Raw genomic sequence first — 227,772 nt, 5'->3', positions numbered from 1 at the left:
GGGTCGGCAGCGAGAAGGATGCGGAGGTTAGGATCTTCGCCGGCTGCGGTGACAAGGCCATCCTCCACACTGGTGCGAAACCCTTGCGGCAACACAAGGGACATCCCTTCCACGTCGATAGCTTGTTGGCCCGGACGCAGCTGCCGGCTACCAGCCTCCGCGGTTCCACCACCCTTCGTGTCAGCCGTGGCCACGACCGGGGTATCCACCGAGGGGTCAGTCTCAGAGGAAGGGGTGGCCGCGGCACTGGTGGTGGACTCTGCAGCTGTGGGGTTTACGGCTAAGGCCGTATCTTTGCGCCCCACCGCCCACCACGACACCCCGGCCACGAGCAACACCATGACGGCAATCGCGATGTAAAAAGGGTCGATGCCAAACGGCACAGCGGGAGTTTTCGCGCGGCGCGAGCGGCGTGGCCGAGGTGAGAGGGTTCGCACCGAGGTAAGTTCCTCTTCGGGGTTGGATTCCTCCGCCTCTACGGCAGAGGTACGTCGTGCCACGGGTGGCGTGGCAGGAGCCGCCGGTGGTTCTGGTTCGATAACCGAGGCACCCGTGGCGCTGAGTTGGCGCCGAAGAATCGCCACGGCCTCGGTGGTCACGTCGGTACCGGAAGGATCGGCCACGACGTCGACGGTGACATCCGGCCAGTCTGCCCCACAGATTTTCTCCACTTGGTCAAGGACGGTGTCAAGGGCCCAGCCCTCGGCAATGCCGGTACCGGGCAGGTCATAGCGGTAGACGGTCTCTGGGCCTTCATAGATGGTGGCGGCGTCGAGAACCGTGATCGTGAGCGTGGTGGTCGGGGTGGTGCGCAGGGCATGGGCTGCGGTCATGAGTTTTCTCCTGAATCAGTAGTGGTGTGAACGTGCGGGACATAGACCTGAGCCAATCCCTGGGCAGCACCGCGGACGACCCATTGGCCACGGCCGGGCGGCAAAGCGGTGGGTTTGATGCCAAAGATGGCGCCTTCGTCGCGGTCGGCGTCGAGAAGCAGCAGCGCCGGTTGCAGGTCACGCACCGCCGAGAGGAACTGCCCAAAGAGCGCGCGGCCAATGCCACCGGACTTGCGCGCCACGATTAGGTGGAGGCCAACGTCGCGGGTATGCGGGAGCAGCTCCAACAGGGGTGCGAGCGCGATTTCACTGACAAGGTCAAGGTCATCAATAACGAGGTAGATTTCCGGCCCTTCCCACCAGCTGCGTGCGGCAAGCTGCGCAGGCGTCACATCGGGGCCGGGAAGGCGCTGTTTCAGCGTGCGCACGGTGTCGATGATGGTCTGGGTTGCCGCGCTTGCCGACGCCCCATACGCCGCCACCATCTCCTCCTTCAACGTCCCCAAATGTGCGCGGCGCTCATCGATGACAACCAAGCGTGCTGCCTGCCTGTCCAACCGGCTGATGCCGGCCATGATGACGCTGAGGAACTGGGATTTTCCGGCTCCGTGCGAGCCGATGCATACAAGGTGATGCTGCGTCGCTGGATCCCACGTGAGGACGTCGAGGTCAGGGCCGCCGACTCCCCAGGCAATGCCGCGCGGTTCCGCAGCATCGGCGGCACGAGGAAGATCGGTGAGCACCGCAGGCAACATTTTGAGCGCAGGAACAGGATCCGCTTCAGCATGGACTCCGCAAATGTGCGCGATGTCTTGAGGTGAGGTCGACGCAAACAGCAGGTTCTCCCCTGCCACCGTGATGCCACGACCAGGTGCGGCGGGAAGTTTCTGCTGAGCTTTGCGGTCAATGAGGGAATCCATGGCCTCGCCCAGGCGCAGTTCAAGGCGCGCGGAAATCAGGTCACGAATAGACGGCCGCAGACTGGTCCATCGCGCCGCAGCGATGAGCACATGGACGCGGGCAGAGGCACCGTCGGCCACCAACTGGGTGATGGGCTCGGACAGGTCCTCGAAGTCTGCGCCTGAGGTGCCAATGTGGTGCCACCCATCGACGATGAGAAAAGTGTGGCGTTCTTCCGGTCGGCGAACAAGTCCTGCGACTTCGTCGACGATGCGCCGTACCTTTTCGGGCTCGTCGCGCCCCGCCACCCCAGCCACGTGCGGCAGACGTTCCAACACGCGGAGCTGCCCACCACCCAGATCGATGACATAGAAGCGAATCTCCTGTGGCGAGTGATTCAGAGCCAGACCGGCGACGATGCTGCGTAATGCCATCGATTTTCCTGACTGCGGCCCACCGCACAGCGCCAGGTGTCCACCGCCCGTGGTGAAATCCACGGTCAGTGGGTCCTGACGCTGGTGGTACGGGCGATCGATGAGCCCGACCTCTGCTCGCAGCCCGGCGCGGTCTTCGCTGGCCAGTGCCGCCACCGCGGACAGTTCAACGACCGGAGGAAGTGGCGGCAGCCAGATTCGCCTCGCAGATTGACCTCGCACCACAGCCTCGTCCCGCGCCGCGGCCACCACGGTTGACGCCAGTGTGGTTGAGGAGTCCACGAGCACCGAATACTCCGATTCTTCCTCCTCTGCCTGCCACCCGGTAAAAAGCTCCACGCGCTGGGCTCGGCGGCTGCTGTGCTCAGCGTTGGGGTCTGAGCCTGGCAGGGCTGCAGCCTCGCGAGCAACCCGGCGCGTGACCGGACCGGACACATAGGAGGCTTGGAAACGCGTAGGCGCATCCGCGTCCGTCTTGAGGTAGCCAGCGCCAGGCTGGGCAGGCAAATGATACGCGTCCGTCACACCCAACACTTGGCGGGACTCGCCCGCAGAGAAGGTCTTCAGCCCAATGCGATAGGACAGGTGCGAGTCCAACCCGCGCAGGCGGCCTTCCTCCAATCGTTGGGAGGCCAGGAGCAGATGGACGTGCAGTGAACGTCCAAGGCGTCCTACAGCAACGAAGAGCTCGGCAAAGTCTGGGTGCTGTCCCAGCAGCTCAGAGAACTCATCCACGACGATGACGAGGGCCGGCAGCGGACCGTACTCACGTATAGCCTCTTCGGAGGCGTTGAACTCCCCCACGTTGGCAAAGTTGCCGGCCTTGCGCAGCAGCTCTTGGCGGCGGTTCATTTCCCCGGAGATCGCGTCATACATGCGCTCCACCAGGGTGGATTCCTCCTCCAGGTTGGTAATGACGGCGGAGGTGTGCGGCAGCTCATCACAGCCCAAAAAGGTTGCGCCACCCTTGAAGTCCACGAGGACGAGGTTGAGCTCATCCGGGCTATGCGTGGCAGCAAGGGCGATGACGAGTGTTCTCAAGAGTTCCGACTTTCCACTACCGGTGGCGCCAATGCACAGGCCGTGTGGGCCCATTCCGCCCTGGGCGGACTCCTTAAGATCGAGCAGCACTGGCTGCCCAGATTCGTCCACGCCGATGGGCACGCGCAGCCGGTCTGAGGGCGTGCGGCCATGCCACATTCCAGAATCCACGAGCTCATCCACATCGCGGTAACCCACAAGCGCGGGCAGGTCAGCATCGCGCCCATGCCGTGGGGTGGAGCCAGCCTCACTACCCAGCGGCCGGTGATACGGGGCAAGGGTGCGCGCCCACAGAAGCGCGCTGGCTGCCTCGATTGTTTCGCAGCGCCCTAGGTTCTCATCACCCGCTGCCGTCACCACGGACAAGGTCCCCTCAGCGCGTAGGTAGATCCCTTCCTCCTCAGCGCGGCGGCCGAGCGGAGAATGGGGCGTCACTCCCACAGCGAGGGTGACGGTGGGGTGGTTCGCGGGGACGTCACCAAGCGCAGCATGATAAGCCCCCGGATCCTCCTCGACGACACAGATCCGGAACTGGGCCTGCTCCGGATCGCGGGTGTGTGGCAGCCACTTGAGCCACTCCCACCCCTTACCCGGGTACTCGATCCCCACGGTCTCTGGACCGTGGAGCACAGCCAGATGCAGTAGCATCGCCCGGGCCGCCCCGTGAGCATCCTCCCCAGCTAGGCCCACGATGGGGAAAGCCTGCAATTGGATGACCACGGGCATATCTGCCAGAGTTCCCACTGCCCGCACGGTCTGGCGCAAACTCACCGCGCACACCGGATCGAGATCCTCCGCCGCACCCGAGTCCGGCACGTTGATGGGCGTACACAGCGCCATCGGGCCCGACCCCACGCGCACCTCCAACGCATCTGGGGCATCTGGGCCGCGCTCCCACAAACGCGATGTGCCAATGAGCGCGGCTGCCTGCCGTGGGGTGGGATTGCGGTGTTCCTCGTGCGCGCGCTGCGCTGCTCCCCTGTCCAGTGCCTGCTCGCGCAGCGCCTTGAGGTGGCGCAGGTAGGTTCTCCGCGTCTCATCCGGGTCTTGGCCACCACTTTGTGGATTGAACATCATGGCCATACTGGCCAGCATCATGAGCGGAAACATGAGGCTCATGGGGCTAATCCGGCGTGTATCTCCTGCGCCCAGCACCATGAGCGCCACCATGCCGAGCATTGCCGCCACCATGACCAGCGGCATGAGCAGGCGCACGAGAGGCACCGGCTGGGCACGGGCAGCCTCCGGTACGGCCTCGGCTTCGATACTGCCCTGCGGCAGCGGCGGCGCCGGCTCCCGATAAGCCAACGATCCGGAATCAACGACGCGTGTAGGTACGCGCATGTCTGAAAGTCCTTCCCCCCGAAGTACTCCACCGCCTCCCTGTGCGGTGGACAGCGTGCCACCAGTAAGCCACAATGAACGGCAATGGGCAAGGGGTAGCCCAGAAAATTTTCTCGGGGGAGGTATGTTCCATGACCCGCGCACTCGCGCATTCCATCCACGTCACCGTCCGTATTCACGCAGGCCAGACACGCAAAGAGGCAGATGTATCCCTGCCATTATCCTCGAGCGTTGGGGAGGTGTTGGGAGAGCTTCTGCTGCTTGTCGACGTCTCCCCCGCCCCCATCCTCTGGCGCGCTACCACCGCCGGGGGCAAGGCCGTATCGATGACCGCACCGCTCGACCGCACTCCGCTCGAGGATGGATCGGTACTGGTTCTCAGCCCGGACGAGTCACCACCCGCCCCGATTGTCCGGGATGCGGCGGAAGCGCTCGCTGCCGATGCACCATCAACCGCTCTGGATGGTCTCGCGGACGTGTGGGGCTGCGCGGGCCTCATCGCCATCGGCGGGCTCCTCACGGCTGCACTGTCCCCAGCGCTTGGTTGCGCCGCCGCGGCAATTCTTGCCGTCGTGCTGGCGGTGTGGACGCAGCGCGGTTCGCTGTTGGCCGCAGCGCATATCGCTGCCGGCTTAGCCGGCTGGTTCGGCGTGGGTGGCTCTGACGCGAGTTCGGCGGCGCTTGCCGGTTCAGCTGCAGCACTCGCCATCGTGGCGTTCCTATCCCACCTCCTGCGCACCGGCGGTCTGCGGGCACGGGCGATAGCCGCGACGTGGTGCGTGCTCGCGGTCATCGGGCTGCTGGGTGCTGCCCCGCTCCTCGCCGCAATCCTGGGGCTTCTCGCAGGCGCTCCCCTGCTCACCACGCGACTAGCGGGTCTGCGCGTACCGCAGCTGCCCACCGCCGGACAGGATTTGAGCATCTCAGACGACGTCCCTACCGATAACGCTGACAAAGCCCGGCGCGCCGGGGAGGCTTATGAAGGAATCGCTGTGGGCTGCGCGCTGGCGGGTATTCCTGCTGTGCTCATCGTCGCGCTCAGTGCACATGACGCGGAGATAGTCAGGGCTTCTCAAGCCTTATGCCTGAGTATCGCAGGCGGGGTCATCGTCCATGCAGCACGGCATGCCCGGACCGTGGCTGCCTGGGCGCTGGGCCTTTTAGGTGTGGCCGCTGCCTGCGGCGCGGTTGCGGTGGCGGTGCGGGAGTGGCAGCTAGAGTCCTCCCCGACGGCGACAACGTGGGTACTCAGCGTTGTTGCCGGACTCGTCATTGTGGCGATGCTCTCAGCTCCGATGTGGGCAGGCGCCCTTGCCCACGTGGAGCCGACCACCATCGTGTGGTTCGAGCGGGCCGAAGCCTTCGCATTGGCGGCCTGCTTACCCCTGGCGGCACACGTAGCAGGGCTCTTCGAGTTCATCCGGGGGCTGGGCTCATGACAGCGAGCAGACACATCGGGGCGATGGCGCTCAGTGTCGGGCTCCTCTGTGCAGGCTCGACAGTGGATAGTCCGCAGGCTACTGCACGTGAGCCGGATACCGACTGCGCGGAAGCCACTCGTGCGGCACAGGGACCGCAGCCCTCGGCGCAGTATGCGGAGTACCGCTCCCGCCTGCATTCCTTTGCCACGGGTGCTGGGGTAAAAGTCGCAGTCATCGATACAGGCGTAGCCGCCCACCCGCAGCTGCGGGTAACACCTGGGGCGGACTTCGTGACTCCGGAGGAGCCTGACCCCATGCGTGACTGCGACCTGCACGGCACTGTCGTGGCCGGTGTCATTGCCGGACGCGAACTCGGCGTGGCCCCAGATGCGGAAATCTACTCCATCCGGCAGACCAGCGCACACTATCGGACCCCGCCGCCCGCCGATACAGAAGGCGCAGACGGTCCGAGCGAGGATACTGAGCAATCGGGTTCCGGAACGCTGGCTAGCCTGGCGGCAGCCATTGAGGATGCCGTTGACGCCGGGGCCCACGTCATCAACGTATCCGTCGTCTCCTGCGTGCCATCGGATTCTGCAGCACGGGTCGATCGTTCTGGCTTGGATGCCGCCCTGCAGCGCGCGGAGGATGCTGGGGCGGTGGTGGTGGCGGCGTCGGGAAATGCGACCTCCGGTGGCTGTGAAAAGGGCGACGTCGTGTTTCCCGCCGTGGCAGATACGGTCCTCTCCGTCGGCGCTCTGGCCACGCCGCACGAGCTCGCCGACTATTCCATTGGAGCGCCTTTGAGCGCCGAGGGCGACGTGCCCCTCGCTCTCGAACCTGGTGGTGAGTGGGCCACCGCCAAGGGCGACACGCTGTTCCAGGGCACCTCCTTCGCCGCTCCTCTGGTCAGTGGAACGGTCGCTCTACTCACGCAGCGCTACCCCGATGATTCTCCGGCCCAGCTACGCGAGCGCATCATCGGCTCGGCAGAGCCAGGCAACGGGGTGGTCGATCCGCTTGCAGCGCTGACCTACCGTCCGCTGGAAAGCGAGAACCCATACCGCGACATCAGCGTGGTACCGCACGCCCCACCGGCCTCGGCCAGTTGGCCGCGAGTCCGTAGGTTGCTGGCGCTTCTTACTTGCCTTCTCCTGATGGCAGCAGTGAGTGCTCGTTCTTTAAAGCCTCAGCGCGGCTCAGCGCGGAGCCTTCCGGCAACAAGCGCAGAATTTCCCATGGCACCTGTTCCGGCTCATCAAGCCCCAGGGAACTAAGCTCGGCAGCACCGGCCAGCTCGTGCCGCCTACCGGTGGATGAGACCACGTGATAGCCGTGCCCGCTATCCACGCCTACCCCTGCCTGCAAGCCCGCAAAGCGTTGTGCTGCCGATTCACCCGGCAGGGCCACCGTGGCGGTGACCGGCTTTGCACTACCCGCGCCATGGTGGTGGGTCGCGCACAACCAACCCTGCTCGGGCGAGAGGAACTCGACGCGGGTGGTGGGAAGGTGGAAGGTCGGTGGGACGTCGCTGAGCACAGCAACGTCTTGGGCCTGCGCGGGAAGTCGCTGCGCGCCGACGCCCACGAGCATCTCTGCCTGAGTCGGCGTAATGGCAAAAACTCCTTCTTCCGTGCGGGCCCAAAGCTGCTCGCCCGTATCGAGGATTTCCGGCGGCACGGCCGGAAAACTCAGCGGTTCCAGCTCAGCGAAGGCATTGAGCAGCTCCGTCGGAACGCTCCACACCGCAGTGTCCTCAGTCATCCCCAAAGCGCGGCGCAGAACACGGCCCTGCGTACTCGTGGCCTCCGGCAGGACGACGCGGCCCTGTCCGGTGAGCAACCACTGGGTTCCATCAGATTCCGCCACGGCGGCCTGCTCTTCATCGAAACCCCGCACACCATGATGCGCCATAACTGTCACGGTGCCAACGCGGTTGCTGGACTGCCAATTCTCACCCTCCGTGGACTCTTCCAGGCACGCCGCCCAGCCCGGTTCTTCCCCCGTACCGGCCGCCAGAAGGTTCGGGGCATCTACAATCCCCAATGGTGTGCCCAAGCTGACCTGCTCCAGGAAGGACTCCCCGGCAGCAGCGGGTTCCACTGGTTCATTGGCGATGAGCCTGGCGGACGCAAGGTTGGCCACCGGGTGATAAGTGCCGTTGACCAGCGCCAAGAGTTGGCCTTCGGAAGAGCGCACAACCGGTGCATCACCGGGCTGCGGATCCGGTTGCATCCAGGCAATGAGCCCCGAGCCCAGGCTCAAAAAGGCCACCGCAGCAATCCCTCCCGTCAGTGCGCGGCGACGCCTCTTCAACGGATCATGAATCATCCTTATATCTCCAAAGACAAGCCCGTGTTCTAACCGGCGTAGGAGAAACTTGTGTCCTGAGACCTGAGCTTTGGTAGTAGGCAACGCGCGTGCCATGAAGAATCCTCCCCCTCAAGTGAATGCGCCACCCTCCCTGGCGCAGTGGATACCAGACTAACCCACGTCGGTCTCCTCCGCAGCGCGACGGCCACGAGTCATCTCCGCACGCGCCGCCAGCTGGTCGGGCTCAGGGTAATCCACTCCCACCAGGCTCAAACCCTGGGCATCTGCAAGAGGGATCTGGGAAGACCTGCTGGTTTCCTCCAACATCTGTGCTGCGAAGTCGACGCTGCGCGAGCCCTCCCCTACTCGCAAGCAACAGCCCACGAGCGAACGGACCATGGACCAGCAGAAGGCATCCGCGGTCACGTGTGCTTCGTAAAGCTGCGGTTCCTCCGCCGTGGAAACATCCTTCCACTCATAAGCCAGGAGCTCGCGAATAGTGGTGGCGTGGGGCTTGGCCTTACAAAAAGCCACGAAGTCATTGAGGCCCACTAGTTCGTTAGCTGCCTGCTGCATCAGGTCAAGGTCTACGGGTTTGAACCACGTTGCCGTGTCACGCGCGCGCGTCGGCAGCGCACCGCGTGGGTGAGTAGTGATGCGGTAGACGTAATGGCGGCGCAAGGCGGAGAAACGCGCATCGAAGGCGTCAGGGACTTGCGTGCAGGCGTGCACGCGGACGTCGACAGGCAGCAGCTTGGCCAGGCGCTTCACAAGCTTGGTGGGATCGCCGTCGATGCTGCGCTGGCTCAGCGCCTCCCTGGTGGTGTCGAAGTGCGCGACCTGCCCGCTGGCATGCACGCCAGCATCTGTGCGCCCAGCCACGGTAAGTTCCACCGGGTGACGCAACACCATGGCCAGTTTCTCTTCGACAGTCTGCTGGACCGTACGCAGGCCACCCTTCTGCTTAGCCCACCCATGAAAATCGGTGCCGTCGTAGGCCAAGTCCAGTCGCAGACGCACGCTTTCACTCATGAGGATTAATGATACCGCCCGGTCGTTCGGGGCCACCGGCATGTTTGCGTTCCAACGATTAGTCAGCTTTTTGCTCAAGGGGCCTCACACATGGCTCAGCATGCAGAAAATGGCCACAACTTGTTCGCATCACGCGAGACGATCCTCGCGTGCGCGGTAAGGGACTCGTTGGAGACAAGTCTGGCTTGTGGCGGTGGAGAGTAGGAGACTACCGGGTAATTTCCTCTATTTACGAAGATGTCGTAGTCATTAACGTCATCGATGTTGGCCACCGGCGCAATATTTACCTGTAGGCATACCACTAACCACCGTCGCAAAACTCACGACCGAGCGACAGCGGCAGGAACTTCTATTCGCCAGCTACGGGGAACTAGCGAGAGACTAAATCGCTTTGTTTTCGTCGATAGGGTTGTCCTCGCGGGTGATTTGAATTACTCCTGCTGAGGGATGAAGCACCTTGTCGCTGTAGACACCAGGTACGAGAACAGTTCCTGACGCGAAGACATGCACAAGATTGCAGTGCGTGAATTTGGTCTCGTCTTCACTGTTCGTGCCGGTCTGCTGTGAAACCGTGCAATTGGTGTAGAACGATCGTACGGGGACGTTCTCTGGCGCTTCAGTAGTGATATCGGTTGGGCTGTTCATAGGCTTCAACCTTAGTGAGATGAGTCCATCTTGCGGGAAGATTGATTCGACAGAGCTAGCAGCGGGTTTTTAGCCGAATGAATGTAAACAGCTTCATAATTGTTTGCCTATCCGGCGTGGAAGTACTTTAAAAGTGGTGCTTTGCACTGGCAGAGTTCTTAGAGACTCTGTCTCCTTTTTGGCGGGGTGGCCGAGTGGCCTATGGCGCCGTACTGAAAATACGGTAACGACTAAAATCGTTCGCGGGTTCGAATCCCGTCCCCGGGGGAAATGTGTTCCACTGTGGTACACCCCAGAGCGACAGTTCGACCGCGACACATTGCGTCATCATCCCCTGGGGTTTTCTTGCGACGAAGTCTCCTCTTCGAAATATTTTCCAATACATTGACCCTAATGCGACAGGTTCTCCGTGGTCTGTTTTCCTAGACTGCGAGTTAGAGGGGTGGGTATAGGTTTATAGGGGGTTCGCCGTTTAACGCACCTGGCCTGCTACTACCTATTTTCCGTGCTAGTCAACTCTCGAACTCGCGGTACTCAACTTACGAACTCGCGCGACCCAACTCCCGAGCTCGCGGTACTCAACTTGCGAACTATGGGTAGCATTAAGGCAATAAGTCTATTGCGACATATGAAGAGGTCTGATTTTGTCTCGGCGCCTAGGGACTTTGCTTGGGGTCAGTGGTCGACCAAAGCAGATTGTGGAGATTGTGCGGCTCGGCTCGAACCACGCGCGGATTCGCGAGTCGTACTACATGTCTGGTGACGCTAAGTATGTCGAGACGAAAGTGCCGCGTGATCGGGTAATCGAGGACGGTGGCGAGGCCTACCGCAGGCAGGGAAGGTCCAAGTGTGCGACGTACCTTGATCTGATGGGGGAGCCGTCTGCGATGGTTAAGGTTGTTCGGGCCTACAAGCACAAGTCGGTAGTCAGATTCTTCGAGGGTGAGCAGCGCTTCCCGGAGACTGGCGGTTGGGGCAGAGAAGTAGAGATACAAACCCGCGACCTGCTCTGGGACGCCGGTAAGTCGTGGGGAAAGCGTCCGGCGAAAATTGTCGAACTGGAAGAAAAGGCAGCGGTGCGCGCTAGTGCTGAAGCGACGCCTGGGTCTACCGAACCGAGCGGGGAGCTGTCACAGTCTTCGGCAACTGTTTCCTATATGCGTGTTTCTAGCCAGGGGCAGCGTCTTGACCGCCAAGTCGAGGAAATCTACCGGCAAGTTGGTGCACCGGATAAAGAGTTCACGGACAAGGTATCGGCGGCAGGTCATGCTGACCGTCCGGGGCTTGATGCTTGTCTGGATTATCTCCGGGCGGGTGATGTTCTCGTTGTAGCAAGTATCGACCGGCTTGCCCGGTCGATGGTGGATCTGCGTCGCATTGTTGATGCGGTTGTCGATAAAGGCGCACAGGTGCGATTTGTTAAAGAGTTGCTGGTGTTTGGGGCAGGGAGTGACCCGCGCTCTGATCTGATGCTTGGCATCCTTGGCTCGCTGGCTGAATTCGAGCGGGCCATTATTCGTGAGCGCCAGGCGGAAGGGATCGCTGCGGCGAAAAAGCGCGGTGTCTACAAGGGGCGAAAGCCTGCCCTTAGTCGCGCGCAGATTGACCAAGCGCGGCAACTTAAGGACGAGGGCGTTGCCGTGACTGAAATCGCGCGACGGTTAAGCGTGCACCGCTCGACGATCTATCGGGCGTTGACTGACTAGTCATCGTTGTCGCGTTCGCGATCTTCTTGGAGCGCCTGTTCCATAAAACCGAGCGTGACCTCTTCGAGCGCATATTTGATAGCGAGACGCTCGTAGTTGGCAGACTTGTTCCCAGTGAATCTTTTCGAGTTGTGGCAGTGAGGCCCATAGCGCCATGCGGAGATAGGTGCCCCGGCTTCGCCTTGTGCGTGCCGCGAGCGCGTCGAGACGTTCGACCAACTCGGGTTCAACGCGAACGGAGATCACCGACCCGCGGCGCACGCGCCGCACCCTAACCGCCCCCTCTCTCGACCCCCTGGAGGTATGCCGGGGCGAGATATTTCTAAAAAGCCTGTCGGGAGGCTGGATGAACCCTTGCTCAAGGCGTGGAAGTAGATTAAAATTGCGTTTGCCGTAAACCTTCGGAAACTCACTTAGGAGGCCGTTATGCGTACTACGTCCTTCCGCCCCCTTGTTGCCACCGCCATGGCGGTACTCGCGTTTTCTTCAGCTGGAATGGGGGCAGCCACCGCTTATGCGGTACCCGCACCGAGCGACACCACCCAGGTAGCGCTCGATCAATCCGGAAATGAGCGGTCCGCTGTTCCTACCGAAGACGGACTCAAGCTGAACACCGCTGTAGGCGATTCCGTGGATATCGCCAACAACGTAGCTACGTGGCGGGATCAAGTGGGTAACGTCATCGCTTCTATCGACCTCGACAATGGGGGCAACGAGAACGTCGTGTTCCGTTACGATGAAGCAACGCAGATGATCGTTGCCCAGACGGTGCACCACGGCGGCGTCATGACAGCCGCATGCATTCCGAAGTGGGTCGCATGGGCCTTCAACATCACCTGGGGAGCCCTGGTGTGCGTCCCTGCGTCGGCAGCTGCCAGCGGCATCGCCACACCCATCGCGGGAATTTTCACCGCCTCAGCCTGCGAGGCTGCAGGAGGTGCAATGATCACCGCGGTTTCCTGCTAATCGGAAAGGACGGCACCCAATGGAAAAACTTTCAACATCGAACCACGTGTACAGCGCCCTAGTGGCGCTGGCCATCACTGCGGTAGCAATTCCGTTCAACCCGGGTATCCCGTGGTTCGCCTGGGCAGGAGCGTTTCTGCTTCTGTTTTTCGCGACCGAGCTCGCCTCCATGTTCATCAAGACTGGGGGTCAGAAGGAAAAGGGAAAGAAGACGCAGGCGGTTCTCTACTTTTCCGGTGCAGCCGCACTCATTCTCATCCTCCTGTTGGTGATCTTTTTCGCCTAACGGAACACGGGAAATGAACGCCGGGCAGCTTTCGTTGCCGGTTGCGTCCCTTAGTGTGGTGTAACGCTTGCTGATGGTGGGCCCTGCCAGATAGTGGGGCGGCCACCGCCAGTAACCTTTCGACTCAACTTCCACATCTCACCGAAAGACATACGACGATGACCGCTGCCCCGCATTCTATCGACCCTGCAACGTACTTGGATGATCTGCTCGCCCAGGCCTCCCCGGATCTGATGCGGCAGATGCTGCAAGGGTTTATCAACCAGATCCTCTCCGCCCAGGCCGACACCGTCTGCGGCGCTGAATACGGCGTTGCTTCTGAACAGCGGGTCAACCACCGCAACGGGTACCGCCACCGCGAGCTCGACACCCGTGTCGGCACAATCGATGTGGCAGTGCCGAAGCTGCGCCACGCACGCGTTCTTCCCGGACTGGCTGTTAGAGCGACGCTCACGTGCCGAACGCGCACTATCAACGGTGATCGCCACGTGCTACCTCAAGGGGGTCTCCACCCGCAGGATGAACGATCTGGTGGCAACACTTGGGATTAACAACCTGTCGAAATCCCAGGTCTCACGCATGTCGAAAGAACTCGACGAGATGGTCGCAGACTTCAGAAACCGCCCACTCGACCCCGGCGGGTACGCCTACCTGTCGTGCGACGCGCTCACGATCAAAGTCCGCGAAGGCGGGCGAGTAGTCAAATGCTGCGTGCTGCTCGCTACCGGGGTCAACGCCGATGGGTATCGCGAAATGCTCGGCATGCACGTCGCCACAGCTGAGTCCAACGCGTCGTGGAAAGGCTTCTTTCCACGACTTAAAAGCCCGCGGGCTGACCGGCTTTCTACCTGATCACCAGCGACGCCCATGAAGGCATCCAGCACGCGATATCTGAAGTGCTGCCCGATGCGTCCTGGCAGCGCTGTCGCACCCATTTCGCGAAGAACCTCTACGAGAAAGTCCCGAAAACCCAGTGGCCGATGGTCTCGGCGATGTTCCAGACCATCTTCCAACAACCCGACGCCCAATCCACCTGGGCTCAAGCCCGCGAAGTCGTCGACCTGTTGGAACCGAAATTCCCCCAGGTTGCGTCCTATCTGGAGGAATCACTCGATGACGTGTTGGCGTTTACCGCAGCCCCGAAACCGGTCTGGACGAAGGTGTGGTCGAACAACCCCACGGAGCGGTTAAACCGGGAGATCCGCCGGCGCACCGATGTCGTGGGCATCTTCCCGAATAGGAAATCGATCATCCGGCTCGTCGGCGCGGTGCTTGCAGAACAACACGACGATTGGATCCAGCAAAACGCTACATGTCACTATCCGCACTCGAACAAACTAAAAAACTCATGCACCGCACAGGAGACAACCATGGTGACCAACACCAGCTAACCGCCTAACAAAACCCCGACCTTCATACCGAGCCGAAAGCACCAACGGCTACACCACTACACGGGACTTGACCCTAGCAAGCCCCAAAGTTAACGTCACTGCAATTTTTAAGTGCATAAGAAAAGCCGCCACCTTCCTTTGTAAAGGAAGATGGCGGCTTTGCGCCTAAAGCACGAGAGCCGAAGACTATTGCTCCTCGGACTCTGCAGCCTCAGCCTCTTCTGCCGGAGCCTCGGTGGTCTCCTCTGCCTCTGCCTCAGCAGCCTCGGCCTCTTCAGCCTTAGCTTCCTCAGCTTCAGCGGCCTTCTTGGAAGCAGCTGCGCGGGTAGCGCGGTTAGCCTCGGAGGTCACGGTCTCCTCGAGAACGAGAGAGATCTGGGACATCGGGGCGTTGTCACCAGCGCGGTTCTCCAGCTTGATGGTGCGGGTGTAGCCACCCTCACGGTTCTCAAACTTCGGTGCCAGCTCGTCAAAGAGGTGGGCAACAACATCCTTGTGCGGGATGAGCTTCAGAACAGCGCGGCGGTCAGCAACGGTGCCGGACTTAGCCTTGGTGATGATCTTCTCGATGTACGGACGAAGAACCTTCGCCTTGGCATCGGTGGTCTTGATTGCGCCGTGCTCGATCAGGCTAGCTGCCAAGTTGCTCAGCAGGTGAGCCTGCTGCTTGGCGGAGCCGCCGAGACGGGCACCCTTCTTAGGGGTTGGCATTGTGTACTCCTCGTGTGCGGATTAATTGAGCGCGCAACGAACGCTGTACGCGTCGTTACGATTCAGCGGAATTCTTTACTCGGAATCCTCAGCAGCCGGGTCCTTGAAGTCACCGGTTTCTGCGTCGTAGCCTTCGAGCTGGGTCGGGTCAAAGTCCTCAGGGGTGTCCTTGAGAGCCAGGCCCAGGTTAGCCAGCTTGATCTTTACCTCGTTGATCGACTTCTGACCGAAGTTGCGGATATCCAACAGGTCCGACTCGGTGCACTCAGCGAGCTCACCAACGGTGTGGATTTCCTGACGCTTCAGGCAGTTGTAGGAGCGGACGGAGAAGTTCAGATCCTCGATCGGCATGCTGTACGCAGCGATGTACTCCGTCTCCTGCGGGGACGGGCCAATTTCGATGCCTTCAGCTGCGGTGTTCAGCTCGCGGGCCAAGCCGAAGAGCTCAACCAGGGTGCCACCGGCAGAGGCCAGGGCATCGCGGGCGGAAATCGAGTTCTTGGTCTCGACGTCGATGATCAGCTTGTCAAAGTCAGTACGCTGCTCAACACGAGTAGCTTCGACCTTGTACGAAACCTTCAGTACCGGGGAGTAAATCTGGTCGACCGGGATGCGGCCGATTTCCCCAGAGGTAGCGGCAGCCGGGACGTAGCCACGGCCGCGCTCGACGACGAGTTCCATTTCCAGCTTGGCGGACTCGTTCAGGGATGCGATGTGGAGATCCGAGTTGTGGATCTCCACGCCAGCCGGCGGCTGGATATCGCCTGCGGTCACCTCGCCAGGGCCCTCTTTGCTCAGGTACATGACAACCGGCTCATCAGAGTCGGAGGACAGAACCAGACCCTTAACGTTAAGGATGATCTCAGAGACGTCTTCCTTCACACCGTTAATGGTGGTGAACTCGTGGAGAACACCATCAATCTTGATGGAGGTGACTGCTGCGCCCGGAATGGAAGACAGCAGGGTGCGACGAAGCGAGTTACCAAGGGTGTAACCAAAGCCCGGCTCGAGCGGTTCGATGACGAACTTGGAGCGAGACGAGTCGATGAATTCCTCGGTGAGCTGAGGACGCTGGGAAATAAGCATGGATTTTCTCCTTGTCGGCGCCCGCTATTTGACGCCGGTAGAAGGGGTAAAGAATCAGATATCGAAAGTTTACTTCGAGTAAAGCTCGACGATGAGCTGCTCCTGCAGCGGAATGTCGATCTGAGCGCGCTCGGGCAGCTGGTGCACGAGGATGCGCAGGGTGTCCGGAACGACCTGCAGCCAAGCCGGGACGTTAGCGTCGGCGAGGCGATCCTGGGCGTCTTCGAACCATTCCATCTTCTGGGAACGCTCACGAACATCGATGATGTCGTACTGCGTAACGCGGAAGGACGGAACGTTGATCTTCTTGCCGTTCACGGTGAAGTGACCGTGGGAGACAAGCTGGCGAGCCTGACGGCGGGTGTTGGCCAGACCGGCGCGGTAGATCACGTTGTCGAGACGGGACTCGAGCAGGACAACCAGGTTGTCACCGGTCTTGCCCGGGAGGCGGTTAGCCTCGGCGTAGTAGCGACGGAATTGACGCTCCAGCACACCGTAGGTGTACTTGGCCTTCTGCTTCTCCTGGAGCTGCAGCAGGTACTCAGATTCCTTGATGCGGTTACGGCCAGCCTGTCCCGGGGGGTACGGGCGGCGCTCAAATGCCATGTCGCCGCCGACCAGGTCGACGCGCAGACGGCGGGATACGCGGGTAGCGGGGCCAGTATAACGAGCCATTGTTTTACCTCTTCCTTTCCCTTAAACCTTGCGGCGCTTGGTCGGACGGCAGCCGTTGTGCGGCTGTGGGGTGGCATCCGTAATCGAGTTAACCTCGAGGCCTGCTGCCTGCAGGGAACGGATGGCGGTCTCGCGGCCGGAGCCCGGACCCTTGACGAAAACGTCAACCTTCTTCATACCGTGGTCCATTGCCTTACGGGCAGCGTTCTCTGCAGCCATCTGGGCAGCGAACGGGGTGGACTTACGGGAACCCTTAAAGCCAACGTGGCCGGAGGATGCCCAGGAGATGACAGCACCGGACGGGTCCGTGATGGACACGATGGTGTTGTTGAAGGTGGACTTGATGTAAGCGTGGCCAGCGGCCACGTTCTTCTTTACGACGCGACGACCACCACGGCGCGCGCCGGAACGAGTCTTCGGTGGCATGTTTTACTTCTTCTTTCCTGCGATCGTCTTCTTCGGACCCTTGCGCGTACGAGCGTTGGTCTTGGTGCGCTGACCACGAACGGGCAGGCCACGGCGGTGGCGGATACCCTGGTAGCAGCCGATTTCAATCTTGCGACGGATGTCAGCCTGAACCTGGCGGCGGAGGTCACCCTCGACCTTCCAGGTAGCTTCAATGACGTCACGCAGCGCCGACAGCTGATCATCATCCAGGTTGTCGGTGCGCAGGTCGGGAGAAATGCCGGTCTTTTCCAGCAGTTCCTTGGCACGGGAAGGCCCGATGCCGTAGATGTAGGTGAGAGCAACCTCCATGCGCTTGTTGCGCGGGAGGTCAACACCAGCTAGACGTGCCATATGGCTAGTCCTTTCGGGTTGTTACGATGGTTTTCTCCTCATCCGTCCCCCACCACGCATACGCTTCGCCCCGGACCGAGCCGGGGATTCAGTGGGCATGCTTAGCAGTGCAGGCTCAGGCCATCGCAGCCTGAGGTAGAAAGGGACGCATCAAGTGCGTCCCGTGGATAAGGAGGCTTACTGTCTTTACTTGTAGCGGTAGACGATGCGTCCGCGGGTCAGATCATAAGGAGACAGCTCCACAACCACGCGATCCTCCGGGAGAATGCGGATGTAGTGCTGACGCATCTTGCCAGAAATGTGTGCAAGAACCTTGTGCCCGTTGTCAAGCTCGACGCGGAACATTGCGTTGGGCAGGGGTTCGACGATGCGACCCTCAACCTCGATTGCGCCTTCCTTAGCCATAACCTCTACTTTTCTGGTGAGACGGGAATTGTGCCGCGCTTGGCGACGCCCCTCTTCACCTGCATGTTTAGTGTCTACTGCCTGGTGCCGCCCGAAGTCTCATCCGTGAATAGAAGAGCCACGTGTGGACACCAGCACTCAAGCATACGCTGCGACCACCTCTTTTCCAAATGCGCCTAGCGCAGCTCACTGATTTCAGCCGTGAAGACACGCCGAAGCCCACCACCTCAATGAGGCGGCGGGCTTCAGATTGGTAGTGCGACGGCTTGAGCCATCACGCGGTCTTAGTAGATGAAGACCTTGGAACCCATAGGCACGTCATTCCAGAAACGGACGGCATCCTGGTGTGGCAGGCGAACGCAACCGGCAGACTCGTAGGCCGGGGAGCCCTCGTGGAAGGCGTGGCCATTGTTGGTGAAGTACATCGCGTACGGCATCGGTGCGTTGCCGAACTCGTGGGAGACTTCGTCCTTGATCTTGCGGTTAATGTAGAAGGTGCCGGCCGGGGTCTCCTCCCCCGGCTTGCCGCTTGACATACCAGTAGCAACGTAAGTGACGTGACCGTTGCCGTCCTGGAGCCAGGTACGGTGACCACCGCGATCAACACACACGCGGGCATCTGCCGGACATGGGCCAGTATCGAACCTCTGGGCCTGACGCTCGGCCTCAGCCTTGCGGGCTGCTTCCTCAGCAGCGGCCTTCTCTCGGGCAATCTCGGCGGCGTGAGCACGTTCCTCAGCCTCGCGAGCAGCACGAATCTCGGCGTTCTTCTGAGCGATCAGACCCGGGAACACCAACTCGATGGCGCCGTCAATGACCGGCTGTAGGGCATCTGCGGCCTGCGGATTAGCAGCCTTGAGGGAAGTAAGAATGTCGTTGCGGGACGTCCACGCGTTCTCGCGAGTCTGGCCTACGAAACCGTCAATCTGGGACTGAACGTCGGAGGACAGGGATTCGATGGAAGGGACAGGCTGCGCCTGGGCAGCCGGGGCAGTCGCGAGTGAGACGGTCACGAGCCCCGCTGCGGCAACTCGGCGTAGGGAACGAGCGCCAGCGAAGGAGGAAAATTTAGACATGGCAAGAAGTATAGACTGTCCTGCCATGATTTCCTACCTATGAGTATCGGCGAGTGAGAATACGGGGACCGTTCTCCGTGGCCGCTACAGTGTGCTCCCAGTGTGCGGCGAGGGAGTTATCGAGGGTGACGACAGTCCAGTCGTCGTCAAGCACGGCGTTGTCCTCCGTGCCCAACGTCAGCATCGGCTCGATTGCCAGGACCGAGCCTTCCTGAATGATGGGGCCGCGGCCGGCTTTGCCTTCATTGGCCAGGTAGGGTTCCTCGTGCATCTCACGGCCAATACCGTGGCCGCCGTATCCATCAACGATGTAGAGTTCGACGCCGAACTTGTCCTCGGCGCGGTACGTGGCCTGCTCGAGGGCGGCCGAAACGTCCGTGAGGCGGTTGCCGGGCACCATAGCCTTGAGCCCTTCGTGCAGGACCCATTCGGTGGCGTCAGACAGCGCCTGAGCTTCAGGGCTGAGCTTTCCGACGCCAAACGTCCAAGCACTATCCCCTACCCATCCATCGAGCGTTGCACCGCAATCGATGGAGATGAGGTCACCGTCAGCAAGGACGACGTCACTACTGGGAATCCCGTGAACAATGACGTCATTGACAGACGCACAGATAGACCCAGGGAATCCGCCATAGCCCTTGAATGTAGGCACGGCTCCGGCATCCCGGATGGTGCGCTCCGCAACCTCGTCGAGCTCGAGTGTGCTCACGCCAACCGCGGCGGCGGCGCGCACGGCCTGCAAAGCGCGGCCAACGATCTCGCCGGCCGCCTGCATGGCGTCGAGCTCTCCCGGGGTACGGGCAGGCATGGCCCTTGTGCGACGTCGAAAAGCCATAGGAACAGGGTTTACTTACCCATCGCCTTGAGGGCGCGTTCGTTGATTTCCTCAACGGAGCCCTCTGCCTGGACCGGAATGATGGCCTCGCCGTAGTGCTCGATGAGGGGGAAGGTCTCATCGCGGTACACACCAAGGCGGGTGCGGATGGTCTCTTCGGTATCGTCAGCGCGGCCGCGAGCAAGCATGCGCTCGACGACGACATCTTCAGACACCTCAAAGTTCAGAACGCCATCAAGCTTCAGGCCCTTGTCCGCGAGGAGCTTCTCCAGGATGTCGGCCTGCTCCACAGTGCGGGGGAAGCCATCGAGAAGGAAGCCGTCCTTGGCATCATCCTGGTTGAGGCGATCCTCCACCATGCGTGCGGTCACGTCGGTCGGGACCAGCTTGCCGGCGTCGATGTAGGACTTGGCCTCAACACCAAGCGGGGTGCCCTCGCCGATATTGGCGCGGAAGAGGTCACCGGTGGAGATGTGCGGGACGCCGAGCTTCTCGCTGAGGAGAGCGGCTTGGGTGCCCTTGCCGGCACCGGGAGGGCCAAGGAGTACGTAACGCATTACTTAAGCAGTCCTTCGTAGTTGGATTGTAGGAGCTGGGACTCGATCTGCTTGACCGTGGTCAGCGCGACCGAGACCATAATGAGGATAGCGGTACCACCAAACGCGGAGGTGCCGCTAGCACCTGCCCGACCGACGCCCAGATCCAGAAGAATATTCGGGAGGACGGCGATGAGCGCGAGGTAGATCGAGCCGACGAAGAGAAGGCGGTTCATGACGAAGCCCAAGTATTCGGCGGTCGGTCGGCCCGGGCGGATACCCGGGATAAATCCACCATACTTCTTCATGTTGTCTGCCTGCTCGGCTGGGTCGTACTGAACCGACACGTAGAAGTAGGAGAAGAAGATGGTGAGAACAAAGTACAGGACGATGTACTGCCAGGAGCTCGGCGCCTGAAGGTGGGCAATGACATTGCGCTGCCACCAGTTGTCTGACACGCCCGGGGATCCGGAGTTCACAATCTGGGTGATGAGCACCGGCATGTAGATCAGGGAGGAAGCGAAGATGACCGGGATAACGCCGGCCTGGTTAACCTTCAATGGCAGGTAGGTGGAGGAGCCACCGTACTGGCGGCGACCCACCATACGCTTAGCGTACTGGACCGGGATGCGGCGCTGGCCCTGCTCGATGAAGGTAATGCCGACAACCAAGACGATGAGGCCGGCAAGAACCATGGCGAAGACAAGGCCGCCGTTGTTCTGCATGATGCTGAGGCCATCGGTAGGAAGGCGGGTAGCAATACCGGCGAAGATCATGAGAGACATGCCGTTGCCAATGCCCTTCTCCGTGATGAGCTCACCCATCCACATGACGAGGATGGCACCAGCGGTCATGGTGATAACCAAGACCACGAGGGTGAAGAAGTTACGATCCTCCGCTAGGACGCGCACGCCTTGGCCAAGCAGCTGCTCGCGGTCTGCCAAGGCCACAATGCCGGAGGACTGCAGAAGAGCCAGGGCCAAAGTGAGGTAACGCGTGTACTGCGTCATCTTGGCTTGACCAGACTGGCCCTCCTTCTTCAGCTGCTCAAAGTGCGGGATGACCACGGTCAGCAGCTGCACGATAATCGACGCCGTAATGTACGGCATGATGCCGATAGCAAAGATAGACAGCTGCAGCAGCGCACCACCGGAGAATAGGTTGATCACTGAGTAGAGATTGCCGGATTCTTCCGTCAGCTCGCGAAGACGGCCAGCGATGGTGGCGTAATCGACGCCCGGGGACGGGATCTGCGCGCCAACGCGGTAAAGGATAATCATCACGAGGGTGAAGATGATCTTCTTTCGCAGGTCGGCGTCTTTGAAAGCCTGGAAAATGGCGGACACTACTAAATCCTCCTGGCCTACCGCGCTTAAACTACGGGCCGAAACTACCGCGCACGGAGGTGGAACTCATCTGTTCCTACTGGATGAGAGCCCTTTCAGGCACTCCATAGAAACGGTTGAACACTTTTGACCCCATTACCCTACCAGCCAAACAACATTTCTCCACATCAGCCCCTCCGAAAGTGCTTCAGGGCCCGTACCGGCTCCACGGCGCGAATTCCCAGATACCTCGTGTGCTAACGGAATACCCACACACTAGGGCTTGCACACGCGGATCCTTAGCGCGACTGCGTCGATGGGCCTACCATAGCGGATATTGCCTTCCAGCAATGTCCTTACAAGGGTCCTACACCTCTTCGACCTCTCACGTGACGCCAAGTGCGCCTCGGAGTATGGCCGTACTTTATCTGCCTGCCGACGAAGCGAAAGAAGTATGTAGTTTTATGAGTAAGCGATTTACCCCCATGACTGTGGCGGAGATCATCGACGCCTTCGTGCCCACTCCCAATCCCTTCCGGTGGGAGGCCTTCGATGGTTCCTCCACCGGCCCAACGGACTCGCAATTCACGGTCAGAATCAACAGCTTGCAAGGCTTGGCCTACATCGCAACGCACCCAGGCGACGTAGGCTTCGCGCGCGCCTACGTCACGGATGGAATTACAGTCGAAGGCGAGCACCCAGCGCATCCTTACGGCATCTTTGACGCCCTCCACGCCATGTATGACAAGTTCAGCCGTCCAGATGCCGTCACGCTTGCTCGCGTTGTGCGCTCACTCGCCGCCATGGGCGCCTTCCGCGTCCAGCCTGTCCCGGAGGTAGAGCGCGCTTCCTGGTTGCGCCGCAAGCTGCATGAAGGACTATCCAAGCACTCCAAGGAACGCGACGCCGATGTCATTTCTGATCACTATGACGTAGGAAATGACTTTTATGAGCTCTTCCTGGGCGATTCCATGACCTACACCTGCGCTTACTACCCTTCCCCTGAGGCCACGCTCGACGAAGCACAGGAGAATAAATACCGCCTTATCTTCGACAAGCTAAGGCTCAAGGAGGGGGATCGCCACCTCGACGTCGGGTGCGGCTGGGGCGGCATGGTGCGCTACGCGGCCAAACGCGGGGTGAAGTCCCTCGGCGTAACCCTGTCCAAGGAACAGGCCGAATGGGGCCAAGCCAAAATCAAGGAAGAAGGCCTCGAGGACCTAGCAGAGATCCGTTTTATGGATTATCGCGACGTCACTGAAGAAGGTTTCGATGCAATCTCCGCCATTGGCTTGCTAGAGCACATTGGCGTAAAAAATTACCCTGACTTCTTCAGCTTCCTCCACGGAAAGCTCAAGCCCGGCGGGCTGATGCTCAACCACTGCATCACCTACCCGGACAACCACAAAACGCCGAAAGGCGGATTCATCGACCGCTACATCTTCCCTGACGGTGAGCTTTCTGGTTCCGGCACCATCACCAAGTGCATGCAGGATGCCGGTTTTGAGGTATTCCACACAGAGTCATTGCGCTTTGATTACATGCGGACGCTTCATGACTGGTGCGAGAACCTCAAGGAGACGTGGGAGGAAGCCTGCTCCCTCGTCGGACTTCCCACTGCACGTCTATGGGCGATTTACATGGCAGGTTCTGAGTGGGGATTCGAGCACAACATCATCAATCTGTATCACTTCCTCGGTGTCAAAATCGGCAACGCCGGATCCCGCGCCGGTGTGCCGGAGCGCCGCTGGTGGGACGATTCGCGCTTCTAAAGGAGGACTATGATCTCGCGTGTCATTAACCGTTTGAGAACTCAACGCAGCGTTGACGCTATTGAGATAGCGCCGATGGGCTGGGCGGAGCATCGGGAGGGCGTCGATAAGCTCCTGCGAAGTTTCTACGCGGTACCGAAAGATAAACGTGTGCGCCTGGCCAAGAAGACGTCCAATCTCTTCCGTGGACGCAGCGGGGAGCAGGTCGGCCTCGATGTTTCTGGGTTGGGCGGGGTCATTGAGATAGATCCCATCGCGAAGACTGCTGAAGTGCAGGGCATGTGCACCTATGAAGACCTCGTTGACGCCACGCTGCCGCACGGGCTTATGCCTTTTGTGGTTCCGCAGTTGAAGACAATCACGCTGGGCGGGGCCGTCACGGGCATGGGCGTGGAATCGACAAGTTTCCGCGATGGACTACCCCACGAGTCCGTACTCGAGATGGATATCTTGACCGGCACCGGAGAGATCATCACGTGCTCACGCGAGAAAAACGTGGACCTCTTTCGTCTCTTTCCAAACTCCTATGGCTCGCTAGGGTACGCGGTACGCCTCAGAATCGAACTTCGCGCGGTCAAACCATATGTGGAACTCAGGGAGGTGAGATTCGACGACGTCGAGGAGCTCAGCACTGTACTTGCCCGCGTTTCCGAAACCCAGACCTACGACGGCGTGGAGGTCCACGGGCTGGATGGCGTCGTCTTTTCCCCGGAAGAAGCTTATCTGGTTATGGCCCGTTTTACGGATGACGAAGGGCCTACCTCCGACTACACGCGCGAGAAGATCTTCTACCGCAGCCTCCAGCACTCGCGCGGAATTCGACACGATCGCCTCACGGTCCGTGATTACATTTGGCGCTGGGATACAGACTGGTTCTGGTGCTCCCGCGCCTTCGGTGCACAAAACCCTCGCGTGCGCCGAATCTGGCCGCGCCAACTGCGCCGTAGCTCCTTCTACTGGAAGCTCGTTCGTCTCGACCGCACATACGAGCTGGAATATCACTTCATCAAGAAACCCAAGGGCTTGCCCCGCGGCGAACGCGTTGTCCAAGACATCGAAGTAACCCCGGACAAACTGCCAGAGTTTTTACGCTGGTTCTTCACCGCGTCTGACATCCAGCCGGTATGGCTATGCCCGATTCGTCTCCGCGAGGGCGTCGAGGAGCTTATCGGCCGGGGCGACATCGCCGCGGACTCGCCGGCTCCGTGGCCGTTGTACCCCCTCCGTCCCAGCCAGACGTGGATCAACGTTGGATTCTGGTCCGGCGTGGAAGGCAACCACGTCGATCCCTCCGCCCCCGGCAACGGCGCATTCAACCGCGTTATCGAGTCAAAGATCAACGAACTGGGTGGGCACAAGTCCCTCTATTCAGAAGCCTTCTACTCCCCCGAGAAATTCGCTGAACTCTACGGTGGCGACCTTCCCGAACGCATTAAGGCCGTTACCGACCCGTCCGACCGCTTCCCAAGCCTCTTTGAGAAGACGGTCAACGACGCCTAGATCCGGCGCCGGCGACAACAGGAGAAGCCCCCACAGTCAGGCTCGTTTTCCTGACTGCGGGGGCTTCTCGCGTGTAAGGTCCTACGCGACGGCGTCGACGCGGACAAAGCCGTTGTCCGCCAGAGACGTCATCATACGGTCAACCGCAGCTTGGTCGGTGTCCGGGTTATAAGACTCAAGGAAAACGATGTGGGCGGTCGTGGTGCCCTCGAAACGGATGGTCATGAACTCATGACCCAGCTCCTCAGTGACAAGGAAAAGGTCACGCTCCACAGCCTTCTGAGGAGTAAGGTTCTCACCCGGCTGCACAACAGATGCGTCTTCACCCGCAGTGGCAGCCGCATTCTCCACGTGCGCGGCTGCGTGGGTAGGTGCACCAGTGTTATCAAGCGGCGCCGCCAGGCCGAACAACGACAACACTGCGGCCATAACGCCGGCCACGAACTGGTTAATAATGGTCATGATATTTTCCTTAGACTGGTTTGCAGTAACCCTGTGCAAAAAAATATATCACCCCGCGCGTTTATAAGCTACTTGCGATCAATCTATGAGATCTAAAAGACACCCCATGCCCTGCAAGTTCATTCTCATCCGGACGAAAATTCCGGCCCAACCCACTTAAATTGTTCGCTATCATCCTGCAAAATGCAGGTTTTCTTCTCAGCTTTAAGCTCATGCGACGCCACAACGCAAGAACCCTCCCGCAGGACACCTTAACGGTGACTTGCGGGAGGGTTCCCTGACTCTCACAGAGTCTGGTGAGAATTACTTGGTGGTGGCGGAGCCGCCAGCAGCCTCAATCTTCTCGACAGCAGACTTGGAGAACTTATCAGCGGTGACATTCAGCTTGACGTTGATGTCGCCGTTGCCCAGAACCTTGACCGGCTGGTTAGCGCGGACGAGGCCGGCAGCTGCGATGTCGGCAACGGTGATGTCGCCGCCCTCTGCGAACTTCTCGGCCAGGTCAGCAACGTTAACTACCTGGTACTCAACGTGGTTCGGGTTCTTGAAGCCCTTGAGCTTCGGCAGACGCATGTGCAGCGGCATCTGGCCACCCTCGAAAGCAGCGGAAACCTGCTTACGAGCGCCGGTGCCCTTGGTACCGCGACCAGCGGTCTTACCCTTGGATGCCTCACCGCGGCCGACGCGGGTCTTAGGCTTGTTGGAGCCTGCGGCCGGGCGCAGGTCGTGGAGCTTGATGATATCAGCCATGGTTTACTCCCCTGCCACTTCTTCGACGGTGACCAGGTGACGCACCTTCTGAACCATGCCGCGGATGATCGGGGTGTCCTGCTTCACAACAGTGTGACCGATGCGCTTGAGGCCGAGCGCCTCAATGTTCTTGCGGTGGTTCGGCTTGGTGCCCACAAGGCCCTTTACCTGAGTAATCTTCAGAGCCATTGCTTATGCCTCCTGACCTGCGCGCTTGCGCAGCATCTGGGCCGGTGCGATCTCCTCGAGGGACTTGCCACGGCGTGCGGCAACTTCCTCCGGGCGAACCAGCTGCTTGAGGCCGTCCACGGTAGCGCGGACGACGTTGAGTGCATTGTCGGAGCCCAGGGACTTCGACAGAATGTCCTGCACGCCAGCGCACTCAAGCACCGGACGAGCAGCACCACCGGCGATGACACCAGTACCCGGAGCGGCCGGCTTCATCATGACGATGCCAGCTGCGTCGCGACCCTCAACCGGGTGGGTAATGGTGCCAGCAATCATCGGGACGCGGAAGAAGTTCTTACGAGCTTCCTCAGCACCCTTCTGGATTGCGGCCGGGACTTCCTTGGCCTTGCCGTAGCCGACGCCAACCATGCCCTGGCCGTCGCCGACGACGACGAGAGCGGTGAAGGACATGTTGCGGCCACCCTTAACGGTCTTGGAGACGCGGTTGATGGTCACAACGCGCTCGATGTACTTATCGCGCTCGTTGTCCTGCTGGTTGCGGCGGTCGTTACGACGGCCGTTGTTGCGACCCTTGCGGTCGTTGTTGTTCTCGGCGGAGCGTCCGCCGTCACGCTGTTCACGGTCCGACATTAGGCGTTCCTTCCGTTGATGTTTCCGTGTGCCTTAATCATTAGAACTGCAGACCACCTTCGCGGGCGGCGTCGGCCAGCGCAGCAACGCGGCCGTGGTACTTGTAGCCTGCACGGTCAAAGACGACCTTCTCGATGCCAGCGGCCTTGGCGCGCTCAGCGATGAGCTCGCCTACCTTGGCAGCCTTGGCCTTCTTGTCGCCCTCGAGTGCGCGCACGTCAGCTTCCATGGAGGACGCAGCGGCCAGGGTGTGGCCGGCCAAGTCGTCGATGACCTGGACGTGCATGTGGCGGGAGGAGCGGTGAAGAACCAGACGCGGTGCCTCAGGGGTGCCGCGGAGGGTCTTACGGATGCGGAAGTGGCGGCGTGCGCGTGCTTCACGACGACGCGAGGAAATGTCCTTGCCAACCGGGGTGCGCTTTGCGTTTTCAGTGTTAGCCATTGCTTACTTACCCGTCTTTCCGACCTTGCGGCGGACCTGCTCGCCGTCGTAGCGAATACCCTTGCCCTTGTAAGGATCGTCCTTACGCAGGCGGCGGATGTACGCGGCGACCTGTCCAACCAGTTGCTTGTCAATACCAGATACGGAGAGCTTGGTTGCGCCATCCACAGCGAAGGTAATGCCCTCCGGAGCCTTGATGAGGATCGGGTGGGAGTAGCCCAGAGAGAACTCCAGGTCCTTACCCTTCTGCTGGACACGGTAACCAACACCGAAGATTTCCATCTTCTTGGTGTAGCCCTCGGTCACGCCAACAACGGCGTTGTTGACCAGGGAACGGGCCAGACCGTGCAGAGCGCGGTTCTTGCGGTCGTCATCCGGACGGGAGACCTTGATCTCATCGTCCTCGACGGCAACGGTGATAGGCTCCGGCAGCTCAACGTCGAGGGTGCCCTTGGAACCCTTGACGTTGACAACCTGGCCGTTGATGGTGATGTCGACGCCCTTCGGGACGGCGATAGGTGCTAGACCGATACGAGACATGTGTCAATCCTCCCTTACCAGACGTAGGCGAGAACTTCTCCGCCTACACCCTTCTCCTGAGCCTGACGGTCGGTGAGCAGACCCTGAGACGTGGAGATGATAGCCACGCCCAGGCCCCCCAGAACCTGCGGCAGTTCGGTGGACTTTGCGTACACACGCAGACCCGGCTTAGACACGCGACGCAGACCCGACAGGGAACGCTCACGGTTGTTGTACTTAAGCTCGAGGGACAGCTCGCGGCCCTCGACGGAGTAGTCAGCGATGTAGCCTTCCTGCTTCAAGATCTCGGCGATGTTCGCCTTGATCTTGGAGGTCGGCATCGACACGGAGTCGTGGTGCGCATTACTTGCGTTGCGCACGCGCGACAGCATGTCGGCAATAGGATCAGTCATAGTCATATGAGTGACCTGTAACCTTTCTCGTTGCGGTTCCCATGCTCACCAAAGCGTTCTCCGTGTGATTTCGGGCTACTCACGCTCCCCACGGTCAATACCGTGAGGCGCTCGCCACCCTTTGATACAGACAACGGTCCGCTGTCTACGGCGAGGGGCCTACAACAAAGTAGATGTGTTCAATTCTTCCGGCTTGGCACATTTCCGCTGTTCGCGCACCATTTTCTCGGCGCGAGATGAGGAAAAATGCAAGTCCGTCGGCTTACTCTACCCGGCGACGTGCTGTTTTCCAAAACGCGTTAGCATTGATCGTTATGAATGAAGAACAAGACCCCATCCGCACGGCCCACCAATGGCTCGAGGAAGCCGCTGAACTTATCGGCGTCGCACCCGCGGACGCCACCGCCCTCGTGAAGGAGCTACTTGACCTCACCAAGGACGTGGCGCATACCCAATCCCGCCCGGCTGCTCCCCTCACGGCTTACCTCGTGGGCTTGGCGTCTAAAGACGTCGAGGAGGCTCGCGCTCACATCGCTACGCTAAAGGAGGCCCTCAACCGATGAGCGGGCGCATCAACGCCACCTTTGCCGTGACCAAGGTGCGCCTCGACGAGGACGGCCACGTCACCCAGGTCGATACCCGCGGCGATACCGTCGCCGGCGAGGAGCCGCTGGAGATTCGCGTTGGTGGCCAAACGCTCACCACAACAATGCGCACTCCCGGCCACGATGTCGAACTCACCCATGGTTTTCTCCACTCCGAGGGACACATTGACAAGGCCAGCGATATCCAGGAAGCACGGTACTGCGCCGGCGCCTCCGTGGATGGTCGCAACCCCTACAATCTGCTGGACGTGGAATTCACCAATCCCCACCCGATCGCGCTGACGGACCTGCGCCTGACTACCACGACCTCCGCCTGCGGCGTATGCGGTACGTCCTCTATTGAGGCGCTCATGAAGCAGACCCGCTATGAGATTCCGCGGGTGCCGGTGGATCCGGGGGTCGTCGCCAAGCTGCCCGACGCCCTCAAGCGGGAGCAGAAGCAGTTCCGCAAAACCGGTGGCATCCACGCTGCGGGGGCCTTTACCCTCGACGGCGAACCCGTCGTCGTCCGCGAAGACGTCGGCAGGCACAATGCGGCCGACAAGGTCATCGGCCACCTGCTCATGGAAGACATGCTCCCCGCCAGCGACCTCATCCTCGTGATGAGCTCGCGCGCCAGCTTCGAACTAGTAAACAAGGCCGCCATGGCCGGTTTCGGCATGCTCGTCGCGGTCTCCGCCGCCTCCTCGCTCGCAGTCGAAACCGCCCGCGAGACCGGAATGGCGCTGGTTGGCTTTGCCCGCGGGGACCGCTTCAATCTGTATTCGGGCGAGCTTAGTCGCGATACGCGTCCGGGCCAGAGTTAAGCCAGGCGTACACGCCACCAATAAGGAAGCCGCCGCCAATGAGGTTTCCGACCCACACGATGGACCAGTTGGTCAGCACCGCACCGAGGGTAAAGCCCTCCGGCAGCGGGCTGGAGCAGAAAAAGGTCAGCACCATCAGGCAGAAGTTCGCAATGACGTGCTCAAGACCCAAGCCCACGAAGCAGGCGATGATGGGCACGATGACGAAGAACTTGGACACGATGTCCTTGGCAAAGACCGCTCCCACAATGGCCATGTTGACCACAAAGTTAGCCAGGATGGCCTCGACGAACATACCGCCGGGGCCCTTCTCCAACTTGCCCATCGACAGTGTGGCGATGAGGTGATTCGGGTCAATATCGCCCAGCTTCGCCGACATACCCATAGCCGCTGCAAAGAGCGCTACGCCCACCAAGTTGAACACCGTAGTGACCACGAGCAGCCACAGGCCCTTGCCCCAGCCGACCTTCTTGTTCACTGCACCGTAAACCATGTACATCATGTTGCCGGTGGCTAGTTCCGCGCCAAGGACGACGATGGCAAACAGGCCCAGGCCGAACAAGCAGGCAAAGACCAGTGAGCCCATGCCTTCCATATGCTTCTCGACGCCCATTCCCAGCACCGCCGCGAACGCCGTACCGATGGCCAGGTACACGCCGGCCAATGTAGAACGCACCGCAAAGCGGGAAAAGGATTCATCGAGCAAGGTGATCTTTTTCGTTACCGCCGCTGCCGCAGCATCATTCAAGGACATCAAGTACCTCGCGCGATAGAGATTTCAAAGACCTTTGTATCGTACTCCTCCGCACGCGCCGCAGGTCAATCACTGACCTACAGTGAACAATTGCAATCATTTTTCACTTATGGAAGCCTTGTGGGATGGCATCCTTCCTGTCTGTCCAGCATCTCAGTTACGGCTACTCCGCCCGCGCTGAGATTGTTCGCGATATATCCTTCAACCTCGCCCCAGGGCTCACCGTCCTTCTCGGCGCAAATGGCGCGGGGAAAAGCACGCTCATGCAGCTCATCGCCGGTGAGCTACGCCCGCCGACAGGAACCATCTTCGTGGGCGGTGAAGACGTCCGCCGTTCCGACTCGTGGCGGCAACGTGTCGGCTGGGTTCCGCAACGCAATGCCTTTGATCCGGCGCAACGCGCAGTGGATTTCGTAGCAGACGTTGGCTGGCTGCGCGGACTAGACCGCGCGACAGCACGCCAGCACGCGGTCAATGCCTTGCGGATAATTGGCTTGGAGGACCACAGCACTACTCGCCTGCGCGCGATGTCCGGTGGAATGCAGCGCCGCGCCATGGTCGCGGCGGGCATTGTCCACGAGCCAGATGTACTGCTTCTCGACGAACCCACCGCGGGCCTCGACCCACACCACCGCTCCTCGCTTATCCGCGCACTGCGTGACATGGCCTCGAACGGCACCACTGTTCTCATGTCTACGCACGTCGCGGCTGATATGGACTCCGCCGATCGCGCGCTCATTCTTCATCGTGGGTGCATCGCAGCCGATTCTTCTGTTGCAGATTTCATCGAAAGGTACGGCTCCGTAGAACAAGGATTCTGCGCCGTCACCGAACAAGCTACCGATGGTACACAGGGAGGGGCTGCTTTGTGAGACACGTTCGCTTCATTCCTGTTGTACTCTTCACCGCACTGCTGAGTTTTGCCTCTGCGCGGGGCAGTAACGTCGCCGGTTCCTGGCCGGAGGCCACCGCAATCTGTGCGGTTGTCGCCGCGGCTACGGGCGTACTTCTCGCAAGTATTACTGCATGGGACGCAGGAAGCCAGGACGCTACGTTTCTGCGCTCCACATCCACCTCGCGCGCTCGCACAGCAGTACTCCTCGTCGGCCCGGCGTTGGCGTGGGGACTGGCCAGCATTCTTATCGGCTTCATGATCCTGGCAGGGTTTGTCTATACCGCACCCGTGGGCGGCTCGCCATGGTTCCTCGTCATCATCAGCAGCCTTGTGTGGGTTGTGCTGTGTGCGGTTCTCGGTGCGGGGTTGGGAGTCCTTGTCCGGCGCCGGATGCTCGCCGCGTTACTCGCAGCACTGCTCACGCTAGCTTTGTGCGTGGTATCGGCGTGTGCGGATTCCACACCGGCCTCCCTACGCTTTCTTTTCTTCCCCGGCAATGGGTACGAGCTGATCGCACGGCAGCCACGGGTGGCTTCGGTCGCAATTTCTGCCGTCATGGTAGCGGCCTTAAGCGCCTGTGTCCTTGCCGCACTGACACGCCACCACCCTGCCCCGCGTTACACCGCGCTGACTCTCCTCGCCATCATCACCGTCGCCGCTGTTGGCTCCGCCGCAGTGGGGTCCCAAGGTACGCGGGCACGGGACACCACGGAGGCGTCGGCAAGATGCACCCGGGATGCGAACACACAGCGATACTGCAGTTGGCCAGAAGACCACGCACTCGTCGTGGCTGCCGACGCGCACTGGCAGGAATTCACGCAGGTGCTTGTCGACGCCGGCCTTCCTCCCCTCACCGGCACATACGGTCAACCTGGCTCCGAGCACGCGACGGAGCTATCCCACACAGTGGCCAGCCCAGCGGCCCTGTACACGCGGGTTTATGAGGCTCAAGCTGCGGCGCTGCGCGCTCAGCGCCCCTGCGAAGAAACTTCTGCCTCCCGCAACGCACACCAGGTACTTTCGGACTGGGCCACGTATGCGTTCAGAACGGGGGACGACAGCTTTTCTACCCTCAGCGCACAGGGCACAACTACTCCTGCGCGCGCCTGGATTGAAAACGAGCTTTCGCACCGTTCGCCCGCGGAACAAGCCAGGGCTCTGGCTCCCTTTGTGCACACCATGCAGACGTGCGGCTCCGAGCTACCGCCACTGGAGGTTGAACGATGAGCCCTTACCTGACACTTCGCCGTTGGCCGGAGTTCTTCTTGATCCTCAGCCTGGGGGTGGTAACGCAGTTCCTGGATAACCTGGCCGTTCCACAGCTCTTCGGGGCGCCACTAAACCGTCCCGTATTCGTTTTCAATCTGCTGCCACTGCTCGTCGCAGGCTCCATACTGGCGTTGCTGAGCAGTTCGTGGGACGAGAGATACGAGGCCGCAAGCACCGCCCGTTCGCTGCGCAAGGAGAAAGCTACCTTGTTGGGCTCGGCCACCGCAGCGTGGACCGCTGTGTTCGGATTTGGATTGTTCATTGGGGTAGTACCGATTCATTCTGTATCCACGATCTTTTTTTGCCTCGCTGCGGTTGGCCTCGTACTAGCACTGCGTAGCCGCCTGAGCTCGAAGGCCTCTGCGGGAATCGCGCTCCCGTTGTCGCTGCTGGCACCCCTTTTCCCCTGGTACGTGGGCGAGACCACGCCGCTGGGCAATTCCCTCGGCCAAGGTATGTCTCCCATCGTTGCCATCGTGTGCGCCGCCCTCTTCGTGGCAGGCGCGGCTGCGTGGCTTCACCGACGGCACTAAAACCAAAAAATTCCCCCGGTCTCCTTTCGGAGTGCCGGGGGAATTCCTCAAACGCTATTTACTTGAACGGGAAGCCGAGCTCGCGCAGGAGCTTGCGGCCCTCCTCGTCGTTGGTAGCGGAGGTGACAACGGTGATGTCCATACCGCGCGGGCGGTCGACCTTGTCGATGTCGATCTCGTAGAACATGGTCTGCTCGGTGAGGCCGAAGGTGTAGTTGCCGTGGCCGTCGAACTGCTGGTCGGAGAGACCGCGGAAGTCGCGAATACGCGGCAGCGCGATGGTCAGCAGGCGGTCAAGGAACTCCCACATGCGGTCGCCGCGCAGGGTAACGCGTGCGCCGATGGGCATGCCCTCGCGGAGCTTGAAGTTAGCAATGGACTTCTTAGCGCGACGCAGCTGCGGCTTCTGGCCGGTGATCGCGGTGAGGTCCTCGAGTGCGCCGTTGATCAGCTTGGAGTCGCGGGCAGCGTCGCCCACACCCATATTGACAACGACCTTGGTGACGCCCGGAATCTGCATCACATTGTCGTACTTGAACTCTTCGTTGAGAGCCTTCTTGATTTCCTCGCGGTAGCGGGTCTTCAGACGCGGAGTGTAGTTCTCGCTCATGTTAGATGTCCTTCCCGTTGCTACGTGCGATGCGGACCTTCTTGCCGTTTTCATCGAAACGGTAGCCCACGCGGGTCGGGTTGCCCTCGGAGTCGACGATCGCAACGTTGGACACGTGGATCGGAGCTTCCTGGGTTACGATTCCGCCGGACTCGGCGCCACGCTCGGTAGCGGAGTTAGCAACGTGCTTCTTAACGCGGTTGACGCCCTCAACGAGGACCTTCTCACGCTTCGGGTATGCCTCGATGACCTTGCCCTTCGCGCCCTTGTCCGGGCCCGAAATAACAATCACCATATCGCCCTTATGAATCTTCATAAGACTAGATCACCTCCGGTGCGAGAGAAACGATCTTCATGAAGCGTTTGTCACGAAGCTCGCGAGCAACCGGGCCGAAGATGCGGGTACCGCGCGGCTCACTGTCGCCCTTAAGGATAACTGCGGCGTTTTCATCGAAAGCGATGTAGGAGCCGTCCGGACGACGGGTCTCCTTCTTGGCACGGACGATGACGGCCTTGACGACATCGCCTTCCTTCACGTTGCCACCCGGGGTGGCTTCCTTGACAGTGGCGACAACAATGTCACCAATGCCAGCGAAACGTCGTACGGAGCCGCCGAGAACGCGGATAACGAGGAGCTCTCGTGCACCGGAGTTGTCGGCGACGCGCAGACGCGATTCTTGCTGAATCACTATGGGTCTCCTGACCTGGATTAACGTGCGTCAAGATTTCCGTCCTTGACACACCTGGTCTACTTGCTTGTGTGGCATAGGTTGTGCGACGAACTCGCTGTTCACAGCGGTCGAAGGGTCTCGGTGTGGCGATTCGGAAACGCATCGCCCCGCACCGACCGGCCATATGCAACCCATACATTCAACCACGCCCTACCCTTCTTTCCCAAATCACGCGGCACCGACACAACACCTCTTCACTCGACCCTCACCCCCTCCCACCGCGCACGTATCGACCCCTGTATCGAACCCCATTGACAAGAGGCCAGACCTGCAAGGCGACTCACGCAGGGCGTCGCCAAGCAGTGCACATGCGCTTGGCGACGCCCACCTGCACCGTTCGGTTTTCACCTCTGCACTTTTAGCGCCTCGGGCCGCGCTGGAGATGCTCCCCGATTACCTTTTGAAAATATTCTGGGCGCGAGTTCAGTTGCTCCGGACTGAAGCGCAGGACAACAAAGCCCTTATTGAGAATGTCTTGCTGGCGGCGATGCTCAGCGAGAATCACTTCATCAATATCGCGGCGATATTTCACGTTGCCATCAATCTCGACGACGAGCCACCCATTAATAACAAGGTCTGCGCGATAGGTCCCGATCTCGTACTGGGCTTTCACCGAGCGCAGTTCTGGATAGTCGGCTGCGATAATCAGGGCACGCGCATAAGATTCCCACGGCGACTCCGCGGTATTGATACTCGCCGCCACCGCCTGACGCGCCGCAGCGACGCCTTTGACCCTGCCCATCGCGCCCAACTCTTCATCGATCCAGACTTTCCCAACGTTTCGCCCCCGCACCGCATCAACGGCAACAAGGCCCTCCTCGAATCCGTGGAAGCGCGCTATGTCCAGTGCAGTTCGCTCAAGGGACGTGACACGAATCCCATGAACAACGCTTTCTTTCCCACGCAGATCCGTGCGTCGGTAGCGCACATTCCTCGACTTAGCTCTTTGTGGCACAGAATTCGAGGGAAGCGTTGCCTCCCATTCTTGGGGAGGGACAATGAGGGGAATGCCGTGGATGAGGGCTGCCGTTTTCCCCACTAGCGTCGCCTTCGGCAGGGTTAGCCCTAGCGCATACGCCCGTGCAGCCTGCTGCTGCCAGGACTTGAGTTGCCTCCACTGAACCATCGGCAGTACGTAACACCAGGCGAGTTTCGCCACCTTGTCGGCATGCACTTTCTTCCACAGCGGATCACTGTTGGGCAAGGCGCGAAGATCAATAAGGTTCTGATCGAGGTAGGTAAAGAGTTGTTCATTGTTCATGCACAACTTTTAACCCACTCCCTGCACTTTCGCCACAGATGCACACGTGATGCATATGTGCAGACCTGGAAGCCGAACGGTGCAGGTGGGCTTCATCGCGCGGTGACGCAGCGCTTGACGACGACCTGCATGAGTCGACTTCCAGGTCTGGACACATGGAAATCCTTGCTGGACTGACAAGGCCCCGACGTATGCCGGGGCCGCGTGGCGATAACAGTTTAGGCGTTCGAGGCTGGGACGGCGGAGCTGCCCGCAGCTGAACCGGAGCCAGCCGACTCAGCAGCAGAAGCCGGTCGGGGGTCGACGGTGAGCAGGGCATCTCCGAAGGTGATGTCCTCCCCTGGGCGATACGCCGGCAGTACCGGTCCGGTTTTCTTGGAGTTGGACACCACAATCGGGGTGGTCACCGGATAGCCGGCGGCCTTGATGGCCTCGACATCGAACTCGCAGAGAAGATCACCAGCCTTGACTTCATCGCCCTTGGAGACATGCGCGGTGAAGTGCTCGCCTTTGAGGTTTACCGTGTCAAAGCCAATGTGCATGAGGATGTCCACGTTATTGCCATCAGCGTCCTTGCCGCGAACGGCATAAGCGTGCTTGGAGGGGAAGGTGACGGTGACCTTGCCATCAATCGGGGAGACGAGGCGCCCCTCGGTGGGCTCAATCGCCGCACCCGCGCCGAGCTTCCCAGCAGCAAACATCGGGTCTGAGACTGACTCCAAAGCGATGGCCTTTCCAGCCAGCGGGGAGGCCACACGGTAGGCATTCGGGTCCGCGGTGACGGCAGGAGCCGCGCTTGCCGACGCCCCACCAGCCCCCACCTCATCCGGATCAATCGAGCCGTTCTTGCCCCTGAGGTAATGGCCGTAGGCAAAGGCCACGCCGAAGGAGAGGATCAGGGAGACAAAGGCGCAGATGAAGAACTGCGTGTAATCCTCCGGGCGCATGGAGACGAAACCGATGAAGCCGGCGGCGCCGAGTGCGGTGGCTTTGACGTCGAAAAGCGCAATGAGCGTCGAAGCAATGGCTGAGGCTCCCATGCCAATGTAGAACGGCCAGCGTAGGCGCAAGTTCACGCCGAAGATGGCGGGCTCAGTAATACCGAAGAGCGCGGAGACGCCCGAGGCGCCGGAGAGGCCCTTGAGCTTCTCCGAGCGGGTGAGGAAGTACACCGCGAGGGCCACGCCGCCCTGTGCGATGTTGGCCATGGACGCCACTGCAAAGATAAAGGAGCCGCCCTCGTTCCACAGCATCGTCTCAATCGGCGGGAAGGACTGGTGAAGACCAGTGATGACGATGGGTGAGTAGAACAGACCGAAGATGAAACCGCCGACCGGTCCAGCAAAGGTGTAGAGGTCATTGAGGCCAGCACCGAGCATATCGCCGGCCGTGCGCAGCACCGGGCCCACCGCCATGAAGGTGATAAAACCGGTCACCAGGAGCGTGAGCAGCGGAGTGAGCAAGAAGTCCACCGTGCCCTTGAGGTGCTTGTGCAGGAATTTCTCAATCGTGGCCAGGATCCACGCGATGACCAAAATGGGCAGGATGGAGCCTTGGTAGCCTGCCTGCGCGACGTCGAGGCCGAAGATGTTCCAGTAGGACATCTCCCCTGCCTCGATGGTGGCAGCCACCTGGTAACCGTTGACCAGGTCCGGCATCACCATGGCCATGGCCATACCGGCGCCGAGGAACTCGTTACCGCCAAAGCGCTTGGTAGCGGTGAAGCCGACAAGAATGGGCAGGAAGGCAAAGGGGGCTGAGGCAAGCAGGTTAATAAGCCCGGCAACGTCCGCCATGGCAGGGAACATCTCGATGACTGACTGTTCGCCGAACAGCCCGTTGGCGGTCAACACGTTGTTGAGCGCCATAAGCAGACCGCCACCGACCAGAATCGGGATGAGCGGCACGAAGATGTCTGCAAGGATCTTCACCGCACGGGAGAACCAGTTGCCGGAATCCGCCGCGATATCCTTGAGCTTGACCGTTGAGACAGCGATGTCCTTGGTGGTCAAGTTGTTGAGCTGGTCAAAGACTATGTTGACATCGCCCGGCCCAACGATGACCTGGAACATGCCCCCAGCCTCAAAGATGCCTTTAAGGTCCGGATCGTTTTCCAACGCGGCCGTGTCGACCTTCTTGCTGTCTTTGAGCACCATGCGCAGGCGGGTGGCGCAGTGGGCAAGCGCCACAATGTTGTCTTCGCCACCGATGGCTGCGAGTGTCCGCGCCGCGACCTGTGAGTGATCCATAACGGCGTGCCTCCTACTGTGAAATGGATTAAATAGCGTCAGACTCCATTAGACACGCCATACCAACATAAAGCCAAGTAATCGGGCAAAAATGTAGGAAAACTCACCGTCCTACCGGACTTCCCAGCCTCGCCAGCGACTGTCCTCCGCACCAAAGACCGCAGACGCCGCCGCAATCCTTCCATCACCCGCAAAAACCTCCACCGCACAACCATCCGCAATAAGTTCCAGCGAACCAGCCGGACAGGGCACGACACGTTCGTCATCCCCCAAGGTCAACCCTAGCTCGCCAGAGCCATACTCAACACGGAAGGACTCAGCACCAGAGGAATCAACGAGTACGTACGTCCCCTCACCCCCAGTCAGCGTAGCCACCGAGCCGAACCCCTCACGTGCCGTCTTCTGTGGCACAGAAGCAAGGTCCCACAGCGGCTCCTGACGCAGCCAACCCTCTTCCAGCCAGACGCGCCGCGGCAGCGTCAGCGTGTGAACCCACCCCTCGGCAACCGTCGGAGTCTCATCTTGCGCGGGCAAGCCCATCCAGCCCAACATGATGGCTTCGCCCCCCTTATCCACCAGCTGCGGCGCGTAAAACTGGTGGCCATAGTCCAGCTCGCTGAAGCCACGCTCAACGTGGAACACCGTGCCCTCTAGGCGTCCCACGAGGTAGCCGCACTGGTCGGAGGAGGCGTAATGGGTGGCGTCGTCAAGCACAGGCTCCAAACCCTGAGGGCAGATGACGAGGACGGCTTTGTCTTCACCCGTGGCGCGGTCCTGCAGGGTAACAAGGTTAGGACACTCCCACATGTACCCACCCGGCACGAGGTCAGGGCTCAAGCCCAGCTCGGCCCTGGAAACATCGAAGGTGATAGGCCCCTGGTAGGACCACACCCCCAGATCCGTGGAACGGTAGAGCACCACGTGGCCAGTCTCATCGGAGGCCTGCGCACCGAGCACCATGCGCCAGCCCTGCGCGTCACGAGTAATCTGCGGGTCGCGGTAGTGCCCCGTGAAGCCTTCAGCCGGACCATCGATGAGGGGGTTCGCCTCATCGCGCTGGTAGATACCGCCTTCCGGGCCACCGGCCTCCACCACACGCACCCGATTCTGCGAGGGGATGCGCACGCCCCTGCGCTTGAGGTTACCGGTGTAGAACAGCCACACATCCTCGCCATCAACAACAGCGCCACCCGAATAGCAGCCATGCGCGTCATACTCACGCACCGGGTACAGCGCATCCGGGGCATGACGCCACGGCTGCGGGCTACTCACCGACCCCACTGCGTGCCCCCAACCGGTCTGTTTTGCCGCGTGCGGGAAATAGGGGTCGTGCTGGTAATAGACGTGCAGTGTATCGCCATCGAGGAAAATCCCGTTCGGGTCATTAAGGCGGCCGCTCGGCGGAGAGACGTGGAAATGCGGACGGTAATTCATGTCCTCGATATTATGGCGATTATGGACATTATGGTGTGTGGCGAAGGCCTCGTAGACCTTGTACCGCGCGAGCCTGGACGGCTGGCGGATTTACAACCGGCGTTAGGAGGCGGCCCCTTCAACGTCGCGGTAGCGGCGGGGCGTCTGGGCGCTGACGTGGGCTTCCAGTCGCGGTTGTCCACCGACGCCTTCGGGTGTGCGCTGGTGGATCATCTCACTAACCAAGGAGTTGATACTTCCCTCGTGCAGCGCGGCGACGAGCCCACAACCTTGGCGGTCTGCAGCATCGCGGAGGATGGCTCGGCCACCTACTCCTTCTATACGGAGGGCACAGCGGACCGTGCCGTGGAGCCTGTGCTTGTCGACGTCCCCTGGGCCTGCTTCGGCACCGTCTCCCTCGCCCTCGAGCCGGGCGCGTCCCGCTACGCGGCGCTGCTCAAGGAACTCGCGCAGCGTGGCACAAAGGTAGCGCTGGACCCTAATATTCGCCCCTTCTTCGCCACCGAGAAGCACCGCGAATTTCTCCTGTCGCTGCTCCCGCACGTGACTCTGCTCAAGCTCAGCGAGGAGGAAGTTGAATTCCTCGGGGCCGAGGCCCTCGAGGAAGTGCCAGTTGTGGTTACTACGCGCGGCGGTGAGGGCCTGAGCGTACGCACAAGCTCGGTGTCGGTGCAGGCTCCGCCGGTAGTCGTCGACGTTGCCGATACCATCGGCGCTGGGGACACCGTCATGGCCGCGTTGCTCTCGCAGTTGGTTGACAAGGATCCGGCGGCGTTGACAGAAACAGAATGGCAGCGCGTGCTCCACTTTGCGGCCACTGCCGCTGCCATCACTGTCTCCCGCACCGGCGCGCAGCCGCCCACCCGCACCGAGGTGGAGGCGAAACTGTGACTTATCCGCTGCGCACGGGCGCGCTCCACGGCCTGCTCTTCATCCTGTCTATTGGGTGTTTCGTGCTTCCCGTCATTGCCGGCACAGGGGCGCTGCTTAGCGTTCCGATTGCCGCAGGGCTATCGGCACTACTGGCGGTGCTCATGCTCATCGATTGCTCCTACCACGCCTTCTCCCCCGCCCAGCGCGCCACCCGCGGACTGCGGATGGTGTCTGCGCTCGCAGCAGTGGCGCTCATCGCGGGTTGGGTGCTGTGGCTGATGATTTACAACACCTTTGACAAGCCGATGGGCACCGAATATCGGCTCGGCACCTTCCTGCTGGCGGTGGGTACGGTGCTTACTGCCTTTGGTGCCGCCATTGCGCTCACCCACCACCGAGCGCGCGACGCTGGGCGCTAGAGAACGTCACCAGACTTCTTCGCCAGCACGCGGGACTTGGGCCCCGGCGTTCCAGTGTCTGGGCCGCGATCCTCATGGGGATAGTTAAACTCGATATGCGCCGAATCCGAAAAGACCTCTGTGTAGAGTTCACGGGCTTGCTCCGCCGGGTCGAGAGACGGGGCCTCCTGGCTCGTGGAGGGGGCGGCATCACGTGAAAGCTCAGGGTCCTGGCTAGAGCAACCGACAAGGGACACCACGGCCGCCGTCGAGGGAGCGAGGGATGAGCGAGAGAGCATAGCAGAGAGCGCCTTTCTCATAGCCAACCCTATGAACGGGAGCAGTACGCGCTGCGGCCATGACATCCCACGGGAAGCATTCTCGGCATAAAAATAACCCCCACGCGCTGCGTGGGGGTTACCTGTGGCGGGAAAGCTAGATTTTACTTAGCCTTCTCCACGATCTCGACGAGACGGAAGTGCTTGTCCTTCGACAGCGGGCGGGTCTCGGCGATGAGAACGCGGTCGCCGATGCCGGCGGTGTTCTCCTCATCGTGCGCCTTAACCTTCTTGTTAGAACGCATGATCTTGCCGTAGAGGGCGTGCTGCTTGCGGTCCTCGAGCTCGACAACGATGGTCTTGTCCATCTTGTCGGAGACAACGATGCCGGTGCGGGTCTTGCGAGCGCCCTTTTCCTTCTTAGTGTTCACGTTTGCCTCACTCATGATTAAGCCTCAGCTCCCGGAGCAACGGACAGGCCCAGCTCGCGCTCGCGCAGAACGGTGTAGATGCGGGCAATGTCGCGCTTAACCGTGCCGATGCGGCGGTTGTTGGTCAGCTGGCCGGTGGCCTTCTGGAAACGAAGGTTGAAGAGCTCTTCCTTCGCGTCCTTCAGGCGGGTTTCCAGCTCAGCATTGTCGAGCTCACGGAACTCGTGGGCGGGGGTACCGGTAGCCATTAGAACTGGTCCTCCTTCTTGATGATGCGGACCTTGCACGGAAGCTTCTGACCAGCGCGGCGCAGGGCCTCGATGGCGGTTTCCTCGTTCGGGTAGGTCATCTCGAAGAGGACGCGGCCCGGCTTGACGTTGGCAACCCACTTCTCGACGGGGCCCTTACCGGAACCCATACGAACACCGAGAGGCTTCTGGGTCAGCGGACGGTCCGGGAAAATGTTAATCCAGACCTTACCGCCACGCTTGACGTGGCGGTTGATGGCAATACGTGCGGCCTCAATCTGGCGGTTGGTGATGTACGCCGGCTCGAGAGCCTGGATGGCGTAGTCACCGAAGTTGATGCGGTTACCGCCCTTGGACACACCCGAGCGGCTCGGGCGGTGCTGACGGCGGTACTTAACACGCTTAGGAATCAGCATGGATTAGCCCTCCTGCTTCTGCTGTGCGCGCTGGCGACGCTGGCCACCGCGGCGGGAGCGACCATTGCGGTCACGGCCACGGCCCTGCGCCGGAGCGTTCAGTTCGGACTCACGCACGCCACCGACGACGTCACCCTTGTAGATCCACACCTTGATGCCAATGCGGCCAAAGGTGGTGTGGGCCTCTGCGGTGCCGTAGTCGATTTCGGCGCGAAGGGTGTGCAGCGGAACGCGACCTTCGTGGTAGCGCTCAACGCGGGACATTTCAGCACCACCCAGGCGGCCGGACAGCAAAATCTTGATGCCCTTAACCTGTGGCTGGCGCATAGCGGACTGGATAGCCTTGCGCATTGCACGACGGAATGCAACACGGTTAACCAGCTGCTCCGCGATGGACTGAGCAACCAGGGTTGCGTTAGCGTCGACCTGCTTGACCTCGAGAATGTTGAGGGCAACCATCTTGCCGGTGAGCTTCTCCAGCTCACGGCGGATGCGGTCGGCCTCAGCGCCGCGGCGGCCGATCACGATGCCCGGGCGGGCAGTGTGAATGTCGACGCGGACGCGGTCGCGGGTGCGCTCGATGACGACGTCGGCGATGCCGGCGCGGTCGAGGCCCTTCTCCAGGTACTGGCGGATCTTGATGTCTTCGGCTACGTAGTTGGCGTAGTCCTTATCGGCGTACCAGTGGGTCTTCCAGTCGGAAGTGATGCCCAAACGTAGGCCGTGAGGATGGATCTTCTGGCCCATTACTTGGCCCCTTCCTTCTGGCTCTCGACAACCACGGTGATGTGGCTGGTGCGCTTACGAATCATGAATGCGCGGCCCTGTGCGCGCGGCTGGAAACGACGCATGGTCGGGCCCTCGTTGGCGTATGCCTCGGAGATGACCAGGGTGCGCGGATCCAGGCCGAAGTTGTTCTCTGCGTTGGCAGCTGCGGATGCAACAACCTTGGCTACCGGCTTAGCGGCGCCCTGCGGAGCGTACTTCAGGATTGCAAGTGCCTCGGCTACGGACTTACCGCGGACCAGGTCGATGACGCGGCGTGCCTTCATCGGGGTAACGCGGACGTAGCGAGCCGTTGCGGATGCGGAGGTGATGGTGTCACTCATCGCTTATCGACGTCCCTTCTTGTCGTCCTTGACGTGACCCTTAAAGGTCTTGGTGGGTGCGAACTCGCCGAGCTTGTGACCAACCATGGAATCCTCGACGAACACCGGCACATGCTTACGACCGTCGTGGACGGCGAAGGTGTGACCGATGAAGTCAGGAAGGATGGTGGAACGGCGAGACCAGGTCTTGATGACCTGCTTGGTGCCGGCCTCGTTCTGAGCATCTACCTTGTTGAGGAGGTGCTCATCGACGAACGGGCCCTTCTTCAGGCTGCGTGGCATTGTTTACCTCCTCTTAGCGCTTCTTGTTCGGGCGACGACGGCGCACGATCATGTTGTTCGAGTAACGGTTCGGGTTGCGGGTGCGGCCTTCCTTGTGGCCCCACGGCGACACCGGGTGGCGACCACCCGAGGTCTTACCCTCACCACCACCGTGCGGGTGGTCGACCGGGTTCATGACGACACCACGGACGGTCGGGCGGACGCCCTTCCAGCGCATACGGCCGGCCTTACCCCAGCGGATGTTCATCTGGTCAGCGTTGCCGACCTCACCCACGGTGGCGCGGCAACGGATGTCGACGCGACGGATTTCGGAGGACGGCATACGCAGAACCGCGTACTTGCCTTCCTTACCCAGCAGCTGGATGGAAGCACCAGCGGAGCGGGCCAGCTTAGCGCCAGCGCCCGGCTTGAGTTCCACAGCGTGGATGGTGGTACCGGTCGGGATGTTACGCAGCGGCAGGTTGTTACCAACCTTGATATCTGCGTTCGGGCCGGACTCGACGACGGTGCCCTGCTTCAGGCCCTTCGGGGCGATGATGTAGCGCTTCTCGCCATCTGCATAGTGCAGGAGAGCGATGTTAGCGGTACGGTTCGGGTCGTACTCGATGTGAGCGACCTTTGCAGGGATGCCGTCCTTGTCGGTACGACGGAAGTCGATCAGACGGTAACGGCGCTTGTGGCCACCGCCGATGTGGCGGGTGGTGATGCGGCCGTAGTTGTTACGACCACCGGTCTTGGTCAGCGGGCGCAGCAGGGACTTCTCCGGAGTGGAACGAGTGATCTCCTCGAACTGGGACACGGAGGATGCGCGGCGACCCGGAGTTGTCGGCTTGTACTTACGAATAGCCATAATTCTTCCTTTTCCTTATCGGCTCTTGGAGCCGTTCTGCTAGCTAGCAGAACCGCCGAAGACGTCGATGGAGTCGCTGCCTTCACGGAGCGTCACGTAGGCGCGCTTGGTGGACTTACGCTGACCGAAGCCGGTGCGGGTGCGCTTACGCTTACCTGCACGGTTCACGGTGTTGACGGAAGCAACCTTCACGCCGAAGATCTGCTCGACGGCATCTTTAATCTGGGTCTTGTTGGAGTCCGTGGAGACGTAGAACGTGTACACGTTCTGCTCCATCAGGCCGTAGGACTTCTCGGACACAACCGGTGCGATGATGACGTCGCGCGGGTTAGCGAGCTTAGCCATTACTTCTCCTCCTTAGCTTCCTCGGCAGCGCCGGTGGCGCGCTCGACGAAGGTGTGCAGAGCCTCAACGGAGAACACAACATCGTCCGAGTAGAGGACGTCGTAGGTGTTCAGCTGGCCGGCGTCCAGGATCTGGACGTTCGGCAGGTTGTTGGCGCTGCGGCGAGCATTGATGTCCTCGCGGCCGACGACCAGAAGAACGTTCTTGCGGTCGGTGAGGCGCTCGATGAAGGCCTTGGCCTGCTTGGTGGACGGGGTCTGACCCGGGACGAGCTCCTCGATGACGTGGATGCGCTCGTTGCGTGCACGGTCAGACAGTGCACCGTAGAGAGCAGCCTTGATCATGCGCTTTGGGGTGCGCTGGGAGTAGTCGCGCGGAACCGGGCCATGCACGGTGCCACCGCCGGTGTAGTGCGGTGCACGGATGGAGCCCTGGCGGGCGCGACCGGTGCCCTTCTGGCGGAACGGCTTACGGCCACCGCCGCGGACCTCGCCGCGAGTCTTGGTCTTGTGGGTGCCCTGGCGAGCAGCAGCAAGCTGAGCGTTGACAACCTGGTGCATCAAAGCGATGGATGCTTCGGTGTCAAAGAGCTCGGCCGGCAGCTCAACAGAGCCGTTGGTCTTACCGTCAGCGGTCTGGACGTCTAGCTTGAGGTTGCTCATGCGTGTGCACCGCCCTTCACTGCGGTCTTAACGGTGACGAGGCCACCGCGCGCACCCGGGATAGCACCCTTGATGAGCAGCAGGTTGGACTCGGCATCAATCTTCTGAATCTTCAGGTTCTGGGTGGTCACGCGGTCCTGGCCCATGCGGCCAGCCATGCGCTTACCCTTGAAGACGCGGCCCGGGAACGAAGCGCCACCAATACCACCAACGCGGCGGTGAGCGGCCTGGTTACCGTGGGCAGCGCCCTGGCCTGCGAAGCCGTGGCGCTTCATGGCGCCGGCGTAGCCGTGGCCCTTGGTGGTGCCGGTGACGTCAACGAAGGTTACACCCTCGAAGATGTCCACCTTGACCTCCTGGCCAACCTCATATGCAGAGGTGTCATCCATGCGGATTTCAGCAACGTGGCGACGCGGGGTCACGCCAGCCTTCTTGAAGTGACCAGCGGCCGGCTTGTTGGCCTTGCGCGGGTCCTTCTCGCCGAAGGCAATCTGGATGGCGTTGTAGCCATCGGTTTCTGCGGTACGAATCTGGGTAACCACGCACGGCCCAGCTTCGACGACGGTGACCGGCACAACGCGGTTCTCCTCGTCGAAGACCTGGGTCATGCCGAGCTTGGTGCCCAGAATGCCCTTGATCTCGTTTTCACTCATAATTAGTTCTCCACCAAATACGTTGTGTCGATCGCTTACTGGATATTCACGTCGACGCTTGCCGGAAGGTCGATGCGCATAAGAGCGTCAACGGTCTTCGGGGTCGGGTCGAGAATGTCGATGAGGCGCTTGTGAGTGCGCATCTCGAAGTGCTCGCGAGAGTCCTTGTACTTGTGCGGAGAACGAATAACGGCGTATACGTTCTTCTCGGTTGGGAGCGGCACCGGACCAACTACACGGGCACCCGTACGGGTAACGGTCTCAACGATCTTCTTGGCAGAAGCGTCGATAGCCTCGTGGTCGTAGGCCTTCAGCCGAATGCGGATCTTTTGTCCCGCCACGCTTATCCTCTTCCTCGCTTCCCCACTTTCACATTCCCGGCGTATCCGGGGCGTGAAGCGGTGGGAAATTGCTTCTCGATTTCTCTATAACGTTGTCCGGGCTTGGAGCCTTGGCGCAACGCCAGTTGTCTGACTGTCATGACGACCACGAGGTGCAGCAGAAGGCAAATGCCCACCGTGCAGTGCTCATGACGGGGTACAAGACCCGTAGTCAAAGTCAATAGGAAGAAGACTGGGGCGTTCGATCAGAGATCTGCAACCAAAGTCTTATTCATATACTGCCGCTGTTTATTTGCCATGCTCCTTCTCCGGTCCATCGTCTCGGGGGTGTCTCTGCTCAAACGCGGACCTAGCCCGATCGGATGACCTTCGAGTGCGGCCCTCACGAGCCTCACAACAAAGGTGTCATGTTCGCTTTACCAGCAACAACGCCCTACAAGCTCCTGCCTGCGGCCACGTTGCTGTGTTAAAGCAACCCCTGTATTTAAGCATGTAACCTCCCGTTTTCCAAACCGCTACGGAAACCGTGCCGAAAATCACGTTTTGGCTAAAGTTTTTGCTCTGCACCCCACGACTCAACTATTCGCCTCTAGACTCGGTGTATGGCGAGCGTGCGACGCTCGAATGACTAACCCCCGATTCGAACTGAGAAGGTTTCACCATGGCTGACAACACCACACCGAAGGACGTCGCAGAGAACACCAAGGCAGCTACCCCGGCTGCTCAGGCAGAGCGCAACGAGAATTTGGAAACCGACTTCGGCACTACCAGCATTGATGACGTCGTCGTCTCCAAGATTGCTGGCATTGCCGCCCGCGAAGTCTCTGGCGTCGCTGCACTCGGCGGCGGCGGTGCTCGCATGATGGGCTCAATTCGTGAGTCCTTTGGCGCTTCTGAGGACGTTCGTCAGGGTGTCACGGTCGAGGTTGCCAATGGATCCGCCAACATCGATATCGCCATCATCGCTGAGTACGGTGTGGCCATCCACGAGCTGGCTGAGGCAATCCGCCGCAACATCATGAATGCCGTGGAGCGCATGACTGGCCTGTCCGTCAACCGTGTCGACGTCGTTGTCCACGACGTCAAGCTGCCGAAGGACGAGAACGAGCAGGAGGACACCACCCCGGCAATCTCCCAGGGACAGGCCTAAGTGAGTCAGCAGCCCCCACAACTCACGGCGGAGGATGCCCACGCTATTGAGGAAGCGGTGACGGGCCTGCGGGGCGTCGCCAAGCTCAGCGGCGGACGCTTCGGCGAAGTCGCACTGCTCTTCCCAGGCGAGCGCATCTACGGAATCTCACGCCCCTCGCCGCGGGACGATACGCGCCTCGAAGTACACATCGTTGTTGACGTCAGCGCGGGCGAGCCTTTAGCGGCGCTCGGCGCCGCCATTCGTGACACCGTCCGCAGCACCTGGCCCGGAGCACGCACTGTCGACGTTGTCTTCGCGGATGCCGTTGAGTCCGCCGGATCCCCACAGAACTAAGGAAAACCATGAAGAACTACACCTCCCTCGGCGTCCTCGCCGGCTTGGTTCTCGCCTTTTTCATCTACCTCGGCGTCTGGTACGTCGTACTCGCGGTTCTACTGGCCGCGATTGGCGGCGTTGTCGGCGCACACTTCGACGGCCGCATCGACCTCACCGCCGTGTGGAAAGGCGTGGTCGGCCAGGATAGAGGCCAAGGCTAGTGACGACTCCGTTCGACGAGATCCCCACGGCGCAGGGCCGCACTCAGTTCTCGCTGCGGGCGATGGAAAAGGTTATTCATGTCGCCATCGCCAGTGTCCCGGGAACTGCGGCTGTCGACGCCAAACTGGCCGGCCTTGCTGGACGCGCTTTCCCGCGCGTCATGGCGCAGATGGATCCGGACGCGAAGGTCGTCGCGGTTGATGCCGATATCGCCGTGTATTGGCCCTCCCCGGTGACCGACGTGGCGTCGGCTGTACGCTCCGCCATTTCAGATACCGTCCGTGATTTCACCGGCTTTCGCACGACGCGCGTCAACGTGACGGTGGGCGGTGCAGTCGCTGGTGAACGGACCTCTGCACTGGCCGTATCGACGCGCACTCCGCTTGTCGCGCAGATTCCAGCAATTGTGCCTGCGCAGGAGCTCAAGGAGATTAAAACATCACAAGGTGTGGCGGTCCGCCAGATCGCTGTCCCCGCAGCTCCCGCCGTACGTGGGGTGGCGACTCCCCAGGCAGTACAGGTTCGCACCTCTGGTTTCGGGCCTTCCCCGCAGCGCTATGACGAGTTGCGTGACATCACCACGGCACCAGAGCAGCCTTTACGACACACCCGCGATCCGCAGCCAGCTACTGTGCGGTCGGTGACCATGCCAAGCGAATTCCGCCCACGTTCGGTCGACGTCCCCCGTCCGCTGCAACCACGACCAGTATCCGCACCGCACCCCATGGCCCTGCGCAAGGTCGACGTTCCACGCCCGGTAGAGCCGCACCACGTTACGGCCCCGCGCGCCACAGCGCTCCGCACGCCGCAAGTCGCGCCGAGCGCTACGTCGCGCAACCTCCGCCCGATTGAAATCCGGCCCTCGGCGGATTTCACCCGCCGCGTCGACATACCTCGCCCTACGCCACTGCGCGCAATTACCATCACCCCGTTTGCCGAAGGAGCCCACCATGAGTGATTCGACTCTGCCCGTCGGCTTAGGCCAACGTCCCAAGGCCTCACCGCCCGCACGCACGTGGACCGTTATCCTTGGCATCGTGCTCATCGCCGGTGCCGCCGTAGCAGGTCGCGAGGCCTGGGTTGTCGGCGCCGATGAGGGCGGTCAGTCATGGCTGCAACCGTTCATTGATGTCATGTCAAAGCCAGACATCGAGACGTGGATGCTGATTGGCGGTGGCATCGGCATCCTTGTCGGCCTTATCCTGCTGTGGGCGGCCTGTGCACCGCGTAAGACTACCCACGTCACTATCGCCTCGGAGGAAGCGTCGATGTGGTTGCGTGCTGTTGATATTGCGCGCGTGGCGTCGGCGTCTGCCCGCCGAGTACCGGGTGCCAGCGCCGCGCGCAGCCGCGCGAAGATTTCCTCGAACCGCGCCCAGGTCACTGTCACTGCGACGGGCGATCTCGAGGACTCCCAGCTCAAGGAGCGCGTGACGGATGCAGTTACCGCTGCGCTCGCCGCCGTCTCCCCCACCCCCGAGCTCACCGTTCACATCGAGAACGACCAAGAGGAGATCGCCAATGTCTAAGACACTCGCCGGCGTGGACCGGGTTATTCTCGCCATTCTTGGGCTCTTACTCATCGCGTTGGGTGCGTGGCCGATTCTCATTCACTTCGACGTCGGATTCGCTACGTACCTGGCCGATTGGGTCGACCACGAGACGTGGGCAGGACTTCCGAAGCAGTCGTGGTGGGTCTATGCCCTCGCTGCTGCCACTGTGGTAATGGCATTGGTAGGCCTGTGGCTTATCATCGCGAATCTGCGCCACCGCCGCTTCAACGTGGTGCATTCCGACGCCTCCAATGAAGACGGCGCCATCAAAACCAGCATGAATGCCATCGCTGGTGCTGTCGCCGACACGTTGGCCAACGTCGAAGGCGTTGAGAAGGTCTCACGGCTCGTCGCCTACGACCGCGCACGCCCCACACTCCAGTACGAAATCCTCGCAGACCCGGACACCCCGATTCTGCGCATTAAGGATGCCATCGAAGTCAATGACCAGGACTTCCGTGCAGCGTTTCCTGATGCGGATGTGGACACGACGTACAAGGTACATTTCACCAAGGTGCGCAGCTCCGGCGTCTAGTTAGCTCGCCCTACTGGGCACTCCCCATACCCGCCAACTACACCACGGTTGGCGGGCCCATCGGCGATCCGGAAAACAGTTAGCGCGGGCACCACGGCTCCGATTCCACGAGGGTCACCTCTACCACCTCGCCGAAAGAGTGCTGTGTTCCGCGGGAAAGGTCGACCGTCAAGGGCACCCCGACAGCGCACTCGTCGATGCGATGCCATGAAAAATCTGTGCGGACTAACTCGCGGTTCTTGCGCTCCGTGACGTGGAGGCCATGGTCGAGAATGATCGTCTCCTCCGCGGTACGGATGAACCATACTCTGTCACCAACGCTGCGGCGCGTGAGACCACTAAGGGAACGATTGTCTTCGCGAAGGCGCGTCACCGACTCGACGACGCCATAGCGGTGCTCAAATCCTTCGCTATCGGACAGGACGAGCGGCCGACCAGGACCAACCGGCCGCAGCGCAGACACCTTCCACGCGACCGGCTGCCCCCTCTCCCCTTCCTTGGTCACGGGCCGCACAACCACCTGAGAGGAACCCTGCGTGGCTACCAGCGTAACTCTGTGGGAATCGGTGACGGCGAGCCACAGGCCGTGGGTGACGAGGGAGGCGTCGGAAAGCGGAATGAGCGGAGGATGCACCTGCGCCATCGCCTCCAGCCGGGCAGTGAGCTCGTCGTCGGACACACCCCAGCCATATCCTTCCGCCGCGAGCATGCCGAAGAGAGTACCTAGGGGCAGATCAGGCTGACCCTCCCAGGCGGAGCGAAGAGCCCCTAAAGTGCGGTCGATGCGAGTCGGATCAAACATGATACCCCAGCCTAGTCTTTCGTCGATCGCAAAAGCCGCCCAACCCCACTGGGATTGGGCGGCTCAAGGATGCTACTACATCCCGCTAATCAGCTGATTAGGCGATGATCTTGGTAACACGGCCAGCGCCGACGGTACGGGAGCCCTCGCGGATAGCGAAGCGCAGGCCCTCGTCCATAGCGACCGGCTGGATCAGCTCAACGGTCATCTCAACGTTGTCGCCCGGCATGACCATCTCGGTGCCCTCCGGCAGCTTGATGACGCCGGTAACGTCGGTGGTACGGAAGTAGAACTGCGGACGGTAGTTGTCCATGAACGGGGTGTGGCGGCCGCCCTCTTCCTTCTTCAGGACGTAGACGGAACCCTCGAACTTGGTGTGCGGGGTGTAAGCGCCCGGCTTGATGCAGACCTGGCCACGCTCAACCTCTTCACGCTTGGTACCACGCAGAAGCAGACCACAGTTGTCGCCAGCCTCGGTGTAGTCCATCATCTTGCGGAACATCTCGATACCGGTAACGGTGGTGGACATGGACTTGTCCTTGATACCGATGATTTCGATGTCCTCGTTGACGTTCAGGGAGCCACGCTCAACACGGCCGGTAACAACGGTACCGCGGCCGGTAATGGTGAAGATGTCCTCGATCGGCATCAGGAACGGCTTGTCCAGCTCGCGCTCCGGATCCGGAATGGAGTCATCGCAAGCCTGCATCAGGTCGACGACGGACTGTACCCACTTCTCGTCGCCCTCAAGAGCCTTCAGAGCGGAGATGTGAACGATCGGAGCGTCCTCATCGTAGTCCTGCTCAGCGAGCAGCTCGCGGATCTCCATCTCGACGAGCTCGATGATTTCCTCATCGTCAACCATGTCGCACTTGTTCAGTGCAACGAGGATGTACGGAACGCCAACCTGGCGAGCGAGCAGAACGTGCTCACGAGTCTGCGGCATCGGGCCATCGGTTGCAGCAACAACCAGGATGGCGCCGTCCATCTGAGCAGCACCGGTAATCATGTTCTTGATGTAGTCGGCGTGGCCCGGGGCGTCCACGTGTGCGTAGTGGCGCTTCGGGGTGGAGTACTCAACGTGGGAGATGTTGATGGTAATACCGCGCTCCTTCTCCTCAGGAGCCTTATCGATCATGTCGAAGGCGAAAGCGGTGTTCTCCTCCGGGTAAGCGTCAGCCAGAACCTTGGTGATCGCTGCGGTGGTGGTGGTCTTGCCGTGGTCGACGTGTCCGATGGTGCCGATGTTCACATGCGGCTTCGTACGCTCGAACTTCTCCTTTGCCACTGTTTGTCCTCCTGGACTCTATGGCGGCTACGTATTTCGCAGCCACGTGGTTTGTATTGCCATTGGCACTTCGGGCCGGGCCCATAAGCGCTAATGACGCTTTCTTTACGTGCCAGTTACACGATCCTAGATTTATGCCGCAGTTTTTTCAAACTGCCTCTTTAGGAGGTAACCCCGCGCATAACGTGCGGTCGTTGACCCTCGACAAGAATCAATTAGCAGGATCCTGGGAGGGTAACGGCCGGCTCAACACACACATCCTTTGGTGCGCACTCAGCCGACCGCTACCCCCAGTGCAGAGAGCTGGCGGTCTACTGGCGAAGACTACCAGCCCTGCAATGCGGGCTAAACGGCGGGGCCGCTTAGGCCTTGCTGCCGGTGCGCTCCTCAATGATCTCCTGTGCCACGGAGGACGGAACCTCAGCGTAGGAATCGAAGACCATGGTGAAGTTTGCACGGCCGGCGGTGGAGGAACGCAGGTCACCGATGTAACCGAACATCTCGGAAAGCGGTACCTTTGCCTTCACGACCTTGGCGCCGGAGCGGTCCTCCATGGAGAAGACCTGGCCACGGCGGGAGGAGATGTCACCGTTAACGGTACCCATGTACTCCTCCGGGGTAACGACCTCAACTGCCATGACCGGCTCAAGCAGAACCGGCTTTGCCTTGGCAACGGCCTCCTTGAGGACCTGGGAGCCAGCGAGCTTGAAGGCCATCTCAGAGGAGTCAACGTCGTGGTAAGCGCCATCCTCGAGGGTGGCCTTGATGTTCACCAGCGGGAAGCCAGCGAGGTAGCCGTACTGCATAGCATCCTGGATACCAGCGTCGACGGACGGGATGTACTCCTTCGGCACGCGGCCACCGGTGACGGCGTTCTCGAACTTGTAGGTTGCGGACTCGCCCTCTTCCAGGGTCTCCGGGTCCGGGTTGTACGGCTCGATGGTGCAGATGACCTTTGCGAACTGACCAGAACCACCGGTCTGCTTCTTGTGGGTGTAGTCCAGGGACTCGACCTTCTTGCGGATGGTCTCGCGGTAAGCAACCTGCGGGTTACCGATGTTTGCCTCAACCTTGAACTCGCGCTTCATGCGGTCAACAAGAACGTCGAGGTGAAGCTCGCCCATACCGCCGATAACGGTCTGGCCGGTCTCTTCGTCGAGCTCAACGGTGAAGGTCGGGTCCTCAGCAGCAAGCTTCTGAATAGCGGTACCCAGCTTCTCCTGGTCAGCCTTGGTCTTCGGCTCGATGGAGACCTTGATAACCGGGTCCGGGAAGTCCATGGACTCGAGGATGATCTGGTCATCCTTGTCACACAGGGTGTCACCGGTGGTGGTTTCCTTCAGACCAATGACGGCGTAGATGTTGCCGGCATCTGCCTGCTCAACCGGGTTCTCCTTGTTGGCGTGCATCTGGAAGAGCTTGCCGATGCGCTCCTTCTTACCCTTGGTGGAGTTCATAACCTCGGTACCCGGAACAACCTGGCCGGAGTACACGCGGGTGAAGGTCAGCTGACCGAAGAACGGGTGAGCAGCAATCTTGAAAGCCAGAGCGGAGAACGGGGACTCAATGGACGGCTTACGGGTGATGACCTCGTCCTCGTTGCCAACAGCGTGGCCCTGGATCTCGCCAATGTCGAGCGGGTTCGGCAGGTAGTCCACAACAGCGTCAAGCAGCGGCTGGACGCCCTTGTTGCGGTATGCGGTACCGCACAGCACCGGGTAGATCTCGGAGTTGATGGTCATCTTGCGGATGGCAGCCTTGATCTCTTCCTTCGTCAGCTCCTCGCCGCCGAAGTACTTCTCCATGAGCTCCTCATCAGACTCAGCGACAGCCTCGAGCAGCTTCTCACGGTACTCTTCAGCCTTCTCCTGCAGGTCGGCCGGGATCTCCTCGATGGTCGGCTCAGCACCGGTTTCGACCTTGCCGCGCCAGGTGATGGCTTTCATGTCGATAAGGTCGACGACGCCGTCAAAGTCATCCTCAGCACCGATCGGCAGCTGCATTACCAACGGCTTCGCGCCGAGGCGGTCGATAATGGTCTGGACGGTGAAGTAGAAATCCGCACCCAGCTTGTCCATCTTGTTCACGAAGCAGATACGCGGCACGTCGTACTTAGCAGCCTGACGCCACACCTGCTCGGACTGCGGCTCAACGCCCTCCTTGCCGTCGAAGACGGCAACGGCGCCATCGAGAACACGCAGGGAACGCTCAACCTCAACGGTGAAGTCCACGTGGCCCGGGGTGTCAATGATGTTGATCTGGTTGTTGTCCCAGAAACAGGTCACAGCAGCGGACGTAATGGTGATGCCGCGTTCCTTCTCCTGCTCCATCCAGTCAGTGGTGGAAGCACCATCGTGGGTCTCGCCGACCTTACGGTTGATACCGGTGTAGAAGAGAATGCGCTCGGTCGTGGTGGTCTTACCAGCATCGATGTGAGCCATGATGCCGATGTTGCGGACCTTGTGCAGATCCTTAAGCACTTGTTGTGCCACGGTTTATACCCCAACTTAATGTGTCGTCGACGCCGCATTTCCTCACTCATCAACTTCCACGTCAATGAGGCAAGTCCGACGTCTTCATGGATAGGTCTTGGTCTATTTTGCCACGTCTGGGCTAGCGCGGCAGCGCGAGGCGCCTAATACACCTCACTTGTGGGCTGCCACTGTCCCGTTGTGCATGTTACTGCATCCACTATGTGGCCGTGCATGCAGGGCGTTCGATTCCCAGATACAAAAATGGCCCGAACAACGCTATTAAAGTTTGTGGTCCGCACTGTGTGCGCCGCCATACCCCATTAAAGGGCGCCGGCGCGCACTGTTAGTGCAGGTAAACGATGATGTCGTTGTTCGGGCCATGATGCCATGTGGCGAATTTTCCGCAGGGATTACCAGCGGTAGTGGGCGAAGGCACGGTTAGCCTCAGCCATCTTGTGAGTATCCTCACGGCGCTTGACGGAAGCACCCAGGCCGTTGGAAGCATCCAGGATCTCGTTAGCGAGACGCTCGATCATGGTGTTCTCACGACGCTGACGGGTGAAGGTCACCAGCCAACGCAGAGCCAGGGTGTTAGCGCGAGCCGGCTTAACCTCAACCGGCACCTGGTAGGTAGCGCCACCCACGCGGCGGGAGCGAACCTCGAGGTCCGGGCGGATGTTGCCCAGAGCCTTCTCCAGGGTGCCGACCGGATCGGTACCGGTCTTCTCGCGGCAAGCCTCGAGAGCACCGTAGACGATGCGCTCGGCGGTGGACTTCTTGCCGTCCAGCAGGATCTTGTTCACGAGCATGGTGACCTGCTCGGAGTTGTAAACCGGGTCCTTAACTACAGGACGCTTCGGTGCAGCATTCTTACGCATTGTTGATTACTGTCCCTTCTTTGCGCCGTAGCGGGAACGAGCCTGCTTACGGTCCTTCACGCCCTGGGTATCCAGTGCGCCACGGATAATCTTGTAACGAACACCCGGGAGGTCCTTCACACGACCACCGCGGACGAGCACCATGGAGTGCTCCTGAAGGTTGTGGCCCTCACCCGGAATGTAGGCAGAAACCTCGATACCGGAGGTCAGGCGCACACGGGCAACCTTACGGAGTGCCGAGTTCGGCTTCTTCGGGGTGGTGGTGTACACGCGGGTGCACACGCCGCGGCGCTGCGGGGAGCCCTTGAGGGCGGCCGTAGCAACCTTGGCCTTCTTGTCGTGGCGGCCCTTGCGGACCAGCTGCTGAATAGTTGGCATAGATCTTGTCTTTCTGTATGACTTCGGCTTCTACTGATCAAGGAAGGTGCGTCAAACATGCAAAAATAGGGGCTCTTCTCCGGGGCCCTTCCGCATGTCCAGAACTTCCCTCGACCACGAACGGCCGAGAAACTGATCAGACTTTTCATCTCACCAAAGATGAAACCGTTGGTTAGAGTACCACCAGCCCCCTGATCTGCCCAAATCCCAGAGTCGCTAGCTCCATTCCCAGGTCAGGTCGGCCTCAGCAGCCAGCTCGGCGAAGTAATTTTTCTCCTGGTTTTCCCATGTCTCAAACCACTCTTCATAGTCTGGGTCGCGCTCCAGCGCACGCTGGCGGCGCTGCTCGCGGGGGCCATCGATACGCACGGTCACCACAGAACCACGCTGCTGCGCTGCCGCGATGTTCTCCGCAGTGACGCAGCCAACGCCTTCAACGATAAGGTCGTCTCGCACGTCAAGGCTCGCCCAATCCCTAGGTGCGTTGGCCTCCCAATCCCAGCGCCAATAGCCTGGATTGTTCTCTCGCAGAACTTGCTCGGCCACCATGACGGAGCCGGCCTCGAGGCCGTGCCAGCCTGGATAAAACTCGTCGAGGTGCACCACTCGCCACCCTGTGCGCTCGGCTAAAGCCACTGATGCCCAGGTCTTGCCGGCTCCGGATGGGCCGTCGATCAACACGGTCACTGGTTTCATCGGACGTTTTCGCGAGTCGGAGAGCTTGACGACGTCCTCCAACAGCCGTTCCATCTGACTGTTGTAGTCAGCATCTTGCGTGTCCTGCATGTGTTTGTTTTCACCACTTCTGGGTTTGCGCGTGCAGACAAGGTACCGCGGAGGCCTACAGACCGAAGAACCTCCACGAACCACTCAGCACCGAAACTACCACCGGTAGTGCGGCGAGGATCACACCCAGCACCATGACCAGCCAATCTCGTTGGACGAGACGAGAAGGGCGCGCCCATGTGCGTTGGCCGCCTCCCGGCGGGGTTCGGCCAAATCCACGGGCTTCCATCGCGGTAGCCAGTTTTCCGCCTCGGCGCAGCGCTAAGACGAGCAGACCGAAGGACATGGTGATGAGGTGCTTGACACGGCCTTCATCGGTAAGCCCGCGGGCCCGACGCGCCATGCCGAGGTACTGCCAGTCCGACTTAAATAGCGTCATCATGCGCACTCCGGCCACGGCCCCAATGACGAAGCGGGAGGGAAGTTTGAGAATCTGCGAGAGGGCATCTCCCAGTTCCGTGGGATCGATGTCCCGCGCGAGCACCACCATCGGCAGCGCCACTGCCAGCACTCGCAGCGTCATAGCTATGGCCAACTCTATCGAGTTGTCCGTGACCGTGATCAGCCACCAGCTGGCGTACTCCCGCCCGCCAGGAGCGCCGTAGAGCAGCATCGAGATACCGGATAGCGGAGCTATCAGGAACAGGAACCAGCCGGCCTTAATGAGGCGCGGCCAGGACACCCCGCACAACGGGGCGAAAAGCAAGGTCATGCCCAACGAAACCGCCGCCGATACCCAGTCCACAGAGAGCAGCAGCGGGGTGACCCACACGAACATGAGGAAGATGCGTGTCAGCGGATTAACTCCGGACAGCAGCCCAGCAGACCACGTGTTCTGACCAGTTTGCGTCTCAGTCACGGGTCACCTCCACGCGGTGATCACCAAGAGCAGAAATAAATAGTGGGTCGTGGGTAACGGAGGCAATGGTCGTGCCTTCATCGGCCATGCGGCGTAGCAGCCCCACCAGCTCGCTAAAGGTGTGGGGATCTTGGCCGAACGTGGGTTCGTCGAGAAGCAGCACGTCCGGAGCACTCACCAGTGCCGTCGCCACGGACAACCGGCGCTTCTCCCCTCCTGACAAAGTGAAAGGATTGGTGTTGAGGAGGTGGCCTAAACGGAGGACTTCGACAAGCTCAGCGATACGCTCTTCCGGGATCTCACGGCGCATGACTTTCGGACCCACGCGCAGCTCCTCCGCCACCGTACGGGCAACGAATTGGTGTTCCGGGTTCTGGAACACGAACCCGATGCGATCCGCAAGTTCCCGAGACTTCCACGTCAGTGGCGAGCCTTTCAATCCCCGCCGCACGAAGTCCGCAACACCAACGTCGCCCGATTGGGCAGGCAGAAGCCCTGCCACTGTCATCATCCATGTCGTCTTGCCCGCGCCATTCGGCCCGGTCAGCACCGTCGATGCACCCTGGGGCAGCGCATAAGAGCGCGGCGGCCCGAAGCGTGTCACCAAGTCCGTGCTCCACAGGGCAGGCTCGCTGTGCTTGTCGACGCGCCTCGCCGACGGCAAGTCAGTAACGATACGGTCCGAGACGACGTCATCAAGCTGCCCATCCGCCACGATCCGCCCATCCTTGAGCTCGATGGCCCGATCGAGTACGCCTTTCCACGCGGCATGCTGATGCTCGACCACAACGAGTGTGGCACCCGTGCGCTCCACCATCGTGGCGACGGCTTCGATAACGTCGCGCGCACCTTCCGGATCTAGGTTCGCCGTGGGCTCATCCAGCAACACCACGCCAGCGCCCATTGCGATGACACCGGCGAGCGCCAAGCGCTGCTTCTGTCCACCGGACAGCTGCGCGGTGGGAAAATCGAGGCTGACATAAGGACCCACCATTTCCAGCGCGGAGCGAACACGCTGCCAGATTTTTTCACGTGGGTAGGCAAGATTTTCACAGCCAAATGCCGCGTCATCGCCCACTCGTGCCGCAATTACCTGGGAGTCCGGATCTTGGAGCACCAAGCCCACCGGGATGGTGCGTCCCGGCTGCTCGACGTTGCCGTGGGCATCCTCGAGAAGGATCTCCCCCACGCGGGTTCCCTCGTCATCGCCGCCCAGCACTCCCGCGATGGCAGCGAGCAACGTGGATTTACCGGAACCAGAATCGCCGCAGAGCAGCACCTTCTCTCCCGGTTCGAGGACGAAATCAATGTCCGCTACGGCAGGCGCGGTGCGGCCCGCGTGAGTCCAGCCAAAGCCGCGGGCGGTCACCTTCGTGGCGCCCGGCCCTGCTACATCTTGTGTGTCACGCATGCGTAGTGTTTTACGCAGAATGCTGTTCACGGCCGACCGCAAAGCGATCGAGTGCGCCGGTCTTCGCCAGCGCCTTCACCACGAAGAAGCCCACCGCACCGGCCAAAATAGCGCCGGAGATACTCAGTGTGACGAAGTAGATGAGGTTGAACTGCAGGGTCTTGCCCAGGTTTCCCGAGGTAAACAGCTCCAGCACGAAGGCACCCCAACCAGCCGCCATGCCACCAAGCATCGCAATGCCCAGGCTGAAGCGTCGGTACAGGAAGATAGCTAACACAATCTCCACTCCTATGCCTTGCGCGAGACCGGAGTACACCGTGCTAGGGCCCCATTGGGAGCCCAGTACAGCAGAGACGATCGCAGCAAGCAGCTCGACGTACAACGCTGCACCCGGCTTCCGGATGACGAGGCCACCGATGACACCACCGATGAGCCAGATACCGGTGGCGATACCACCCAGGCCCGGAGTGAGCGCATCCATGGCTTCGAACCAGGCATAACCCACGGTGTTCCATGCTAAGAACACGAAACCGCAGGCCACACCCAACACGGATGCCACCACGATGTCCACGATGCGCCAGTTCAGGCTCCGCTGAGGCGCCGCGGCCGACGATGCACCACTAGTAGATACAGAACTCATTTTTCCTCCCTCTCGCCGGCATTACCCGGATCAGGTTCGACGGTTCGCCGCCCCTCGGCGGCATCTCAGCCTCCTCCCGTGCGCTGGGAAGCACATGCGGACAGGAAGCACCCGTGACGTTGTGTAGTTAAAAGCGGCCAGCACCTCACAGCGCCGACCCAGAAAGCTCAAAAGCACTGACAGCTTAGCAAGCAGCCCCGATAAGGGCACATCCAGCACCTTCAGCACTTCCACGCAATACAATGGAGATAGCGGCACATGTCACATCAGTCAGTAAAGGAGACATTTGCCACGCGAGCTATCAAAGTTGTTCTCACGATCTTAGGGATTCTTCTCCTATGCTTGGTCCTCCTGATCGCTGGTATATGGATTGCCCGTTCCATCAACACCAATCGTTATGCAATCCCCGAAAACCCCGAGGGCGGGGATGAACGAATTCTCAGCGAGAACGGCGTGGAGAAAATCAACGGCGACTACATGAAGGGGTTCCACCTCTCGCCGCTTGGTGACGCCCACCCCGGCACGGTCGTCGTCTTCGGTGGCTCCGACGGCGGCGCCAACGTGGAACAGGCTCGACTCCTCCGCGATAACGGCTACGATGTGCTCGACCTCTACTTCTTTGGACAACCCGACCAAAAGGAATTTATTGATGAAGTCCCACTCGAATTCTTTGATGAGGTCATTGCCTATGCCAACGAGAAGGGCAATGGTGTTCAACCGCTGACCGTCATCGGCACCTCGAAGGGCGCGGAGCTCACTGCAAACTTGGCGGCTCGTTACCCAGAGATCAGCAACATTGTCCTCTACACCCCTGCGGATCACACGTACGGCAACCTCAACTACCAGCGTGATACCGGCACACGGAGCAGCTTTACATGGAAGGGCGAACCCGTCCCCTTTGCTGCTGAGCAGGGAGCCGAGTTTGGCAAATTTGCTGCTGAGCAGGGAGCCGAGTTTGGCAAACTCATGACACGCTTGGCCCTTGGTCTGCCGGTGTCCTATCGCGCTAGCTATGAAGCCATCGCCGCCGCTGCCGACCCAGAAACCGTCATTGACCTCAGCCAGTTCGATGGTCATGGACTCCTCTTCGCCGGGACGGAGGACGCAATGTGGCAAGCCGATGTTGCCGCCAAGGCTCTGAACGAGCAGAACGACAACCTTGAACCTCACATCTACGAGGGCGCCGGCCACCTTTTTCACGAGAATATTGATGAGCTTGTCGGCCCCTCCTGGGAAACCATGATGGGCGGGACCGTGGAGGCCAACCGTGAGGCAAAGCTGGAGTCTGACAAGACTTTGCTCGAACGCCTCGAAGAATGGCACGAGAGCTAAAAGTTGCGTCCGTTAGTCTCTTCCCCACGCCGCTTACTCACATCGGCCCTAAAACTGCGCAGTACCCCGTCGCGTCCTCTGACCTACGCGACGGGGTACATGAAGCCGGCTCTTAGTGCACCGACCACCATGGGAACTCTCGTTGAGTGCTTAAGGAAAGGAGAAAGCTTCTCGGGAGTACCCAAGTCTTTTGGGGAACATCTCTGCGCCACTTCAGCGCATTCAATTACATACTTAGTATTGATTTTTAACTGATCGTTTGCTGAGAATAGTCCCCCGCTACCACGGACGCAAGTAATAAAGGTATTCCCTGCTCATGGACTGAACTACGAGCGGAACATGCCACCCTACGCTGGCAGGTACATTCGATCCGCTTCTCGCACACGTGCACGAAATAATGTTTCCGGTGTTATCCCTACCGTCGTCGCGTTCTCCGCTTGAGACACTAACCCCACAAATCCCAATCCCGGGCATAGAGCACCCCTCAGAGTTGCTAAGCAACGCTGAGTACGGGGCAACGTCTCCCTTCCTCCCCCATATACCCAGTTTCGCCCCTGAGTAAAAGGGCTTATCGACAAATTAGCAATCAATTATGGCAGCTCATGCCATAAATTTCTGTTAATGGTATTAACATTGCTGATGGCATTGAGTGGCTCTACGCACCACGCAAAAATACCCCCGCCCGCCCAAGTTAGGGCGAACGGGGGCATTTCTCTCGTGCGCTAATCACGAACTACGCACAGTAACTGCTCATCACCTTAGAAGGTGTAATCCTCCTCCAGCGGCACGGAGGCGCCGGTGAACTCACCGAAGCCATCGTCGCCGTAGATGGAATCACCGTAGGTCGGAATGGAGTACGCAGCATTGCGTGCAGCCTCGGTCGGCTTAACGCTGATGTTGCGGTAGCGGGAAATACCGGTACCGGCCGGAATCAGCTTACCGATGATGACATTCTCCTTCAGACCGATGAGCTGATCCGAGCGCTTGTTGATGGCGGCGTCGGTAAGCACGCGCGTGGTCTCCTGGAAGGAAGCCGCAGACAGCCAGGACTCCGTAGCCAGCGAGGCCTTGGTGATACCCATGATCTCACTGCGCAGCTGAGCCGGCTGACCACCCTCAGCAACCTGAGCGGCGTTGACCTGCTTGGCCTCCGAAAGGTCAATGAGGTTACCCGGCAGCAGGTCGGTGGTACCAGCGTCGATGACGGTACCGCGACGCAGCATCTGACGGATGATGATCTCAATGTGCTTGTCGTGGATGGCCACACCCTGTGCACGGTAGACAGCCTGGACCTCATCAATGAGGTGCTTCTCCACACCACGGCGGCCGAGAACCTCAAGCACATCGTGCGGATCAGCGGCACCGCGCATGAGGCGGTCACCGGTGGTTACGTGGTCACCATCGCGCAAAGAACGCTCGATCATGGCATCCGGGTTCGACTCCATCGGACGACGGACCTGAGCCAGGCCCTGACGCTTCGAGAGCTTCTCATAAACCACGTTGTCGGAACCGTCATCCGGAGTGATGGTCAGAGTCCAGAAGTTGCCCTCATCGGACAGGGACACGGTGCCGTCGACGGATGCAATCGGGGCGCGGTTCTTCGGGTTACGGGCCTCGAAGAGCTCCTGAACACGCGGCAGACCACCGGTAATATCGCCACCGACACCACCCTGGTGGAAGGTACGCATGGTCAGCTGGGTACCCGGCTCACCAATGGACTGGGCGGCCACAATACCGACAGCCTCGCCGATATCAACGAGCTGGCCAGAAGCCATGGACTTGCCGTAGCACTTCGCGCACACACCGGCCGGGGTCTGGCAGGTCAGCACAGAGCGAACCTTGATCTCCAGAACACCAGCGGCGACGATCTTGCGGCTGAGCTCCTCAGTGAGGTCTGCGCCAGCTTCAGCGAGCACCTCGCCGTTCTCATCCTTGACGTCGCCTGCGACAACGCGGCCGGATGCGGAGGTCTCCCACAGCTCGTGCAGATCGTAATTGCCCGGGGTGGTTTCGACACCGAGCGGGACGCGCACACCCTGACGGGTGCCACAGTCCTCTTCGCGGACGATGACGTCCTGTGCCACGTCGACGAGACGACGGGTGAGGTAACCAGAGTCGGCGGTACGCAGAGCGGTATCGGCCAGACCCTTACGGGAGCCGTGGGAGTTGTTGAAGTACTCCAGAACCGACAGACCTTCACGGAAGGAGGTCTTAATCGGACGGGTGATGTAGTCACCCTTGGAGTTCACAACCATGCCCTTCATACCGGCCAGGGTCCAGATCTGACGCATGTTACCGGCTGCACCGGACTTAACGATCATCGGAATCGGGTTGTCATCCGGGTACATGTTCTCGACGGCCTCACCGACGGTGTCGGTAGCGTCCTTCCAGAGCTCAACCAGGCGGTCGTAGCGCTCGCGCTCGGTCAGAGCACCCTGCTCCCAGTACTTGCGCTCGATGCGCTCTGCTTCCTTCTCATAGGACTCGAGAACCTCGGTCTTGTTCGGGAGGACCAGAACGTCGTGCATGGTGATGGTCACGCCAGAACGTGTAGCCCAGTAGAAGCCAGCGTCCTTCATCTTGTCCAGAACCTGGGCAACGGTGATCATCGGGTACTTCGCAGCAAGGTCATTAATGACGTCACCGAGGAGCATCTTGTTGGCGGAACCGCCCTTACGGACCATGACGCCCTCAAGGTACGGGTAGTTCCACGGTAGCAAGTCATTGAACATGATGCGGCCAAGGGTGGTCTCCGCCATCCAGGCCTGCCCCTTCTGCCAGCCATCGGGGAACTGCTCTGCCTCGATGTCTGCCGGCGGACGCAGGTGAGAAATGCGGACCTTGATCGGGGCCTGCAGGCCCAGTACGCCACGGTCACGAGCCATGATGGCCTCTGCGTAGGAGGAGTACACGCCCTGTGCCGGTCCGTTCTCGTTTGCGGGAGCGTAAGCTCCCGCGCCACCGATCTCGTCCTCGCCCTTGTCCATGGTGAGGTAGTACAGGCCGGTCACCATATCCAGACGCGGCATCGCAAGCGGCTTACCGGATGCAGGAGACAGAATGTTGTTGGACGCCAGCATGAGAACGCGGGCCTCAGCCTGTGCCTCAGCGGACAGTGGCAGGTGGACTGCCATCTGGTCACCGTCGAAGTCGGCGTTGAAGGCCTCGCAGGCCAGCGGGTGCAGCTGAATTGCCTTACCCTCAACGAGCTTCGGCTCGAAGGCCTGAATACCCAGGCGGTGCAGGGTCGGCGCACGGTTCAGCATGACTGGGTGCTCAGAAATGGCCTCTTCAAGAACGTCCCACACCTCAGGGCGCTGACGCTCCACCATGCGCTTGGCGGACTTGATGTTCTGGGCGTAGTCGTTCTCCACCAGACGCTTCATGACGAAGGGCTTGAACAGCTCCAGAGCCATGAGCTTCGGCAGACCACACTCGTGCAGCTTGAGCTGCGGACCAACGATAATAACGGAACGACCAGAGTAGTCGACACGCTTACCCAGCAGGTTCTGGCGGAAGCGGCCCTGCTTACCCTTAAGCAGGTCAGACAGCGACTTCAGCGGGCGGTTGCCCGGGCCGGTGACCGGACGGCCGCGACGGCCGTTGTCGAAGAGCGCGTCGACGGACTCCTGCAGCATGCGCTTCTCGTTGTTCACGATGATCTCGGGGGCGCCGAGGTCGATCATGCGCTTGAGGCGGTTGTTGCGGTTAATCACACGGCGGTACAGATCGTTGAGGTCGGAGGTGGCGAAGCGGCCACCGTCCAGCTGCACCATCGGGCGCAGCTCCGGTGGGATCACCGGGATAGCGTCAAGCACCATGCCGGCCGGGTCGTTGCCCGAGCGCAAGAAGGCCGCGACGACCTTGAGGCGCTTCAGGGCACGCATCTTCTTCTGACCCTTGCCGTTGTTGATGATTTCCTTGAGCTCCTCGGCCTCAGACTCGAGGTCGAAGTTGCGGATGAGGGTCTGGATGGCCTCAGCACCCATACCGCCGGTGAAGTAATCCTCGTAGCGGTCAACGAGCTCTTCGTAGATGGTCTCATCGATGATCATCTGCTTCGGAGCAAGCTTGATGAAGGTGTTCCAGATTTCGTCGAGGCGAGCGACCTCGCGCTCACCGCGCTCGCGGATGTGCTGCATCTCCTTGTCGGCAGCGTTCTGGACCTTGCGGCGGGCGTCGGCCTTAGCGCCGGCGGCTTCCAGCTCAGCCAGATCCTGCTCGAGCTTGGCAGCGCGCTCAGCGATCTCGGACTCGACGTCATCCTCTACGTCCTTCTTCTCCAGAAGCATTTCTGCCTCAAGAGTGGACTGATCATTGTGGCGAGCTTCCTCGTCCACGGAGGTGATGATGTTGGCAGCGAAGTAAATGATGCGCTCAAGATCCTTCGGAGCCAGGTCCAGCAGGTAACCCAGACGGGAAGGAACACCCTTGAAGTACCAGATGTGGGTAACCGGCGCGGCCAGCTCGATGTGGCCCATGCGCTCACGGCGAACCTTGGACTTGGTCACCTCGACGCCGCAGCGCTCACAGATGATGCCCTTGTAGCGGACACGCTTGTACTTACCGCAGGAGCACTCCCAGTCGCGGGTCGGACCGAAGATGCGCTCGCAGAAGAGGCCGTCCTTCTCTGGCTTGAGGGTTCGGTAGTTAATGGTCTCAGGCTTCTTAACCTCGCCCTTAGACCAGCGGCGGATGTCCTCGGCGGTGGCCAGACCGATACGGAGCTCGTCGAAGAGATTTACGTCAAACACGTAATGTCTCCCTTTCATCCCCCTGGCGGGGGAAGTTGATGGCTTTTATGAGTTAGTGATTCGTTATGCCCGCCTAGCGGCGGACCGAGAAGCTAGGCGATATCGGCGTCGGAGCGCTCGTCGCGAGACAGGTTAATGCCCAGGGACGGAGCGCCGTCCATGTCGTCATCGTCGGAACCAGACAGTTCCATCGGAGTACCGTCCGTGGAGAGAACCTCCACGTTGAGGCACAAGGACTGCAGCTCCTTGAGGAGGACCTTGAAGGACTCCGGAATACCCGGATCCGGGATGTTATCGCCCTTGACGATTGCCTCGTAGACCTTGACGCGGCCGACGACGTCATCGGACTTGATGGTCAGGAGCTCCTGCAGGGTGTAGGCAGCGCCATAAGCCTGCATTGCCCACACCTCCATCTCACCGAAGCGCTGGCCACCGAACTGTGCCTTACCACCCAGCGGCTGCTGGGTAATCATGGAGTACGGGCCGGTGGAACGAGCGTGAATCTTCTCGTCGACGAGGTGGTGCAGCTTGAGCATGTACATGTAGCCCACGGAAACCGGGTACATGTACGGCTCGCCGGAGCGGCCATCGAAGAGACGGGCCTTACCGTGCTCATCCACCATGACGTCACCATCGCGGTTCGGCTTGGAGGACGCCAGCAGGCGAGAGATTTCCTCGTTGGTAGCGCCGTCGAAGACCGGGGTTGCGGTGAGGGACTCCGGCGGGACGTCGTACAGCTCTTCCGGCAGCTTCTTCAGCAGATCGGCGTTGGCCGGATCCTCGGTATCAATCTTCCAACCAGCGTGCGCCAGCCAGCCGAGGTGAACCTCAAGAACCTGACCAATGTTCATACGACGCGGCACACCGTGGGTGTTGAGGATGATGTCCACCGGGGTGCCATCTTCCATGAACGGCATATCCTCCGGCGGGAGAATCTTGCCCACAACGCCCTTGTTGCCGTGGCGGCCGGCCAGCTTATCGCCGTCCTGGATCTTGCGCTTCTGAGCCACGTAAACGCGGATCATCTCGTTGACGCCCGGGGCCAGATCGTCGTCATCCTCGCGGGAGAAGCGGGACACGCCGATAACCTTACCGGTCTCACCGTGCGGAACCTTCATAGAGGTATCGCGGACCTCGCGGGCTTTCTCACCGAAGATAGCGCGCAGCAGGCGCTCCTCCGGGGTCAGCTCGGTCTCACCCTTCGGGGTGACCTTACCCACCAGGATGTCGCCGGCGCGGACGTCAGCACCAATGCGGACGATGCCGCGCTCGTCGAGGTCACGCAGGACGTCGTCGGAGACGTTCGGAATCTCGCGGGTGATCTCCTCCGGACCCAGCTTGGTATCGCGAGCATCAATCTCGTGCTCCTCGATGTGGATCGAGGTGAGAATATCCTCCTCCACGATGCGCTGGTTGAGGATGATGGCGTCCTCGTAGTTGTGGCCTTCCCACGGCATGAAGGCAACCAGGAGGTTGCGGCCGAGGGACATCTCACCGTTGTGGGTACCGGGGCCGTCAGCAAGCACCTGGCCCGCCTCCACACGGTCACCCAAGGACACCAGAGGAGTCTGGTTGTAGTTGGTGTTCTGGTTGGTGCGCTCAAACTTGCGCAGCATGTAAGTATCGCGCTGGCCTTCATCATCCATGATGGTGATGAGGTCGGCGGTGACGTTCTCCACCACACCGGCCTTCGGAGTGATGATGAGGTCACCGGCGTCGTAGGCAGCGCGCTGCTCCATACCGGTGCCCACGTAGGGGGCCTCGGAACGCACCAGCGGCACAGCCTGACGCTGCATGTTCGCGCCCATGAGGGCACGGTTAGCATCGTCGTGCTCGAGGAACGGAATCATGGCGGTTGCCACGGACACCATCTGGCGCGGGGAAACGTCAACGTAGTCCACACCCGCGGCGTCGGTCACGCCGATGTCACCGTCCTTGAGGCGGACCTCGATACGGTCGCCGGTCAGGGTGCCGTCGGCATCCTTTTCAACCTCTGCCTGGGCAATGGCAAAGCGATCCTCTTCATCAGCGGTGAGGTACTCAACCTGGTCGGTGACCTTACCGTCCACGACCTTGCGGTACGGGGTCTCGATGAAGCCAAAGGCGTTGACGCGCGCGTAGGACGCCAGCGAGCCGATCAGACCAATGTTCGGACCCTCAGGCGTCTCAATCGGGCACATGCGGCCGTAGTGCGAGGCGTGAACGTCTCGCACCTCAATGCCGGCGCGCTCACGAGACAGACCGCCCGGGCCCAGCGCGGACAGGCGGCGCTTGTGGGTCAAGCCGGACAGGGAGTTGTTCTGGTCCATGAACTGCGAGAGCTGGGAGGTACCGAAGAACTCGCGGATGGCAGCGGAGACCGGACGGACGTTGATCAGGGAGGTCGGGGTGATCGACTCCGCGTCCTGGGTGGTCATGCGCTCGCGGACAACACGCTCCATGCGGGACAGGCCCACGCGGACCTGGTTTTGGATGAGCTCGCCCACGGTGCGCAGGCGGCGGTTGCCAAAGTGGTCGATGTCGTCGGTGTGGATGGAGATGGTCTCACCGTTCGGGGCCTTCATCTCACGCTCGCCTGCATGCAGGCGCACGAGATACTCGAGGGTGACAGCGATGTCTTCCTCAGTCAGGGTCATCAGGCCCTCGTGGTCGCCGCCCAGGCCCAGCTTTCGGTTGACCTTGTAACGGCCGACCTTAGCCAAGTCATAGCGCTTGGCGCGGAAGAAGGAGTTGTCCAGCAGGGCCTGCGCGAGGTCACGGGTGGGCTGCTCGCCCGGGCGCTGCTTACGGTAGATCTCCAGGAGAGCCTCATCGGTGTTAGCCACGCCATCGGACTCGAGGGTGGACATCATGAGCTCGGAGAAGCCGAAGCGCTCCTTGATCTGCTCCTCGCTCCAGCCGAGCGCCTTGAGCAGCACGGTGACCGGCTGGCGGCGCTTGCGGTCAATACGAACGCCGACGGTGTCGCGCTTGTCGACGTCAAACTCGAGCCACGCACCGCGGGAAGGAATGACCTTCACAGAGTGCAGCGGGCGCTCAGTGGACTTGTCGATGGTCTGATCAAAGTAGACGCCCGGGGAACGCACGAGCTGCGAGACAATAACGCGCTCGGTTCCGTTCACGATGAAGGTGCCCTTATCGGTCATCATCGGGAAGTCACCGATGAAGACGGTCTGGGACTTAATCTCCTGGGTATCGTTGTTAATGAATTCTGCGGTGACGTACAGTGGCGCCGAGTAGTTGATGTCCTTCTCTTTACACTCGTCCACGGTGTTCTTCACCGGCTCGAAGCGAGGCTCCGACAGGGACAGGGACATGTTGCCCGAGTAGTCCTGGATCGGAGAAAGCTCCTCGAGGATATCCTCAAGGCCGCTCGTCACGCGTGCATCATCGCCGCGCTCTGCCTGCTCGCGTTCGCGCCATTCGGGGGTACCGATGAGCCACGCGTAAGAATCGAGTTGTAGATCGAGGAGGCCCGGGACGGCGATGGGTTCGCTGATTTTAGCGAAGGAGTATCGCTTCGGGGCTCCAGGGATGTTGGCCACTGACTTGGTCTGGCGGGAGACTGCCAAGATGGGTCCTTCCAGTACCTCTGGCGGATTGCGTCCCCACCCTGGCCGGTGAGGTGCAAAACCGCTGGTAGATTTAGCATTCGGTCTGCTGTGGAATGGCTGGGTTTAGAATGCACAAAATCACCTTGTCAAGTCGGTTTTTCCATCACCGCTCGAAAGGCTAAATGTGCACTAAAGATCCAGATTCCAGCGCAACGAAATAGCCTATAGCATAATGGCAGCCTTGTAAAGGCGAAACGCACTTCTGGCGTGTCGCTACACCGATTCGCGCGTCCGGAAGGTTAGCGGGAGTGGCGCTGTGCGGGACGTCGGAAAGCGCCCAGCGCCCCGAACAACACCAGAAGCGCGCCACTGCCGACGCCGCCCCAGCGCACCCACTGCCCCACCGCACTGCGCGGGAAGCGCTCTGCCTGCTGGAGGAGCTCAGCTCGGGATTGCTCGTCGGTGGCGCCGGTAAAGGCGAACTGCATCTCGCGCTCGTTACCTTCGCGGTCGGCCCAGTAGTCACGCACGTCGACGTCCATGCCCACGACGAGTCCAGTGGCCTGGTCCACGAAGAGGTCCCGTGTTGCGGCGTGGAAGAGGTAACCCTGCTCGGTGGAGCCATCCTCGTTGCTCAAAGTAGTGGTCGTGTTGCCTGCATAAAGAGTAGCCACGTTGGTGGGCTCGATCTCTTGGCGATAGCGGTAGACAGTGCGGCCGTCGATGTCGAGGGACTCCTCAAACACTGCGTCCGCTGCTGTGCGCAGTACCGGGTCAAACACTGGATAGGTGGTCTGCTCGGCATCGGCTGGCAGCTTGAGCCAATAGCCTTCGACTGGGACCTCCGCCGTGGGCGAGCCCATGGTGTGGGAAAGTGCTGCCGAGCCCGTGGCCTCACCACTAAGGCGATCGACGGGATAGGCCCACACGCGGGCAAAGCTCAAATCCTCCACGTTGCCCGTGCCCCCGCGGATGGCAGACTCCCCCACCCGAAGTGTTGCGGTGTCCTTGTCCGCCGGCTCCTGAATGTCCATGTTGAGCTGATAGGTCATCGGCCCCTCATACTGCGAAACGCCCTCCGCGGACAGCGCCTGCGCAGCGGCGTTCTCATCGTGCATCGTCCACGTGGTGTCCTCAATATCCAGCGGCAGCCGTGGACTAAAGCTCAAGAAGCTCGACGCCGCCAGGCCAGCAGCAATCAGCGCAACGCCGAGGCCGAGCAGGAGGACGGAGAAGATGCGGGACTTGGGCAGCATGGTGGCTTATCCTACCGATTCATTTGCTCAACACACACTTCCAGAAACAAGAACTTAAAACTTTTGTAGGATACCTGGATCCAAAGTGATCATGTAAATTCGAATTACCGCAAGTAATGCGCATCACATTATTGGGAGGTTTTACGGCCTTCTCTCTTTCGGGAGAACATCATCGCTGATGATGCGGGACTAGATTGGTGATCTTTCCCCCGGGGCATGCTAATTGCAATAGGGCCTAGAGACGTCTGAGATCGCTTTTTGGAGGAACATTGAATACCAATAAAGTCGATCGCACCAACCTAAGTGATTTTAGACTATTCCTGTGGTCAGACCTTGTGGCTCAGATAGCTGGGGTAGGAGCCGGGCTTGCTATTCCGGTGGTCACTCTACGTTTGAGCGATAGTCTTACCCTTGCCGGTCTGTATGGAACCATCACCGGAATTGCGGCACTGGCAGGCGGCATCATTGGCGGCTCTCTTTCGGATATGTGGCGCCGCAAGCCACTCATCATTGTGACCAACGCGCTGGCTGGGGTACTCAACCTCGCGTTAGCGGGCCTCATCCTCTCCGGAGGCTTCTCCCCCATCCTCTTCGGCATGCTTCTCGGGAGCATGATGCTCTTTTACCGAATTGGTCAAGCTTGCTCCGACCCTTGCCTGCCCCAGCTGGTTGAGGAAGAACAACTCGCCGCCAAACAAGGGCTCATCCAAGCGCGCCTGCAATTTGCGGGACTCATCGGCCCCACCGTGGGCGGCGCACTTCTAGAAGTCAATCTGGCACTGCCCTTTGTGTTTGTAGGCCTGGCAAATTTCCTCACCATTGTCTTCTTCCTCTTTATCAAGGCTAGCCTAGACCCCGCAAAGAAGGCAGGGAACAAGCTCCTACGCACGACGAAGGAAGGCCTAGCCATTGTCGCTCGCTCGCCCCTACTTCGCGGGCTTATTGCCATGCAAACACTGTCGAACTGCGCAATTAACGGCTCACTGTTCATGGCTGTCCTCATACTGGAGGAGGGGAGTAACCCTGGATGGGTAACGGGACTGGCCCGCACGTCCATTGGCCTCATCGGGATTGTGGGTGCTTTGTCGACAGGTTGGCTGCAGAAGAAGTTCTCCTTCGCAGCCCTTCAGGTAGGCACGTGTGTCTGGGTTGCTGCGTCAATCGCCTGTGGCGCCCTGCTCAGCTCCAGCCTGTTGATGATCATCCCGCTAGGACTATCCGTTCTTACAGCCCCAGCCGCCGGCGCGGTAACCTATGCCGCACTCCACAGGCTTATGGCTGAAGAAACATTTGGCCGAGTCACCAATATCCAAATGAGCACCGTCGTCTCACTCTCCAGTGTATGGTCGACCCCTCTGGCTGCGCTGTCTCATCGCTGGTCATTGACCACTGGATTGTGGGCCAATGCGCTCGCCGGATTCCTTGCTATCGGACCTGCCCTCATCTTTGCGCGCAGAGCCGATCGCGCCCTTGCGCAAGCAGACGCGAAGGAGGACGACCCCCTAGACACTCAGGAACACGATTCATTTATTTCTGTGAGTGAGAATTAGCTTCTTTGTTGTCATTCCACGGGACGATGGCGCTGACATCCGTGGTCTGGCGAGCTTTCCAGAGATCGTATTCCTCTTGAAGTCCGAGCCAGAACTCCGCGGAGTTCCCAAAGTAGGCCGACAAACGCAAAGCCATATCGGCACTGATACCGAGCGCGCCGCGGGTAATTTTGGAGACTTGGGAACGGGTAGTGCCAATGTCACTGGCCAGGCGATACTGGGTAATACCACAGGGTTTGAGGAATTCTAGGAGAAGGATTTCCCCAGGATGCGGAACGGGAACCACATCAATATGAGTATGCGCTTCAGTGGTAGTCGATAAAGTCAACGTCAACAGCTCCTTCGTGCGTCCATTTGAATATGATGCGCCACTGCGAATTGACGCGAATTGAGTAGTAGCCCTCTAGGTCGCCTTTTAGCTTCTCCAACCGATTTGCCGGAGGTATCCGAAGGTCCGTGACGCTTACGGATCGCCCGATCATGAGCAACTTGCGTCGTACTACTGAGCGTAACTCCGATGGGATATATCGCGGCGGAACGCCATCTTGATGAAATCGCTCGAGACTTCGCCGACGAAATTGCACATCCCCATAGTGTCATCTATTGATACTAGTGTCAATAGATGACACTAGAGGCATAAAACCGGAGTTTCCACCAAAACGGGAACAACCCCGCTCCGCGCAGTGCGGAACGGGGTTGTGGGTACGCAGCACGTGTGCCGCGCGGAAAAGCTGAAGTAATTCAGGTGAATTACTTGAGCTCGACGGAAGCGCCAGCCTCTTCGAGCTTAGCCTTAGCAGCCTCAGCGTCGTCCTTGGAAGCGCCCTCGAGGATAGCCTTCGGAGCACCCTCAACCATTTCCTTGGCTTCCTTCAGGCCCAGGCCGGAAACGATTTCGCGGACAGCCTTAATAACGCCGATCTTCTTAGCGCCAGCGTCGGTCAGAACGACGTCGAACTCGGTCTTCTCTTCCTCAGCAGCACCGCCGGCAGCCGGGGCACCAGCAGCAACAGCAGCAACCGGAGCAGCAGCCTCAACGTCGAAGACCTCCTCGAATTCCTTAACGAACTCGGAGAGCTCGATGAGGGTCATTTCCTTGAAAGCTTCAATGAGCTCGTCCTTGGTGAGCTTAGCCATGATTGGCATCCTTTCTCAGTGTTCCTGGCCGCCCTAGACAGCCAGATGAATTTATGTGTGTAATTGTGCGCCGCTAATCGGCGTCTTAAGCTTCCGCAGCCTTCTTGTCCTGCAGGGCCGCAGCAGTGCGGACCATCTTGGTAGCAGGAGCGTTGAATACGGCAGCAGCCTTTGCCATAGAACCCTTCATGGCGCCAGCCAGCTTGGCGAGAGTGGTCTCGCGGTTGTCCAGCTTGGAGATGGCCTCAACCTGGTCGGCAGACAGTGCGTTGCCGTCCATGTAGCCACCCTTGATAACGAGTGCCTTGTTGTCATCAGCGAACTTGGTGATGACCTTCGCAGCATCCACTGCCTCGCCCTTGATGAACGCAATAGCGGTCGGGCCAGTCAGGTGCTCGTCAAGACCCTCGATGCCAGCTTCGTTGGCAGCGATCTTGAAAAGGGTGTTCTTGGCGACGGAGTACTCAACGTCAAAGCCGAGGTTGTTACGCAGCTCCTGGAGCTGACCCACGGTCAGGCCGCGGTACTCAGTGAGCACGATGGAGTGAGCACCATCGAGCTTCTCCTTTAGCTTTGCCAGGTCTGCAGTGTTCTTCGGGTTTGCCATTTTCTACTTCGCCTCCTTTCGAAACATTTATTGTGTTTTCCGCCGGGACTCTTCCTGCCCCAGCCGCCGGAGATGGCGACCGAAACAACAAGAGCCCCGTGCAAGAGCACAGGGCGCGCGCGGAAATCCGCGGTAATTCGCAAAGTGTCTCCTGCGTGGGCCGCCCTCGTGGATGAGGAACCTTCGATCCGTAAATCCGGATGACCGACGGTCTTCGGTGAACTTTGACTCGACCTCCATGGGCCGTTCAAACTTCGCTAGGTACTTTACAACCCGAGCTGGGCAAACTCCAAATCGCTCCCCTGAGGGCTTTGTACTCGGGTTTCTTTATGGGGTTGTTGGCGTGCCGAGCACTCCACGCGGAACGATGACGGGGGCGTCGCTTCGCGGGTCATCCCAGATTTCCACGTCGATGCCATACGCGGCCGCCAGCACTTCTTTCGTCAACGCCTGGCGGGGAGTTCCCTGCGCGATGACCTCACCGTTGTTCATGACCACCATGGTGTCAGAGTACTGACCGGCCAACATAAGATCGTGCAACACGACGACGACCGTTTTCCCTGCATTGGCTTGTTTGCGCACAAGCTCTAAAACGCTAATGGCGTGGGCTGGGTCGAGGAAGGTGGTGGGTTCGTCAAGAAGCAGCACTGGCGTGTCCTGCGCCAAAGCAAGCGCTAGCCACACGCGCTGGCGTTGGCCGCCCGACAGTGCCGCGATGTCACGGTCGATGAAGTCCGTAATGCCCGTCTCCACGCAAGCCTGCGCGATGATGTCGCGGTCTTTCGCGGACAGTCCCCGCCCGCGGCTCAGGTGCGGGTAGCGGCCGCGCGCGACGAGCTCGCCTACCCGCAGCCCGTCCGGTGCCGTCGGCTGCTGCGGAAGAAGCGCCACGTGGGCAGCTGCTTCTTTCGGGCTCATGGCGTGCACGTCTAGCTCGCCGATGCGCACGCGCCCCTGCCGCGGGCGAAGAATCTTAGACAAGGTCTTCAGCAGCGTGGACTTGCCGCAGCCATTGGGGCCAATGAGCGTGGTGATTTCACCCGGGCGGGCCACTAGGTCAACGCCGGACAGGATGTCTTCTCCGTCCTTATAGCCGGCATGAATACCGGTAGCTGTAATTTCTCTGTCTTTCACAAGCTTTTTATCCTCTCCGTCGTGCGGCGTTCCACACCAAGATGACCAGGGCGCCCCCTCCGATGATGGAGGAGACAGCGCCTACGGGAGCGTCCATCGGCAGCAATCCAGCAATGACAGCGCATACACTCAACAAAGCGGCGCCGGCAGCGCAGGAGACCAGGGGCACCGGCGTGGGTGTTCGGGCAACAATGCGCCCCACGTGCGGGGCCAGAAGCGCGATGAAACCAATGGGGCCGGCCACGGATACAGTCACCGCGCAGATGCCTGTAGCTGCTACCAACAGCAGCGCGCGTGTTCGTGTGATGTTAACCCCGAGGGAAAGGGCCGAGAGATCATCATGCGCAAGGAGCGGTAGCTCCTTGGCACACCACAGGCCGAGGAGCACGAAAGGAGTCAGCCCCACGAGTAGTGGGACAATGACATCCATCCGCACAAAGCCCGTGGTTCCCGCCAGCCACAGCTGCGATTGCGCCGCGCGAAGGAGCTCGGCGGCGCGCAATAAATATGCCACCAGCGCTTGGAACAGCAGCGAGAGCGCGATTCCGACGATGACGATGCGGTTGCTTGTACCAATTCCTCCAAGTGCCACCAGCAGGAGAGCCGCTAGCACCGCGCCCAGCAGCGCGAGGCCTGCCCGCCACCAGAACGTGGAAAGCCCTTCGGCAAGCACAGGCCGGGAGAGTACCGTTCCGATGACCACCATGACCGATGCGCCACCAGTCACGCCAAGGATATCGGGCGAGGCCAGCGGATTGCGAGACATAGACTGCGTCCACGAGCCCGCCAGCCCGAGCGCGGCGCCCACGATGAGGGTCGCTAGCGCTACCGGCATACGCAGGTCCCAGACAACGCGGATTTCGCTTCGGCTTCCCCCGCCGTTGAGAATCTCCAGAACCCGCCCCGGGCTCAAGTCCACGGGGCCTTGGCCCAGCAGGAGGACATAGGAGGTTGCTGCAACCAGAATAAAGAAGCAGGTCGCCGCCCATAACCATGTGCGGCGCTGCCGTTCTTGGGAACGCAGATGCTTGACGACGTCCCCCTTCACCCGCCCCCTCATAGCGTGTGCTCCCCGCGGTGTACGGCCCAGATGAGAAATGGTGCACCCACGAAGGCCAAGACGATGGACATCTCCAGCTCAGAGGGGCCTGCGATGAGGCGGCCCAGAATATCTGCAGCGAGTACGGAGCAACCACCGAGCAATGCGGCCGGTGCAATCATCGCGGTAACTTCTGGCCCTGTGAACCGGCGCAGCAGATGGGGGATGGCGAATCCGACGAAGGCAATGGGCCCCGTCGCCGCGGTAGCGCATCCCGCTAGGACAACGATGCTCAAGGCAGCGCCGCGCCGCGCCAGCGTGGGAGAACCGCCTAAAGCAACCGAGGATTCCTCCCCCATTGCCAAAAGATCGAGCGGTCTCGCGACACGTGCGGCGATGATAAATCCGATGAGCAATCCGGCACCTGCGATGGCGACATCCTCTGGGCCGCGCCCAAACGTGGAGCCGATGGTCCACCGACGCATGCTGTCGAGAACATCCGTGGAATATAGGCCGATCAACATGGCGCCAGAGCTCAAGGCAGCGGCGACTCCCGCACCCACCAAGACCAGCGTCAGGGGATCCTGAAACCGCCGGGACACACCCAACACCAATGCAGTGGCCAATCCGGCACCTAAGAGAGCGAGCACGGTCCGCGCTCCGGTTGAAGTGGCGATTCCTAGTGTTGTCCCGAGGGCAACCAGGAACGAGGCTCCCGCAGTGATACCGATGAAGCCCGGATCGGCCAGGGGGTTCCTAGTCCAGGACTGAGCGATAACACCCGATACCGCAATGGCAGCACCCGCGAAGTAGGCCACGAACGTGCGGGGGATACGCAAATCCCACACGATATTCTCGATGTCTGCTTCGCCCCCGTGAAGAAGTACAGAGAACAGATCAGGCAACGGGATAGTCCTGGACCCCACTACTAGCGAGCACAGGAAAAGGAGAAGGGTCGCAATAACGAGTGCCGTGGTCAGCCGCGCGCGGCTCCTCCCCCGCGAGTCCAGTGTGGCTGCCTTGTCGCCGTGGTGTGTGCCCGCAGCACCGTGGATAGCGTCAGCCTTCCTCGGTAGTGCGAGCACTTAGAGCTTCTCTTCGAACTTGTTGACGGCCCACGGGATCGTCAGCGGATTTGGCATGCTCATCGCATTGCCGGTGTCCGTGTCCAGGTAGCGAACACGGCCATCCTTGACCACGTCCAGGCCCTGGAACGTGGAATCCTTCTTGAGTTCATCGGCCGCACCGTTGTAATCCAAGACGAACAGGTAGTCCACGTTGTTGAGCTGGGAGTAGTTTTCCGGGGCATAGTCCACGAAAAAGCTGGAGCCATCACCCTGCAGTTCCTGCGGAATGTCAAAGCCGAGAGATTCGATGAACTGGCCGCGGCCGTCCTCTGCTGTGTAGAGGCCCAGCTTCCCTTCATAGGGCATGACGATGGCTGCTCGTTTGCCCTGCAGCTCCGGGTGAGAGTTCTTGAACTGCTCTAAGGCGTCCTCCGCTTGGTCAATAAGCTTCTCCCCCTCCTCTTCCTTATCGACGGCAGCGGCGATGGTCTTAACTTGCTCCTCCCAGGGAATCTGCCAGTCTTCGAAACCTTCGGGCTTCACGGTCAGCGGGGCGATATCCTCGAGGGATTTCTTCGCCTCCTGATCCACAGCTTGGTTCACGGCGATGATCTGTGTGGGATCCGAGGCCGTGACCTGTTCAAGAACCTCTGCCGTGAAACCGGAAGCGGTGTTATAAATCACCTCGGGCTGGGCATCACCCAAAAGTTCCTTCGCCCAGGGGCCAACGCCGGAGCCATCACCGTCACCTTGCGCACCCCACGGCGCCACAGCAACGGGAGTAATGCCAAGCGCAAGCACGGTATCGGCGTCGCCCAGCCCCAGGCTCGCAACCCGCACCTCGCCAGCGCTGTCCGCTCCCGTGCTTTCATCGCCGCTTCCGCGCGAGCACCCCGCTAAAGCAATCGCTGCCGCTGAGACAATAGCGAGCACGGTTTTCGCGCGCCGGTTGATAGCAACCATGGATTAAACCTTTCCTTCACAGGGAAGGAGCACGCACATTAACGGGCCCCTAACTTATTTGAGGCTAGCCTAACTTCTTCTCTATAATGGTGACAAATTTCCCTCCCACCTAGGAACGCTTCCCTTGACGCATCACCGCCTATTGCCCGTCACCCTCACCGGGAACACCCGCCTCAAGCCGCGGCTGCACCGTTTAACTTTTCACTCGCCGGCTTTTGGTGACTACCTCTTAGCCGGGCCTGACGAGTATTTTGGGCTCCTCATGCCCCAAGACAAGCAGGAATTTTCACCCTTCCCGGTCGACGATGCCAATGTTCGCGCCACCGTCACCCGATTGCCCGACGACATTCGCCCAGCATTGCGCTGGTACACAATTCGCAAGCTCAACCAGAAAGCGTGCACCATCGATGTCGACGTGGTGACTCACGGCGATAATGGCCCGGGCTCACGCTGGATCCGCAAGGCACAACCTGGGGATACCGCAGGAATATACACGGGACAAGCACGGTGGCAAGAACCTAGGAAATCACAACTGTTACTCGCAGACGCCTCCGCTCTTCCGGCGCTGTGGCACATCCTGGAACATTACGAAGCTTTCTCACCGGACGCCTTGGGCGGCGTCGACGTCGTTGCTCTGATCGCAAGCGACGACGAAATTGAGGATGGATTTGAGGAAACGTGGAGCGGCAAGGTTCGCTCGCTCACTATGATTTCCGCTCCGCACGAGGAGCACATTGCGCGCGCCAGACAGCTCCTTGATTCTCGTTTCACCCCGGATACTGCACCCGATTCGGTATGGGTATCCGGCGAAGGGGACCTCGCCAAAGCAGTGCGCGCCATAGCTGTGCACGACTGGGGTGTGCCGCGCGAGGACGTCATCTGGTCCGTCTACTGGATTCAAGGAAAGCCGCGGCCTTAACCCCCTCTGCACGCGTCACAACAGGAAAGCAATCGTTCCACTTTAAGGTGGACCCGTATGCTTCAGTGACATGAAGGACGCTACGGAGCCGGTGCTACTTGGAAGGAAGAAGAAGGACCAAAGCATTGGCACCTTATGCCAAACCTTGTATGCTTTTACCTGGACTTTTCTTGATTCAGCGCCCCAAATGGTGTCTTTAGTTTGGTCCCCTAGCCCCCGTCTTCGCCTGCACCCCAAGCTTCACCCCTTAAGCTACGGACTAAGACACACATTTTGATCCTTAATCACCTAGCTGCGGTGGTGGGGGCCTAAACGACAGGATGTGTTGGTGAGGTTGTCTGGTTAGCCGGCCTGGCGTGCTGGTATTAGGATGATTTCACTTATCCGGAGGGATAACCCAGCCTCGGGTGTTGCGCGGGTTTATCTAGTAACACCGTGGTGGGTTTCGAGTAACGCGATGGTGAGTATCCAGTAACGCCTTGGGGGACGAGGCAGGTGACCGCGCGACTACAGGGCGCGCGGCATTGCCAGAGGAGTCCAGTTGTGACTGACTACCGGGCGGTGATGGACCTTGTGCTCAAAGGTTGGTCCGTCCGCCAAAACCGTACCACCGTGGGGTGTTCGCACACCACAGTCCAAAAAGCCCGCGAGGCGCTCGAAGCTTCAGGGATCACTACCGAAGCCCAACTCGCGGGATTGAGCAGTGAATCATTAGCCGGGCTGTGGCAAAGACAAGCTCGACGCACAGGTGAACAAAGCTCGTGCATCGGCAGCTGCCAACCAGGGTCAAAACGGTGCAGCCGGGGCGCCCGTGAACCAAGCCCCCTTCAACCCCGCTGCTCCGCAGCAGTCTTCGAACTCGTGGCAACAGCCGAGCCAGCAGAACGCCGGCGGCTGAAACCAGCAGCCGTCCGGCTCAGGCTCGACCAGCTGGAACCAATCGAGCCAGCAGGAAAACGGTTCCAACGACTGGGCTCGTCCTAAAGCAAGCTACGACACCGACGGCTCTTCTGGTTCCGCGGATCCCGAAAAGAACCAGTGATCCGGAGCCTGTGGGCGAGAGTTTCGCTGCCGCCCCAGGGCAATCACAGGAGCGACACTCGAATCAGGCGTGCCAGAACTGAAGCGAATTGATCGGGTGAAATTGACGCGTGGGGCTGCACCTGCAGCACATAACGCGACACCAGAGCCCCCAGCAGGACAATCGAGTTCTGCACTACCGCGTCGGCGGTGCTCAGCCGAGGGTGGCCCGGATGCTGTGCCCGTAATCGGAGAAGGAGTTCTTCGGCACCGGCAAGAATTTCACGCTCGAAGTAACCGGATACGATTGCCCTGGTGTCGTCGTCTTTCATTGCGTATCGAAACGCTGGCAGTACTCGCTCTTGAAAGGGAGACGACTCGCAATAGGCAACGAACGTGCGGGCAAGCAGTTGAGGGAACTGGCCAGGCGGGAGTTCCGGGACCGAACTTACTGAGCGCAATATCGCGGACGCGCTCAACCCATCGAGCACCGCTTCGCAAAACAACGCATCTTTGCTGCCAAAATAATAATTCACCAAAGCGTGATCCACGTCTGCTTCAGCTGCGATTGCTCGAAGCGTCGTGCCTGCATATCCATTCTGGAGAAACTGCATCCTAGCTGCATGCAGAATGAGTTCTCGACGCTCCGATGGTCCGCTCGGGCGACCGCGGCGTTTATTCACCATGCTGGAAATACTAGCTGGCGAACGGTGACACTGTCACTATGAAACCAGACCCGGATACTCCCGCAGTTGCTATGCGGAACGCGCGAGCCCGAATCCTCCAGCCTGTTTCCTTCACCTTGCCTCGAGGTTCGATAAGCGCGCTTGTCGGCCCTTCAGGATCAGGCAAGACCACGTTGATGCGCATGATCGTTGGCACGCAGGCTCGTGTCGACGGCACTGTGCACGTGCTTGGACTGCCCGCAGGTCATCGCCAACTGCGCACCAAGGTCACGTACGCAACCCAGCAAGCTAGCGTGTTCGACGAACTCTCCGTGCGAGAGAACCTTAGCTATGTCGCAGACATTTACGGGCTTCGCCGCAACCGAATCGACGGAGTGGTCGACCAGCTCGATCTGACCGCCAAGATCGACGAGCCGGTGCGCAAGCTCAGCGGTGGTCAACGCAGCCGCGTAAGTCTTGCGGTCGCCCTACTGCCAGATCCGGAACTTGTTGTCCTCGACGAGCCAACGGTCGGCCTCGACCCCATCCTGCGAGCCCAGATGTGGGACCTGTTCAAGGAGCTGGCCCACAAGGGCACCACGCTGATTATCTCGAGCCACATCCTGGATGAAGCCGAGCACTGCGACAACGTATTGTTCATTCGCGACGGCAAGGTGAGCCACACGCACCCGGAAACCATCAAACGCGAAACCGGTGCAGCGACGCTTGAAGCGGCATTCGTGGAGGCGATGACCAAGTGAGGGCAAGTTTTGCAGTGGCCAAGCGGGTCGGCAACCAGTTGCGACGGGACCCACGAACTCTCGCACTCATCTTCGTGTTGCCAGCTGTCTTAATGTCCTTGCTGTATTGGATCTTGAGCAACACTGGATTATTTGACCGCATCGCGCACGCAGTCCTCGGGGTGTTTCCGTTCCTCGTCATGTTCCTTGTCGCATCCGTGACCACGCTTCGCGAGCGCAGTTCCGGAACACTGGAACGAGCGCTCACAATGCCGGTGCGCCGGATCGACATCATCGGTGGTTACACGCTGACCTTCAGCCTGGTTGCGGTCGCACAAACGCTGATCACCGTTGTTGTCTGCACCCGGCTACTCGACTTGGATATCGAGGGATCACTCGCTGCGTTCGTTGTGGTCGCTTTGCTCAGCGCTCTTACCGGCACCACCGCAGGATTGTTGGCGTCTGCTTTTGCCCTTACGGAGTTCCAGGTTATGCAATTCGTCCCCGCTGCTATCGTTCCCCAATTCCTGGTCTGTGGCGTTATCGTGCCCCGGGAAGAAATGCCACATGCCCTCGAGTTGCTCTCGCACACCATGCCGATCAGCTACGTCGTCGACGCGATGCTCGCGTTAAGCAAAGCTCCTACCCCGTCTGCGTTTCCCAAGGGCGATCTGGTAACTGATATCGCCATTCTTTCTGGATTCTGCGCGGCATTCATCGCGCTCGGCGCAGTGAGCTTGCGCCGGAACACACCTTAGGAGGTCTGAGCGCCCGAGGTGAACTACGAGAGCGCGTGGTGAGCCTAGACGGTGTTACTCCATGGCGTCGCCGAGCAGGTGAGCGACTGAACATTCTTCGGCGTTGTCTAGGTTGATGCTGGCATTGATGTTGTAGAACGCCATCACCGAGATCATTCGGGTCGCCTGGTCACGGTTCACGTCGAGGTGTTCGATAGCCAAGGCGCGTAGGCGTTCGACCCCGTTTCTGGTCGCGGCGGCGATCTCATCGTCAGAGGTGGCGGCAGCCCAGGCATGGACCTGAATCGTGAGCAGGTCACGGTCTTCTGCGACGAGGTCGTCGTAGCTGGCGGCGAGTACAGGGAGACGTTCTTCTGCTGGAGTGTTCTCGACGGCAGCCGTCAGAGTTGCGACGATGCGGTCGCAGGCCGCCTCCCAGGCGGCGATGAACATCGCTTTCATGGTGCCAAAGCGCGCAAAACATTGTCATCCTGGGCAAATCCTCCGTCGGCAAAACCTACCTCGCACTCGCACTGCTCAACGCCGCCTACCGACCGAAAGGACTACACAGCCAAGTTCTTCCGCACCGACACCCTGGCCAACCACCTAACAGTGCTCAAACACGGTGACATTGAGCGGATGAAGTTCCTCGAGGAACTCCACACCTCGGATGTGCTCGTGCTGGATGATTTCCTTACCACCCCAATCGATGCCGCAACCGCGCATCAACTGCTGACCATCCTTGCCGAGCGAGAGCTGGTGGCTCTACCTCCACACGCAGTTGCCTGACGACCCTGTAGAGATCGCCAGGCAGCAAAACTGGGGCCAGGACGCACTCGCCAAAGCAACAAACCCTAGCCAACCAGGAAACACAAGCTACCAGCGGCCATGAGGACGGCCGACCAGCAACCTACGACAGCGCCATTGACACTGCCTACAACCACTCTATGGGAATACGCAAAGGCCACCTACAACTAAACCCCAACCCCACCAACACAATCTGTCGTTTAACTCGACACGCCGTAAAACAACACATTTTGTCGTTTAGGCCGTGGTGGGTGGGGGACGCAGCGCACAGCACAACGCGGGCCCAGGACAATCCGGGGCCCGCGTTGCTAGGGGTCTTGTTTATCAGGCGGTTTCTCACGCCGCCCGCCCTGCAAGACTCAGGGTGTTCTCTCTATCTCTCATGCGCCTCTCTCAAACGCACAAGATTATTATGCGGCAGGTTCCTTGTAATGCCATACCACCAACCTGCCAATTGCCTGTTAGTGAGAAAAGTTCCGTTAGCACTGATACGCACAACCGCGTGCGCATGGTGATGGGCTCGTTCCTCCCGATGAACCTGGGCATTCACTGACGCCTATGCGAGGAATGGTTTTGGGACACCTTGGTGGATGCCGATGCCGCCTCCAACCCCTTTCATTGGCAGTGGGTTGCCGGCTGCGGCAAGGAATCGCGCCAAGCTGCCCCCGATGCCTATGCATAGATCAAAGAACAAGCCGGCAACAAAAGCCGCAGGTAGAGGTCTACCATGGGACTAATGATGAGCCCACGGATTCATTCTCAAGCCGAACCACCTATTGGCCATACCCCGCTGATGCGCGTGGATGCCATTAATCCCCGTACCGATGTACACCTCTACCTCAAGCTAGAGCAATTCAACCTGGGCGGATCCGCCAAGGACCGCACCGCACGCGCACTCATCCAAGCCGCGCTTGGCGCCGGCGACATAGGCCCCGGATCCACCCTGGTGGAGTCTTCCTCGGGCAACCTTGGCATGGCGCTGGCCCGCCAGGCCCCACTTGCGGGTATGAAATTCCACTGCGTGGTCGATCCTCGCGTCAATTCCTCCACCGTGGCCACGATGCGGGCCTACGGCGCCCACGTAGAATTACTGGATCACCCGGACCCGGAAACCGGCGATTGGCTCACCGCTCGCCGCACCCGCGTGGCCGAGCTTCTAGAAGAGATCCCCGATTCTTTCAATCTCAACCAGTACTCCAACGAGGCCGCCTTTTACGCCCACGCCGAAGGCACGATGACGGAAATCATGTACCAGCTCGGACAGGCGCCCACCCACTTGCTCGTCGCTATGAGCACCACCGGCACTCTCGGCGGCTGCGTCCGCAAGCTCACTGAGCTTGGTGCTGATACGGAGACCATCGGTGTCGATGCCGAAGGCTCCGTGCTGTTTGGGGGCCAGCGCGGCACCCGCATGCTGCCGGGCTATGGCGCTGGCATTGTCACCGATCTATCCACCAAATTCTCGCCGTCCTCAGTCGAGCGTGTGCCCGATCTGGATGCCATTGTGGCAGCCCGTCGCCTCGCCCAGGCCGAAGGCCTTCTGCCCGGGGCCTCCGGCGGCGCGGTCATCGCAGCATTCCAGCGTCTCGCGCCTACCCTTCCGGCCGGTGCGGAGGTCGTGGCTGTACTCCACGACGGTGGCCAGCCTTACCTCGATACCATCTACAACGATTCCTGGGTCTGCGAGCATTTCGATATCTCTCCTCCCGAGCTCGCCGCGCGCGTCGAAGAGGATTCAGAGTGAGCTCGCAGGAACCTTCCCGCCGCATCGCCATCATCGGCGGCGGCCCACGCGGGCTGTGGGCCGTAGAAGAGCTCATCGGGCGCGCCGGCATCCCCGTGGATATCACCGTCTTTGATCCCTACCCCGCCGGCGCCGGCGCGGTGTATCGCCCGCAGCAGCCGCCGCAGTGGCGCCTTAACGTCAATTGCGCCATCGTCACCACCGCACACGATAGCTTCAACGCTTGGCGTACCCGCCGCGGGGAATCCACCACCGATGCCTTCCCGCCGCGCGCGCAGGTGGGGCAATTCTTGGCCGATACGTGGGCTGCTGCCCTGCACCGCGCCCCGCAGCACGTGCGCATTCGACACCTACCCCAGTGTGTGAGTTCGGTGTCTGCCGCTGACGGCGGGTTCATCGTCGATGGCTCGCCCTTCGACGAAGTCCTCGTCTGCACCGGCCACGATCACCTCCACCCCGGTGCCTTAGTCCACGAGCCTTCCCGCGTTCCGGTCACCGGACTCTACTTCGGCGCCGATTTGCCCAGTGCCCCGCGACGGATTGGGGTGCGCGGTGCTGCCTTGAGCTTCATCGATGTTTGCCTGCTGTACGGCGATACCTCCGAGGTCATCTTCCCAGTAAGCCGCAGCGGGCGTTTTATGGAGGTCAAACCCGCGCCGGGCACGCCGCAGCCCGAGATCCCGGCCCATGTAAGGCGCGCCTGTGCCGGCGTGCACAATGCCGATGAATTGCGCGACATCCTCCTGGCAGCCGCCGGATCGATGGGTGAGTTTTCCACCGGGGACCTCGCTGCAGTGCTCGACGGCCACGATTTTTCCGGTGATGCCGTCGCAGAACTGGACGCCTCCCTCCGAGTCGCTGAGGGCACAGGGCCCCTTACCCCGGCGGCGGCTGTGGGTGCGGCGTTTCGGGGGCTCTTTCAAGAATGCGTGGACTGGCACAAGGCTCATGGCCCCATGCCCGGCTTCCGTGAGCTCTCGCGCACCCTCGAGCGCGTGGCGTTTGGCCCACCCCCAGTCACCGCGCGGCGCCTGCTCGAGCTCATCCGCACAGGCGTGGTAGATACCCGCTACCTCGCCGCCCCGGACCAAATTGACCTTTGGCGCACACAAGGTGACATTGACCTGCTTATCGATGCCACCGTAGCTCCCCAAGCCACCCCCTCCCCTTTCCACGATGTCCCCGGCGTCGTGGAAATCGGCCGCATGAATGAGCTTGAGCTTCCCGGCCATGACTCGTTGAACCGTTCCGTGCACGATGACATCCCCCGCTGGGCAGAGAAAGTAGGAAACCCATGACCAACCACACCACCCCCTTGCCCGTTCATGGCACCGTCCCACTGCGCGCGCGGTGGGAAGAGTGGATGACAGAACTAGTGGGCGACCCAGCACAAGTTTCCCGCCTCACCTCCGAGTATGGTTCCCCGGTTAACATGCTCAACCCCGCGCCGCTGCACCGCAATGCGCAGGAGCTTCTCGACGCCGGCGCCTCCCACGGCGTGGATACCCAGGTATTCTTCGCCCGCAAGGCCAATAAAGCTTTGTGCTTCGTCGATGCTGCCCGCGAGGCTGGCCTGGGCGTTGACGTTGCCAGTGAAAATGAGCTGCGCCAAGTGCTCAACCGTGGCGTCTCACCAAAGCGGATCATCCTCAGTGCGGCCATCAAAACCGATGCGCTGCTGCACCTGGCCATCGAGCGCGGGGTGACCATTTCTTGTGACTCGCGTCCGGAAGCCGAGCACATCGCTGTCCTGGCCGGGGAACTCGGAGTAACCGCCCACGTCGCGCCCCGCCTTGCCCCCAACCCGGAGAATCTCCCACCGACGCGCTTCGGCGAACTCCTCCACGCATGGCAAAGCCATGCCTGGCCCGAAACCATCCACGCTGACGGCGTCCACGTACACCTGCATGGCTATAGCGAATCGGACCGCCGCACCGCGCTCGCGGAGGCCATCGCCCTCATCGAGCACCTCCGCGCGGCCGGCCAGCCTGCTTCCTTCATCGATATCGGCGGCGGTGTTCCCATGAGCTACCTCGAATCCCGCGGGCAATGGGAGTATTACCAGGAGCGCATCGCAGCCCAGCGCGCCGGCACCGGTGAGCCGTTCACCTGGAAGTCCGACCCGCTCTCAAATACCTACCCCTTCTGGCAGACACCCACCCGCGGCCAGTGGTTAGACCAACTCCTTTCTGGTGAGGTGGCCGGGTTTGGCCCTGCCGGCCGCGCCTTGGGCGAGCGAAAAATTTCTCTTCACTTGGAGCCGGGACGCAGCCTGCTCGATGGCTGCGGCATCATTCTCGCTGAGGTCAGCTTCCTCAAAGAGCGCTCCGACGGCCTGCCCCTCATCGGCGCCGCCATGAACCGCACCCAGTGCCGTACCGCGGCGGATGATATCTTGCTCGACCCGCTCCTCGTACCCACTGCCGGAGACCTCGGTGCGGTGGGCCGGGAACCGCGCACCGGGTTCGTGGTGGGGGCCTATTGCATCGAAGATGAAGTCATCTTGCGCCGCGAGCTCGATTTCCCCAAGGGCATTGCGGTGGGCGATACCCTCGCTATCCCTAACACCGCCGGTTACTTCATGCATATTTTGGAATCTGCCTCTCACCAGATTCCGTTAGCACGCAATGTCTACCTGGACGCAGACGGCCGGGGCTGGGCGCCGGACGATATCGACGCCTAGAGATCGCAGCCGCTATCTCCACGGGACTGGCTGGGCAAAGGAAAAGGGCTCCGAGGGTAAACCTCGAAGCCCTTTGTCAATTAGCGCGATGCGCCAGACCGATTTACTCGGTGTAGTTCTTCTCCACGGAAGCGTCGACCGGGATGCCCGGACCGGAAGTGGTGGAGATGGTGATCTTCTTGGCGTAGATGCCCTTGGCGGAGGCCGGCTTGAGACGGAGGATCTCGTCGTACAGCGCGCCGTAGTTCTCAGCCAGCTTCTCAGCGTCGAAGGAAGCCTTACCGATGATGGCGTGCAGGTTGGAAGCCTTGTCCACGCGGAACGAGATCTTACCGCCCTTGACGTCAGCAACAGCCTTGGTCACGTCAGCGGTGACGGTGCCGGTCTTCGGGTTCGGCATGAGACCACGCGGGCCCAAGACGCGGGCAACGCGGCCAACCTTGGCCATCTGGTCCGGGGTAGCGATAGCAACGTCGAAATCGATGTTGCCCTCGTTGATGGCGGTGATCAGCTCGTCGGTACCAACGATGTCGGCGCCAGCAGCCTTAGCTTCCTCAGCCTTGTCGCCCTCAGCGAAGACGGCGACGCGGACGTCCTTACCGGTGCCGTTCGGCAGGGAAACGGTACCGCGAACCAGCTGGTCAGCCTTACGCGGGTCAACGCCGAGACGGAAGACAACGTCTACGGTGGCGTCGAAGTTCTTGGAGGCGGTCTCCTTGGCCAGCTTGGCGGCCTCGATCGGGCGGTAGAGGCGGGAGCGGTCTACCAGCTCAGCGGCAGCCTTGTATGCCTTGGACTTGGTGCTCATATGATGCAATTCCTTTTCTTGGATTGATGTGGTCGAAGCGGGCCGTAGCTGGCCCTACCACGCGCACTACGGGGACGTAGTGCGCATTAAAAGCGATATTTACTTAGCCGGGATGCCGTCAACGGTGATGCCCATGGAGCGAGCGGTACCAGCGATGATGCGGGCGCCGTTGTCGATGTCACGAGCGTTGAGGTCCTCGAACTTGGTCTGTGCAATCTCCTTGCACTGATCCCAGGTCACGGAGCCGACCTTGTCGGTGTGCGGAACGCCGGAGCCCTTCTTGATGCCCGCAGCCTTGAGCAGGAGCTTCGCTGCCGGCGGGGTCTTCAGCTTGAAGTCGAAGGAACGGTCCTCGTAGACGGTGATTTCCACCGGCACGACGTTGCCGCGCTGGGACTCGGTCGCAGCGTTGTAGGCCTTGCAGAACTCCATGATGTTGACGCCGTGGGCACCGAGTGCCGGACCAACCGGCGGAGCCGGGTTAGCAGCGCCTGCCTCGATCTGGAGCTTGATCAGGCCGGTAACCTTCTTCTTGGGAGCCATCGAATTACCTCTTTCCTCGTGGTACCGAGGTGCCGCCACGATGAATAACAGCACCCCGTCCGGATGCCCACGCAGCGTGGGCCACCGGAGGATGAACGTATGTACATGCGCAAAAGCGCACGGCGTTCAAGTTTAGAACACCGTGCGCCCAGCACAAAATCGCTTTTTAGGAGATGCGCTCGATCTCCGTCGGGGACAGCTCCACCGGGGTCTCGCGGCCAAAGATGGACACCAAGCCCTGCATCTTGCCGGTTTCCGGGTCGATTTCTGAAATAGTGGCGGACACCGACGCCAGCGGACCAGACAGGATGGTGACTGCCTCGCCCACCTCGAAGTCGTGGGCGTACGCCTTAGCGGCCTCCTTCTCCGGCATAGCGACGACCTGCTCGCCTTCGGAATCAGCAGCCGAGCTCTCGGGATCCACGGTGGCATCGTTCGGCATGAGGAACTTGGCCACATCGCGGATCTTCACCGGAGTAGCATTGCCTTCGTTGCCCACGAAGGAGGTTACGCCCGGGGTATCGCGGACGACGGACCACGCGGCGTCGTTAAGCTCCATGCGCACAAGCACGTAACCCGGCAGCAGCTTACGCTTCACAACCTTCTTCTTGCCGTCCTTCTTTTCAATCACCTGCTCGACTGGCACGACGACGTCGAAGATGGAGTCCTCTACCTCGAGGGTCTGGGCACGCATGTCCAGGTTGGTCTTCACCTTGTTTTCGTAGCCGGAGTAGCACTGAATGATGTACCACTGGCCCGGCTGCTTCTTCAGCTCGCGGGTAAAGGCACGCAGGCGGGTCTTGTACTCAGCATCTGCTGCGGCGGTATCCGCAGATGCGCTTTCCGACGTCTCCTCGCCCTCACCGCTGCCTCCCAGCGCGGCCTCCGCTGCCTTCGCCGCAGCCTCCTTCTCGGCGGCTTCCTTCTCCTCAGGGGACAGCTCATCCTGCTGTTCCTGCGGCTCCTCAGCAGCAGCGTCAGTACCCTCAGAGGCGCCAGCGGCCTCGGAGGTAGCTACAGCATCAGCGGTTTCCTCAGCATTAACCTCGGCTGCTTCCACAGCCTCGGAGGCTTGGTCCTGGACGTTGTCGATCATGGCCTGCTCAAGGGAAGTGCCGGTGGTTTCGTCGCTCATTGTCTGCTCCATCTTCGTGTTAATCCGTCTAGTCACCACCAGGGTACTCGGCGTGGCTAGGGCAAAAAGTATCCCGCCGTTCCCCAGGTGGGATTCGGCGGGATGAAAGTATGTAGGTGATTCTACTAAGGCGCGAGGACTGCTTCAACTCCGAGGCCGGTAAGCGTGTCCACGCCCCACACCAACGCGGTGAGAATAATGAGGAAGGCGAAGGTCACGAGAACGTACTGGACCATTTCCTTACCGGTAGGCCAGACAACCTTCTTGATTTCAGAAGCGACCTCGCCCGGGAAGGACGCCACAGAGCCGCCAGCAGATTCTTCCTTCTTATCCTCGACACGCACGACGCGCTTGTCGTTGTAGGACTCAGTAGAGGTGGTTGCTGCGCCAGAGAGCTGACGCTTGCCGGTTGGGCGTGCGGCCCCGGTGCTCGGCTGCTTTTCATCGCTCACGGCGAGATCCTCCTTGGAAGTGATGTGGCAGGGGCGACAGGACTCGAACCTGCAACCTACGGTTTTGGAGACCGTTGCGCTACCAATTGCGCCACGCCCCTTTGCGTGTCCTTTTTGGGACAACGCACAACCCTACCAGAACGGTGATCCTTCATGGAAACCACCTGCCGTGTAAGGCTGGGAGTCGGTAGTAAAAAAGCGCCCACGGGGCGGGCGCTTTTCTTTCCCGGTAGCGATGGCGAGAATTGAACTCGCGACACAGCGATTATGAGTCGCTTGCTCTACCACTGAGCTACACCGCCATATTCACTTCCCAGACATGTCTGGAAACATGAATGGAGCCCCCTGACAGAATCGAACTGTCGACCTTTTCCTTACCATGGAAACGCTCTGCCGACTGAGCTAAGGGGGCACAGCCTCTTTGAGTCACGGATTATCTCCGCTGTGCTCTCGTTGAAGCCTTGAAAAGATTAACCCGAAACGCTCAAACAACACAAATCGCCAGCTTACTCGTTGTTTTTAAGCCTTCTAGAGGTTGCATTTCGGAATCACTACAAGCGCCACGCCGGCTTAAGGGACATTTCGTGTGGATAGATCAATTCCGGGGTCTCAACCCCTGGGGGTCGGTTTCAAGTGACACATCCCCCACCTGAGCCTGCCCTAGGGGTGCGGGTTCCGGACCCAGTCCCCCGACCATCGCAACGCAAAAATCGGGTTAAGGGTCAAAAAGTGTGTCCGGAATCGCGGATTTTCACGGATTGACCTGTAGGTTTCCGGAAAGTATATGCTCCGGAAGCATATATCTAGCTGTGATGTCCAGGGACGTTGTTGAGTCGGTCGAAGGGTACGCCGCCAATCGCAGAGTGGTGTCGGTGGTGGTTGTAGAAGTGGAGCCAGCCGGGCAGCGCCAGGCGTCGTTCGGCCTCTGAACCGTAAAACCTGGCATAGGCCCAGCCGTCCCCGAGCGTGCGGTGGAATCGCTCGATCTTCCCGTTCGTCTGCGGCCGGTAGGGGCGTGTCCGCTTGTGTCGGATGCCGAGCCGAGCGCAGAAGTCCCTCCATGCGTGGGATCTGTATGCCGACCCGTTGTCGGATAGGACTCGCTCGACGGTCACGCCTCGTTCGGCGAACCAGGCCACGGCGCGTTCGAGAACTCCCACCGCTGTGCTCGCCTGCTCATCCGACCAGATTTCTGCGTATGCGACGCGGGAGTGGTCGTCGATGACTGTGTGAACGAACGCCGTCCCGGTGCGCGGCTTGTGATCTTTTCCTCGTGGTAATCCCGGAGTCGCGAGCTTGTTCCGTGCGCCTTGCTGCCGACCTACGTAACGATGTCCACCGCCGTCGGGGATGTTGCCGAACTTCGTGACATCGACATGAATCAACGATCCCGGATGAGGATGCTCATATCGCCGCAATGGCTCGCCAGTGACACGATCGATATGCGAGAGGCGGTTCACGCGGCAACGGACGAGGACCGCGTGAACAGTCGACGTCGAGAGACCAAGTCGCGCAGCGATCTGGGCTGGCCCCAGTCGAAGCCGCCAGCGCAGGTTGATGATCTTCTTCTTGACATGCTCGGGCGTCCTGCCTGGGATCCGGTGCGGCTTGCTGGAGCGATCCTGCATCCCAAACTCACCCTCTTCCCGGTAGCGGCCTGCCCATTTCCGGGCAGTGATCGGGGAGACCATGAACATCTTGGGGTCGTTTGCGGGAGGGGGCGGAATCCTACGCTAAGGCTTTGGCCAGCGATATTCTCCGGTGAGATTGATGTGTTCCCATCCGAGCGGCGAAACATGGGCCAAGAGATCGGGCGATAGCAGCTTTCCATCGCGTTTCTGGTTTGCAACGACCTCGCCGAGCTTCATGGTGTTCCAGAAGATGATGATGGCGGCGAGCAGATTCATGCCGGCGATGCGGTAATGCTGGCCTTCGGCGGAACGGTCGCGGATTTCACCGCGGCGGTGGAAGCTGATTGCCCGCTTCAGCGCATGATGAGCTTCGCCTTTGTTGAGCCCGATCTGGGCACGCCGTTGGAGTTCGGCATCCAGAATCCAGTCGATCATGAACAGGGTGCGCTCGACGCGACCGACTTCCCGCAGGGCTGTCGCGAGCTCGTTCTGCCGCGGATAGGAGGCGAGTTTCCGCAGAATCTGGCTTGGCGCGACGGTCCCGGCAGCAATGGTGGCGGCGATGCGCAGGATGTCGGGCCAATTGCGCTCGATCATGGCTTGGTTGACCTTTCCGCCGATCAACGCTCGCAGGTGCGCCGGGGCGGCCGACGGATTGAACGCGTAGAGCCGTTTGGATGGCAGGTCGCGGATGCGCGGAGCGAACCGGTAGCCGAGAATGGCACATGCGGCAAAGACGTGATCGGTGAAGCCGCCCGTGTCGGTGAACTGCTCGCGGATATGGCGTCCAGCATCGTTCATCAGCAGGCCATCGAGGATGTAAGGCGCTTCGCTTGCCGTTGCAGGAATCACCTGGGTTGCGAACGGCGCATATTGGTCGGAGACGTGGCTATAGGCTTTCAGGCCCGGGGTATTGCCATATTTCGCGTTGACCAGGTTCATGGCCTCACCTTGCTCTGTAGCGACGAAGAACTGTCCGTCGCTCGAAGCCGACGTGCCCATGCCCCAGAACCGGGCCATGGGTAACGCTGCCTGTGCCTCGACCACCATGGCCAGCGCCCGGTCATAGGCTTCGCCCTCGACATGCCACCGTCCAATGCGGATCAATTCCCAGAAGGTGTGGGTGTTTGTCGCATCCGCCATTTTGCGCAAGCCGAGGTTGATCCCTTCCGCCAAGATAACGTTCATTAGCCCGATCCGGTCAGCGCAGGGTGCTCCTGTGCGCAGATGGGTGAACGCTTCGGTGAAGCCGGTCGCCGCATCCACCTCCAGCAGGAGATCGGTGATGCGCGTGGGCGGGATCTGCTTGTAGAGATCGAGCACCAGATCTTCGGCGCCTGTCGGCGCGGCGGCTTCGAGTTTCTCGATATGCAGAACGCCGTTTTCAATCGACCCGCCCGGGATCGTGCCTGCGCGAGCGGCACGGCCAAGCTCGCGCAACCGCATGTCGAGGCGAGCTTGCCGGTCTGCCAGCCATTCCTCCGGCCGCAATGGCACAGCGAGACGACCGCCTTCCGCGATGGCTTGTGCCGGAACGAGTGCGTGTTTCAGATCGCCATAGCGCCGGGACCTAGTAAGCCAGACATCTCCGGAGCGGAACGCATCGCGCAGATGGAACAGCACCGCGATCTCCCATAGGCGAGCGTCGCCAGCCCTCTGGGCCCGAAGGTGGCGATGCCATTTCGAGCTGGGCCGCAAGAAGCTGGTCATCGCGGCATCGTTCAAACCGGTACGAAGGGCCGTCACCGCTTCCAGAAGCGGCAGTGCAACGGGCGCAGCTCGCAGATCGAGCAGGCGCAACATGCGTGGAGCGTATCGGCGGAAGCGGTGATAACCGTCGAGCACATGATTGAGCGGATCGTCGGCCATGGTGGCGGTCAGCCTGGTTGCCATTGCAACAAGGGTTTTTAAGCCGTCCCACCCTGACCCACTCGCGATGACATCGCCCAGCGGCTGGCCATCATCCTGTGCATCGACCAGGGCGCCCCCGATCTCGGCGAAGGATTTCAGGGTGTCACGCACCACCCCCGCTTCGTCTGCGACCTTTGCATGGCAAATACGCTCCGAAGCACGGTAGAGACGGCCGACGATCCGGTCGTGGGTTTCGACCACTGCGTCGGCCAACATCGCCTGCCATTCCGAGACGCAAACAGCCAAGATCGCAAGCCGCCTGTCCTCCGGGAGATCGCGCATGCCGTCGGCATAATACCGTTCACCCTGCCTGCGCAGACGAGTCACCCGATGGGCAGGAACGCCGGCAAGCAGATCCTCGGGGAGATCGACGCGTTGCAGATATTCGAGCCGGTCGAGCAGCCGGTTGGCCGACGAAGAGTTCGAGCCAGGCTCGAACTGGCGCAGCCACACAAAACGGGTCACCCGATCATCAGCCGTCTCCTCGAGCAATGCCAGCAACTGTTCTCGGATCGACATAGGCAGCCGACTGGCGATCCTCGTCTCGATGCGTCGCTCGGCATCGACGAGAGCCGCGGCACAAAGCCGCTCGATCGTGGATGTCGCGGGAAGGACAGTGCGGGTGCGTCGGCACTCGGCTACGAAGCGACGGGCGATATCCTCGTTCGACACCGCCATCTCGGCTTCTCGGAACAACCATTCCTTCAGCTCGCTCGCACCACGTCCGGAGAAGGTGCGGAAGCCGTAGAGCCCCCGTAACTCGGCAAGATGCTCGTGCCGTGTTTCCTCGCGGGCAGCATAGTCTACGAGATCGTCGGCACCCAGGCCAAGCTGCGCTCCGATAAATTCGATGACCTCTGCAGGGATCAGTTCGCCTGGAGCCAGCACCCGGCCGGGATAGCGCAGGACACACAATTGCAGGGCGAAGCCGAACCTGTTGTGAGCGCGCCGACGCAGCCTGATATGCCCAAAGTCTTCATCACTCAGCGTATAGTGCTTGAGCAAATCCGTCTGTGAAGTCGGCAAGCGCAACAGCGCGTCTTTCTGCCGATCGGTTAGAGTGACGCGACGCGGCATACATGTTCCTTTTTCAAAATCTGATAGCGTTCAAGACGCTTTGTTTATGAAGCTGGTTGAGATACATTTCCAGAGGTCAATGCAATCGTGGCCGAAGCGCCGCCTCAAACCAACGTTTGTGATACATGCTGATCGGATATGCCCGCGTCTCCAAAGCCGATGGCTCGCAGTCTCTCGACCTGCAGCACGACGCCTTGCGCGCCGCAGGTGTCGAACGGGACAATATCTATGATGATCTTGCTTCCGGCGGTCGTGATGATCGCCCTGGCTTGACTGCCTGCCTCAAGTCATTGCGTGACGGCGATGTGCTGGTGGTCTGGAAGCTCGATCGCCTCGGACGATCGCTTGCCCATCTGGTCAACACGGTGAAGGAGCTGTCAGACCGCAAGATCGGCCTGCGGGTTCTGACTGGAAAGGGCGCTCAGAGGCACTGTTGCAAAGTTAGCGATGAGGCAGCCTTTTGTCTTATTCAAAGGCCTTACATTTCAAAAACTCTGCTTACCAGGCGCATTTCGCCCAGGGGATCACCATAATAAAATGCTGAGGCCTGGCCTTTGCGTAGTGCACGCATCACCTCAATACCTTTGATGGTGGCGTAAGCCGTCTTCATGGATTTAAATCCCAGCGTGGCGCCGATTATCCGTTTCAGTTTGCCATGATCGCATTCAATCACGTTGTTCCGGTACTTAATCTGTCGGTGTTCAACGTCAGACGGGCACCGGCCTTCGCGTTTGAGCAGAGCAAGCGCGCGACCATAGGCGGGCGCTTTATCCGTGTTGATGAATCGCGGGATCTGCCACTTCTTCACGTTGTTGAGGATTTTACCCAGAAACCGGTATGCAGCTTTGCTGTTACGACGGGAGGAGAGATAAAAATCGACAGTGCGGCCCCGGCTGTCGACGGCCCGGTACAGATACGCCCAGCGGCCATTGACCTTCACGTAGGTTTCATCCATGTGCCACGGGCAAAGATCGGAAGGGTTACGCCAGTACCAGCGCAGCCGTTTTTCCATTTCAGGCGCATAACGCTGAACCCAGCGGTAAATCGTGGAGTGATCGACATTCACTCCGCGTTCAGCCAGCATCTCCTGCAGCTCACGGTAACTGATGCCGTATTTGCAGTACCAGCGTACGGCCCACAGAATGATGTCACGCTGAAAATGCCGGCCTTTGAATGGGTTCATGTGCAGCTCCATCAGCAAAAGGGGATGATAAGTTTATCACCACCGACTATTTGCAACAGTGCCAACCCATGTTATATTGCACAAGATAAAAATATATCATCATGAACAATAAAACTGTCTGCTTACATAAACAGTAATACAAGGGGTGTTATGAGCCATATTCAACGGGAAACGTCTTGCTCGAGGCCGCGATTAAATTCCAACCTGGATGCTGATTTATATGGGTATAGATGGGCTCGCGATAATGTCGGGCAATCAGGTGCGACAATCTATCGATTGTATGGGAAGCCCAATGCGCCAGAGTTGTTTCTGAAACATGGCAAAGGTAGCGTTGCCAATGATGTTACAGATGAGATGGTCAGACTAAACTGGCTGACGGCATTTATGCCTCTTCCGACCATCAAGCATTTTATCCGTACTCCTGATGATGCATGGTTACTCACCACTGCGATCCCCGGGAAAACAGCATTCCAGGTATTAGAAGAATATCCTGATTCAGGTGAAAATATTGTTGATGCGCTGGCAGTGTTCCTGCGCCGGTTGCATTCGATTCCTGTTTGTAATTGTCCTTTTAACAGCGATCGCGTATTTCGTCTCGCTCAGGCGCAATCACGAATGAATAACGGTTTGGTTGATGCTAGTGATTTTGATGACGAGCGTAATGGCTGGCCTGTTGAACAAGTCTGGAAAGAAATGCATAAGCTTTTGCCATTCTCACCGGATTCAGTCGTCACTCATGGTGATTTCTCACTTGATAACCTTATTTTTGACGAGGGGAAATTAATAGGTTGTATTGATGTTGGACGAGTCGGAATCGCAGACCGATACCAGGATCTTGCCATCCTATGGAACTGCCTCGGTGAGTTTTCTCCTTCATTACAGAAACGGCTTTTTCAAAAATATGGTATTGATAATCCTGATATGAATAAATTGCAGTTTCATTTGATGCTCGATGAGTTTTTCTGATAGTTAGTCTTTGTAGAGACACAAACCTGAAATTCCGGACACCGCGCTTCAGGACATCTCCCTGGACGCCGATATCTGGCAGTATCCGGACGGGGCACTGTTGCAAATAGTCGGTGGTGATAAACTTATCATCCCCTTTTGCTGATGGAGCTGCACATGAACCCATTCAAAGGCCGGCATTTTCAGCGTGACATCATTCTGTGGGCCGTACGCTGGTACTGCAAATACGGCATCAGTTACCGTGAGCTGCAGGAGATGCTGGCTGAACGCGGAGTGAATGTCGATCACTCCACGATTTACCGCTGGGTTCAGCGTTATGCGCCTGAAATGGAAAAACGGCTGCGCTGGTACTGGCGTAACCCTTCCGATCTTTGCCCGTGGCACATGGATGAAACCTACGTGAAGGTCAATGGCCGCTGGGCGTATCTGTACCGGGCCGTCGACAGCCGGGGCCGCACTGTCGATTTTTATCTCTCCTCCCGTCGTAACAGCAAAGCTGCATACCGGTTTCTGGGTAAAATCCTCAACAACGTGAAGAAGTGGCAGATCCCGCGATTCATCAACACGGATAAAGCGCCCGCCTATGGTCGCGCGCTTGCTCTGCTCAAACGCGAAGGCCGGTGCCCGTCTGACGTTGAACACCGACAGATTAAGTACCGGAACAACGTGATTGAATGCGATCATGGCAAACTGAAACGGATAATCAACGCCACGCTGGGATTTAAATCCATGAAGACGGCTTACGCCACCATCAAAGGTATTGAGGTGATGCGTGCACTACGCAAAGGCCAGGCCTCAGCATTTTATTATGGTGATCCCCTGGGCGAAATGCGCCTGGTAAGCAGAGTTTTTGAAATGTAAGGCCTTTGAATAAGACAAAAGGCTGCCTCATCGCTAACTTTGCAACAGTGCCCGCTCAGATCGACACCACGACTGCGTCCGGTCGCATGGTGTTCGGAATCTTCGCCACCTTGGCCGAGTTCGAGCGGGATCTGATCCGAGAGCGCACCATGGCGGGTCTCGCCTCCGCGAGAGCGCGCGGTCGCAAGGGCGGACGAAAATTCGCGCTCACCAAAGCTCAGGTGCGTCTCGCGCAAGCCGCCATGGCCCAGCGCGATACTTCAGTTTCCGATCTCTGCAAGGAACTCGGCATCGAGCGCGTCACTCTCTACCGATATGTCGGTCCCAAAGGCGAGCTCAGAGACCATGGAAAGCATGTTCTCGGACTTACGTAGCAACTCGTTTCTTTTCGCAGGTTGAGCCACCTCCGCGCTTCATCAGAAAACTGAAGGAACCTCCATTGAATCGAACTAATATTTTTTTGGTGAATCGCATTCTGACTGGTTGCCTGTCAGAGGCGGAGAATCTGGTGATTTTGTTTTTCGACGTGGTGACGGGCATGCCTTCGCGAAAATCGCACCTGCTTCCCGCCGCGGTGAGCTCGCTGGAGAGCGTGACCGCCTCATTTGGCTCAAAGGTCGAGGTGTGGCTTGCCCCGAGGTGATCAACTGGCAGGAGGAACAGGAGGGTGCATGCTTGGTGATAACGGCAATTCCGGGAGTACCGGCGGCTGATCTGTCTGGAGCGGATTTGCTCAAAGCGTGGCCGTCAATGGGGCAGCAACTTGGCGCTGTTCACAGCCTATCGGTTGATCAATGTCCGTTTGAGCGCAGGCTGTCGCGAATGTTCGGACGCGCCGTTGATGTGGTGTCCCGCAATGCCGTCAATCCCGACTTCTTACCGGACGAGGACAAGAGTACGCCGCAGCTCGATCTTTTGGCTCGTGTCGAACGAGAGCTACCGGTGCGGCTCGACCAAGAGCGCACCGATATGGTTGTTTGCCATGGTGATCCCTGCATGCCGAACTTCATGGTGGACCCTAAAACTCTTCAATGCACGGGTCTGATCGACCTTGGGCGGCTCGGAACAGCAGATCGCTATGCCGATTTGGCACTCATGATTGCTAACGCCGAAGAGAACTGGGCAGCGCCAGATGAAGCAGAGCGCGCCTTCGCTGTCCTATTCAATGTATTGGGGATCGAAGCCCCCGACCGCGAACGCCTTGCCTTCTATCTGCGATTGGACCCTCTGACTTGGGGTTGATGTTCATGCCGCCTGTTTTTCCTGCTCATTGGCACGTTTCGCAACCTGTTCTCATTGCGGACACCTTTTCCAGCCTCGTTTGGAAAGTTTCATTGCCAGACGGGACTCCTGCAATCGTCAAGGGATTGAAACCTATAGAAGACATTGCTGATGAACTGCGCGGGGCCGACTATCTGGTATGGCGCAATGGGAGGGGAGCAGTCCGGTTGCTCGGTCGTGAGAACAATCTGATGTTGCTCGAATATGCCGGGGAGCGAATGCTCTCTCACATCGTTGCCGAGCACGGCGACTACCAGGCGACCGAAATTGCAGCGGAACTAATGGCGAAGCTGTATGCCGCATCTGAGGAACCCCTGCCTTCTGCCCTTCTCCCGATCCGGGATCGCTTTGCAGCTTTGTTTCAGCGGGCGCGCGATGATCAAAACGCAGGTTGTCAAACTGACTACGTCCACGCGGCGATTATAGCCGATCAAATGATGAGCAATGCCTCGGAACTGCGTGGGCTACATGGCGATCTGCATCATGAAAACATCATGTTCTCCAGTCGCGGCTGGCTGGTGATAGATCCCGTCGGTCTGGTCGGTGAAGTGGGCTTTGGCGCCGCCAATATGTTCTACGATCCGGCTGACAGAGACGACCTTTGTCTCGATCCTAGACGCATTGCACAGATGGCGGACGCATTCTCTCGTGCGCTGGACGTCGATCCGCGTCGCCTGCTCGACCAGGCGTACGCTTATGGGTGCCTTTCCGCAGCTTGGAACGCGGATGGAGAAGAGGAGCAACGCGATCTAGCTATCGCGGCCGCGATCAAGCAGGTGCGACAGACGTCATACTAGATATCAAGCGACTTCTCCTATCCCCTGGGAACACATCAATCTTACCGGAGAATATCGTTGGCCAAAGCCTTAGCGTAGGATTTCGCCCTCTCCCGCAAACGACCCCATCTTTGCGGCGATCGTGGCCGGATAGCCGTCTTCGACAATCAGCCGAGCTAACCGGAGACGGGCACGAGGAGTGAGAAGAGCGTTCGGATGGGTCATCAATTGGCCTCCGCCGCGGTCTTCGTAAGCGCGCGTCTGGTGAGAAGCATGATGACGAGAGCGATCGCTGTCAGCACCGAAGCGACCCAAACCGGCGCGAGCAGCCCCAGCCCGGTCGCGAGCCCGAGCGCACCAAGCACGGGCCCCGCTGCAGCTCCGATATTCAATGCTGCGGTTGCGTACGAACCGCCCATCGTTGGCGCACCCGATGCTGCATACAGCACACGCGTGATCAGAGTACTGCCGACGCCGAACGACAGGAATCCCTGAACGAGGACGAGGACGATAAGCGCAACGGGATGAGATGCGACCACTGCCAACACGATCCAGCCTGTCAGCAATAGCGGTCCGCCGACTGCGAGCACGAGGCCAGGTCGTTGATCTGATAGTCGTCCTGCGATCGTGACGCCAAGGAACGATCCGATGCCGAACATCACCAGCGCGACGGACACCCACGCTTCGGCCAAGCCCGCGGTCTCGGTCACGATGGGTGCCAGGAAGGTGAATGCCGCAAAGGTCCCTCCGTTGATCAGCGCTCCGAGTGCCATGGCCAGGATGAGCCGCGGCGTCGCCAACTGGCTGAGCTCGACACGGAGCCTTGGTGAGGTCGCGCTAGTCTCGCTCCGACCAACATTGTTCGTGACGCCACGAATGACTCCAACGGCCGCGGGAATACAGAGGATGGCGATCGCCCAGAACGTCGTTCGCCAGCCCAGCGCTGTGCCGAGCAGTGCCCCGGCGGGGACGCCCACGACGGTTGCGATCGTCGTGCCGGAGAGCAGGATCGACAGTGCACGCCCCTTCTGGTTCGCTGGCACGAGGGTAGTGGCCGTGCTCAGTGCTACGGCGAGGAATCCTGCGTTTGCGAGAGCGCTGAGCACCCGGGTGATGAGCAGGAGAGAGAACACTGGTGTCATCGCTCCGATGACGTGGCTTCCCGCGAACACGAGAAGGCAAACGATCAATGTGAGCCGCGGTGGCCAACGGCGAGCGAATGCCGCCATCACTGGCGCGCCGACGACCGTACCGACTGCGAATGCGGAGGTCAGCAGGCCCGCAGTGCCGACCGAGACGTCAAGTTCGGTCGCGATCGCGGGGAGCAATCCCGCGAGCATGAATTCTGAAGTGCCCATGACGAAGACCGCCAGGGCAAGCATGTAAAGGGCAAAAGGCATCGAGTACTCCGAGGTGTGAGATCAAGAAATGGTTCTTCTTGTCACCACGGCCAGCGCCCCGGGTACGCCAGACATACGCCCACACAGATCGTGGGCGTCGTAACTAGTGGTTCAAGGGGCTGGCGGTGTGACCGACAACCCCTGACCTGTCTGATTCGGGACTCGACATGCCCCAAACTCTAACATGCCTTCAATGGCAAGGGCAAGCGGTCTGGACAGATACTTCTTGAATCGGCACGGTGTCATTACGGGCGGGGGCCAGAACAACGTCCCTGGACATCACATCTAGCCCCCGACGGGAAATCCTCGGTGTGGCAGCCGTGATGTGCTATGCGCGGCGTGGTGTGGTGTCGCAATGTCGAAGAACCAACCACGCTGCCACTGCGGCGGTGAAATGAAACGCAACGGCACCACCAGCAAAGGCACCACCAGATGGCGCTGCAAACAATGCGGCGCCTCCAGCGTCAAACGTCGAAACGACATCACCAACGCGGCAGTGTTCACCCAGTTCATCGAGCATTGCACCACCGCAATATCACTCGACGACCTAGCCAAACGAAACGGTGTTAGCCGCGCCACCATGAAGCGGCGCTTCAAGTGGTGCTGGCTCGTTGATGTGCCTGACCCCACCGCCGGCCACCACAAGCGGATCTACGACCAGGTATTTCTCGATGGCACCTACACCGCCGGTGGCTGCCTGATCGTCGCGGCGACCATCGACCACGTGATCGCCTGGCACTGGTGCAAACACGAAACCACCCGCGACTACCAACTGCTGCTTGAACGCATCGAAGCCCCACTCATCGCCGTCATCGACGGCGGCCAAGGCGCATACAGCGCAATCAAAAAGTGCTGGCCGACTACGAAAATTCAACGCTGCCTCGTCCACGCCCAACGCGTGGTCCGCCGCTACACCACCACCAACCCACGCACCGATGCCGGGCGCACCATCTACCGACTTGCGCTGAAACTGACCCGGATCACCACACTGGATGAAGCCGCCGCGTGGGGTGTGCAACTGCACGAGTTTTCAACGATCTACCGGGAATGGATGAACGAGAAAACCATGATCAAAGACCCCAAAACAGGTGCATGGACCCGCGTGTGGACCCACCACAACGTGCGCAAGGCCTACAACAGCCTCAACCATCTTTGGCGGTCCGAGATGCTGTTTGTCTACCTCAACCCGCCAGCAGGAGTCCTTGCGCCCGAGCGGATCAAATCCACCACCAACAGCTTAGAAGGCGGCATCAACGCCCAGCTCAAACTGCTCGCCAGAACCCACCGCGGCAGATCAGGCGAACGACAACGCCGCATGCTGGATTGGTGGCTCTACTTAAAAACGGAACTGCCTGACGATCCAGTACGAATCGCCAGGCAGTCCGACTGGGGCCAGGGCCAACTCGCCAAAGTATCCACCCTGACCCAAACCGAGAACCAAGCCGACCACGAAACAGGACGCCCAGCCCTCTACGACAACGCTATCGACACCGACTACACCCACTCAATCGGCATTCAAAAAGGCCAAATCTAACCCCCGCGACACGCCGAGCCAGACACACATTTTGACCCTTAACCCCAAAAATCCCGCAAACGCTTGTCAACGTCTGCGGGATTCATTCTGTGCCAGGTAGAAGATTCGAACTTCTGAAGGCAATGCCGGCGGATTTACAGTCCGCTCCCTTTGGCCGCTCGGGCAACCTGGCGTGCACTCTTAAGTGCGGTTATGTACTTTACTACGGATCCCCGCCCTACATGCAAATCAGCTGGCAGGAAGCCTATTTAACCCACGCGCTGCACGGTGTAATCCGCGAGCTGACGCAGCGCTTCACTCGCCGTGCATTCCGGTAACAGCGACAGCTGGTCCTCCACCACGCGCAGGTAGGCGTTGACATCAGCCATGGCCTTGTCCCGACCGGTCGACTTCCAGAGAAGTTCGATCGCACGCTCAACGGCGGCATCCTCAGTCAGTGGGCCTGTCAGCAGGCCACGCAGCTCGTCCCCCACGTCACCTTCTTCCTCCAAGGCATAGAGAACCGGAAGGGTGAACACGCCCTCACGCAGGTCGGTTCCCGGGGTCTTTCCGGATTCTTCGGGGTCGGAGAAGATGTCAATGATGTCATCGACAATCTGGAAAATCATGCCCACGGCAGCGCCGATCTGACGCAGCGCCTCGCACTGCTCTGGGCCAGCACCCGCGTGGTAGGCACCCAGGTAACCGGCGGACGCGATGAGCACCGCGGTCTTTTCCCGAATGACCGCCGTGTAGTGTTCCACTGCGTTCGCCTCACCAGCGCCAATGGTTTCGCGCATCTGGCCGGTGACGAGTTCTTCGAAGGTTTCCGCAAAATGCTCAACGGTATGCGTATCGAGCTGGCTCATCAGACGCGAGGAGTGCGCCAACAGCGCATCGCCGGCCAGGATAGCCACCGAGTTGGTCCACCGAAAATTAGCAGATTCCACACCGCGACGGCGGTCTGCTTCATCCATGACATCGTCGTGGTAGAGCGTGGCTACATGAACCATCTCCACGGCTGTGGCTGCCTTAACCACGTCGGGCGATTCCGGGCGCTCACCAAACTCAGAGGCCAGCAATGCCATCATCGGGCGGAAACGCTTACCACCGGCTAGAGAGAGGTGACGCACCTTCTCCTTCAGGAAATCCTGCCCGCGATCGAGCTCTACGCTCAGCAGATCCTCAACAGCAGCCATCCCGGCGTTGATACGCTCGGTGAGCTGCGCATCCCCCAAGTCCACGTGCTTGGCGTGAGTTTGGCCGTGTGACATTAAACGCGTTCCTTTTAACTCAAAAATCCTAGTGTTTACTTACCGTAGCCCATAGCACGGCCCTCAACACACTCAAGGCCAGTATCCCGTGCAATGATAGTCCCCATGTCGGAGCAGATCGATTCCACCCTTGTAGACGTTGCCGTTGTTGGCGCGGGCCCCGCTGGCGCTGCCGCCGCGATCCATGCCGCACGAGCAGGCTACGACACCCTGCTGATCGATTCCTCCCCCTTCCCCCGCGATAAGACCTGCGGCGATGGCCTGACCCCGCGCGCTCTGCACCAGTTGGATCTTCTGGGTGTTGAAGTCAACGCCACCTACCGCAATCGGGGGCTCAAGCTACACGGATTTGGCGGGACAGTAACCGCACCTTGGCCGGCAACCTATCCTTCACGGGAAGGCACAGCGCTGCCTCGCTATGAGTTTGATGCACTGCTTGTCGCCGTTGCCCGGGACGCCGGCGCACGCCTCCTCACAGGCACAGCGACAACCCCGGTACTGGAAGGAAACCGTCTCGTTTCCTTTGACGTCGACAAGCAGCGCGTCACCGCACAGTGGGTCATCGTGGCCGACGGCGTGCGCTCCACGTTTGGCAAGCAGCTGGGACGCACGTGGCACCGCGACGAGGTGTATGGCATTGCTGCCCGCGCCTATGCAGCCTCCCCACACGATGGCGAGGAGTGGATGCATTCCCATGTCGAGCTCAAGGATCCTGACGGCGTTGTGCAGCCAGGCTACGGGTGGATCTTCCCCTTGGGCCAGCACGTCAATATCGGTCTCGGCGCGCTGTCAACGGCCACGCGTCCCGCCCATCTCAACACGAAGAAGGCCCTTCACTTCTATGCCGAGCAGCAGCGAAGCGAGTGGGGATTGGGCGAGCTTCGCAACGTCACGTCCGCGATGCTGCCCATGGGAGGAGCCGTGTCCGGCGTCGCCGGCGCCAATTGGATGCTTATCGGTGATGCCGCTGCCTGCGTCAACCCACTCAACGGTGAAGGCATTGACTATGGGCTCGAAACAGCCGCCATGGCCGTGGAGATGCTGGGGACGAAGGACGTCACATTAGCCTGGCCGGATCGACTCCATGCGGAATACGGCGAGGCTTTCCTCCTAGCGCGCACAGCCGCACGCCTGCTCACCTACCCGCAATTCCTTCCACTCGCCGGACCTGTAGCGATGCGCGGTCCTGTCGGCCGCATGCTCATGCCCGCTGCCGCACGACTCATGGGCAATCTCATCACCGACGAAGACCGGGACCTCGTCGCCCGCGCCTGGCGCCTAGCCGGGGGTGCAGTGTCGGCGCTGCGCCGCGACACTCCCCTCTGGGATGCTTAAGCAGGTTTGACGGCGGAGTGCAAAGCCACGATGCCGAAGGTCAAGTTGCGCCAGCCTGCCTGCGTCCAGCCGTTGCGATTAATCGCCGCTGCAAGCTCGTGCTGCTCTGGCCACGCACGAATGGACTCCGCCAGGTAAATGTAGGCCTCCGGGTTGGAGGAGACGACCTGTGCAATCGGCGGCAGCAGGCGAGTCAAGTATTCCTTGTACACGGTGCCGAATACCGGGATGACTGGCTTGGAAAACTCCGCCACGGCGAGGCGCCCACCGGGCTTGGTCACGCGTGCCATCTCACGCAGTCCTAGCTCGAAGTCGTGGATATTGCGCAGGCCATAGGAGATGGTCACCGCATCAAAGGTGTTGTCCGCAAAAGGCAGACGCATGCCGTCGCCAGCAACCTTGGGCACATCACGGCCTTCACCTGCTGCAAGCATGCCGCGAGAGAAATCACAGGCCACGCACCACGCACCGGACTTGGCCAGTTCGACGGTAGACACCGCCGTTCCGGCGGCAAGGTCCAGGACCTTCTCCCCCGGCTTCAGGTCAAGCCTCTCGCGGGTCAGGCGGCGCCACCGCGCGTCTTGGCCAAAAGACAGCACCGTGTTGGTGATGTCATACTTCTTGCCCACCGCGTCAAACATGCGCGCAACATCGAAGGGCTTTTTCTCCAGATCTGCCTTAGACACAAAAGCCAAGTCTAGGCTACGCGCGCGCCCAAAGCGCGAGCGGCCCAGCGCGGTAGCTCAGGCCGCTGGCCAAAGATGGTCAGCGGCACCTCGCGAACATCCTCCAAGACTTCCTCGTAGTAGCCCACCAGCTGCTCACACAGCGCCGGCCAGGTCTTGGAAGAAATGGACTCGCGGGCATTCTCACGCAGTTCCTGGTGGATCTCTGGGTTGAGTAGAGCATCGACGGCAGTGGGGAGGTCCTCGACGAACGTTGGAACGTCGAGAAGCAGCCCGTTGTAGCCTTCCTCAATAAGATCCACCGGTCCGCCCGCGCGGGGCCCAATGGTGGGTACGCCCGAGGCCTGCGCCTCCTGGATAGCCTGGCAGAACGTCTCAAATTCTCCCGCATGAACAAACACATCGAGGGAGGCATACGCCGCAGCCAACTCCTCACCGCTCAAGGCTCCAGTGAATACCGCAGTGGGAAGCTGGGCCTCGAGCAGCGGACGCTCCGGACCGTCACCCACAATGACGAGCTGGATATCATCACGCCCGTTCAGCGCGGATAGACGGTGCACGCCTTTCTCGGCGGCGAGGCGGCCAACGAAGCCCACGATTTTCCTGCGGCCAGTCGGATCCCACTCGCGGCGCAGCGCAGCCGAGCGCTTCGAAGGGTGGAAGCGCTCCGAATCGACACCACGGCCCCAGTGGCGCACGTTCTTGATGTGGTGCTTTTCCAAGTCAGCGATGGTGAGCGAGGAGGGGGCAAGCGTCATCTGGCAGGCGTTGTGAATGGTGCGCAGCCACTCCCACACGCCATAGGCCAACGCGGAGGCGTGATACTTGGTGGCAAATCCCGCTACATCAGTCTGGTAGAGCGCCACGGCCGGAATCCGTTGCTGGCGGGCAGAGAACGCTCCCGCCGCGCCGAGGACGAATGGGCTGGCCAAGTGGATAATGTCCGGCTTGAATTCACGAAGGGCCTCATCCACAGCAGTGGTGGGCACCCCAACAGGTAAAGAATCCACCAGTGGCACTCGCACGGTAGGGACACGAACAATGCTAAACCCCAGGTAATCAGGGATCTCCTCCTGGCCATCACGGGCGCCAGGAGCAATAACGATGGCCTCATGACCGTGCTCGTGAAGGTACTCGAGCACGCGCAGCACGGAGTTCGTTACTCCATTGACGTTAGGCAGGAAGGATTCTGCGACGATGGCTACACGCATGCGCCCCATCATTCCTTGTCTTTGTTCTCCTCTGGTAACGCCCGTGCAAAGTTTCGGTTAATTTTTCCGCTTCCCCACCAGCATGCACCCGCGATGAGAGTCGCCACAACCGCTGAGGACAGGGCCGGAATCACCGATAGCGTCCACTCGCGGCCTTCGACTTTCACGAGGTCAGGATTATTTTTAGCGTAGAGCACCCACACCTGTTGCCCCTCGCCCAACCCGGTGGGATAAAGCAGACCGGTCGTCGGGGTGTGGTAGATGCCCTCACCATCTTGGAAGTCGACGAAGGTGCGCAAGCGGCCCACATCTGTCACCGTGGCCAGCGCTCGCCCGGGATTCGCGGTAATGGTGCGGTCATTGAGAAAAGGCCCAAGAACCATGCCAGCCATCCCCACCAGGGCGGCAGCATAGAGCATCAGGATGAGCTGGCGCACCCGCCGTCGCGTCACGTTACTGACCCACCTTGGCCGCCAGTGCCTCCTGCAGCGCACGCCGCGAGGAGCGCGTGGTGTGGGCCTCAACCACGGTGATACCGGTGGAGTATTCCTTGAGCTCCGCGAGGACGTCGAGAAGCTCCTGCGCCGTGCTCACCTCACGATGCTCAGCGCCGCAGGCTTCTGCAAGCTTAGCGACGCCCACCCCATGCGGCGTCCCAAACGCCTTCTCGAAGGAGGGGCGCAGCGCCTCACTGCCTTGCTCAAGCAGCTCGAAAATACCGCCGCCATTGTCATTGGCCACGACGATGGTGAGGTTCTCCGGGCGAGGATTGTCCTCGGGGAGGATGAGGGAGGTGGCGTCGTGGAGGAAGGTGACATCCCCCATGAGCGCCACGGTGCGCGGTGCGCGGGGCGCATCTGCCTCACGAGATTGCGTGGCCACGGCGATGCCGATGGCTTGGGCAACGGTGCCATCAATACCGGCAGCACCACGCGGCGAATAGGTCTCCACACCATCAAAAGGAAGGCCGATAAGCGAGGCATCCCGTACCGGGTTCGATGCCCCCAACACCAGAATGTCTCCCACGGACAAGGTATCCCCCACCGCGGCAGCAACGTGCAGACCAGTGAAGCCAATTTCAGAGTCCGTGGCCTCCTCACCCGTGGTCTCTGCGAGGACCTCGCGAACACCGTCTGCTGCCATCTGGGCAGCTCCTGCACAGATCTTCATCCACTCACGCGTAGGCTCGCCGCTGGTCTTCACTGTGGTGCCTAGCTGTGCGGACTCACCGCGCGGGTTGGTGAAATCCTCCGTGCGGGACAGGCAAATGAGGTCGATATCGGGATCACTGAGCAATGCCACAACCCCGCGATGCAAGGTGGGATGCCCCACGACGATGACCTGCTCCACCTTGGTGTTGACCACGTAGTCATTGGCGGAGACCTGCGCACGGCGGAAAAGGTGCGCCGCGGCGGGATGCACTGGGTGGTAAGGCGCGGGGGCGGTGGGTTCAGCAATCGTCGGCACGTCTTCGAGGCCCTCAACCTCCCAGGCTTCGTCACCCGCGACGACGAGCGTATTGCGGCTCAGATCCACAGCCACCTCGCCATGGTTGGACCAGCGCGGGGTACGCGCGCGGTGCTGCGTGACATCGTTCGGCTCACCCGGAAGCTCCTCGCCTACCAGAGGCACGTCAAGAGCGACGTTGATGTGCACCTGCCGGTCAGCGAGGAAACGCTCCGCGATGAGTGGAACATCAGCAGCACTGTCCACCTGGGTGGTCTGTGCATACACGCCGAAGATGCCCTGCTGTTCAATGGTCTGGGACGCTCCCGTGCCCACCATACGAGCGGGCCGATCCGCGCTGATGACGGCAAGCGGCGTGTGCGAGTAGTGCGCTTCCACCATCGCCGGTAGAGCGTTGGCCACCGCGGTGCCCGAGGTCATGACTATGCCGACGTGGCGGCGCTGCACCCGCGCCAACCCCAGAGCAGCGAAGGCAGCGGAACGCTCATCCAGACGGGTGTGCACACGCACATCAGACCGTGCGAGGAGCGCCAGCGACAACGGCGCGTTGCGCGAGCCTGGGCACAGGACCACGTCCGTGAGGTGCCGCGACAGCTGCGCAGCCAAAGCCTGGGCAAGTTCCATCGATTCAGGGTTAGACACTATCCGCCCCGCTGTTTGTCTCAAGCCCACCAAAGAGCTCATTGAGCAGATCTTCCAAGTCATCGCCGCCCTGATCCAGCTGGTCCTGCAGCTCCGGCGGAAGGTCGGTGGGCAAATCCGTCGGGAGCTCCGGCGGCATCTCGTCGCGCGGTGCATCCTCCGTGGTGGTCACCGTTGTGGGAACCTCCGTGGTCACGGTCTGCGTGTGGGTTACCGGCTCTGGGGCAGGCTTATTGGCCTCCTCGGCTGCACCGCGCCACAGGAAGAAAAGCACACCGGCAGTGACGACGGCAATGGCTGCGATGGCTGCGAAGACATAGGCCAATGCTCCGCTGCCGCCCTTCTTCGGTTCCTCGACGGTGTAGCTAGAAGGAACCGGATCGTACTGCGCCTGCTGGTAGGGCTGCTCGTATTCCGATGAGTTCTGTGAACCAGGCTCTGGGAAGTATTGCTGGGGGCGCTGCGGTGGTTGCTGGCGGGGCTGCTGATGGTTGCTACCCGCCTGAGGTGCACCAAATTGGCGCGTTTCGTTGTCACCGGTGACGCGGCCAAACTGGCGCGTCTCGTTCTCACCATTGTTGTTGGTCATGGAATTCACCTTATCGTGCGTTCCTAGCGCGTGCCTACGCCGCTCAGTACCGCGCCCGTCGGTGTGTCACCCGCGGAGACCTCGGCCGGCGCGCCGTCCGCCACAATCTCACCGCCCTCAACACCGGAGCCTGGCCCCATCTCGATGACGCGGTCCGCCCCGGCGATGAGGCCGAGGTCGTGGTCCACGGCAACAACGGTGTGGGACGCATCCACCAGAGAGTGCAGCTCCGTGATCAGCAGCTCGATATCGGCCGGGTGGAGGCCGGTCGTTGGCTCATCCAGCAGGTAAACGGTGTGCCCACGGCGGGAATTGCGAGAGCGTTGCAGCTCCGTGGCAAGCTTGATGCGCTGCGCTTCACCACCGGAGAGCTCCGGGGCACCTTGGCCTAGGCGCAGGTAACCCAATCCGACTGCGTCGAGGGTCTGCACAGCGTGGAGGATCGGCGCCTCATCAGCAAAGACGTCGAGGGCTTCTTCCACGGTGAGGTCAAGGATGTCCGCGATGGTGTAGCCATTCCAGCGGATGGACAGGGTGTCCTCGTTATAGCGCTTGCCGTGGCAGTCCGGGCACTGGGTGTAGGAGCCGGGGAGGAAGACGAGCTCAACCTCGATTTGTCCGGCGCCTCCACACGTAGGGCACTGGCCCTGCTTGACGTTGTAGGAAAAGCGGGAGACGGTCCACTTCTTTTCCTTGGCCTCAGGCGTGGACGCAAAAAGCTTGCGCACATTGTCAAAAAGGTTGGTGTACGTCGCCACCGTGGAGCGTGGCGTGCGGCCGATGGGCTTTTGCGTAATGGATACCACGCGCTTGACGGCCTTCGGACTGTCATCTCCTGCAAGGGTGTCATCGAGCACGTGCAGCAAAGTCGACTTACCGGAGCCGGAAAGGCCGGTCAGTACTGTGAATTGGCCCAGGCCAAAGTTCACATCGAGGCCATCGATGTTGTTCGAGCATACGTTGCGCAGTTCGACTGCCCCATGCGCTTCACGCGGCTCACCGTTGGGCTCTGGATGCGGGCGTGCCAAGGCGCGGGCTGTGGGGGTGTCTGCGTCGTAATCCGCAACGGGACCTGAATAGACCACTTCGCCGCCGCGCTCCCCGGCGCGCGGTCCAACGTCAATGAGCCAATCCGCATGCTTCACCAGGTTCATATCGTGCTCTACCAGCAGGACGGAGTTACCTTCATCGATGAAACGGCGGCAGATATCCAGCACTGCATCACGCTCTGCCGGGTGGAGGCCCGCGGACGGCTCATCGAGCACATACGTGACACCAAAGAGACCGGAGCGCAGCTGCGCCGCTAGGCGTAGACGCTGCACTTCGCCTGCAGACAACGTGTCTGTGGGACGATCCAGGCTGAGGTGTCCTAGGCCCAGCTCAAGGGCGGACTCCAAGGCCGGGCGAATGGTCTTGAGCAACAGGTCCTCAGCATCATTCGGTTGTGGGGAGCGCGTGGTGAGGAGTTCGAGGGCATCCGCTAGCGGAAGGCTATTGAAGACGTCGATAGGCAAGCCCGCATACGTCACCTTGAGGGCCCGCGGGTTAAGACGGCGGCCATCACACGTGGTGCATTTATGGGATTCCATGTAGCTGAGCGTGCGGGCGCGAAGAGTGTCGGAGTTCGTCTCCGCGAAGGTTTTACGCAGGTAGGACGCTACCGACCGCCATGTTCCTTTGTAGTTACGCTGGATCTGATCCTCACCGCGGTGGGGCTTGACCGTGACAACTGGACGCTCCTCCGTAAAAAGGATCCAGTCGCGATCTTTCTGTGGCAGGTCTTCCCACGGCGAGTCGAGGTCGTAGCCTAGTTCTTCCAGGATGTCGTGGAAGTTCTTACCGGCCCAGGCGCCGGGCCAGGCGGCAATGGCGCCATCTTCAATACTCAAGCTGGGGTCCGGCACCATGGATGCTTCCGTGGGCTCGTGTACTACACCGGTACCTTGGCACTCGGGGCACATACCCTCCGGAGTATTCGGGGAGAAGGAATCAGAATAAAGGCCCTCAGGGTTCTCGCCGCAGCGCGAATACAGCAAGCGCACCGAGTTGGAGATGGCGGAAATCGTACCCACGGTGGAGCGAGCACCACCCGTCGAGGCTGACTGCTGCAACGCCACTGTTGGCGGCAGACCATCGATGCGTCCGACCTGCGGATCGACGGCCGAAGCAATAAGACGCCGGGCAAAAGGCGCCACGGACTCTAGGTAGCGCCGCTGGCCCTCGCCGTGGATGGTGCCGAAAGCAAGGGAGGACTTACCTGAACCGGACACACCGGTGACAGCTACGAGCTTGCCGCGTGGCAGGTCCACATCAACGTTACGGAGGTTGTGCAGGTGTGCATCTCTCACAGAAACGGTCATGTCAACCAGCCTACGCCCCGGCCCAGACATCGACCGTGAGGTGCGAGTTTATAAGTATGACCAGCACTGACGCACGCGCTCAAACCACCAGTCACGCCGATCATCCGGTGCGGCCAAAGCGGCAAGACGATCTGGATCGGGGGTGAGAGCTGCGGCGCGGAGGTGGCCGTCGATAAGCTCGCGCGGCGCGGTGACATCTTCTAGGAACAATGACCCCGTGGCCAGCCCCGCGGCAGCCGGGACGACGTCAATGTCCTCATCATCATAAATCTGGGGCAAGGCGGCCACAGCAGCAAGCCCCATTGATATACCCACTGAGGTATCCAAAGCAGAAGCCACCGTGATGTCCATATGGCGCTCCCGCAGGTGCTTAGCCACCTCGAGGACCTTGCGCACGCCGCCGAGAGGCGCGGGCTTGACCACCGCAACGTCTGCTGCCTGCAGCTCCGCGACACGGTACGGGTCACTGGCCTTGCGGATGGATTCATCGGCCGCTACGCGCACGAAAATCCCGGCGCGCATGAGCTGGCGGCGCACCTCCGCCAGCTCCTCGACGCTCGCGCACGGCTGCTCCATGTAATCCAGAGGCATGAGTTCCTTCGCCGCAGTAACAGCTTCCTCGACGCTCCAGCCACAGTTGGCGTCCACGCGCAGGACGGGGACACGGCCCTGAGCCTCAATGTGGGCACGCACCGCAGCGACGCGCGCGATGTCATCCTCCAGTGTCTGACCTTTCTCAGCGACCTTGATCTTGAACGTGCGGCAGCCGGGGTAGCGCGCCATCACGTCGGGCACCTGCTCCGCGGGGATAGCGGGGATAGTGCCGTTGACCTCGATCAGCTCACGCACGGGTTCGGGGAAGCCCTCGTAGGCAGCTTCGATACCAGCCGCGAGCCATCGCGCGGACTCCTCTGGTCCGTACTCAAGGAAGGGAGCGAATTCACCCCAGCCGTGAGGGCCTTCGATAAGCAGTGCTTCCCGCGTGGTGATGCCGCGGAATTTCACGGCGAGCGGCAAGGACACCACGTGGGCGCGGTCGAGGAGATCATCAATCTGCATGGCACCCATCGTACGTGCGGGGTTAAATGCGACAGATGGCACGGGTGGTGTTAGGTTAGAAAAGTAATTGGTTATAACCAGAAGAAAGATCTTCAGATGCTTTATCTTCTCATCGCACTGTTGGCCATCGCCGCAGTTGTTTATCTTATTTACAAGAAGGTCCACGCAGCGGCCTCCATCTTTGCCGTCGGCGTTGTTCTGCTCATGCTCGCTGCACTTACCGGACGCGCGGAATTCCGCACCACCGAGATTGAAGCGACTGGCAACGCCTTCTATGACCAGCTGCTTGTTGTTGACGCACTGTTTAAGTCGCGTTTCTCTGGCATCGGCATGGCCATTATGGTGCTCTTCGGCTTCGTCTCCTACATGCGACACATCGGTGCCGACGCGAAAACCGTCGTTGTACTTTCCGCCCCACTGAAGCGCTTCAAAGGCTCCTACTGGCTCGTACCTGTGGGCTTTATCCTGGGCACCCTCCTCTCGCTGGTGATCCCTTCAGCCGCCGCGCTCTCCCTACTCCTCGTGGCTACTCTCCTCCCGGCACTCATCGCCGCCGGGCTAACCCCGCTGACCGTGGGTGCCATCGTGGTCACCTCCTCCACCATCGTGCCTACCCCGCTGGAGGCCGGCCTTATTCAAGGCGCAGATTTGACGAACATGACCCCCACGGAGTTCGTATACGGCGCCGTCGCACACGCCACGGTGCCCACGCTCCTTATCACGGCTTTTGTCCACATGTGGTGGCAGCGCCGCTGTGACAAGGTGGACGCTCGCAAGGCCATCGATTCCGGCGCAGTCAGCGCTGATTCCCTGAGTGATAAGGCCACTGAGGAAGCCATCGCCCGCGCCGCCGCCCTGCCAGGTTTCTACGCAATCCTGCCGCTCATGCCGCTGCTGCTCATCATCATCTCTGCCATCCTCAAGCAGATGGGCATCATCCCGTTTGAGGGCGGCATCCTCCCTGTCACCGTGGTCTCCCTCTTCATCGCGATGATCATCGAGTCCATCCGCAACCGCACCGTCACCGGCGCCGTGGACTCCATGGCCACCTTCTTCAAGGGCATGGGTGAGGGCGCAGCAGGCGTTGTGGCCCTGCTGGTCGCCGCCGCAGTCCTCGTGGAGGGCATCACGCAGATGGGTGTGATCGACATGCTTATCGACGCCACCGAGGGCTCCTCCGGTGCAGCCGTCCTTATCGTCCTTATCTTCGTGGCCTCCACGGCCGCAATGGCCGCCCTGACCGGTTCCGGTACCGCACCCTACTTCGCCTTTTCTGAGGTGGTGCCGAACCTGGCCTCGCAAACCTCCATCCATGCCCCGCAGATGCTCACCGCTATTTGGGGTACCTCCAACCTCATGCGCCAGGTCTCCCCGGTGAACGCCGCCGTGCTCATCGTCTCCGGCGCCATCAAGGTCAACCCCATCCAACTGGTTAAGCGCACCTCCGTGCCGATGATCGTGGCGACCATCCTCAACACGCTGTTTGCGTTCATGTTTATTGGGTAGTGACTTCCACTCTTTGTCCGGGCCCAGCGACAACCGCTGGGCCTCGGTACGTTTTGGTAAATAGGGCTCCCCAAACCCGAACATTTCCGAGCTTATTTACGAAAACATACCGACCAATCTGGCACAACGTACACAACGATCAAATAAGGCCCTGGGTTTTCGCAATTTTGGGGCACTATTTGTTAAAACCGTCACGGCTCCAAGGTGCAGCCTCCTGTCTGCCGTACAATTGCTGAGACAAACAATTCCATTAAGGGAAAAGGAGGGACCATGCTACTTGCTGAAGCCTTGGCTGAGCGCGCCCAAGCGCAGGAGCGCCTCAACTCTTTGAAGGACCGCCTCGCGGCGACTGTCCGCGTGCAGGAGGGTGACGAGCCTGATGAGAACCCCACGGATCTTCTCCGCGAGCTCGAGGGCGTAACCACCCGCATTGATGAGCTCGTCATCGCCATTAACGCCACCAACACGGCCACGGCTTTCGATGAGGAGCGCTCGCTCATGGAAGCACTCGCGCTTCGTGATGGCCTTCTGCGCAAACGCCGCATTTACCAAGGCCTGGCCGAGCAGGCCGGGGCACGCCACGACCGCTACTCCCGCTCGGAGATCAAGTTCGTGGCCACTGTTCCGGTACCACGGCTGCGCGAGCGCGCCGACGACCTGGCCCGCCAGTACCGCGAGCTCGACACCCGCATTCAGCAGCTGAACTGGAACACGGAACTGATAACTAAATAAGGTCTGCCGCTTATGTGCGCCGCACTCTAGCGGCACATAGTCATGTCGCGTACTTCGCACGCGACGGTAGCCCACACTTTCCGCAGCGAGCGCAACCCTTCTGGGCAGGGAAAGCCCAGTGCTTCTCAGGCGCCTTTATAGCGCACGAAGGCAGGGAGGTTCGACTCCGTCCCACTGTATGGTGTACCGCGCTTGTACGGATTACACGTGTACATTGCCGGGAATTGCCCGCAGTATTGAGTATTGTTTATCACCGCCGCGCTGGGCGGAGAGTGTGGGTGAGGGTTGGGAATGGGGACTATACTTCCGGCGCGCTGCTTTCCAATTAAGCTGGTGTGCCATGAGCGAGCAGAAGAACTACAGCACCGATAATCCTTTCAAGCCGGAACTCTGGCGGACTGTAGAGGGCTTTGAGGACCTCACGGATATCACCTACCACCGACTCATCAGTGATGGGCCGCAGCCTAAGCGCAAGGACGGCATCGTCCGCATCGCTTTCGACCGTCCGGAAGTCCGCAATGCCTTCCGCCCGCACACGGTGGATGAGCTCTACCGCGCGCTCGACCATGCGCGCCGCACCCCGGACGTCGGCACGGTGCTGCTCACCGGCAACGGCCCATCGGAGAAGGACGGCGGCTGGGCCTTTTGTTCCGGTGGTGACCAACGCATTCGCGGTCGCTCCGGGTACCGCTACGCCACCGAGCATGCACACGATGACGCTACTGCAGACGAATCCACGGTGGACACCGCCCGCGAGAAGGTCGAAGGCGGACGCCTGCACATCCTGGAGGTCCAGCGCCTCATCCGCACCATGCCCAAGGTGGTCATCGCCGTAGTCAACGGCTGGGCCGCCGGTGGCGGACACTCGCTGCACGTGGTGTGCGATATGACCATTGCCTCCCGCCAGGAAGCTCGCTTTAAGCAGACTGACGCCGACGTCGGATCCTTCGATGCCGGCTATGGCTCCGCCTACCTAGCCAAGATGGTGGGCCAAAAATACGCCCGCGAGATCTTCTTCTTGGGCCGCACCTATGATGCCCAGCGCATGTACGAGATGGGCGCAGTCAACGAGGTGGCTGACCACGCCGACCTGGAAGACGCCGCCATCCAGATGGGCCGTGAAATCAACATGAAGTCCCCCACCGCCCAGCGCATGCTCAAGTTCGCCTTTAACCTCACCGATGATGGTCTCATGGGCCAGCAGGTCTTCGCTGGAGAAGCCACGCGCCTGGCCTACATGACCGACGAAGCCGTCGAGGGCAAGGAATCCTTCCTGGAAAAGCGCGAGCCCAACTGGGATGACTTCCCGTATTACTACTAACCGTCATTCCTCGAGGAGAATCCACAGTGCTGTATTTCGCCATTGCCCTCGCTGCCATCGCGCTCATTGCCGTCATTGCGTCTCGAGTGTGGATGTTGCGCCGCATCCAGCAGGCGCAGAGGGATGGTGAGCGCCCCTTCGATCAGGAAGACGAGCTCATCAACCCTTACGAACACCGCGGGCGGTAACCTAGCTAACCGTGACCATCCTCTCCCCTCTGCCTGTCAATCCACATGACCCCGCCGCCATCCTGCCTGATCTGGAAGCGGCCATCGCAGGACAAGCCACCTTCCTGCCCGTCCCGGCGGAGGACCGTACCCGCGCGCAGCTGCTGCGCAACCACATGCGCGCAGGAGAACCCATTGATTCCCCCATCGCGCTGGTCGTGGCCACCTCTGGGTCCACGGGCACACCGAAGGGCGCGCAACTCACGGCTGCCAACTTGGTCTCCAGCGCCGATGCCACGCACCGGGCTCTCGGCGGCACCGGTCAGTGGCTGCTAGCCATGCCTGCCTCCCACATCGCGGGCATCCAGGTATTGGTGCGCTCGCTCGTCGCGGGTGTGGAGCCGCTCTGCCTTGACCTGTCGGAAGGTTTTTCCATCCCCAATTTCGCCCGCGCCGCGCACGAGCTGGCCGCCACCGGGGATCGCTCATACACGGGACTGACCCCCATGCAGCTGGCCAAGGCCATGGATTCTCTCGAGGGAATCGAGGCACTGCGCACCTTTGATGCCATCCTCGTCGGGGGCGCTGCCACCCACCCGCAACTATTGGATTCGGCGAAGAAGCTGCGCATCAATATCGTCACCACCTACGGTTCCTCAGAAACTTCCGGTGGATGCGTCTACGACGGCCGTCCCCTCGATAGCGCTCTTGTTCGCATCGGCGAGGAAAACCGCATCTACCTCGGCGGGCCCATGATTGCGCAGGGCTACCGAAACGTGGACTCAGACGCCTTTATGGTGGATGAATCCGGCACCTCGTGGTTTGCTACCTCCGACGCCGGCGCGCTTCACGACGGCCACCTCACCGTCACCGGGCGCCTCGACAACATCCTGAACACCGGCGGGCTCAAGCTCCACCCGGAGCAGCTCGAGCAGCACATCCTGCGCGTGCCGGGAGTGGAGAGCGTGTGCGTGGTTGGCATCCCCCACCCACGCTTGGGGCAGATGATCGTTGCCGCCTATACCGGATGGGCGGATGTCGGCGATATCCTCGTGGCTCTCGATGACGTTGGCCTTCCCCGGTGGCACATCCCCAAGGATTTCAAGCGCCTGCCTGAACTCCCCACCACCGGCCCCGGCAAGGTTGACCGCCTCGCCGTCGCCCGCACGTGGGGCAGCTAAGCCTCCGCTTCGCCAAAGCTGCGTACGGCAATGCCGCGCGCAGCGGATTCCCCGAGGGGGAAGTGCGCACCGCCGTCGACGGCAACCTCGAGCACACCCGCAACCGAGGGGGCAACGACGGACAATTCCACTCCCGGCCGCACTCCATTTTTATCCAGGTAGCGCAGAAATTCGCCATCCGCGTCAGTGACCTGCTCCACGGTGACGGGGGTCTGCGCGGGGACGTCGATAAGCGTAATGCGCGAGACCGGCTCGGCAGTGCCATCCGGGGCAGGTATGGGATCACCATGCGGATCGCGGGCGGGGTTGCCCAGGAAAGAATCGAGGCGTTCAACGAGCCTGTCGGACGTCGCGTGCTCTAGCATTTCCGCCTCATCGTGCACCTCATCCCAGGTATAGCCCAGAGTGCGCACGAGGAAGGTTTCCAGGAGTCGATGCCGGCGCACCATTGCCACAGCCAGCCGCCGGCCTTCCTCAACAAGCCGAACACCAAAGTAGCGTTCGTGTTCCACCAGCCCCTTCGCGGCCAGGCGCTTGACCGCCTCCGACGTGGTGGGCAGCTTCTGCCCCGCCGCTTTAGCTAGGTCCCCCAGCGGCATCGCGGTATTAGCGCCCTCTTTCTCCTCATAGGTCCAGAGGATCTTGAGGTAATCCTGGGTACGTTCGGGCAGCTCGCTGATGTGCATACCCCCATCGTAGTTCAGCCTATTGCTTCCAACGGTTTCAGCACTTATGCTCTTTCAAGTTCAATCTGTTGAACATCGACATTCACTTTTAATAAGAGAGGTTTCCCGTGAAGAAAATTATTGCCCTTCCCCTCGCTTCCCTCGTGGCTGCCACCGCGCTGACTGCCTGCACCAGCAGCGACTCCGCCGAAGCCCAGGACGACAATCTGACGATCTTCGCCACGACCGGTTACTTGGCTGATGCGGCCGCCAACATCGCCCCGGACGCCGACATCACCACCATGGTCGGCCCCGGCGGCGATCCACACACCTACCAGCCCACCACGCGCGATATTGAAAAGATGCAGGACGCCGACCTCGTCCTCTGGAATGGCCTTCACCTCGAGGCGCAAATGGTGGACCAGCTCTCCTCCCTCGGTGAGAAGCAGCTAGCTGTCGGCGAACAGCTCGATACTGCTGACCTCCTGCCGTGGCCCGAGCAAGGCGACAAGGGCGAAAAACTCTACGACCCGCACATCTGGAATAGCCCCGAGCTGTGGAGCCAGGTCGTCGATCACATCGGCACCAAACTCGGTGAAATCGACTCTGACAATGCCGAAGACTATGCCGCGGCCGCCGATGAATATGAAGACAAGATTGCAGCCGCGCACGACAAGGCCGCTAAGGAACTCGAAAGCGCCTCCCCGCGCGTTCTCATCACCGGCCATGACGCTTTCAATTACTTCGGCAAGACCTTCGACTTTGAAGTCCAAGCCACCGACTTCGTGACCACCGAAGCCACCAAGTCCGCCACTGAGATCTCCGAGCTCGCGGATACCATCGCGGAGAAAAAGGTCCCCGTTATCTTCCAAGATAACCAGGCGAACCCACAGGCCATCACTTCTCTCAAGGAAGCCGTAGAATCCCGCAACTGGACAGTCACCATCTCGGATGAGGAGCTCTTTGCCGATACCCTCGGCCCGGAAGCCCCCACCGATACCTACCTCGGAGCCTTTGAGCACAACGCTAGTGCCGTGGCGAAAGCACTGAGCTAATGCTCCACGTTGAAAAACTCACCGCCGGCTATCCACGCACGCCGGTGCTTCACGACGCCTCCTTCACCCTCACCCCCGCGACCATCACCGGACTGGTAGGCGCGAATGGGTCGGGAAAGTCCACTCTGGTCCGCACGCTGGTCGGGCTCCTTCCGCCTCTAGCCTGCGGGTCGATGACCTTCGATGGCGTCGATCTGGCACATTTTCGGCAGCGTCTCGGATATATGCCCCAACATGCGGATATCGATTGGAGCTACCCGGCCACCGCCTTCGACGTCGCCCTGATGGGCCGCACCGCCGGGCTGCGCTGGTGGCAGTGGCCCAGCCGCGCTGACAAAGACGCCGCTCACGCCGCGCTTTCCCGCACCGGAATGCAGGCACACGCGCAGCTGCCGATTTCCGCCCTGTCTGGTGGTCAGCGCCAGCGCGTGTTGTTGGCGCGCACGCTCGTGAGCGAGCCGGAATTCATCATCCTCGACGAGCCCTTCGCTGGTGTCGATGCCGCGAGTCAGCGCGCCATCATGGATGTACTCAAGGAACTGCGCGAGAACGGCGTGACCATCCTGCTGGTGCATCACAACCTGGCGGAGGTCGCCGACTTTTGCGATGAGGTCCTCATGGTCGGCCACGGCCGGCTCATTGCTGCTGGCCCCACCGAGCAGGTACTTACCGAGTCCGCCATTGCCGACATGTTTTCCCTGCCATCATGAACCCACTCGAGCTTCTTCAGAACTACACCTATACCCAGGCACTCCTGGGCACCGTGCTCATCGGTGGCTGCGCTGGCGCGCTAGGCCCACTGGTATATGTTCGCCGCACCAGCCTGCTGGCCGATGCCATCTCGCATTCTTCCCTGCCTGGACTGCTCACCGCCTTCCTCGTGGCCACCGCCATTGGCTGGGACGGGCGAAATGTCTGGCTTCTTTCTTGCGGCGCCCTGCTCACCGGAACCCTCGCGGTGGGGTGCATTCACCTCATCCCGCGGTTAACTCCCCTGGGGCAAACCACTGCGATGGCGGCCACGCTAACCACATTTTTCTCGGTGGGAATGCTGCTCATGCAGTATATTTCCCGCCGACCATTGCCTGGCAAGGCCGGAATCCAGGATTATTTGCTGGGAAATGCCTCCACGCTCACTCGCGCGGATGTACGGTCCACACTCATCATCGGTGGCTGCGTGCTGCTTTTTCTTTTCCTCATTCACACCCGGCAGGCCGCAGTCACTTTTGATTCAAGTTTTGCCCAGGTAGCCGGCATCCGCACCTCGTTCCTCAACACGGCTAGTTTCTTCGCCCTCACCGCCATCACGGTGCTCGGCGTCAAAGTCGTCGGCGTAGTGCTCATGGTCGCCGTGGTCATCAGCCCTGCCGCCGCTGCCCGCCCCTGGACCACGCGCTTGCTACCTTTCATCGCGCTCTCCGGGTTCCTCGGCGCGGCCACCGCTGCTCTCGGCTGCTATGTCTCCATTGCGCACGGCCCGCTGCCCACCGGTCCGGTCATCGTCTTGGTTCAGGCAGCGCTCGTCACCATCAGCCTCCTCAGCAGAAAGCTCGCCTCATGACCCTCGCCGCCACTGCTTGTCTTCTTGCCGTCCTGACCGCCTTGGCCTGTGCTATCCCCGGCACCTTTGTTGTCCTCAAAGGCCAGGCCATGCTTATCGACGGCATCGGCCATGCCGTCCTTCCCGGAATTGCCGTCGGCTACCTCTTTACCGCAGATCTAGATTCACCCATCTTGCTCGTTACCGCGGCCGCTGGCGCCTTGGTGGTGGCGTTGGGAACTGACGCACTACAGCGCAGCCCGCTGGTGACTGCTGATTCCGCCCTCGGATTGGTCTTTCCCGCCCTGTTTGCCGCCGGAGTCATCCTGATTTCTACGCACATGAGCCACGTGCACCTTGATGTCCACGCCGTTCTCGTCGGTGATCTCAACCTCGCGGCCTTCTCCAATCCCAACTATTGCTACATCATGGCCGCAGTGCTGGGTATCAATGCTCTCTTCCTCGCCCTTACACTGCCGCGTTTATCCGCCACGACTTTTGACGCCGATTTTTGTGCCGCACGCGGGGTGCCCACGCGCGTTCTTCACATCATATTTATGACCGTGGTTGCCTGCACTGCCACCGCCGCTTTTCACGCTGCCGGTGCCATGCTGGTCATCGCCCTCATGGTATTCCCGTCGATGACTGCGCGGCTGCTTACTCAGCGCGTGCCCGCACTGGTGTTAACTGCCTGTGGCGTTGCCGCGATCAGCGCAGTCGTGGGCTTTTGGGTTGCCTATGTCCTCGACGCAGCGACCTCCGCCGCAATGACAGTGAGCAATGCCGTTATTTTCGTCGCGGTGCTCATTATCTACCGCCTTCGCCAACGCACCAGCTCATTGCCGCAGCACACCACACCAGTGGCACAATAGTGAGCATGTCTGCCTATTCCGCCACTCCTGCCGATTGGCTCCAGGGTGCTCGCCCGCACACCTGGGCCAATGCCTTTGCTCCCGTTATCGCTGGTACCGGCGCCGCCGCCGCGGCGCACGGCCTGCACTGGGGCCGCGCCTTCCTGGCACTCATCGTGGCGTGGGCGCTCATCATCGGTGTCAATTACGCCAATGACTACTCGGACGGCATTCGCGGCACCGATGATGACCGCACCGGGCCCCAACGCCTTACCGGCGGCGGGCTGGCGAAGCCGCAGCACGTGAAGTTCGCGGCATTCGCTTGCTTCGGCGTGGCGGCCATCGCCGGCATCTCGCTCTCCTTGGCAGCAAATGCGGCTTGGTTCATCCTCGTCGGTGCCGTGTGCATTGCCGGCGCCTGGTTCTATACCGGCGGCAAGAACCCGTACGGCTACCGCGGGCTAGGTGAAATCGCCATCTTCATCTTCTTCGGCCTCGTCGCAGTGCTGGGAACCGAGTTCACACAAGCAGGCCGCATCACCTGGACTGGCCTGGCTTTGGCCATCGGTATCGGTGGGATGAGCTCCGCGGTGAACTTGGCCAACAATATCCGTGACATCCCCTCCGACAAAGAAGCCGGGAAAATCACGCTGGCGGTGCGCCTGGGTGATAGGCGCTCCCGCACGCTATTCATGACCCTGCTGTTGATCCCGGTGCTGCTCACCGTGGGGCTAGCTTTTGACTCGTGGGCAGCGCTAGCCTCCTTGCTCTACTTCCCCCTAGCGCTGGGCGCTATCCGCACCGTCAACCGCGGCGCTCGCGGCCCGAAGCTCATCCCGGTTCTGGGCATGACCGGGCGCGCAATGCTCGTGTGGGCGGTCATCAACGCCCTGGCGTTGGCCTTTATTTAGCTCGTCGCTTTAGCGGCCAGCCAGCTCTGCCTGTACCCACTGCTTGTGGGCCTTGCGCTGAGCGGAGTATTCCGCCAAGGTCTGGGTGGCTTCCACGCGCCACTTCGAGAAGATCAGCATGGATAGCGGCAGTGCCACGAACAACGCCAGCAGAGCCGACACCAGCACGGGGATGGCCACACCAATAGCTATAGCCAGCAGCTGAATCACCGCGGTGAGCACGAGGAACAGCACCACACGGGCGGCGCCATACTTCCACAACGCCGCGCGCGAGCGGCGCTTCAGCGCGGGATCCGGCTTTGGCGGCTCAGGGTTCTGGGACTCGTAGGCGGTGTTCTCTGTCTGGCTCATCATTCTCACTTTTATTTAGCGGGTATTCCGTAGAATACAACGCATGGGTCGATTGATACTACTACTGTTGTTTGTCCTCGCGGCAGTCCTAGTGTGGAAGGCATTTGGGCCGTCGAGTTGGAAGAAGGTGCAGCAGCCACAGCAGCCGCAGCGCCCAGCTATCAAGGGCCCCGATGATGACGAAGAATTCCTGTGGAACCTGGAGAAGCAGCGCTTCAAGGAGCGCCGCGCCAAGGAGCGGGAGGAACAGCGCAAGGAAGAAGAGCGGCGTCGACGCTCACGCGGCTCCACAAACTCAACGGACCCTGAGCAGAAGGACGAAGAGAATTAGTCTTTCGGCGTAAACGCCATGTCGAGGCCGAGGGCCTCCGCCACCGCGGCGACCTTCTCCCAGCGCACACCAGAGCCTCCATGCTCAATGGTGTGCAGGGTGGAGCGTGAAATTCCGGCCTTATCAGCCAAGTCCTGCTGCAGGATACCGAGTTCGCGGCGGCGCTCGGCAAAGACATCACCAAGAGCGATGAGCTGCGGGTTATCGCCGGCCGGCTTGCCTTGCTTATGGCGAGGTTTGTGGGTATCAGACATTTAGTTCAGTCCCGCGTAAGAGTGGAGGCCGGAAACGACCATATTGATAAAGAACAGGTTGAAGACCATGAGCGCCATCGCAGCGATGTTGATGTAGGGAGCAATCTTGCGGAAGGCAGGCGTAGCGCGGGCATGGAGGTACGCAGCATAGAGGATCCAGGTGGCAAAGGACACAGTCTCCTTCGGATCCCAGCCCCAGTAACGGCCCCAAGTGGACTCTGCCCAGATCGCTCCAAGCACGATGCCCAGCCCCAAGGTCGGCAGGGTCACCACGCCAAGGCGGTAGGCCAGCTGATCCAGCTTCTTGGCTGACGGCAGCGGGCGAGCAAGCGCACCGAAGAAGCCATACTCGGTTCCCTTGTGCTGGTACTGGCGCAGCACACTAAGCAGGGATGCGATGCCGGAAACGATACCAATTGACGCGCCGAGCGAAACCACAGTGACGTGGATAGGCATCCAGTGCGACTGCAACGCCGGGACAACCGGCGCGGACTCTGCGTAGAGCTTGGTGGAACCGTAGAACATCAGCGCCAAGATCGGGGTGAGCAGCCACGGCCACATGGTGCGCCACTCCTTGCGCTGCATGGATATGGTGGCCACCACCATGACGCCCGCGGTCACCATGAGCACGTACTCATAGAGGTTGCCAAAGGGGAAGCGGCTGGTCGCCAGGCCGCGCAGCACGATCGCCGCAAGGTGCAGAGCAATGCCCAGCCACAGCAGCATCTGCGTCATCCCGCCCAACTTGTCGGCGCGCTCCTGCTTCTTGGCCAGGTCAGCCTCGTCAACGGTACCGGCCGGAGGAACGTCACCATGCTCAGTGTCAGCTGCGGGAGCGCCCACGGTGGCGAGCTCACGCTGCGACTCTGCCGCTGCTGAACGAGCGCGCAATGCCTCGATAAGGCTCTGCATACGGCCGTAGTACACCAGCGACATCACCAACGCGAGCGCGTAAATGACGAATGCGGTCTGGACGGCGATGTCCGAAAAGTTGGACAGATTCTGATCAATCTGCATGGATGAGAAACCTTGCCTTCACAGTGCTACAGGAACGGAGAGATTTATAGTGCTCATAAGGGTACTCCCCTGACGAAGCACTATCCAACTTTTGACTGATAAGTCTCTCACCTTTAGTCGGCGGAGTAGAGCTCGTCTTCCTCCACCTCATCTGGGTCCGGCAGCTCGAGGAGCTCACGATGCAGAGCATAAAACTCCTCAGACCAGCCGGCGCGGTCAGTGCGGGCAAGGCCACCCATCTCAATATCGGTGCCACCATCAGCGGACGGGCGGATGCGTACCCACACGCGGCGGCGCTTAATCACCAACGAGCCCACAAGGGATAGCAGCATCACCAAGGCAGACACCAGAACCCACCCTTGGAAGGGGTCATAGGAAATCTGGTAGTTCGCAAACTCAGAAGCACCATCGAAGCTGATCTTCGTGCCATCATCCAGTGTGACGGACTCACCCTGCGTGAGGTTGACGCGGTCGATCTTCTGCAGCTGACCCGTCTGGATGAGGTTGGGGTCGAGGGAGAAAAAGGACTGCGGGCGGCCCGTGTCCAAACCGGCATCGCCACGGTAGATGTCAATAGCCACGGCCGGGTCATTCATCGCTGGGAAGGAAGACTGCAGCAGCTTGCCGTTTTCTCCAGACCACTCGGCCGTTGGGGCGAAAAGCCCTTGGATGGCGATCTGATTCTGGCGGCGCTCGTACAAGTCCGGGTACATACCTGCTGGCGGATCAAAGCGCATCGCACCCGAGGACAGGAAGTAGGTCATGTCATTCGGCTGGAACTGAATGGTCTGCGTGCGCTTTTCGCCGTTGGGCCACTCCACGGTCATCGTCGGCGCAAAGCCGTGACCTTGCAGGTAAACGCGGTTATTCTCAATACGCAGCGGGTGGTTTACCTGAAGCTGGTAATCCTCCCATGTCGATGGGTCACTAAAGATGTCATCGCCCACGGCATAGGACACGTTGGAGGTAAACATCTCCGCCTGGCCATTCGGCAGGTAGTCCGCCGTGAAGTCGTGGGCCAGGAAGCAGAAGGGGTGGAGCCCGGTGCCGTCGAAAAGCGGCCCGGCGCGGAAGGAATCATACACAGAGGTGGAGGTATTACAGAACTCCGTGGATTGGCTCTGCTCCTGGGTCTGGCCTTGGGAGTTCTTTTCCGTCACCACAATGACTTGGCCCTCGTAGGTCACCAAACGGCCGGCAGCCATGGTGAGCAAAATGGCCACGAGAGCAACGTGGAAGATGAGATTGCACAGTTCTCGGGCATAGCCACGCTCAGCGGAGAAGGACTGCGCACCGGCGCGGTCTTTGTCCGGAGACACCTCCGAAACACGCCACTTCTTCAGCATGGTCTTCGTCGCCGCGGCGATGTCCTCCGGAGATTTCTCCGAGTGTCCCGTGGCGTTGAGCGGCATCTTCTCCAGGTATTTCGGCGCTCGGGTAGGCGGAGTCTTCCATGCCTTGTAATGATCCCAGGAGCGCGGAATGATGCAGCCCACCAGTGAAATCATGAGCAGCACGTAGATGGCCTGGAACCACACCGAAGAGAAGACGTCAAAAAATTGCAGCTTATCGTAGAGCTCCGCAACCTTGCCGTTGGTCTCGATGAAGTCATTGACGTTGGACTCATTCAAAGAGCGCTGCGGCAGGAGAGAGCCCGGAATAGCGGCAATGGCGAGCAAAAAGAGCAATGCCAGAGCCGTGCGCATGCTGGTCAGCCAGTGCCAGGCTTTGCGGATATACCTCACGAAAAAATCTCTCCTTAAATCAGCGTCGTGCCGGTGGACTCAGACCAGGAGACGGTCCACTGACGAATGGCGTTGATGAAGCTTTCCCACAGGCCGGTCAGCAAGGCTAGGCCCACGAGGATCATGGCGATACCACCGATAATCTGGATGGCTCGGGAGTGTTTCCGCATCCAGGAAATAGTCCGCATCGCCTTGGCAGAACCAAATGCCACAAGCAGAAAGGGAAGCCCCAGCCCCAGGCAATAACCAATGATGAGGACAGTGCCACGCAGTGCCGTCGTCCCCTCCGTGCCTGCAGACACGGAGAGGATGGCTGCCAGCGTCGGTCCCAGACAAGGAGTCCACCCCAGCGCAAACACTCCACCGAGCAGCGGAGCACCCAGCCAGGTGGTCCAGCGTTTCGGCGCCATGCGCGTATCCTTCTGCAGCACCGGCACCACGCCCATGAACACGATGCCCATGAGGATGGTGATGATGCCGCCGGCACGCATGAGGGTGTCTGCGTTGAGCGTCAGCGCCGAAATAGCTCCAAACACGGACACCGTAGCCAGCACAAAGACGACGGTAAAGCCCAGTACAAACAGTGCTGCAGCAGCGACGACGGCCCATTGCCTACGCTTGCCGACGCCCACCCCCAACTCCGCGTCGTAGCTGACCTCACCGCCGACCACGGAGGCAAGGTATGACATGTAGCCGGGCACGAGGGGAATCACACAGGGCGAGGCAAAAGACACTAAACCTGCTGCGGCAGCGGCCAGAATTCCCAGGAGAAGAGGGCCGGCCGCGGCGGCGTCGGCAAAGCTCTGTCCAAGCCCGTCAGCGGCAAGGATCACTGTTCTTTCTCCAGCTCGTCAACGACCTCGAGAACCATGTCCTCTGTGATCTCAGTCAGGAAGACCGCCGCTGGGCGGTGCTGCTTATCCAACACGATGGTGGTGGGCACCACAGACGTCGGCACGCCACCGAGGGCTGCGGCCGTCTTAAACGGCGGGTCGTAGATGGACGGGTACTCCAAGCCGTTATCGGCCATGAAGTCCCTGGAAATCTCCGGGTTAAAGTCTCTGACGTTAATACCCAGCACGGTGCCGATGTTGCGCTTCTGCAGCTCTGTGTGAATCGCCTGCAGATCATCTGATTCCGAGCGGCACGGCGCACACCACTGGCCCCACGAGTTGAGCACGACGATCTGATCCTTAAAATCCGAGAGCTTGATCGTCGTGGACTCATCCCGCAAATCTTCGCCGGAGAAATCCTTCAGTGGTTTACGGTCAGCTTCGTCATAGCGAATGGTGGTCTGGCCACCAGGTGAAATGAACTGGAATGTGCCACCGGAGGCCACCGCGTTCTGTGAATTATCTTCGCTCTGCGAGCAACCGGCGAGCGCCAGCGCGGCCACGACTACTGCGGCACCAATCTTTAAGCCCCGCATTAGATGTCCTGCGCAGGGGAAGAATAGAAGATGTCCACAATCTCATGATCGCGGTAAACCACTGAGGTCACCGACGCCAAGTCACACTCACGATCCCACGGCGCGTGTGCCAAGCGCTTGCCCAGTACGGTGCGTTGAACCATGACGATGGGCAGCTGGTGGGAGACCACGATGGCCTCATGACCTTCAGCCTTCGAACGGGCGCGCTCGGCGGCGTCCATCATGCGTGCGGCGATCTGCTCAAACGGCTCGCCCCAGGACGGCTTGAGCGGGTTGACCATGAGCGGCCAGCGCTGCGGGTTCCACAGCTGCGAATTCCAGCCCTTGGTGCGCAGCCCCTCGAAGCGGTTGCCGGATTCGATAACGCCCTTATCGACGTCCACCTCCAAACCCGTCACCTTCGCAATCGGCTGTGCGGTTTCCTGTGCGCGCTGGAGCGGCGAGGCCGCCAAGTACGTCACGTCATGGCCTTCAAAGGCTTTCGCGGTACGCGCAGCCATGGAGTGTCCACGGGAAGACAGGTGGTAGCCCGGGATGCGTCCGTACAGGATCTTGTCCGGGTTATAGACCTCGCCATGGCGGACGAAGTGGACGATGGTGGTCGACATAGGCCTCGTGGTATCCCCTCGTGTACTCGTGATTTACTGCTGGGCACTCGCCGCAGCGCGGGCAGCCGGCTTGAGTGCCGCCTCGATTACCTCAAAATCATTGTCCGTGAGCGCATCGGACACAAACCACGTCTCGAATGCTGACGGCGGAACATAGACTCCGCCCTCCAGCAGAGCGTGGAAGAACGGGGCAAAGCGCCACGTCTCGGCCGCCTGCATGTCCGCAAAGTTGCGGCCTTGACCTTCAGCAAAGCGAATGGAGAACATCGACTCTGCTCGCTGGATGTGGTGCGCCACGCCAGCGGCATCAAGTGCTGCCGTGATCAGGCCAGTCAGGCGGTCAGCATTAGCCTTCAGACGCGGGTAAAGCTCCTCGGTGGCAAGCTCCAGCGACGCCAGGCCAGAAGCCATCGCGACCGGGTTACCGGAGAGCGTTCCCGCCTGATAAACGGGGCCCGACGGCGCCAGGTGCGCCATCACGTCAGCGCGGCCACCGAAGGCAGCCGCCGGCAAGCCACCGGAGACCACCTTGCCAAAGGTCACCAGGTCACCAGCCACGCCGTCCACGCCGAACCAGCCCTTGTGAGAGGTACGGAAACCCGTCATGACCTCATCGAGGATGAGCAGGGCACCATCGGCGTGCGCGATCTCTTTGAGCGCCGCGTTGAAGCCCTCCTCAGGAGCCACGGTGCCCATGTTGCCGGCGGCTGCCTCAGCGATGATGCAGGCAATCTCCCCCGGGTGAGCGGCGAAGGCTTCGCGGACGGCATCGAGGTCGTTGTAGGGCACGACGATGGTATCCGCGGCCGAGGCACCGGTCACGCCCGGGGAGTCGGGCAGCGCAAAGGTTGCAACGCCGGAGCCAGCCGACGCCAACAGTGCATCCACGTGGCCGTGGTAGCAGCCCTCAAACTTGAGGACCTTCGCGCGGCCGGTGAAACCGCGAGCCAGGCGCACCGCAGACATCGTGGCCTCTGTGCCGGAGTTGACGAGGCGAACCTGCTCTACTGCGGTGCGCTCCACGATGCGCTCTGCCAGAAGGGTCTCACCTTCCGTGGGAGCGCCGAAGGAGAGGCCGTCGGCGGCCGCCTTCTGCACGGCCTCCACGATGGCTGGGTGAGCGTTGCCGTGGATCATCGGACCGTAGGAGCTGACCAGATCCACGTATTCGTTGCCGTCAATATCCCACAGACGGGAGCCTTCACCGCGAGCGATAACTCGGGCCTGGCCGCCGACGGATCCGAAAGCGCGGACCGGAGAATTCACGCCACCCGGGGTGACCTTCGTGGCGCGGTCAAACCACTGGGCGGACTTGTTCGTATTCTGCTGGCTAGAGTTAGGCATAGCCTACATTGTATCGGTTTTAGCCCTATACAAAAGTTTGAGTCCCTCCCTTTGCCTCTCCCCCTGCTCCTCGGGCTTTGCCCTGCAGCTTTGCCGCAAGACCGCTATGCTGGCAACACAACCACATTCTTAGGGTCTGTGCTCGTGCGCGGGGGTGCGCTGGGACGGGCCACGTTACTAAGGGGGAACTCCTATGGCACCACGCCACACTCTTGTCATTCTTGCTTGCCTTCCGCTCGCATCCTGTGCTGCTACTCAGGCAGAAACCACAACACCTCTCCACCCCACTTCGACGAAACTCCACGCACCAGATGCCAGCACCGCACCATCGTCCTGGCAGCCCACCGCCGCACCACAGCCGGTCTCCCGTTTGGGCAAAACTACTTCCCTGGCCCCTAGCGCACCAGAAAAAGACGCACCTCAGCAAGTACCAGACCAGCCGCTAGCACCAACGCCAACACCAGCTCCGCCTATCCAGGTGGAAACTGTCACAGTCCACGCACCGGCACCACGCCCAGTCCAGCCGCCACACCAGCCCAAGCCCAAACCTAAGCCAGAGTTCCCCAAGCCCCCACGCGTGCCCACGTATATACCCATCCCACAAGAAGTCGAGGACGGCTTGGACCAGCTGCCCGAACTTCCGCCCCTGCCCAAGGCGGAAGACATCTATATTGATGTGCCCTTCTAAAAGTCAGATGCCGCATACGATTCGATCAAATGGTGGCAGAAAAACGCCCATTTTCGGACCCCTATTTGATCGAAACGTCACCAGTCCTCATGCCCTCTAGGGGTAGACCCTGATCTACTTCCGATATTCACCCTGAGTTGACTGACAACCTACATGCACGAGAGTTAATCTATACCCGGTTTACATTCACAGCTTTTCTGACAAGGCAAGGGATTCATGAACAAGAAAGCTCTCGGCATCACAGCAGGCGCCCTCGCGGCTGTTCTCCTCGCAGGCGGCGGTGGGTACTACGCACTCACCAGTGGTTCCTCCGATATCCAGCTAACCTCGGCCGACATCACCACGGCGGCCAAAGAGGATCTCATCAGCTCGGTATCCGCAACCGGCACGGTAGCTGCTGAACGCGAGCTTTCCCTGACGACTTCACTCACTGGACCTATCCAGTCCCTTGAGGCAAAAGTCGGTGACCGCGTCGATGCACAGCAACTTCTAGGCCGAATGGACACCACCGACACCGAGCGCGAGCTCGAGGCCCAGCGCACTGCGCAGGAGGCAGGAAAGCTAGAGTCCGTCCATCAGATTGAGGACGCCCAGCTGCAACTGCGCCAACTTCAAGAATCCCTCGACCAAGGTCTTAATCCAGAGGTCAACAGCGCACAGTCTGCAGTCAACTCCGCTCAGAGTGAGTACACCGAAGCGCAGAAGAAACTCGATGAAGCCCTCGCTACCAAGGGAGATCGCCCCGAGGTTGCGGAAGCCCGCGCCGCCGTCGACCAAGCCCGCACCGGGGTGCGCGACGCCGAGTCCAAGTCCTTCCAAGCAGCGCTTGCTTCCATCGGCACCGCCACCGAAGACATCTCTGGTGTGCAGACCGCCAGTGCCATCCTGAGCTACCTCGATTCCGATGAGGCGGTATCGGATGCCGAACGCCAGCTCAAAGACACCGAGGATTCCTACAACCGCGTCCTCCGCGGCATCGACCGTGAGCTCGGTGAGCAGCAGCGCGCTACTGCCGCCTCTTACCAGGCTGTTTCTGATGCCGAACGTGCGCTCCAGGCCAGCAACTTGGCCATCGAGCAACAAATCTCCGCCCAGTCCCAAGCGGTGAACCATGCGGTGGAAAGTGCGACGTCGGCAAGCGCAAACAGCGCCAAGGAGAACGGCCCACTCGAGTACACCCTGTCCCAGGCAGACCTGCGCTCCCCGCTAGCGGGCGTCATCACCGCCGTCAATGGCCAAGCCGGCATGCCCGCCGAAGGCCCCATCCTCACCGTGGCTGATGATTCCACGCTCCTGGTGAAATCCACGGTCAAGGAAGGCGATATCGCCAACATCAAGGTCGGCGATGAAGTCACGTTCACCACACCGTCGAGCCCGGGCAAGGAATACAAAGGCAAGGTCACCTTCATCTCCCCCACGGCTGAGCAGCCTATGTCCGCCGAATCCGGCTCGGGTTCCGGTGGCGGTTCCGGCTCCTCCAAGCCCGAATTCCCCGTGGACATCCGCGTCGAGGGCAACCGCGAAGGCCTCCGCCTAGGCTCCACCACCAAGGCCAAGATCATCACGGAACAGAACAAGAACGCCATCACCGTGCCGCTATCCGCCATTTTCGAGGACAACGGAAAGAAGTCCGTGCTCGTCGTTGAAGACGGAGAAATCCACGCCCGTACGGTCACCGTGGCCACCGAGTCAGCCTTTGCTGCCGCGATTGCCTCCGGTGTCAAGGAGGGCGATACCGTCATCACCCAAGCCGAAATGTACAAGGACATGGTTGGTCAAGCAGCCTCCGTCTCCGGCGCGGATGAGAACGCATGAGCCGCCTCATTGAGATGCGGGGCATTGTCAAACGCTTCAACGAGGGCCTCGATAGCGAGCTGACCGTCATCCCTGGCCTGGACTTTTCCGTGGACGAGGGCGAGTTCGTGGCTGTGGTAGGCCAGTCTGGCTCCGGCAAGTCCACGCTCATGAACATCATCGGCTTGCTCGATCGCCCCACTGCCGGCGAGTACCACCTGGCTGGCGTTGATGCGCTGGCGCTTGACGACGACCACCTCGCCCAACTCCGCGGCCAAAAAATCGGTTTCATTTTCCAGAACTTCAATCTTGTTGGGCGCATCAGCGCTCTCAAGAACGTGGAGATGCCCATGATCTACGCGGGCTTGTCCGCCCGCGAGCGCACCCAGCGTGCAGAAAACCTTCTGACGATGGTCGGCATGGAGGACCGCATGAATCATCTGCCCAACGAGCTGTCGGGTGGTCAAAAGCAGCGCGTTGCCGTAGCCCGCGCCTTGGCCAATGAACCCGATATCCTGCTCGCGGATGAGCCCACTGGCGCCTTGGATTCGCAGACCGGACGCATGGTCATGGACCTGTTCCACGAGCTGCACCGCACGCACGGAAAGACCATCTTGTTCATTACTCACAACCCAGAGTTGGCCGAAGAATGCTCCCGCACGGTCACGATGGTGGATGGAGTCTTGTCATGAATTTCGCTGAGTCCACCAAGATGGCGCTGTCAAGCCTGCGCACCAACAAGATGCGCTCGGCGCTGACGCTGTTGGGCGTCATCATCGGCATTGCCGCCGTCATCGCCATCGTCACGCTGGGCCATTCACTGCAGACCTCTGTGCAGAATGACCTTGACAAGGTCGGCGCCAACAACTTTTCCGTCCAGGTGACAGAACGCCCTGAGGAGGGCGAGGAAGAAGAAGCTCAGGACACCTTCATGGGCGGTGGTCCCATCGACGATGAGAGTTCCCTCATCACCCCGGACATGCTCGACAGCATCGAGGACTCCATGGGGGATCAAATCACCGGCATCATCATCGGCGAGTACAACTCTTTCTCTGGGACAATGCTGGCCGATAGCGACGACCAGAATGAAAAATCCTCCAATCTGCTTCTTCGCCCCACCAACCCTGACTACGTCACCGCCTCACAATTCTCCATCGTGGCGGGCCGCTCGCTGAGCAACGATGACATCGACTCTTCTCGCCCCGCCACCATGATCACGGCAGAGACTGCCTCTGAACTCTTCGGTAGCCCAGAGGCCGCCGTGGGCCAGTACGTCACCTTCGAGGACGGGGAGAACACCACGCTGGACTTGGCAGTCATCGGCGTCTACGAGGAACCGCAAACTGGTCCCCTCATCGGAACAGGACCAAGCCAGACCGCTCTCGTGCCTTACACACTGGAATCCGAGCTATCTGACTCCCCCGGCGCCGGCGAGGGGTTCTCCCAGGTCTCCATCAGCGGTAACCCCGATCTGGACAAAGCCACGGTAGCCAGCAACCTGCAGCGCGTCTTCGATAGCTACTATGCCGACAATCCTGACTACAAGGTTGAGGTAACAGACTTCAGTGAAGACCTAGCCTCCCTCAACCAGATCTTCACCACAATGAGCTTGGTTCTTGCGGCTATCGGCGGCATTTCGCTGCTCGTCGGCGGCATCGGCGTGATGAACATTATGCTCATCACGGTCACGGAACGTACCCGCGAAATCGGTATCCGCAAGGCCCTCGGCGCGCGCCGCCGCGATATCCGCATGCAGTTCATCACGGAGGCCGTCGTGGTCTGCCTCATCGGTGGTCTCATCGGCATTGCCATCGGCACCGCCGCTGGCATGGCGGGCGCCGCAGCCATTGGCGCACTCGTCCTCCCACCACTGTGGGCGGTCATCATGTCGATGCTATTCTCGCTCTCCATCGGACTCTTCTTTGGCTACTATCCCGCGGGCAAGGCCGCGAAGCTCGATCCGATTGAGGCGCTGCGCTACGAATAACCCCACTCGTCCTCCCGACTTATCAGGTATTCTGAAGCCCAAAAGTTCGGGGGGACTCCATATTGGATAAGCGGTGCGTTTTTGAGTTCTTCGCACCTCAATCCCCTCTTGCCGATATTTCCACTATCAAGAGGCGTTTATGAAACTCATACAGCAAGAACTAGGCCTGAAGCGCTAAAGCAATTCCCAGCGAAATAAAAGATGGCCCCAGCATCGCTGGGGCCAGAGCCTATTTGCCTTACGGCTTGATATCCAGAAGTCTACTATGCAAGCACATAAACGTCCACTCACCGATCTATCGATTCTCCTTCGTCGTGTGAAACGACGACGCCTCCTAGTGCACCACCTTCAGGCCCACAATCCCGCCAATGATCATGGCGAGGAACAGCACCTTCCATACTGTTGCCGCCTCATGCCCTGCCGCAAAGGAATAGATGACGGTAACCACCGCACCCACGCCGGCCCACACCGCATAAGCGGTGCCCACGGGGATGGACTTCATGGCCCAGCCCAGCCCGTCCATGGAAATGGCGCAGGCAACGACAAAGATCACCGAGGGCCACAACCGGCTAAAGCCCTCCGACTTATCCGGGGCTCGCATGAATCGCGGCGAGCCTGCCCACAATGATGGCACACTGGGCGGCATGAAGATTGCATTCCTAGGTACTGGCCGCATGGGTACCGAGCTCGCCCGACACCTCCTCGACTACCATGAGCTCACCGTTTGGAACCGCACCGCGGAGCGCGCACAGCCGCTGGTCGACGCCAGCGCTACTCTCGCTGATTCCCCCACCGCCGCCGTGGAGGGCGCAGAGGTCATCATCACCTCGCTCTTTGGCCCGGATGACATCCGTGAACGTGTCATCGACACGGACCTCATCCCCGAGGGCGTGACATGGATTGACACCACGACTGTCTCCCCCAATTCCGCCCGCGAGTTCGCCGCTGCGGTGGACACTTATGTCCACGCACCCGTCGTCGGCTCGCTCGGCCCGGCGCGTGAGGGAAAACTCGGTGTCTACGTAGGCACGCCTGACGACGACCGCCGCGAGCTCGCCATGACCATTGCCGAGCCCTGGGCTGACGAGAACAAGCTCATCGGCGTGGAGTCTGCCGCCACCGCGGCAATCGGCAAACTCCTGGCCAACCTAGCCCTCGCCGTCACCGCCGAGGGTCTGCTCGAGGCACTCCACCTTGGTGAGGCGGAAGGCCTCGATTCCGAAGTCATCCTCGAAATGCTCGATATCACCGGCCTTGCCTTCATGAAGAACATGAAGGGTCCGTTCATCACTGGTGAGCGCAACACCACTCCGGGCGACTTCACCGTCGATGCCTTGTGCAAGGACGCCAAGCTCATGGAGATGACCGCCAACAAACCGCTGCCAGCTGTCGCCGCCGCCATCGAGCGCTTCGAGGAGCAGCAAGCCATGGGCCACGGCGACCAGGACTTCTCCTCCATCTTTGTCTTCCGCAATAAGGGATAAGTCCGGCGTCTAGCGTCTAGTTGCCCTTCTGTGTGACGATCCCGCGCAGCACCTCCTCCAGCTGCGCGTTATCTCCGGTGTCCTGGCTGTGAAAGCGCGCGGCGATAAATTCCGCGCGCACGTCCGCATCATTCGCCAGACGCTCCACGTCAAGGCGGTAGCCCGCCGCCTTCACCAGAGCATCGAAAAACACCGTCTGTGTTCGGGTATTTCCCTCCCTAAAACTGTGGACTACGTTGAGCTCACCCCACAGCTCAGCCAGCTTGGCTACGAACTCATCAAAGCCTAAACCACGGAGAAAGCTGTCCTTCGCCAGCCCGGCAAACAACTTCTCCGCCGCCTTCGTCATTTCCGGTCCCGCTGGGTAGTAGGCATGCCCTGCCTTAATCATGAACTGGCCTACAGGCGCAGTGCGTTCTTCGCCCGCCCACTCGTACACGTCCTGAAACAGATGCCGATGTATCGCCTTGAAGTGTGCATAATCAAACGCACCTTCCAGAGGCGCCGCTTCCAACTCCACGATTCGAAGAAATACCAATTTCTCTTCCACAATCCGGAGTTCTTCTGCATCATCCAATCCCAAACGATTTTTCAGAACCTTGGTCCCTGGAATGAAATAGTTGTCCCAGCCCCCGCTCATGTCTCTCCCCCGGTCTCTATTTGAGCGAAGCACGCCGAACACGAGCGATTGCTTCGTCTGCGGATAATGTCCCTGCGGCCACTTCGCGGCCCAGCTGGCGCACGTGCTCATCCGTCACATCGTGGCCCGCCAACCGCAGCGCAGCATCACTCAGCGCTAACGGATCACGGTCGCTGCTTTTACTTTCAACATGAATCGGCTTAGACATAGTTACCCTCCCGAGCTATCAACTACTTTTCACCATTTTAGCAGCTCAAAGCATCTGTTCCAAGAGTGTTTTCTACCTACAGAAAACGCGGTAACCCATATTTCGCTAAACTTCATCAATAATTGTTAATAATCTTTTGCTCATTCAACGCGAGGAGTTCGCCACCCAGCAATGCTTTCAATCACAGCCGACTACGGACACACCGCACCGCTAGGACACCTTGAGAAAAACTTCGCCTCAGGCCGCATCTATGGCCTCGCTGGCCCCAATGGTTCGGGAAAGTCTACACTTCTCGCAACACTCGGAGGCGAACTCACACCACTCGAGGGCACAGTTGAGTGTGACGGCCATTCCGTTGGCACGAAGAAACACCCCAGCACAGTAATTACAGTGACGGAGCCGGTTTTTCTCCCCGACCTCACCGTGGGTGAGCACCTGGACCTGATCGGAAAGGCGGCAGGGGTGGAAGTCGCCAAGCTCTGCGAACTCTGGGCACTCGAGCCCCTCCTTCCGCACCCTGCCTCACGCCTGTCTTCGGGCCAGCGCCAGCGTGTGTTTCTAGCTTCGCAGTTGTACCAGCCGGCGAGTGCAGTGCTTATCGACGAACCCGAGCGCCACCTCGACGCTACCTGGACTGAGTTCCTCGCAGGTGAATTGCGCTACCTAGCCGACGAAGAAAATCGCTGCATCGTCGTGGCCTCACATTCCGACACCGTCACCCAGGCATGCGACGAGGTGGTGCAGCTGTGATGCGCGCTCTGTCTCGACTGGGCGACGGTCTCTGGTACCTCGTCCTCGCCGGCATCGTCATCGGCTTCGGCTACACAGGATGGCAACAAGTCGGCGCAGTCTTGCCTGCCATCCCGGCGCGCATCTCGCTGACTACTATCGCCCCGATTGCCGGCGTTGTGGGCCTGTTTGCGCTCATCGTGTTCACTGAAGCGCTCTATCCGCTACGAGCGTTGTCCCGGGAGCGCTGGGTGTATTGTGATCGCCCACGCGGCCGACTGCGTGGTACCGACTCGATCACGTGGGCACAGCTTCTCGGGTTCGGAGTCTTGGGCCTCGGGGTTTGCGTGTCCAGTGGACTGTCCCCATGGTTCGCGCTTGTAGCGCCAGCCCTGCGTTTTGTCGTGGGATGGCACTCGTTTACGCTGGCTTCACTTCTCAGCGCTGGGCGCACTCGCCTGGTCGGCGGATCTGGCCTTGGACTGCTCGATTCGGAGGTCACCTCCGACGCCATTGCGAGCCAGTCCGCGTGGATTCCTCGTCGAAGCCATGCACCATCGACGTTGGTAGCCCTCTTTTTCCGTCGTCTGGGACGACGGTGGTACATCGGCGTTGGTGCGCTCGCCGTCCTCGGACTGACGTTGGGACTCGCCCCACAGCTCGGGGCGCTGGCCATCGTCGGTTTCTTCGCGGCGTGGAGCATCGTCGGCGCGGCGGTTGGGCGCGCCGCATCCTTCGGTCGCATCAGCGATAATTCATGGCCTGACTGGGGCCTTCCTCTTGCAGCTTCTGTGGGCACGGCACTCCTTGGCGCCTGTGTCCTCGCCTTGGTGTGGAAGTTCTCCGCCATCGCAGTGGCACTCATCGTCGCCGGCCTTACCTGGGCGTCGTTTAAGCGTTCCCGCCCAGCCCGCGTGGACCGCATGTCCATGCTGGATAGCGGAGGCTTCGGCGTTTCCTTCTCCCCCGAGGTGCTGCACTACATTGCCCGCGGCGCCCTCGGCCTCGGCGTGGCGGCCCTTGCGCTGGGACGTTAGCCAGCGTTAATCTTTCAGGCATGAAGATTTTTTCCTAATTCGATGTCTCTGTTTGCACGACTTTCTCGAAGGTGGAATTCTTCATGCCTATTTCTTTTTCTCATCTCTGCGTCACGTGGCCGGACGGCTCCCCTTGTTTCACGGAGCTCACCGGCACGTTTTCAGCACCATTCACCGGTCTGGTCGGAGGAAACGGCTCCGGAAAATCAACGCTGGCCAAAGTTCTTGCCGGCCTCATTGAACCGACGTCGGGCACTGTATCCGCGGACTCAGTCCTCTATGTCGACCAAGATTTAGGTCTGCATACGTCTGACACGATCGCCGATGTCTTTGGCGCGACCGACGCCCTCAACGCTATTGCCCGCATTGAGGCTGGCGACTACTCCGACCACCTCGCCGCCACCGTTGGTGAGCAGTGGGACCTAGCAGAGCGCATCGCAGCAGCCCTCGACGCGGCAGGCATCCCCTTCTCCCTGGAGCGCACCATCGGCACCCTATCCGGCGGTGAGGCCGTCACCGTGGCGCTAACCGCCGCCTTCTTCCGCAAGCCCGACTTCCTCATCCTCGACGAGCCCACTAACAATCTGGATTCTGAGTCGCGGAAGCGCCTACTCAATCTCATTCAGTCCTCACCCGTGCCGGTTCTCGTCGTCTCACACGACCGTGAGCTCCTCGAGCACGCAGATTGCATCGCTGAGCTCTACCACGGGTCACTCCGTGAGTTCGAGGGAAACTACTCCGCCTACCGCGCAGCGATTGATGCCGAGCAGGATTCCGCACAGGCTAAAGTTCGGGAAACCAAGGCTGAGCACCGCAAGCAGCTTCGCGAGCGCGCCGCCATGCAGACCCGCATCGCCCGCGATGCCCGTCGTGGCAAGAACTTCGCCGCCTCAAAGCGCAAGCCCGGCATGGCCATGGGCAACGATAAGAACCGTTCTGAACGCTCTTCCGCTGGGCGCTCTCAACAGGCTAACGACGCAGTCGCTTCCGCCCAGTCGGCCCATGACCAAGCGCAGCGTGCGCTTCGCGACGACACCGAAGTCCATATCGATCTCCCCGGCACTGAGCTGCCCGCGGGGACTCGCGTCCTCGTCAGCGATCTGCTCAGTATCACCGGTCCCGAACGGGTGCGGCTCGCCGGGCCCAACGGTAGCGGTAAGACCACTTTTTTCAACCGCATCGCTCACGGCAATGTCGAGTACGCGCTGCCCTGCGGATACATACGCCAACGCATCGTCTTGCCCTCGAAGAAATCGGTGTTCGACATAGTGCGGGAAGCAAACCCCACCGCCGATCCGCAGTTCTTACGCGACCAACTTGCCCAGATGCTCTTCCGCAATGACAAGATCCACCAGCCCGTAGGCCAGCTTTCTGGTGGCGAGCGCTTCCGCGTCGAGATCGCCCGCGTCCTGCTCAGCGATCCAACGCCGCGTTTCCTGCTTCTCGACGAACCGACGAACAACCTCGACATCCCCACCACCGACTGGCTAGTCGAGGTGCTCACGAGCTACCGCGGGGCATTCATCTTGGTCAGTCACGACGAGCACGTGTGCGGGCGGCTCAATCTGACGCGCACCGTTCATCTGGACCTCCTGAACTGAAACCTCTCTAGCACTCAGCCTCATTTCGTTGTACAGTTTCTTGTACAAGAAGGGAGCTCGCTTATGAAGACCATGTCTTACTCGGAATCAAGAGCACGGTACGCCGAAGTATTGCAGTCGGTTGTTGATGACCGCGAGGAAGTCATCATCACTCGCAATGGCCATGAGTCTGCAGTCATCGTTTCCTTAGATGACTACAACTCTCTTCGCGAAACTGCTTACCTTTTGCGCTCCCCTCGCAATGCGCAGCGCTTGCTCGATTCCATTGAGAAACTTGACGCTGGAGAAGCAGCGCAACACGAACTCATCGAGGAAACTAAACGCCAATGATTCTTTCGTGGGCAGAGGAAGCATGGGAGGACTACCTCTGGTGGCAGTCTCACGACAAGAAGAACCTCAAGAGAATCAATAACCTCATTAAGGACATTCCACGAAACGGCAACGAAGGGATAGGCAAGCCCGAACCTCTCAAATTCGAGTTGGCCGGATTTTGGTCTCGGCGAATTACTGAAGAACACCGACTGGTCTATCGCATTAAGGGTGGAACCATCGAGATTGCTGGGTGCAGATACCACTACTAGCTAACTGACGAGCCCCTGCGCAGCAGCGCGAGCACCGGCGATGACGGCCGGCACGCCAACGCCGTCGGCCCAGGCACCGGTGGCAGCAATGCCCGCAACCCCGTCGAGAGAGTTCTTCACAGCGGCCACGGTAGCCAGGTGCTTCTCGTCGTAACGCGGGATGCCACCGAACCAGCGCTGCGTATAGATCTCCTCCACGCCAGCGGCGCGGCCGTCGAAGCCGGTAATCGCGTGCAAATCATCGAGGGCATAGTCCACCAGATCGTCCTCCTCCGCGCGCACCAGGGCATCATCGCCGAAGCGTCCGAAGGACGCACGCACGAGGAAGCCCTCGCGCTCACCTAGGTGCGGCCACTTATTGGAGGACAGCGTGAAGGCCTTGGCGCGTAGGTCGGGTTCGTCGGCGGCGATGAGGATGCCGGTGGCGTCGGGAAGCGCGTTGCCCTCCGGGTCCGTGGCGGAAGCAAAGTTGAAGCCCACAACCACAGAGGATGCCAGCTGAACCGTAGCAAGCTGCTCGGCGGCCTCTGGAGCCACGGCCTTGATGAGGCGCGCGGTGGTCGGCGCCGGGGTGGCGAACAGGACGCGGTCGAAGGGCCCCAGGTCACCCGGGGCGCCTGTGACCTCAAAGGCATCGCCCTTGCGTGTGACACCGGAAACGAAAGTGTCGAGGTGAATCTGCGCGCCGGACTTCTCCGCCAGGGCCTCGTAGAGCTCGGCGTAGCCGCCCTTGAAGGTGCCGAAGACAGAGCCCTCGGCTGGGCTGCGGCCGGATTCGATCTGCTTGATGGCAGCGGACAACGTAACAGGCCCATCCTGAGCCATCGTGTCCAACGCAGCCGCCACGTGCGGAACCGTGGCACGCAGGCCCAGGTCATCGGCGGCGCAGGAGTACACTCCACCCAACAGCGCAGAAACCACGTGGTCAACGACGTCATCACCGTACTGTTGACGCACGAGCTTACCGACGGACACATCCCCACCAATTTCCCACTCGAAAGGCTGCTCGTTGGTGATGCGCTCATTGGTCGCAGCAGTAAAGAAGTCCTGCGGCTCAGACGGAATGCCCATCACGCCGCCTTTCGGAAGGAAGTGCAGTTCACCGCCCGCATACACGCGTGGGCGCAGCTCGCCGTTGGGTTCCACGATAGAATCCGCAAGGCCCAATTCTTCGAAGAAGTCCACGGCATCCTTGCGGCGACGGATGAAAGCCTCCGCGCCCATGTCCGTCGGCCCGCCATTGAAGGCAACCGTGTGCAGCTTGCCGCCGATGCGGCCGGCGGCCTCAAACACGTAGACCTCGTGGGAGCGCAGCTCCCAAGCCGCCGTCAGACCAGCTAGTCCAGCGCCGATAATCGCGATCTTCATTTAGCCCTCCTCGTGGATGATGGCGACGGCGCGGGTCACTGCGTCGGCGTCGGTAGTAGGCAGAACCCCATGGCCAAGGTTCCAGATATGCCCGTTCATGTCACCGCACTCAGTAGCGCGGGTGACCTCAGATTTGATGGTACGCACGGCGTTACGCACGGCGCCGTCGCCAGCAAACAGCAGAGCCGGGTCGAGGTTGCCCTGCAGGATGTTCGCACGCACACGGGCGGCGGCAGAATCCATGGTCACGCGGTAATCCACACCCATGACCTCAGAACCGGCCTCCGACATCGCGCCGAGCAGCTCGCCGGTGCCCACACCGAAGTGAATGCGCGGCACGCGGCCCTCAGCCTCCTTCAGGATCTGCGTTGAGTACGGAAGAACAAACTCCCGATAATCGCGCTCGTTAAGGTAGCCCGCCCAGGAATCGAAGAGCTGCATGGCATCAATGCCGGCGTCGAGCTGCAGATCCAAGAACGCAATGATCGTGGGTGTGAGACGCTCCATGAGCGCGTGCCAGGTCTGTGGCTCGGAGTGCATGAGCGCCTTGGTGCGCTCATGGTTCTTCGAGGGGCCGCCCTCAATGAGGTAGCTGGCCAAGGTAAAAGGCGCGCCGACGAAGCCGATGAGCGCCTGCTTGTCGGTGAGCTCGTTCAGAATAATCTCGATGCCCTGTCGGACCTCGGGCACGTCGACATCAAGAACCGGCAGGTTGGCCACATCCTCCTTGGTGCGCACCGGCGCATCCATGACGGGGCCGCGTCCGGGAACGATCTCCACCCCCACGCCTGCGGCTTTGAGCGGAACGACGATATCACTGAAGAGGATGGCGCCATCGACGTCGTGACGGCGCACCGGCTGCAGGGTAATCTCCGCGAGGAGCTCCGGCATGAAGCAGGAATCCAGCATGCTGATTCCTTCGCGGACCTTGCGGTACTCCGGCAAGGAACGACCCGCCTGGCGCATGAACCAGACGGGCGGGCGGGACGGGGTACGGCCGGAAGCGGCCTCAATGAGCGGCGCGGCAGACAGTCGAGACATACCGTCCATTATGAATCAAAAGTTGGAGTCGGCGCCAATTACGCCCGCTCCGCGCGCCGCGCCTTAATGAAGGCCGTGGAATCTGGGTGGAAGAGGAAGAAAATGCCCACCATGAGCACCATCGGTATGAGCAGCAACAGCAACCCACCCACTCCTGCGATGAGCGCTGCCACGTTGACGAACATGGCATAAGCCGACACTGCAGTGATGATGCGGCGGGCCCACACCGAGCCGCTTGCCAACTGTGCGGAACAGGCAGCAATCACCACAGCGCTCACGATGTTAGAAATAGCCGCAAAGCGCGTATTGAAGCGGATATAGTCCACCTGCTCCACGCTCAATTCCGTGTTAGTCACCTGGGAATAGGAACCAAAGAGTCCGACCATGCCGGCGGTGAGCATGACGACTGCCCCCACGACGAAGATCCAGTAGGCGATCCGCAGCTGCGAGGGCCATGAGGAATAATCCTGATCGCCCTGCCTCTTCTTTCGACGGGGGCCGCGGTTATAGTCTGCGGGACCTGGGCGATCGTTCATGAGCGGTCGTCTTTCTTGTTCTTCCTGTCTTTGCTCTTGCTGTCACGGTCCTTATCGCGTTGCGCTTGGTTGTCTAGGCGGCGCTGCTCTTCCATCTCCTTGCGCATCTGACGCACCTGCTCCATCTCCCCGGTGTACTCAAGGACTTCCTCCTTACCGGCGAAGAGCAAGCCCATGACGGCAGCCACGCCAACGAGAATCTGCACGCCGCCGTCCAGCACGAAGAGCCAATCCGGAACGTTCGCTCCGGCCGGGCTGCTGAGGAAGACGATGAGCACGCGAAGACCAAAATAGAGGGAGAACGCGAACCACAGGCGCCGGCCGGTGCCGGCGGCCTTGGACTTGCTGTTCATCATCCACAGCATGATGCCCAGCAGCACTACAATGGCCAGCGAGATGAGCGAGCTCAGCGCTACCGAACCATAGGCCATAATCTGGACGAAAGCCTCCGTCATGTCTTGACCAGAGCGCTCGGCTGCAGATTCCGCGGCGGTTCGTGCTTGCGCGAAGAGTTCATCGCGGTTGAGCAGTGTGAGCACAATGCTCAAGACGAGGTGCACGACCTCAAGACCTAAAGCAACGGTCCACACCTTAAGCATGAGGGAGACAGCTTCGGTGCGCTTGGACTTCGTGGAATCCTCGCCCCGTGGCTGTGCGGCCGGCGTGGTGTTCGGGCTAAGCGTCACGACTCTCCTTAAAGGTGGGCAGGTTATGCGAGCAGGCGGGCAGCGTCCGTGGCGAAGTACGTCAGGATCTGGTCTGCACCAGCGCGCTTGAACGCGGTCAAGGACTCCAGCATAACGGCCTCGCCGTCAATCCACCCGTTCTGGGAGGCAGCCTGAATCATCGCGTACTCACCAGAGACTTGGTAGACGGCCACGGGAACGGAGGAGCGTTCCGCCGTACCGGCCAGCACATCGAGATACGGCAGGCCCGGCTTCACCATGACGATGTCCGCACCTTCCTCAATGTCGAGGTCTACCTCCAGCATCGACTCGCGGTAATTACGCGGATCCTGCTGGTAGGTGCGGCGGTCACCTTCCAGGGAGGAACCCACGGCATCACGGAAGGGGCCGAAGAAGGCGGAGGCGTACTTCGCCGAGTAGGCCATGATGGCAACATCCTCATGACCAGCGTCATCGAGGGACTCGCGGATGGCGGCGATTTGGCCGTCCATCATGCCGGACGGGCTGACCATATGCGCACCGGCACGTGCCTGGGAGCGCGCCATGTCCTGGTAGAGCTCGACGGTTTCGTCATTGAGCACGCGGCCTTGGTCATCAACCACGCCGCAATGCCCGTGAGAGGTGAATTCATCGAGGCAGGTATCCGCCATGACAATGAGGTCATCGCCGAATTCCTTGCGCAGCTCCGCAATACCCACGTTGAGGATGCCCTGCGGATCCCAGGCCACGGAACCGGTCGCGTCCTTGTCCTCCTCGCGCGGCACGCCGAAAAGATCAACGCAGGTCACGCCCGCATCGAGGGCCTCATGCGCGGCACGCTTGAGGGAATCCAGGCTATGCTGCTGCACGCCCGGCATCGAGGGAATGTCACGAGGCTCGTTCAGCCCATCGACGACGAACATCGGGAGGATGAGGTCGGACGGGCGCAGCGTGGTTTCCGCGACCATGTCGCGGAAAGCACGGGTCTGGCGCAAACGGCGGGGGCGGCGAGCAATGCTCATGAGTAGAAACTCTCCTTTGAGCGACGAGAAAATAAACTACCTTCTCGACTCTAGTCGCCCTTACTCTGCTCGCCCTGACGCGGTCGAGGAAGTCTTCTTGCGCGAGCGGCGCTTCTTGCGCGGCGCAGGCAAATTACCGGCGGCGCGGAGGGCAGCGACGTGGTCTGCGAGGGCGTCGACAAGCATCGGCACATCCGCAACCTCTGGAACCACGTCCACGCGCAGCCCCACTTCCTCGGCCGCTGCCTTGGTGGAGGGACCGATGCAGGCGATGATGGTGCGCGCATGCGGCTTACCCGCAATGCCCACGAGGTTGCGCACGGTAGACGGCGATGTGAAGGCTACAGCATCAAAACCGCCCGACTTGATCATGTCACGTATCTCCGCTGCAGGCGGGGCCGCACGCACGGTGCGGTAGGCCACGACATCATCGACCTCCCAGCCCAGGTCCAGCAGACCATTGACCAACACCTCGCCGGCGATATCGGCGCGCGGCAACAGCACGCGGCCCACCGCATCGATGTCCTCAACATAGTTGGGGAAGACCTCCACGAGGCCCTCAGCATTCTGCTTAGTCGGCTTCGGCATGACCTCCGGAACCATGCCCTTGGCGCGGATAGCATCAGCAGTCTTCTGCCCCACCGCGGCCAGGTGCACGCCAGCGAAGTCGCGTGCGTCGAGTCCAAGCTCCGCAATCTTCTGCCACACCGCGCTCACCGCGTTAACGGAGGTGAACACAATCCACTTGTAGCGGCCTTCCACGATGCCCTTGATGGCGCGATCCATCTGCGCCGGGTTACGCGGCGGCTCCACCGAAATGGTCGGCACCGACTGTGGGATAGCGCCGTGTCCAGCAAGCCGTGCGCTCATGGCTGCCGCTTGCTCCTTGGTGCGTGGCACGAGCACGCGCCAGCCGTAGAGGGAGCGGTTTTCCCACCAGGAGTACTTCGAGCGGTCATCGAAGCTACGCCCCAGCGTCACAACGAGGACACCGGGAAGCTCGGCATCAAGCTTGCCCAGGGTTCCCAGGGTGGTCTCGTGCGTGCGCTGCAGGCGTGTCGTGCCATGGACAGTGACATAAGCCTCGGTGTCGGCGGGCATGCCGCGCTCCACCAACTCGCGGGAGATCACGGGCAGGTCATCAGCCGTGGCCTGAAGTACCAAAGGCTGCGTTGCGGAGGCCAGACCATCCCAGTCCGCACCTTCCGTAATATCCGCCTCGGTGTACGTCGCACCCAGCGCGATACCGGCAAAGGACGGCACCGTCGACGGCAAAGACATGCCGGGCACGACCTGAAACTCCATACCGGCGTTCGCCACCGCAGAAATCTCCGCCTTGATGGATTCGCGGTTGAGCGGGTTGCCCGTCACCAGACGAATCACATCGCGGCCCTCGGCGCGGGTCAGCGCCTCACGCAGTTGCTTGACGACGTCCCCCTCGACCTCCTCGAACACCGCCGCCGTCGGCGGTGCCGGACGTGGGGGCTTGCGGCGAGCACCAGCCTCCTTGGCTGCGGCGCAGATGCGCTCGTACTCGGCCTCGGCGGCGTCGAGAAGCTCCTGCGGCACCGGCACCTGCTGGGCCACCATCTCGCGCACGCCGGAGGACACCTCAGCATCAGTGATGGCAATGGCGGAGGTTTCCAGAACCTCGCGAGCACGGACGGTCAAGAGATCGGGATTCCCCGGGCCGGCGCCGACGAAGACGACTTTGCCCAGGTCAGACGAGCCCAGATCAGACGAGCCCAGTTCAGACTGAGTATCCGGCACGGCATTGCTCATAAGGTTCTTTTCTAGTTTGTGGATTCCGGGGGATTCCTGCGCCGCTCACCGCGGCGGGAGAGTAAAGCCCACCCCTCAATTGCGGTTTAAGGGGGGCTGAATCATTGACGCCAATGATTGTGTGCTAGATACACACTAAAGGAAAAGCCCCGAAACCAAAAATTAGTTAGCCAGCAGCTCTGCAGCTCCCTGGGCAAAGAGCTCCTCAGAGACCGCGCGGCCCAGGGCCTCCGCCTCCTCGGCCGCGCCCCGCGCTTGGGCGGTGAGCTGGCGGGAGCCGTCGAGGGCAAAGACGCCACCGCGGACGATGAGCTCCTCGCCTTCCCAGCGAGATGTGGCGGCCACCGGGGCGGTGCAGCCGGCCTCGAGCTGGGACAGCACGGTGCGTTCGGCGCGGGTGGCGGCGGTTGCGAGGGCGTCGCCAAGCAGGGCGATAGCCTGGGCTGCCTCCGTGCCCTTCACAGCCTCAATCGCAAGCGCGCCCTGGGCGGGTGCCGGCATGAAAACCGCGGGGTCGAAGACCTCGGTGGCGCGGTCGGCGTAGTGAGCGCGCACGAGCCCGGCATACGCCAAAAGAACAGCATCGAGTTCGCCGCTGGTCACCTTGCCCATCCGGGTATCGATATTGCCGCGCAGTGGGCGGATGTCCAGGTCGGGGCGCAGTGCCTTGAGCTGGCTGATGCGACGCGGAGCGGACGTACCTACGCGCGCGCCTTCCGGCAGCTCCTTGAGGGTCAGGCCATCGCGGGCAATGAGTGCTTCACGCACATCTTGACGCTGGGGCACGACAAGGTCGAAGCGCTCATCGACGGCCGTTGGCAAATCCTTGAAAGAATGCACGGCAATCTCACACTCGCCGCGATGCACAGCCTCACGCAGAGCCTGAGTAAACACTCCCACGCCAATCCGCTCAACGGGCGCCATGTTGACGTCTCCCTGCGTGGTGACAATGTGCAGCTCGGCCTCGTAGCCTGCGTCCCGAAGCCAGCCCTGCACATGGCCGGACTGTGTCGTGGCGAGCAAGGAACCTCGTGTACCGATCTTCAACATTTATGCGTCCTCTTCCTCTGTCTTCTTATTCTCCGCAGCCTTCATCTGTGTGGCGTCCGGCAGCTCGGTCATGTCCACTGCCACGCCGCTGCCCTCAAGCTGCAGGCCAAAGAGTTCTTGGAGCGCGGTTTCATGGCTGACCGTACCGGAATTAGCGGCCAACTGCTTTGCACGGACGGTGGGCTCGTGGAGCAACTTGTCTGCCACTCGCTTAAGCGCGCGGTTGACATCCCCCATCTGGCGCTCGTCCAGCTCAGGGTGCTTCTGTTCGAGACGGGCAATTTCGCACTGCACAAGGTTGGCGGCACGCTTGCGCAGAGCAGACACGGCGGGGACGACATCGCGCACGCGCTGGGCGGAGGCATAGGCATTGAGCTCCTCAGTAACGATGCGGCGTGCCTGGGCATGCGGGCTGGTACCTGCAGCGATGTCCGTATCGGCAGCCTCCAAGGATTTGCTGAGACGCTCGATATTGACCAAGTCCACACCTTCGACAGAGGCGGTGACATCATCGATGTCGCGTGGCAGAGACAGGTCCACGAGCATGAGCTCACGGCCGGCACCGTGATAGCGCTCGACGTCGGCAGCCGTGATGGTGAAATCCTGTGCGCCAGTCGCAGATATGGCCATGTCCACATCACGCAGCGCCTGGGCACGGTCAGCGAACTCGATGACGTCCGCATAGACGCCCGCCTCGTGAGCATGCTCGGCCACGCGCTGCGCGCGTGTGGTGGTGCGGTTCGCAATGATGAGATGGGCTCCCAAACGTCCGGCATGAGTGGCCGCCAGCGACGCCATGGCGCCAGCGCCAAGGATCAGTACGCGCGCGCCGTCCAGCCGCTCCCGACCCATTCGACTCAACGCCTGATCAAAGGCGAAGGACACCATGGAGGCCCCAGCCTCATCGATCTCCGTTTCCGAATGGACGCGCTTGCCGGCGCGCAGCGCGGACTGTGCCAACGCGTGGATGCGCGGGCCGGCCGTTCCCTGATCGGTAGCGGACTGATAAGCCGTGCGGACCTGGCCGATAATCTGCTGCTCGCCCACCACCATCGAATCCAGACCGGAGGTCACCGTCATGAGGTGCTCAGCAGCTGCGTCGGCATAACGCACATAAAGGTAGGAGCGCAGCTCGCCTTCATCAACACCGGACACGCGGGCAAGGGTGCGAACGACATCCTGCACTCCTGTGTGAAAGGAGTTGGTGACGGTGTAGACCTCCATGCGGTTACACGTGGAAATGATCATCGCCTCAGAGAGCGAGTCCGCCTGGACCAGGGTCTGGCAGGCGCTGGTCTGCACGGTCTCGTTCATGCTCAGCTTTTCCAGCAGCGCTACTGGCGCCGACTGATGCGACATGCCCACGACGAGCACACTCATGCACTACCCTCCAGTCCTTCATCATCCCTTTGGATGACTCAAATCAACCAAAAGACTACTAGTCTCAAGCCCGATTCTGAAACTCACGCGCACCGTGGGGACTTATCCTGCCAACGCCTGTGCCAGCTCCTCATTATCGACTTCCCAGCACGAAAACTCATCACCATCAATCACCACAACAGGCACCCGGTCGCCGTATTCCATGGCCAGCTCGTTGTCCTGGTCAACGACGCGCACGATGAGCTCCGCCCCAGCGTTTTTCACTACTGGCGTTATCTGCTCACGCACCCGCGCGCACGAGCCGCACGTCGTGCGCACCATGAGCTCGACTGTGTGGGACATATAAAAGGGCTCCTTAGTGAGACTCTGAACTTTGTGCGGTTTACTATGGACACGTTAGCCTGCCTACCCGTTGAAAGCTGAACGCGTGCCCCTCCCCTTGCCACCCGGTATGCCCGACTCCCCCCGCGAGTTCCTTGCCAACTGGACCGCGAGTAGGGGAAACCTCCGCAATTTCTTGGAACAACAGGCCTTTGCCCCACTGGATGAGGAGAGTCAGCGTGCGGCAGGTGAGGCGTCGGCAGCCGCGGCGGTGGAACAGCTCTTCGGCATCGACCTGGATTCCTTCTCCTCGGGTGTGGAATCCGTCCAGGGCTCTTTCGAATCTGCCGGCGCACGTTCCATCACGCAGCCGGACCCAGATGTTCCCCAAGACGTCGGCGCCGCGGCCTTTTTTGATGTGGACAACACGCTGGTTCAGGGCTCATCGCTCGTCGCCTTCGCGTTTGGCCTGGCACGGCGTCGATACTTCAGCCTCTCAGAAATCCTGCCCATTGCATGGAAGCAACTGAAATTCCGCATCTCTGGGTCCGAAAACACTGAGGACGTTGCGTCCGGACGCGTCCAGGCCCTCGAGTTCGTGAAGGGTCGTTCGGTAGCGGACATGGTCGCACTGTGCGAAGAAATTGTGGACCAATCCATGGCGGATAAGGCCTATCCGGGCACGAAGCAGCTGGCTCAGATGCACCTCGACGCAGGCCAGCAAGTGTGGCTGGTGACTGCCACCCCGGTGCAATTAGCCCAGATCCTAGCCCAGCGCTTCGGATTCACCGGTGCCCTCGGCACAGTGGCGGAGGTCGACGACGGGCGCTTCACCGGCCGTCTCGTGGGCGATATTCTCCATGGTCCTGGCAAAATGCATGCCGTCGCCGCCCTAGCCACGCTCGAAAACCTCGACCTTGAACGCTGCACGGCTTACTCCGACAGCGCCAACGACGTCCCCATGCTGTCTATGGTGGGCACGCCCGTGGCCATCAACCCGGATTCGAAGCTGCGTGACATCGCCGAGGAGAAAGGCTGGCTCATTCGTGATTACCGCTCCGTCCGCAAGGCCATCCGTACCTATGGCCTGCCCGCGCTAGCCACCGCCCTCTTTTCCTACGGCGGCTGGCGCATGGCACATCGCCGCTAACCGCTCTGCTGTGCCTTCGTGCGCAGCATATCCATGCACATCACCGCGCCGATAAGCCCCGCATGCTGCTGCGGGTCGAGCCCCGGCGCGATGCTCAGGCGGTAGGTGTTCTTCCCCGAAAGGAACTTCCCCACGCCCGCCCACTCATTACGCACCTCCGCGAGCGGCTGGCCTTGACTACTAATGGTGATATTCCAATCCCAGATATCACCTTCAATCTCAATTTCCGGGAAACCCTCCATCTCCATGGTCAGGCGCGTCTTGAGCATGGAAAATCGCTTGGTCACCACCGCCATAGGCTTCTCGACGCCCGGCAAATACACCTCATACGTATCCCTCAGGAAGTTTGGTGGGTCCTTGATGAGCATGAGTGACTGCTGCGGGTTGCCGTGATCATCCGTGAAAGCCACCTCCAAACTGCGGGAGGAATTAAAGAGCATGTCCTTCATTCCACCGGACTGCAGGATGGTTCCGACGGGCACTCCCTGCTCATCCGCGATGAGGAACTGATCCTGCAGAAAAGACTTGGTCTGCGAAATCACCAGGGTCTCGAGGGTTAAGAGCTTAGGCAACATACTTCGCCATCATACGCATACCCCGCCGTGGATGGGCTCACACGGATAGTACTCCCCACTGCGCTAACAAGGTCGAAAGCGTGCCACTTTTCATGCTTTTCAATTCGCCATAGATGCAGGTAGAGACGCATGTCCAAGGCGTATTGTAGGTTTCTATTAGAACTTCTGTTCACCTCTCCATACACTGCCCATATCTCTCAAGAATCCGGGGGGATTCACGTTGAACACCACCACTCCTACCGCCTTTTTCTCCCACATGAACCCCGAGTGCGCGCTCGCCGTCGAGCGCAGCGCCGCCCGGCGCGCTGATTACCGTTCGTGGACAGCCGCCATGCCACCGCTCGATGAAGATTTTGATGTGGCGTGTCAGAGGCTCGTCGCCAAGCTCGGCGTCGGTGTCTACACCATCACCGAATGCTGCCTCGCCGTTCACCGCCTCACCGAGCTCCCACAGGTCAAGAACCTGCAGGACACGTCCTATCTGCTCGACATGAAGGCTCTCATCGCCATCGATTGCGCACTGACCAAGCTGGGAAACGTACCCAAGGAAATGCTCGCGCTTGTCGACGATTCCCTGGCCACTTACCTCACCCCAACCTCACCCAACCAGGTCTTTCCCACGCCCGCCCAGATAGGACGCAAGGTCCGCGATATATGCAAGAGCATCGACACAACGGTGTCCTTCCGCGATACGCGCAAGAAGGACACCTACACGATGACTGACACCGGAAAACGCGCCATTCTGGAGCTCAACACCGACAGCGCCACCGGCATGATTCTGGACTCCTATATCAGGGAGGCCGCAAAGAAGAACGGCATTTCCTCAGCCGATGCCCTGAAGAAGCTTATCGCCGGCAGCATCACCCCAGCCTCAACGATTATCCTCCACACTTACCAAGCCACGGACATTGAGAACGCCCCCACCTTTGTTCAAGGCTATGGCTGGACCTCGCAGGACATGCCGGCCACTCGGACGCGCGACTTTTCTGCAGAGCCGGCAGCATCGGATAACTACGTTGTCGCAGAGCTCATCCGCAAGTTCGTCGAGGGACGCGACGGCACCTGCCGCGCACTTGGCTGCAACCGCCCAGCATACCTCTGCCAGATGGATCACCGCATCAACTTTGCCGATGGCGGGCCAACGCATCCGAGCAACCTCGCATCGCTGTGCCAACATCATCACAACATGAAGACCGATGGCCGCGCGCACTACATCATGGATCCCATCACAGGGGACATCGTCTGGCTGTTCGAAGACGGCACCTGGGCCATGACGGAACCGACTGGCCCGCTGGCAAACAAGACGAAGCGTTGGGCACAGACCGTGGCACAGAAGATTACCGCCACCCGCGAGCGTGCCCACGAACAAGCCCAGGCCCTCAAAGAGGAGCTGGACGCAGCTGCTGCAATGGTTGAGCCGGAGGTTCCGAACACCCCTCCGGAAGACATTCCGTTCTAGATGCCTACCGGCGTCGTCGTTTCAAACGACGAGCCCCTCCCCTGACCACAGAAAGGATCTCCACCAGATGTCGTCTCCGTCGTGTGATACGACGAACTCCCCGCTACGATCGCGGAGGATCGTGCGGGGAGTTCGATTCGAAGCTTTACTTGCCGAGCTTGCGACGCTGAACGCGGGTACGGCGCAGCATCTTGCGGTGCTTCTTCTTGGACATGCGCTTGCGGCGCTTCTTGATGACAGAACCCATAACTGGTTTCCTCACTTTCGGTATCAGTACGTACGTAAACCGGCCGGCGACGCCTGGAATAAAACCGCACGGTGCACTCGATGCGGCCCCGCAAAACAGGGAGACGCAGACGTACCTCTGCCGACACGAATGCCCACCATCTTACCCAGCGCCATGCCCATCACCAAAACTAAGGGCAGCGCCCACCGCCGTGGACCGTAGGAGTCCGCAGTGGTGGGCGCTGCCGAAGAGAGATGAAAAAGTTAGGCTCCGTATACGGATGCCTCAAGGTATTCCTTGACGGCAGATTCATGAACGCGGAACGATCGTCCCACGCGCACTGCCGGCATGTCACCTGCGTGAACCAACCTGTAGACCGTCATCTTGGAGACACGCATGATCTCTGCAACTTCGGCGATGGTCAGGAAAGTTCCCTTATCTTCATTCGTCATAGTTTATTTAACCCTTCAGCACGTGACGCGCTGTAGGCTTCCCCTCCCACAGGACTATCACGCACGCGCTCATGCCAGCTTAGCGTGAAACCTGTGACTAATGCGACCCAAGTGCCAATTTTTTCCACATTCGCAACGCTGTTCCCCAGAAACTCGCCGGGCAACAGGTGTCACATTATTTTCAGGTGAGGCGGCAAACTCAGGCAAGTTCCTGCGCACGCTGGGCACATGCTTCAGCGGCACGGAAGAAGGCGCCTCGAAGACCGGACTCTTCAAGCTCACGGAGGGCAGCCGCAGTGGTTCCCCCCGGGGAGGTAACCCCTGCACGCAGGGCGACGGGATCCTTGCCAGATTCCGCCATCATCGTGCCCGCGCCCTGGGCGGTGCGGGTTGCGAGCTGCTCGGCGACGTCACGGGTGAGGCCGAGCTGCACGCCGGCGTCGATAAGCGCTTCGGTGACAAGGAAGTAGTAAGCCGGCGCGGAGCCAGCCAGGGCGGTTGCGGCGTCGATGTGCTTCTCCTCGATGACAGCAACCTCACCGACGGCCTCAAGCAGCTTGACGACACCCCCCAGCTGCCCCTCGCTCACGTGCTGTCCCTCCGCACACGTGCACATGCCCTTGCCCACCAACATCGGAGTGTTCGGCATGACGCGAACGACTGGCACGCCGTTGCCGGCGGCCTTCTCCAGAGTGTCCAGGGTGAGGCCGGCCGCCATGGACACGAGAACGGCGTCCGTTGAGATGTCGAGGCCTTCAAGGAGCTCGACAATGGCGTAGGGCTTGACGCAGGCAAAAATGTAGTCCGCGCCGTCAATGGCCTTGGCGTTGTCACTGGTGACGGCCACACCATAGGCGCTCTGCAGCTCCTCGCCACGCTCCGGACGGCGGTTGGTCACCACGATGTCTGCGGCATCATAGCCCGCGTTCACCAACCCCGACACCAGGGCCTCGCCGATTTGTCCTCCACCAAGTACTGCAATTTTTGTCATGCTTCCCAGGGTGCCAGAAAGGCGAGGGCGCGGCCACCAAGTAAGCGCACAACATCCCAGCAGATGCCTTTTAAAAGATGCCCTGTGGAACAGGTGCTTACATCACCACGAGTAGTGGGCCGAAGGTAAGCACGAGCCCGGCCACGGCCGCGAGGAACATGGACAGACCGTCGCGGCTGGTGCGCAGTGCATGCACAATGCCAACGATTACGCCGGTAACGACGACGCCCAGCACCACGACTACAAGGCGGTCGAAGCGATCCCAGAGGATTTCGAAGCCCTTGAACACGACTGCCCCCAACACAATGCCCACGAGGGCGAGCAGGACGACGGCGAAGGGATTGAGCTTCTCCTCCTCGTAGTCCTCGTCATGCTCATCGTCGTAATCGTCATGATCGTGGTCGATGGCTTCAAGCTCACCCGTCGCGGTGGTCTCATCCTCCGGTGCGACTACGGGCGCGGCAACGGCCTTGTCGACCGTCGTGTCCTCACCCTTCTTCGCGGGCTCGTCCTTCACCCGCTGGATAACGCGGGTGTCCTCGTCGGACGGCTTATCGGCCTTCTCGGACTTGTCAGGCTTCTCGGCCGCTTCCTCCTTAACCGAAGTGTCCGGTCTCTCGACGCGGACAGCGGCGGCCTGCGGCTTGTCGGTGTCCTTGGTCGGAGCGGGAATGACGGGAGCAGTCTCGTCGATGGAGACGTTGGAGTGCTTCGACTCCGCCGGGGCCGCCTTGACCTTCTCGAGGTTGCCGGTTAATTCCGCAACGGAGATGCCGCCTTCATCAAGGCTGCGGCGACGGCGGCGCGAGCTCTTCTCTCCATCGGAGTGGTTCTTCGCGTTACGGGCCAGCAGCTCCGCAACTGTCAACTGTTTCTCGTCAGCCACGTTTCTTTCCTATTCCAGTCCCTTATCGGTACGGCGCAGAATAACACCTTCACGGAGAGCCCATGGGCAGATCTCCAGCTTCTCGATGCCCAGGGCACGCATGCTCGCCTCGGCCACAAGAGCGCCCGCGACGATTTGGTGCGATCGGGTAGAACTTACACCCTCAAGGTCTGCCCTGTCAGCTGCAGTCATACGAGAGATGAAAGAAATGAGCTGCCGCAGACCCGGTGCGGTGAGGGTGCGCTTGACGTACGGCCCTGCAGAAGAAGGCGCGGAACCGGTAAGTCGGGCCAGCGTACGGAAGGTTTTGGAGGTTCCCACGCCCAGGCCCGAGGGGCCGAGAGCGCGCATCTGATCGGCAACGCTGACCAGCTCCGCATCGATGTAATCACGAAGCAGGTTTACCTTCGCCTTCTCCGGCGGATCAGTGTCGAACCAGTTATGGGTCAGGCGGCCAGCTCCCAAATCGAGGGAGAAAGCGAGCTCCGGATGCTCGTCCGTGCCAGTGGACAGCTCTAAGGAGCCGCCACCGATGTCGAGATTGGTGATGCGACCAGCGGACCAGCCATACCAACGACGCACCGCCAGGAACGTCAGGCGTGCCTCTTCTTCGCCGGAGAGGATTTCCAAGCGGACGCCGGTCTGCTTCTCCACCTCATCGAGGACCTCGGCCGAGTTGGGGGCCGAGCGCACCGCAGAGGTCGCAAAAGCCATGAACTCATCACAACCGAGCTTCTGGCCCAGCTCATTGGCTTCACCCACGGCGGAGATGAGCTTTTTCAAGCCCTTCTCGTGGATGTTGCCCTTCTTGTCGAGCTGTTCCACCAGACGCAGTGGAGTCTTCCAGTCACTCATCGGGGTGGGGCGGCCACCGGTTGCGGCATCGACCGCAACGAGGTGGACGGTATTACTTCCGACGTCTAACACACCTAATCGCACACCCCTAGAGTAGTAGGTCTACCGTGGGTAGGTGTGAATCGCCCAAAATCAAATGAGGTTTACCTGGGTTTTCCCGCCTCCTCCCCCGCCGCCACGTCCATCCTCGCGGGCCGCGAAAAGGCCCCTGACTTTCCGCGTGAATGGTTTGAGTTCACCGATCCCGAAGATCCGTTGCACGTTTATTCCATCGATCTGACCTGGCTCGAGTCACACTACGCCTGCCAATTTGGAACGGCGGCGTGCCACGGCATCGATAAGCAGCAGCCCGACGTCGGTTGCTGTGTGCATGGCGCGTACATGGCCGACGAGACGGATCGAGAGCAGCTTGCCGACGCCGTCTCCCGCATGCCCGCACGCTACTGGCAGCACCGCCCAGCGGATGTCGACGAGTATCTGAAGAACGGCCAACCAGAAGAACTGGAGCCGTGGTTGGAATGGGACGAGCTCGACGGAGACGATGGCGAGCCAGAACCAGCGCTCAAGACGCCGCTTGTCGACGGCGCCTGTATCTTCGCCAACCGCGCCGGCTGGCCCACCGGCACCGGCTGCGCCATCCACCAGTGGGCTCTCGATGCTGGAGAGGAGCTCACCGTAGTCAAACCTGAGGTGTGTTGGCAGGTGCCGATTCGCCGCCACGAAGACTACGAAGAGCGCCCCGATGGTGAAGAGATTCTGCGCACCACCATCGGTGAATACGATCGCCGCGGATGGGGCAATGGCGGAGAGGACTTCGATTGGTATTGCTCGGCCGACCCGTCCTGCCACACGGCAGACGAGCCGCTGTGGAAGTCACAGAAGACGGAGCTCATTGCCCTGCTGGGCGAGGAATCCTATGACATCCTGGCCCGTCACTGTGAGGCACGGGCACGCTCCGGAGTGACATTCCCGCGGCACCCTGCGGATGAATCCGGCGGGAACTCAGGAGCGGTTTAGGCCTCGAACTTGTAGCCCAAGCCGCGCACGGTCACAAGGTGCTTGGGGTGGGAAGGCTCGGACTCAATCTTGGAGCGCAGGCGCTTGACGTGGACGTCGAGAGTCTTGGTGTCACCGACATAGTCCGCGCCCCAAATGCGGTCAATGAGCTGGCCGCGGGTGAGTACGCGACCGGCGTTGCGTAGGAGATATTCAAGGAGGTCGAACTCCTTGAGGGGCATGGAGACCGGGTGACCGTCGACAAGCACGGTGTGGCGCTCCACATCCATGCGCACGCGACCGCCCTCCAGTACCTGGTTATCCGGCTCTTCCTCGCTGCCCTCCGAGCTGACCTCGCCACCACGGCGCAGCACCGCACGGATGCGAGCGATAAGCTCACGGGAGGAATAGGGCTTGGTCACATAGTCATCCGCACCCAGTTCAAGACCCACAACCTTGTCGATCTCAGAGTCACGCGCGGTGACCATGATGACCGGCACCGAGGAGGTGGCGCGCAGCTGCTTGCAGACGTCCGTGCCCGACATGCCTGGAAGCATGAGATCGAGCAACACAATGTCCACGGTGTTTGCGGCGAACTGCTCCAACGCGCTGGGGCCGTCTGGGGCTAGGAGAACGTCGAAGCCCTCCTTACGGAGCAGAAAGGCGAGGGGATCGGCCAGCGACTCTTCATCTTCGACGATGAGGATGGTGGTCATTGAGCTTTATCCTTTCGACGGGCGGCGACACGCGCAACAGCGCGCTGCAGACCAGGAGCGGCGGAGCTGACGGCTCCGTCTTCTTTATTATCCTGATTTTCTACACTATCCGCTGGCTTTTCTTCGGTGTATATAGGGAGCTCGATTGTGAACGTCGAGCCTGTTCCCGGCCGGGACCACAGCTTGATGTTGCCGCCATGATTCGCCACGACGTGCTTGACAATGGCCAGTCCCAGTCCGGTTCCGCCGGTCTGGCGAGAGCGCGCCTTATCCACGCGGAAGAAGCGCTCAAACACGCGCTCCTGGTCCTCCGGGGCAATGCCGATACCGCGGTCGGTAACGCGGATGAGGACAACGTTTCCACTCACGACCTTCTGGGTGACTGACACCGGCATCTCATCAGGAGAGTAGTGAATGGCATTAGAGATGAGGTTGGAAACGGCTGTGACCAGCAGGGATTTATCTGCCATAACCTGCACTCCGACGGATTCACCGCGCGTGAGCTGATTGTTATGGGCGTCCGCGGCAAGCTGGTTGCGCGTCATCGCCTCATCGATGATGTCATCAAGATCGACCGGCTTCATTTCCGGAAGGGCCTCTGCACCTTGCAGCTTGGATAGCGAGATGAGCTCACTCACCATGTCCGCCATGCGCGCGGCTTCCTTCTGAACCTTGCTGCCGAAATACTCGACATGGTCGGGGTCGCCGGTGTCTTGGAGGAGTGCTTCCGCTAGCAGAGCGATACCACCGACGGGTGTCTTAAGCTCGTGGGAGACATTGGCCACAAAGTCACGGCGAGCGGATTCCATACGCACCGATTCGGATTCATCGGTGCCGTACACGATGACGAATCGGTCGTCGTTCAGCGTCAGCGGTTTGACCACGGCACGCACCTGAGTCACGCGGTTTCCGGTGCGACGCTTAGGAATCGCCAAGTCCAGCGTGCGGGTCTCCTTGTCGTCGAAGACCTCCTCAGCAACGGACCAAATATCCGGGTTCACAGCACGGTCATGGACCATCGACATCTCGTGTGCGGAGGGGTTGGAAAAAATGATTTCTTTGGTGCGGGACAACACGGTGATACCCGCTGGTGAACCACCCACGGCAAGGTGAAGAACTTGGCTCACACTGGTGACCTGGTTGGAATCAGCGTCGCGGGCGCGGCGGCGCTCCAGCCGCTCGCGGATACGGGTTATCACCGGTATGGCTAGGCCACACGCCACCACACCGGCTAGGAAAGCGAGTATAAGTTCCACGACGATTCACACCTCGAAAGAAATCCCCAAGGAGTATAGGCTCCCTGGGGATTATGCGCAGTGCGCGAAAGCAGGACTACTTCGTGGCGCCCTGAGCAGCAACCGCGGCGGCGCCAGCAGCGGCTGCCTCCGGATCGAGGTAGTTGCCTCCTGGGTTCACCACAGAGCCGTCCTCAGCAATCTCGTAGACCAGCGGGATACCCGTCGGAATGTTGAGGCCAGCGATGTCTTCCTCAGAGATATTGTCGAGGTGCTTGACCAGGGCACGCAGGGAGTTGCCGTGCGCGGCAATAAGGACGGTCTCGCCCTTCTTGGCACGGGGGAGGATTTCCTCCTCGAAGTAAGGAACAAAGCGCTCGACGACGTCCTTCAGACACTCGGTGCGCGGAACCTCATCGAGGTTGGCGTAGCGCGGGTCGCCGGCCTGGGAGTATTCGGAGCCATCCTCAAGCTCCGGCGGCGGGGTGCCGTAGGAACGGCGCCATGCCATGAACTGCTCCTCGCCGTACTTATCTTTGGTCTCCGCCTTGTTGAGTCCCTGCAGAGCTCCGTAGTGACGCTCGTTGAGGCGCCAGTCACGCACAACCGGAATCCAGTGGCGATCTGCGGCGTTGAGCGCGATGTTAGCGGTGCGGATGGCACGGCGGAGAAGGGAGGTGTAGACAACCTCCGGCAGGATGCCCTGCTCCTTGAGCAGCTCGCCGCCGCGCTTAGCCTCGCTCTCACCCTTGGCGGTGAGGTTGACGTCAACCCAACCGGTGAACTGGTTGGACTCGTTCCATTCGGACTGTCCGTGTCGAAGTAGAATCAGCTTTCCGTTACTCATAAACACCAGCATGCCACGTTTGCGGGCCTTGCGCCTGTGAACCCAGGCACACTACCCCTGGGCGTGGGTTCATGCCCACTTGTGTGGGTTTAGTAGCCAATTGCTCGGCGCGTATGGCAGTCCGGAATCTCAATACTCATCGCGTCGGCATAGATGTTTTCTAGTTGGGTCGCGGCTGCTGCCCAGCTGAATTGCTGGGCATGGTCGACGGCGGCTTCACCCATGGCGATGCGACGTGGGTCGTCGTCAAGCAACTGCTCCAGAGCGTCAGCCCAGTCCGACGCCGAATGGGAATGAACAAGAAGACCGGTATCGCCGTCTGCAACGGCGATGGGCAGGCCACCGACCGCCGCCGCAACCACGGGCGTTCCCGAGGCCTGCGCTTCCATGGCCACGAGGCCAAAAGACTCGTTGTAGCTGGGCACCGCCACAATGTCCGCTGCTTGATAGATGGCAACGAGCTCCTGCGGCGGGCGTGGGTGAAGGAAGCGGACAACCCGATCAACCCCCAGCTCGCGGGCCAAATTGTGGTAGGTATCCGGCGAGGAATTCGCCCCAGAAGCTCCGCCGCAGATGACAACGCGGAGGCTGCGATCCGGATCGCGTTCCATGAGCTCAGCCGTGGCGCGAATGAGAACCTCCGGCCCCTTGAACTTTTGCAGGCGCCCCACAAAGGCCACCACCTTGGTGTGCAGTGGAATGCCCAGCTGGCGGCGGGCACGCTCCGTCATGCGATCGGTGCCCGGTGTGTACAGCTCCGTGTCTGCACCAGGGGAAACAACGACGATATTCTCCGGCGACGCATCGTAGTGCTCCACCAAGTCGCGCGTCTCTTGTGCGGTGTTGACCACGAGGATGTCAGCGTTGTCTACAAGCTGCTGCTCGCAAATGCGGCGGGCTTCGGTCTCTGGAGTGTCATCAAGAGTGCGGTGCACGTTCTTCACCGCGGCCAAAGTGTGCGCGGTGTGTACGAGGGGCACATCCCACAGGTCCCGCAACAGCCAGCCCACCTGACCGGAGAGCCAATAGTGGGAGTGTATGACGTCGTAATCCACGTCGAAGCAGCGAGCAAAATTAAAGATTCCCCCCGTAAAAGCGGCGAGCTGGGTGGGCAGCTCCTCCTTGCTCAGTCCCTCATACGGGCCAGCCACAATGTTGATAACGCGCAGGCGCTCCTCGACGTCCACCACCTCACCCTGACTCGGGCGTGTGGCGCGCGTGAAAACATCCACGGTGACGCCAAGGCGCGCAAGCTGGCGGGCCGTATTGAGGACGTACACATTCATGCCACCGGCATCCCCTGATCCGGGCTGCTCAAGGGGTGAGGTGTGCATAGAAATCATCGCGATGCGCATAGTCATCCAGTGTATCCCGAATCAGAGAGAGTTATACTGGCCCCCAACTTGAGTTTCGTGACCGAAAGGTGAAGGAATGTCGGCATCAGAGTCCAAAGCGTGGCTGCAGTACTACCCAGAGTGGACCCCGCACACCCTGGAATATGGGGACACCACGCTTCTCGACGTCTACGACAACAACCTCGCACTCAACCCCGACAAACCCGCCACCTACTTCTTCGGCCGCACACAGACCTATGCGGAGCTGGATAAGCAGGTGCGCCGTGCCGCCGCCGGTCTTCGCGCCTTCGGCGTACGTCCTGGTGACCGCGTTGCTATCGTCGCCCCGAACTGCCCGCAGTTCATCGCGTCCTTCTGGGCCGTGCTCAAGCTGGGTGCCATCGCCGTACTCCACAACCCGCTTTACACCGCGCACGAGCTCGAGGGCCTGTTCCAGAACCACGGCGCGCGCATCGCCATTTCCTGGGATAAGACGGCGTCGACCTTGGAAAAGCTGCGCGCAACGACGAGCCTGGAGACCGTCGTCTCCATCAACATGATTAACGCCATGCCCACCCCACAGCGCCTGGCCCTGCGTCTGCCTATTCCGCCGCTGAAGGCCAAGCGCGAGCAGCTCACCGCGCCGGCCCCCAACACCGTGCCGTGGGAGTCCCTTGTGGGCAACGCTATCGGCGGCGATGGCTCCGATGTCCTCTCCCCGGAAGAAGTCACCAAGGACACCACCGCGATTATCCTGTACACCTCGGGCACCACGGGTAAGCCCAAAGGTGCGGAGCTGACTCACGGTAACTTGTTCTCCAACCTGCTCATGGGCAAGCATTGGGTTCCGGGCTTGGGTGATTCCCCCGAGCGCATGCTTGCGGCCCTGCCGTTCTTCCACGCCTACGGCCTCACCATGAATGCCACCTTGGCTCCGCTCATCGCCAGCGAGCTCGTTCTCCTGCCGAGCCCACAGATGCCGCTCATCATGGATCTGATGAAGAAGCACACCCCAACCTGGATTCCGGGTGTGCCGACCCTCTACGAGCGCATCGTGGCCAAGGCAGAAGAAGACGGCGTGTCCCTCGATGGCGTCCGCGCAGCCTTCTCCGGTGCATCCACCCTGCCGGTCAGCACAGTGGAGAAATGGGAAAAGTACACCGGCGGCATGCTGGTAGAGGGCTATGGTCTCACCGAGTGTTCTCCGATCATCGTGGGCAACCCCATGAGCTCCGACCGCCGTCCCGGCTATGTAGGCATCCCGTTCCCGGATACCGAAGTCCGCATCGCTAATCCGGATAACCTTGACGAAACCATGCCGGATGGCCAGGAGGGCGAAGTTTTGGCCCGCGGACCGCAGGTGTTCAAGGGCTACTTCGGCGATGAGGAAGCCACCAAGAATGCCTTCCACGGTGACTGGTTCCGCACCGGAGACATGGGCGTCATGGAGGACGACGGCTTCATCCGACTGGTAAGCCGCATCAAGGAAATCATCATTACCGGTGGCTTCAACGTCTACCCAGGCGAGGTTGAGGAAGTCCTGCTCTCTCACCCCGACGTCACGGAGGCAGCCGTCGTGGGCCGCCCGCGCTCGGATGGCTCCGAAGATGTTGTAGCCTGCATCATCTTGTCAGACGGTGCCGCTATGGATCCCGAAGGTCTCAAGGACTACTGCCGCGAGCGCCTTACCCGCTACAAGGTTCCGCGCACTTTCTACCACTTCGAGCAGCTTGCCACGGACCAGTTGGGCAAGATTCGCCGCCGCGAGGTCCAAGCGGATCTGCTTGAGCGCCTCAAGGCAGAGAAGTAAAACCCACCTCCCCTCCCTCACGTCTGGCCAGGACCTGGCTCACGGGCGAAAGCCCTGTCGACAGCCACGGTTCTGGCCAGACGCGTACGTTTTCCAGGTTTCCCCTCCCCATCCCTGCCAACCAGGGTCCTGAGCACATACTTTTAGTTATTAGAAGCAACTTTGCAAATTTTTGCGAGACTCCTGTCACAAATTAGTTATACTGTTCCACACGTAACATATTTGACCACCTAAGGAGTTCGCGCGCATGACCGAATCCTCTGCCCACGCACCATCCGCCTACGAGACCAAGGCCTGGCTGCAGTATTACCCGGAATGGACCAAGCCCCACTTGGACTACGGCGACAAGACTCTCCTCGACTCCTATCAAGAGACCGTTGAGGCTTATGGCGACCGACCAGCCACGTGGTTCTTCGGCCACCAGATGACTTACCGCGAGCTCGATACCCACGTGCGCGCCGCAGCGGCAGGACTCAAGGCTTTCGGCATTCGCCCGGGCGACCGCGTGGCGGTGGCACTACCCAACTGTCCGCAGCACGTGGCCGTTTTTTACGCCATCTTGAAGCTGGGGGCCACCGTGGTGGAGCACAACCCGCTGTACACCGCGCCGGAGTTGGAGCCGCTCTTCAAGGACCACGCTGCCCGCGTGGCTGTGGTCTGGGACAAGTCGAGCCCGACCTTCGAGAAGCTGCGCGATTCCACCCCGTTGGAGACTATCGTGACGGTCAACATGATTGACGCCATGCCACGTCGAAAGCAGGTGCTCTTGCGCTTGCCTATTCCTTTTATCAAGGACAAGCGGGAGGAGCTCTCCGTCCCAGCACCCAATACCGTGCCATGGAGCGCCCTCACCGGCCGCGCCATCGGCGGACACGGCCACAAGCTGGTCAACGCGGACGTCGATCTCAACGACACCGCGCTCATCCTGTACACGTCAGGCACCACCGGCACACCGAAGGGCGCGGAGCTGACCCATTCCAACCTCTACTGCAACATGAAGATGGCAGAGTCGTGGGTTCCGTCCCTGGGTGACAAGCCTGAACGCATGCTGGCGGCTCTGCCCCTCTTCCACGTCTACGGCCTCACCCTGATCGCCGCGCTGGGCGTGCAGATTGGTGGCGAGCTCGTGCTCACGCCGGCACCGAAGATTCCTCTGCTGCTGGAGATCATGAAGAAGCGCCGCCCCACCTGGATGCCGGGCGTGCCCACCATCTATGCCAAGGTCATGGAAGCCGCCAAGAAGGAAGGAATCGACCTACATGGCATCGAGAACAGCCTCTCTGGTGCTGCTGCCCTGCCTCCTGAAATCGTCGAAGAATGGGAGGCACTCACCGGCGGCCTTCTCGTGGAGGGCTACGGTCTGACGGAGACCTCACCGATCGTGACAGTGAACCCCCTCAACAAGAACCGCCGCCCGGGCTACATCGGCATCCCATTCCCGGATACCGAGGTGCGCATCGGAAACCCAGAGAACCTCGATGAAACCCAGCCGGACGGCACCGCGGGTGAGCTGCTCGTGCGCGGCCCGCAGGTGTTCAAGGGCTATTTCAACATGCCGGAAGCCACCGAGAATGCCTTCCACGACGGCTGGTACCGCACCGGTGATATGGCGATTATGGAGTCTGATGGCTTCATCAAGATTGTCTCCCGCATCAAGGAGATGATTATTACCGGCGGCTTCAATATCTACCCGGCTGAGGTCGAGGACGTCATCCGTCAGCACCCGGACGTGAACGCCGTGGCTGTCGTGGGTCTGCCCCGCGCAGACGGTTCTGAGGACGTGGTGGGCTGCATTGTGCTTAACGACGGCGCCGTGCTCGACCCCGAAGGCCTCAAGGACTACTGCCGCGAGCGCCTTACCCGCTATAAGGTTCCGCGCAGGTTCTACCACTTCGAGCACTTGGCGTCGGACCAGCTGGGCAAAGTCCGGCGCCGCGAGGTGCAGAAGGATCTGATGGCGCTCATTGAAGAACACGCCAAGGCTTAAGCAGCGCGATCAACGTAGCGCTTGAAGCGATCTGGGTTGAAGGTTGTGTAGAACTCCTCCCCAGCCCAGATCAACTGGCTCACCAAGGTGCTCAACTGGTGGTCCAGCTGCGCATCCGTATAGCCCCACGCGGTGGGAATGCGAGCAGCGGCAACGAAGACCAGATCCTCTTCTGCATCATGATGCACAGCCTCAATACGCGCGGAGTACGCATACTGGACGTCATTTTTGAACTCGGCCCAGCGCACGAGCGCATCGAAATCACACATACAACGCCCAGAGGGCGTCACTAGCCGCAGTTCAATATCGTCTGAGCCGTCCTGCGCTGCCTGCACGGTGATGGTGTGGTCATCAATAATGATGCTCACCGTGCCGTCGCCATGGTTCACAACGTGGACTGGGTGCCCGATCATGGCCAAGCGCGTAGCGCGTTGGTGCACGCGCCACAGCCCGACTGCTGAAACCTCGTAGACTTCACTGAAATAATGCGCGGGAACCGGCTTAAGCCCCGCACCACGCATGGGCCTGGAGGGTTCGTCCGGAAAGTGCTCATCGAATCGCGCAAAGACTGCCGAGAGTGACTTAGCGTATCCAGAAATAATGCTCTTAAGCTGAGAATTCGTGGCCGTCGACGGCAAATACGGCGCGGCATAAACGCGCAGATGCGAATGCTGTGCGGAGCTCCCACAGGCCTCAGCGACGACGTTGCCAGAGATCCCTCCACCATTGAAGTCGTTGACGTCCATACGCAAGGGCTGTCGGTCTGGGTCGAAGCGCACCGAGCCGCCCCAAAACCCAAGAATGGCAAGGCCGCCCATTTCTTCGTTGACGTCAATACTCATGTAGCCACCCGGAATCCGGACTGTGGGCAAGCCCATTTCGTTTTTCTCTAGCGTGCCAGCCAGCCTTTCCATGACCTTCCTCACGCGCCTAGCGCTGAGCACAGCTGGAGTTTTGACCGGTTTTTGAGGTGCGGTTTGAGACATTGTCCCCCCTAGAATTTTGTGTAGTACGTGCATACTGAGCGAGCTGGTGATGAGTACCCCGTGCGCATCCCCCCGAGCTGCTGCAGTGCCGCCAAGAATACAAAAGGTTAGGCACCTTCGCTCGGCGAGAATCACGAGAGTGCCCCCACCCTCGCATCAAACGTGAGAAAAACCTCACATTTTGCGCGCGGGAGACCCTGTTTTCAACACCCTTCGACTACGGTGGCGTCATCATGATTAGTTATGTTTGGGAAACTAATGCCCAAGATCTAGTCAGACACCTATCCCCGACCAGCACAAAGAGGAAAAATGCCTATAACTCCGCTGCATTCTATGTCCCACCCAGCTGTCCTTTTCGCGGGTCAGGGCTCTGAATGGCAAAGCATCATCGCCTCCGCCACGCAAACCCCAGCTACTGCGCAACGCCTGCAGGAGGTTCTCTCCCAGGCTCGCACGCTCATTGCCCCAGTGGCCCGCACGGTGTCCTCCTCCTGCCCTGGTGCGGCGGAACGCCTGAAGCAGTTGATCGGCGGGGAGGATGACCGCGAGCTCGGCGATGTGCTGCCAGCCGTCTCCATCCCGGGCATCGTGCTCGGCCAGATTGCTGCCATCGAACAGCTGCGCGACCTCGGCATCGACATCGATGAGCGCGCTGGACATTCGCAGGGCAGCTTGGGCGCGTTGGCCGTCGACAAGCCTGCGGAAGCCCTCGCCCTGGCAATCCTGATGGGCACAGCCTCGACGGCGGTAAACGGTACCGATCCCCGCTCGCAGATGCTGTCCGTGCGGGGGCTGGAGCGCAGCTTTGTCACTGAACACCTGCACGGCACCGCTGCCATCGCCGTGGTCAACGGCCGGCGCCACTTTGCGCTTTCCGGCAGCCCCGAAGACCTGGCTGCCACCCGCACCGCCATCGAAGAAGCAGTAAAAAGCTTCAATGATGAGCTGGACAAGCGCACCATCGGCGGCGATGAGCTTAGCCCTCGCTTTGATGAGCTGCCCGTAGCTCTTCCCTTCCATAACCCGGTGCTCGCCCCAGCGGCTGAGCGCACCGTAGCCTTGGCTCAGAAGTGCGGCCTCGACGTGGATGAGGCCCGCGCGCAGGCAGAGGCCATCCTCGTCGCGGAACATGATTGGCCAGCCACGCTGGACGCACTCAGCTCCGAGCACCTCATCGTTCTTGACCGCGCGCTGACCAACCTCACCCGCCGTGTGGTGGAGGGCACGGGTGTCACGGTGATCTCGGCTGCTACCCCGCGGGAGCTCAATGCACTGGCAACGCCGGGCACTGAACTGCCCGAGGCCCTGAACTACGCCGACTTCGCTCCGCGCACCATCGAGCTTCCGAATGGCCGCACCTACACCCAGACCCGCTTCTCTGATCTCACGGGGCTTTCCCCCATCATGCTGGGCGGCATGACTCCAACCTCCGCTGACGGTGAGATCGTCGCCGCGGCAGCCAACGCCGGACACTGGACGGAGATGGCCGGCGGCGGCATGTACTCCGAGGAGGTCTTCCGCGCCCACCTGGCCACGATGGAACAGCACCTGCGCCCTGGCCGCACGGCGCAGTTCAACACCATGTTCTTCGATCGCTTCCTCTGGAACCTGCACTTTGGCCAGGCGCGCATCGTGCCCAGGTCCCGTGCGGCTGGTGCGCCATTCAACGGCGTGTGTATCTCCGCCGGCATTCCGGAAGTGGAGGAAGCTGGCGAATTGCTGGACCGCCTCCACGCCGATGGTTTCCCCTTCATCTCTTTCAAGCCCGGCACCGCGAAGCAGATTCGGGATGTTCTGGCGATCGCCACGGCCTACCCGGAGGACCGCATCATCATGCAGGTCGAAGACGGGCACGCCGGCGGCCACCACTCCTGGGTGAACCTCGATGACATGCTGCTAGAGACCTACGGTGAGATCCGCCAGCACCCCACTGTCTATCTGGCTGTGGGCGGCGGTATTGCCTCCCCGGACCGCGCCACCTCCTATCTCACCGGTGAGTGGGCTAAAAAGCACGCTATGCCGGCCATGCCTGTCGACGCCGTCTTCCTCGGCACCGTCGCCATGGCCACCAAGGAGGCCAAGGCCACGGATTCCGTCAAGGACCTGCTGGTCAACACGGAAGGCATTTCGCCTTCCAAGAACGGCGGATGGGTCGGCCGCGGCACCGGCGCGAACGGCGTGGCATCCTCGCAGTCCCACCTCTTGGCAGATATCCACGACCTGGATAATTCCTTCGCTGCCGCCTCGCGCCTCATCACGGCACTCAGCATTGACGAGTATGCGACGCACCGCGAGGAGATCATCGCCGCACTGGACAAGACCTGTAAGCCCTGCTTTGGTGACGTAGAGTCCATGACGTATGCCGAATGGCTCGAGCGTTTCGTGGAGCTGGCACATCCGTTTGTGGACCCGAGCTGGGACGACCGTTTCCTCGATCTCTTGCACCGCGTCGAGGCCCGCCTGAACCCAGCGGATCACGGCCAGATTGAGACCCTCTTCACCAGCGGTGAAGACGTCCACGATGGCCCTGCGGCCGTGGCAAAGCTGCTGGAGGCTTACCCCGCCGCGCGCGCCACCAAGGTCTCTGCACGCGATGCTGCCTGGTGGATTTCGCTGCACTACAAGCACGTCAAACCCATGCCATGGGTACCCGCCATTGATGGCGACCTCAAGAGCTGGTTTGGCAAAGACACCTTGTGGCAAGCCCAGGATGAGCGCTATACCGCTGACCAGGTGCGCATCATCCCAGGCCCCGTCGCCGTGGCCGGAATAACCAAGAAGAACGAGCCGGTCGCTGACCTGCTTACCCGCTTCGAGCAAGCCACCACGGATGCGCTGCTGAAGCAGGGCTCAACACCGCAGAAGGCGTTTTCCCGCCTCAACTCCGCTGCCGATGCGGCGGCGTTCCTGCGCAGCGCCCCCTCACTGTTGTGGCACGGCCACCTCATGGCCAACCCGGCTTATGAGATGGATGAGAATGCCTTCGACCTGCGCCAGGATGCCGACGGCAACTGGGACATCGTCATCACGGCGGACTCGTATTGGGATGACCTCCCTGAGGAGCAGCGTCCCTTCTACGTCCGTGAAGTCACCGTTCCGGTGGACCTCCCCGAGGACGTGGCCACGGGTGGCTCCCCGGTGGTTTCAGAAGAACGTCTGCCAGATTCCGTCTTTGCCCTCCTCGAAGGCCTGGCCGGTGTGGGTTCCACAGCCGAGCAGGGCGACGAGATCACGGACATGCCGTCTGTGGAATCGGGCTACTCCTTCCACTTCCCTGCTTCACTGCTGTCAGCACACAGCGCGGTAACCTGTGGAAATTCTGCGGCGAACAAGGCTGGTACCCCAGATGTACTTGTCGGCCCCTGCTGGCCGGCCATCTATGCGGCACTCGGCTCCGGGCGTTTGATGGACGGCTACCCAGTCATCGAAGGCCTGCTCAACGCGGTGCATTTGGACCACGTCATCGACGTGCGCGTGCCACTAGAGCAGCTTGCCGACGGCCGCCAGATAGACGTCACCTCCTCCTGCACCGCCGTGGAGGAATCCGCCTCCGGGCGCATCGTCACCGTGGAGCTGGAACTCACGGATCACGCCTCTGGTGACATCGTGGCCACGCAGATGCACCGCTTTGCCATCCGTGGGCGCGCCACCGGCACCGCAGCACCAAAGCCCGCGCCGGAATGGGGCGGGGGTAAGTCCGCCACCAAGGTGGTGGCTACCCCACGCTCCTTTGTCGACCGCGCTACCGTGACTGCCCCGCAGGATATGACGCCATTTGCGCTGGTCTCGGGCGACTACAACCCCATCCACACCTCCTATAACGCGGCCCAGTTGGTCAACTTGGACGCACCTCTGGTGCACGGCATGTGGCTCTCGGCCGCCGCCCAGCAGGTGGCCGGGCGTCACGGCCGCGTAGTGGGGTGGACCTACTCCATGTATGGAATGGTGCAGCTGGGTGATGACATTGAGATCACCGTCGAGCGCATCGGCCGCAAAGGCATCCACCAAGCACTCGAGGTCACCTGCCGCATCGACGGCGAGGTAGTCTCCCGCGGCCAAGCCCTGCTCGCCGCGCCAACCACGGCCTACGTCTACCCCGGCCAGGGCATCCAGACCGAAGGTATGGGCACGGGCGACCGCCAAGCTTCCCCGGCAGCCCGCGAGGCCTGGCGCCGTGCCGATGCGCATACCCGCGAGAACCTGGGCTTTAGCATCCAGAAGATCATCGATGAGAACCCCACGGAACTCACCGTTCGGGGTACTACCTTCCGTCACCCGAAGGGCGTGCTGCACCTGACCCAGTTCACGCAGGTGGCCCTGGCCGTGGTGGCCTATGCCCAGACCGAGCGCCTGCGCGCCGAGAACACCCTGGCGCCGACCTCCTACTTCGCCGGCCACTCCTTGGGCGAATACACCGCGCTGGCCTCGCTGGCGAATATCTTTGACCTCGAGGGCGTTATTGACATCGTTTACTCCCGCGGCTCCGCCATGGGCAGCCTGGTGCCGCGCGACGAGAAAGGTAACTCCGAATACGCCATGGCGGCACTGCGCCCGAACATGGCGGGCATTGATGCGGACAACGTCGATGCCTGGGTCGCTGAGGTCGCTGAGACTACCGGCGAGTTCCTAGAGATCGTGAACTACAACATCCGCGGCCAGCAGTACTCCGTTGCCGGCACCAAGAAAGGACTAAAAGCCCTGGTGGACAAGGCCAATGCCATCGCCCCGCGTGCGGCGGTCATGGTCCCAGGCATCGATGTTCCTTTCCACTCCCGCGTGCTGCGCGAGGGCGTTCCGGCCTTCGCTGAGAAGCTTGATGAGCTCCTCCCCCAGGAACTGGATCTTGATGCCCTGGTGGGCCGCTACATCCCGAACCTGGTAGCCCGTCCCTTCGAGCTCACTCAGGACTTCGTCGATGCCGTGGCACCACTGGCCCCCTCCGGAAAACTGGATGGGCTGCGCGTGGAGGATCTCTCCGAGCACGCGCTCGCCCGCCTGCTCCTCATCGAGCTTTTGTCCTGGCAATTCGCTTCCCCGGTGCGCTGGATTGAAACCCAGGAGCTGCTCTTTGGCAAGGTGGAACAGATCATCGAGGTCGGCCTGGCTTCTTCCCCAACGCTGACCAACTTGGCTGAGCGCTCGCTGGCAGTCGCCGGCATCCCGGAGGGCACAATCCGCGTGCTCAACGTGGAGCGAGACCAGGAGCAGGTCATGCTTGCCGACGTCTCCGAGGCCCCCGCCGCCGAACCGGCACCGGAAGCCGACGCCGAGGAGGCACCGCAAGCCAACGAGGCACCAGCCGAGGTTCCGGCTGAGGCAGCTCCGACTGCACCAACTCCTGCACCTACCGCGTCAGCTGCGAGCGATGCCCCCGAACTGCGCTTCGGCGCCGCCGAGGCCATCATGGTGCTCTTCGCCTTCCAAAACAAGATTCGCGTGGATCAGATTATGGACTCCGACACCGTGGAGGAGCTGACCAACGGCGTGTCCTCGCGCCGCAACCAGCTCCTGATGGACATGTCCGCTGAGATCGGCGTGCCTGCAATCGACGGCGCCGCAGACGCCGACGTCGCCTCGCTGCGCGAGAAGGTCAACGCCGCCGCCCCTGGCTACGCGCCTTTCGGCAGCGTCCTTGGCGAGGCCGTCACCGCACGCCTGCGCCAGCTGCTCGGTGCTGCGGGCCTCAAGCCCGCCGCGGTGGCCGAGTACGTCACCGGCACCTGGGGCCTGCCCGAGTCTTGGGTCGCCCACGTCGAGGCCGAAATCCTGCTCGGCTCCCGCGACGAGGATTCCGTCCGCGGCGGCAGCCTGAACACGGTTCCGTCCAGCGCCACCAGCAAGTCCGCGGCGCACGAGCTTATCGACGCCGCCGTCCAGGGCGTCGCCAATGCGCACGGCGCCAGTGTCTCCAAGGACACTGCCGCAGGTGGAGCCTCCGGCGGGGTCGTGGATTCCGCCGCCCTCGAGGCCTACGCCGAGACCGTGACCGGTGAGAACGGCGTACTCGCCACCGTGGCCCGCCAGGTCCTCACCCAGCTCGGCCACGTCGCCGAGCCTGCCGAGGCCACCGCCCCAGACACCGAGGTCATCGAGGCCGTCGAGGCCGAGCTCGGTTCCGGCTGGCTCAAGTCCGTCACCCCTTCTTTCGACGCGGCACACGCCGTGCTTTTCGACGACGCCTGGGCCATCGCCCGCGAGCGCCTCGCCCGCGTAGCACTCGGTGAGATCGATGCCGACGACGAGCGCGCGCAGCCAGCCGCCTTCCAGGGCGCCGGCGCCACCGTGGCTGAACAGGCCCGTTGGTGGGCACGCTCGGGCAACACCGCCGTCGACTCTGCCTACTTCGAGCAGATAGCAGCAGCCGCCGAGTCCACCGAACACGGCGCTTACGCCGGCGACGTCGCCCTCGTCACCGGTGCCGCTCCTGGCTCCATCGCCGCCGCGCTTGTCGAGCGCCTCCTCGCAGGCGGCGCAACCGTCATCATGACGGCATCGCGAGTGACCCAATCCCGTAAGGAATTCGCCCGCCGCCTCTACGCCGAGCACGGCCGCCAGGGATCTGCCCTGTGGTTGGTTCCAGCCAACCTCACCAGCTTCCGCGACGTGGACTCCCTGGTTGAGTGGATCGGCTCCGAGCAGCGCGAATCCGTGGGCAACGAGGTGAAGATTCTCAAGCCAGCGCTCACCCCAACCTTGGCATTCCCATTCGCGGCACCATCTGTTTCCGGCTCGCTCGCAGACGCCGGTTCCTCCACGGAATCCCAGGCTCGCCTGCTGCTGTGGTCGGTCGAGCGCCTCATCGGCGGCCTCTCTGACCTCGCGGTCAAGGCCCCGAGCCCCACCCGGTGCCACGTGGTCCTGCCGGGCTCGCCCAACCGCGGCACCTTCGGCGGCGACGGCGCTTATGGCGAAGTCAAGGCCGCGCTCGACGCCATCCTGGCCAAGTGGAACGTCGAGGCTGGTTGGCCTGCCGGCGTCACCCTTGCGCAAGCCAAGATCGGCTGGGTCGCAGGCACTCACCTCATGGGCGGCAACGACGTCCTCGTTCCAGCCGCGCAGAAGGCCGGCATCCACGTCTGGTCGCCGGAGGAAATTTCCTCTGAGCTGCTAGACCTAGCTTCCGCCGAGTCCCGCGCCCGCGCCACCGAACGCCCGATCGAGGCAGACCTCACCGGCGGTCTCGAAGGCTTCTCGCTGACTTCTCTAGAGGTCGAGAAGCCTGCTGCGCAGTCCGCTGCAGAGGGTGCCGCCAAGGACACCACCGCCCGCATCAAGGCACTGCCTTCCCCGGCGCGCCCGGTGCAGCCGCAGCTGGCTGAGGAACTTGGCGACATCACCACCGACCTCGACGACATGGTCGTCATCGCCGGTATCGGCGAGGTGAGCTCCTGGGGTTCCGGCCGCACCCGCTTCGAGGCCGAGTATGGCCTGCAGCGCGACGGCTCCGCCGAGCTGACCGCCGCCGGTGTCATCGAGCTCGCGTGGATGACCGGCCTCATTGCATGGCGCGAGGAGCCCGCGCCGGGCTGGTTCGTCGGCGAGACTGACGAACAGATTGCGGAAGAGGACATCTACGAGCGCTTCCGCGACGAGGTCGTGGCCCGCGCCGGCGTCCGCGAGCTCACCGATAAGTACCACCTGGTTGACCGTGGCTCCATCGACCTGACCACGGTGTTCTTGGACCGCGACATCACCTTCACCGTCGATTCCGAGGCCACCGCCCGCGATATCGCCGAGGCCGACCCAGAGTTCACCAGCATCCGCGAGGCTGACGGCGAGTGGGAGGTCACCCGCCGCAAGGGCGCCACCGCAAAGGTGCCGCGCAAGGCCACGCTCACCCGCACCGTGGCCGCGCAGATGCCGGACAACTTCGACGCGGCCCGCTGGGGCATCCCGGACCACATGCTTGACTCGCTCGACCGCATGGCGGTCTGGAACCTGGTCACGGCCGTCGACGCCTTCATCCAGGCTGGCTTCTCCCCTGCTGAACTGCTGCAGTCCATCCACCCAGGCCAGGTTTCCACCACGCAGGGCACCGGCATCGGCGGCATGGAGTCCCTGCACAAGGTCTTCGTTTCCCGCTTCTTGGGCGAGGACCGCCCCTCCGACATCCTGCAGGAAGCCCTACCCAACGTCATCGCGGCGCACACCATGCAATCGCTGGTCGGCGGCTACGGCTCGATGATTCACCCCATCGGCGCGTGCGCGACGGCGGCGGTCTCGATTGAAGAGGGCGTCGACAAGATTGCGCTGGGTAAAGCCGACGTCGTGGTCGCTGGTGGTATCGACGACGTTCAGGTCGAGTCGCTGCAGGGCTTTGGCGATATGAACGCCACCGCAGAGACCGCAGCGATGACTGCGAAGGGCATCGACAAGCGCTTCATCTCCCGCGCCAACGACCGCCGCCGCGGCGGATTCCTCGAGGGCGAGGGCGGCGGCACCGTCCTGCTTGTGCGAGGTAGCCTCGCGCAAGAGCTGGGCCTTCCTGTGCTCGCCGTGGTCGCCCACGCCGCTTCCTACGGCGACGGCGCCCACACCTCCATCCCGGCTCCGGGCCTCGGCGCCCTGGGCGCCGGTCGTGGTCGCGAGAACTCTCGTCTCGCACGCTCGCTGCGCGGACTGAGCCTGACACCCAACGACGTCAGCGTCCTGTCCAAGCACGACACCTCCACCAACGCCAACGATCCCAACGAGTCGGAGCTGCACTCCATCCTGTGGCCGGCCATCGGGCGCGACGCGGATCAACCGATGTTTGTCATCTCCCAAAAGACGCTCACCGGCCACTCCAAAGCCGGCGCCGCGCTCTTCCAGACCGGCGGTATCATCGACGTCTTCCGCACCGGGCGCATCCCGGCCAACGTGTCGCTGGACTGCGTTGATCCGCTCATCGCACCGAAGGCGAAAAACCTGGTGTGGCTGCGTTCGCCGCTGGATCTGGCAGCCGCGGGCCGCAGTGTGAAGGCAGCGGCGCTGACCTCACTCGGCTTCGGACACGTCGGCGCGCTCATTGTGTACGCGCACCCGGGCGTGTTTGAGGAGGCCATCAAGCAGCAACGCGGCACTGACGCTGCAGCTGCTTGGCGCGAGCGTGCCGAGCAGCGCCTCGCCGCGGGTCACGCCCGCTTCGAGGCAGGCATGCTGGGCCGCGCGCCGCTCTTCGAGGTCATCGACGGCCGCCGCATGCCGCACGCCGACACCAAGGTGATGATTGACGGCTACGGCCTCGTCGACGCCGACAAGGCCGCGGAAATCTCCATGCTTCTCGACGCCGATGCGCGCCTGGGCGCAACCGGTGAATTCCCGAGTGCGTAGCCTCTAGCAATTAGGGCCAGTTCAAGTACGAACTGGCCCTTTCCTTTCGGACTAACCTCGTTTCGCTCTATGTCGCGACGATATTTGCTCACCAACGCTTTTCAATTAAATGTTCCATCACACGCTTTCAAACATCCGCCGAAAAATATTGACAAGCATGATTACGGAATCAGCGATTATGCCAGCTTCACGGCGCGATGAGTTCGGTGCGTGTTTTATCGAATGAGCTAACGAAACTGCCTTACGAACAAAACTACGCAGTTCACTATTCGCTGGTCCTGGAAGTTCTACTTCAACAACTCGTGCCAGCCGATTTTTTGAGTTTCCCTCATTAAATTTATCCGCATCATCACCATTCCGTAAGTGACGAGTTTCGTCAAAGGCTACGCGGTTCAATTCATGTTGGCGGACATGAAAAACTGACCAGTGGCGGACACGGGATTTAGGGGTTTGGGGAGTTTTTATTGGGGGTAGGAAAATAAGGGGTCTTCATCCGATGTTCGATAGAAGAGTCTAACCGGACTCATCTAGCGAAAAGCATGGACGGACCTGACTCCGTCTCTAATCAGCAGCAATTGTCTTCTAGAAGAAGTAGGGGTGAAGTTGAGGTGTCAGGTCTGTGGCCCCGCCGTCGCCGATGGTGACTCCAACACCGGGTTCCTCGTGCCTATCGAAGGCAACCACAGCACGCGGCCGCGCCGTCGGCACGTTCCGTGAAATCACATGTGCCAAGCTTCACGGACCTCATGCCACAGGTGCGCCCGACACCGAACAACACGGCTCCCATCGGTCGGCTGATGCACCACGTCATCGTCGTTCGAACTCGAGGAGCATCCCAGCGCTAGATCGACGTCACAACAGGGCTCTGAACCAGAGGGGATAAGTTCGCTTACCATACTCCAACAGGACGAGTCAATCATTCGAACACGCCCTGCCCCCGTGGTGTCCGCCACTGGTCAGTTTCTCATGGCCATAGGTGGACTTTTTTATGTCCGCCTCCGGTCAGCTTTTCATGTCCGCTAACAATTCATCGAGAATGCGAACCCCCCGATTACCGACATCACTGAAGTCACTTTGAAGCGTCCTGGGTTTAGTTCCGCTTCTTTTACGGCCCTGTGTTGATGGGCTGGGTGAGATAATACTCGGTTTCTACTTCCTGTGGGGTGGCGTAGTCCAATGCTTCGTGAAGTCGCTTGGTGTTCCACCAATGCACCCACCGCAAGGTGGCCAATTCGACTTCTCCGACCGACGTCCACGGGCCCTGGGCGTGAATGAGTTCAGCTTTGTAGAGACCATTGACTGTCTCGGCGAGAGCATTGTCATAAGAATCTCCGACTGTTCCCACACTCGGACGGATTCCGGATTCCGCTAGCGCAGTGGAATACTTCAGTGACACGTACTGGCTGCCCCGATCGCTATGGTGAATTAACTGGTTTCCATGGATTCGCCCTGCAGTCGTTAACGCATGCTCCAAAGCCTTTATGGGCAGCGCATCGATACGCATCGTCGAGCGTGTAGCGACACCAACAATTTTTCGGCTGAATACATCCACGACAAACGCGGTGTAGGCGAATCCTGACAGGGTGCGAACGTAAGGTAATGTCGGCAACCCACAACCTGCCTGGTGCCTGCGCACGGAAGTTTCGGCACACAAGGTCTGGGCGATGATCCGGTGTCTTCGGGCTAATCGTTGTTACTGGGGTTCGTCCACGTCGGCGGCCGGAAACACCTGCTAGCTTCATCAGTCGTGCAGTCTTGTCGCGGCCGATATGAAAGCCTTCACGGTTCATCGCGTGCCACATTTTGCGGATGCCGTAGACCGAGAAATTCTCCGCATGCACACGCTGTATCTCTGGGATGAGAAGGCTATCGCTTAAGGCCCTTGCGCTGGGAACACGAGTGGTCGCCTTGCGGTAGCCACGAGAGGTGATGAACCCACGATCTGCCTGTTTTAGAACTCTGCAGATGGCCTCGACCCCAAATTGATCTTTGTACGCGTCGATGTAGGAGATCATTTGGTCGTGGGTCGGTCGAGCTCCGCTGCGAAAAAAGCCGAAGCTGTCTTAAGAATCCCGTTTGCTCGTTTCAGTTCGCGGTTTTCGCGGCGCAGACGCCTGAGTTCTTCTTCCATTGTTTCGCCGCCTGAAGCGTCAGAGTCAACACGTACTGAAGCGCTGTCACGGTACCAGGCCCGCAACGTGTGGTGAGATACTCCAAAAAGCTCACCGACCTCCGTGTAGGCGCGTTGCAGTGAGCAAGACTCCAGGCGGACCATTTCGATGATCTGATGGACCGCCTTCTCCTTGAACTCGACGGAATACTTTCTAGGCATAGTTCAATCCTTCCTTAGCTGAGGTAGGAACTAAACCCAGGACGCTTCAGACCGTATCAAACGTCTTTAACAAAGCGGTGACTCACGATAAGAGTTATCTGGCGCATTGCGCTCGCAGTCCACCGGGATAACGGCTATCCCGGTAAACTAGGATATCAATCTACCAAGATAAACCTTATCCCCAATGCCCCAAGCGCATGAGAGGAGTCAACTGTGGCAAAGACAGTCGAATTGGAATGGATCCCCGCTGATGGCAGCGGTCTTTCTCGACGCGCCAAACAAGGAGGTAAGTATCACGCTTTCGTTCCCGATCCACTTGCAGGCATGTCGTTAAAGCTTCCGTCCGAGCTCTCGCGACGTATCGTTCGCATCGAGCGGGAGATTCACAATCTTGGGATGAGAGACAATACCCACTCCCTTGAAGGAGTTGCGCGACTCCTGCTCCGTTCTGAGGCCGTCGCTTCCTCCCGGATCGAGGGAATTGCTCCGAACTCCGACAAAGTGGCCATGGCGATCCTCGCGCGTGAATCAGATTCCGACATTCGGGGTTTCAAAGAATCCGCAACAGCTGTCGCCCGCAATGTCGCCATCCTCGACACCATCAATGCAGACTTGGCTTACAAAGACGAGCTGGTCCTGGATGACCTTGTTGCAATACAGACAGCGCTCGTTGCAGAAAAGCCTTTACAAGGAGTACGTACTACTCAAAACTGGATTGGCGGATCTGACTATCACCCCATCGATGCAGCTTTTGTTCCCCCGCCTCCCGTGCAAGTCCCGGAACTCCTCGATGATCTCATTGAATACTTCAACGGGGCAGACCACGCCGCGCTCGTTCAAGCAGCGCTCGTTCATGCACAGTTCGAGACCATCCACCCATTCCCGGATGGGAATGGACGCGTGGGGCGAGCCATGATTCACGCGCTTTTACAGCGCAGAGGGCTCACCGATGCTGCGGTTCTCCCCGTCAGTATGGTTCTGGCAACGCTCGGTGACCGTTACGTCAACGGACTCACGAAATTCCGCGAGGGTGACGTGCTGGCATGGATCTCTTTCTTCGTCGAGGCTGCACAAGTCGCCACCACCAAAGCAGCTGAACTTGCGGATAGCGTCGCCGCCCTAGAAGCAGAATGGATGGACAAGGTAAATCACCACCGCACTGCGCAAGGAAGCAAGCGCGCATTGAAATCAAATTCGACGGAGTTCCAACTGCTCAAGAAGCTTCCTGCTATGCCTTTGGTCACGGTGTCCATCGTGAAGTCCGAGCTGGGGATTTCATCGACAAGCACGGCCCGAGATTCTCTCGATTCACTCACCGACGCTGGCATTCTACGTAAGAAAGTCATCGGTGCGGGCGGGCTTCTCGGTTACTTCGCTGACGATGTTTTCATGCTGGTCGACGATGCTGAACGCCAACTCGCCTCGACGCAGTTTAATACTCAGCTTTCACCTCCGACCGGCCGAGCAGTTCCAGCCCTTCGCGATAAATAAGCAGTAATCAATAGTGGTCACGCACTTCGTTTCCTTGCATAAGGCAAAGCGTCGTGCTGATGCGACGCTGCAGGAGGAGGGGGCGTCGGAAAGCTCAAAAGAGACCGTCACTAAAAGTGACGGTCCCATCATGGCGCAGGTTAGGTGCCCTTGACGTTGAGGATCTGGCGCAGGGTGTGCTTGACCTCGACGAGCTGGGCGGCATCGGCCATCACGCAGTCGATGTCCTTGTAGGCGTCCGGAATCTCATCGACGAACTCGGCGCCGGGACGGTAGACGATGCCTTCCATGCGTGCGGCAAGGTCCGCCTCGGTGAAGCGGGCCTTGGCCTGGGTGCGCGACATGACGCGACCCGCGCCGTGCGGCGCAGACTTGAGGCCCGGCGGGTAGCCCTTGCCTTCCACGACGTAGCTAGTGGTGCCCATCGAGCCGGGGATGAGGCCGAGGTCGCCTTCGTCCGCCTTGATGGCGCCCTTACGCGTGAGCCACACGTTCTTACCGTAGTGGTTCTCGCGCTGGGTGTAGTTGTGGTGGCAATTGATGCGCTCGAGCTCGAGGGTCTCGCGATCCGCGCCGGACCAGGTGGCGACGCAGTCGAGGAAGCGGTCCATCATCTCATCGCGGTTGAGCAGCGCAAAGTGCTGTGCCCAGTGGAGATCCGCAATGTAGGAGTCGAACTCTTCCGTGCCCTCGACGAGGTAGGCCAGGTCCTTGTCCGCGAGCTGGATCCAATGCTTCTCGCAGTGGCGCTGCGCGGCCTTGATGTGTTTCTGGGCAATCTTGTTGCCCACGCCGCGCGAGCCAGAATGCAGGAACAGCCAGACGCGGTCCTCTTCGTCGAGACACAGCTCGATGAAGTGGTTGCCACCGCCCAAGCTGCCCAGCTGCTGACGCCAGTTTTTGGAGTGGCCGAGATCCACGCCGGTGTCCTGGGCCAGCTGCGCGAGCTCACGCGTACGAGCCTCGGTGCGCGGGTCCATGATCCAACCGTTGTAATTGCCGGGCGAGAGCGGAATGGAGTCTTCGACTGCGGTGCGCAGGTCCTCGAGCGCGAAGTCCTGGATATCCGCGTGCGTGAGGTGGGTCCGCACGGCAATCATGCCGCAGCCGATGTCCACGCCGACGGCCGCCGGGATGACGGCACGTAGCGTGCCGAAGACGGTGCCGACCGAGGAGCCCTTGCCAAAGTGGGCATCAGGCATGAGCGCCACGTGTGGGTAGACGAAGGGCAGGTCAGCGACGAGTTGTGCCTGCGCCACCGTCTTGTCTTCAACAATGGAGGCGAAGTTGTGCAGGCGCATAAGAGAGCCTTTCTCTGCGTTTACGTAACGCAGTTCGTGAGAAAGGGCCTGCTTGGGCGGCTGACTTGTGAGTTGTGCGCGCGGGTCGCGCGGCTGGCACCAACGTCCGGGATAAGCAGGGCCGCTTTCCCGGGAAATGGTCAAGTCAGCCTATTAGAAGAGTTGCTTAAAGAAGCGTCCTAGCGGCTGATTGTTATGGGTCATCATCGCGGTTCGCCTCCTTTAGCTTTCTCGTTCTTCTTTCGGGCTGTTAGTGCTGCGTGTGAACCTACACGATGTACGCGATTTCTACAAGCAATTAATGATGCAAGGAAATTCACCCAGCCACGAAAACTTGACACCGTCCATTCAACCGCATTCACTGCCTGCTCATTTGTTCGTCCGTCTGGCGGGGTGTCGTGCGCCGTGACAAGCTTCGTTTAATCGTTCAGCCCGCCTCGCCCTAGTCGAGAGTGGGCTGGATCTTTATCTTGGTTATGCAGCAAGAGTGCACTGGGCAAGGCCGACGTCGTGGTCGCCGGCGGCATCGACGAGCGCTTCATCTCCCGCGCCAACGACCCCAACGAGTCGGAGCTGCACTCCCTGCTGTGGCCGGCGATTGGCCGCGATGAGGACCAGCCGATGTTCGTCATCTCCCAGAAGACGCTCACCGGCCACTCCAAGGCGGGTGCTGCGCTCTTCCAGACCGGCGGCATCATCGATGTCTTCCGCACGCACCGCATCCCGGCGAACGTGTCCCTGGATTGCGTCGACCCGCTCATCGCCCCGAAGGCGCGCAACCTGGTGTGGCTGCGATCCCCGCTGGATCTCGGCTCTGCAGGCCACAGCGTGAAGGCCGCGGCACTGACCTCGCTGGGCTTCGGCCACGTCAGCGCGCTCATCGTCTATGCCCACCCAGGCGTATTCGAGCAGGCAGTGGCTCAGCAGCGCGGGGCGGATGCTGCCACCTCGTGGCGCGAGCGCGCCGAGCAGCGCCTGCGCGCCGGCCGTGCGCACTTTGAAGCTGGCATGCTGGGCCGTGCCCCGCTCTTTGAGGTCATCGAAGGCCGCCGCCTGCCGGCTGACAACGCCAAGGCTGCGGAAATCGCGATGCTCCTCGATGACACCGCGCGCCTCGGCACAGACGGCACCTATTCAGAAAGCTAGGAGCACTCCCCACCTACCCTCTTTTCCCACACGCGGCGGCTTTGCGGCAGTTATTATGAGGACTCACTCACCTCTCCCACTCCCCCTGAAAGAGCCTCTTGATGACTCAGCCGCCGTATCCGCCGCACAACCCGCCGCCGGGCCCTAGGCCGCAAGGAGCCCCTCAGCACGGCGCCCCGCAGCACAATCCCTACGCTAACCAGTCCTTCCCGCCACTGAGTTCTCCCTATGGCAACCCGGGTGGCGGATACGGGGCACCGCCACCCCAGCCCGAACCGCCTAAGAAAAGCTCCATCGTCGGAATCATCGCCACAGTGCTCGCCATTATGGGCACCATTATCGGCTGCATACCCGTCATCTACGTCGTGGGCTGGATCATGCTTGTCGTGGCGTTTGTTACCGGCATCGTTGCGCTTTTCCTCAACAACCAATCCACGATGTGGGGAGTAGCGGCGCTGATCATCTCCGTGGTGGGTAGCCTTATCACGTCACTAGTTTTTTTCTTCTTCATGGCAGCAAAGTTCATCGATTCTCTTCCAGACACGACACAAACCCCGGGGTCGGCGAGCTCCGTCGTGGGTACGACGGTGCAGCCATGGGGCGAAGAGGAGACGCCAGAAAGCACAGGCTCCCCTACCCCCACCGCGACGGAGTATTTCAACAGCGTTCCCGACGAAAACGGCAACCAGATCCTTGAGGAAGGAACCCCTGGATCGCGTTCCACCCCGCTGCCTCTCAAGACAACGTTGCATGGACCTGAATGGGCGGTGGACGTCAGCAACCTCAACTTCGACGGTACTGACGAGGTCATGGCCGCAGATCCGTCCTATAAGAAGCCAGAAGCAGGTCGAAAGTACTTGGTTTTTGACTTGACGCTGACGTACACCGGTAACAAGACCGACGCTAGCTCTGAGATGGCGTTCCTCTACCGCGACCCAGGCGACGATGGAGATAAACATCCCCTCTTGCGGGACGTTGACGGCTTTTTTGACACGGACACGCCTTTCCAGCCGCACGAGAAGCGCACCGGCAGACTTGCTGTCAGTGTGCCTGAGAACGGCGCTGAAGACGGTACCTTCGTTGTTGTCGCACCTGGCACTGAGATTCCCTTCCACCTCGCTTTGAAATAGGACACTATGACGCAACCTCCTTATGGCCCCTCCGGTTTCCAGCCTTCATCTGCACCGCCTCCCCAGAATGGGCCGTATGGCCAACAGAACTTCTACGGTGCCGCGCAGCCGCCACAACCGCCGCAGCCGCAATCCAACGTTATGGGAATCATCGCCTTCATCGCGGCGCTGATCGGATTTGTTCTTGCCTGCCTGCCCTTCATGTTCCTGTTTGACACGGTTTTTCTCGGCACTGCCGTCATTGTGGGATTTACTGGTTTGCTCATGAAAGACCAGAGGAATCTCTGGCCCATCGTTGCGCTATGTACCGCACTAGTCGGGGCAGTCCTCGGCTTCATCATTCAGATCGCACTAACCGTCGGCCTGTTTGTGCTGTTTGAGGAGGGGGCCTCGTGGGAAGACACGTTGACGAGCTACTCGACGGAACAGGTCGAGCACACATAGTCAGTTAGGCACCTTTCTTCCCGCACGAACCTTCTCCACATCTGAAAGAGTTCCTCACATGACCGATGCCTCTGCAAAGGAATCACAGCCCAAGAAGGACCGCCTCGGTCTAATTGCTGTGGTGCTCGCTCTGGTGGGCACGCTGCTGGCGTGCCTTCCCGTTGTGTACATCGCTGGCTGGGTCATGCTCGCTGCGGCTGGGGCCACGGGGTTTGCCGCGACCTTATCTGCCCGGCAATCCACCCCGGTTGGTGTTGTCGCCATCGCCGTCAGCGTCATTGGAAGCGTCGTGGCTGCTGCCGCCCTTGTCGTGCTTCCAGAGTCCATGGACGCCACTCCGGTTACTGCCCAGGAAGTGCGCGCTGCACCGAGCCCTACGAGCACCTTTCAACTGACTCCGAATACTGACGGCGAGCACTACATTCTCGATGGCGACGAAGGCTCGAGAAGCGACCCGTTGCCGTTGAACACCATGTTATCTAGCCCAGAATGGCAGCTGACAGTGAGCAATCTTGTGGTCAATAACTCCGACTCTCTCGTTGCCGCCCATCCCCTACTTCCCCGGCCCAGAAAAGGGCGAGAGTATATCTCGGTCGACGTCACCATCACGTACCTAAGCGATAATCCCGACTACCTCAATGTGCCACTGCTTAGCTATAGCGACCATTGGGCTTTGAAGAACCGAAAATTGGACGGGGCATCAGTCAACTCCGATAACGAGCTGTATAACCCCCTATCGCAGGCAAAGACCCGAAGTAAGACACTCATTTTTAGTGCCCCCTCCAAGAATGCCGAGAGCGGCAACATCGTGGTCTCTGATCCCACCACGAAAAGCTTCATCTACTACTCGCTGAAGTAGCGCTCAACTACTCGGGCTGTTTCTGCCGCGCGTTATCGGAAATCTCCCGCGCCTTGTACTCAAGGCGCTTCTGCGCACGGGCCTGGGCACGGGAGGATGCATCCGAGCGTGGCGGGGCTTGGATGAAGCGTTCCGAGTGCATCCCTAGCTGCAGCTCCTTTGCACGCAGCACCTCGGCATCAATCTTGATGCCGACAATGAGGGACGTATTCATCAACCAGATGGCCATGAAAAGAGCCAGGATGGTACTCAACGCGCCATAAGCACTGGCTCCAGCAAGATAGGTGATGTAGAGGCCAAACAAGCCCCAGACCCCAACGGTGCCCGCGAGTGCTGCCACGGAACCGTAGGTGATCCAGCGAAAACGGCTCGGCCGCACATTGGGGCTGAAGTGGTAGAGCACCGCAATCAATGTAAGGACCACGACCACCGTGACCGGGAAGCGCAGCCAATTCCACACGGGGAGGAAGGCTTGAACCAGGTAGGTAGCGGCATCTTCAAGGCCAACCTGTCCGGCTAAGGGGTAGATGGCCTCGCTAATGACGGTGTCACGCAGCAAATTGGCAAAGAGCACGATGACCGCACCAATGACAATGATGGCGGTCAATCCCCACATCAGCGACCACGTACGGATGATGCCGCGACCTTCTACCCGCCCGTACACGGTATTGGCTATGCGCGCGAAGGCCCGCACATATGCCGAAGCAGAAAACAGGGAGATAGCCAACGACACGATCAGGGCCAAGGTACCTTGAGCACTTGAACCGATAATCGCGCTGACGACGACATTCGCTTCCTCCGAGAAGGAGCTAGGAATGTACTGTTCAATAAATTCCGAGGTCAGCTGCTCTACTTCGTCCTTGCGGGAGGAGAAGATAAGAGTGGCGATGGAATAGGCTGCTAGTACCGTGGGCGCAAACGCCATGAGCGTGAAATACGTCATCCCGGCCGCACGGTCTGTGAAGGCATCATGGAAGAAGTCATTCCACGTGCGGCGAAGGACTAGGCTCCAGCTCTCGCGGCGCAGACGGTTACCTTTGGCGAAAGGATCGCGGGCATCGCTGTGCCCCTCGACCTCAAGAATGTTCGAGCTCTTCCACGGCACAATGGTCTCTGGTCTCTCGACCGGGACAGCATTGCCCCCGATTTCCTCGTCGCTCATATCTGTCCAGCGTATGCGGTACAGCATCCGTTCAGGGTCAGGACACTCTGGCCAAGACCTGGATAGCAGTTACACTGGGGAGGCATGACTGAGAACAACGCCGAGAATAAGATCAACGTGAAGTCTTTCGAGCTCGACCACCGGCTTGTCGACGCCCCCTATATCCGCGTTGCCGACCGCACCGACCTGGGCGGCGGGGTCGAGATTATCAAGTATGACCTGCGCTTCTGCCAGCCAAACAAGGCGCACCTCGGCACGGAGGCGCTGCACTCGGTTGAGCACATGATGGCCAACTACATGCGCAACTACACCGATAAGCTCATTGGCTTTGCCCCGATGGGTTGCCGCACCGGCTTCTACGCCATCACCAACGGCATGGAGCAGGATGAGCTGCTCCGCGCGGTCGAGGGCGCGCTCAACGACATCCTCAACGCAACCGAGGTTCCCGCCGCCAACGAGGTGCAGTGCGGGTGGGGCGCCCACCACTCCCTCGAGGGCGCGCAGGAGGCTGCGCGCGATTTCCTCGCGGCGAAGGATGAGTGGCTCAACGTCATGGCCTAAGCGCTAGTGCTCAAGGCGTCGGATCTGGGTACGGGCGAAGAACAGCCCTGCGACGCCGAGCCCCAAGACACTCGCCATCAAAGTGCAGCGCGCTGCACTGAACTCCGCAAACAGGCCTGGGACTAACAGGATCGCCACCGCACAGAGAAGGGCCGAGACAAAGAGAAGGATGGCGAAGAGAACGTCTTTGGGGATGTACATGTTTTGTCCTTTCTGGGCACCTAGTGTTTGCGGCGGCGAGTTAGCAATTCAACGCTATTTTAAATATTTCGTACTTATATTTCTACCCCTAGCCAGATGGGTTCTGGCTCCAGCGTTACTCCGAAGGCCTTCTGAACCCCGGCGCGAATCTCGCGGGCCAGCGCGACAATATCGTCTGCAGTGGCCGCACCGCGGTTGGTCAGGGCCAGGGTGTGTTTGGTGGACAGCGTTGCGCGTGCACCGGACTCTTCGCCCGGGTAGCCCTTGGCAAAACCGGCGCGCTCGATAAGCCAGGCGGCGGAGAGTTTTTCCTTTCCTTCTCCTGACGCGGCGTCCCCTCCCGACGCGGTGGTCCCACCCACCACGTGTCGGGGCATGCGGTCCGCATCCTCATCGCCGCGGGCGGCGCGGACGGCTTCTTGGATGGAATCGGCGAGCTTCGGTTCCACAATGGGGTTGGTAAAGAAGGAACCGGCTGACCAGGTGTCGTGATCTTCTGGGTCGAGCACCATACCTTTGCCGCGGCGCAGCTTCAGTACGTCCTCGCGGACCTCGGCCACGGGGCGGCGCTCACCGGGGTTCTGGGTGAGCTGACCAAAGCGCAGGGGCCTTGACAGGCCGTCGGTGGTCAGCTGGAGCTCAATGGCCAGCACCACTCCACGTCCGGTGAACTTCAGGTTGGAGTAACGATAGGCCAGCTCTAGTTCTTCAGCCGGCACCCACGATGCGGTGCGGGTAGCACGCTCATAGAGGTAGACCTGGGTGAGGACGTCAGATGTCTCGGCACCGTATGCGCCCACGTTCTGCACCGGCACCGCACCGGCATTGCCCGGGATACCGGAGAGGCACTCGATGCCACCCAAACCACACTCCACGGACAAGGCCACGACGTCATCCCACACCGCGCCGGCATCAGCACGGAGGAGTCCATCCGCCACGGAGGCGTCGATGGCATCGAAATCGAGGATGACCACGACGACGTCGAGCTGGCCTTCGGCCACGACGAGGTTGGAGCCGCCACCGACGACGAGGTAGTCCTGGGAGGCGTCGTCAAGCGCGGCCAACGCTGCAATTGCCGCTTCCGCACTGGCACAACGCACCGTCACCAGCGGGGCGCCACCAATGCGCAAGGTGGTGAGATCAGCAAAGGTGGTCTCGGAATCGAGAGTGACACCGTCCAGTTCAGCGAGGGTCATGAATTTATCTAGCACGTCTACCAAGGTAGTCTGTAACTCATGTCAACCCGTAGCGAAAACACCGTTATCATCAACCAGCCCATCGATAAGGTGCACAAGGCACTGACCACCCAGGAATACTGGGACTTCATCGTGGCTAAGCTGTCCCCGGAACCGGGCACCGTGCACGAGTTCACCGGCAACACCGCCGTGCTCTTCGAGATTCTGCCGACCTCCCTCCTGCCGGAGGCCGTGCGCGCCATGGTCTCCCAGGACCTCAAGGAGAAGCGCACCGTGACCATCGGCGAGGTTGTCGATGATCAGATGTCCGTCTCCTTCGTCGCTGACGTCAAGGGCACCCCGGTCGACTTCAAGGGTGACATCACCTACAAGGGCCAGGGCGAGACCACTGCTCTGGATTACGTCACCGAGGTATCCGTCAACATCCCGATGATGGGCGCTGCCATTGAGCCGAAGGTGGCTGAGGCCCTGCAGGAGCTCTACACCAACGAGGGCAAGCTCACCGAAGAGTGGATCTCCAACAACCTCTAAACGTGTAACACCTTCCGTTACTGTCATGGCCGATCACGCGCATAACCTGCGAGCGCAGGAAAGCGCTGGTCGGCCTTTTGGCGTTATCACCAGGGGTACGACCAATCCCAACCGCCTGCGCCGCTGTGACCGCTGGATGGTCGCGCATCCAGAGATTTCTTCCCTGCTGCGCTCCACGCACGAGCCGCTGGCTCTCGACGTCGGCTACGGCGCCTCCCACACCACGACGGTGGAGTGGGCAGGCTGGCTGCGCCGCATCAATCCGCGCACCCGGGTGACGGGTTTGGAGATTTCCCCCGAGCGCGTCCTGCCACCACGTGATGGAGTGACATTTGAGCTCGGCGGATTCGAGCTGGCAGGCTACCGTCCGCAGCTCGTGCGCGCCTTCAACGTGCTGCGCCAATACGACGTGGACCAGGTTGAGAAGGCCTGGGACACGGTGACCTCCCGCCTAGCGCCCGGCGGATTCTTCGTGGAAGGAACCTGCGACGAGTTGGGTCGCAGGGCCGCCTGGGTGCTTCTCGACGCCTCCGGTCCCCGCACACTTACCCTCGCCTGGGATCCCTTCGATGTGGAGCGACCGAGCGATCTAGCGGAGCGGCTGCCCAAGATCCTGATCCATAAGAATGTTCCCGGCGAGCCTATCCATGAGCTGTTGCAGGCGGCTGACGACGCCTGGGATCGCGCAGCCGGTTGGGCGCCCTATGGCCCGCGAGTGCGGTGGCGCATGGCCCGGCAAAGCTTGGATATGGTCCATCCCGTACACCGCCGCCTGCGAGATAACGTGCTCACAGTTGATTGGGACGTTGTAGTTGGCGGACTTTAAGACCATGCGCCACACTGGTAGTCATGGCTTCTTCTACATCTCGTGCCGCAACGGCCTGGAAAATCTTCATCGGCGTGCTGGTAGCGCTCCTGCTCATCATTTTGCTAGCTGAACTGGGACTGCGCTGGTTCCTGGGCACCCAGATGAAGGACCAGTTTGTCCAGTCCGCCAAGGACCAAGGCGTGGAGACGTCGGAAGAACCAGAGGTGAGCTTTGGCGCCAGCCCGATGATCTTTGGCATGCTCAACGGCAAGATCCCGCAGATGGATATGAAGACCCCGTCCACTCTGAAGATTGAGGGCACCAACATCACCGGCCAGCCAGCGGCAGATGTCCACGTGGAGGACATGACGTTGTCCAAGGAACCGGTGGCGGGCTCCCTGCGCGCCTCAACCACGGTTCCGGATCAGTTCCTGCTCGCCAGCTTCCAGAAGGCCATTGCGGATCAGTCCGGCTATGACGCCCTAGGCAACCTCGTCGTCACGGGGATTACTGCCCACGATGCGGAAGATAACCTCTCCGTGGAATTTGCTGGCGGATTAGCGGAGCTCGCGCTCAAGCCCGAAGCCCGCGATGGCAAGCTCGCCATCAACGCCGAGAAGGCCTCCCTGTTCGGCTTCGACCTTCCAGAGCAGGCCACCACGGCGATCTCTGATGCCTTAGCGGAGGGTATGGCGGAGCAGCTGGCGGGTCAGCAACTCACCTTCGAATCTGTCGATGTCGGTGCTGGCGAGGTCACCCTCACCATGGTCGGCCAGAATGTACCGATGAGCGAACTTGATGCTGCTACGGCTCCTGCGCCAGCAACCGCCCCCGCCAACTAGCCTGGTTCAGAAGCGTTCAGTGTCAGAAACGTTCCATGGGTAGCTGGGAGTCCAGCTGAGGAAGCTCCTCGTCGTGTGACACGACGAGGCACTGATATCCCGCCTGCTCAGCAGCGCGGGCAAGCTCAGCACAGGGCAAAGAGGCATCGGCGGGGAGGATGAGGCCAAGCCGCACGGGAAGCGGGCACGCTTCGCGGAGGGTGACAAGCTCGGAGAGGAGCGAGGTGGCGTCGCCAAGCGCGGCGTCCACCGCAACCCACACCTCCGCCGCACCGGATTGCACAGCCAGACGTGCCTCCGCGGCTTTCACCAGGGAGTGGTGGCGCCCAGTGGGATAGCCGGCCACGGCGATGATGTACTCCGCCCTGTCAGCCGCAAGAACGTGGTGCGGTGAAACAACCACTCGCTGGCCAGGCGACTGCGCACGGACCTCCTCAAGGGAAGCCTGAAGGAGAACGCGCATCAGTAGGAGTAATCGCCGTTGATGATGGCCTTGAGCTGCGGGCGCACATCAAACCAGTACAGGCCAGTGATGATGGCACCTACCCATCTGACAAACGGCAGCGGCGTGTTCATCAGCAGTGCTGAACCGGCTAACAGGCCTACCCAGACCCACTTGTTCTGGCGATCCCCGGCACGGAAGGCGTCCTCACGGGTCATGGCGGCGAGGATAGCGCCCAGCAGTGCGAAGAGAGACACCGCCATAAAGGTGTAGCGCGGTATCGAGGCAATAATGTCAAGAAAAGTGTGCATTAATTAATTCTCGTCAACGACTTCGCCGTCAATGATGTTGTCATTCGGTTTCGGTGAATAGGGATTACGCGGGCTCTGCGGCGTCTGACTCTCAGCGCGCTTGTCCTTGGCGTTGTTGATGGCTTCCTCAACACCATCGCGGGTCTCGTTGAAAGCGGTGGTGAAATCCTCTCGAGCCTTCTCGAAAGACGCGGAGTTACGGGTTTCACGCGCCGCGGAGGAGACGGACTCACCCAGGTTCTTCGCGGTGGAGGTCACGCGGTCGAAGAAAGACTCTTCCTTTGCGGTGCCATCCCCCATGCCGGCCGCATCAGCGGCGCGGGCGATGCGGTCTGCCTGAGCGCTCTGAGCTTGGTTCTGGCGTTCCTCCTTGAAGCGGCCACCGAAGTCTTTGGCCACATCAAAAGCTGAAGTACCGGCATTCTTGATTGAGTCAAATACGGACATGGTCGTCACTCCTTGTTAGATGCCAAAAAGTAGGTGATTAACAGTGTAGATAACCAAGCCAGCCAGTGCACCCACCACGGTGCCGTTGAGACGAATGAACTGTAGGTCCTTGCCCACCATGAGCTCAATATTCTGGGAGGCCTCCTCCGCATCCCAGCGCTTGATGGTCTCCGGGATAATCGCGATGATTTCTGGCGCGAACTTCTCCACGGCATAGCGCGCGGCTTTGTCCACGAGCTCGTTGGCTTGGGCCAGGAACTCGGAATCCTCCAACAAGCGGTGCGCCAGTTCCTTGACCTTGGATGTAATCTTCTGGCGCAGGAAGGACTCTGGGTCATTGAGCTGGTCAATGAGCGTGGTTGAGACCGTGCGCCACATGGCCGCCGGCGCCTGCTGCGCTTGGTCAGAGGCCAGCATCTCCTGCTTGATGCCTTCGATGCGCCCGCGCATGTCCTCATCCCACTGCAGGTCTGAGGCCAGCTTGGACAGGTTGCGACGAATGGCCAGGCGGGCCTCGTGGTTACCGTTGTGGCGAACCTCGTTGGCAAATTCAACGAGCTCGGTATAGACCTTCTCCCCTACCATCTCTCGGGCAAAGCGCGGCGCCCAGCCAGGCATGCGCTCATCGATAGCCGTGACCACGGTGGCCTCCATGCCCAGGATTTTTCCGTGTGCCCACTCAATGAGGTCATCCTCCAGCGGACGCGCCTTGCCGTCCGCGATGTAGCCTTCCAACAGCCTGCCCAGCGGCGGTCCCCACTCCGGTTCAGCGAGACGGTCCATGACTTGGGTCTTGATAAAGTGCTCTGCCTCAGCTGCATCCAAATCCGACACCACGCTGGCAGCGCGCTGCCCAATCCACGCGGAGACCTCCTCCGCCTTACCGGGCTCCACACCCTGGCGCGCCAGCCACAGCGGAATCTCGGCCTCCCGCACCTTGGCGCTGAGCGCATCCGCGGTGAGGAAGTTCTCCTCCACGAAGTCCTTAAGCGCATCACCCACGCGGTCCTTGTTATTCGGAATCAGCGCGGTGTGCGGGATGGGCAGGCCCATGGGTCGGCGGAACAGCGCGGTGACCGCAAACCAGTCCGCCAGTCCACCGACCATGCCGGCCTCGGCCGCCGCGCGCACGTATCCTACCCACACCGGTGCCCCGCTTGCCGACGCCTGCCACCACGAGCACCCCAAAAAGATCACTGCCGCCACAATGAGGAAGGACAGCGCAATCGCCTTCCAGCGGCGCAGGTCCGCCCGACGGGCCTCCTGGTTTCCTGGCTGCGGCACAAACGACGTCTCCTGAGTCGGCTCAAGCCCTGCGTCTGCGCGGTGCGTCATGGGTGGTTCTCCTTGGGGTCTTAGAAGCTAAAAAGAATGGGCACATGTCATCTTCAATCCCACTGAACAACACTAGTTGGTACAAAGGGCGCCCTGAATTAGGGAGGTTAAGCCACATAGCCTTCCATACAATAAGCCGCGAAGTACGCGATGGTCTTGCTTAGCACACACTTGCGAAACCATTCTAGAAATAAGCGAAGCTGACTTTTGCACATTTCTCCTTATCCCTTGACGTGCGCGGAAAGGACAAATAGCTTTAATTCAAGGCCCCTCAAAACGCTCATTTTATGAATTGTTCACGATCAATAACACGGGTTACCGGGGGCAGTTTAGGAGCAAATAAAATGTATGTCCCAATGTCTCGATCCCTAATTCCCCTCGGAATCGTAGTAGTTGCAGCAGGGTTCCTCGCGTTCGGTGTTATCGACCTAACGAATTTTCTATGGGTAGCGGGAACCCAGGTGGCGGCATCTGCCATTCTTTTCATGGTTGCATTAGTAGGATCCAAAAATGATAAGAGGAAGCAGCACGAAGATACTTCTCGTTAGTGCGTACAGTTAACAGCACAGTGTGATCGATCGAAGCTTATTGCAGCTTTTGACGTCGCCAAGCGCCCAGCTCCCTGCCTTCTTCTTTGTAAATCCCCTCCCGCACACCTAGCCCGAAACGCCAGCAACCCCCACCTCCTCACATGGTCTCCCATGTGTTTGGAGGTGGGGGTTGTTGCGGCAGTACAGAAACTTAGGCGTTCAACGTCCTAGGAGGTGCCTAGTTGATGCGGCCGGTTTCCTTGCGGTACTGGCGGTAGTAGCGGCGGCCGAAGTGGATGGTGCCGAAAGCCAGGACAGCGATAACAACGAGGGAGATAGCACCCACGATGATGTTCGGCTGGTAGTCAGCACCGGCGACGCCCTGTGGGAACTGCCACGTGCCGAGGCCCCAGATAAGGATGCCGGCGGCCGGAAGAAGGGAAAGAATCAGGCCCATGCCGATCCAGGTGGAGGCGCGCAGCAGGGAGGAGTGCGGTGCACTGTAGGACACGGGGTCGTAACCCTCGATGTAGGAGTCCTGAATCTTGCCGGAGAACTCCGGGTAGGTCTCGCTGTGGTGATCAGCAACTGCCGGGTTAAGGTCGCTCATGGCTGAAACTTTCTCTCGTTCCTGTTAATCCTGTGAATGACTATAGCTTAGTCGTCCTTGCCGCGGAAAGCAGCCCGTGCACGTTCGCGGGTAACTGCAGACACAGCGGTCAGAGGGACGCCAGCCGGGCAGACGTCGGCACACTCGCCGTAGAGCGAGCAGTGACCGAAGTTCTGCTCCAGATTGTCCACCATGTTGCGGGCGCGGCGGCCACGCTCTTCCTTGCCCAGCGGCATGAGGGAAAGGTGAACCAGCTTGGCACCCGTGAACAGGTGGGCAGCGCCGTTCGGGCAGGATGCCACGCAGGCACCACAGCCGATGCAGGCGGCGTGATCCAGTGCGTACTCGGAGGTCTCGTGATTGACGTGCAAGGTGTCAGCATCCGGAGCGGTACCGGCATCCATAGAGACGTAGCCACCCTGCTCCATGACGTCATCCAGCTTGGCGCGGTCGACGATCATGTCCTTGATCACCGGGTAGGCAGCGGAGCGGAACGGTTCCAGCTTGATCTTGTCGCCGTCCTTGAACTGGAAGAGACGCTGCTGGCAGGCCGGGGTGTTCTGACCCGGGCCGTGCGGGCGGCCGTTAACCAGGAGGCCACAGGTACCGCAGATACCCTCACGGCAGTCGGATGCGAATGCAAACGGCTCAGCGCCGGCCTCGACGAGGCCTTCATTGACGTGGTCCAGCAGCTCCAGGATGGACATCTGCTCGGCGGCATCGGAGACCTCAACGGTCTCGAACTTGCCTTCTTGCGTCGGTCCGGCTTGACGCCAGATCTCAAGTGTCAGTTTCATTACTTGTAGTTCCTTGTCATCAGCGGGATCGAATCAAAGTACAGCGGCTCAGCGTGGCGAATGAATTCGCCCTCAGCTGCGCCTGGCTCCCATGCGGACACGAAGCACCAGTTGTCGTCGTCACGCTCGGCCTCGCCGTCCTCAGTGAGGTGGTCCTCACGGAAGTGAGCACCACAGGACTCGTCGCGGTCGAGAGCGTCGATACACATGAGCTCACCCAGGTCGATGTAGTCGGCAACGCGCAGGCCGTACTCGAGAACCTGGTTCATATCGTTAGCATCACCAGTGATGCGGACGTTAGCCCAGAAGTCCTTGCGCAGGGAGCGGATCTTATCGATGGCAACCTTGAGGTCCTCAACGTTACGAGCCACACCGCAGCCCCAGTAGAGGATGTCACCGAGCTGGCGGTGGTAGTGGGCCGGACCGTGGGGGTTCTCGCCGCGAACAGACATGAGGCGGTCGATGCGTGCCTGTGCACGAGCGATGGTCTCAGCTGCCTCAGCAGAATCCTCAGCCAGCTTCTCCTCACCAAGGTGACCAGCCAGGTAGTTCGGGATAGTGAACGGGAGAGTGAACCAGCCGTCGACGGAAGCGGACAGCAGCGAGTTAGCACCCAGGCGGTTTGCGCCGTGGTAGGTCCAGGAGCACTCACCGGCGGCGAAGAGGCCATCGATGGCGGTCATCTCGTTGAAGTCTGTCCACAGGCCGCCCATAGTGAAGTGGCAGGTCGGCGCAATACGCATCGGGGTCTCGTAGGCGGACTCACCAATGGCCTCTTCGTACATTTCGATGAGGTTGGAGTAACGCTCACGGATCTTGTCCTTGCCCAGACGCTCGATAGCGTCGCGGAAGTCCAGGTACACCGAGTTATGCAGCGGTCCAACGCCCAGACCCTTGTTGATCTGCTGGGAGATGGCACGGGATGCCACGTCACGCGGGACGAGGTTACCGAAGGCCGGGTAGCGACGCTCCAGGAAGTAGTCACGCTCCTCTTCCGGAATCTCATTGGCAGGACGGTCATCCTTCTCCTTGATCGGAGACCAGATGCGGCCGTCGTTACGCAGCGACTCGGACATGAGGATGGTTTTGGACTGCCACTCGGAGTTGACCGGCAGGCCCGTCGGGTGGAACTGGATGAATGCCGGGGAGGCCAGGTAAGCACCGTTCTCGTAGGCACGCATCATGGCGCCAGCGTTAGAGTTCTTAGCCAGCGTGGACATGTGGTACACGTTGCCGTAACCACCGGTACCGAGGATGACTGCGTGGCCGGTGAAGGCCTTGAGCTCGCCGGTGATGAGGTTGCGGGTCACGATACCGCCAGCACGCTTCTTGCCACCGTCGTTAAAGGTGATGATGTCCTGCAGGTCGTGGTGAGCGAAGAGCTCAACGTTGCCCAGGCCAATCTGACGGTAGAGCGCCGAGGTGGTGGACAGCTGCAGCTGCTGACCCGTTTGGCCACGGGTGTAGTAGGTACGGGACACCTGGACACCGCCGAAGGAACGGGTTGCCAGGGTGCCGCCGTACTCACGGGCGAACGGAGCACCAATAGCGTTCATGTGGTCGATGACGCGGATGGACTCAGTAGCCAGACGCCAGCAATCGGACTCGCGGCAGCGGTAGTCGCCGCCCTTCACAGTGTCCTTGGTGTGGCGGTATGCACCGTCGTTATCCACTTTCTTGTGGCGGGAGGAGTTCACACCACCCTGCGCAGCAATGGAGTGCGCACGGCGCGGAGAATCGTGGTAGGTGAATACCTTCACCTTGTAGCCCAGCTCGCCGAGTGCAGCGGCAGCGGCGCCAGCGGCAAGGCCGGTACCGACGACGATGATCTCGAACTTACGGCGGTTCAGTGGGGAGACGAGCTCCATGTGGTCCTTCTGGTAGGTCCACATGTCCTTCATCGGGACGCCATGCGGCTCGTGGGACTCCAGGATTCGGCCCGGCTTCACGCCTGGGACGATGGACTGTGGATGCGAGAAGTCAGGGTGCTCGCGCTTCAGATCGGTGTTCGCGTTCGCATTTTGGTTAGCGTTCGCGGCAGACACGGGATTCGCGTTAGTCATGGGTTCAAAACTCCTTTAGCTGACCCAGCCCAGGGCGACGGACAACGGCATAACGATGTTCGCCAGGCACACAACGGCCGGGACGATGTACGCCAGGACGACAAAGACCTCACGCCACTTGGCACCGGTGATGCCCAGGTCAGACGCAGCGAGACGAATGCCGTGGGTAAGGTGCAGGAAGAGGCAGAGCATGGCGATGACGTAAATGATGGTCACCGGCCAGCGCGAGAAGGTAGCGATCATGTTGGCCTTGACCGCACCGTGGACGAAGGCCTCCGGGGCAACCGGCTGCACACCCATGGTCAGGTCCAGGATGTGGAACACGATGAACAGAAGCAGCACAATGCCGGTGACCAGCATGGTCTTGGTGGCAAAGGAATCCAGTCCGCCCATCAGGTTGGTGCGCTTAAACTTGCCGCGGGCCGCGTTGGAGCGAGCGGTCAGCGCAAAAGCACCGTAAATGTGAGCAATGACGCAGGCAAGCAGCACGATGCGGATAATCCACAGCATGTGACCGTGCGGAATCAGCGGAGCGCCGAGATCACGCAGGAACGCACCGTATTCGTCAAGGTGCACCGTACCGTTCTCATCCGGCAGGTACAGCTTCAGGTTGCCGGCCATGTGCCCCACCACAAACAGTGCGAAGAACAGGCCAGTGATTGCCATCGTCAGTTTCAAAGCCCAGGACGGAATTCCTGGCTTAGGACGAATCGATTCATTAGTAAGACGGCCGTGAGCGAGGGCTTCACGGTCAGGATTTTTTACAGACATGACACCTCCATAGTCGTCCTTACCTTACGCAGGCCTTCGCGCTGGCCACTACTTAAATCCACTCTTCATGCCCGCACCTACCCGCGCTGACTACACCCGTAGAAACTCCATAAGGTTAGGATCTCCTAAGTTACGGATGTGGTTACACCGCTCTACCTTGACCACTTCCCTTTACGCAATATTGTCCTTGCGTAAACATTTGCGGGGTGAGACTTTAGTCACAGCATGTGGCGCGAGTGACGACTCCACCCCTTTAGGTGTCAAACTTTCGCATGAGAGGGGTGCCGCAGATAGACGCCCGACACCCCAGCGTCACCCCCACTTCGCAGCGGAGTTAAAATGCTTCACACATTATTTGCAAAACTATTGTTACAACCGAAAGGTGATAGGTAACCTAGCTCACATGAGCAAGACATACGTAGGTTCGCGCCTTCGCCAGCTGCGCCGCGAACGCGATCTCAGCCAGGCCTCCCTTGCCGCCACGCTGGGACTTTCCGCTAGCTATGTAAATCAGATCGAGCACGACGTGCGCCCACTTACCGTGCCGGTCCTTCTTCGCATCACTGAAGTCTTTGGCGTTGACGCCACATTCTTCTCCCGCGACGATGACTCACGTCTGCTCGCAGAAATCCAGGATGTTGTTCAAGACCAAGAGATTTGCCCCTCCCCCGTTGAACTTCAGGAACTCTCCGAGTTGGTCTACAACCACCCCACTGTGGCACGCACTCTCGTGGATATTCATCGGCGCTACCGCAACATTCGCGACAAGCTCTCCCTAGCCACCGATTCCCGCCGCTCCGACGGCGGCCAAGCCCTCTCCATGCCTCACGATGAGGTTCGAGATTTTTTCTATGCTCGCCAGAATTACCTCGACGAGCTGGACAACCATGCAGAGGGACTCGCCACAGAACTAGGCGTAGCTCCCTTCCATATCCGCGACATCGAAAAGGCACTGGGAGAAAGGCTCGTCTCCCAGCACGGCGTCGAGCTCATCACCACCGACCGCATGGACGGCACCCTTCACCGTTTCGACAACAGCAGCGGTACATTCCGCCTTGCTAGCCGCCTGAGCGTGGGACAGCGCGCCTTCCGCATGGCCGCCGAATTGGGTTTCCTGGAAGCGGGCAAGCTCATCGATGAACTCGTGGATGAAGAGCCTTTCACATCAGACGCGTCCATCAACTTGGCTAAACGCGGCATCGCTAACTATTTTGCCGCTGCAACGCTTCTGCCCTATGGCCTTATCCATGGCGAATCCGAGAAGTCTGGCTATGACGTGGAATACCTCTGCAATGTGTTCGGCGTCGGCTACGAAACGGTTGCGTCGCGGCTCTCCACGCTTCAGCGCCCCAACGAGCGTGGCATCCCTTTTACTTTTGTACGGGTGGACCGCGCCGGCAATATGTCCAAGCGGCAGTCCGCCACGGGCGTACACTTTTCCAATTCTGGCGGCACGTGCCCACTGTGGAATGTGTATGAGTCCTTCTCCCGCCCCAACACCATTTCGCGCCAGCTCGCACAGATGCCGGACGGCCGCAACTACCTATGGATCTCCCGTACGGTGAGCTACCCGCAAGGTCGTTTTGGAGATACCAACAAGCTTTTTGCCATCGGCCTAGGCTGCGAGGCTCGTCACGCTGACCGCACCGTGTACGCAGAGGGGCTCAACCTTGAGGATTTATCGGCGGCAACGCCCATCGGTGCCGGCTGCCGCACCTGCCCTCGGCAGAACTGCGCCCAGCGCGCGTTCCCCGCAATCAATGAGGAGCTGGTTATTGACGCCCACCGTTCCGCCGTCGCCCCCTACTAGCCGGAAACACTGCACTGATCACCACGCTCCGTTAGCCTTCCGGCCGTATATACGCAATCTAAATAATAGATCTTTACACCATAAACGTGGATGAATTTAATAACGTGGGGAGAGGTCTCCACTGACGCGATTCTCAATGTTCCTCTCAAACACGCAGGTTTTACGCCCACTATAGCTTTGTAACCAGCACGAATGACGAGATTTTACATCACCAAACACGTTCGAAAAGTTCATTGAAGCAATTTTCACATTCAAATTTCCACAACACCTTGGCGCTAAACCTTCTACAATGAAGGACGAACCGATAAACACATCGAGAAAGGACGATTAATATGAGCAGCTTCGCAGAGAACACCCTTGGACAGCTTTGGGGCCTGGCAATCACCATTGTCAGCCTTCCCTTCGCACTGTCCTCCAAGCTCTTGGGCTAAGACAGAGATACTTCAACACCTCTCTTTGAAGAAGCGCTGAAACCTGACAGAACAAGCCCCCTCGTGCCGCCGAATTATCTCGGGGCACGAGGGGGCTTCTTCCATTCCTCAACCATGCCTCCCCAGAGGGGAGGACAGTTGAGCACCGTTTAGAGGTTGATCATGTGGCCGCCGATACCCTCGGCTGCTTCCTTCATAGCCTCAGACAGCGTCGGGTGCGTGTGGACGTTGCGTCCGATTTCCTCCGTAGTGAGGTCGAAGCGCTGCGCCAAAGTCAGCTCCGGCAGCAACTCAGACACGTTGGAGCCCACCATGTGGCCGCCAATGAGCTCACCGAACTCACCGTCAGCGATGAGCTTGACAAAGCCAGCGGTCTCGTTGAGACCGGCAGCCTTACCGTTCGCGGAGAACGGGAAGGTAGCGACCTTGATGTCGCGGTCAGCAAACTTCTCACGGGCCTGCTCTTCGGTGTAGCCAAAGGAGGCAACCTGCGGGTTGCAGAAGGTGGCGCGCGGCATGTTCATGTAGTCACCGAGCAGCTGGGTTTCAGCGCCGGCGATGACCTCGGCAGCGACAACACCTTGTGCCTCAGCAACGTGAGCGAGCTGCAGCTTCGCGGTAACGTCACCGATAGCGTAGATGCCGTCCACGTTGGTGCGCATGTAGTCATCGATAGCGATAGCGCCACGCTCGGTCAGCTCAACGCCGGTGTTCTCTAGACCAAAGCCCTCGGTACGCGGAGCAAAGCCGATGGAGACCATGCAACGATCCACAGTGAGGGTGTCAGTCTTAGAGCCATCCTTGGACTCGACCTCAACGGTGACGTCAGAGCCGTTGTCCTTGATAGCGGTGGTCTTGTAACCGGTCAGCAGCTTGACGCCGAGCTTCTTGTATTCCTTGGCGATGGCCTTGGAAACATCCTTGTCCTCGTTCGGCAGGACGCGATCCATGAACTCCACGATAGTGACGTCCACGCCGTAGTTAGCCAGAACGTAGGCGAACTCCATACCGATGGCACCGGCGCCAACGATAACCATGGAGTTCGGGGCCTCATCCTTGAGGATCTGCTCTTCGTACGACACGATATTACCGCCGATCTCCACCCCCGGCAGGGAGCGAACGACGGAGCCGGTGGCGATGATGCAGTTATCGAAGGTAACGGTCTTACCCTGATCATCGCCTTCGGTGATTTCGATGGTCTTGGCATCCTTGAAGGAACCGAGGCCGTTAATCTCCGTAATCTTGTTCTTCTTCATCAGGTAGTGCACGCCCTTGACGATGCCCTCAGACACCTTGCGGGAGCGCTTGTGCGCTACGCCGAAGTCGAAGGAGACATCGCCAGAGATACCGAAGGCCTTAGCCTCGTGGTTAAAGGTGTGCGCAACCTCTGCGTTCTTGAGCAGAGCCTTGGAGGGGATGCAGCCCACGTTGAGGCAAACACCGCCCCAGTACTGCTTCTCAATAACAGCAACCTTCTTGCCCAGTTGGGCAGCGCGGATGGCGGACACGTAGCCGCCGGGGCCCGCGCCGAGTACTACAACGTCAAAATGTTCATTAGTCACGCCCTACAGAATACGGAAGTTTGTGCCTGATGTCTCACCACCCCCATGGTGTGTGGGGAGGCGTCGGAAAGCGCACGCTCTCTCACCCCAGATCGGACCGTATTCAGATCGCCACAGCCCCCACCCGCGCGAGATGTGAGTGGGGGCTAAAAACTAGCGAGGCCTTTGGGGTTTAGTACAGACCCCACTCAAGGCCGGCCTTCGAGGACGTGGAGGAACCGGAGTGGACGAACTGGCCTAGGACCTGGTTGATAGCAACGAGGATGGTGTCAAAGAAGTTCATTATTCTGCTTTCTGTTGGCGTGTAGGAACGTCTGGCGCGGCGAGATTCCGCAGCTTGGCGACGCCGCGGTAACAGTCACGGTATCTAGGTCCTCTAGCGAACGAGAGGCCCGCTGCGTTACATGCGCGACAATGCGCTTGAAGATTATGACACGGTTTTCACTTCAATACCACCATTAACTCTAATAACTTGGTATGTTTAGACTCATTGCCCTTGCCTTGAGGGTGTAGATACCCCTTCCCACCTGCACCGTTACGTAGTGCGTGGGGGGATGTCCATAGCGTCTTTTAAACTTGCCCTACATTCCGCTCATCACCTAGAAAGCGAGATTCCATGAAGATTGCGCGCTCTCTCACGACGCTGGCAGCGGCTTCGGCCCTTGCCCTTGGCGCCGTGGCCACCCCTATCGCCAGCGCCTCCACCATCACCCCAGAGCAGATCCGTGGTGAGGCAACGCCCTCGACGATTTCTGAGCTCGATGTGTACGGCGAGATCGAACAGTATCTCCCAACGGATGATGCCGGCCAGCACGTTCCTTCCCGCGCAGAGTTCGAAGACTCGATTGGGAAGAATGTTGCTTTCAAAGACGTCGATATAACCAAAATCCCCGACGAAAAGCAGTGGTTGGGCTACATTCTGAAGTACCCGGACTACCGTCAGTCCATCAAGACTCTCTACGCGTCCGCCCCGGCCATGGACCGTCAGGTGCCACTCGCTGTAATCACGCCGGATGGAACCTTTGATTCCTCGCGTCCTACCGTCTACCTGCTGAACGGTGCCGGCGGTGCAGAGCAGGGCATGGACTGGATCGTGTCCACCGCTGGCCAGGATCTTGACCCAGACAAGGAGGGAATCCAAGACCTCGACGATTACTACGGCGACCGCAACGTCAACGTCGTCATCCCGCAGGCAGGCGCATTCTCCTACTACACCGATTGGGTTACCTCCCCGGAGCGCAGCTACCTTAAGGGCCCCCAGAAGTGGGAAACCTTCCTCACCAAGGAGCTCCCCGGACCGCTAGAAGAGCACATCAACGGCAACGGCAAGCGCGGCATCGCCGGTATGTCCATGTCCGCTACGTCGTCCCTCGTGCTGGCGCAGCACAACCCGAACTTCTACGATGCCATCGGTTCCTACTCCGGCTGTGCGGCCACCTCAACCCCGCTGCCAAATTTCTATGCGCAGCTGACGGTAAACCGCGGTGGCGGAAATACCACGCAGATGTGGGGACCACAGGGCGGCGAGTACAACCGCTACAACGATGGTCTGATTAACGCCACCAAGAACAACATGGGAAACTCTGAAATCTATGTGTCGGCCAACTCCGGGCTGGCTGGCGCAACGGACTTTGGGTCGTCCAAGATTGATCGTTTAGGTTCTGCTCGGGCCTTCAAGTCTTCTTCCACCCTCGTCATTGAGGGCGGCGTCATTGAGGCAGCGATGAACGCCTGCACGCACGACCTTGAGGCGAAGTTCAACCGCGAGGGCATCGACGCGGACTTCAACTTCCGCCAGACCGGTACCCACTCGTGGCCGGGCTGGCTCGATGACATTAACTCCTCTTGGCCTACCTTCGCCCGTGCCTTCGACCTTCCGGTGGAGCCGGTAAGCGGCAGCACGTCAGACAATGCGGCATCTACGCCAGCGGACAAGGACGCCATCAAGAACGCTGATAGTGAGGCAGATGCTGCCAACAATGCTGACGTTGAGTCCGTCGAGGATACTGGCGTTGAGCCGGACGCTAACGCCAAGGCTGACGATGCCGATAAGCAGGACATGGACAAGGCTAAAGCCGAGGCAGACCCTGCTGCCCCCGCTGACTCCTTGCCGGTCGACTCTGAAGCAGCCCCGAAGGTCGACCCCGAAATCACTGAGCAGTAAGCTCAACTCGCCATAACATTTGTCGAATAAGGATCCCCATGAAGCGTCTTAGCTCTCTTCTCGCCACCGGCGCGCTCACCGCAGCCGCGCTGGTAAGTCCCGTAGCGGGTGCCGCCACTCTTACACCGCAGGAGGTTGCGGGTGAGACCGCCCTTTCCACTGTGTCTGACTTGCAGCCCACCCCCGAGGTCGAGAGCCAAAAGTGGTATGGCCACTACAAGGACGATCCACGGCTGCTCAAACTGCAAGCCACCTCGCCGTCTATGAACGGCCGCGTCGTTCCGCTGGCCGTTATTCCGGCGAAAAACCCGGACCGCCCCACCATCTACCTGCTCAACGGCGCTGGCTCCGCCGAGCAAGATACAGACTGGCTCTACAACTCTGACGTCGTGGACTTTTATGCGGACAAGGACGTCAATGTCGTTATTCCGCAGTCAGGTGCGTTCTCCTACTACACCGACTGGCAGGAGGACCCGAACGGTAAGCACCTCAAGGGCCCACAGAAGTGGGAAACCTTCCTCACTAAGGAGCTGCCGGGACCACTAGAGGCCCGCTTGAACGCTAACAATAAGCGCGCCATCGCCGGTATGTCCATGTCAGCAACCTCCTCCCTCTTGATGGCTCAGCACAATCCAGGGTTCTATGACGCTGTGGGCTCCTACGCTGGCTGCGCGGCTACCGCATACCCGCTGGAGTATGAGTTCCTGCGCCTGACCGTCAACCGCGGTGGAGGCACACCAGAGCAGATGTGGGGCCCGATGGGATCGCCGTACAACCGCTACAACGATGCCCTCATGAACTCGGAGAAGCTGCGCGGAACTGACCTGTATATCTCTTCTGCCAGCGGCCTGGCCGGTGAGAAGGACACCCCGTCCTACTACATCAACAAGGGCTACAACCCGGCGGCAGCATTCCTTGGCTCCGCTCAGCTGCAGGTTGAGGGCGGCGTCATTGAGGCAGGCGTCAACCATTGCACCCACATGCTCAAGGCAAAGCTGGATAAGCAGAATATTCCGGCGACCTACAACTTCCGCAACGTGGGAACCCACTCCTGGCCGGGCTGGAGCGAGGATCTGGAGAAGTCCTGGCCCACGTTTGAGGCGGCCTTCACGGAGAGCGCCTAGCTTTTCGGCCTTGCAGGATAAGGGCGGTAGGATAGCGGCATTATGAAGCTGCTCTCCACCGCCCTTTCGCATATCGCCGCCGCTACGGGTTCTCCTGCACAGACCCGTGATAGTTATACGGGGGTGGATTTCAACGTCGGCTTTGAAGTCACTCATTATGACTTGGACCTGACTTATCGTGTGGAGCCGAACATGCTCCACGGCGTTGCAGTACTTCACATCCGCGCACTCGAAGAGCTGGACAAGCTCACTCTCGATTTGGGCGGCGCCATGGTGGCTCGCCGCGTTACCTCAAAGAATGCTCCACGCGTGGCACGCCACCGCCTCTCCGGCGGAAAGCTGCGGCTGACCTTTGCTGAAACCATCGCAGAAGGCCAGGAGTTTGAGCTGCACATCCGGTATGGTGGCTCACCGCGTCCGCTGCGCACGCCGTGGGGCGAAATCGGCTGGGAGGAAACCGAGTCCGGCTCTTTGGTTGCCAGCCAGCCCAACGGTGCACCGAGCTGGTTTCCGTGTGATGACGCACCTGGTGAAAAGGCAACCTACGATATCCGCATCACCGCGGACGACCCCTTCATTGTGATTTCTAACGGCGCACTCATCTCTCGGCGCCGCTCCGGCGGGTCGATGACGCGCTGGCACTACCGCGTTGAGAACCCTATGGCGACCTACCTTGCCACGGTGCAGGTGGGCGAGTTCATCGACATCACTCTGGGCCGCAACGTTCGAGCATGGGCCCCGGCTCACCTTAAGCAGTTGGTTCTCGATGAGTTTGCCCAGCAGCAGGAGATGCTGGACTTCTACGCCGGACTGTTTGGGGAGTATCCTTTCCCCGATTACCAGGTGGTCATCACCGATGATGAGCTGGAAATCCCCTTGGAGGCCCAAGGCCTGTCCATTTTCGGTTCCAACCACGTCAAGGGCGATCACCTCTTCGAGCGCCTCATTGCCCATGAGCTCTCCCACCAGTGGTTCGGCAACTCAGTCGGCCTGCGTGAGTGGAAGGATATCTGGCTCAACGAAGGTTTTGCGTGCTACTGCGAATGGCTGTGGCGTGAACATGCACATGGCCACCCGGCGCATGCCTCGGCACGGTCGCATTATCAGGTGCTTGCTCGCAAGCGTCAGGACGTGGTCCTCAGCGACCCAGGCACGCGCGACATGTTTGATGACCGCGTATACAAGCGCGGCGCGCTCACCGTCCACGCGCTGCGCCGTCTGTTGGGGGACGAGCTCTTCTTCCTCACGATCCGTGAGTACCTTGCCTCCGCGCAGCATTCCACGGTGGTGCCGGAGGACCTCATCAGCCGGCTCCGTGCTGTGGCTGTGGATCCCTCCGCGGTGGATGATCTTCTTGATGAGTGGCTCAATCACGCAAAGCTGCCCAAGTTCCCCGCTTAATAATGTGCCCCCATGCCCTACACTTGAGCACCATGCGCAGATTGCTTGTGACCGGCGGTGCCGGATTTATTGGGGCAAATTTCGTTCGTCTGGTGGCCCAGCAGCGGCCCGAGGTGGACATTACTGTCCTAGACAAGCTCACCTACGCGGGTAACCGCGCGAACCTGGATGGGGTTGAGGCCACTGTGGTGGTGGGGGATGTGGCGGATGAGGGGGTCGTCGATAAGCTCGTGGCCCAAGCGGATACCGTGGTGCACTTTGCCGCAGAGTCCCACAATGACAACTCGCTGCGGGATCCGTCGCCGTTCCTTCACACGAACGTGATGGGCACATTCGTGCTGCTGGAAGCGTGTCGGCGCCACGATGTACGCCTCCACCATGTCTCGACCGATGAGGTCTTCGGTGACTTGGACATTGGCGCAGACACCTACTTCACCGAAACCACGCCGTACAATCCGTCCTCGCCGTACTCCGCCACGAAGGCCGGCTCGGATCACTTGGTGCGCGCATGGGTGCGCAGTTTTGGACTGCGCGCAACAATTTCAAACTGTTCCAATAATTACGGCCCCTACCAGCACATTGAGAAGTTCATCCCGCGCCAAATCACCAATCTTCTCAGCGGCCACCCCGCCAAGCTCTATGGCACGGGCGAGCAGGTGCGCGACTGGATTCATGTGGATGACCACAACGAGGCTGTGCTGGCCATCCTGGACCGTGGGCAGGTCGGTGAGACCTATAACATCGGCGCCGATCAAGAGGACATCAATAACCGCCAGGTCATCGAGATGATTTGTGAGCTGATGGGCGCCACCGACAACGGCGAGCCGCGCTATGAGCACGTGGCGGACCGTCCCGGCCATGACCAGCGCTACGCCATGGATGCCAGCAAGCTGCGGCGTGAGCTGGGGTGGGCCCCGCGCTACACGGATCTGCGCGAGGGTCTTGCCGCGACCATCGAGTGGTACCGCACACACGAAGACTGGTGGCGCCCAGACAAGGACGCCGTGGAAGCCAACTATGCCAAGCAAGGACAGTAAATGAAGGTTCAGACAACGGCCATTGAGGGCCTGCTCATCGTGGAGCTCGATGTCCATGGCGACAACCGCGGCTGGTTCAAGGAAAACTGGCAGCGCGAGAAGATGCGCGCAGCCGGACTTCCAGATTTTTGCCCAGTGCAGAACAACGTTTCCTTCAACGCGGACAAGGGCGTCACCCGCGGCCTGCATGCAGAACCGTGGGACAAGTTTGTTTCTGTGGCCTCGGGCCGGGCCTTCGGCGCGTGGTGCGATGTGCGTGAGGGCTCGGACACCTATGGCGAGCTGGTTACCCAGGAGCTGCGTCCAGACATCGCGGTGTTCGTGCCGCGCGGCGTGGCTAACGGCTTCCAGGCGCTCGAGGCTTGTTCCTACTCTTACCTGGTCACTGACCACTGGTCCCCGGACGCGGAATACACCTGCGTAAACCTCGGTATGGTGGACTGGCCGTTGGAGCCGACGGAAATCTCCGACAAGGATAAGGAACACCCCGCGCTTGGCGACGTCTCCCCGATGCCCCCTCGCCGCATCCTCGTCACCGGTGCCAACGGACAGTTGGGCCGCGCACTGCAGAAGTTTCTCCCTCAGGCTGGCCTCGGCCCGGTGGAGTTCTGTGGGCACGAGGACTTCGATATCACCGCTCCACCCGAGCGTCCGTGGCGGCAGTATTCCGCCATCATCAACTGTGCGGCATATAACAACGTCAATGGCGCCGAGGAGGACCGCGCTGGTGCATGGGCAGTCAACGCAGCGGCACCGGCGAAGCTAGCGCTCATTGCGGCAGAGAATAACCTCACCCTGGTGCACGTCTCCAGCGACTACATCTTCGATGGCCATCATGAAACGCACTCCGAAGAGGAGCTGCCCTCCCCTCTCTCTGCTTATGGCGCTTCTAAGGCGGCGGGAGATACTGCTGCGCAGACTGCACCGCGACACTATGTGGTCCGCACCTCGTGGGTCTTTGGCGACGGCGCCAACTTCATGGCCACCATGCGTTCCCTGGCGAATAAGGGCGTCAAACCCGCGGTCATTCACGATCAGCGCGGGCGCCCCACCTTTGCTGAGGACCTGGCTAAGGGCATCATTCACCTACTCAAGACCGGCGCGGAATACGGCGTGTACAACATCTCCAATTCCGGTGATGCGGTGGGCCGCGATGAGATTGCCATGGCCGTCTTTACCGGAGTAGGTAAGGACCCTGCCGACGTCACGCCAGTGAGCACCGAGCAGTACCGCGCGATTGCCGGCCCGGAAGCTCCGCGCCCAAAGGAGTCCACCTTCGATCTCTCCAAGATTGAAGCTACTGGCTTCACACCCATGAATTGGCGGGCCGCTTTAACTCTCTACCTGGGACTTTACCCAGCATAACGCTCAACATAACACGTAACTTCCCACGTGTTATGTTACGTGGGAAGTTAAGTGTTATGTTCTCCAATCCCGGCACCGCACGCCAGTGCGGTGACCTCCGTTAAGCTTAAAAACCATGAAGGGCATTATTCTTGCTGGCGGTTCCGGCACGCGCCTCTACCCCATTACTAAGGGCATCTCGAAGCAGCTCATGCCCATTTATGACAAGCCGATGGTGTACTACCCGCTGAGCACGCTCATCCAAGCGGGCATCCGGGAAATTCTCATCATCACCACCCCGGAAGATTCAGACGCCTTCCAGCGCCTGCTGGGTGATGGCTCCCAGCTTGGCATCATGCTGCACTACGCAGTTCAGCCGCGCCCGGAAGGGCTGGCACAGGCTTTCCTCATCGCGGAAGACTTCATCGGCGAGGATGACGTAGCGCTTGTCTTGGGCGACAACATCTTTGAGGGCCACGGCTTCTCCACTGCGCTCAATGAATGCAGCAATCCGGAGGGCGGCATTATATTTGCCTACGAAGTGTCTGATCCGCAGCGCTATGGCGTCGTCGAATTCGACGATAGCGGCCAGGCGCTCTCCATTGAGGAAAAGCCAGACAATCCGAAATCGAATTATGCGGTGGTAGGCCTGTACTTCTACGACAATTCCGTGGTGGAGATTGCCAAGTCCATTACCCCGAGCGCGCGCGGCGAGCTGGAAATCACCGCGGTCAACGCAGAGTACCTGCGCCGCGGACAGCTGGGAGTCAAGCGCATGCAGCGCGGTGACGTGTGGCTGGATACCGGCACAGTGGATTCCATGAGTGAAGCCTCAGCCTACGTGGAGGTACTACAAAAGCGCACCGGGGCAGTCATCGGCTCCCCTGAAGTGGCTGCTTTCGCACAGGGTTTCATCGATGCCCCCGCGCTTATTAAGCTAGCACAGCCGCTGCTCAAATCCGGCTACGGGAGCTACCTTCTCGCCGCTGCCCAAGAGGGCTAAAAGCCCTGTAGTGGGACCTGCCCCTCCGCTTGAAGCGGCGAGGTGTGAGGTTGTCGCACCACCAGTGCTGTATCAACGGAGCTGATGGGGACACGGCCGTTGTAGCAGTGCTTTTATCTGTCCAGAGGTGAAAGGCGACTCATGCAGGTCGTCGTCAAGCGCTGCGTTAGCGCGCGATGAAGCCCACCTGCGTGGTTCGGTTTTTAGGGTTGCACTTTTAAAAAACACCGGACTCAGCCTCACAGTCTTAACCACGTCGCGTTAAGGTAATCGCATGCCTAATCAATCCTCCCGGCCCACCAGTGGGCCGAAGAAGTCAGTGCTCTCCACCATCAGCCCCGTAGCGTGGGGATTGTTGGTGCTCGTTGTAATTCTGGCCGTCACCATTGGCTTCCTGCTGGCAGATCGCGCGTCCTCCAACACTGAAGGGAACGCAGCTGCTGGGGAGGCATCCAGCGCTGCCACACAGCCCCCCACCGCCAGCCAGGATCTTGCGAAAGATGCTGACAAGGCCACGCCCGGCACGAAATTCTCCGACGGTACCGGGGATCCCATGATGTTCGGTCCCGGCGGAGACACCATGTCCGGAGATATCACGGTGGTGCATCGCCGCAAGGACAATGATCCCTTTGCGGTGGGCGCGGTGGACGCTCCTGTGGTCATCTCGGAGTTTTCCGATTTTGAGTGCCCGTTCTGTTCTCGTCACGCCAACGTTACAGAGCCGACACTGCAGCACTACGTGGACAAGGGGCTCGTGCGCATCGAGTGGAACGACTACCCTGTCAATGGCCCCGCCGCTGTCGAGGCCGCCAAGGCCGGACGCGCCGCTGCAGCACAGGGCAAATTCGCGGAGTTTAAGCACGAGCTCTACTCCGCCAGCAAGGACATCAGCGGCCACCCTGAGTTTGGAATCGAGGACTTCATGAAGTTTGCGCAGAAGGCCGGCGTGAAAGACCTGAAGAAGTTCCGCCAAGAGGCCACGGATGACACCTACTCAGAGGTCATCGAAACGGCCACGAGCTACGCCTCCCAGATTGGCATCTCGGGCACCCCAGCCTTCGTGGTGGGAGATCAGTTCATCGGTGGCGCCCAACCGGCTGAGGCCTTTGACCAAGTCATCCAGCAACAGCTAGGTAAAGCGGCCAATGCCTAAGACACCACCTATCGTCTGGCTTTTCATCGCCCTCGTTATTCTGACCGCCCTGCTGGGCGGCTATGCCGTGGGGGTGAGCCTATGAGCATCGGACTTGTCGGCGCGGTCATCGCCGGTGTTCTCACACTCATCAGCCCCTGTTCAGCGCTGCTGGTCCCCGCCTTTTTTGCCTACGCTTTCACCTCGCAGCGTGAACTGCTGGCCAAGACGGTGGTGTTCTTCCTGGGGCTGTGCACCACGCTGGTGCCCATCGGCATGGGCTTGGCAGCATTCTTGGCGCAGTACCGCAATCACGTCATCGCTGTAGCGGGGTGGATCATCATTGCCCTGGGACTGTACACGGCGCTGGGCGGCGGGTTCCGAATTCCCGGCATGGCTGCCTTGTCCGGTAAAGCCCGCGGACGAGTGTTCCTGCTGGGCGCAGTTTATGGGTTTGCCGGTTTCTGCGCGGGACCGTTGTTGGGAGCTGTGTTGACCACGGCGGCGGCATCCGGATCCGCACTGTATGGCGGGCTCATCATGGTGGCCTATGCGCTAGGAATGGCCGCGCCCCTGTTCGTGCTGGCGGCGCTCTGGGAGCGCTTCGATGTCGGCTCGTGGCGTTGGCTGCGCGGGCGCGAGGTCACGCTTGGGCCCGTGCGCACGAACACGCTCTCCATCGTCTCAGGAGTGTTCTTCATCCTGATTGGTGCGCTGTTCATCCTCAGCTATGGCAGCGCCACGTTACCCGCCGCACTGAGCACTGATGCGCAGTTCGCCATTCAAGAGAGGGCACGTCAATTCAGCGCAGGCATTGCGGATGCCTGGGTATGGTTCGGCCTATCACTAGCCGCCACGGTGGCAGTGGGCATAAAAGCAGCCCGCACGCCCCTCGAGGAGCATGCGGGCTAATAACTCAAGCGCTCTTATGAGCACTTAGTAGCCGCGGGCGACGTATTCATCGATACGCGCGGCCTCCGCACCCACGGTGGTCTCATCGCCGTGGCCCGGCAGGACGCGGGTCTCCGGCGGGAGGTTGAGCACGCGGTTGCGCAGGGACTCGATGATGACATCGAAGTCGGAGTACTTGCGCCCCGTGGCACCGGGGCCACCGTTAAAGAGGGTGTCACCGGAGAGGAGGGTGCTATCGGTGGCGTCGTACAGCACAACGCAGCCCGGGGAGTGGCCCGGGGTGTGGAAGACCACGAGATCCTCGCCGCCGACCTTGATGACCTGGTTATCTTCCAAGGCCGTGTAGTCAGCCTCGGCATGGGTTTCGCGCCACAGCTGTTCATCGTCCGGGTGGAGGTAGAGCGGCACGCCGTAGTGCTCAGCAATCTCCGGTGCGAGCTCGCAGTGGTCATTGTGGGCGTGGGTAAGGAGCACGCCGGTTACAGAGCGCTCCCCCACCTCGCTGTAGATGCGCTCCGCATCGTGCGCTGGGTCCACGATGTAGAGTTCCTGGCCGCCGGACACAATGTAGACGTTGTTGTCCACGTCCCACTCGCCGCCGTCAAGACGGAACTTTCCAGAGGTCTCAAACTGTTCAATCTTCATGCTTAGGTCCTTTCCGGGCGGGCTTTCAGGCTCGCGTCTTTTAGAGTTCCACGACCGAGCGCAGAACCTTGCCGGACTTCATGGTCTCGAAGGCCTCCTCGACGTCGTCCAGCGCAATGCGCTCGGAAACAAACTTGTCTAGCGGGAACTGGCCGTTCTTGGACAGGGATACGTAGGCCGGGAAGTCACGCTCCGGTAGGCAGTCGCCGTACCAGGCCGGCTTGATGGAGCCGCCGCGGCCATAGAGGTCAATAGCCGGGATGTCGACGTGGTCGGTGAGGTTCGGAACGCCCACCATGACCATGCGGCCAGCGTGGTCACGGGAGTAGAAGGCCTGGCGCCAGGTGGGCTGAATGCCAACGGCGTCGATGGTGACGTCGGTGCCGAAGCCATCGGTAAGCTCACGCACGGCCTCAATAACCTGCTCTTCAGAGAGGTCCTTGGCGCAGATGGTGTCGGTGGCGCCGAACTCGCGAGCGGTCTCAAGCTTCTTCTCGTCAAGGTCGACGGCGATGATCTTTGCGGCCCCCGCCAGCTGCGCGCCGGCAATGGCTGCGGTACCCACGCCGCCGCAGCCGAAGACAGCCACGGACTCGCCCAGCTGGATATCGCCGGTGTTCACGGCTGCACCGAGGCCCGCCATAATGCCGCAGCCGAGCAGGCCAGCAGCAGCCGGGTCAGTGTCCTCTACCTTGGTGCACTGTCCCTCATGGACCAGGGTCTTATCGCTAAAGGAACCAATACCCAGCGCCGGGGTGAGTTCGGTGCCATCCTCAAGGGTCATCTTCTTGGACGCGTTGTGGGTGTTGAAGCAGTACTTCGGCTCGCCCTTGCGGCACGCACGGCACTCGCCGCAGACAGCGCGCCAGTTGAGGATGACGAAGTCACCCTCCTCCACGTGGGTCACGGCGGAGCCGACGCGCTCCACCACACCGGCGGCCTCGTGGCCCAGCAGGAACGGGAAGGCATCCTCAATGTCACCATCGCGGTAGGCCAGATCCGTGTGGCAAACGCCGCAGGCCTGCACCTTCACCACGACGTCGTGCTCACCGGGGGCGGGCACGACGATGTTGACGGTTTCCACGGGAGCGCCCTTGGAGCGGGCAATCACACCACGGACGGCCTCCGCACCTTGCTGAGAGTTGTTTTCATTTACGTTTTCATTAACGGTCATGCGCCCGAGGCTACGCGAACACCACAGTGCCCGCAACTACCCCCAACGAGGAACACACTTTAGGAGCGCGCAAGAATATTCGCTACATACTCGTGGCCGCGGGAATTCACATGCAACGGAAGGTTGCCTGGGCCAGCGGAAAAGTCGACGAGTCCTGCCCACAGACGCTTGTCGGAATTTGCACACATGCCGCGGTCCCACGTCGCCGGTTTAAGATCCACAAACTCCGCGCCGGTCGCGTGCGCGAGATCCACCTGCATCCACTGAGCAACATTCTCATAGCGCTGAACCATCGGCAGAGCGGTGGCATCCGCAGGTTGCGGACCAAAGTGCAGCAGGCAATAGCGGTCGCCAGAGCCGATGGTCGGGTATCCCACAATCTGAATGCGAGCATTCGGCGCAGCAGCGCGAATCTTGTGGATGATTGGCGCGTTGGCGCCAACCCAGCGCGCGCGCAAGTCACGGTCCGACAGGCCGGCATTGTTATAGGTGTCATTGAATCCACTGGCATAGATCACGCGCTGCGTATCGGCGGTGAGCTTGCCGCGACGGATAGCATCATCCACCTGCGCATTCACCTGCGGACCTTGAGACATCGATACCGCACCGGAACAAGAGAAATCCGCCACTGGCATGCCCAGTTTGGCGGCGGTGCGCTTGGCAAAGTTGTTGCCGGACGGGCAATCCAAGCTGGGGTTGCGACCCGAGGAGCCCAGGCGCGAGGACATATAAGCATCCAGCTGTGGATCAGCCAAGACGGAATCACCAAAGGAGACAAGGTTGCGCTCCGCCGCTGCAGCTTGGGGCGCTTGGGACAGGCCAACCGCCACGAGGAGGGATGCACAGACGGCCGCGAGGCGCTGGGTAGACTTCATGTGACGATGTCCTTTCGGGAAAGGGTATGTTCTAGGCCAAAACCATAATAGACTAAACTGACGGTCGAAGCTTATGTAACAATAGCAACAGCTTTAACATTTCGCTCTTTTTATAGCCTGTAACTCCCCATCCCCCTCGCGCCGATAAGAAACCTATGAACCCTTCTGATATCGCCTTCCACGCCGCCGCTCTCGCACGTTTTGTTCCCGCCCTCTTTAAAGCCGGGCTCCTTAGCTCGGCTGGCGGCCCACGCGCATTGGCCGCAACCGTGCCAGTTCTGGCACGCTACCGCTTCACCACCGCCCGCGAGGTTGAACAGGCCTACCTGACCTGCCCGGAACGCCTTGCGCTTATCGACGATGACGGGGCCCTCACCTACCGCCAACTCCGCGAGCAGTCCCAGACCTTTGCCCGCTGGCTGCTCTCGCTTGGCCTCGATGACATTCGCCTTGGCGTCATGGCCCGCAACGGCCGCGGCATCATTACCCCACTTGCTGCCAAGGGCTACGCCGGCGCGCACATCTTCTTGTTGAATATTGGTTCTTCGCCTGAGCAGCTTGCTGGCTGCATCGAAGAGAACCGCATCAACGTCCTCGTCATCGATGATGAATTCGCCGACCGCCTCGCCCCCACCGCCGACACCCCCACTGAGGGCCTTACCGTCGTCATCGGCCACGAGTCTGGTGCAGAGCGTCCCGCCGCGCTTGCCACTGTGCCCTCGCTGCGCGAGATTGTGGCGGACCGGAGGGGCGTCGAGAAGCACACGCTCCCCACCTGGCCCAACCATGGGCATATCGTGCTCATGTCCTCCGGGACCACCGGAATCCCCAAGGGAATTATGCGCCCCGAACCCACGCTGCCGGTGGTGCTGGCATCCATCGTGGACTCCATACCGTGGCGTGCGGACCAGAAGGTTCAGATGACCGCATCGATGTTCCACACCTGGGGTTGGGCCTGCCTCAACATTGCCCTGGGCCTGCGCAACACCATTGTCACCCGCCGCGTCTTCGACCCATCCGCAGCGCTCGATGACATCCAGCGCTACAGCCTCGAGGGCCTTCTCTCCTCCCCCGTCTTCTTCCGTCAGATGGTGGCTGCCGACCCAGACTCGACATATGACACCTCAAGCCTGAAGTTCATCGCCTCCGCGGGCCATGCGCTGACCCCGGAAATCGTCAAGGAAACTCACGAGCGCTTCGGCCCGATTCTCTGCAATGTCTATGGCTCCACGGAGCTAGCCCTAGCCTCAACCGCCACCATGGAAGAGGTGGCCAAGGACCCCACCATCGGCGGCAAGATCGCCTCCGGTACCAAGCTGCGCATCCTCGATGAGGAAGGTCGAGAAGTTCCCCACGGCGAGGTCGGCGAGATTTACCTGACTAACTCCACCGCGCTCATTGGCTATACCAACCCGAAGATTCCGCTCAACAAGGTCGATGGCCTCATTTCCATTGGTGACTTGGGCTATATCGACGCCGACGGTTACCTGCATGTCGTGGGCCGCGCCGATGACATGATCATCGTCGGTGGCGAGAACGTGCACCCACAGTCCGTCACCGAGGTGCTCGAGACCATGCCGGGCATCGCCGAGGTCCATGCCGGTGGTGTCAAGGACGAAACCACCTTCCAGCGTATCGCCGTGTGGGCGGTAACCACGCGCGATGCTGTGGGTAAGGCCGTGACTGCCGACGCCATCCGCACCTGGGTCCGCGATAACCTCGCCGACCACTCGGTGCCGCGTGATGTTCACTTCCTGGACAAGCTGCCGCGCAACGCCACCGGCAAGGTGGTGCCGCGCCTGCTGCGCGACACCGACTAGCCCATTTTTCTCATGACATGGCACCCACCGGGGACATAACTGCCCTCGTTGCCAAAACCTTCGCTCCTCAGCGCATGGAGCACCGCTGGTTTTGGCAACTAGGGCAGTTTTATGTCTGGGCTTTTATGTCTGGGCTGAGCCGAATCAGGTTAGCTGCTGCGCATGATGGTTGCTGCGACCTCGCCTGGCAGGGCATGGCCCTCGCGGGCGATGTCGATGCTGGCGACCTGCTTGGCCGTCGGGCACACCACCGGGGTGATGAGATTGACGCCGCGCTCGCGCAGCACCTTGGCATCCACCGCGATGATCGGCGTGCCGGCGCTTACGGTATCGCCCTTCTTGGCCAGGGCCGTGAATCCTTCGCCCTTGAGCTCCACGGTGTCGATGCCGATGTGAATAAGCAGGTCGACGCCGTCCTTGGTCTGCATGCCGAAGGCATGGCGCGTCTTGAAGACCATGGTGATGGTTCCGTCTACCGGGGCGCAGACGTCGAAGGCATCGACGGCATCAGGCATCACCGCAAAACCTTCGCCCACCATGCCCTGCGCAAAGGAAGCATCCGGCACCTGGGAGAGCTCGACGACGTCTCCGGCGAACGGGGCACGCACGTCAATACCTTCGGCCTCGACGTGGGAATTGCTAGAAGAAGCGCTGCTGTTGCTGGCGCCCTCGGCGCTGGCAGGCACGCTGGCTCCAGTACCCACGGCACCTGCACTAGCCAGGGCTGGGGAGCCGTGGCGCAGCTGGTGGTTGACCTCGTCATACATGAACTGCACCGCTGGGCCGACGATGACCTGGACATTCTTCTCCGAGGGGTGAATAACGCCGGAGACGGCGGCGCGTTTGATGATGGAATCGCGAACAAGCGCGCGTTCCTTCACGCCGACACGCAGGCGCGTGGTGCAGTAGTCCAGGGAGTCAATGTTGTCCTTGCCGCCGAGGCCCTCGATGATGTAGGCAGCATCGCGCGCGGTCTTGTCATCGCCGTTAACGGAATCCTCGGCGGACTCTGCGGCAGCATCGTCCTCACCGCGGCCCGGGGTCTTGAGATTAAGCCAGCCGATGAGGAAGTAGAAGATGACGAAGTAGAGGAAGAAGAAACCTACGCCCATCACCAGCAGCATGTACCACTTGTTGGCCAGCGGGTTCTGGGAGGAGAGCAGCATGTCGACGAACCCCGCGGAGAAGCCGAAGCCGGCGGTCCATTCCATAGCTGCGGCGATGAAGACGGAGAGGCCCATGAGCAGCGCGTGCACCACGTAGAGCAGCGGGGCAACGAACATGAAGGAGAACTCCAGCGGCTCAGTCACACCGGTGAAGAAGGAAGCCAGAGCGCCAGCAGCCATGAGCGAGCCGACGACCTTGCGCTTGCTCTTATCCGCGCGCAGGTACATGGCAAGAGCCGCGCCCGGAAGACCGAACATCATGATGGGGAAGAAGCCGGCCTGGTAGCGCCCAACAACACCCTCAACTGTGCACTGACCGTTGGCCCAGATGCCCGGGCAGTCAGCGGCGGAGGTAGCAGCAGCTGCTGCTTCGATGGTTTTCTGGCCACTTTGGAAATTGCCAATGTCATTGATTCCAATAACGTCGAACCAGAAGACGGAGTTCAGAGCATGGTGCAGGCCGGTTGGGATGAGCAGGCGGTTGGCCACGCCGTAGATACCAGCGCCCGCAGCACCCAGGCCTTGGATGGAGGCACCAAAGTTGAACAGTGCGTGGTAGATGAACGGCCACACGAAGTAGAGGATGCCGGAGACCACGATGGCGAAGATGGCGGTGAGAATCGGCACGAGGCGCCGGCCGGAGAAGAAGGCTAGGAAGTCCGGCAGCTTGGTGGCGTGGAAGCGGTTATAGACCCACGCCGCCATGATGCCGGCGAGGATGCCGAAGAGGACGTTGCCGCCGCCCACGGCGTTCCAGCCCTGTGCAGCCCAGTCCAGTGCCTCATCACCGGTCAGCGCGGTGGGGTCGTCGATGCCGCGGTAACCGGCCACGGCGTCGGGGCCCAGCAGTTTCATAAAGGTGGCAAAAGCTAAAAAGCCCGACAACGCTGCGGCACCGTTGGAATCCTTTGCCAGGCCGAAGGAAATGGCGATAGCGAAAATCCAGCCCAGGTTAGCCAGCACCGCATCACCGGAGCTGATCAGCAGCTGGGCAGCGAGGTTATCGGCGCCAGCGGCGCTGGAAATCCAGTAGCCAACGCCACTGAGAATCGCCGCAACGGGCAATACCGCCACAGCACCCATGAGGGCTTTTCCGAGCCGCTGCAACGGCCCCATCACATTGAATTTCATAAAAGGAGAGTCCTTTCGAGCAAGGAAGTTATGGAATTAGAAAAGTGGGATTAGAAAATGAAGTTTCGCTACAGACGGTTCTGATCCGCATAGAGGTAGTACTCGCGGTCCTCCAAGCGGGAGGCCGCAGCTTCATCAAGGATGACCGTCGCGTGCGGGTGCATCTGCAGAATCGACGCCGGGCAATGCGCAGAGAGGGGTCCCTCCGCCATAGCCTGGACGGCGCTGGCTTTATTGCTGCCGGTGGCGAGCAGGAGGAGATGGCGGGCCTCACTAATCGTGCCCAAACCTTGGGTCAGCGCGAAACGCGGAACCTCTTCCTTTGTGTCGAAGAAGCGTGCGTTATCGTGCACGGTCTGCGGGTGCAACGTAATGACCCGGGTACGCGACTGCAGGGAGCTTGAAGGCTCGTTAAAGCCAATATGGCCGTTAGCACCGATGCCGAGCAGCTGCATATCCACACCGCCGGCATCGCGGATGGCCTTGTCATAGGTAGCTGCTGCGGTAGCCGGGTCAGCAGCAGTACCCGTTGGGCTCTTTACCAACTCGTCCCGAAAATCGACATGGCTAGTGAATTCGCGGCGGATAGTGGAGTAATAGGACTGCTCGTGCTCGGGGTTGAGACCTAAGTATTCATCAAGAAGAAAGGCTCGGCTACGCGCGAAGCTGACCTCGTCGCGCTTATAGCGGGCGATGAGCTCCTGATACAGAGCAACCGGGGTCGAGCCCGTAGCCAGTCCCAGGGTTGCCCCGGCATTGGCATAGTGCTGGACAATATCGGCGGCTTCCGCGGCCACCTCCGCTGGTGTGGAGCGAATGAGTAGATCCATGAGTGTCCCTTCTTAAACGTCGAAATCAGTGCCGCCAACGATGACGCGCACAGGTTCCAACTCGGCGTTAAGACCCACCAGGTTGGCGCGCGCGCCCACCCTTAGTCGGCCCAGGTCCTTGTCCCCCAACACATCAGCGGCCGTGGTGGAGGTAAACCGCACAGCCTCGCCCAGGCTGTGGCGGGCGGCGAAACGCGCGAACTGCTCAGCCAAGGTAGAGGTGCCACCAGCGATGGCGCCACTGTCGACGCGTGCGACTCCCCCACTCACCGTCACCGGCAGGGAGCCTAGTTCATAAGCGCCATCGGCCATGCCGGCCGCCGCCATGGCATCGGTCACGGCGAAGGCGCGGGGGTTATGGGCCATGTCGACGGTGCCGTCGACAAGATGCACGCCATCGGCGATGAGCTCGACGGACGCGTCTCCGGCCTTCGCCGCGGTAAGCAGGGCGGCTACCGTTCCCGGTGCGCGGTGGTGGACGGCGGGCATGGCGTTAAACAGGTGCGTGCCGGTCACGGTCACTCCCAGCTCCTTGGCTTTTGCAACAACCGCGAGCGTGGTGTCATAGTCGGCCTCCGTGTGGCCCAGGCTGGCGATGATGTTGTGCTCCGCGCACACCGCGAGTAGTTCCTCAGCGTTCGCTGTCTCCGGGGCAAAGGTGATGGAGCGCAGGTAGCCACCGGCAGCCTCAATCACCGCGCGGAAGAAATCCGGTTCACCAGGCACGATGCGGGAGGGATCCTGCGCACCGCACTTGGCCGCAGCGATAAACGGGCCCTCCATGTGGATGCCCGCGATCTCGCCTTCATTGGCCAGCTGGGCCAAAAGCTCCGCCCGGGCGCACAGCTCGGCTTGCGTGCCGGAGACCAAACTGGCCAGCAGAGTCGTCGTGCCGTGCGCGCGGTGGAAACGCGCTGCGGCCAGGCACTGCTCGTAGTCCCCGTTGGGGAATCCCCCGCCGTTGCCGCCGTGGTTGTGCAGGTCCACGAAGCCGGGTACCCACAGCAACACCTCTGGGTCGCCGGCGCGCCATAATTGGTGAGCCGAGGCGACGTCCTCCAGCGTGGCCCCCTCAATGCGCTCCCTGAACGTGATGCTCCCGGCGCGCAGCTCGAAGTTCCCATCGATGTAGAGGCCCTCGACGTGACCTTGAATCCCTCTTCCCTCTGGCTGCATAATTCATCCACTTCTTTGCGTCTGGGCAGACACGTCACCCGCTCGGTTGATAACTATGTTGCAATTTATCAGGATGCGTCTCGCTTGTGAACTGTGACGCCTTCTGAGACGCGTGTGAACACCGATGACTTTTGTCATGTGAATCGCTGACATACGCCTCTACCGGCAGGCATTGCCCACCGGAAAGGTTGAAGCTATGAACACAGCAGAATCAGCCATCGAAATACACGACCTCTACCGGAAGTACGGCGACTTCACCGCGGTGAACGGGATAAGCCTGTGCGTTGCACGCGGAGAAACCTTCGGGCTTTTGGGCACGAATGGCGCGGGCAAGACCTCCACGCTGGAAGTTATGGAGGGTCTTGCCGCACCATCGGCCGGTACCGTGCGCGTGCTGGGACACAACCCCGTGACCGAGCGCGCCACGGTGCGCCCCCACACCGGCATCATGCTGCAGTCGGGCGGGCTGCCGCAGGCGCTCACCGTACAGGAAACGCTCACGATGTGGGCGGGGACGTGCTCAGCGCCTGCACCGAGTAACGCTGTGCTTGGCGACGTCCACCTAGACCACCGCCGCGACGTCACCGTCGGGGCCTTATCCGGTGGCGAAAAGAGGCGGCTGGATCTTGCCTGCGCACTGGTGGGTAACCCGCAGATCCTCTTCCTTGACGAGCCCACTACTGGCCTGGATCCGGAGTCGCGACGCCACGTATGGGACCTGCTGCGCCGCCTCAAAGCTGCGGGCGTGACCATCGTTCTGACCACGCACTACTTGGAAGAGGCGGAAGAACTCTGCGATCGCATCGCGATTATGCACCAGGGCCGTATCAACGTGGAAGGCACCATGTCAGAGCTGGCATCGATTGCCGCCTCCGAGATTACGTTCTCACCGTCTCCTCCATCGGCACCGCTTCCCCAGCTTTCCGGCACCACCATTCACCGCGCTGATGGCACGGTCACTATCACCACCTCGAACCTGCAGAAGGACACGCAGGCAGTGCTGACGTGGGCGCACGACCACGGCGTCACGCTGAATAACTTCACCGCGCGGCCGGCCCGCCTCGAGCAGGTATTCCACTCCATTGCCAATAGTTAACTCCCCCCGAAAAGGAAGAACTCAATGACATCTGCGACATCCTCACAGACTGCACACCCCACAGCGCACTCGAATACTACGGCTCCTAGAGCGGCCTCACTACGCCGACTGCGCGCCTTAAGCCGCGCCGAAATGCGGCAGTTCACCCGGAACCCACTGCTCGTCATCATGGCGTTGCTCTTCCCGGTGGCCCTGCCTCTCTTCGTGTGGATCGTCGGTGATCAATCCGTAGGCTCCACTGATTCAGCATCGGAGATTTTCGTTCTTCTGGCACTGGGCTTCGGCATCTTCTATCCGGCGCTGTCTATGACGGTGACCCGACGCGACGAGGAGGTGCTCAAACGTCTGCGCACCGGCGAAGCCCGCGACTGGGAGATTCTCACCGCCATTGCTCTTCCACTTGCCGCGACCATGCTGCTGCTGTCCGTTCTCATGGTGGCAGGGCTGTCCACCTTGTCCATGTTCCTGCCTTTAGACCCACCCGTTGCGCACGTGTGGCCTGTCAACGCGCTGCTCATGGCGCTGGCGATGGTGCTTGGAATAGTCTGTTCCCATGCGCTAGCGATGCTGACCAGCAGCTTTACGGCCAATGCCGAGAATGCTCAGATCACCTCGATGCCGGTGCTGATGCTCCTCATGTTTTCGCAGGCCTCTCTACGTAACGCACTGCCCGACGCACTTGGCCAGGTCCTCGACGCCACACCTTTTGCCCTAGCGGTCGACATTGTGCGCGCTGGCTGGATTGGGGACGGCTCCTTCGCCTCCGTCTTCGCAGACTCATCCACTGACCTGATTAAGCTCGCCGCATGGACGGTGGCCTTGGTATGGGCGGCGCACAAATACATGCGCTGGGGTACTCACCGCTGAGAGCGCTCATTACACTGGGACACCACGATGGCACCTGCGATCCCTACTCATAACCGCACTGCCCGCCTTGGCTGGCGGAGAATGGAGCCTTCCTCCAAGTTCTTGGCGGTCAACAGGTGGTCACTCATCGGCCTGCCCTGGTTCGCTGCGCTCGCCCTCATCTCACTATTTCTCTCCCGGGCAGGGCTCGGCGTCGACGCGCTGTGGATGGCGGCAGCTGTCACTGTGGTCTCCTGTGCCGCCGGTTCCGCTGCCCTGCACACAAACCGACAGCTTCGCCTCACTCCGCATCCCCACGGTTCTTGGTGGATGGCATGGGGGCTTATCGGTCACGGTAGCGCGCTGGCTGCATGTGCCCTCGCACTAGGTATCGGACCACAGTCATGGGAAACAGTCACACTGCTGGCCACCGGAATACTCTATTCCACCCTGCTCACCGCCTTTTTACCTTTCCTCCCTCACGGCTTCTTGCTCACGGTGGCCTCTCTCGTTGTCACCGCCGGGGCAGCATCAGCACTTCTCTCCTTAGGCACCGCTGGGTACGTGCTCACGTACGGGGTGCTGTTTTCCGGAGCGGTATTCTTCACCATGTGGTTTTCGCGCGCCATGATTGAAACCGAGCGTTCGCGTCGCCTGGAATCACAGTTGTCAGCCGCCGAAGAAAGGCTTCGGCTCTCCCAGGACCTGCACGACACTATGGGCCAGCATCTCGCTGCGCTGACCATCAAGACGCAGCTCGCCCAAGCGCTCGCCGCGCGTGACGATCCCCGCGTGCATGAGGAACTCGCGCAGCTGTATCAGCTCACCCAGACCGCTGCCTCCGATATGCGCCAGGTGGTCAACACCTACCGCACACCGGACCTCGGAGCCGAGCTGACCAGCGCACAGGCTGTCCTCATTGCCGCAGGCGCGGACGTCACCGTCCAGGGCTCCAGCGAGGACATCCCGCCTGAGCTGCGTGATACCGCCGCGTGGTTTCTCCGCGAGGCCGCCACAAACATTCTGCGTCACTCCCAGGCCACACGGGTCAGCATCGCTTTGGGCCCCACGGGGGTGACTGTGTCCAACAACCAACCGCAATCCTCCGCCCAGCCGGGCACGGGCCTGGAGGGCCTGCGCCGCCGCGCAGCCGCACACGGCGGATACCTCGTTGTGGAACAGACCTCGGCGACCTTCACGGTCTCACTTAAGGTGGATGCATGATCACGGTTGCTTTGCTGGATGATGAAACTCTCGTTGCCAACTCTCTCGCCACACTGATTGGCCTCGAAGAGGACATTGATGTCGTCCACGTTGCCTACTCCGCAGCAGAGTTTCTGACGTGGTGGAATAATGCCGCCGCGCTTCCCGACGTCGTCGTGACCGACCTCCAACTCAGCCACACACGCGACAACGATGATGGACTCGACGGCATTGCTGTGGCAGAGCACATCGCCGCCCGCGTGGTTGTCGTCACCAGCCACGCACGCCCCGCCGTGGTCAAACGCGCCCTCGCAGCCGGGGTCCTGGGAATTCTGCCAAAGACCGCCTCCGCAGAAGACTTCGCCGCCGCCATTCGCGCAGCGCACGCGGGAAAGCGTCACGTGGACCACGACCTGGCGGCCGCAACCATCGCCGCCGGGGACTCACCGCTCACCGAGCGCGAAGCAGAAGTCCTAGCCTTGGCCGGGCGTGGTCGCTCCATCGAGGCCATCGCGGAAGCTGCCCATCTTGCCCCAGGCACAACCCGCAATTACATTTCCTCTGCCATGACAAAGACCGGAGCGGAAAATCGCTTCGAGGCCTATACCATCGCCAATGAGCGAGGCTGGCTGTAACCTCTTGCGGATGCTGCGAGTTACCAGCCGCGGGTATCCACTCGGTCCCAGAGCTCGTTGCTCGCCAGCTCACCAGGGCTCGCTGGTGAAGTGCCAACGAACACGTTTCTCGCGTCAGGATCATCAGCAAGAATGTAGCGGAACCACGCGGTGGCATAGCCGTCCCCGAACTCTAGAACGTCCTTGTGATCCGCACCTAGGCGGCGGGCAATGACTGCCGGACCACCAGCTGATTCATAGTTCTCCTGCAGGTCTTCCCACGGGCTAACAAACCAGCGGTCTGAACGGCCATCACTCGTCATCAGGAAAAGCGGTTCCTCTACGTCGGCGCTGGTGTAGTCCCAGTCATTGGACTGTGCCACTTTGTGGGAGGCCGGGCTCGCCGCATACACAGCTGCTACCTCCACTTGTGCCGCAGCGTTGATGGCACCTGCACCGCCTTGTGAGTGTCCGAAAATACCGACCCGTGATCGGTCCACACGAGAATCCAGTTCCGGTAATCGCTCGAGTAAGTGCACGACATTCTCCCCTGTTCCGGTGTGGGGAGTCTCATCGCCGACAACCACGAACCCCCAACTAGCCAAGTGCTCCGCCACGGGTAGGTAGCTGCTCAACGGCGTGTTCGTGCCGTTAGCCATGACCACCGCCGGAAACGGTCCCGCGCCCGTCGGTGCCGCAACGGTCACGTCACCGTCACGCCGCACGTCGACCTCGTGCGGCCCCTCGTCCGCGAACGACGTTTCCAGCGGGCCACCCGTCTCAGCGCTGTATCCGGCAGTCACGCCGTCATCACCGGTCACGCTGTCTGCATCGACCCACTGCATGAAACCCACAAACCCGACAAACGCCACCACAATCACGGCCATCACGGCAATCATGCCAATCACAAACCTTTTCATGCTCTACATTGTGATGTTCACAAGAGCGAAAGCGAAAGGCACTAGCGCTAGCACTACTTTTTCCTGTACCCAGTGCACTACCTGTCTCCGCCTGAAGGAAACAGGTTGGTCTAGCGGTTTACCAAAATGATGCCGCAATTCGTTAGACAGATCACTTCCTACCCCAGCTACCCCTTGTAATGTGAGGTGCACATCATTTCCGCACCCTATATAATCACCATCACACCTGGGGGTTGTCATGTGCATAGTTGAAACACCTCCCGAAATAGTGGCGGTGGGAGGTTCGCCTCCGTCCAGAGTTCAAGGCCGGGAAGCAGTTGCCGAAGGCAAAGTTTCAATCCGACTCTCCGACACTGAACCCTTGGATAAGAGCCTTCATCAGCTCGAGGCGTCCGACGCTCGACATCCTAGTGTTTTCAACTCAATGAAAGTGCACCAAGACGATATTTCAATTGAACATTGGAGAAAGCCAGGCTAAATGCATCCCCCTAGAAATGGTGGTGGCGAAGGGTTTTTATCTATCTACGCCTTGACCGCCACATATTTTTTGTTGTCAGCGTGCGGGTCAATGACCAGCCTCTCAATTTCACTTCACTTCGCCGAGCTGAACAAGGGCGAACTGTTGGTAGCAAGCATCTTCATCTCTGGTATTTGCGCTCAAGTTTTTGCAGTCCCCTTGCTGACCCCACTCTTCAACAAATTCAACAGCTACCAGATTGCGTTTGCTGCACTCTTCTTAGATCTTCTGGGCCTGTTATCGATGGCGGCCTATCCAGAACCATTGGTCCTCATTCTTGGAAACCTCTTCACCGCATGCTTAAGCGGCCTGTCAATTCCATCCATTTTCGTCATCGCTGACTCTCAGGTCAGCGAAGGACAGCAGGCGAAAGCCTTCTCCCTCTTGGATACAGCCCGCCTTGGCGGCGGATTCCTTGGACCGCCTCTAGGCGGATTACTACTGGACCAAAGAAACCTGCAGACAGCGCTCTTCGTTGAAGCTTGCGCCGTTGGGCTCTCACTGATGGCTTTTTATAGCTTTTATAAATCCCCACCCGAGAAAGCACTACTTCATCCAGAAACCCAAGAATCTTCACCGAGTTTTCTCCAAAAGGTCCTCGAAGCTCCTTCTCTTTTACTGAAGGATAGGAGTGCTCGGTCCGCGTTAACCAGCATTTGGGGAGCAATTATCTGCACCTCAATTTTCAACGTTTCGCTTGTCTTCTATGCGATAAAGACGCTCCACGTGAGCGGTACGTTATATGCCATCATTGCCCAAGCATTTATCGTGGGCCGCATCTTTGGCGCACGACTTTCAGCTCGCCTTCACTCACAAAACGCCGAGAAGGTCCTGACCGGGGCAGGCTTCGCTATGGGATGCTTCATAGCTTTACCTGGATTATTTCCCTCACTTTGGCTCTGCATTCCATGCTTCCTCCTTGGTGGAGTCTGTAATGCCGCTCAGGTGGCCGCACTACGAATAGTCGTTGTCGGATCCGTACGCGATGAAGTGAAACCCAAAGCCCTTTCTACGATGGGTTCAATTAACAGCTCCGCAATGCTTATCGGATACATCATCGGGGCACCTGTTGTAAGTGCCATCGGCCCAGCTGCAGCACTTGTCGTATCCGGGCTTGGCACCTCTATCCTCACTGCAGGCCCAACCCTGAAAGCCACGGTGCACGGTACCTTTAAGAACCAAGAGAACGACCCTCAATAGCAGCCGATTCTGCAGCAAATCTACTTCGCCAGTCGCCTTAGCTTTTGGCCACACTGTAGCAAGAGCAACCGGCCCATCACGGAACGAAACTTCCCCCATCCTGCAACGGTAAAGTTGAGACTATTTAGCCCACCTGCCCCACCAATCAACTGGAGCTATTCTCATGGCCCACTTTTCTGCTCACATTTTCTAGATCTACTATCGGGGGATTCCTGAGATGTTTTTAAATTTTCTACGAACCCCTGCAACTGCGATAAGGGTCAACGTTCTTGTCGATGCGTTCGTCACTTCTTTTTTAGCGGCATCCGTCGGCTACCTAACTGTCCAATCTGGCATCAACAGTGAAGATGCATTGCATGCAGTAAGCATTGGTATCGTAATTGGAACAGTGTTTTCCCTTCCGCTCGCACGAATCGGAGACGTCGTCGGCGAAACTACTGCGCTCACTATCGTTCAGATTTTGCAGGTACTTGCTTACGTTGCTCTTGGCGTAGTGCCTGAGTCGATTTGGTTGCTTGGAGCCTTAATCGGGGTCTTTATGCTTGGGCGGTTCGTTTCTCCATTGAGAGGCGCCCTTCCTCCCCGCTTTTTGCGAAAAGAAGAGTTAATAGGCTTCAAAGTTTCGCTGCGAACTGCAACATTAAATGTGGTGCTCTTCGGGACTGCCGCGGTGCCTTGTGTCCTTTATCTAGATATTTCGATTCGAGCTGCAGCTTCATGGATTGGGGTTCTTGGGTATTTAGCATGCAGCCTCTCAACTCAAGAGCTTCACAAAAGACGGACAACCTGGGTCGAGAGGCGAAAGTCCATAGGCTTTCGGATTTCCCTGGGAACGGAGGTATGGACGTCTTGGTTCAAAGTTGTTGTAACCTGCGCAGTTATCGCAACTGGTTCGACCCTAATCCCGTACATACTGGCAGCTAAAGGTAGCGCATTTAGTTGGCTATTACCCCTCTCTT

218 protein-coding genes, 5 tRNA genes and 10 pseudogenes (2 of these 233 only partly in view) are annotated in these 227,772 nt (G+C 60.4%); 94 read left to right on the top strand and 139 right to left on the bottom strand.

The genetic code is table 11. The features are described 5' to 3' along the window. Together CSING_RS02425 and CSING_RS02420 are read right to left on the bottom strand one after the other, a co-directional pair. Window positions 1-833, bottom strand: the 5' portion of a protein-coding gene (locus tag CSING_RS02425) for a type VII secretion-associated protein (protein WP_042529380.1). The gene continues 262 nt to the left of window position 1, outside the view; only the first 833 of its 1,095 coding nucleotides appear in the window; the start codon lies at window positions 831-833; the stop codon falls past the left edge of the window. Beyond that, window positions 830-4,552, bottom strand: coding sequence for a type VII secretion protein EccC (locus tag CSING_RS02420; RefSeq protein ID WP_042529378.1), 3,723 nt, complete (start codon window positions 4,550-4,552; stop codon window positions 830-832). Before CSING_RS02420 ends, CSING_RS02425 begins: the two co-directional genes overlap by 4 nt. 131 nt (window positions 4,553-4,683) lie before the next feature. Between CSING_RS02420 and eccD the strand changes: the two genes are divergently transcribed. Both eccD and CSING_RS13190 read left to right on the top strand, forming a co-directional pair. Beyond that, window positions 4,684-5,991, top strand: coding sequence for a type VII secretion integral membrane protein EccD (eccD, locus tag CSING_RS02415; protein ID WP_042529376.1), 1,308 nt, complete (start codon window positions 4,684-4,686; stop codon window positions 5,989-5,991). After that, a pseudogene (locus CSING_RS13190) lies at window positions 5,988-6,908 on the top strand (S8 family serine peptidase); the annotation flags it as partial. The gene eccD and the pseudogene CSING_RS13190, both read left to right, overlap by 4 nt. A 205-nt stretch (window positions 6,909-7,113) precedes the next feature. Here CSING_RS13190 and eccB read toward each other — a convergent pair. Continuing rightward, window positions 7,114-8,400: a type VII secretion protein EccB gene (gene eccB / locus CSING_RS02410; RefSeq protein WP_042529374.1), complete on the bottom strand. Its 1,287-nt coding sequence runs from the start codon at window positions 8,398-8,400 to the stop codon at window positions 7,114-7,116. Between the two features lie 57 nt (window positions 8,401-8,457). Continuing rightward, entirely contained in the window at window positions 8,458-9,318 is an 861-nt protein-coding gene (truA, locus tag CSING_RS02405; protein ID WP_042533047.1) for a tRNA pseudouridine(38-40) synthase TruA, read from the bottom strand. A 149-nt stretch (window positions 9,319-9,467) separates the two neighbouring features. On the opposite strand from truA, the gene CSING_RS13185 reads away from it, so the two are divergent. Next, window positions 9,468-9,611 carry a type II toxin-antitoxin system RelE family toxin gene (locus CSING_RS13185; protein WP_236684011.1) on the top strand — a complete coding sequence of 48 codons (144 nt, stop codon included), beginning with the start codon at window positions 9,468-9,470 and terminating at the stop codon, window positions 9,609-9,611. Window positions 9,612-9,699: 88 nt separating this feature from the next. Here the strand turns inward: CSING_RS13185 and CSING_RS02400 are convergent, their stop codons facing one another. Further along, on the bottom strand, window positions 9,700-9,963 hold the full coding sequence (locus CSING_RS02400) for a hypothetical protein (RefSeq protein WP_042529372.1): 264 nt from the start codon (window positions 9,961-9,963) through the stop codon (window positions 9,700-9,702). A 180-nt stretch (window positions 9,964-10,143) separates the two neighbouring features. Between CSING_RS02400 and CSING_RS02395 the strand changes: the two genes are divergently transcribed. After that, window positions 10,144-10,230 (top strand) — tRNA-Phe (locus tag CSING_RS02395). Between the two features lie 485 nt (window positions 10,231-10,715). Next, window positions 10,716-11,669: a recombinase family protein gene (locus tag CSING_RS13985; RefSeq protein ID WP_236684010.1), complete on the top strand. Its 954-nt coding sequence runs from the start codon at window positions 10,716-10,718 to the stop codon at window positions 11,667-11,669. Here CSING_RS13985 and CSING_RS13180 read toward each other — a convergent pair whose 3' ends face one another. After that, entirely contained in the window at window positions 11,670-11,915 is a 246-nt protein-coding gene (locus CSING_RS13180) for a ribbon-helix-helix protein, CopG family (protein ID WP_236684061.1), read from the bottom strand. A 180-nt stretch (window positions 11,916-12,095) separates the two neighbouring features. Here CSING_RS13180 and CSING_RS02385 point away from each other — a divergent pair, with 180 nt between their 5' ends. From CSING_RS02385 to CSING_RS13175, 3 genes and pseudogenes are all read left to right on the top strand, one after another. Continuing rightward, window positions 12,096-12,635: a hypothetical protein gene (locus tag CSING_RS02385; protein ID WP_236684009.1), complete on the top strand. Its 540-nt coding sequence runs from the start codon at window positions 12,096-12,098 to the stop codon at window positions 12,633-12,635. Between the two features lie 19 nt (window positions 12,636-12,654). Further along, window positions 12,655-12,921: a hypothetical protein gene (locus CSING_RS02380; protein WP_042529368.1), complete on the top strand. Its 267-nt coding sequence runs from the start codon at window positions 12,655-12,657 to the stop codon at window positions 12,919-12,921. 158 nt (window positions 12,922-13,079) lie between these two features. Then, window positions 13,080-14,320 (top strand): annotated as a pseudogene (locus tag CSING_RS13175) (IS256 family transposase). 178 nt (window positions 14,321-14,498) lie between these two features. Here CSING_RS13175 and rplQ read toward each other — a convergent pair. From rplQ to secY, 10 genes are all read right to left on the bottom strand, one after another. Beyond that, window positions 14,499-15,023 carry a 50S ribosomal protein L17 gene (gene rplQ / locus CSING_RS02360; RefSeq protein WP_042529362.1) on the bottom strand — a complete coding sequence of 175 codons (525 nt, stop codon included), beginning with the start codon at window positions 15,021-15,023 and terminating at the stop codon, window positions 14,499-14,501. A 75-nt stretch (window positions 15,024-15,098) separates the two neighbouring features. Continuing rightward, window positions 15,099-16,109 carry a DNA-directed RNA polymerase subunit alpha gene (locus tag CSING_RS02355; RefSeq protein ID WP_042529360.1) on the bottom strand — a complete coding sequence of 337 codons (1,011 nt, stop codon included), beginning with the start codon at window positions 16,107-16,109 and terminating at the stop codon, window positions 15,099-15,101. 69 nt (window positions 16,110-16,178) lie between these two features. Then, entirely contained in the window at window positions 16,179-16,784 is a 606-nt protein-coding gene (gene rpsD, locus CSING_RS02350) for a 30S ribosomal protein S4 (protein WP_042529358.1), read from the bottom strand. Window positions 16,785-16,805: 21 nt separating this feature from the next. Next, window positions 16,806-17,210 (bottom strand): 30S ribosomal protein S11, encoded by a 405-nt coding sequence (gene rpsK / locus CSING_RS02345; RefSeq protein ID WP_042529356.1) that lies wholly within the window; start codon window positions 17,208-17,210, stop codon window positions 16,806-16,808. Between the two features lie 3 nt (window positions 17,211-17,213). After that, the gene (gene rpsM / locus CSING_RS02340; protein ID WP_039673764.1) at window positions 17,214-17,582 is read right to left on the bottom strand and encodes a 30S ribosomal protein S13; all 369 of its coding nucleotides are present in this window, start codon (window positions 17,580-17,582) and stop codon (window positions 17,214-17,216) included. 186 nt (window positions 17,583-17,768) lie between these two features. After that, the gene (gene infA / locus CSING_RS02335; protein WP_003854422.1) at window positions 17,769-17,987 is read right to left on the bottom strand and encodes a translation initiation factor IF-1; all 219 of its coding nucleotides are present in this window, start codon (window positions 17,985-17,987) and stop codon (window positions 17,769-17,771) included. 284 nt (window positions 17,988-18,271) lie between these two features. Continuing rightward, window positions 18,272-19,063 carry a L,D-transpeptidase gene (locus CSING_RS02330; RefSeq protein ID WP_042529353.1) on the bottom strand — a complete coding sequence of 264 codons (792 nt, stop codon included), beginning with the start codon at window positions 19,061-19,063 and terminating at the stop codon, window positions 18,272-18,274. 37 nt (window positions 19,064-19,100) lie between these two features. Beyond that, on the bottom strand, window positions 19,101-19,898 hold the full coding sequence (gene map / locus CSING_RS02325) for a type I methionyl aminopeptidase (RefSeq protein ID WP_042529351.1): 798 nt from the start codon (window positions 19,896-19,898) through the stop codon (window positions 19,101-19,103). Between the two features lie 11 nt (window positions 19,899-19,909). Continuing rightward, entirely contained in the window at window positions 19,910-20,455 is a 546-nt protein-coding gene (locus CSING_RS02320; RefSeq protein ID WP_042529349.1) for an adenylate kinase, read from the bottom strand. Then, the gene (gene secY / locus CSING_RS02315) at window positions 20,455-21,780 is read right to left on the bottom strand and encodes a preprotein translocase subunit SecY (protein WP_042529347.1); all 1,326 of its coding nucleotides are present in this window, start codon (window positions 21,778-21,780) and stop codon (window positions 20,455-20,457) included. Before secY ends, CSING_RS02320 begins: the two co-directional genes overlap by 1 nt. Before the next feature lie 443 nt (window positions 21,781-22,223). On the opposite strand from secY, the gene CSING_RS02310 reads away from it, so the two are divergent. Both CSING_RS02310 and CSING_RS02305 read left to right on the top strand, forming a co-directional pair. Then, window positions 22,224-23,531 carry a class I SAM-dependent methyltransferase gene (locus CSING_RS02310; protein ID WP_042529345.1) on the top strand — a complete coding sequence of 436 codons (1,308 nt, stop codon included), beginning with the start codon at window positions 22,224-22,226 and terminating at the stop codon, window positions 23,529-23,531. A 9-nt stretch (window positions 23,532-23,540) separates the two neighbouring features. Beyond that, window positions 23,541-25,031 carry an FAD-binding oxidoreductase gene (locus CSING_RS02305; protein ID WP_042529343.1) on the top strand — a complete coding sequence of 497 codons (1,491 nt, stop codon included), beginning with the start codon at window positions 23,541-23,543 and terminating at the stop codon, window positions 25,029-25,031. Window positions 25,032-25,112: 81 nt separating this feature from the next. Here CSING_RS02305 and CSING_RS02300 read toward each other — a convergent pair whose 3' ends face one another. The 7 genes from CSING_RS02300 to rpsH all read right to left on the bottom strand — a co-directional run bounded on the left by CSING_RS02300 (window position 25,113) and on the right by rpsH (window position 28,442). Next, entirely contained in the window at window positions 25,113-25,493 is a 381-nt protein-coding gene (locus tag CSING_RS02300; RefSeq protein ID WP_042529342.1) for a hypothetical protein, read from the bottom strand. Between the two features lie 303 nt (window positions 25,494-25,796). Beyond that, on the bottom strand, window positions 25,797-26,243 hold the full coding sequence (gene rplO / locus CSING_RS02295) for a 50S ribosomal protein L15 (RefSeq protein ID WP_042529340.1): 447 nt from the start codon (window positions 26,241-26,243) through the stop codon (window positions 25,797-25,799). A gap of 3 nt (window positions 26,244-26,246) precedes the next feature. Next, window positions 26,247-26,432, bottom strand: a complete 186-nt coding sequence (gene rpmD / locus CSING_RS02290) for a 50S ribosomal protein L30 (protein ID WP_042529338.1) — start codon at window positions 26,430-26,432, stop codon at window positions 26,247-26,249. Window positions 26,433-26,435: 3 nt separating this feature from the next. Beyond that, window positions 26,436-27,062: a 30S ribosomal protein S5 gene (gene rpsE, locus CSING_RS02285; protein WP_042529337.1), complete on the bottom strand. Its 627-nt coding sequence runs from the start codon at window positions 27,060-27,062 to the stop codon at window positions 26,436-26,438. Window positions 27,063-27,102: 40 nt separating this feature from the next. Next, a complete protein-coding gene (gene rplR, locus CSING_RS02280; RefSeq protein ID WP_042529335.1) occupies window positions 27,103-27,504 on the bottom strand; it encodes a 50S ribosomal protein L18 in 402 nt (133 codons plus the stop codon). A 3-nt stretch (window positions 27,505-27,507) separates the two neighbouring features. After that, complete coding sequence (gene rplF, locus CSING_RS02275; RefSeq protein WP_042529333.1) at window positions 27,508-28,044, bottom strand: 50S ribosomal protein L6; 537 nt, start codon at window positions 28,042-28,044, stop codon at window positions 27,508-27,510. 14 nt (window positions 28,045-28,058) lie between these two features. Further along, window positions 28,059-28,442, bottom strand: coding sequence for a 30S ribosomal protein S8 (gene rpsH, locus CSING_RS02270; protein ID WP_042529331.1), 384 nt, complete (start codon window positions 28,440-28,442; stop codon window positions 28,059-28,061). 308 nt (window positions 28,443-28,750) lie between these two features. Here rpsH and CSING_RS02265 point away from each other — a divergent pair, with 308 nt between their 5' ends. Continuing rightward, a complete protein-coding gene (locus CSING_RS02265) occupies window positions 28,751-28,999 on the top strand; it encodes a DUF6457 domain-containing protein (protein ID WP_042529329.1) in 249 nt (82 codons plus the stop codon). Continuing rightward, window positions 28,996-29,847 carry a formate dehydrogenase accessory sulfurtransferase FdhD gene (fdhD, locus tag CSING_RS02260; protein WP_042529328.1) on the top strand — a complete coding sequence of 284 codons (852 nt, stop codon included), beginning with the start codon at window positions 28,996-28,998 and terminating at the stop codon, window positions 29,845-29,847. The genes CSING_RS02265 and fdhD overlap by 4 nt, the downstream gene beginning before the upstream one ends. Here fdhD and CSING_RS02255 read toward each other — a convergent pair. After that, on the bottom strand, window positions 29,816-30,601 hold the full coding sequence (locus CSING_RS02255) for a formate/nitrite transporter family protein (protein ID WP_042529326.1): 786 nt from the start codon (window positions 30,599-30,601) through the stop codon (window positions 29,816-29,818). The genes fdhD and CSING_RS02255 overlap by 32 nt on opposite strands. Before the next feature lie 125 nt (window positions 30,602-30,726). On the opposite strand from CSING_RS02255, the gene CSING_RS02250 reads away from it, so the two are divergent. The 3 genes from CSING_RS02250 to CSING_RS02240 are packed head-to-tail and all read left to right on the top strand — an operon-like array spanning window position 30,727 to window position 33,298. Beyond that, complete coding sequence (locus tag CSING_RS02250) at window positions 30,727-31,473, top strand: ABC transporter ATP-binding protein (protein ID WP_042529324.1); 747 nt, start codon at window positions 30,727-30,729, stop codon at window positions 31,471-31,473. Beyond that, a complete protein-coding gene (locus CSING_RS02245) occupies window positions 31,470-32,723 on the top strand; it encodes a hypothetical protein (RefSeq protein ID WP_042529322.1) in 1,254 nt (417 codons plus the stop codon). Before CSING_RS02250 ends, CSING_RS02245 begins: the two co-directional genes overlap by 4 nt. Then, window positions 32,720-33,298, top strand: a complete 579-nt coding sequence (locus CSING_RS02240) for a hypothetical protein (RefSeq protein ID WP_042529320.1) — start codon at window positions 32,720-32,722, stop codon at window positions 33,296-33,298. Before CSING_RS02245 ends, CSING_RS02240 begins: the two co-directional genes overlap by 4 nt. Window positions 33,299-33,356: 58 nt before the next feature. On the opposite strand, the gene rplE is transcribed toward CSING_RS02240, so the two are convergent. From rplE to CSING_RS02210, 6 genes are all read right to left on the bottom strand, one after another. Next, window positions 33,357-33,908, bottom strand: coding sequence for a 50S ribosomal protein L5 (gene rplE / locus CSING_RS02235; protein WP_042529318.1), 552 nt, complete (start codon window positions 33,906-33,908; stop codon window positions 33,357-33,359). 1 nt (window position 33,909) lies between these two features. Next, on the bottom strand, window positions 33,910-34,224 hold the full coding sequence (rplX, locus tag CSING_RS02230) for a 50S ribosomal protein L24 (protein WP_042529316.1): 315 nt from the start codon (window positions 34,222-34,224) through the stop codon (window positions 33,910-33,912). A 4-nt stretch (window positions 34,225-34,228) separates the two neighbouring features. Then, entirely contained in the window at window positions 34,229-34,597 is a 369-nt protein-coding gene (rplN, locus tag CSING_RS02225; RefSeq protein WP_042529314.1) for a 50S ribosomal protein L14, read from the bottom strand. A gap of 400 nt (window positions 34,598-34,997) precedes the next feature. After that, window positions 34,998-35,900 (bottom strand): DUF559 domain-containing protein, encoded by a 903-nt coding sequence (locus tag CSING_RS02220; protein WP_042529312.1) that lies wholly within the window; start codon window positions 35,898-35,900, stop codon window positions 34,998-35,000. A 218-nt stretch (window positions 35,901-36,118) separates the two neighbouring features. Further along, a complete protein-coding gene (locus CSING_RS02215; protein WP_042529310.1) occupies window positions 36,119-38,149 on the bottom strand; it encodes a sucrose-specific PTS transporter subunit IIBC in 2,031 nt (676 codons plus the stop codon). A gap of 111 nt (window positions 38,150-38,260) precedes the next feature. Further along, complete coding sequence (locus CSING_RS02210; RefSeq protein ID WP_042529309.1) at window positions 38,261-39,583, bottom strand: glycoside hydrolase family 32 protein; 1,323 nt, start codon at window positions 39,581-39,583, stop codon at window positions 38,261-38,263. A gap of 21 nt (window positions 39,584-39,604) precedes the next feature. Here CSING_RS02210 and CSING_RS02205 point away from each other — a divergent pair, with 21 nt between their 5' ends. Together CSING_RS02205 and CSING_RS02200 are read left to right on the top strand one after the other, a co-directional pair. Then, window positions 39,605-40,474, top strand: coding sequence for a carbohydrate kinase family protein (locus CSING_RS02205; protein WP_042533044.1), 870 nt, complete (start codon window positions 39,605-39,607; stop codon window positions 40,472-40,474). Further along, window positions 40,471-40,875 (top strand): hypothetical protein, encoded by a 405-nt coding sequence (locus tag CSING_RS02200; protein WP_042529307.1) that lies wholly within the window; start codon window positions 40,471-40,473, stop codon window positions 40,873-40,875. Before CSING_RS02205 ends, CSING_RS02200 begins: the two co-directional genes overlap by 4 nt. On the opposite strand, the gene CSING_RS02195 is transcribed toward CSING_RS02200, so the two are convergent. The 12 genes from CSING_RS02195 to rpsJ form a co-directional block, all read right to left on the bottom strand. Further along, window positions 40,872-41,153 carry a hypothetical protein gene (locus CSING_RS02195; RefSeq protein ID WP_042529304.1) on the bottom strand — a complete coding sequence of 94 codons (282 nt, stop codon included), beginning with the start codon at window positions 41,151-41,153 and terminating at the stop codon, window positions 40,872-40,874. The two genes, CSING_RS02200 and CSING_RS02195, sit on opposite strands and share 4 nt — an antisense overlap. 143 nt (window positions 41,154-41,296) lie before the next feature. Then, on the bottom strand, window positions 41,297-41,578 hold the full coding sequence (rpsQ, locus tag CSING_RS02190; RefSeq protein ID WP_042529302.1) for a 30S ribosomal protein S17: 282 nt from the start codon (window positions 41,576-41,578) through the stop codon (window positions 41,297-41,299). Window positions 41,579-41,580: 2 nt separating this feature from the next. Further along, window positions 41,581-41,811 carry a 50S ribosomal protein L29 gene (gene rpmC / locus CSING_RS02185; protein WP_005276944.1) on the bottom strand — a complete coding sequence of 77 codons (231 nt, stop codon included), beginning with the start codon at window positions 41,809-41,811 and terminating at the stop codon, window positions 41,581-41,583. After that, the gene (rplP, locus tag CSING_RS02180; RefSeq protein WP_039673713.1) at window positions 41,811-42,227 is read right to left on the bottom strand and encodes a 50S ribosomal protein L16; all 417 of its coding nucleotides are present in this window, start codon (window positions 42,225-42,227) and stop codon (window positions 41,811-41,813) included. Before rplP ends, rpmC begins: the two co-directional genes overlap by 1 nt. Before the next feature lie 3 nt (window positions 42,228-42,230). Continuing rightward, a complete protein-coding gene (rpsC, locus tag CSING_RS02175; RefSeq protein ID WP_042529299.1) occupies window positions 42,231-42,974 on the bottom strand; it encodes a 30S ribosomal protein S3 in 744 nt (247 codons plus the stop codon). Further along, window positions 42,974-43,336 carry a 50S ribosomal protein L22 gene (gene rplV / locus CSING_RS02170; RefSeq protein WP_042529297.1) on the bottom strand — a complete coding sequence of 121 codons (363 nt, stop codon included), beginning with the start codon at window positions 43,334-43,336 and terminating at the stop codon, window positions 42,974-42,976. The genes rpsC and rplV overlap by 1 nt, the downstream gene beginning before the upstream one ends. Before the next feature lie 3 nt (window positions 43,337-43,339). Next, window positions 43,340-43,618, bottom strand: a complete 279-nt coding sequence (gene rpsS / locus CSING_RS02165; protein WP_010189646.1) for a 30S ribosomal protein S19 — start codon at window positions 43,616-43,618, stop codon at window positions 43,340-43,342. A gap of 13 nt (window positions 43,619-43,631) precedes the next feature. Then, a complete protein-coding gene (gene rplB, locus CSING_RS02160; RefSeq protein WP_042529295.1) occupies window positions 43,632-44,468 on the bottom strand; it encodes a 50S ribosomal protein L2 in 837 nt (278 codons plus the stop codon). A gap of 39 nt (window positions 44,469-44,507) precedes the next feature. Next, complete coding sequence (gene rplW / locus CSING_RS02155; protein ID WP_042529293.1) at window positions 44,508-44,813, bottom strand: 50S ribosomal protein L23; 306 nt, start codon at window positions 44,811-44,813, stop codon at window positions 44,508-44,510. Next, entirely contained in the window at window positions 44,813-45,475 is a 663-nt protein-coding gene (gene rplD, locus CSING_RS02150) for a 50S ribosomal protein L4 (RefSeq protein ID WP_042529291.1), read from the bottom strand. Before rplD ends, rplW begins: the two co-directional genes overlap by 1 nt. Further along, window positions 45,472-46,128 (bottom strand): 50S ribosomal protein L3, encoded by a 657-nt coding sequence (gene rplC, locus CSING_RS02145; protein WP_042529289.1) that lies wholly within the window; start codon window positions 46,126-46,128, stop codon window positions 45,472-45,474. Before rplC ends, rplD begins: the two co-directional genes overlap by 4 nt. Window positions 46,129-46,163: 35 nt before the next feature. Next, window positions 46,164-46,469 (bottom strand): 30S ribosomal protein S10, encoded by a 306-nt coding sequence (gene rpsJ / locus CSING_RS02140; RefSeq protein ID WP_003848085.1) that lies wholly within the window; start codon window positions 46,467-46,469, stop codon window positions 46,164-46,166. Between the two features lie 661 nt (window positions 46,470-47,130). Between rpsJ and CSING_RS02135 the strand changes: the two genes are divergently transcribed. From CSING_RS02135 to CSING_RS02110, 6 genes are read left to right on the top strand one after another with little or no spacing between them, the layout of a single operon-like run. Beyond that, complete coding sequence (locus CSING_RS02135) at window positions 47,131-47,619, top strand: Asp23/Gls24 family envelope stress response protein (RefSeq protein WP_042529287.1); 489 nt, start codon at window positions 47,131-47,133, stop codon at window positions 47,617-47,619. Continuing rightward, a complete protein-coding gene (locus CSING_RS02130) occupies window positions 47,620-47,955 on the top strand; it encodes a hypothetical protein (protein ID WP_042529285.1) in 336 nt (111 codons plus the stop codon). A gap of 8 nt (window positions 47,956-47,963) precedes the next feature. Beyond that, window positions 47,964-48,158: a hypothetical protein gene (locus CSING_RS02125; RefSeq protein ID WP_042529283.1), complete on the top strand. Its 195-nt coding sequence runs from the start codon at window positions 47,964-47,966 to the stop codon at window positions 48,156-48,158. Next, entirely contained in the window at window positions 48,158-49,117 is a 960-nt protein-coding gene (locus tag CSING_RS02120) for an Asp23/Gls24 family envelope stress response protein (RefSeq protein ID WP_236684007.1), read from the top strand. The genes CSING_RS02125 and CSING_RS02120 overlap by 1 nt, the downstream gene beginning before the upstream one ends. Further along, window positions 49,110-49,688 carry a DUF6286 domain-containing protein gene (locus CSING_RS02115; protein ID WP_042529281.1) on the top strand — a complete coding sequence of 193 codons (579 nt, stop codon included), beginning with the start codon at window positions 49,110-49,112 and terminating at the stop codon, window positions 49,686-49,688. Before CSING_RS02120 ends, CSING_RS02115 begins: the two co-directional genes overlap by 8 nt. After that, complete coding sequence (locus CSING_RS02110) at window positions 49,681-50,247, top strand: hypothetical protein (RefSeq protein WP_042529279.1); 567 nt, start codon at window positions 49,681-49,683, stop codon at window positions 50,245-50,247. Before CSING_RS02115 ends, CSING_RS02110 begins: the two co-directional genes overlap by 8 nt. A gap of 79 nt (window positions 50,248-50,326) precedes the next feature. Here CSING_RS02110 and CSING_RS02105 read toward each other — a convergent pair whose 3' ends face one another. The 9 genes from CSING_RS02105 to CSING_RS02065 form a co-directional block, all read right to left on the bottom strand. Next, window positions 50,327-51,049, bottom strand: a complete 723-nt coding sequence (locus tag CSING_RS02105; protein WP_042529277.1) for a hypothetical protein — start codon at window positions 51,047-51,049, stop codon at window positions 50,327-50,329. Window positions 51,050-51,146: 97 nt separating this feature from the next. After that, a complete protein-coding gene (gene tuf, locus CSING_RS02100) occupies window positions 51,147-52,337 on the bottom strand; it encodes an elongation factor Tu (protein ID WP_042529275.1) in 1,191 nt (396 codons plus the stop codon). A gap of 362 nt (window positions 52,338-52,699) precedes the next feature. Further along, window positions 52,700-54,829 carry an elongation factor G gene (fusA, locus tag CSING_RS02095; protein ID WP_042529272.1) on the bottom strand — a complete coding sequence of 710 codons (2,130 nt, stop codon included), beginning with the start codon at window positions 54,827-54,829 and terminating at the stop codon, window positions 52,700-52,702. A gap of 392 nt (window positions 54,830-55,221) precedes the next feature. Further along, window positions 55,222-55,689: a 30S ribosomal protein S7 gene (gene rpsG / locus CSING_RS02090; RefSeq protein ID WP_042529270.1), complete on the bottom strand. Its 468-nt coding sequence runs from the start codon at window positions 55,687-55,689 to the stop codon at window positions 55,222-55,224. A gap of 6 nt (window positions 55,690-55,695) precedes the next feature. Next, entirely contained in the window at window positions 55,696-56,067 is a 372-nt protein-coding gene (gene rpsL, locus CSING_RS02085) for a 30S ribosomal protein S12 (RefSeq protein WP_005286791.1), read from the bottom strand. 216 nt (window positions 56,068-56,283) lie between these two features. Continuing rightward, a complete protein-coding gene (locus CSING_RS02080) occupies window positions 56,284-56,853 on the bottom strand; it encodes an isopentenyl transferase family protein (protein ID WP_042529267.1) in 570 nt (189 codons plus the stop codon). A 55-nt stretch (window positions 56,854-56,908) separates the two neighbouring features. Beyond that, window positions 56,909-57,631, bottom strand: coding sequence for an energy-coupling factor transporter transmembrane component T family protein (locus CSING_RS02075; protein WP_042533040.1), 723 nt, complete (start codon window positions 57,629-57,631; stop codon window positions 56,909-56,911). Between the two features lie 73 nt (window positions 57,632-57,704). After that, window positions 57,705-59,123: an ABC transporter ATP-binding protein gene (locus tag CSING_RS02070; RefSeq protein WP_042529264.1), complete on the bottom strand. Its 1,419-nt coding sequence runs from the start codon at window positions 59,121-59,123 to the stop codon at window positions 57,705-57,707. A gap of 10 nt (window positions 59,124-59,133) precedes the next feature. Beyond that, window positions 59,134-59,763, bottom strand: coding sequence for an ECF transporter S component (locus tag CSING_RS02065; protein WP_042529263.1), 630 nt, complete (start codon window positions 59,761-59,763; stop codon window positions 59,134-59,136). A 342-nt stretch (window positions 59,764-60,105) separates the two neighbouring features. On the opposite strand from CSING_RS02065, the gene CSING_RS02060 reads away from it, so the two are divergent. Then, window positions 60,106-61,095 carry an alpha/beta fold hydrolase gene (locus CSING_RS02060; RefSeq protein ID WP_236684006.1) on the top strand — a complete coding sequence of 330 codons (990 nt, stop codon included), beginning with the start codon at window positions 60,106-60,108 and terminating at the stop codon, window positions 61,093-61,095. 758 nt (window positions 61,096-61,853) lie between these two features. Here CSING_RS02060 and CSING_RS02055 read toward each other — a convergent pair. The 3 genes from CSING_RS02055 to CSING_RS02045 form a co-directional block, all read right to left on the bottom strand. Beyond that, window positions 61,854-65,849 (bottom strand): DNA-directed RNA polymerase subunit beta', encoded by a 3,996-nt coding sequence (locus tag CSING_RS02055; RefSeq protein ID WP_042529259.1) that lies wholly within the window; start codon window positions 65,847-65,849, stop codon window positions 61,854-61,856. 92 nt (window positions 65,850-65,941) lie between these two features. After that, entirely contained in the window at window positions 65,942-69,421 is a 3,480-nt protein-coding gene (gene rpoB / locus CSING_RS02050; protein WP_042529257.1) for a DNA-directed RNA polymerase subunit beta, read from the bottom strand. Between the two features lie 281 nt (window positions 69,422-69,702). Next, window positions 69,703-70,659 carry a DUF3068 domain-containing protein gene (locus CSING_RS02045; protein ID WP_042529255.1) on the bottom strand — a complete coding sequence of 319 codons (957 nt, stop codon included), beginning with the start codon at window positions 70,657-70,659 and terminating at the stop codon, window positions 69,703-69,705. A gap of 392 nt (window positions 70,660-71,051) precedes the next feature. Between CSING_RS02045 and CSING_RS02040 the strand changes: the two genes are divergently transcribed. Continuing rightward, window positions 71,052-72,209, top strand: coding sequence for an MFS transporter (locus tag CSING_RS02040; RefSeq protein ID WP_158407793.1), 1,158 nt, complete (start codon window positions 71,052-71,054; stop codon window positions 72,207-72,209). Here CSING_RS02040 and CSING_RS13170 read toward each other — a convergent pair. From CSING_RS13170 to CSING_RS02000, 8 genes are all read right to left on the bottom strand, one after another. Continuing rightward, the gene (locus tag CSING_RS13170) at window positions 72,187-72,537 is read right to left on the bottom strand and encodes a HigA family addiction module antitoxin (protein ID WP_321969371.1); all 351 of its coding nucleotides are present in this window, start codon (window positions 72,535-72,537) and stop codon (window positions 72,187-72,189) included. The two genes, CSING_RS02040 and CSING_RS13170, sit on opposite strands and share 23 nt — an antisense overlap. Next, entirely contained in the window at window positions 72,515-72,793 is a 279-nt protein-coding gene (locus tag CSING_RS02030; protein WP_042529249.1) for a type II toxin-antitoxin system RelE/ParE family toxin, read from the bottom strand. The genes CSING_RS13170 and CSING_RS02030 overlap by 23 nt, the downstream gene beginning before the upstream one ends. 166 nt (window positions 72,794-72,959) lie before the next feature. Next, complete coding sequence (rplL, locus tag CSING_RS02025) at window positions 72,960-73,346, bottom strand: 50S ribosomal protein L7/L12 (protein ID WP_039673587.1); 387 nt, start codon at window positions 73,344-73,346, stop codon at window positions 72,960-72,962. An 85-nt stretch (window positions 73,347-73,431) separates the two neighbouring features. Then, window positions 73,432-73,953, bottom strand: a complete 522-nt coding sequence (gene rplJ / locus CSING_RS02020) for a 50S ribosomal protein L10 (protein WP_042529246.1) — start codon at window positions 73,951-73,953, stop codon at window positions 73,432-73,434. 327 nt (window positions 73,954-74,280) lie between these two features. Further along, on the bottom strand, window positions 74,281-75,087 hold the full coding sequence (locus CSING_RS02015; protein WP_042529244.1) for an ABC transporter ATP-binding protein: 807 nt from the start codon (window positions 75,085-75,087) through the stop codon (window positions 74,281-74,283). A 7-nt stretch (window positions 75,088-75,094) separates the two neighbouring features. Next, window positions 75,095-76,147: a FecCD family ABC transporter permease gene (locus CSING_RS02010; RefSeq protein ID WP_042529242.1), complete on the bottom strand. Its 1,053-nt coding sequence runs from the start codon at window positions 76,145-76,147 to the stop codon at window positions 75,095-75,097. Beyond that, entirely contained in the window at window positions 76,144-77,031 is an 888-nt protein-coding gene (locus tag CSING_RS02005) for a FecCD family ABC transporter permease (protein ID WP_236684005.1), read from the bottom strand. Before CSING_RS02005 ends, CSING_RS02010 begins: the two co-directional genes overlap by 4 nt. Window positions 77,032-77,211: 180 nt before the next feature. After that, on the bottom strand, window positions 77,212-78,156 hold the full coding sequence (locus CSING_RS02000) for an ABC transporter substrate-binding protein (protein ID WP_042529240.1): 945 nt from the start codon (window positions 78,154-78,156) through the stop codon (window positions 77,212-77,214). Window positions 78,157-78,280: 124 nt separating this feature from the next. Here CSING_RS02000 and CSING_RS01995 point away from each other — a divergent pair, with 124 nt between their 5' ends. After that, window positions 78,281-79,075: a siderophore-interacting protein gene (locus CSING_RS01995; RefSeq protein ID WP_042529238.1), complete on the top strand. Its 795-nt coding sequence runs from the start codon at window positions 78,281-78,283 to the stop codon at window positions 79,073-79,075. A 1,085-nt stretch (window positions 79,076-80,160) separates the two neighbouring features. Here CSING_RS01995 and CSING_RS12955 read toward each other — a convergent pair. Continuing rightward, window positions 80,161-80,781: a TetR/AcrR family transcriptional regulator gene (locus CSING_RS12955; RefSeq protein WP_084226138.1), complete on the bottom strand. Its 621-nt coding sequence runs from the start codon at window positions 80,779-80,781 to the stop codon at window positions 80,161-80,163. Window positions 80,782-80,819: 38 nt separating this feature from the next. Between CSING_RS12955 and CSING_RS01985 the strand changes: the two genes are divergently transcribed. Both CSING_RS01985 and CSING_RS01980 read left to right on the top strand, forming a co-directional pair. Beyond that, window positions 80,820-81,521: an ABC transporter ATP-binding protein gene (locus tag CSING_RS01985; RefSeq protein ID WP_083789488.1), complete on the top strand. Its 702-nt coding sequence runs from the start codon at window positions 80,820-80,822 to the stop codon at window positions 81,519-81,521. Next, window positions 81,518-82,258 carry an ABC transporter permease gene (locus CSING_RS01980; protein ID WP_321969370.1) on the top strand — a complete coding sequence of 247 codons (741 nt, stop codon included), beginning with the start codon at window positions 81,518-81,520 and terminating at the stop codon, window positions 82,256-82,258. Before CSING_RS01985 ends, CSING_RS01980 begins: the two co-directional genes overlap by 4 nt. A gap of 54 nt (window positions 82,259-82,312) precedes the next feature. Here the strand turns inward: CSING_RS01980 and CSING_RS13540 are convergent, their stop codons facing one another. Continuing rightward, entirely contained in the window at window positions 82,313-82,690 is a 378-nt protein-coding gene (locus CSING_RS13540) for a hypothetical protein (protein ID WP_144403096.1), read from the bottom strand. Window positions 82,691-82,719: 29 nt separating this feature from the next. Between CSING_RS13540 and CSING_RS13980 the strand changes: the two genes are divergently transcribed. The 6 genes and pseudogenes from CSING_RS13980 to CSING_RS01960 all read left to right on the top strand — a co-directional run bounded on the left by CSING_RS13980 (window position 82,720) and on the right by CSING_RS01960 (window position 87,471). Further along, complete coding sequence (locus CSING_RS13980) at window positions 82,720-82,866, top strand: hypothetical protein (protein ID WP_321969373.1); 147 nt, start codon at window positions 82,720-82,722, stop codon at window positions 82,864-82,866. Between the two features lie 128 nt (window positions 82,867-82,994). After that, a pseudogene (locus tag CSING_RS13535) lies at window positions 82,995-83,208 on the top strand (IS1249 family transposase); the annotation flags it as partial. A gap of 329 nt (window positions 83,209-83,537) precedes the next feature. After that, window positions 83,538-83,696: pseudogene (locus CSING_RS13160) on the top strand (FAD-binding domain-containing protein); the annotation flags it as partial. 75 nt (window positions 83,697-83,771) lie between these two features. Beyond that, a complete protein-coding gene (locus CSING_RS01970; protein ID WP_042529234.1) occupies window positions 83,772-84,788 on the top strand; it encodes a pyridoxal-phosphate dependent enzyme in 1,017 nt (338 codons plus the stop codon). Continuing rightward, a complete protein-coding gene (locus tag CSING_RS01965; protein ID WP_042529232.1) occupies window positions 84,785-86,086 on the top strand; it encodes an FAD/NAD(P)-binding protein in 1,302 nt (433 codons plus the stop codon). Before CSING_RS01970 ends, CSING_RS01965 begins: the two co-directional genes overlap by 4 nt. Beyond that, the gene (locus tag CSING_RS01960; protein ID WP_042529230.1) at window positions 86,083-87,471 is read left to right on the top strand and encodes a type III PLP-dependent enzyme domain-containing protein; all 1,389 of its coding nucleotides are present in this window, start codon (window positions 86,083-86,085) and stop codon (window positions 87,469-87,471) included. Before CSING_RS01965 ends, CSING_RS01960 begins: the two co-directional genes overlap by 4 nt. A gap of 103 nt (window positions 87,472-87,574) precedes the next feature. Here the strand turns inward: CSING_RS01960 and rplA are convergent, their stop codons facing one another. The 9 genes and pseudogenes from rplA to CSING_RS01915 all read right to left on the bottom strand — a co-directional run bounded on the left by rplA (window position 87,575) and on the right by CSING_RS01915 (window position 95,028). Beyond that, window positions 87,575-88,279 carry a 50S ribosomal protein L1 gene (gene rplA, locus CSING_RS01955; RefSeq protein WP_042529228.1) on the bottom strand — a complete coding sequence of 235 codons (705 nt, stop codon included), beginning with the start codon at window positions 88,277-88,279 and terminating at the stop codon, window positions 87,575-87,577. Between the two features lie 99 nt (window positions 88,280-88,378). After that, entirely contained in the window at window positions 88,379-88,822 is a 444-nt protein-coding gene (gene rplK / locus CSING_RS01950) for a 50S ribosomal protein L11 (RefSeq protein WP_042529226.1), read from the bottom strand. A 166-nt stretch (window positions 88,823-88,988) separates the two neighbouring features. Continuing rightward, entirely contained in the window at window positions 88,989-89,957 is a 969-nt protein-coding gene (gene nusG / locus CSING_RS01945; RefSeq protein WP_042529224.1) for a transcription termination/antitermination protein NusG, read from the bottom strand. 125 nt (window positions 89,958-90,082) lie between these two features. Continuing rightward, the gene (gene secE / locus CSING_RS01940) at window positions 90,083-90,409 is read right to left on the bottom strand and encodes a preprotein translocase subunit SecE (protein WP_042533032.1); all 327 of its coding nucleotides are present in this window, start codon (window positions 90,407-90,409) and stop codon (window positions 90,083-90,085) included. Between the two features lie 25 nt (window positions 90,410-90,434). Continuing rightward, window positions 90,435-90,510, bottom strand: a tRNA-Trp gene (locus CSING_RS01935). A gap of 129 nt (window positions 90,511-90,639) precedes the next feature. Then, window positions 90,640-90,711 (bottom strand) — tRNA-Met (locus CSING_RS01930). A gap of 34 nt (window positions 90,712-90,745) precedes the next feature. Then, a tRNA-Thr gene (locus tag CSING_RS01925) sits at window positions 90,746-90,821 on the bottom strand. Window positions 90,822-91,212: 391 nt separating this feature from the next. Next, a pseudogene (locus tag CSING_RS01920) lies at window positions 91,213-92,103 on the bottom strand (IS481-like element IS5564 family transposase); the annotation flags it as partial. Window positions 92,104-92,142: 39 nt separating this feature from the next. Next, window positions 92,143-95,028, bottom strand: coding sequence for a Tn3 family transposase (locus tag CSING_RS01915; RefSeq protein WP_011116984.1), 2,886 nt, complete (start codon window positions 95,026-95,028; stop codon window positions 92,143-92,145). A 125-nt stretch (window positions 95,029-95,153) separates the two neighbouring features. On the opposite strand from CSING_RS01915, the gene CSING_RS13155 reads away from it, so the two are divergent. Next, window positions 95,154-95,561, top strand: a complete 408-nt coding sequence (locus CSING_RS13155) for a recombinase family protein (protein WP_012360777.1) — start codon at window positions 95,154-95,156, stop codon at window positions 95,559-95,561. Here CSING_RS13155 and CSING_RS01910 read toward each other — a convergent pair. Next, entirely contained in the window at window positions 95,507-96,211 is a 705-nt protein-coding gene (locus CSING_RS01910) for an IS6-like element IS26 family transposase (RefSeq protein WP_001067855.1), read from the bottom strand. The genes CSING_RS13155 and CSING_RS01910 overlap by 55 nt on opposite strands. Window positions 96,212-96,361: 150 nt before the next feature. Here CSING_RS01910 and aph(3')-Ia point away from each other — a divergent pair, with 150 nt between their 5' ends. The 5 genes and pseudogenes from aph(3')-Ia (at window position 96,362) to CSING_RS01880 (ending at window position 100,116) form a co-directional block, all read left to right on the top strand. Then, on the top strand, window positions 96,362-97,177 hold the full coding sequence (gene aph(3')-Ia / locus CSING_RS01905; RefSeq protein WP_000018326.1) for an aminoglycoside O-phosphotransferase APH(3')-Ia: 816 nt from the start codon (window positions 96,362-96,364) through the stop codon (window positions 97,175-97,177). A gap of 156 nt (window positions 97,178-97,333) precedes the next feature. After that, window positions 97,334-98,038, top strand: coding sequence for an IS6-like element IS26 family transposase (locus tag CSING_RS01900; protein WP_001067858.1), 705 nt, complete (start codon window positions 97,334-97,336; stop codon window positions 98,036-98,038). Window positions 98,039-98,091: 53 nt separating this feature from the next. Continuing rightward, window positions 98,092-98,412 (top strand): annotated as a pseudogene (locus tag CSING_RS01895) (recombinase family protein); the annotation flags it as partial. A gap of 65 nt (window positions 98,413-98,477) precedes the next feature. After that, window positions 98,478-99,280: pseudogene (gene aph(3'')-Ib / locus CSING_RS01885) on the top strand (aminoglycoside O-phosphotransferase APH(3'')-Ib). After that, window positions 99,280-100,116, top strand: coding sequence for an aminoglycoside O-phosphotransferase APH(6)-Id (locus tag CSING_RS01880; RefSeq protein WP_000480968.1), 837 nt, complete (start codon window positions 99,280-99,282; stop codon window positions 100,114-100,116). The pseudogene aph(3'')-Ib and the gene CSING_RS01880 overlap by 1 nt, the downstream one beginning before the upstream one ends. 105 nt (window positions 100,117-100,221) lie before the next feature. Here the strand turns inward: CSING_RS01880 and CSING_RS13530 are convergent. The 3 genes and pseudogenes from CSING_RS13530 to CSING_RS14190 form a co-directional block, all read right to left on the bottom strand. Beyond that, window positions 100,222-100,320, bottom strand: a pseudogene (locus tag CSING_RS13530) (IS481 family transposase); the annotation flags it as partial. Beyond that, window positions 100,320-101,495, bottom strand: coding sequence for a chloramphenicol efflux MFS transporter Cmx (gene cmx, locus CSING_RS01875; protein WP_042529219.1), 1,176 nt, complete (start codon window positions 101,493-101,495; stop codon window positions 100,320-100,322). The pseudogene CSING_RS13530 and the gene cmx, both read right to left, overlap by 1 nt. 21 nt (window positions 101,496-101,516) lie before the next feature. Then, the gene (locus tag CSING_RS14190; protein ID WP_011113070.1) at window positions 101,517-101,570 is read right to left on the bottom strand and encodes a chloramphenicol resistance leader peptide; all 54 of its coding nucleotides are present in this window, start codon (window positions 101,568-101,570) and stop codon (window positions 101,517-101,519) included. Window positions 101,571-101,850: 280 nt separating this feature from the next. Between CSING_RS14190 and CSING_RS01870 the strand changes: the two genes are divergently transcribed. Next, window positions 101,851-103,029, top strand: a complete 1,179-nt coding sequence (locus CSING_RS01870; protein ID WP_005323424.1) for an IS256-like element IS1249 family transposase — start codon at window positions 101,851-101,853, stop codon at window positions 103,027-103,029. 90 nt (window positions 103,030-103,119) lie between these two features. On the opposite strand, the gene CSING_RS01865 is transcribed toward CSING_RS01870, so the two are convergent. Beyond that, a tRNA-Tyr gene (locus CSING_RS01865) sits at window positions 103,120-103,201 on the bottom strand. A gap of 76 nt (window positions 103,202-103,277) precedes the next feature. After that, on the bottom strand, window positions 103,278-104,282 hold the full coding sequence (locus CSING_RS01860) for a polyprenyl synthetase family protein (protein ID WP_042529217.1): 1,005 nt from the start codon (window positions 104,280-104,282) through the stop codon (window positions 103,278-103,280). A gap of 93 nt (window positions 104,283-104,375) precedes the next feature. Between CSING_RS01860 and CSING_RS01855 the strand changes: the two genes are divergently transcribed. Further along, window positions 104,376-105,617: a geranylgeranyl reductase family protein gene (locus CSING_RS01855; protein WP_042529215.1), complete on the top strand. Its 1,242-nt coding sequence runs from the start codon at window positions 104,376-104,378 to the stop codon at window positions 105,615-105,617. On the opposite strand, the gene CSING_RS01850 is transcribed toward CSING_RS01855, so the two are convergent. From CSING_RS01850 to CSING_RS01820, 7 genes are read right to left on the bottom strand one after another with little or no spacing between them, the layout of a single operon-like run. After that, the gene (locus tag CSING_RS01850; protein ID WP_042533029.1) at window positions 105,614-106,303 is read right to left on the bottom strand and encodes a demethylmenaquinone methyltransferase; all 690 of its coding nucleotides are present in this window, start codon (window positions 106,301-106,303) and stop codon (window positions 105,614-105,616) included. The two genes, CSING_RS01855 and CSING_RS01850, sit on opposite strands and share 4 nt — an antisense overlap. A gap of 11 nt (window positions 106,304-106,314) precedes the next feature. Continuing rightward, window positions 106,315-107,514, bottom strand: coding sequence for a glycosyltransferase family 4 protein (locus CSING_RS01845; RefSeq protein WP_042533027.1), 1,200 nt, complete (start codon window positions 107,512-107,514; stop codon window positions 106,315-106,317). An 8-nt stretch (window positions 107,515-107,522) separates the two neighbouring features. After that, entirely contained in the window at window positions 107,523-107,933 is a 411-nt protein-coding gene (locus CSING_RS01840; RefSeq protein WP_236684059.1) for a DUF3592 domain-containing protein, read from the bottom strand. Between the two features lie 34 nt (window positions 107,934-107,967). After that, window positions 107,968-109,605 (bottom strand): 2-succinyl-5-enolpyruvyl-6-hydroxy-3-cyclohexene-1-carboxylic-acid synthase, encoded by a 1,638-nt coding sequence (gene menD / locus CSING_RS01835; RefSeq protein WP_236684058.1) that lies wholly within the window; start codon window positions 109,603-109,605, stop codon window positions 107,968-107,970. A gap of 10 nt (window positions 109,606-109,615) precedes the next feature. Further along, window positions 109,616-110,212, bottom strand: coding sequence for a hypothetical protein (locus CSING_RS01830; RefSeq protein WP_042529209.1), 597 nt, complete (start codon window positions 110,210-110,212; stop codon window positions 109,616-109,618). Window positions 110,213-110,235: 23 nt separating this feature from the next. Continuing rightward, the gene (locus CSING_RS01825) at window positions 110,236-112,572 is read right to left on the bottom strand and encodes an ATP-binding cassette domain-containing protein (RefSeq protein WP_042529207.1); all 2,337 of its coding nucleotides are present in this window, start codon (window positions 112,570-112,572) and stop codon (window positions 110,236-110,238) included. Window positions 112,573-112,620: 48 nt separating this feature from the next. Continuing rightward, entirely contained in the window at window positions 112,621-113,631 is a 1,011-nt protein-coding gene (locus CSING_RS01820; RefSeq protein ID WP_084226137.1) for an o-succinylbenzoate synthase, read from the bottom strand. 96 nt (window positions 113,632-113,727) lie between these two features. Between CSING_RS01820 and dcuC the strand changes: the two genes are divergently transcribed. The 5 genes from dcuC (at window position 113,728) to menE (ending at window position 118,538) form a co-directional block, all read left to right on the top strand. Further along, a complete protein-coding gene (gene dcuC, locus CSING_RS01815; protein WP_042529203.1) occupies window positions 113,728-115,137 on the top strand; it encodes a C4-dicarboxylate transporter DcuC in 1,410 nt (469 codons plus the stop codon). Between the two features lie 270 nt (window positions 115,138-115,407). Further along, the gene (locus CSING_RS01810) at window positions 115,408-115,869 is read left to right on the top strand and encodes a DIP1984 family protein (protein WP_042529201.1); all 462 of its coding nucleotides are present in this window, start codon (window positions 115,408-115,410) and stop codon (window positions 115,867-115,869) included. A gap of 340 nt (window positions 115,870-116,209) precedes the next feature. Beyond that, window positions 116,210-117,190, top strand: a complete 981-nt coding sequence (locus CSING_RS01805; RefSeq protein WP_042529199.1) for a 1,4-dihydroxy-2-naphthoyl-CoA synthase — start codon at window positions 116,210-116,212, stop codon at window positions 117,188-117,190. Between the two features lie 26 nt (window positions 117,191-117,216). After that, window positions 117,217-117,378: a hypothetical protein gene (locus CSING_RS13805; RefSeq protein WP_010189743.1), complete on the top strand. Its 162-nt coding sequence runs from the start codon at window positions 117,217-117,219 to the stop codon at window positions 117,376-117,378. Between the two features lie 11 nt (window positions 117,379-117,389). After that, entirely contained in the window at window positions 117,390-118,538 is a 1,149-nt protein-coding gene (gene menE, locus CSING_RS01800) for an o-succinylbenzoate--CoA ligase (RefSeq protein ID WP_042529197.1), read from the top strand. Here the strand turns inward: menE and CSING_RS01795 are convergent. Continuing rightward, a complete protein-coding gene (locus CSING_RS01795) occupies window positions 118,535-119,224 on the bottom strand; it encodes a metal-dependent transcriptional regulator (protein WP_042529195.1) in 690 nt (229 codons plus the stop codon). The two genes, menE and CSING_RS01795, sit on opposite strands and share 4 nt — an antisense overlap. A 107-nt stretch (window positions 119,225-119,331) precedes the next feature. Here CSING_RS01795 and CSING_RS01790 point away from each other — a divergent pair, with 107 nt between their 5' ends. Genes CSING_RS01790 through CSING_RS01770 form a run of 5 tightly spaced genes read left to right on the top strand, consistent with a single transcriptional unit; the run spans window position 119,332 to window position 123,560 of the window. Further along, window positions 119,332-120,258, top strand: coding sequence for a metal ABC transporter substrate-binding protein (locus tag CSING_RS01790; RefSeq protein WP_042529193.1), 927 nt, complete (start codon window positions 119,332-119,334; stop codon window positions 120,256-120,258). Beyond that, window positions 120,258-120,968 (top strand): metal ABC transporter ATP-binding protein, encoded by a 711-nt coding sequence (locus tag CSING_RS01785; RefSeq protein ID WP_042529191.1) that lies wholly within the window; start codon window positions 120,258-120,260, stop codon window positions 120,966-120,968. The genes CSING_RS01790 and CSING_RS01785 overlap by 1 nt, the downstream gene beginning before the upstream one ends. Beyond that, a complete protein-coding gene (locus CSING_RS01780; RefSeq protein WP_042529189.1) occupies window positions 120,965-121,819 on the top strand; it encodes a metal ABC transporter permease in 855 nt (284 codons plus the stop codon). The genes CSING_RS01785 and CSING_RS01780 overlap by 4 nt, the downstream gene beginning before the upstream one ends. Next, window positions 121,816-122,670 (top strand): metal ABC transporter permease, encoded by an 855-nt coding sequence (locus CSING_RS01775; RefSeq protein ID WP_042529188.1) that lies wholly within the window; start codon window positions 121,816-121,818, stop codon window positions 122,668-122,670. The genes CSING_RS01780 and CSING_RS01775 overlap by 4 nt, the downstream gene beginning before the upstream one ends. A gap of 5 nt (window positions 122,671-122,675) precedes the next feature. Next, entirely contained in the window at window positions 122,676-123,560 is an 885-nt protein-coding gene (locus tag CSING_RS01770) for a 1,4-dihydroxy-2-naphthoate polyprenyltransferase (RefSeq protein WP_042529187.1), read from the top strand. Window positions 123,561-123,569: 9 nt separating this feature from the next. On the opposite strand, the gene CSING_RS01765 is transcribed toward CSING_RS01770, so the two are convergent. Then, window positions 123,570-123,911, bottom strand: a complete 342-nt coding sequence (locus CSING_RS01765; protein ID WP_042529185.1) for a DUF4229 domain-containing protein — start codon at window positions 123,909-123,911, stop codon at window positions 123,570-123,572. 43 nt (window positions 123,912-123,954) lie between these two features. Between CSING_RS01765 and CSING_RS01760 the strand changes: the two genes are divergently transcribed. After that, window positions 123,955-124,242 (top strand): hypothetical protein, encoded by a 288-nt coding sequence (locus tag CSING_RS01760; RefSeq protein WP_042529183.1) that lies wholly within the window; start codon window positions 123,955-123,957, stop codon window positions 124,240-124,242. Here the strand turns inward: CSING_RS01760 and CSING_RS01755 are convergent. From CSING_RS01755 to hemL, 7 genes are all read right to left on the bottom strand, one after another. Continuing rightward, entirely contained in the window at window positions 124,239-124,496 is a 258-nt protein-coding gene (locus CSING_RS01755; RefSeq protein WP_042529181.1) for a helix-turn-helix domain-containing protein, read from the bottom strand. The genes CSING_RS01760 and CSING_RS01755 overlap by 4 nt on opposite strands. Continuing rightward, a complete protein-coding gene (gene ccsB, locus CSING_RS01750) occupies window positions 124,497-125,513 on the bottom strand; it encodes a c-type cytochrome biogenesis protein CcsB (RefSeq protein ID WP_042529179.1) in 1,017 nt (338 codons plus the stop codon). A 113-nt stretch (window positions 125,514-125,626) separates the two neighbouring features. Next, on the bottom strand, window positions 125,627-127,258 hold the full coding sequence (locus tag CSING_RS01745; protein ID WP_042529177.1) for a cytochrome c biogenesis protein ResB: 1,632 nt from the start codon (window positions 127,256-127,258) through the stop codon (window positions 125,627-125,629). Between the two features lie 14 nt (window positions 127,259-127,272). Next, window positions 127,273-128,091, bottom strand: a complete 819-nt coding sequence (locus CSING_RS01740) for a cytochrome c biogenesis CcdA family protein (protein ID WP_042529175.1) — start codon at window positions 128,089-128,091, stop codon at window positions 127,273-127,275. Beyond that, entirely contained in the window at window positions 128,088-128,687 is a 600-nt protein-coding gene (locus tag CSING_RS01735; protein ID WP_042529172.1) for a TlpA disulfide reductase family protein, read from the bottom strand. The genes CSING_RS01740 and CSING_RS01735 overlap by 4 nt, the downstream gene beginning before the upstream one ends. Beyond that, window positions 128,687-129,295 (bottom strand): histidine phosphatase family protein, encoded by a 609-nt coding sequence (locus tag CSING_RS01730; protein WP_042529170.1) that lies wholly within the window; start codon window positions 129,293-129,295, stop codon window positions 128,687-128,689. The genes CSING_RS01735 and CSING_RS01730 overlap by 1 nt, the downstream gene beginning before the upstream one ends. Before the next feature lie 33 nt (window positions 129,296-129,328). Further along, window positions 129,329-130,639 carry a glutamate-1-semialdehyde 2,1-aminomutase gene (gene hemL / locus CSING_RS01725; RefSeq protein ID WP_042529168.1) on the bottom strand — a complete coding sequence of 437 codons (1,311 nt, stop codon included), beginning with the start codon at window positions 130,637-130,639 and terminating at the stop codon, window positions 129,329-129,331. 193 nt (window positions 130,640-130,832) lie between these two features. Here hemL and CSING_RS13135 point away from each other — a divergent pair, with 193 nt between their 5' ends. The 4 genes from CSING_RS13135 to CSING_RS01710 all read left to right on the top strand — a co-directional run bounded on the left by CSING_RS13135 (window position 130,833) and on the right by CSING_RS01710 (window position 135,108). Continuing rightward, window positions 130,833-131,327 carry a hypothetical protein gene (locus CSING_RS13135; RefSeq protein ID WP_083280822.1) on the top strand — a complete coding sequence of 165 codons (495 nt, stop codon included), beginning with the start codon at window positions 130,833-130,835 and terminating at the stop codon, window positions 131,325-131,327. Between the two features lie 216 nt (window positions 131,328-131,543). Then, a complete protein-coding gene (locus CSING_RS01720) occupies window positions 131,544-133,142 on the top strand; it encodes an efflux RND transporter periplasmic adaptor subunit (RefSeq protein WP_042529165.1) in 1,599 nt (532 codons plus the stop codon). Then, window positions 133,139-133,813: an ABC transporter ATP-binding protein gene (locus CSING_RS01715; protein ID WP_042529163.1), complete on the top strand. Its 675-nt coding sequence runs from the start codon at window positions 133,139-133,141 to the stop codon at window positions 133,811-133,813. The genes CSING_RS01720 and CSING_RS01715 overlap by 4 nt, the downstream gene beginning before the upstream one ends. Further along, window positions 133,810-135,108 carry an ABC transporter permease gene (locus CSING_RS01710; RefSeq protein ID WP_042529161.1) on the top strand — a complete coding sequence of 433 codons (1,299 nt, stop codon included), beginning with the start codon at window positions 133,810-133,812 and terminating at the stop codon, window positions 135,106-135,108. Before CSING_RS01715 ends, CSING_RS01710 begins: the two co-directional genes overlap by 4 nt. A gap of 334 nt (window positions 135,109-135,442) precedes the next feature. Here the strand turns inward: CSING_RS01710 and CSING_RS01705 are convergent, their stop codons facing one another. Next, window positions 135,443-135,709, bottom strand: a complete 267-nt coding sequence (locus CSING_RS01705) for a DMT family transporter (RefSeq protein ID WP_236684003.1) — start codon at window positions 135,707-135,709, stop codon at window positions 135,443-135,445. 43 nt (window positions 135,710-135,752) lie between these two features. Here CSING_RS01705 and CSING_RS01700 point away from each other — a divergent pair, with 43 nt between their 5' ends. Then, window positions 135,753-136,592 (top strand): NAD(P)-dependent oxidoreductase, encoded by an 840-nt coding sequence (locus CSING_RS01700; protein ID WP_042529157.1) that lies wholly within the window; start codon window positions 135,753-135,755, stop codon window positions 136,590-136,592. Between the two features lie 16 nt (window positions 136,593-136,608). On the opposite strand, the gene CSING_RS01695 is transcribed toward CSING_RS01700, so the two are convergent. Together CSING_RS01695 and CSING_RS13515 are read right to left on the bottom strand one after the other, a co-directional pair. Next, the gene (locus CSING_RS01695; RefSeq protein ID WP_042533025.1) at window positions 136,609-137,232 is read right to left on the bottom strand and encodes a Fic/DOC family protein; all 624 of its coding nucleotides are present in this window, start codon (window positions 137,230-137,232) and stop codon (window positions 136,609-136,611) included. A 16-nt stretch (window positions 137,233-137,248) separates the two neighbouring features. Continuing rightward, a complete protein-coding gene (locus CSING_RS13515) occupies window positions 137,249-137,440 on the bottom strand; it encodes a hypothetical protein (protein WP_144403095.1) in 192 nt (63 codons plus the stop codon). Window positions 137,441-137,611: 171 nt separating this feature from the next. Here CSING_RS13515 and CSING_RS01690 point away from each other — a divergent pair, with 171 nt between their 5' ends. The 5 genes from CSING_RS01690 to CSING_RS01670 all read left to right on the top strand — a co-directional run bounded on the left by CSING_RS01690 (window position 137,612) and on the right by CSING_RS01670 (window position 141,388). Further along, on the top strand, window positions 137,612-138,190 hold the full coding sequence (locus tag CSING_RS01690; RefSeq protein WP_042529155.1) for an ABC transporter ATP-binding protein: 579 nt from the start codon (window positions 137,612-137,614) through the stop codon (window positions 138,188-138,190). After that, on the top strand, window positions 138,190-139,206 hold the full coding sequence (locus CSING_RS01685; protein ID WP_042529153.1) for a hypothetical protein: 1,017 nt from the start codon (window positions 138,190-138,192) through the stop codon (window positions 139,204-139,206). The genes CSING_RS01690 and CSING_RS01685 overlap by 1 nt, the downstream gene beginning before the upstream one ends. Window positions 139,207-139,289: 83 nt before the next feature. Beyond that, complete coding sequence (locus tag CSING_RS01680; RefSeq protein WP_042529151.1) at window positions 139,290-140,807, top strand: ABC-F family ATP-binding cassette domain-containing protein; 1,518 nt, start codon at window positions 139,290-139,292, stop codon at window positions 140,805-140,807. A gap of 63 nt (window positions 140,808-140,870) precedes the next feature. Continuing rightward, entirely contained in the window at window positions 140,871-141,137 is a 267-nt protein-coding gene (locus CSING_RS01675; protein WP_042529149.1) for a type II toxin-antitoxin system Phd/YefM family antitoxin, read from the top strand. Beyond that, entirely contained in the window at window positions 141,134-141,388 is a 255-nt protein-coding gene (locus tag CSING_RS01670; protein WP_042529146.1) for a Txe/YoeB family addiction module toxin, read from the top strand. Before CSING_RS01675 ends, CSING_RS01670 begins: the two co-directional genes overlap by 4 nt. Here CSING_RS01670 and CSING_RS01665 read toward each other — a convergent pair whose 3' ends face one another. The 9 genes from CSING_RS01665 to CSING_RS01625 form a co-directional block, all read right to left on the bottom strand. Next, window positions 141,389-142,756 (bottom strand): protoporphyrinogen oxidase, encoded by a 1,368-nt coding sequence (locus CSING_RS01665; protein WP_042529145.1) that lies wholly within the window; start codon window positions 142,754-142,756, stop codon window positions 141,389-141,391. Then, window positions 142,757-143,797 (bottom strand): uroporphyrinogen decarboxylase, encoded by a 1,041-nt coding sequence (gene hemE / locus CSING_RS01660; RefSeq protein WP_042529143.1) that lies wholly within the window; start codon window positions 143,795-143,797, stop codon window positions 142,757-142,759. Window positions 143,798-143,835: 38 nt separating this feature from the next. Beyond that, window positions 143,836-144,333, bottom strand: coding sequence for a hypothetical protein (locus tag CSING_RS01655; RefSeq protein ID WP_042529141.1), 498 nt, complete (start codon window positions 144,331-144,333; stop codon window positions 143,836-143,838). After that, the gene (locus CSING_RS01650; RefSeq protein WP_042529139.1) at window positions 144,330-145,019 is read right to left on the bottom strand and encodes a hypothetical protein; all 690 of its coding nucleotides are present in this window, start codon (window positions 145,017-145,019) and stop codon (window positions 144,330-144,332) included. Before CSING_RS01650 ends, CSING_RS01655 begins: the two co-directional genes overlap by 4 nt. 23 nt (window positions 145,020-145,042) lie before the next feature. Then, the gene (gene hemB / locus CSING_RS01645; RefSeq protein ID WP_042529137.1) at window positions 145,043-146,020 is read right to left on the bottom strand and encodes a porphobilinogen synthase; all 978 of its coding nucleotides are present in this window, start codon (window positions 146,018-146,020) and stop codon (window positions 145,043-145,045) included. Window positions 146,021-146,080: 60 nt separating this feature from the next. Further along, window positions 146,081-147,802, bottom strand: a complete 1,722-nt coding sequence (locus CSING_RS01640; protein ID WP_042529134.1) for a bifunctional uroporphyrinogen-III C-methyltransferase/uroporphyrinogen-III synthase — start codon at window positions 147,800-147,802, stop codon at window positions 146,081-146,083. Between the two features lie 162 nt (window positions 147,803-147,964). Beyond that, the gene (hemC, locus tag CSING_RS01635; RefSeq protein WP_042529132.1) at window positions 147,965-148,852 is read right to left on the bottom strand and encodes a hydroxymethylbilane synthase; all 888 of its coding nucleotides are present in this window, start codon (window positions 148,850-148,852) and stop codon (window positions 147,965-147,967) included. Then, window positions 148,853-150,232 (bottom strand): glutamyl-tRNA reductase, encoded by a 1,380-nt coding sequence (locus CSING_RS01630; RefSeq protein ID WP_042529130.1) that lies wholly within the window; start codon window positions 150,230-150,232, stop codon window positions 148,853-148,855. A gap of 102 nt (window positions 150,233-150,334) precedes the next feature. Then, window positions 150,335-150,574 carry a glutaredoxin family protein gene (locus tag CSING_RS01625; protein ID WP_042529128.1) on the bottom strand — a complete coding sequence of 80 codons (240 nt, stop codon included), beginning with the start codon at window positions 150,572-150,574 and terminating at the stop codon, window positions 150,335-150,337. A 109-nt stretch (window positions 150,575-150,683) separates the two neighbouring features. Between CSING_RS01625 and CSING_RS01620 the strand changes: the two genes are divergently transcribed. Beyond that, window positions 150,684-151,703: an HAD-IB family hydrolase gene (locus CSING_RS01620; RefSeq protein ID WP_042529126.1), complete on the top strand. Its 1,020-nt coding sequence runs from the start codon at window positions 150,684-150,686 to the stop codon at window positions 151,701-151,703. Here CSING_RS01620 and CSING_RS01615 read toward each other — a convergent pair. Further along, window positions 151,700-152,278, bottom strand: coding sequence for an LURP-one-related/scramblase family protein (locus CSING_RS01615; protein WP_042529124.1), 579 nt, complete (start codon window positions 152,276-152,278; stop codon window positions 151,700-151,702). The two genes, CSING_RS01620 and CSING_RS01615, sit on opposite strands and share 4 nt — an antisense overlap. A gap of 220 nt (window positions 152,279-152,498) precedes the next feature. Here CSING_RS01615 and CSING_RS01610 point away from each other — a divergent pair, with 220 nt between their 5' ends. Then, a complete protein-coding gene (locus CSING_RS01610; protein ID WP_052471358.1) occupies window positions 152,499-153,737 on the top strand; it encodes an HNH endonuclease signature motif containing protein in 1,239 nt (412 codons plus the stop codon). Window positions 153,738-153,882: 145 nt separating this feature from the next. Here the strand turns inward: CSING_RS01610 and CSING_RS13130 are convergent, their stop codons facing one another. The 5 genes from CSING_RS13130 to CSING_RS01590 all read right to left on the bottom strand — a co-directional run bounded on the left by CSING_RS13130 (window position 153,883) and on the right by CSING_RS01590 (window position 157,231). Then, window positions 153,883-153,984: a 30S ribosomal protein bS22 gene (locus tag CSING_RS13130; RefSeq protein WP_003855542.1), complete on the bottom strand. Its 102-nt coding sequence runs from the start codon at window positions 153,982-153,984 to the stop codon at window positions 153,883-153,885. A 242-nt stretch (window positions 153,985-154,226) separates the two neighbouring features. Continuing rightward, window positions 154,227-154,415, bottom strand: a complete 189-nt coding sequence (locus tag CSING_RS01605; protein ID WP_010189818.1) for a helix-turn-helix domain-containing protein — start codon at window positions 154,413-154,415, stop codon at window positions 154,227-154,229. Window positions 154,416-154,614: 199 nt separating this feature from the next. Beyond that, the gene (proC, locus tag CSING_RS01600; RefSeq protein ID WP_042529121.1) at window positions 154,615-155,406 is read right to left on the bottom strand and encodes a pyrroline-5-carboxylate reductase; all 792 of its coding nucleotides are present in this window, start codon (window positions 155,404-155,406) and stop codon (window positions 154,615-154,617) included. 97 nt (window positions 155,407-155,503) lie between these two features. Continuing rightward, the gene (locus CSING_RS01595) at window positions 155,504-156,292 is read right to left on the bottom strand and encodes a hypothetical protein (protein ID WP_042529119.1); all 789 of its coding nucleotides are present in this window, start codon (window positions 156,290-156,292) and stop codon (window positions 155,504-155,506) included. Between the two features lie 9 nt (window positions 156,293-156,301). Beyond that, entirely contained in the window at window positions 156,302-157,231 is a 930-nt protein-coding gene (locus CSING_RS01590) for a Ppx/GppA phosphatase family protein (RefSeq protein WP_083280738.1), read from the bottom strand. Window positions 157,232-157,264: 33 nt separating this feature from the next. Between CSING_RS01590 and CSING_RS01585 the strand changes: the two genes are divergently transcribed. After that, entirely contained in the window at window positions 157,265-158,164 is a 900-nt protein-coding gene (locus tag CSING_RS01585; protein WP_042529117.1) for a hypothetical protein, read from the top strand. On the opposite strand, the gene CSING_RS01580 is transcribed toward CSING_RS01585, so the two are convergent. The 4 genes from CSING_RS01580 to mshA form a co-directional block, all read right to left on the bottom strand. Beyond that, the gene (locus CSING_RS01580) at window positions 158,161-158,859 is read right to left on the bottom strand and encodes a response regulator transcription factor (RefSeq protein WP_042529114.1); all 699 of its coding nucleotides are present in this window, start codon (window positions 158,857-158,859) and stop codon (window positions 158,161-158,163) included. The two genes, CSING_RS01585 and CSING_RS01580, sit on opposite strands and share 4 nt — an antisense overlap. Beyond that, entirely contained in the window at window positions 158,856-160,115 is a 1,260-nt protein-coding gene (locus CSING_RS01575; RefSeq protein WP_186302230.1) for a sensor histidine kinase, read from the bottom strand. Before CSING_RS01575 ends, CSING_RS01580 begins: the two co-directional genes overlap by 4 nt. Before the next feature lie 76 nt (window positions 160,116-160,191). Beyond that, the gene (locus CSING_RS01570; protein WP_042533020.1) at window positions 160,192-160,941 is read right to left on the bottom strand and encodes a phosphoglyceromutase; all 750 of its coding nucleotides are present in this window, start codon (window positions 160,939-160,941) and stop codon (window positions 160,192-160,194) included. An 89-nt stretch (window positions 160,942-161,030) separates the two neighbouring features. Next, window positions 161,031-162,296, bottom strand: coding sequence for a D-inositol-3-phosphate glycosyltransferase (gene mshA, locus CSING_RS01565; RefSeq protein WP_042533018.1), 1,266 nt, complete (start codon window positions 162,294-162,296; stop codon window positions 161,031-161,033). Window positions 162,297-162,372: 76 nt separating this feature from the next. On the opposite strand from mshA, the gene CSING_RS01560 reads away from it, so the two are divergent. Next, window positions 162,373-164,085 carry a long-chain-fatty-acid--CoA ligase gene (locus tag CSING_RS01560; protein ID WP_042529110.1) on the top strand — a complete coding sequence of 571 codons (1,713 nt, stop codon included), beginning with the start codon at window positions 162,373-162,375 and terminating at the stop codon, window positions 164,083-164,085. A 247-nt stretch (window positions 164,086-164,332) separates the two neighbouring features. Further along, a complete protein-coding gene (locus CSING_RS01555; protein ID WP_042529108.1) occupies window positions 164,333-166,072 on the top strand; it encodes a long-chain-fatty-acid--CoA ligase in 1,740 nt (579 codons plus the stop codon). Here the strand turns inward: CSING_RS01555 and CSING_RS01550 are convergent. After that, the gene (locus tag CSING_RS01550; RefSeq protein WP_042529106.1) at window positions 166,069-166,986 is read right to left on the bottom strand and encodes a hypothetical protein; all 918 of its coding nucleotides are present in this window, start codon (window positions 166,984-166,986) and stop codon (window positions 166,069-166,071) included. The two genes, CSING_RS01555 and CSING_RS01550, sit on opposite strands and share 4 nt — an antisense overlap. A gap of 381 nt (window positions 166,987-167,367) precedes the next feature. Here CSING_RS01550 and CSING_RS01545 point away from each other — a divergent pair, with 381 nt between their 5' ends. Further along, on the top strand, window positions 167,368-176,370 hold the full coding sequence (locus tag CSING_RS01545) for a type I polyketide synthase (RefSeq protein ID WP_042529104.1): 9,003 nt from the start codon (window positions 167,368-167,370) through the stop codon (window positions 176,368-176,370). Between the two features lie 1,105 nt (window positions 176,371-177,475). Here the strand turns inward: CSING_RS01545 and CSING_RS13510 are convergent. Next, a pseudogene (locus CSING_RS13510) lies at window positions 177,476-178,702 on the bottom strand (IS3 family transposase). Window positions 178,703-178,915: 213 nt separating this feature from the next. Here CSING_RS13510 and CSING_RS13800 point away from each other — a divergent pair. Next, entirely contained in the window at window positions 178,916-180,193 is a 1,278-nt protein-coding gene (locus CSING_RS13800) for a Fic family protein (protein WP_042529100.1), read from the top strand. 140 nt (window positions 180,194-180,333) lie between these two features. Here the strand turns inward: CSING_RS13800 and CSING_RS01525 are convergent, their stop codons facing one another. Beyond that, complete coding sequence (locus CSING_RS01525) at window positions 180,334-181,494, bottom strand: RtcB family protein (RefSeq protein WP_042529098.1); 1,161 nt, start codon at window positions 181,492-181,494, stop codon at window positions 180,334-180,336. 543 nt (window positions 181,495-182,037) lie between these two features. Between CSING_RS01525 and CSING_RS01520 the strand changes: the two are divergent. From CSING_RS01520 to CSING_RS01505, 4 genes and pseudogenes are all read left to right on the top strand, one after another. Next, window positions 182,038-182,640: pseudogene (locus tag CSING_RS01520) on the top strand (hypothetical protein); the annotation flags it as partial. Window positions 182,641-182,741: 101 nt separating this feature from the next. After that, complete coding sequence (locus tag CSING_RS01515; RefSeq protein WP_042529094.1) at window positions 182,742-183,770, top strand: FUSC family protein; 1,029 nt, start codon at window positions 182,742-182,744, stop codon at window positions 183,768-183,770. A 6-nt stretch (window positions 183,771-183,776) separates the two neighbouring features. Further along, on the top strand, window positions 183,777-184,214 hold the full coding sequence (locus tag CSING_RS01510) for a hypothetical protein (RefSeq protein WP_042529092.1): 438 nt from the start codon (window positions 183,777-183,779) through the stop codon (window positions 184,212-184,214). Window positions 184,215-184,272: 58 nt separating this feature from the next. After that, window positions 184,273-185,073 (top strand): hypothetical protein, encoded by an 801-nt coding sequence (locus CSING_RS01505; protein ID WP_042529090.1) that lies wholly within the window; start codon window positions 184,273-184,275, stop codon window positions 185,071-185,073. A 7-nt stretch (window positions 185,074-185,080) separates the two neighbouring features. On the opposite strand, the gene CSING_RS01500 is transcribed toward CSING_RS01505, so the two are convergent. After that, the gene (locus CSING_RS01500; protein WP_042529089.1) at window positions 185,081-186,235 is read right to left on the bottom strand and encodes a YihY/virulence factor BrkB family protein; all 1,155 of its coding nucleotides are present in this window, start codon (window positions 186,233-186,235) and stop codon (window positions 185,081-185,083) included. Window positions 186,236-186,319: 84 nt separating this feature from the next. Here CSING_RS01500 and CSING_RS01495 point away from each other — a divergent pair, with 84 nt between their 5' ends. Continuing rightward, window positions 186,320-186,796: an S-ribosylhomocysteine lyase gene (locus tag CSING_RS01495; RefSeq protein WP_042529087.1), complete on the top strand. Its 477-nt coding sequence runs from the start codon at window positions 186,320-186,322 to the stop codon at window positions 186,794-186,796. Window positions 186,797-186,799: 3 nt separating this feature from the next. Here CSING_RS01495 and CSING_RS01490 read toward each other — a convergent pair whose 3' ends face one another. Together CSING_RS01490 and CSING_RS01485 are read right to left on the bottom strand one after the other, a co-directional pair. Further along, window positions 186,800-186,997, bottom strand: coding sequence for a hypothetical protein (locus tag CSING_RS01490; protein WP_042529085.1), 198 nt, complete (start codon window positions 186,995-186,997; stop codon window positions 186,800-186,802). Window positions 186,998-187,071: 74 nt separating this feature from the next. Continuing rightward, complete coding sequence (locus tag CSING_RS01485) at window positions 187,072-188,208, bottom strand: UDP-N-acetylmuramate dehydrogenase (RefSeq protein ID WP_042529083.1); 1,137 nt, start codon at window positions 188,206-188,208, stop codon at window positions 187,072-187,074. Window positions 188,209-188,232: 24 nt separating this feature from the next. On the opposite strand from CSING_RS01485, the gene CSING_RS01480 reads away from it, so the two are divergent. Genes CSING_RS01480 through CSING_RS01470 form a run of 3 tightly spaced genes read left to right on the top strand, consistent with a single transcriptional unit; the run spans window position 188,233 to window position 190,374 of the window. After that, window positions 188,233-188,724, top strand: coding sequence for a DUF2505 domain-containing protein (locus tag CSING_RS01480; RefSeq protein ID WP_042529081.1), 492 nt, complete (start codon window positions 188,233-188,235; stop codon window positions 188,722-188,724). Window positions 188,725-188,749: 25 nt separating this feature from the next. Continuing rightward, window positions 188,750-189,550, top strand: a complete 801-nt coding sequence (locus CSING_RS01475) for a class I SAM-dependent methyltransferase (protein ID WP_042529079.1) — start codon at window positions 188,750-188,752, stop codon at window positions 189,548-189,550. 23 nt (window positions 189,551-189,573) lie between these two features. Next, complete coding sequence (locus CSING_RS01470) at window positions 189,574-190,374, top strand: LmeA family phospholipid-binding protein (protein WP_042529077.1); 801 nt, start codon at window positions 189,574-189,576, stop codon at window positions 190,372-190,374. Between the two features lie 22 nt (window positions 190,375-190,396). On the opposite strand, the gene CSING_RS01465 is transcribed toward CSING_RS01470, so the two are convergent. From CSING_RS01465 to CSING_RS01425, 8 genes are all read right to left on the bottom strand, one after another. Then, complete coding sequence (locus tag CSING_RS01465; RefSeq protein WP_042529075.1) at window positions 190,397-190,837, bottom strand: hypothetical protein; 441 nt, start codon at window positions 190,835-190,837, stop codon at window positions 190,397-190,399. Further along, a complete protein-coding gene (locus tag CSING_RS01460) occupies window positions 190,837-191,127 on the bottom strand; it encodes a DUF2516 family protein (protein ID WP_042529073.1) in 291 nt (96 codons plus the stop codon). The genes CSING_RS01465 and CSING_RS01460 overlap by 1 nt, the downstream gene beginning before the upstream one ends. A gap of 3 nt (window positions 191,128-191,130) precedes the next feature. After that, entirely contained in the window at window positions 191,131-191,574 is a 444-nt protein-coding gene (locus tag CSING_RS01455) for a CGLAU_01105 family protein (RefSeq protein WP_042529072.1), read from the bottom strand. 15 nt (window positions 191,575-191,589) lie between these two features. Beyond that, window positions 191,590-192,909: a DUF445 domain-containing protein gene (locus tag CSING_RS01450; RefSeq protein ID WP_042529070.1), complete on the bottom strand. Its 1,320-nt coding sequence runs from the start codon at window positions 192,907-192,909 to the stop codon at window positions 191,590-191,592. Between the two features lie 768 nt (window positions 192,910-193,677). Next, the gene (locus CSING_RS01440; protein WP_042529067.1) at window positions 193,678-194,049 is read right to left on the bottom strand and encodes a hypothetical protein; all 372 of its coding nucleotides are present in this window, start codon (window positions 194,047-194,049) and stop codon (window positions 193,678-193,680) included. A 47-nt stretch (window positions 194,050-194,096) separates the two neighbouring features. After that, a complete protein-coding gene (locus CSING_RS01435; RefSeq protein WP_042529065.1) occupies window positions 194,097-194,846 on the bottom strand; it encodes a succinate dehydrogenase/fumarate reductase iron-sulfur subunit in 750 nt (249 codons plus the stop codon). Next, a complete protein-coding gene (locus CSING_RS01430) occupies window positions 194,846-196,909 on the bottom strand; it encodes a fumarate reductase/succinate dehydrogenase flavoprotein subunit (protein WP_042529063.1) in 2,064 nt (687 codons plus the stop codon). Before CSING_RS01430 ends, CSING_RS01435 begins: the two co-directional genes overlap by 1 nt. 15 nt (window positions 196,910-196,924) lie before the next feature. Beyond that, on the bottom strand, window positions 196,925-197,680 hold the full coding sequence (locus CSING_RS01425) for a succinate dehydrogenase cytochrome b subunit (protein WP_042529061.1): 756 nt from the start codon (window positions 197,678-197,680) through the stop codon (window positions 196,925-196,927). A 403-nt stretch (window positions 197,681-198,083) separates the two neighbouring features. On the opposite strand from CSING_RS01425, the gene ramB reads away from it, so the two are divergent. Beyond that, window positions 198,084-199,490 (top strand): acetate metabolism transcriptional regulator RamB, encoded by a 1,407-nt coding sequence (gene ramB, locus CSING_RS01420; protein WP_042529059.1) that lies wholly within the window; start codon window positions 198,084-198,086, stop codon window positions 199,488-199,490. A gap of 580 nt (window positions 199,491-200,070) precedes the next feature. Here the strand turns inward: ramB and lpdA are convergent. Beyond that, the gene (lpdA, locus tag CSING_RS01415; protein WP_042529057.1) at window positions 200,071-201,483 is read right to left on the bottom strand and encodes a dihydrolipoyl dehydrogenase; all 1,413 of its coding nucleotides are present in this window, start codon (window positions 201,481-201,483) and stop codon (window positions 200,071-200,073) included. Between the two features lie 616 nt (window positions 201,484-202,099). Here lpdA and CSING_RS01410 point away from each other — a divergent pair. The 8 genes from CSING_RS01410 to CSING_RS01375 all read left to right on the top strand — a co-directional run bounded on the left by CSING_RS01410 (window position 202,100) and on the right by CSING_RS01375 (window position 211,600). Further along, a complete protein-coding gene (locus CSING_RS01410; protein WP_042529055.1) occupies window positions 202,100-203,647 on the top strand; it encodes an alpha/beta hydrolase in 1,548 nt (515 codons plus the stop codon). Between the two features lie 38 nt (window positions 203,648-203,685). Further along, complete coding sequence (locus CSING_RS01405) at window positions 203,686-204,771, top strand: alpha/beta hydrolase (RefSeq protein WP_042529053.1); 1,086 nt, start codon at window positions 203,686-203,688, stop codon at window positions 204,769-204,771. Between the two features lie 42 nt (window positions 204,772-204,813). Continuing rightward, the gene (locus CSING_RS01400) at window positions 204,814-206,172 is read left to right on the top strand and encodes a M1 family metallopeptidase (protein WP_042529052.1); all 1,359 of its coding nucleotides are present in this window, start codon (window positions 204,814-204,816) and stop codon (window positions 206,170-206,172) included. A 32-nt stretch (window positions 206,173-206,204) separates the two neighbouring features. Then, window positions 206,205-207,209, top strand: coding sequence for a dTDP-glucose 4,6-dehydratase (rfbB, locus tag CSING_RS01395; protein ID WP_042529050.1), 1,005 nt, complete (start codon window positions 206,205-206,207; stop codon window positions 207,207-207,209). Continuing rightward, on the top strand, window positions 207,210-208,574 hold the full coding sequence (locus CSING_RS01390) for a sugar nucleotide-binding protein (protein ID WP_042529048.1): 1,365 nt from the start codon (window positions 207,210-207,212) through the stop codon (window positions 208,572-208,574). It begins immediately after the preceding gene. Between the two features lie 115 nt (window positions 208,575-208,689). Continuing rightward, complete coding sequence (gene rfbA / locus CSING_RS01385) at window positions 208,690-209,556, top strand: glucose-1-phosphate thymidylyltransferase RfbA (protein ID WP_042529046.1); 867 nt, start codon at window positions 208,690-208,692, stop codon at window positions 209,554-209,556. A 274-nt stretch (window positions 209,557-209,830) separates the two neighbouring features. Continuing rightward, window positions 209,831-210,709 (top strand): DsbA family protein, encoded by an 879-nt coding sequence (locus CSING_RS01380; protein WP_084226135.1) that lies wholly within the window; start codon window positions 209,831-209,833, stop codon window positions 210,707-210,709. Window positions 210,710-210,790: 81 nt separating this feature from the next. After that, on the top strand, window positions 210,791-211,600 hold the full coding sequence (locus CSING_RS01375; RefSeq protein ID WP_042529045.1) for a cytochrome c biogenesis CcdA family protein: 810 nt from the start codon (window positions 210,791-210,793) through the stop codon (window positions 211,598-211,600). Window positions 211,601-211,624: 24 nt separating this feature from the next. Here CSING_RS01375 and CSING_RS01370 read toward each other — a convergent pair whose 3' ends face one another. Genes CSING_RS01370 through CSING_RS01360 form a run of 3 tightly spaced genes read right to left on the bottom strand, consistent with a single transcriptional unit; the run spans window position 211,625 to window position 214,294 of the window. Continuing rightward, on the bottom strand, window positions 211,625-212,245 hold the full coding sequence (locus CSING_RS01370; protein ID WP_042529043.1) for an MBL fold metallo-hydrolase: 621 nt from the start codon (window positions 212,243-212,245) through the stop codon (window positions 211,625-211,627). 40 nt (window positions 212,246-212,285) lie between these two features. Further along, entirely contained in the window at window positions 212,286-213,419 is a 1,134-nt protein-coding gene (locus tag CSING_RS01365; RefSeq protein WP_042529041.1) for an S-(hydroxymethyl)mycothiol dehydrogenase, read from the bottom strand. A 59-nt stretch (window positions 213,420-213,478) separates the two neighbouring features. Beyond that, window positions 213,479-214,294, bottom strand: a complete 816-nt coding sequence (locus CSING_RS01360) for a GDSL-type esterase/lipase family protein (protein WP_042529039.1) — start codon at window positions 214,292-214,294, stop codon at window positions 213,479-213,481. Between the two features lie 155 nt (window positions 214,295-214,449). Here CSING_RS01360 and CSING_RS01355 point away from each other — a divergent pair, with 155 nt between their 5' ends. Next, the gene (locus tag CSING_RS01355) at window positions 214,450-216,114 is read left to right on the top strand and encodes an AMP-binding protein (RefSeq protein ID WP_042529037.1); all 1,665 of its coding nucleotides are present in this window, start codon (window positions 214,450-214,452) and stop codon (window positions 216,112-216,114) included. A gap of 149 nt (window positions 216,115-216,263) precedes the next feature. Here the strand turns inward: CSING_RS01355 and nagE are convergent, their stop codons facing one another. The 3 genes from nagE to CSING_RS01340 form a co-directional block, all read right to left on the bottom strand. Further along, a complete protein-coding gene (nagE, locus tag CSING_RS01350) occupies window positions 216,264-218,411 on the bottom strand; it encodes an N-acetylglucosamine-specific PTS transporter subunit IIBC (RefSeq protein WP_042529035.1) in 2,148 nt (715 codons plus the stop codon). A 68-nt stretch (window positions 218,412-218,479) separates the two neighbouring features. Beyond that, complete coding sequence (gene nagB / locus CSING_RS01345) at window positions 218,480-219,241, bottom strand: glucosamine-6-phosphate deaminase (RefSeq protein WP_042529033.1); 762 nt, start codon at window positions 219,239-219,241, stop codon at window positions 218,480-218,482. Between the two features lie 12 nt (window positions 219,242-219,253). Next, complete coding sequence (locus CSING_RS01340; protein WP_042529031.1) at window positions 219,254-220,417, bottom strand: N-acetylglucosamine-6-phosphate deacetylase; 1,164 nt, start codon at window positions 220,415-220,417, stop codon at window positions 219,254-219,256. A gap of 196 nt (window positions 220,418-220,613) precedes the next feature. On the opposite strand from CSING_RS01340, the gene CSING_RS01335 reads away from it, so the two are divergent. From CSING_RS01335 to CSING_RS01320, 4 genes are read left to right on the top strand one after another with little or no spacing between them, the layout of a single operon-like run. Next, the gene (locus tag CSING_RS01335; RefSeq protein ID WP_042529029.1) at window positions 220,614-221,513 is read left to right on the top strand and encodes an ABC transporter ATP-binding protein; all 900 of its coding nucleotides are present in this window, start codon (window positions 220,614-220,616) and stop codon (window positions 221,511-221,513) included. A gap of 24 nt (window positions 221,514-221,537) precedes the next feature. After that, window positions 221,538-222,380 carry an ABC transporter permease gene (locus tag CSING_RS01330; RefSeq protein ID WP_042529028.1) on the top strand — a complete coding sequence of 281 codons (843 nt, stop codon included), beginning with the start codon at window positions 221,538-221,540 and terminating at the stop codon, window positions 222,378-222,380. Between the two features lie 27 nt (window positions 222,381-222,407). After that, on the top strand, window positions 222,408-223,583 hold the full coding sequence (locus CSING_RS01325; protein ID WP_084226134.1) for a sensor histidine kinase: 1,176 nt from the start codon (window positions 222,408-222,410) through the stop codon (window positions 223,581-223,583). Then, the gene (locus tag CSING_RS01320) at window positions 223,580-224,197 is read left to right on the top strand and encodes a response regulator transcription factor (RefSeq protein WP_042529026.1); all 618 of its coding nucleotides are present in this window, start codon (window positions 223,580-223,582) and stop codon (window positions 224,195-224,197) included. The genes CSING_RS01325 and CSING_RS01320 overlap by 4 nt, the downstream gene beginning before the upstream one ends. Before the next feature lie 20 nt (window positions 224,198-224,217). On the opposite strand, the gene CSING_RS01315 is transcribed toward CSING_RS01320, so the two are convergent. Next, window positions 224,218-225,096: a poly(ethylene terephthalate) hydrolase family protein gene (locus CSING_RS01315; protein ID WP_042529024.1), complete on the bottom strand. Its 879-nt coding sequence runs from the start codon at window positions 225,094-225,096 to the stop codon at window positions 224,218-224,220. A 568-nt stretch (window positions 225,097-225,664) separates the two neighbouring features. Between CSING_RS01315 and CSING_RS01310 the strand changes: the two genes are divergently transcribed. Next, window positions 225,665-226,813 (top strand): MFS transporter, encoded by a 1,149-nt coding sequence (locus CSING_RS01310; RefSeq protein WP_236684001.1) that lies wholly within the window; start codon window positions 225,665-225,667, stop codon window positions 226,811-226,813. A 217-nt stretch (window positions 226,814-227,030) separates the two neighbouring features. Then, window positions 227,031-227,772 carry the 5' portion of a hypothetical protein gene (locus tag CSING_RS13500; RefSeq protein WP_144403094.1) on the top strand. The gene runs 368 nt beyond the window's last position, so only the first 742 of its 1,110 coding nucleotides appear in the window; its start codon is at window positions 227,031-227,033; the stop codon falls past the right edge of the window.

Origin of the sequence: Corynebacterium singulare (genome assembly GCF_000833575.1) — a bacterium.
GTDB classification, from domain to species: domain Bacteria; phylum Actinomycetota; class Actinomycetes; order Mycobacteriales; family Mycobacteriaceae; genus Corynebacterium; species Corynebacterium singulare.
This window is presented reverse-complemented; position numbering and strand designations above follow the sequence as displayed.

Excerpts from the sequence above, each read along its gene's own strand:
- CSING_RS02420 (WP_042529378.1), bottom strand. The coding sequence starts at position 4,552 with ATGCGCGTACCTACACGCGTCGTTGATTCCGGATCGTTGGCTTATCGG.
- eccD (WP_042529376.1), top strand. The coding sequence starts at position 4,684 with ATGACCCGCGCACTCGCGCATTCCATCCACGTCACCGTCCGTATTCAC.
- eccB (WP_042529374.1), bottom strand. The coding sequence starts at position 8,400 with ATGGCACGCGCGTTGCCTACTACCAAAGCTCAGGTCTCAGGACACAAG.
- truA (WP_042533047.1), bottom strand. The coding sequence starts at position 9,318 with ATGAGTGAAAGCGTGCGTCTGCGACTGGACTTGGCCTACGACGGCACC.
- CSING_RS02400 (WP_042529372.1), bottom strand. The coding sequence starts at position 9,963 with ATGAACAGCCCAACCGATATCACTACTGAAGCGCCAGAGAACGTCCCC.
- CSING_RS13985 (WP_236684010.1), top strand. The coding sequence starts at position 10,716 with ATGTCTGGTGACGCTAAGTATGTCGAGACGAAAGTGCCGCGTGATCGG.
- CSING_RS02385 (WP_236684009.1), top strand. The coding sequence starts at position 12,096 with ATGCGTACTACGTCCTTCCGCCCCCTTGTTGCCACCGCCATGGCGGTA.
- CSING_RS02380 (WP_042529368.1), top strand. The coding sequence starts at position 12,655 with ATGGAAAAACTTTCAACATCGAACCACGTGTACAGCGCCCTAGTGGCG.
- rplQ (WP_042529362.1), bottom strand. The coding sequence starts at position 15,023 with ATGCCAACCCCTAAGAAGGGTGCCCGTCTCGGCGGCTCCGCCAAGCAG.
- CSING_RS02355 (WP_042529360.1), bottom strand. The coding sequence starts at position 16,109 with ATGCTTATTTCCCAGCGTCCTCAGCTCACCGAGGAATTCATCGACTCG.
- rpsD (WP_042529358.1), bottom strand. The coding sequence starts at position 16,784 with ATGGCTCGTTATACTGGCCCCGCTACCCGCGTATCCCGCCGTCTGCGC.
- rpsK (WP_042529356.1), bottom strand. The coding sequence starts at position 17,210 with ATGCCACCGAAGACTCGTTCCGGCGCGCGCCGTGGTGGTCGTCGCGTC.
- rpsM (WP_039673764.1), bottom strand. The coding sequence starts at position 17,582 with ATGGCACGTCTAGCTGGTGTTGACCTCCCGCGCAACAAGCGCATGGAG.
- infA (WP_003854422.1), bottom strand. The coding sequence starts at position 17,987 with ATGGCTAAGGAAGGCGCAATCGAGGTTGAGGGTCGCATCGTCGAACCC.
- CSING_RS02330 (WP_042529353.1), bottom strand. The coding sequence starts at position 19,063 with ATGTCTAAATTTTCCTCCTTCGCTGGCGCTCGTTCCCTACGCCGAGTT.
- map (WP_042529351.1), bottom strand. The coding sequence starts at position 19,898 with ATGGCTTTTCGACGTCGCACAAGGGCCATGCCTGCCCGTACCCCGGGA.
- CSING_RS02320 (WP_042529349.1), bottom strand. The coding sequence starts at position 20,455 with ATGCGTTACGTACTCCTTGGCCCTCCCGGTGCCGGCAAGGGCACCCAA.
- CSING_RS02310 (WP_042529345.1), top strand. The coding sequence starts at position 22,224 with ATGAGTAAGCGATTTACCCCCATGACTGTGGCGGAGATCATCGACGCC.
- CSING_RS02305 (WP_042529343.1), top strand. The coding sequence starts at position 23,541 with ATGATCTCGCGTGTCATTAACCGTTTGAGAACTCAACGCAGCGTTGAC.
- CSING_RS02300 (WP_042529342.1), bottom strand. The coding sequence starts at position 25,493 with ATGACCATTATTAACCAGTTCGTGGCCGGCGTTATGGCCGCAGTGTTG.
- rplO (WP_042529340.1), bottom strand. The coding sequence starts at position 26,243 with ATGGCTGATATCATCAAGCTCCACGACCTGCGCCCGGCCGCAGGCTCC.
- rpmD (WP_042529338.1), bottom strand. The coding sequence starts at position 26,432 with ATGGCTCTGAAGATTACTCAGGTAAAGGGCCTTGTGGGCACCAAGCCG.
- rpsE (WP_042529337.1), bottom strand. The coding sequence starts at position 27,062 with ATGTCGGACCGTGAACAGCGTGACGGCGGACGCTCCGCCGAGAACAAC.
- rplR (WP_042529335.1), bottom strand. The coding sequence starts at position 27,504 with ATGGCTAACACTGAAAACGCAAAGCGCACCCCGGTTGGCAAGGACATT.
- rplF (WP_042529333.1), bottom strand. The coding sequence starts at position 28,044 with ATGTCTCGTATCGGTCTAGCACCTATCGCCGTCCCGAAGGGCGTCGAC.
- rpsH (WP_042529331.1), bottom strand. The coding sequence starts at position 28,442 with ATGACTATGACTGATCCTATTGCCGACATGCTGTCGCGCGTGCGCAAC.
- CSING_RS02265 (WP_042529329.1), top strand. The coding sequence starts at position 28,751 with ATGAATGAAGAACAAGACCCCATCCGCACGGCCCACCAATGGCTCGAG.
- fdhD (WP_042529328.1), top strand. The coding sequence starts at position 28,996 with ATGAGCGGGCGCATCAACGCCACCTTTGCCGTGACCAAGGTGCGCCTC.
- CSING_RS02255 (WP_042529326.1), bottom strand. The coding sequence starts at position 30,601 with ATGTCCTTGAATGATGCTGCGGCAGCGGCGGTAACGAAAAAGATCACC.
- CSING_RS02250 (WP_042529324.1), top strand. The coding sequence starts at position 30,727 with ATGGCATCCTTCCTGTCTGTCCAGCATCTCAGTTACGGCTACTCCGCC.
- CSING_RS02240 (WP_042529320.1), top strand. The coding sequence starts at position 32,720 with ATGAGCCCTTACCTGACACTTCGCCGTTGGCCGGAGTTCTTCTTGATC.
- rplE (WP_042529318.1), bottom strand. The coding sequence starts at position 33,908 with ATGAGCGAGAACTACACTCCGCGTCTGAAGACCCGCTACCGCGAGGAA.
- rplX (WP_042529316.1), bottom strand. The coding sequence starts at position 34,224 with ATGAAGATTCATAAGGGCGATATGGTGATTGTTATTTCGGGCCCGGAC.
- CSING_RS02220 (WP_042529312.1), bottom strand. The coding sequence starts at position 35,900 with ATGAACAATGAACAACTCTTTACCTACCTCGATCAGAACCTTATTGAT.
- CSING_RS02215 (WP_042529310.1), bottom strand. The coding sequence starts at position 38,149 with ATGGATCACTCACAGGTCGCGGCGCGGACACTCGCAGCCATCGGTGGC.
- CSING_RS02210 (WP_042529309.1), bottom strand. The coding sequence starts at position 39,583 with ATGAATTACCGTCCGCATTTCCACGTCTCTCCGCCGAGCGGCCGCCTT.
- CSING_RS02205 (WP_042533044.1), top strand. The coding sequence starts at position 39,605 with ATGGACATTATGGTGTGTGGCGAAGGCCTCGTAGACCTTGTACCGCGC.
- CSING_RS02195 (WP_042529304.1), bottom strand. The coding sequence starts at position 41,153 with ATGCTCTCTCGCTCATCCCTCGCTCCCTCGACGGCGGCCGTGGTGTCC.
- rpsQ (WP_042529302.1), bottom strand. The coding sequence starts at position 41,578 with ATGAGTGAGGCAAACGTGAACACTAAGAAGGAAAAGGGCGCTCGCAAG.
- rpmC (WP_005276944.1), bottom strand. The coding sequence starts at position 41,811 with ATGGCTACCGGTACCCCCGCCCACGAGTTCCGTGAGCTCGACAATGCT.
- rplP (WP_039673713.1), bottom strand. The coding sequence starts at position 42,227 with ATGCTGATTCCTAAGCGTGTTAAGTACCGCCGTCAGCACCGCCCGAGC.
- rpsC (WP_042529299.1), bottom strand. The coding sequence starts at position 42,974 with ATGGGCCAGAAGATCCATCCTCACGGCCTACGTTTGGGCATCACTTCC.
- rplV (WP_042529297.1), bottom strand. The coding sequence starts at position 43,336 with ATGAGTGACACCATCACCTCCGCATCCGCAACGGCTCGCTACGTCCGC.
- rpsS (WP_010189646.1), bottom strand. The coding sequence starts at position 43,618 with ATGCCACGCAGCCTGAAGAAGGGCCCGTTCGTCGATGAGCACCTCCTC.
- rplB (WP_042529295.1), bottom strand. The coding sequence starts at position 44,468 with ATGGCTATTCGTAAGTACAAGCCGACAACTCCGGGTCGCCGCGCATCC.
- rplW (WP_042529293.1), bottom strand. The coding sequence starts at position 44,813 with ATGGCTAAGCTCGCTAACCCGCGCGACGTCATCATCGCACCGGTTGTG.
- rplD (WP_042529291.1), bottom strand. The coding sequence starts at position 45,475 with ATGAGCAACCTCAAGCTAGACGTCCAGACCGCTGACGGTAAGACCAAC.
- rplC (WP_042529289.1), bottom strand. The coding sequence starts at position 46,128 with ATGAGTGAAAACGAGATCAAGGGCATTCTGGGCACCAAGCTCGGCATG.
- CSING_RS02135 (WP_042529287.1), top strand. The coding sequence starts at position 47,131 with ATGGCTGACAACACCACACCGAAGGACGTCGCAGAGAACACCAAGGCA.
- CSING_RS02125 (WP_042529283.1), top strand. The coding sequence starts at position 47,964 with ATGAAGAACTACACCTCCCTCGGCGTCCTCGCCGGCTTGGTTCTCGCC.
- CSING_RS02115 (WP_042529281.1), top strand. The coding sequence starts at position 49,110 with ATGAGTGATTCGACTCTGCCCGTCGGCTTAGGCCAACGTCCCAAGGCC.
- CSING_RS02110 (WP_042529279.1), top strand. The coding sequence starts at position 49,681 with ATGTCTAAGACACTCGCCGGCGTGGACCGGGTTATTCTCGCCATTCTT.
- CSING_RS02105 (WP_042529277.1), bottom strand. The coding sequence starts at position 51,049 with ATGTTTGATCCGACTCGCATCGACCGCACTTTAGGGGCTCTTCGCTCC.
- rpsG (WP_042529270.1), bottom strand. The coding sequence starts at position 55,689 with ATGCGTAAGAATGCTGCACCGAAGCGTCCTGTAGTTAAGGACCCGGTT.
- rpsL (WP_005286791.1), bottom strand. The coding sequence starts at position 56,067 with ATGCCAACTATTCAGCAGCTGGTCCGCAAGGGCCGCCACGACAAGAAG.
- CSING_RS02080 (WP_042529267.1), bottom strand. The coding sequence starts at position 56,853 with ATGCAGGACACGCAAGATGCTGACTACAACAGTCAGATGGAACGGCTG.
- CSING_RS02075 (WP_042533040.1), bottom strand. The coding sequence starts at position 57,631 with ATGTTCGTGTGGGTCACCCCGCTGCTGCTCTCTGTGGACTGGGTATCG.
- CSING_RS02070 (WP_042529264.1), bottom strand. The coding sequence starts at position 59,123 with ATGCGTGACACACAAGATGTAGCAGGGCCGGGCGCCACGAAGGTGACC.
- CSING_RS02065 (WP_042529263.1), bottom strand. The coding sequence starts at position 59,763 with ATGAGTTCTGTATCTACTAGTGGTGCATCGTCGGCCGCGGCGCCTCAG.
- CSING_RS02045 (WP_042529255.1), bottom strand. The coding sequence starts at position 70,659 with ATGCTGCCCAAGTCCCGCATCTTCTCCGTCCTCCTGCTCGGCCTCGGC.
- rplL (WP_039673587.1), bottom strand. The coding sequence starts at position 73,346 with ATGGCTAAGCTCACCAAGGACGAGCTCATTGAAGCTTTCAAGGAAATG.
- rplJ (WP_042529246.1), bottom strand. The coding sequence starts at position 73,953 with ATGGCAAACCCGAAGAACACTGCAGACCTGGCAAAGCTAAAGGAGAAG.
- CSING_RS02010 (WP_042529242.1), bottom strand. The coding sequence starts at position 76,147 with ATGAGGGGGCGGGTGAAGGGGGACGTCGTCAAGCATCTGCGTTCCCAA.
- CSING_RS02000 (WP_042529240.1), bottom strand. The coding sequence starts at position 78,156 with ATGGTTGCTATCAACCGGCGCGCGAAAACCGTGCTCGCTATTGTCTCA.
- CSING_RS12955 (WP_084226138.1), bottom strand. The coding sequence starts at position 80,781 with ATGGTGAATAAACGCCGCGGTCGCCCGAGCGGACCATCGGAGCGTCGA.
- CSING_RS01985 (WP_083789488.1), top strand. The coding sequence starts at position 80,820 with ATGAAACCAGACCCGGATACTCCCGCAGTTGCTATGCGGAACGCGCGA.
- CSING_RS13540 (WP_144403096.1), bottom strand. The coding sequence starts at position 82,690 with ATGTTCATCGCCGCCTGGGAGGCGGCCTGCGACCGCATCGTCGCAACT.
- CSING_RS01970 (WP_042529234.1), top strand. The coding sequence starts at position 83,772 with ATGGGACTAATGATGAGCCCACGGATTCATTCTCAAGCCGAACCACCT.
- CSING_RS01960 (WP_042529230.1), top strand. The coding sequence starts at position 86,083 with ATGACCAACCACACCACCCCCTTGCCCGTTCATGGCACCGTCCCACTG.
- rplA (WP_042529228.1), bottom strand. The coding sequence starts at position 88,279 with ATGAGCACCAAGTCCAAGGCATACAAGGCTGCCGCTGAGCTGGTAGAC.
- rplK (WP_042529226.1), bottom strand. The coding sequence starts at position 88,822 with ATGGCTCCCAAGAAGAAGGTTACCGGCCTGATCAAGCTCCAGATCGAG.
- nusG (WP_042529224.1), bottom strand. The coding sequence starts at position 89,957 with ATGAGCGACGAAACCACCGGCACTTCCCTTGAGCAGGCCATGATCGAC.
- CSING_RS01915 (WP_011116984.1), bottom strand. The coding sequence starts at position 95,028 with ATGCCGCGTCGCGTCACTCTAACCGATCGGCAGAAAGACGCGCTGTTG.
- CSING_RS13155 (WP_012360777.1), top strand. The coding sequence starts at position 95,154 with ATGCTGATCGGATATGCCCGCGTCTCCAAAGCCGATGGCTCGCAGTCT.
- CSING_RS01910 (WP_001067855.1), bottom strand. The coding sequence starts at position 96,211 with ATGAACCCATTCAAAGGCCGGCATTTTCAGCGTGACATCATTCTGTGG.
- CSING_RS01900 (WP_001067858.1), top strand. The coding sequence starts at position 97,334 with ATGAACCCATTCAAAGGCCGGCATTTTCAGCGTGACATCATTCTGTGG.
- CSING_RS01880 (WP_000480968.1), top strand. The coding sequence starts at position 99,280 with ATGTTCATGCCGCCTGTTTTTCCTGCTCATTGGCACGTTTCGCAACCT.
- cmx (WP_042529219.1), bottom strand. The coding sequence starts at position 101,495 with ATGCCTTTTGCCCTTTACATGCTTGCCCTGGCGGTCTTCGTCATGGGC.
- CSING_RS01870 (WP_005323424.1), top strand. The coding sequence starts at position 101,851 with ATGTCGAAGAACCAACCACGCTGCCACTGCGGCGGTGAAATGAAACGC.
- CSING_RS01860 (WP_042529217.1), bottom strand. The coding sequence starts at position 104,282 with ATGTCACACGGCCAAACTCACGCCAAGCACGTGGACTTGGGGGATGCG.
- CSING_RS01855 (WP_042529215.1), top strand. The coding sequence starts at position 104,376 with ATGATAGTCCCCATGTCGGAGCAGATCGATTCCACCCTTGTAGACGTT.
- CSING_RS01845 (WP_042533027.1), bottom strand. The coding sequence starts at position 107,514 with ATGCGTGTAGCCATCGTCGCAGAATCCTTCCTGCCTAACGTCAATGGA.
- CSING_RS01840 (WP_236684059.1), bottom strand. The coding sequence starts at position 107,933 with ATGCTCTATGCTGCCGCCCTGGTGGGGATGGCTGGCATGGTTCTTGGG.
- menD (WP_236684058.1), bottom strand. The coding sequence starts at position 109,605 with ATGGAACTTGCCCAGGCTTTGGCTGCGCAGCTGTCGCGGCACCTCACG.
- CSING_RS01830 (WP_042529209.1), bottom strand. The coding sequence starts at position 110,212 with ATGACCAACAACAATGGTGAGAACGAGACGCGCCAGTTTGGCCGCGTC.
- CSING_RS01825 (WP_042529207.1), bottom strand. The coding sequence starts at position 112,572 with ATGACCGTTTCTGTGAGAGATGCACACCTGCACAACCTCCGTAACGTT.
- CSING_RS01820 (WP_084226137.1), bottom strand. The coding sequence starts at position 113,631 with ATGCAGATTGATGATCTCCTCGACCGCGCCCACGTGGTGTCCTTGCCG.
- dcuC (WP_042529203.1), top strand. The coding sequence starts at position 113,728 with ATGCTTTATCTTCTCATCGCACTGTTGGCCATCGCCGCAGTTGTTTAT.
- CSING_RS01810 (WP_042529201.1), top strand. The coding sequence starts at position 115,408 with ATGCTACTTGCTGAAGCCTTGGCTGAGCGCGCCCAAGCGCAGGAGCGC.
- CSING_RS01805 (WP_042529199.1), top strand. The coding sequence starts at position 116,210 with ATGAGCGAGCAGAAGAACTACAGCACCGATAATCCTTTCAAGCCGGAA.
- CSING_RS01795 (WP_042529195.1), bottom strand. The coding sequence starts at position 119,224 with ATGCACATCAGCGAGCTGCCCGAACGTACCCAGGATTACCTCAAGATC.
- CSING_RS01785 (WP_042529191.1), top strand. The coding sequence starts at position 120,258 with ATGCTCCACGTTGAAAAACTCACCGCCGGCTATCCACGCACGCCGGTG.
- CSING_RS01780 (WP_042529189.1), top strand. The coding sequence starts at position 120,965 with ATGAACCCACTCGAGCTTCTTCAGAACTACACCTATACCCAGGCACTC.
- CSING_RS01775 (WP_042529188.1), top strand. The coding sequence starts at position 121,816 with ATGACCCTCGCCGCCACTGCTTGTCTTCTTGCCGTCCTGACCGCCTTG.
- CSING_RS01770 (WP_042529187.1), top strand. The coding sequence starts at position 122,676 with ATGTCTGCCTATTCCGCCACTCCTGCCGATTGGCTCCAGGGTGCTCGC.
- CSING_RS01765 (WP_042529185.1), bottom strand. The coding sequence starts at position 123,911 with ATGAGCCAGACAGAGAACACCGCCTACGAGTCCCAGAACCCTGAGCCG.
- CSING_RS01760 (WP_042529183.1), top strand. The coding sequence starts at position 123,955 with ATGGGTCGATTGATACTACTACTGTTGTTTGTCCTCGCGGCAGTCCTA.
- CSING_RS01755 (WP_042529181.1), bottom strand. The coding sequence starts at position 124,496 with ATGTCTGATACCCACAAACCTCGCCATAAGCAAGGCAAGCCGGCCGGC.
- ccsB (WP_042529179.1), bottom strand. The coding sequence starts at position 125,513 with ATGCAGATTGATCAGAATCTGTCCAACTTTTCGGACATCGCCGTCCAG.
- CSING_RS01735 (WP_042529172.1), bottom strand. The coding sequence starts at position 128,687 with ATGCGGGGCTTAAAGATTGGTGCCGCAGTAGTCGTGGCCGCGCTGGCG.
- CSING_RS01730 (WP_042529170.1), bottom strand. The coding sequence starts at position 129,295 with ATGTCGACCACCATCGTCCACTTCGTCCGCCATGGCGAGGTCTATAAC.
- hemL (WP_042529168.1), bottom strand. The coding sequence starts at position 130,639 with ATGCCTAACTCTAGCCAGCAGAATACGAACAAGTCCGCCCAGTGGTTT.
- CSING_RS13135 (WP_083280822.1), top strand. The coding sequence starts at position 130,833 with ATGGCACCACGCCACACTCTTGTCATTCTTGCTTGCCTTCCGCTCGCA.
- CSING_RS01720 (WP_042529165.1), top strand. The coding sequence starts at position 131,544 with ATGAACAAGAAAGCTCTCGGCATCACAGCAGGCGCCCTCGCGGCTGTT.
- CSING_RS01715 (WP_042529163.1), top strand. The coding sequence starts at position 133,139 with ATGAGCCGCCTCATTGAGATGCGGGGCATTGTCAAACGCTTCAACGAG.
- CSING_RS01710 (WP_042529161.1), top strand. The coding sequence starts at position 133,810 with ATGAATTTCGCTGAGTCCACCAAGATGGCGCTGTCAAGCCTGCGCACC.
- CSING_RS01705 (WP_236684003.1), bottom strand. The coding sequence starts at position 135,709 with ATGCGAGCCCCGGATAAGTCGGAGGGCTTTAGCCGGTTGTGGCCCTCG.
- CSING_RS01700 (WP_042529157.1), top strand. The coding sequence starts at position 135,753 with ATGAAGATTGCATTCCTAGGTACTGGCCGCATGGGTACCGAGCTCGCC.
- CSING_RS01695 (WP_042533025.1), bottom strand. The coding sequence starts at position 137,232 with ATGAGCGGGGGCTGGGACAACTATTTCATTCCAGGGACCAAGGTTCTG.
- CSING_RS13515 (WP_144403095.1), bottom strand. The coding sequence starts at position 137,440 with ATGTCTAAGCCGATTCATGTTGAAAGTAAAAGCAGCGACCGTGATCCG.
- CSING_RS01690 (WP_042529155.1), top strand. The coding sequence starts at position 137,612 with ATGCTTTCAATCACAGCCGACTACGGACACACCGCACCGCTAGGACAC.
- CSING_RS01685 (WP_042529153.1), top strand. The coding sequence starts at position 138,190 with ATGCGCGCTCTGTCTCGACTGGGCGACGGTCTCTGGTACCTCGTCCTC.
- CSING_RS01680 (WP_042529151.1), top strand. The coding sequence starts at position 139,290 with ATGCCTATTTCTTTTTCTCATCTCTGCGTCACGTGGCCGGACGGCTCC.
- CSING_RS01675 (WP_042529149.1), top strand. The coding sequence starts at position 140,871 with ATGAAGACCATGTCTTACTCGGAATCAAGAGCACGGTACGCCGAAGTA.
- CSING_RS01670 (WP_042529146.1), top strand. The coding sequence starts at position 141,134 with ATGATTCTTTCGTGGGCAGAGGAAGCATGGGAGGACTACCTCTGGTGG.
- CSING_RS01665 (WP_042529145.1), bottom strand. The coding sequence starts at position 142,756 with ATGAAGATCGCGATTATCGGCGCTGGACTAGCTGGTCTGACGGCGGCT.
- hemE (WP_042529143.1), bottom strand. The coding sequence starts at position 143,797 with ATGTCTCGACTGTCTGCCGCGCCGCTCATTGAGGCCGCTTCCGGCCGT.
- CSING_RS01655 (WP_042529141.1), bottom strand. The coding sequence starts at position 144,333 with ATGAACGATCGCCCAGGTCCCGCAGACTATAACCGCGGCCCCCGTCGA.
- hemB (WP_042529137.1), bottom strand. The coding sequence starts at position 146,020 with ATGAGCATTGCTCGCCGCCCCCGCCGTTTGCGCCAGACCCGTGCTTTC.
- CSING_RS01640 (WP_042529134.1), bottom strand. The coding sequence starts at position 147,802 with ATGAGCAATGCCGTGCCGGATACTCAGTCTGAACTGGGCTCGTCTGAT.
- hemC (WP_042529132.1), bottom strand. The coding sequence starts at position 148,852 with ATGTTGAAGATCGGTACACGAGGTTCCTTGCTCGCCACGACACAGTCC.
- CSING_RS01630 (WP_042529130.1), bottom strand. The coding sequence starts at position 150,232 with ATGAGTGTGCTCGTCGTGGGCATGTCGCATCAGTCGGCGCCAGTAGCG.
- CSING_RS01625 (WP_042529128.1), bottom strand. The coding sequence starts at position 150,574 with ATGTCCCACACAGTCGAGCTCATGGTGCGCACGACGTGCGGCTCGTGC.
- CSING_RS01620 (WP_042529126.1), top strand. The coding sequence starts at position 150,684 with ATGCCCGACTCCCCCCGCGAGTTCCTTGCCAACTGGACCGCGAGTAGG.
- CSING_RS01615 (WP_042529124.1), bottom strand. The coding sequence starts at position 152,278 with ATGTTGCCTAAGCTCTTAACCCTCGAGACCCTGGTGATTTCGCAGACC.
- CSING_RS13130 (WP_003855542.1), bottom strand. The coding sequence starts at position 153,984 with ATGGGTTCTGTCATCAAGAAGCGCCGCAAGCGCATGTCCAAGAAGAAG.
- CSING_RS01605 (WP_010189818.1), bottom strand. The coding sequence starts at position 154,415 with ATGACGAATGAAGATAAGGGAACTTTCCTGACCATCGCCGAAGTTGCA.
- proC (WP_042529121.1), bottom strand. The coding sequence starts at position 155,406 with ATGACAAAAATTGCAGTACTTGGTGGAGGACAAATCGGCGAGGCCCTG.
- CSING_RS01580 (WP_042529114.1), bottom strand. The coding sequence starts at position 158,859 with ATGACCACCATCCTCATCGTCGAAGATGAAGAGTCGCTGGCCGATCCC.
- CSING_RS01570 (WP_042533020.1), bottom strand. The coding sequence starts at position 160,941 with ATGAGTAACGGAAAGCTGATTCTACTTCGACACGGACAGTCCGAATGG.
- mshA (WP_042533018.1), bottom strand. The coding sequence starts at position 162,296 with ATGCGCATCGCGATGATTTCTATGCACACCTCACCCCTTGAGCAGCCC.
- CSING_RS01560 (WP_042529110.1), top strand. The coding sequence starts at position 162,373 with ATGTCGGCATCAGAGTCCAAAGCGTGGCTGCAGTACTACCCAGAGTGG.
- CSING_RS01555 (WP_042529108.1), top strand. The coding sequence starts at position 164,333 with ATGACCGAATCCTCTGCCCACGCACCATCCGCCTACGAGACCAAGGCC.
- CSING_RS01550 (WP_042529106.1), bottom strand. The coding sequence starts at position 166,986 with ATGGAAAGGCTGGCTGGCACGCTAGAGAAAAACGAAATGGGCTTGCCC.
- CSING_RS01545 (WP_042529104.1), top strand. The coding sequence starts at position 167,368 with ATGCCTATAACTCCGCTGCATTCTATGTCCCACCCAGCTGTCCTTTTC.
- CSING_RS01525 (WP_042529098.1), bottom strand. The coding sequence starts at position 181,494 with ATGCGCCTGCACAACTTCGCCTCCATTGTTGAAGACAAGACGGTGGCG.
- CSING_RS01515 (WP_042529094.1), top strand. The coding sequence starts at position 182,742 with ATGACTCAGCCGCCGTATCCGCCGCACAACCCGCCGCCGGGCCCTAGG.
- CSING_RS01510 (WP_042529092.1), top strand. The coding sequence starts at position 183,777 with ATGACGCAACCTCCTTATGGCCCCTCCGGTTTCCAGCCTTCATCTGCA.
- CSING_RS01505 (WP_042529090.1), top strand. The coding sequence starts at position 184,273 with ATGACCGATGCCTCTGCAAAGGAATCACAGCCCAAGAAGGACCGCCTC.
- CSING_RS01500 (WP_042529089.1), bottom strand. The coding sequence starts at position 186,235 with ATGAGCGACGAGGAAATCGGGGGCAATGCTGTCCCGGTCGAGAGACCA.
- CSING_RS01495 (WP_042529087.1), top strand. The coding sequence starts at position 186,320 with ATGACTGAGAACAACGCCGAGAATAAGATCAACGTGAAGTCTTTCGAG.
- CSING_RS01490 (WP_042529085.1), bottom strand. The coding sequence starts at position 186,997 with ATGTACATCCCCAAAGACGTTCTCTTCGCCATCCTTCTCTTTGTCTCG.
- CSING_RS01480 (WP_042529081.1), top strand. The coding sequence starts at position 188,233 with ATGTCAACCCGTAGCGAAAACACCGTTATCATCAACCAGCCCATCGAT.
- CSING_RS01475 (WP_042529079.1), top strand. The coding sequence starts at position 188,750 with ATGGCCGATCACGCGCATAACCTGCGAGCGCAGGAAAGCGCTGGTCGG.
- CSING_RS01470 (WP_042529077.1), top strand. The coding sequence starts at position 189,574 with ATGGCTTCTTCTACATCTCGTGCCGCAACGGCCTGGAAAATCTTCATC.
- CSING_RS01465 (WP_042529075.1), bottom strand. The coding sequence starts at position 190,837 with ATGCGCGTTCTCCTTCAGGCTTCCCTTGAGGAGGTCCGTGCGCAGTCG.
- CSING_RS01460 (WP_042529073.1), bottom strand. The coding sequence starts at position 191,127 with ATGCACACTTTTCTTGACATTATTGCCTCGATACCGCGCTACACCTTT.
- CSING_RS01455 (WP_042529072.1), bottom strand. The coding sequence starts at position 191,574 with ATGTCCGTATTTGACTCAATCAAGAATGCCGGTACTTCAGCTTTTGAT.
- CSING_RS01450 (WP_042529070.1), bottom strand. The coding sequence starts at position 192,909 with ATGACGCACCGCGCAGACGCAGGGCTTGAGCCGACTCAGGAGACGTCG.
- CSING_RS01440 (WP_042529067.1), bottom strand. The coding sequence starts at position 194,049 with ATGAGCGACCTTAACCCGGCAGTTGCTGATCACCACAGCGAGACCTAC.
- CSING_RS01435 (WP_042529065.1), bottom strand. The coding sequence starts at position 194,846 with ATGAAACTGACACTTGAGATCTGGCGTCAAGCCGGACCGACGCAAGAA.
- CSING_RS01430 (WP_042529063.1), bottom strand. The coding sequence starts at position 196,909 with ATGACTAACGCGAATCCCGTGTCTGCCGCGAACGCTAACCAAAATGCG.
- CSING_RS01425 (WP_042529061.1), bottom strand. The coding sequence starts at position 197,680 with ATGTCTGTAAAAAATCCTGACCGTGAAGCCCTCGCTCACGGCCGTCTT.
- ramB (WP_042529059.1), top strand. The coding sequence starts at position 198,084 with ATGAGCAAGACATACGTAGGTTCGCGCCTTCGCCAGCTGCGCCGCGAA.
- CSING_RS01410 (WP_042529055.1), top strand. The coding sequence starts at position 202,100 with ATGAAGATTGCGCGCTCTCTCACGACGCTGGCAGCGGCTTCGGCCCTT.
- CSING_RS01405 (WP_042529053.1), top strand. The coding sequence starts at position 203,686 with ATGAAGCGTCTTAGCTCTCTTCTCGCCACCGGCGCGCTCACCGCAGCC.
- CSING_RS01400 (WP_042529052.1), top strand. The coding sequence starts at position 204,814 with ATGAAGCTGCTCTCCACCGCCCTTTCGCATATCGCCGCCGCTACGGGT.
- rfbB (WP_042529050.1), top strand. The coding sequence starts at position 206,205 with ATGCGCAGATTGCTTGTGACCGGCGGTGCCGGATTTATTGGGGCAAAT.
- CSING_RS01390 (WP_042529048.1), top strand. The coding sequence starts at position 207,210 with ATGAAGGTTCAGACAACGGCCATTGAGGGCCTGCTCATCGTGGAGCTC.
- rfbA (WP_042529046.1), top strand. The coding sequence starts at position 208,690 with ATGAAGGGCATTATTCTTGCTGGCGGTTCCGGCACGCGCCTCTACCCC.
- CSING_RS01380 (WP_084226135.1), top strand. The coding sequence starts at position 209,831 with ATGCCTAATCAATCCTCCCGGCCCACCAGTGGGCCGAAGAAGTCAGTG.
- CSING_RS01375 (WP_042529045.1), top strand. The coding sequence starts at position 210,791 with ATGAGCATCGGACTTGTCGGCGCGGTCATCGCCGGTGTTCTCACACTC.
- CSING_RS01370 (WP_042529043.1), bottom strand. The coding sequence starts at position 212,245 with ATGAAGATTGAACAGTTTGAGACCTCTGGAAAGTTCCGTCTTGACGGC.
- CSING_RS01365 (WP_042529041.1), bottom strand. The coding sequence starts at position 213,419 with ATGACCGTTAATGAAAACGTAAATGAAAACAACTCTCAGCAAGGTGCG.
- CSING_RS01360 (WP_042529039.1), bottom strand. The coding sequence starts at position 214,294 with ATGAAGTCTACCCAGCGCCTCGCGGCCGTCTGTGCATCCCTCCTCGTG.
- CSING_RS01355 (WP_042529037.1), top strand. The coding sequence starts at position 214,450 with ATGAACCCTTCTGATATCGCCTTCCACGCCGCCGCTCTCGCACGTTTT.
- nagE (WP_042529035.1), bottom strand. The coding sequence starts at position 218,411 with ATGAAATTCAATGTGATGGGGCCGTTGCAGCGGCTCGGAAAAGCCCTC.
- nagB (WP_042529033.1), bottom strand. The coding sequence starts at position 219,241 with ATGGATCTACTCATTCGCTCCACACCAGCGGAGGTGGCCGCGGAAGCC.
- CSING_RS01340 (WP_042529031.1), bottom strand. The coding sequence starts at position 220,417 with ATGCAGCCAGAGGGAAGAGGGATTCAAGGTCACGTCGAGGGCCTCTAC.
- CSING_RS01335 (WP_042529029.1), top strand. The coding sequence starts at position 220,614 with ATGAACACAGCAGAATCAGCCATCGAAATACACGACCTCTACCGGAAG.
- CSING_RS01330 (WP_042529028.1), top strand. The coding sequence starts at position 221,538 with ATGACATCTGCGACATCCTCACAGACTGCACACCCCACAGCGCACTCG.
- CSING_RS01325 (WP_084226134.1), top strand. The coding sequence starts at position 222,408 with ATGGCACCTGCGATCCCTACTCATAACCGCACTGCCCGCCTTGGCTGG.
- CSING_RS01320 (WP_042529026.1), top strand. The coding sequence starts at position 223,580 with ATGATCACGGTTGCTTTGCTGGATGATGAAACTCTCGTTGCCAACTCT.
- CSING_RS01315 (WP_042529024.1), bottom strand. The coding sequence starts at position 225,096 with ATGAAAAGGTTTGTGATTGGCATGATTGCCGTGATGGCCGTGATTGTG.
- CSING_RS01310 (WP_236684001.1), top strand. The coding sequence starts at position 225,665 with ATGACCAGCCTCTCAATTTCACTTCACTTCGCCGAGCTGAACAAGGGC.